Source organism: Arthrobacter sp. TJ-254 (assembly GCF_058269175.1).
The window spans coordinates 282,028-507,144 of record NZ_JBZCNF010000004.1; the positions used below are offsets into that span (position 1 = coordinate 282,028).

A 225,117-nucleotide genomic window follows, 5' to 3' on the forward strand; every position below is an offset into this window, starting at 1 on the left:
GGCGGCGCGGCGGGACTGCTCAGTGAGCCGCTCGCGCTGGATGACGGGGTCGATCAGCTCCGAGAACGCGGTGCCCCGCTCCATGCCCCCGATGATGAGATCCCAGGCCTCGATCAGCTGGGGGTTGTCCCGGTGCTGGCGGGCGAGCGGCTGGGCCGAGGGCGGGTAGTCATAAACGAAGGTCGGCTGAATCAGGTTCGGCTCGACGAGTTCGGAAAACAATTCGAGGACCAGTTTTCCGGCGTCCCAGGACGGATCGACCGAGATATCGTGCTTGTCGGCGACGACGCGGAGGGTCTGCGCATCGGTATCCGGAGTGATCTCCTGTCCGACGGCCTCCGAGAGGCCCGGATATACGCCGAGCCACTTCCACTCGCCGCCAAGATCAATGACGCCGCGGGGTGTCTCGATGGTGCGCATGCCCAGCAGGTCTGCGCAATTCAGAATGATTTCCTTCATGCGCTCGGCCATTCCGAACTGGTCGGTGTACGCCTCGTAGCATTCGAGCATGGTGAATTCAGGGCTGTGCGTCGAATCGACACCCTCATTGCGGAAAATCCGGCCGATCTCGTACACCCGGTCAATTCCTCCGACCACCGCGCGCTTGAGATAAAGCTCAAGGGCGATGCGCAGGGTCATCTTCTGGTCGAAGGCATTCAGGTGGGTTTCGAAAGGCCGTGCCGCCGCCCCGCCGTGGACAAGCTGCAGGACGGGGGTTTCGACTTCGATGTACCCATTGGCGTTGAGGGTCTCGCGGACGGAGCGGGTGATTGCAGCCCGGGTCCGCACCATGCTGCGGGCCTCTTCTCGCACCATGAGGTCGACGTAGCGCTGGCGGACCCGGGTTTCCTCGTTCACGCCGGCGTGGAGGGTTGGCAGGGGCCGCAGGGCCTTTGACGCCATGCTCCAGCTGTCGGCCATCACGGAGAGTTCACCGCGCTTGGAGCTGATCACCTCTCCGTGCACCTGCACGTGGTCGCCGAGGTCGACGAGCGACTTCCATTCGGCGAGCTGGTCCGGACCGACGACGGCAAGGCTGAGCATTACCTGCAGCCGGGTTCCGTCCCCTTCCTGGAGGGTTGCGAAAAAGAGCTTCCCAGTATTGCGCATGAAAACGACGCGGCCCACGACACTGACCAGATCCCCGGTCGTGTCATCCGCCTGGAGTTGCCCGTAGGCGGCCCGGAGCGCGGCCAGTGAATGGGTGCGCTCAGGCTTTACGGGGTAGGCCTCTTTGCCGCCCTCAAGCAGGCGGGCGCGCTTTTCGAGGCGGATCCGCATCTGCTCGTTGAATTCGTCGGTGCTTTGTTCATTGGCATCGATGGCGCCGGTCGCGGGGTTTTGGTCGTGAGTCACGGTAGCTAAGTTTACGGGGTTCCGGGCCCCGGCCCGGTTCACGCTCCCTCGAGGAGCATGTTGTCGATGAGCCGCACCGGACCCACCCGGGCGGCGATCAGCGCCAGGGCGTTTCCGGCCAGGGGGGTGTGCCTGCAGTTGAACGCGAGCGGCTCGAGGGTTTCCGGATCGACAACCTCGAGGTACTCGAGGCTCACCCCGGGTTCACTGCCCACCATGGCGAGCACCGAGTCGAGGTCGAGGGGATCGCGCAGCCGCGCCCGTTCCGCGAGCAGCCCCAGCGCCCGTGGGAGCACGAGCGCGCTGGCGCGCTCGGCCGGTGAGAGGAACCTGTTGCGGCTTGACAGCGCAAGCCCGTCGGCGTCGCGGACGGTTGGTGCTCCGACAATCTCGACCGGGAAGTTGAGGTCCCGGACCATGCGGCGGATCAGGGCGAGCTGCTGCGCGTCCTTCTGCCCGAAATAGGCCCGGTAGTCGACGTCGGCGGCCGGAGCTCCAAGATGCAGGAGCTTTGCGACGACGGTCAGCATCCCGTCGAAGTGCCCGGGCCGGAACTCACCCTCGAGTTTCCCGCCAAGGGGTCCCGCGGAGAGCCGTACCTGTGGCTCTCCGCCCGGATAGACCTCCTCGGCGGCCGGGGCGAAAACGAGGTCGGCCCCGCTCTCCTCGAGGATCACCAGATCCTCGTTCAGGGTCCGCGGGTAGCGGTCAAGGTCCGTCTTCTCGCCGAACTGCAGCGGATTGACGAAGATGCTGACCAAAACCACGTCGTTGGCTGTCCTTGCCGCCTGGACCAGCCCGGCGTGCCCGGCATGCAGGGCGCCCATTGTCGGAACGAGAGCGAGTGAGCCGCGGCGCTGCTCCCCCGCGGCCGCGGCGTGGCTGCGCGCCTGAAGCAGCTCGCCGGTTGCGGCCCTCAGCTCGGCGGCCGTTGTGACGAGCCGCGGCGCATGAGCGGTTGTGGGTGTCATTCCTGTTCCTCGGTCGCGGTGGGGTCGAGTGCGGCAAGGACCGCCGAGCCCTGGGCGGGGCCCAGAAGCCCCCGGTCGAGCGCCCTCGCGGCGGTTGCCCGGGCCATGCCCTGGTACGCCAGGGCGATGTCGGGGGCGGCAAGTCCGGCTAGGGCCGAGCGGTGCGCAGCCACGGTTCCGGCGTCGCCGCGGGCCACCGGCCCGGTTAGTGCCCCCTCTCCCGAGGACAGGGCGTTCTCAAGGGATGCCTTCATCAGCGGGCCCAGCATGCGGTCCGGGCGCTGCACGCCGAGGTCGCCGAGGATCTGGGCGGCCTGGGATGCGAGGGTGACGAGGTGGTTCGAGGCGTGCGCGAGCGCCGCATGGTAGAGGACGCGGCTCTCCTCGTCGATGACCACGGGCTCGGCCCCCATCTCCACCACCAGCGCCTGGGCGATGGGCAGGACTGCTGCCGGTGCGGTGATCCCGAAGGAGCATTCGGGGAGCCTGCCCAGGTCCAGGCTGAGGCCGGTGAACGTCATCGCGGGGTGGATGGCCAGGGGGATCGCTCCGCTGCGCCGTGCCGGCTCAAGGACGGCGGTGCCGTGGCGCCCGGAGGTGTGGACAACGAGTTGCCCCGGCTGCCATGCGCCAAGAGCCGCAAGACCCTCGACGAGTCCGGGCAGGGCGTCGTCGGGCACGGCCAGGAGCACAAGCTCGGCGCGTTCGACGATCGTGGGTATTTCAAGCACCGGGACGCCGGGAAGCAGGGTGTCGGCCCGTTCGCGGCTCGCCTCGGACACTGCGGAGACGCCGACGACGGCGTGGCCGGCCGCGCGCAGTGCCGCACCGAGCACCGCACCGACCCGGCCCGCACCGATTACGCCGACGCCCAGCCTGCCGGGCCGGCGGGAGGAGCTGCGCGAGGCTTCGGGAACGGAGAAGGGCGGGGTGTCGGGAGACGGTTCAGGAGCGACCATGCGGTTCCATCCCTTCCGGGTGGTTGTCGGAGATTCCGGCAGCGCCGGTTGCTTTCAAGCCGGGTGCGGCGGCGCCGGGACCGGTCCGATCGGGTGCGGCGGCGCCGGGACCGGTCCGATCGGGTGCGGCGGCGCCGGGACCGGTCCGTTCGGGTGCGGCGGCGCCGGGACCGGTCCGTTCGGGTGCGGCGGCGGAAGAACCCGGTTCAGGCACCGGCGGCCCGGCGGGAGCCGGGTGCCCTGACTCCGGGCCCGGCTCTAGGCTTGGCTCCGGGATCGGCTCCGGGATGGGCTCCGGCGCGTTCCGGCGGCCGTGCTGGCGCCGGGCTTCGGCCGCCCGGCGGGCCTGGCCGTCGAATAGCTCAAGTGCCGTGTCGCGTGCCATGTGTTGGACCCGGGGAAGCACGGGTCCGGGGCTTGTCTGAACCTGCAGTTCGGCAAGGCGCAGCCGACGGTCAAGCGGGCCCTGGTGCAGGGAGAGGGATTGCGTGCGTTCGTGGAGAACGACTGCCAGGTGGCGCCAGAAGAACCCGGACCGGATCAGCAGCGCGGTGTCGGTGACGGCGAAGCCGCTCCGCCGCCAGGTGAAGGGCGCAATCCAGCGCGCGCGGCGCGGGGAGGTGGTGAAGCCCTGGCCCGGCCCTGAGGAGTCGAGGCCGGCGGTGAAAACGGCGATGGGGTCGTCGACACCGGGGTCGGGCAGGACGAGCGCAACGATGCGCAGCACTTCCTCGCGGGTTCCGACCGGAAGCAGGGTCGCTCTCGACTGGTCGCCCGAACCTGTTGCACCGTAGCCGGCGACGTTGGCGTTGACCTTGTACCAGCCCTTGAGCCGCCACAGCAGCGGTTGGGTGATGCCGACCGCCTGGACGCGTCCGGGCGGAACCGTCTGCGCCCGGGTGTCGAGCAGCCCGTAACGCAGGCGGATGCCGTCGGGAGAGGTCGCGGCCCGAAAGTTGTATCCGCCGTTGAGGCCGCTCCAGTAGGCTCCGGCCACGCCGAGCACCATGGGAATCAGGGTTGGCGCGGCGAACGGCGTGCGGAACACGACGGTGACCACTGCAACAACCGCTGCACCGACGAGCAGCAGCAGCGTCGTGCCCGACAGCAGCAGGGCGCCGATGACGCGCCCTCCGGGCACTGCGACAACCTCGTGCTCGGGGGCTTCGGGAGGTTCCGGGTGGTCGGCATCGACGGTGATCCCCGCGGCGCCCGCAAGGATGGCCGCCCGCAGCCGCTGGGCATCCGAGAGCCGGAGGAAGGCGAGCCGTACCGCCGATTCGCCGGCGTCGGCGACCTCGAACTTCAGTTCGGCGAGTCCGAAGATGCGTGCAAGGAAGGGCTGGACGACGTCGATGGCCTGCACGCGGTCAAGCCGCGCCTGCCGGTTTTGGCGGAACAGGACGCCAGAATTCACCCGGACGTACTGGTCGGTGACCTGGTAGCGGGTGAAGTACCAGGAGACGAGGAAGCCGAGGGCGATCAGCACCACGACGCCGAAGGCAAGGGCGACGGCGGCCGGAATGCCGATCTGGCCGGGAACCCCCGTCGGCCCGCCGGGGGCAAACAGGCCCTCGAACCAGTCCCTGCCGACGAAGTAGGCGATGGCCGCGAGCGCGATCCACCCGCGCACCAGGGGCGAAACGATATGCACCCGCTGCCAGGCGCCGTCGGACCCGTCGACTCCGCGAGCCGTGGCGGGATGCTCCCCGGCGGTGCGGTCCGGGGTGCTCACAGTCCCGCCAGTCTTGCTTCCCCGCGCGTGGAGAGCTGCTCCCGGAGCCGGGTGCCCTCGGCGGTGGGAAGGCCCGGAATTTCGGCGTTGGTGGCAGGGGAGGCTGTGTGGAGTTTCAGCGTGCAGATGCCGAACGCGCGCTCGAGCGGTCCCACGGCGACGTCGACGTACTGCATCCGCCCGTACGGGACGACGAGGGTGCGCTGGAAGAAGACACCGCTGCGGATCAGGAGGTCGTCGTCGCGCTCGGCGTAACCAAGGGCGCGCACCTGCCGGGGCAGGAGGATCCCGCGCACGGCGGCAATCAGGAGCACGAACGACGGCAGCGCCACGGCCAGGAACAGCGGGGGGAAGCCCTCCCACACGTTGGTGAGCCGAAGGAGAAGTGGAATGCCTGAGAGTACGAGGGTGATGAGAGTGCCGACAAGCCAACCCACAAGGCGGGCCGGAAGGTAGCGGGGCGAGACCCGTGACCACTGCAGGCCCTGCGGGTCGATCGGTTCGTTAGGCATATTCCCCCTCGCTTTTCCCTGGAGTTCCGGCGCCGCCTTCATCATCGGGCGGGAGCCGGCAGAACCCCTCGACAACGAGCCCGACAACGATCATCACGATTCCGCCGCCCATGAGGGCGAGCGTTCCCCAAAGCGGCCAGAGGGTGTCGCGCACCGCGAGCAGGGATATCTGGTCCACGAGGATCCCGGCATGCCAGCCCATGCTCAGCGAGCCGGCGTAGGCGGTCGCCTGGGCGAGGATGAGCGTGCGAGTGGCGAGGATCGGGTCGAGCTCCTTTTCCCGGTTGCCGTTGCGCCACCGCAGAACCCGCACCCCGAAGATCAGGGTGACCGCGATGATGACGCCGACGGTGAGCAGGGAACTCAGGTGCAGGGCCGGTGTCGGGTAGCCGTTGCTCCCTGCCCAGAGGTTGACGAACCAGCCGGCGAGGCCCGCGCTGAGGCCGATGACAGCCAGCCAGCGGAAGCTGATGCTTTTCACGGCGTCCCGGCTTCCTCGAAGAGCCGGACGCCGGCGCGGTCGGCTGCGGCGTCGGCGAGCCGGGCAACGGGTTCACCGTTGAGCGTCGCGCCGGGGTCCATCAGCGCCCAGGGCCGCAGGACAAAGGCCCGCTGGGCGGCGCGCGGGTGCGGGACGGTGAGCCTTTCGTCGTCGGAGGTCCAGTCGCCGAAGGTGACGATGTCGACGTCGAGTGTGCGCGGGCCCCAGCGCACCGAGCGCGTCCTGTGGTGTTTTTGCTCAACCGCCTGGCAGTGCTCGAGCAGTTCGTAGGGTCCGAGGTCGGTTTCAACCTCGAGCACCTGGTTGAGGTAGTCCGGCTGCTCCGGGCCGCCGACGGCCTTGGTGATGACAACCGGGGAGGCCCTGAGCAGGCGGACCCGCGGGGACCGGGCCAGGTCGTCGGCCGCGCGCGCCAAGGTGGTGCCGCTCTCGCCGAGGTTGCTGCCGAGAGCCAGGACCGCCCGTACGGGGTTGTTCACGCCGCGCTCCTGCGGATGCTCACGGCGACGTCGGTGAACGCCACGGGGATGGGCGCCTGCGGCTTGTGCACGGTGACGTCGACGGCGTCGGCTGGGTAGGTGGCGAGGAGGTCGGCGGCGATCTTCTCCGCGAGGGCCTCGATGAGCTGGAACGGCTCGCCGGTGATGCTCTCAACGACCCGCTGCGCCAGCTCGCCATAGTGGGCGGTCTTCGCGAGGTCGTCGCTCTGCCCTGCCGGACGCAGGTCCAGGTGCAGCACCACGTCGACGACGAACGGCTGGCCGTCGCGGCGTTCGGCCTCGAAGACTCCGTGGTAGCCGACGGCGGTGATGCCGGTTACGGTGACCGTGTCCCGGCGGGCCGCGGGTGCTACTTCGCCCATGCTGCCGCGACCTTCACGGCGTCGATGGTTGGACCGACGTCGTGGGCCCGGATGCCCCAGGCCCCCTTCGCGGCGGCGAGGGACGCCACGGCCAGCGATGCCGCGTCGCGCTCGGCGGGGGCGGCGGTCCGTCCTCCGGAGCTGAGCAGTGTTCCGAGGAAACGCTTCCGGGAGGCCGCGACAAGCACCCGGTGGCCGAGCCCGGTGAAGCGGTCAAGGGAGCGGAGCAGCTCCCAGTTGTGCTCGGCGGTCTTGGCGAACCCCAGCCCGGGGTCCACGATGATGGAACCGGGCTCGACTCCGGCCTCGACGAAACGGTCCCGCATGGTGAGCAGTTCGGCGATGACCTCCTCGACGACGTTCGAGTAGTTGGCCAGGGAGTCCATTGTGGCCGCAGTTCCCCGGCGGTGGGTCAGCACGTAGGGCACTTTGCGTTCGGCGACAAGGGCCGGCATCGCGGGGTTGAACCCGTCACCCGAGATGTCGTTGATGATCGCCGCGCCGGCGTCGAGGGCCTGGGCCGCGGTTTCGGGGTGCATCGTGTCAATGCTGACCAGGGCGCCGGCCGCGGCCAGCGTCTTGACGACGGGCAGCACGCGCGCGAGTTCCTGGTCGAGTGGCACGCGCGAGGCGTTGGGGCGGGTGGATTCCCCGCCCACGTCGATGATGTCGGCGCCTGCGTAGTGCATGCGGAGCCCGTGCGCGATCGCGTCGTCGGTTGTCGCGTATTTCCCGCCGTCGCTGAAGGAATCGGGGGTGACGTTGAGGATGCCCATCACCACGGCACGCCCCGTGGGGAGGTCGTTGACGGTCTTGGGCGTGCGAACCCGGCGCAGCACCGGCAGCGGCGATGTCGCGGGCCCGGTCCCGGGGGCGGCGGCGAGAGAATCCATTCGCTTACGGTTTCCTATCTTCCAAGTATCAGGCTCATGGCCTCGGCGCGGGTGGCCGTTTCGCGGATCTGTCCGCGCACCGCCGACGTCACCGTCTTGGCTCCGGGTTTGCGGACCCCGCGCATCGACATGCACATGTGTTCGCATTCGATAACCACGATTGCGCCCTTAGGTTTCAGATGCGTCATCATAGCGTCAACAATCTGGGTGGTCAGCCGCTCCTGGACCTGCGGCCTGCGGGCGTACACCTCGACGAGGCGGGCAAGTTTGCTCAACCCCGTCACACGCCCGTCGTCGGAGGGGATGTACCCGACATGCGCCGAGCCGTGGAACGGCACAAGGTGGTGCTCGCACGTTGAGTAGAAGGGGATGTCCTTCACCAGCACGAGCTCCTGGTGGTTGAGGTCGAACGAGGTGGAGAGCACCTCCCCGGCGTCCTGGCGGAGCCCGGCGAACATCTCCGTGTAGGCCTTGGCGACCCTCCGCGGCGTCTCGACGAGGCCCTCGCGGTCAGGGTCCTCGCCGATTGCCTCGAGGATTTCGCGCACCGCGCGTTCAATGCGCGGCTGGTCAACCGTCGTCTCAGCGGCGGCCAGGGCAGCGTCAAGTACTTCGTTGTCGAACTGGGTCACAGCTTGAATCCTATCGCGGCCGGAAAAGCCAGCGGCCTCACGGCTGCTGGTTTCCGCTTCTACCCTTGCCGTCGGGTGATGCGCCGTTCGACTCGGGAGAAGGCAGCTCCGAAGCGTGGACGTCGAAGTCGTTCGGAATGTCCGCTTCCGCGATCTGGTCCTGGGGCGGAACCGTTTCGGGGGCCGGCTGGCCGTTCCGTGCCGCTTCGGCGCGTTCCTTGGCCGAGACGACCGGAGGCAGCGCGTGCACGGGGCGGGAGTCCTTCGACAGCCACACCTGCCGCAGCCCGCGCTTGCGCACGTCGGCGAACACTTCGGCGATCTCGGCCTGGTTCAGGGTTTCCCGCTCGAGCAGCTCAAGCGCGAGCCGGTCGAGGACGTCGCGGTTCTCGGTGAGGATCTCGTACGCCTCGTCGTGCGCGTTGTCGATCAGCCTGCGAACCTCCTCGTCGACAACCAGGGCGATCTGGTCCGAGTAGTCGCGGTCGCTGCCCATGTCGCGGCCGAGGAAGGGCTCTCCTGCGCCCTGGCCAAGCTTCACGGCGCCGATGCGCTCGCTCATGCCGTACTGGGTGACCATCTTGCGGGCGGTTCCGGTGGCCTTCTCGATGTCGTTCGAGGCACCCGTCGACGGGTCGTGGAACACGATCTCCTCGGCGACCCGGCCGCCCATGGCGTAGGCGAGCTGGTCGAGGAGTTCGTTGCGGGTCACCGAGTATTTGTCGTCCATCGGCAGCACCATCGTGTAACCGAGGGCGCGCCCGCGCGGCAGGATCGTGACCTTGGTGACCGGGTCGGTGTTGCGCAGCGCCGCGGCAACGAGGGCGTGCCCGCCCTCGTGGTAGGCGGTGATCTTCCGCTCGAGTTCCTTCATGACGCGGCTGCGCTTCTGCGGGCCGGCGATCACGCGGTCGATCGCTTCGTCGAGGGCGCGGTCGTCGATGAGCTGGGCGTTGGAGCGTGCCGTGAGCAGTGCCGCCTCGTTCAGGACGTTGGCGAGGTCGGCGCCGGTGAAGCCCGGCGTTTTCTTCGCCACGGAACGGAGGTCGACGTTCTGGGCCATCGGCTTGCCCTTGGCGTGGACGTTGAGGATGTGTTCGCGTCCGCGCATGTCCGGAGCCTCAACCCCGATCTGCCGGTCGAACCGGCCCGGGCGCAGCAGGGCGGGGTCGAGGACGTCGGGGCGGTTGGTCGCCGCGATCAGGATGACGTTGGTCGTGGAGTCGAAGCCGTCCATTTCAACGAGCAGCTGGTTGAGGGTCTGTTCGCGTTCGTCGTTGCCGCCGCCGACGCCGGCTCCGCGGTGGCGGCCGACGGCGTCGATTTCGTCGACGAAGATGATGGCGGGCGCGTTGTTCTTCGCCTGCTCGAACAGGTCGCGGACGCGGGAGGCGCCGACGCCGACGAACATTTCGACGAAGTCGGAGCCGGAGATCGAGTAGAAGGGCACCCCGGCCTCACCTGCCACGGCGCGGGCCAGGAGGGTCTTGCCGGTGCCCGGCGGGCCGTAGAGCAGCACGCCCTTGGGGATCTTGGCGCCGAGGGCCTGGAACTTCGCGGGCTCCTGCAGGAATTCCTTGATCTCGAGGAGTTCCTCGACGGCTTCGTCGGCTCCGGCAACGTCGGAGAAGGTGACCTGCGGCATGTCCTTGGAGATCAGCTTCGCCTTGGACTTGCCGAACTGCATCACCTTGGAGCCGCCGCCCTGCATCCGGCTGAGCAGGAACCAGAAGATCGCGCCGAGGATCAGGATGGGGAAGATCAGGCTGAAGATGCTCAGGAACCAGTTGCTCTCGACGGGCTGGTCGGTGAAGCCTTCAACGTCGGAGGAGTTGACAGCATCGACAACGTCTTCGGCGCGGGCGGTGCTGAAGAAGAACTGGACGCTGCGGCCCATGTCCTCGTAATCCTCGCGGAGGGTCAGGTCGACGCGCTGCTCGCCGTCGTGGATTTTCGCCTGCTCCACCTTGTTGTCCTGCAGCAGCTGCAGGCCGACGTTGGTGTCCACCCTGCCGCCGCTGGTGTTGAACAGGGTGGGGAGGATAATCAGGAGCCCGGCCACGGCCAGGACAATCCAGAAGACCGGACCCTTGAAGATGTTCTTATATTTCATTCGTCTCAGGGCTGCAAGCCCTGTCCCTCCTGCTGAAGCAAGCCATGATAAAAGCGCGTTCCGCTTGCGGTTTCCTCGAAATCACTCCAAGGTATACACGCTCACAGCAACACCACGCGCGGTTTTGGCGGAAAGTTCCCTGTCGGCGTACACCCCCGGGAGGGCGGAGTGGGCCGGAACTACTCGTAGACGTGCGGGGCGAGCGTGCCGATGAAGTCGAGGTTGCGGTACTTCTCGGCGAAATCGAGCCCGTAGCCGACAACGAATTCGTTGGGGATGTTGAATCCCACGTACTTCACGTCGATGTCGACCTTCGCGGCGTCGGGCTTGCGCAGCAGGGTGCAGATTTCGACCGACGCCGGCCCGCGGGACACGAGGTTGGCCTTGAGCCAGGAGAGGGTCAGGCCCGAGTCGATGATGTCCTCGGCGATGAGCACGTGCTTGCCCATGAGATCCGTCTCAAGGTCCTTGAGGATGCGGACGACACCCGAGGACTGGGTTCCCGAGCCGTAGGAGGAAACTGCCATCCAGTCCATGGTGATGTGGGAGTGGAGCGAGCGCGCCAGGTCGGCCATCACCATGACGGCGCCCTTGAGCACGCCCACGAGGAGGATCTCGCGCCCCTGGTAGTCGGCGTCGATTTCGGCGGCAAGCTCCTGGACCCGCTGCTGAATCTGCTCTTTCGTGAAAAGAACGTGCTTGAGGTCTGCCTGGACGTCGCTTGAATCCACCGGTTACTCCTGAGTTGAACGGCCCGGCGGCTCCGCGCCGGAACGGTTGTTTCTTAGGATAAGACTGCCATAGCCTGCGTCCCCGTGAAGAACCGATTTGCCCCGCACCTGGCGGTAGGCGGAGAGATTTCCGCCGAGCTGCACCGGGCCCGCCGAGCCGCGGCGTGCGAGCAGGGACTCGACGGCAATCAGCCGCTCGAAGCTGGGCTGGAAGCCGCCGAGGTCGACCGCTGCAAGGGCCAGCACGCGCTGGCGCAGTGAGGCCGGAAGGTCGCGGAGGCCGGCCTCGGAAAGCAGGATCTGCCCCTCCCGCTCGACCCGGAGCCGTGCGTAGGCTTCGGCGCTGAGCTGGTCGAGGTACTCCGCGTCCTGCGCGAGGATCTGGGAGGTGCGGTGGAGCGCCGGGGCGACTCCCGGCCCGAGCTGGTCCTCGAGGCAGGGAAGCACGACGCCGCGCACCCGGGAGCGGGCGAAGGACGGATCGGAGTTCGCCGGGTCGTGCCACGGGTCGAGCCCGTAGAAGGCGCAGATCTCCTCGGTGTCCGAGCGGCGCAGGTCGAGGATCGGCCTGCGGTAGGCGCCCCTCCGCCGCGGCATTCCGGCGAGGGAGCGCGTGCCGGAGCCGCGTGCCAGGCCAAGGAGAACCTGTTCGGCCTGGTCATCGAGTGTGTGGCCGAGCAGGACGGCGGCGGCACCGGCGTCGTGGGCGGCCGCGTCGAGCGCCGCATAGCGCGCGGTCCGCGCCGCGGCCTCCGGCCCCACCCCCTCGGTACGCACTTCGACCTCCCGGATCTCCACGGGATTCAGCCCCAGCGCCGTGAGCTGTTCGGCCGCCCGCCGCGCGACGGCGCGGCTGCCCTCCTGCAGCGCGTGGTCGACGATCACGGCGCCGACCCTGCAGCGCCCGGTCGAGGCGAAATGCGCGGTGACGGCGGCGAGGGCGAGTGAGTCGGGGCCGCCGCTGCAGGCCACCAGCACCAGCGGCAGGTCCTGTCCTGCCGGGGGCGGCCCGCCGGCCCGGCCCTGCCCGGCCGGCAGGAGCACATCGGCGAGCGAGCGCTCAACCAGGTTCCGGGCGGTGCCGACAACGGGGTTCAGCCGGGGGCGCCTACCCATGCCGGCTGATGCTCATCCTGTCGATCCATTCATCGGGGGCGTGGATTTCGCGCTCGGTGGGAAGGTTCCGCTCGGCCTCCCACACCAGGTTGAAGCCATCCATCCCGGTCTGGTCGACAACGCGCCGCACGAACTTGGAGCCGTCGCTGTACTGGCGCATCTTGGCGTCGAGGCCGAGGACCTGGCGGATGAGCTTCTCGAGCGGCCCCCGGGACTTCCCGCGGGCGTTGAAGCGGCGGCGGATGGTCTTCACCGTCGGCACGATGCTCGAGTCGACCCCGTCCATGACCACGTTGGCGTGGCCTTCGAGCAGGCTCATCACGGCGGTGAGGTGGGACAGCCGCGCCTTGTCTTCGGGGTCCTGCAGGATCGAGAGGATCCCGACGTCGCGCCCTGGCCCTTCCTCCTGCTCGCCGCCGCGGGTGGTGAGGGTCTTCACGGCGTTGCCGAGGCGTTCGGCGAGGGTGTCGGCCTTGCCCATCAGGCCCGAGGTCAGTTCTGAGATCGACCCGGTCATGTGGTCCTTAAGCCACGGGGCCGCGGCGAACTGGACGCGGTGGGTCTGCTCGTGGAGGCACACCCACAACCGGAAGTCGGAGGGGTCGACGTTTAGTTCGCGCTCAACGGAAATGATGTTCGGGGCAACGAGGAGCAGCCGCCCGCCGGTTCCGTTGCGTGAGGGGACGAAGGGGTCGTACTGCCCGAGGACCTTGCTCGAGAGGAAGGCGAGGATGGTGCCGAGCTGGGCCCCCGTGATGGTCCCGCCGAGGCTCATCGACGCCGTCTTGAAGAGCTCGGGTTTCGTCTCAGCGAGGTGGTCGAGGGCCGGTTCCATGAGCGTCCTGAAGCTCTGCGCGTTCGCCTTGGCCCAGGAGGCGCGGTCGACGATCAGCAGTTCGGAGTCGTGAAGGTCCCGGGCCGCCTCGAGGCGTGAGATCGAATGGACGTGGCTCACCGAGGCGTCGGCCAGTTCCCTGAGGTTCCCGACTGCCACTGCGATTTCCCGGGGGGTCATGACCGGCCCGGGTGGGGTGAGCCTCGCGGCGGTGCCGGCGGCCAGCTCCCAGTTCACCAGCTGGCGGGGTGGTCGGTTGGACTGGACGGTCGGCTCGTTGCTCTCCATGTCCTTATTCGACCACATCCCCCGGCCCGCCGCTTCCCCGCCGCTGTCCTGACGGTCCTCTCACCTGCAGCCGCAGGCGGCAAGCACCGACGCGGCGTCGTCGGCGGCCGTGCGCGCTTCGTCCAGATGCCCGTCGAGCCCGGAGGCGATCAGGGAGAACACCAGCAGGCGCCCGTCCCGTGTCACCACCTGCCCGCTGAGTGCCGAGACAGCGCTCAGCGTCCCGGTTTTCGCACGAACGATCCCGGCTCCGGTCTCAGCGCCGCCAGTGAAGCGCTCCTCGAGGGTTCCGGAGAGCGAAGCGATGGGCAGGGCGCCAAGCAGCCCGGCAAGGGCCGGGTCGTCGCTCACCGCCAGGGCGCGCAGCAGGGCCGTCAGCTGGCCGGCGGATACCGCGTTGCGCACGGAGAGCCCTGCGGCGTCGCCGAGCTGCATGCCGTCGGCGGGCACCCCGAGCGCCGCCGCTGCTGCTGCCATTGTGTCGGTCGCTCCGCCGAAGGAGGCGGGACTGCCGGCCGCTTCGGCGGCGACCCGTGCCAGTGCTTCGGCCAGGTAGTTGTCGGAGGCGACGAGCATGTGTTCGACCTGTGCGGCGATGGTTGCAGACTCCACCGAGGCAAGGACCTCGGCTGTCGCCGGGGCGGCGCCGCGGTCAACGCCGGCCCGGACCTCGACCCCGCGCTCGGCGGCCGCTGCAACAAGGGCCCGGGAGAAGGAACCGGCAGCGGCGAGCGCGGCGTCGGAGTGGCGCGGACCGGAGTCTGCTCCCTCGTCGAGCCAGGCGGAGTTGACCGCCAGCGGGTAGATGGGCGCGACTTCCCCCGCTTCGACGTCGCCTGCGGCCCACGTGGGGTTCAGTGCCTCCCCCTGGAAGAAGGTGTCATCGAGGAACAATGCGTACGGCCCAGACTCCGGGTCGAGCGCCTCCGCTGTCTCGGCGGCGAGGGTGGCCAGGCCCGCGCGCCCCACAACGGCGTTCGGCTTTGATTCCCCGGCGCCCAGGAGGACGTCCCCGCCGCCGCGCAGGTAGAGCACGCCGCCATCGGGATGGACGGAGACCGAGGTCTTCAGCCGCGCCTCGGGGCGCAGGTGGGTCAGCGCCGCGGCGGCGGTGAACAGCTTGATGTTCGACGCCGGGGGCACGGGCTCCGCGCCGGCGCGCTTGTACAGCACCTCTCCCGTCCGCGCGTCGAGCACGACGCCGGTGAAGGCACCGTGCTGCAGGCCAAGCTCGGCGTCGAGCAGCGGTCCGAGAACGTCGGAGGCCGGCGCAGGGGCAGTGTCCGAGAGTTCGGACACCACCGCGGGCTCGGACAACGAGGCGGGCGGGCGCTGCACGGCGGGGACCGGCGGGGGCGTTGGGGGACCGGGCCGGCTCAGGGTTTCAAGGACGGGCGGGCCGACATGGAGGGCCAGCGGAAAGGCGAGCGCCGCCAGCGCGCAGGCCAGCAGCAGCGCGCCCAGCGCGCGGGTCGAGCGCTTCATGGCTGTCCTTCCGGGCGGGTCGGGCGGCGGCGCGATCGGCCGGCGGGTGAGGTGCAGGGCAGGAAATGCCGGGAAGCCGCGCCCGACCGATATGTTTAACGCGAAGGGTTAAACAGTAGACCGGCGCGTCCGCGGACTGCTGTTCCAAGCGCTGTGTCCCATCTGCTGTTTTCCGATCTGCCCAGAACCGACCTGCCGTTACCGAGGAGTTGCCATGATGAAGCTCGACGTCACAATCGAGATCCCCAAGGGGTCCCGTGTCAAGTACGAGATCGACCACGACACCCACCGCCTCCGCCTTGACCGCGTCCTCTTCACGGCGATGCAGTACCCGACCCATTACGGTTACTTCGAAAACACCCTGGGCGAGGACGGCGACCCGCTGGACGCCCTCGTGATGCTTCAGGACTTCGACCTGGTTCCGGGCGTGCTTGTCGAGTCCCGTCCGATCGGCGTCTTCAACATGACCGACGACGCCGGCGGAGACGCCAAGGTGCTGTGCGTTCCGGTGGACCCCCGGTTCGATTCGATCAAGGAGCTCTCCGACGTGTCGGATTTCCTCCTCGAGGAGATCAAGCACTTCTTCACCCGGTACAAGGACCTTGAGCCGGGCAAGTGGGTCGAAGCGGCTGAATGGGCCGGCCGCGAGGAAGCCGAAGCCGAGGTTGAAGCCTCGCTGGCCCGCTTCAAGGCACTCGGCGAGCGCAGCGAGGAGGACGAGCCCCAGGGCCGCCAGGTCGACACCGAAGCCGACAACGCAACCGCGGTTCCCGAAGGCCGCTAGCCCGGAACAGGGATGGGCGGCGCGCGTGCGGCCCATCCCTGCCGCCCATCCCTGCCGCCCACCCCTGCCGCTGGCCCCTGCCGCTGGCCCCTGGTGCGGTCCCGCCGTTCTCCCGCGCTGCCGCCGTCCACGCCAGATCAACGCAAAAGGGTTGATTACGGCAGGTGGTGACCCATACTGAAGCAATGTTGTACGTGCTCACCATCAACCAGCGGGACTCGCGTGAAGTGGGCGACCAGGTCCCCGAGCTGCTCAGGGCATTCCGTCACCTGCCGGCGGTCGTACCGTTCCAGCGGTCGGTTGCGGACGAGGTCCAGGGCGTCGTCGACTCCGCGCAGACTGCCGTTGAGGCCGCCCTCCGGGCCATCCGCTACCGCCGCTGGCACGTGGGCATCGGCGTCGGCGGCGTCCTCCCCCCGGTGCCGGAGCGGATCGTCGACGCCGAGGGGTACGGGCTTGTCTATGCGCGCCGCGCCGTGAACCGCGCCCAAAAGACCGGCGAACGCATCCCCCTTGCCGTTGAGGGCCCGGACTCGGACATCGCCGCGGAGGCCGAAGCGGTCCTGCGGCTGCTCGGGCATATCGTCTACACCCGCACCGAGGCCGAATGGAACGTCCTCGACCTCCTGACCCCGGGCGCACGCGGACAGCAGAAACTCATCGCGCAGGAATTGAGCATCAGCACGCAGGCGGTGAGCAAGGCCGTCGTGCGCTCCCATTGGATCGAGGAGCACGCAACCCGCCCTGCCGCGGCGCGGCTGCTCGACCTCGCCCACGGGCCCGCGGCGCTTCCCGCGGCTTCGCTCGCCTACTGAGGACCGGGCCCCTGCGGCGCCGTTCCGGCGTCGGGTTTGATGTCCTGCTCGGTGTCCTGCTAGATGTCCTCCTAGACCAGCGAGCGAAGCACCTTGGCGGCGCCGTCGTCGTAGACGGTGCCGGTGACCTCGGACGCTGCGGACTTGACTTCATCGGGCGCCTGGCCCATTGCGACTCCGCGGGCCGCCCACTGGAGCATCTCGATGTCGTTGCGCCCGTCGCCCACCGCGACGGTCAGTGCGGGGTCGGCCCCGAGCCGGCGCCGCAGCAGTTCAAGGGCGCTTGCCTTCGTCACGCCCGCGGCGGCGATGTCCAGCCACGCGGTCCAGCCCACGGAGTAGGTGACGCCGTGGAGCCCGATCGCCTCGACAGCGTTGCCGAATTCCTCGGCGGTGCTGTCTGTGCTGAAGACAACGACGCGCACGGCGTTCGCCGCAAGCATCTGGTCGAAATCGACGTTCTGCGCTTCGGCGCCGAAGCTGGCGTCCTGGAAGCTCTCCGTGGCGAGGAAGCGGCCCTGGTCGTCCTCCAGCGCGTACTTGGCCGAGGGAAGGCGTTCGCGCAATGCGGTGAGGGCGGGCCGGGGGTCGAAGGTGACCTTGTCGACGACCTCGAACCCCTGTGGGAGGTCCGGATCGACGCACAGGGTGACCCCGCCGTTCGAGCAGACCGCGTAACCGCGGGTCAGTCCGATCTCACGGAGCACCGGCAGTGCGGCGCCGAGAGATCGGCCGGTTGAGATGATGATGTCGTGGCCCGCGTCGATGACCGCCTGTGCGGCGGAGCGGACCTCTTCGGTCATGAACCCGTCATGATCGACCAGGGTGCCGTCGACGTCGAGCGCCACCATGTGCTTTTTACGGTTCTGAGGCTGGTCATCGATGCCAGCCAATGAAATATTCATCCCATTAGTGAACCAGATGAGCCCCGTTGGCCGATATAAGCAGTGTCACAGTACCGGCAGGACTTCCAGTCCGCTAAGATACGGGCGAAGTGCCTCCGGGACCCGCACGGAGCCGTCGGGATTCTGGTGGTGCTCGAGGATCGCGACGATCCACCGGGTTGTGGCGAGAGTGCCGTTGAGCGTCGCAACCGCGCGCGTTCCCTTTGCCCCTTCGCCGCTCTGGCGTTCGCGGATGTTGAGCCGCCGGGCCTGGAAAGTGGTGCAGTTCGAGGTTGAGGTCAGTTCCCGGTAGGCCCCCTGGGTGGGAATCCAGGCTTCGCAGTCGAACTTCCGGGCCGCCGACATGCCAAGGTCTCCGGCGGCCGTGTCGATCACCCGGTAGGGAAGTTCAACCTTCGCCAGCATCTCCTCTTCCCATGCGAGAAGCCGCTGGTGCTCCGCGTAGGACTCCTCGATCGTCGTGTAGGTGAACATCTCCACCTTGTTGAACTGGTGGACCCTGATGATTCCGCGGGTGTCCTTGCCGTGGGATCCGGCCTCGCGCCGGTAGCAGGATGACCATCCGGCGTAGCGCAATGGGCCGTCGCTGAGGTCAAGGATTTCATCGGAGTGGTATCCGGCCAGTGCCACCTCCGACGTGCCCACGAGGTAGAGGTCGTCTTCGGCCAGCCGGTAGATTTCTGCGTCGTGGGCGATATCGAAGCCCGTGCCCTGCATCGTCTCCGGACGGACGAGGGTGGGGGTGATCATGGGGACGAAGCCGGCCTGGATTGCCTGGTCCATCGCCATCTGCAGCAGGGCAAGCTCGAGCCGGGCGCCGACGCCCTTGAGGAAGTAGAACCGCGAGCCGGAGACCTTCGCGCCGCGCTCCATGTCGATGGCGCCGATCAGCTCGCCGATCTCAAGGTGGTCCCGCGGTTCGAATCCTTCTGCGGTGAAGTCGCGCGGGACGCCGACGGTCCGCAGGACCTCGAAGTCCTCCTCGCCGCCTGCGGGCACACCGTCCTCGATGAGGTTCGGCAGCCGGCGCACGAGCGCTTCCTGTTCGGCCTTGGCCTCCTCGGCCCAGGCCGCGGCTTTCTTCACCTGCCCCGCAAGGTCCTTGACTTCGGCGAGCAGCGCCTGCTTTTCCTCGCCCTTGGCCCCGGCCACCTTCTTGCCGAAGGCATTCTGGTCGGCCCTGAGCGTCTCGTAGCGGGTCACCGCTTCCCTGCGCGCCGTGTCGGCGGAAATGATCGCCTCGATCAGGCCCTCGTCGGCACCGCGGGCGCGCTGTGAGGTGCGGAACTTGTCAGGGAAGGTGCGGAGCTCGTTTACATCGATCACCTCCCCAGAGTACCAACGGCGTGAAACGCCGGGACGCCGCCGCGGCGTGCGCGGTACTCTGGGGAAACTATGCGCCCTAAACTGCTTGCCCTAGCCGCCGCGGGCTCGGCTGCTGCGGCCTCGGCGCAGAGCTGGTGGGCTGTGCGGCGGCTGAGTTACCAGCGCTCCCCCGCGGCCTCGGTCCACCCGCTGATTCCCCTGCCCGAGGGACCCCAAAAGGTGGCCCTCATCCTCAACCCGGTCAAGCTTGGCGCCGCCGCGACGCGGGCCCTGGTGGAGCAGGCGTGCGCGGACGCCGGGTGGGATCCGCCGCTGGTCCTTGAGACGACGGTCGACGACCCCGGAACCGGACAGGCGGCGCTTGCCGTCGAGGCGGGGGCCGACGTCGTGATCGCCGCCGGCGGCGACGGCACGGTGCGTGCCGTTGCCCAGGCCCTCGCCCACGGCGGTGCGGCGCTTGCGCTGCTTCCGATCGGCACGGGCAACCTCCTGGTCCGGAACCTTGGCCTTCCCTACAACGACATCGCAGGCTGCCTTGAGGCAGCCCTTCACGGCAGCCAGCGCAGGATCGACATGGCCACCGTGCAGCTGCGCAACGACCGCACGGGCTTCACCTCAACCTTCCCGTTCCTCGTGATGGGCGGGGTGGGCCTTGATGCCGCGGTTGTCGCAGCAACCCGGGACGACCTCAAGGAGAAACTGGGCTGGCTCGCCTACAGCGAGGCCGGAGTCCGGCTCCTGCCCGGGCGCCGCCAGCGCGTTACGATCAGCCTCGACGGCGGCGCTCCGCAGAGCCGGAAGGTGCGCAGCGTGGTGTTCGCCAATTGCGGGAAACTGCCCGCGGGGATTGATTTCATCCCCGATTCGGTCATCGATGACGGGTATCTCGACGTTGTCGTCATGAGCCCGCGCAGCCTGCTGGGATGGCTGTGGGTTGCCGGGAAGATCGTCTTCCGGCACCGGGGGGCGATTCCCGTCATAAAGTACTACCGCGCCCGGGAAGTGACGGTGTGGACCGCGGAGCCGACCGGCACCCAGCTCGACGGCGACCTTTCGGGAGCCGTGACCTCGGTGACGGCGCGCGTTGACCCCGGAGCGCTGGTCGTGCGCGTTCCCGCCGGCCCGCCGGAGCCGGCCCTTGCCCGGGCGGCTGCGCCCGGAGCGGACCGGCCGGCCGGCTGACCGGCCGGCGTCCGCTACGTCCGGTCGCGGTCGGTGTATTCGCCTTCGCCTTCGGGTGCGTCGAGGAACTGCTTGTCCTTGTCGGGGTACTCGCCTTCCTCTTCGGGCTTCTGAGCACCCGTGTAGCCGCCTTCGTTCCCGGCGGGCGCCGCACTGGTGAAGCTGCCCTCGGTGGCGCCGTCCTCAACCTCTGCGGCCTGGGCGCCGTGACGCTCGGCCTGCTGGTTGATCAGCCGCTGCTCCTCGGCGAACCGCAGGTCATTGCCCTGGTCCCCGATGTCACCGCGCCGGTTCGGGTCCGAGTTGGGGCCGTCTTCCTTGCTCGGATTCACGATGTGCCCTTCGCTAGCGCTGTCAGTCATCATGCTGCCTCTCGTTGAAGGTCGGGCGTCCGCCGGACGCCCGTTGTAAGCGTACTTACGAATGCGGCGCGGAGAAAGCCCGGTTAGTCCTGCAGCATCTCGCGGACCGCCCGTTCCGAGGTCGAATAGCCCCCAACGGGGATGACCTCCCCGCTCATGAACCGGTCGACGAGCCGCGGATCGACGTAGGAACTGCGCGCGACGGCGGGCGTGTTGCCAAGATGGTCGGCGACAGCCCGCATCGTTTCGGCGACCGCCTTCTGCCGGGCGGTCCGGCTGGTCGCCTTGAGGTCCCGCCGGGCGAGCTCCATCGCCGCGACAACCGTTGCCTGCCAGGTACGGAAGTCCTTGGCGGTGAAGCCTCCGCCGGTGACCTGGCGGAGGAACTCGTTGAGTTGGGAGCCGTCAACGCGGTGCCACTTCTCGTCGGCCGTCCGGTAGGCGAGCACCGTGTCCGCCTCCTCCCGGCGCATCATCGGACGCAGCGCCGCGGCGAGATCGGCGTCTTCGAGCGTCGTGTCCCATTGCTGGCCGCTCTTGCCCGGAAAGCGGAAGGTGATGACCTGACCGTCGATCGAGACATGGTCAACGCGCAGCGTCGTGACCCCGAAGGAGCCGTTGGCTTCGGCGTACTGTGCCGAGCCGATCCTCAGGGCGCCGGCGTCGACGATCCGCAGGGCCGCGGCGAAGGCGCGTTCCCTCGTGGTTCCGTTGCTGCGCAGGTGCTGGGTGATAACGCGCCGGGCGCTGGGAAGGCGCGCCCCGAAGTCGAGGGCGCGGTCGAACTTCTCGCGGTCCTTCTTTTCGCGCCACGCGGGGTGGTAGATGTACTGGCGACGCCCGGCGTCGTCGGTGCCCATCGCCTGGACGTGGCCGTTGGCGTAGGGGGCGATCCACACGTCTTTCCAGGCGGGCGGGATGGCAAGGTCCCGGATCCGCTGCAGTTCGTCCCGGTCCTGCAGCAGCGATCCGTCGGGGCTGCGGTAGCTGAACCCCTTGCCGTGGCGGCGCCGGGTGATTCCGGGCCGGTTGGAATTGCTGCGGCGCAGTCGAACCATAGCGGCCACCCATCTGCGAAGAAGGAAACTACCCGATAATGGTAAGCTTACTTTGTTTTGTGCCGGTCCAGTCCGGAAAGGATGGCGTCCACCCAACCGTCTGCGGCGACGAACGCCGCATCCGAGGTGCGCGGCGCGACGGTGTGGGGGCGCCGGTCGGCCCGCGCGTAGGAGCCAAGGAAGCGCAGGTTCGGGCTGATGCGGTGCAGCCCCTTCAAAGCGTCGGCAACCCGCGCATCAGCGACATGGCCGTCGGCGTCGATGCTGAAGAAGTAGTCGCCAAGGAACTGCCCGGTGGGGCGCGACTCGATGCGGCTGAGGTTGACCCCCCGCGCGGCGAACTGGTCGAGGATCTCCATCAGCGCCCCCGGGTGGTCCTCCGGGAGGGGAATCACGAGGGAGGTCTTGTCGGCACCGGTCGGGGGAGGAAGCACGGTCGGCCGGCTGACCAGGATGAAGCGGGTCACCGCATCGGCGGTGTCACCAATGTCCTCCGCGAGGATTTCAAGTCCGAGGCGCCGCGCCAGCAGGGGGGAGCAGATCGCAGCATCGTAGTCGCCGGTGCCGGATCGCAGGCCGAGGGCCGCGGCCGCCGTCGACGACGCAGGAACATATTCGGCTTGTGGAATGTTTTGGTCGGCCCAGCCCCTGCACTGAGCCCAGGCGTGCCCGTGCGTTGCGATCCGCGTGATCCCGGCCAGTCCGGTTCCGGGGGACGCGGCAAGCACGAAGGTGATCGGCACGAGCTCCTCGCGGACGATCCGCAGCGGCTCGCCAACGGCTATGGCGTCGAGGGTAGCGGTCACCCCGCCCTCCACGGAGTTCTCGATGGGGACCATTGCCGCCTCGACCCGGCCGGAGCGCACCAGTTCCAAGGCAGCGCCTACGGTCGACGCGGGAACCCGCTCACTGCCCTCTGCGCCGGGCACCTGGAGGAGGGCCGCCTCGGTGAAGGTACCTTCCGGGCCGAGATAGGCATAGGAGGAAAACCCGAAATCCGCCCCGCCGGGTACGGTCTCGGGGATCACAGGCCGGTCCTCACAGAACCGTTGGCTCCTTGCCGCTTTCAGCGACCATCGGTTTCCCCGCTTCGAACCAGGCACCCATGCCGCCGGTGACATTCACTGCCGAATACCCGTTTGCGACAAGCCAGGAAGCCGCCCGGTGCGACCGCCCCCCGGATCGGCAGATCACCGAAATGTCCTCGTCCGGATCCAGCTCGTCAAGGCGCTCCGGAAGCCGATCCAGGGGGATGTGAATGGCGCCGTCGACGTGGCCTGCCTCCCACTCATAGTCCTCGCGCACATCGAGGATCCTTGCGTCCGCGGAGAGGGACTCCACGGACACGTTTTCTACTTCGCTCACCTGTTGCTCCTATTCCTCGCCTGCTCCAATGGCCTGACTTCCTCGCCTGCTCCAATGGCCTGACCGCACCAACCGCCCGCACCGCGGGAGGCTCCTGGCTTCGAAGGCGGCCCTCCCAGCCTATAGTGGGAGCGGACCGCGCCCAAGGCGCACCGGCCTCCCACCGCTGCTCCTCCAGACCGTGGGGTTCTTCGCCGCGGAAAGGAAGGGAGCAGAGATGAGCGAACTGCACGAGCTCTCCGCGCTCTCCCTCCGCAGGGCTCTGGCCGCGGGCGAGGTCGGGGCGCGCGAGTTGACCGAACATTACCTCCGGCGCATAGACGAGCTGAACCCCGCCCTTGGCTCATTTGTCACCGTCACCCACGACCTGGCGCTGGCCGAGGCGGATGCCGCGGACAGACGCCGCTCCGCAGGGGAACACCTGCCCTCGCTGCACGGCCTCCCCCTTGCCCACAAGGACCTGACCGACGTCGCCGGTGTTCCAACCACCTCCGGAACGGCCGCCCTCGATGCGGTTACCGCCGCGGCCGATTCCCCACTCGCCGCAGTCCTGCGCCGTGAAGGCGCGATCAGCCTCGGAAAGACGCAGGTTCCGGAATTCGGCCTGAGCTCCCACAGCGAGAACCTCATCGCCACCCCTTCACGCAACCCGCTGGATCCGGCACTGAGCCCGGGGGGATCCTCGGGCGGCAGCGCTGCGGCGGTTGCCGCGGGGATGATTCCTTTTGCTCCGGGCACCGATGGAGGCGGCTCGGTGAGGATCCCCGCCTCCGCCACGGGACTTGTGGGGTTGAAGCCCAACCGCGGCCGGGTCCCGTCGGGGTCGGGGCAGGCTGATCTGGGCCAGTTCGTTGTCGCGGGGCCGCTCGCCCGCAGCGCCGCCGATGCGGCGCTGCTCCTCGATGCGCTGGTCAATGAGCCGAACCACCGCCCCCTGAGCGCCGCCCCGCCCGCCGAGGGAACCTTCCTGGATGCGGCGCTGCGTGCCGAGGGCAGGTTCCGGATCGGGGTCAGCACGCTTTCCCCCTTTGCCAGCGCCTTCGCGATCAGCCTCGACCACCCCGCCACCACAGCGCTTGAGGCGGGCATCGCCGCCCTGGGGCGGGCGGGGCACGACGTCGTCGAAGCCCCGCTCACGTACGACCCCCGCTACCACGAGGCGTTCCAGACGGTGTGGACCGCTTCCCTTGCCAACGTCCCGATCCCCGCGGGGCGCGAGGCCCTGCTCACTCCGCTTGCCCGAACGATGCGCGCCCGGGCACTGGCCCGCGGCGCGGGCGAACTGGCTGCCGCCATCGACGTCCTGCGCCAGTTCGAAACCGAAACCATCCGCCAGTACGCCGGGTACGACATGATCCTGACCCCTGCGCTGGGGCTGACGCCGCGCCCGATCGGCTGGTACACGGGCGCCGACGCCGACACCGACTACGAGCGGCAGTGCCAGTACTCACCGTTCACGTCGATGGTCAACGTGTGCGGGCTTCCGGCCCTGACGGCTCCGACGCTGCGCACCCCGGAGGGCCTGTCAATGGGAATCCAGCTCATCGGCAGGCCAAGCGCCGAGGCGCAGCTGCTCGCGGTCGCCGCGCAGCTCGAAGCGGTCCTTTAGCGAAAGCGGGTGCGCCCTACCGGTCGTCCTTGCCGTCGGCTGAGCCCCCGTCGAAGCCCGGGGCCACCTCGGCCTCGGGGTCCGGACCGCCGTACCCCGCGTCGACCTCGTCCGTGTTGCCTGCGGCTTCGGCTCCCTTTTCGTCGGGGTCCATGTTCGCCTCGCCTGCGTTTTCGCTGCCGCTGTCCGTCATGATTCTTCCTCTCTCGAAGGGGACGACCCGGCCGGGTGGTCTTTTTCAGCATACTTACGATGCGCCTGCCGCGCCGGTTAGAGGCGCATTGGAACTTCGGCTGTATTTGCGGCAGTTCTTTGGCATGCTGTTCCCATGGCTAACCGAGCGGGCACCGTTGCCCTACCCAGCGACCTTGTAGACGTCACAGCCCTCCTCGACGCGTATTTCGACGTGGTCCCCGACCTCTCGGACCCGGTGCAGCGTGTTGCCTTTGGCACCTCCGGGCACCGCGGGTCATCACTCAAGGCCTCGTTCAATGAGGGCCACATCGCCGCGATCACGCAGGCGATCGTCGAATACCGGTCGGGGCAGGGAATCACCGGGCCGCTGTTCATGGGCAAGGACACCCACGCGCTCTCGGAGCCGGCACAGAACACCGCGCTCGAAGTGCTCGCGGCGAACAACGTGACGGTGCGCATCGACGCCCGGGGCGCCTTCACGCCCACACCGGCCGTATCGCACGCCATCCTGGCCTACAACAACGCCGGCAACCCCGACCAGGCCGACGGCATCGTGATCACGCCCTCGCACAACCCCCCGGCGGACGGCGGCTTCAAGTACAACCCTCCCCACGGTGGACCGGCCGGATCCGAGGCGACGAACTGGATTGCCGCCCGGGCCAACGAGCTGCTCGAGGGCGGGCTGAGCGGGGTGCGCCGCACCCCCTTGGCGCAGGCGCAGCAGGCCGACGGCATCGGAAGCTATGACTTCCTCCAGAGCTACGTCGAGGACCTTCCCAGCGTTCTCAACCTCGACGCCATCAGGGCCTCCGGCCTTTCAATCGGCGCCGACCCCATGGGCGGCGCCTCAGTCGACTACTGGGGGGCGATCGCTGAAAGCCACAACCTGAACCTGACGGTGGTCAACCCCACGGTCGATCCGCAGTTCGCGTTCATGACGCTCGACTGGGACGAGAAGATCCGGATGGACTGCTCCTCTCCGGCCGCGATGGCGTCCCTGATTGCCCGGGCCGCCGAATTCGGGATCGCCACCGGCAACGACGCCGACGCCGACCGGCACGGTATCGTCACCCCCGACGGCGGGCTGATGAATCCCAACCACTACCTCGCCGTGGCGATCGACTACCTGTACCGCAACCGGCCCTCCTGGCGGCCCGACGCCGTCATCGGCAAGACCCTTGTCTCCTCGTCGATCATCGACCGCGTCGCCGCCGATCTGGGCCGGGTGCTCGTCGAAGTCCCCGTGGGCTTCAAGTGGTTCGTCCCCGGCCTGCTTTCCGGTGAGGTGGCCTTCGGCGGGGAGGAATCGGCAGGGGCTTCCTTCCTGCGCCAGGACGGTTCACCATGGAGCACCGACAAGGACGGCATCCTGCTCGCCCTGCTTGCCTCGGAGATCACCGCCGTCACGGGCAAAACCCCGTCGCAGCACTATGCAGGCCTCACCGAGCGCTTCGGCGCCCCGGTCTACGCCCGGATCGACGCGGCGGCGACGCGGGAGCAGAAGGCTGCCCTCGGGAAGCTGTCACCTTCCGATGTCACGGCCACGACCCTCGCCGGTGAGGAAATCACGGCACGGCTCACCGAGGCCCCCGGCAACGGTGCCCCGGTGGGTGGGCTGAAGGTGACAACGGAAAACGCGTGGTTCGCCGCCCGTCCCTCGGGGACCGAGGATGTCTACAAGATCTACGCCGAATCCTTCAAGGGGGAAGACCACCTCAAGCAGGTCCAGGCCGAGGCGAAGGCACTTGTGGACGGCGTCATCGGCGCCTGATCACGGCGGCCGCGTCGATTCGGAGGCCCCTAAGCCGCCGAACCTGCAGATCACCACGCTTCAACCGCGCCGTACCGTGGTGATCTGCACAATCGCCGGCGGCCCCTGCCCGCGTCAGATCACCCGTCGCAGCAGCCGCCGCTTCAGCGGGCCGAACGGCGGGTACGCGACCTTCAGCGTGTCGATTCCGGTGTCCTTGGTGAACACCGGTCTGCGCTGGCTGAAAGTGTCGAAGCCCTGCCGTCCGTGATAGCTGCCTGTGCCGCTGGCACCCACTCCCCCAAAAGGAAGCCCCGGGACCGCCAGCTGGACGAGGCACGCGTTGTGGGTGATCCCACCGGCCTGCACGGATTCCTCGAAGGCCCTGCGCTGCTCGGCGCTGTTGCTGAACAGGTATGCCGCCAGCGGCGCCGGTCGGGCAGTGATGAACCGGACGGCGGCCTGCAGGTCCGGCACCGTCAGGACCGGCAGGAGGGGGCCGAAGATTTCATCCTGCATCAGCGCGGAGTCCGGCGAGACCCCCGTCAGGACCGTGGGTTCGATGTAGCCGGTGGCGCGGTCGTGCCTGCCGCCCACCGCCACCTCGCCGTCCCGCAGGAGCGCGGTGAGCCGGTCGAAGTGACCGTCGTTGACGATCCGCCCGTAGTCCGGCGAGCGTGAGGGGTCTTCCCCGTAGAATTCCGCCAGCGCCCGGCGCAGGGCCTGAACCAGCCGGGGCTCGAGCTCGGGCGTGGTGAGGACGTAGTCGGGGGCCACGCAGGTCTGCCCCGCGTTGAGGAACTTCCCCTGCACCAGGCGGCGGGCCGTGGCGTCGAGGTCTCCGTCGATCACGACGGCCGGGGATTTCCCGCCAAGTTCGAGCGTCACCGGCGTGAGGTGCCGGGCGGCGGCCTCAAGGACGATCCGGCCCACACGCTCTCCTCCGGTAAAGAAAATGGAGTCGAAGGGCTGCTCAAGGAGTTCCGACGTGGCTTCCCTGCCTCCTTCCACAACAGCGACGGCGGCGGGGTCGAGGTACTCGGGGATGATCCGGGCAAGCACCGCCGAGCTGGCCGGAGCCAGCTCGCTCGGCTTGAGCACCGCGCAGTTTCCGGCGGCGAGCGCCCCGACGAGCGGGGCGAGCACGAGCTGCACGGGGTAGTTCCAGGGGGCGATGATCAACGCCACCCCCAGGGGCTGCGGGGTGACGCTTGCCCGGGCGGGCTGGAGGCCGGCGGGGACGGGCACGCGCACCGAAGCGGACCACGCGGCGAGATGCTTGAGGGCATGCTTTGCCTCGGCCCGAACCAGCGCCAGTTCGGAAATGAAGCTCTCGGTCGGGCTCTTCCCGAGGTCGGCGCCGAGGGCTTCGGTGAAGTCGTCGGCGCGCTCGTCGAGCATCCGCAGCAGGGCCTGGAGCTGCGCCCGCCGCCACGGAAGTGGGCGGGTGCTGCCCGAGACGAAGGTGCTGCGCAGTCCGTCGACGACGGCCTCCGCGCTCACCGGGAAACCTTTCCGGCGGGCGCTGCCGGTTGCGGAGGGCGCCCGGTGAAGGTGTCCATCGACCGGTAGACCCGGAACAGCCGTCCGGCGACGGCGTCCCAGGCGGGCTGGGGAAGCAGCCCGCGCAGGGCACTGCCCAGCATGACCGTCCAGGGCAGCTGCAGGCGTGCCCGCCCCTCGAGCATCGCCTGCCAGGCGCGGTCGACGACCGTCCCGGGCTCGAGCAGCGGGGTGAGGAGCGGGGCGCTCACGCCTTCGAACATGGGCGTCCGGATGTAGCTGGGGATCAGGGTGGTCACCCGGATCCCGGGGTGCCGGGCGGCGAGTTCGAGCCGCAGCGAGTCGCTCCATCCAATAACCGCCCATTTGGAGGCGGTGTAGACGCTCATCCGGGGAACGGAGAGGGTTCCCGAGGCGGAGGCGATGTTCAGGATCCTCGCCGGAGCCTCACGGCGCATCATGGCCGGCAGGAATTCCCGCGTGATGTGCATTGGCGCGAGCGCATTGACGTTCATGATGCGGGCGATGTCCTCCTCGTGGGCGTGCTCCCAGAAGTAGCTGCCGCGCACGATCCCGGCGTTGTTGATGAGCACATCCGGAACCCCGACCTGCTCCAGCACCTCAGCGGCTGCCTTGCGCACCTCATCGAGGGAGGAGATGTCGACCGGATAGGCGGTGACTGCGGAACCCCGGTCCGCGAGCGCCGCGGCAGTGGCGCTGAGCGCTTCGGCGTCGATGTCCCAGAGGACGACGGCGGACGCGCCGTCGTGCACCGCCCGCTCCGCGTAGAGCCGGCCCATTCCCATCGCCGCCCCGGTCACGAGGACCACCCTTCCGCGGACGGAGAAGGGGGGCCCGCCGGCATCCGGGCGCGCCTTCTGCGGGAACGCCCGTGAAAGATATGTGCCGGCCCGGCTGCTTAGCCCCATGAATCGGTCCTCCCGCGGTGGTAGGAGAGCAACGTAACACGTTGTCCACGGCCGGAGGATAAGATTGCCCAGACCACCCCACCCCTTTGGAAGGCACCGCCATGAGCGCACTGGGAACCGGCTGGAGACTTCACGGCGACGGGAAACAGGTAACCCCGGGCGGCTTCGTTGCCCCGCAGGAACGGCTGAGCTGGCCCCGGACCATCGGCATCGGCGCCCAGCATGTTGTCGCGATGTTCGGCGCAACGTTCCTCGTTCCCCTGATCACCGGCTTTCCGCCGTCGACGACGCTGCTGTTCTCGGGGATCGGCACGATCCTGTTCCTGATCATCACGGCCGGACGGGTGCCCAGCTACCTTGGTTCGAGCTTCGCGTTCATCGCCCCCATTGCCGCGGCGCAGAGCCAGCACGGGGCCGCTGGAGCACTTGGCGGCATCGTGATGGCCGGGGCCGCCCTCGCCCTCATCGGGTTTGTTGTGCAAAGGGCTGGATCGCGGTGGATTTCGGTTGTCCTCCCGCCGGTGGTGACGGGCGCGATTGTGGCATTGATCGGGCTTAACCTTGCGCCGACGGCGAAGGCGAGCGTTGAACAGGGCCCGGTGACCGCTGTCGCGACCATCCTGGCGATCCTGCTTGTCACTGTGCTGTTCCGGGGGATCCTGGGCCGGTTGTCAATCCTGATCGGCGTTCTTGTGGGCTACCTCGTCGCGGTGCTCCGCGGTGAGGTCGATTTCGCCGTGATCCGCGAGGCGGCGTGGGTGGGGCTCCCCGAATTCCAGGCCCCCGAGTTCCACCTCTCGGTGGTTGGCCTGTTCCTTCCCGTCGTGCTTGTCCTTGTTGCGGAGAACATCGGCCACGTGAAATCGGTGGCAGCCCTGACCAACACCGACCTCGACCCGGTGACCGGTCGGGCGCTGATGGCAGACGGGGTCGCCACGATGATCGCCGGCGCCGGCGGCGGCTCCGGAACCACGACCTATGCCGAGAACATCGGCGTCATGGCCGCCTCACGCGTCTACTCGACGGCCGCCTACTGGGTCGCCGGGATCGTGGCGGTGCTGCTGAGCCTCTTCCCGAAGTTCGGGGCGCTCATCGCCACCGTTCCCCCGGGCGTGCTCGGCGGCGCCGGCGTCGTCCTCTACGGCATGATCGGCGTCCTCGGGGTCCGCATCTGGGTTTCAAACCAGGTCAATTTCTCGAACCCGATCAACCTCTCAACAGCGGGCGTCGCCCTCGTCATCGGAATCGCGGACTTCACGTGGACCATCGGGAACCTGACCTTCGCCGGCATTGCGCTCGGAACGGCTGCCGCGCTGGTCATCTTCCACGGGATGAGCGCCGTAGCCCGGTACCGGGGAAGCGAGCACATTGCAGGGCCCGGAGAACTTGAATCCTCCGACTCCGGGGCGCGGCCCTCGAAACTTGGCTGAACTGCGGCGCTAACCAGAAACACTGAACAGAAGCACTGAACAGAAGCACTCGTCAGCTGTCCTGCCCGTCCCCGTTTCCGTAGCGCAGGAGGACAACTCCGTTGCCGAAGGTCCGCGTCTGGATGAGCCTCAGGAAGCTGGGGTCCTCGGACGGCGGGAACGGCGGCCTGCCGCGGCCGAGGATGACCGGGTGGATGTAGAACCGGTACTCGTCGATGAGCCCGAGCCGCGCGAAGGACGCGGCAAGGCCGCCGCCACCAAGGGCGAGGTCGCCGCCGGGCTGCGCCTTGAGTTCCCGGACCTCCTCGGGGACGACGTCGCGGACGATCGTGGTGTTCCATTCCGCGTGCTCGAGCGTTTTCGAGTAGACGATCTTGGGCATGTCCCGCCAGATGCGCGCGAACTCGGCCATTGGCCCGCTGGTTGAGGGGTCGGCGTCGGCCGTGGGCCAAAAGTCGGCCATCATCTCGTAGGCGACGCGCCCGTCGAGGAACGCGCCCATGGCTGCGAGTTCCTCGTTGAAGTGGGTGTGCACTTCGTCGTCGACGAAGTGCCAGTCGAGCTCCCGGTCGGGGCCTTCGAAGAAGCCATCGAGGGAGATCGAGGTCATCATGATGACCTTTCTCATGCCGTTCCTTTCGTCGTCCATTCCAGGAGCCGCTCAAGCGGCCAGGTGGTGATGACCCGTTCGGCGGGCACTCCGTTGCGGGCGGCGCGTTCAGCGCCGTACTGGAGGAAGTCGAGCTGCCCGGGCGCGTGGGCGTCGCTGTCGATGCTGAACAGGCAGCCGGCGTCGAGGGCGAGCCGGAGGAGGTTGTCCGGCGGGTCCTGCCGCTCGGGCCGCGAGTTGATCTCCACTGCGACGTCGTTCTCGGCACAGGCGGCGAAGATCCGTTCGGCGTCGAAGTCCGATTCGGGCCGGGTTCCCCGGGAACCCTGCACGAGGCGCCCGGTGCAGTGGCCGAGCACGTTGGTGTGCGGGTTGCGGACCGCGCTGAGCATGCGCCGGGTCATTGTGTTCCGGTCGGAACGCAGCTTGGAGTGGACGCTTGCAACAACGACGTCGAGGCTCTCGAGCACCTCAGGTGATTGGTCAAGGTCGCCGTTCTCGAGGATGTCCACCTCGATGCCGGTCAGCAGGCGGAATCCGTTACTGTGCTCATTGATGCGTCGAACGACGTCGAGCTGGTCGGTGAGGCGTTCGGTGCTCAGCCCGTTGGCAATGGTCAGGTTGGGCGAGTGGTCGGTCAGAGCAAGGTAGTCCCGCCCCAGCAGGCGGGCGGCGGCGACCATCACCTCGATCGGGGAGCCGCCGTCGGACCAGTCGCTGTGGCTGTGCAGGTCACCGCGCAGCGCCGCGCTCAGTTCGGTGCCGCCTGCAGCCAGCGGCCGGGCGCCGCGCTCACGCAGTCCGGTGAGGTAGTCGGGGACCGCGCCCTCGACGGCCTGCCGGATGACCTCGAAGGTCCGCTCCCCGATCCCCTTGGTGCGTTTCAGCCGGCCGTTGCGGACCTGCTCGGCCAGCTCCTCCCGGCTCAGCCCTGCAATTGTCGCAGCTGCCTTCCGGAAGGCCTGCACCTTGAACGTGGGGGCGAGCTCGCGTTCAAGCCAGAAAGCGATCTCGTTGAGTGCGTCAACGGCATCCATTGCTACATCTTGCACCACCGAGTCAGCGGGAGTGGGAAAACGGCGAAGGTGGTATCGGCGGAATCACCTGTGTATTCGGTGCTAGGACCCCTCGTACCATTCAAGGACCCGCAGCGCCCTGAGCGTATTCCACCGGCTGGGGCGGCCGTCGCCCTCCTCAAGCGGAAAGGGGACCTGCCCGGGGTGGGTGTTTTCCAACAGCCAGGTGCCGTCGGCCTGCTGTTTTGACTTCACCAGCCGGACAGCTTCGGCAAGGCGGGCATCGGGCGGTCCCCCCACGGAGCGGAAGTACTCAAGGGCACGGAGGACGTCGTAGTGCCACCGGGTGGGGAACGAGAACTGAAGCCAGGCCGGATCGATGATCTCGCCGGTGCTCTTGCGCCGGAAAAGCCGGCGTTCGAGGAGGTACTCCCCGCCCCGGCGCCGGGCTTCGATGGATTCCGCCGAGCCGCCGGTTGCCCGCTCATGCTCAAGCAGCCCTTCGAGGACGTTGATGGTGGTTGCTGCGGATGAACGCACTGAGCCGTACACCGCCTCGCAGTTCCAGCCGCCGTCGTCGAGCTGCTCGCCGACAAGGCGGGACACCACCGCGTCCACATTCTGGCCGAAGTAGGCGCCGAGCGCGACGGCCATCCCGTTGACGCACGGCTCGACCTCGCCGTCAAAGTACGGCTGGGAGCCTTCCTCCCAGCGGCAGTTGTCCCTGACCAGCTCGACCGTGCGGCGCACGGAATCGTTCCGCGGGTCGATCCCGAAGTCCCTCAGGAGCAGCAGGCTGTACGTGGTTGCGGTCCAGGGCTGGCCTTCGTCGTCGGCGGCGGTACCCGCCTGCGCCGGGTAATACGCGCCCCCGGCCCACTGACCGTCCACACCCTGCAACGACAGGATCCGGGCGCCCCATCCTTCGACGGCAACCCGCGCCCGCTCCGCTTCCACAACTCCGGGTTCCGCGCCGGCAAGATCGCGGAGCACCTGCCAGCGGAGGGAGGGATCGGATTCGAGCAGCCACTGCGGTGCTTTCATGCGCCGAGTCTAGTGCCGCAGCGGGGGCGGCACGGGGCTAGTCGTCGCGCTGGGTGAGGTACGTTGACCCGTCGGCGTTGCGCACAACCGTCCACTGCTGGAGCTCTTCGCGGCGGCGCTTCTGTGCTTCGTCATCGCGGTAGACGATGGGGCCGGCGGTGGAGCCGCCCTGCGCGGGTCCGAAGAACATCCGGAGTTTGCCGGTCATTGCCATGAATCTCGAGGACAGGGGTTCCTTGTCGCTCATTCTCATCCCTCTATTCCAGTACGAGAAAGATGCTGCATCCATTACTTAGTGTACTAACAATTACAGGCACATCAAAACTGGCATCGCGGGGGCACAGCTTTGCGCCCCTTGGGGCGTCAGCCCAGCGGCGGCCGGCGTTCCCGGCGGGTTCTGACCGCATCCGTCGCAAGGCTGAGAACAAGCCCGGCACCGAGCAGGACGACAAGCACGGCAGGCAGGATCACCAGGCCGGCACTGTCGAGCAGCAGGCCGCCGAGGAGCGCGCCGCCGCCGATCCCGATGTTGAACGCCGTCGTCTGCAGTGCCGCTGAAAGGTCACGGGCCCGGATGGAGGCGGTGCGCATCATGCGGGTCTGCAGCATTGCGGGAATTCCGCCGAACGCAGCCCCCCACACCATGAAGGCGATCAGGACGGCGGCAGTGTTCGACGCCGCCAGGGCGAGGGTTGAAACGGCCGCCATGACCACCAGCACCGCGATGCCGAATCCCCTCCGCGGGAAGCGGTCCGCGGCGTAGCCGGCAACAAACAGTCCAATCAGGCCGGCTCCGCCGTAAAGGAACAGGAGCAGCGCGGTAGACCCTCGCTCGAAGGACGAAACGTCGGTGAGCCAGGGGACGATGTATGTGTAGAGGACGTTCTGCGCCGTCAGGAGGATCAGGATCACAACCGACAGGAGCAGGACTGCCTTGAAGCTGGGGTCGCGGCGCAGGGGCACCCGGGCCTCACCGGCCTTGCGCTCCACATGGTGGCTGACAGGGGGAAGGAAGCGAATGATGACCAGGGCGAGCAGGGCCACGGCGGCGCCGAGGATTGAGAATGCCGCGCGCCAGCCCAATGCGTTGCCGATCGCGGTTCCGACGGGAACGCCGAGAACGAACGCCGCCGATCCACCGCTGGCCGTGATGGCAATGGCCTTGCCCAGCTGACGGGCAGGCACAAGGTGTGCCGCGTAGGCGGCGACAACCGCCCAGAAGAGTCCGTGGGCCAGGCCGCCGAGGATCCGTGCCGCGACGAGCACACCGTAGGTCGGCGCGATGGCAGCCAGGACGTTTGCCGCGGCGATCACGACCAGCACCACGACAACAAGGGACTTCCGGGAGTACCGCTGCGTGGCCGCAGCCAGCGGGGTGGTGGCAACGACGACAGTTCCGGCGAAGACCGTCACGAGGTAGCCCGCGGTGGAGATGCCGACGCCGAGGTCCCGGGCCATCGCCGGGAGCAGGCCCGTGGGCAGGAACTCGCTCGTCACGGAGACGAAAATCGCTCCCGCCAGGGCAATCAGCCCAACGTACGGAAAGGGTGCGGTGGTGGGCGTGGGGGAAGCAGGCAAGGCAAACCCGTCTTGGTCCGGGGGATTCGGGGGGGGGCGTGCCCGGCTGCTAAAGCGCGGGTGGGCAGACCTGTTGCCCAGATTATCCCACCGGAGGGGTCACCGGGATGAGGCCCCTCTTCAGCTCGAGCAGGAGGGAGGGCTCCCTGGCGGACCAGTCGAGCAGGTGGGCCAGGGGCCAGACGGAAACCTTGAGGTCGGTCCCCAGTGCCACTCCGGCAAAACCCAGCGCCGCACGGGCCTGGTCGGCGTCGAAATGTACCGGGGTGGCCGCTGAGCCGGCGGCCACCCCGACCGCCCGGGCCAGGTCATGCCCCAGCACCCAGCCACCGGCGACGTCGAGAACGGTCCCAGCTGGCGCATCCTCAAGGGCGCTCACGTAGGCGCGGGCGAGGTCGTCCACGTGCACTGTGGGAATCTGGTTGGCGCCTGCGCCATGAACGAATGGCGCATTGCCCGATGCGACATACCCGAGGTAGGCGGTCAGGAGGGCGCTTGCCCCGCCCCTGCCGTAGACGATTGCCGGGCGCACGACGACGGAGCGAACTCCGCGGGAGGCCGCGGCCCTTACCATCTCCTCGAGCTCGGCCCGCAGCCGCTGTCCGGGGGATACACCGGTCAGCGGTTCCTCGGCACTCGCGAAGGGCCGGTCGGTTCCCGCATATACGCCAAGTCCACTGGTCAGCGCGAATGGGCGCCCACTGCCCGCCAGTTCATCGAGCAGCTGCCCCACTGCCGCGAGGTCATCCCCGGTTGGCCCCTGGAGGCCGGATACGGCGAGATAGACTACTGCGTCGGCGAGCGCCGCCTGTTCCCGAAGCACCTCGAGGCTCTGCAGGTCGCCGCGCACGAAGGCAACTCCTTCATCGGCCAGCTTTGCCTCCGATGCCGACGACCGGGCCAGCACCACGGGTTCGTGGCCGCGCGCAAGGAGTTCGCGGGCGACAACGCGCCCGATGTAACCGGTTCCCCCGACCAAAAAGACCTTCATTTTCATCTCCGCCCGGCGGCCCGGAGGTTCAGGCGGCAGGGACGGATCTGCTTTCTCCGCGCCCGCCGGCTGAGCCTTCGAGGTTGCCTCATGGGGGTGATCCCCGGCCCTTCAGCCGGCGCGTCACCGTTTTTGTCTGTTTCGTAAAAAATATCGAGTCTACCACGCAGTTCACCGCCGGCCGCGGCGTCATCCGAACGCGAACAGCGGGCGCCCGGTGAGTGGGTTCTCAAGTCTCACCGACTCCACGCCGTAGACCTCCCGGATGAGTTCCGGAGTCAACGTACTGCCTGTCTCCCCGCTCGCAACGACGCGGCCACCCGCAAGAACAATGACGTTGTCGCAGAACGCTGCCGCAAGGTTGATGTCGTGAAGCGCCGCAATAATCGTTGACCCTCCGCGCGCAAGGGCACGCACGAGATCGAGGGTGCCTGCCTGGGCGCTGATGTCGAGGTGGTTCGTCGGTTCGTCGAGGAGGAGCACCTCCGTTTCCTGGGCCAGCGCGCGCGCGATGTGCACCCGCTGCCGTTCCCCGCCGGAAAGGGTGCCGAGCAGCCGGTTGCCGAATCCCGCCAGGCCCACCTGGGAGAGGCTGCGTTCGATGATGCGCTGGTCCTCGGGGGAATCCGGGGCAAAGGCAGCGCGGTACGGCAAGCGCCCGAGCATCACGGCCTCGGCGACCCGGAGGGGGTTTTCGGATTCGGACTGCTGGTCCACATACGCCAACTGCTGCGCCCGTGCTCTCCGCTTCAGCGTGCGCGGGTCCGTTCCGTCGATGGTGAGGTGCCCGGCCGTGGGCTGCAGGACCGCCGCGAGCAGCCGGAGGAGCGAGGATTTGCCGGCACCGTTCGGCCCCAGCAGCCCCGTCACGGCCGATGCGGGAACCGCGCAGTCGATGCCGGAGAGGATCAGGCGCCCACCGGCGCGGTAGCTGATCCTGTGCGCCTGGAGCCCGGCGGCGTCCACGGCGCCCTGCGGGGTGCTCACTGCTGGAGCCGTCTTCGCCATAGCAGCACGGCGAAGACGGGAGCCCCGATCAAGGCCGTGATGATCCCTACGGGGATCTCCCGGGGGTCGAAGACCGTGCGGGCAAGGGTGTCGGCCCAGACCATGAACACCGCCCCGGCGATGGCGACGGCCGGCAGGAGGACCCGGTGGCGGGCTCCGGTCAGGAGGCGCACGGTGTGGGGAAGAATCAGGCCAATGAACCCGATCGAGCCGCTGACTGACACCATGGCCCCGGTGAGCAGAGCTGTGCCGGCGAGGAGGCTCCAGCGCACCGCAGGAACATTGAGTCCAAGCGCGGTGGCCGCGTGGTCCCCGAAGGAGAACCCGTCGAGGAGCCCGCCCGAGAGGATGATGGGGATCCCTGCGATCACGAAGGCAGCAGCAGTGACGGCGACCGATGACCAGCTGCTTCCGGCGAGCGAGCCAAGGAGCCAGTTCAGCACCTCCCGGTAGGAGTCCCCCTGCGCGGACCAGAAGATCACGAACGAGGTCAATGCCGAGGCGGCCGACGATACCGCAAGTCCCGCCAGGACGGTGCGCGTTGGACTGAGGGTCCCCGCGGCGGCGGCGAGGCCCAGGGTGAGGATCAGCGCCGCCATCGCCCCGGCGAATGCCGCAATCGGGAGCACGACGGCAACGCCGAGCAGCAGCACCGAAACCGCACCAAGGGAAGCTCCCGAACTAAGTCCGAGCAGGTAGGGATCCGCCAGCGGATTCCTCGTCAGCGCCTGCATGACGGTTCCGCTGAGGGCGAGTCCTGCCCCAACGAAAACCGCGGTGAGGAGCCGTGGCAGCCTCAGCTGCCAGAGGATGGCCTCCTGCACCGGCGAAAGCACCTCTGTCGACGCTTCGGCTCCCGCATCCCGGAGCCCGAGGTGGGCAGCCAGCGAGTCGGCAACCTGCAGGGGCGAGATGTCGGCCGGCCCGATCACCAGAGCACCGAGCACCGAGGCGGCCAGCACGGCACCCATCACCGCGGACCACCCCGGGGCGCCGAGGAGCCGCGGGCGTCCGGGCGGGACCGGGGTGCCGCCGCGCCTCTCGGCCGTGGTGGAACTTCCGGCGGACCGCGTCCGGGACTGTGCCGCGGTGGTCATTGCGGGCCCAGCCGGCGGAGCTGGTCGGCAACGGAAACCGCCGTCTCCACACTGCGCACTCCCGCTTCGCCGCCCGCGAACGGCACCCGAACATACCGGGATTCCTTGACGGCGCGCAGCGATGCCGTGGCCGGGTTCGTTCTCAGGTGTTCCATTTTCTGCTCGGCCGTGTTCCACGTGGCGTCGACGAGCACGATCACGTCCGGGTCGGCGGCAGCCACGGCCTCCCAGGACATGGTGCTCCACGAGTCCTGGATCTCCGCAGCGACGTTGCGCAGCCCGGCCGCGTCCATCACGAGTTGGGGGGCGCCGATGCCCGCGCCGACATAGGGCGACTTCTCGCCCGAGCTGTACCACAGGGCCGACATTCCCGCCCCCTCGGGCGTGAGCGCTGCGAGCTCTTTGCGCTGCTTGGAGACCAGGCGGGCGGCCTCGTCTTCCACCCCGAAGATCCGCCCCATCTCGTCGATGTCCCTGAAAATGTCTTCGAAGGTCAGCGGATCGGGACGGTACCCCTCGGCCTTGCATGCCGAGGGTGAAACATAGGTGTTGATGCCGAGCGACTCGAGCCGCGCGCGCTCCCCTGCGCCGTCCGGAGAGAAATTCGACTCCCACCCTCCGTAAACGAGGTCCGGCTCCAGGGCGAGCGTGGCTTCCGGACCCGGAAGCTGGTCAGAGAGCACAGGCGGCTTCGCCTCCGCATGCGCCGCGGGCAGCGGGCCGTCGGCGAAGGCGCTTCCGACGATCGTGCTTCCGACACCGAGGCCGAGCAGCATTTCCGTGGCGGTCGACTTGATCGTTACGACGCGCTCGGGGGCCGCGTCGAACGTCACCGGGGTTCCACAGTTGTCGACGGTCACCGGGTAGGTTCCGGAGGACCCGTAGCTCGACGGCGGGGCCGCGGGCTGCGCCGGTGCGGCGCACCCGGCTGCAAGAAGGACAAGGGCAAAGGCGGCGCGCATGGCCGCAGGGGTTGAAGGCATGGTGGTTCGTCCGTCGGGGGTGCAGGGAACGCTCCGGTTGAAGCGCAGGGAGGGGAACCTCTCGTGACCCAGATCGGGGCCACCCTGTTCGACAGACGTGCCGACGGAGGTGCTTTTCGAGATTACCACCGATCCGACCTATTTACGTACCGAAGTGAATACAATTGACCATCCGGGCGGAGGGCGCATCGAGGCGCGCCGGCCCGTCGGCCGGTGCGGCATGATTTTGACAGCTCGGCCAACAAGTTCCATTATTGACTATATGGTAAATAATGAAAACACCACTGAATCCCTCGTGACGCTCTTCCTCCAAGCGTTGGGCAGCAAGGACGCCGACGGCGTTGGGGCGCTCTTCGCGGACGAGATTGACTGGTACGTCCCCGGCCACCCCGACCTGCCCTGGACGGGCTCCCGGACCAAGGGCTCCGAGGTTGCCGACTACTTCCGGACCATGTGGCCCCACTTCGACCCCGCGAAGAGCACCGTCGAGGTTAACAAACTTGTTGTCTCGGGCGAGGACGCAGTCCTTTTCGCAACTTTTGGGCACACGGCCCTCAGCACCGGCCGCTCCTGGGTGACCCCGGCCGTCCTGCACCTCGTAGTGGCCGACGGCAAGTTTGTCCGGATGCACCTCTCCGAAGACACCGAGGCCGTCACCAAGGCATTTTTCGACTAGATCCCAGGAATCATCGGCTCTGGAACAGTGGGCCGCGCCCTGGCCTCGAAGGTCCTGTTGGCCGGGTTTGGCTTTGCACCGGTTGACGTCGGTGGATTGAGGGACGGCGGGAAAATCCCTCAGCTTGACGGCCCACTCAACGGCCTTCACGCGCTGAAGGAGAACCTACGCCGAGGCCAGCCCGCTAGGAAGAAGGACGGGTGGGCATCATCACGTTGAGCGAGGTCAGGGCCACTGAGGTAAGTTCGGCCCTGCTGACGCCGGCGTTTCCCAGGACTTCCATCCCGCGGGTCAGCGCCAGGAAGAACGCACCAAGGGCAGCGGGGTCGGCGTTGGAATCGACTTCCCCCGACTCCTGAGCCTCGACGATGCAATGCCTGTAGATTTCCTCGAGGTCCTTGAAGGCCTTGAGCGCCGACTTCGCAACCTCACTGTCGCGGTCCGCCAGCTCAACAGTCGCCTTCGTGAACAATGACCCGTGCGTCTTGTCGTCACTGAAGGTGATGGCCAACTTCAGCAGATGCGCCCTGATGTTCTCGAGCGGGGTTGCATCGGCGTGCGCCAGAGCCTCATCGACGGCGGCCACCGCGTCCTCGGTTTCGGAGGTGAGAGCCCGCAGGAACAGTTCGCGCTTGCCGCCGAAGGCGTTGTAAAGGCTTTGCTTCCCCAGGCCCGTGGCGGTGACCAGATCTTCGAGGGTGGTGCCCCCATAACCATTGAGGGAGAACGCTTCGCTGGCGGAGGTTATGACATCGCTCTCGAGAAACTTCCTAGGCCGGCCCATGATTGCACCCTACCGGTTATTGACAAAATCGTCAAGAAAGGATTTCGGAAGATCCGCCCGCGTCACCTTGCCGCTTCGTACTGCGGGAAGGCGGCAAGGAACCGGTCGACGACGGGCATGAGTTCCTCGCGGGTTGCACCGCCCGCGGCCTGGACTGCGAGTCCCGCCGTCGCCGTCGTGAGATAGCGCGCGAGATCCGCGGCGTTTTCGGTCCGGGGCAGATCTCCTGCGTCGATGCCCTCCTGGATGCGCTCGGCAATGCGCGCCTCCCCCGCCCTGCGGCTTGAGGAGAGGAAATCAACGATCCGCTGATCCTGCGGGTGTCCGGCCAGGCCTCCCTGGATGGAAAGGCAGCCCGGAGGCCGGCCCGGCAGCGTGATCGCGATGACATTGCCCCGCAGGTAGTGCTCGGCAACCTCCCGGACTGTCGGCTTGGCCAGAGCATCCTCGACGTAGGCCATCTCGATTTTCGCGTACCGGTCGATGGCAAGCCGGAAGGTACCCTCCTTGTTCCCGAAGGCCGAATACAGGCTGGGCCTGCTGATGCTCATCGCCGTGGTGAGGTCCTCAAGGGTGGTGCCCTCATAACCCTGGCGCCAGAACACATCCACCGCCCGGTCCAGGGCCTCATCCACGTCGAACTCCCGCGGCCTACCTCTGCCTGCCATTACTGCCGTCCTTTAGCCGTTGACCCAACCACTGAGTACAACCGTTTTCCACTCATATTCTTCCACGGCCCACAGGAGGCAATGGGGGCGGAATCCGGAGAACCCGCAGGTTCCCATCGCGCAGAGGATCCGGTGGCTGGGAATAATTCCGACCTCTGAGTTATTGTCTGTACCGTAAAGAACATAATTACAACGCAAGGAATTCCCCCATGTCCGAGAACACCAGCCTCGCCGGCAAGACCGCCCTCGTCACCGGCGGCTCCCGCGGCATCGGAGCCGGCATCGCCCGCTCCCTGGCCGCCCGGGGCGCCACCGTCGCCCTGACCTACTGGAACTCCCCCGGCCCCGCCGAGGCCCTGGTCGCGGAGATCACCGCCGCCGGCGGCAGGGCCGTGGCCGTGCGCGCCAACAACGCCGACCCCGATGCCGCCCGCCGGGGCGTCCGGGACGCCGTGGATGCCCTGGGCTCCCTTGACATCCTGGTCAACAACGCCGGCGGCGGCTGGTTCGAGGCCTTCACGGAAACCCCGGACGAGCACATCGAGGCCACCATCGACCTCAATATCCGCGGCACCGTGTACACCACCCAGGAAGCCCTCAAGCACCTGCCCGACAACGGCCGGATCATCACCATCGGCTCCATCAACGCCCTGAGCATCCCCTTCACCGGCGGTGCGATCTACGGCATGAGCAAGGCCGCCCTGGTCGGCTTCACCAAGGGCCTGGCCCGGGACCTCGGGGCCCGGGGCATCACCGCCAACCTCCTGCAGCCCGGCCCGATCGACACCGACGGCAACCCCGCCGACGGCGAAGCGGCCCCCATCATGGCCGGCATGACGGCCCTGAAGCGCTTCGGCACCCCCGCCGACGTCGGAGCCCTCGTCGCCTGGATCGCCAGCGACGCGGCGAACTACCTCACCGGAGCCACCATCTCCAACGACGGCGGCTGGACCGCCTGACACCCCACAAACCCGGACCAGGGCACCCCGCGGAGGACCTTCAACCCTCCGCCCACAACCACAAACACCAAACGGGCTGGCCGGCCATAGACGCCGTGCCGGCACCTGGACGATGGAGACCTATTTTGAATTCCCAGAACGCGCCTGTTGATCTCGGCACCGTCGGCATTTGGAGCATCGAGCTGAGCGGGGTCGAACCTGCAGCAGGGGCAGAGGTTGCTGCCGAGCTCCACTCCCAGGGCTGGGGCGCCATCTGGCTCGTCGGCGCCGGCGGCCCGGGGATGTGGTCCGCCGCGGAGCGCATGCTCGGAGCCGGTACTGAAGCGGCCGTCGCCTTCGGCGTGCTGAGCATCTGGGGCAGGGACGCCGACATCGCCCCTGCCGAACATGCCCGCCTGACCGAGCGGTTCGGCCCGCGCCTGATGAGCGGGTTCGGCGTCAGCAATCCCCACTCTGCCGCTGCCGTGGGCAAGGATTTCACCACCCCCATCAGGGAGATGAACAAGTACCTGGACATGATTGACGGCGCGGTCCCGGCACTCCCCCGCCAGCAGCGCCTGCTCGGCGCGCTCGGGCCGCGGATGGTGGAGCTCGCCGGGCGCCGCACGGCAGGGATCCATCCCTTCCTCGTGACCGCTGAATCGAACGCCAGCTACCGTGAGGCCCTCGGCGGCGACGCCCTCATCGCACCACACCTCGGCGTCGTCCTTGAGAGCGATCCGGCGCGTGCGCGCGAAATTGCACGCCGCGGCGTCGGCATGTTCATCGGTTTCCCCGCCTACCAGGCAAACCTGCGTCGGCTGGGATTCACCGACGAGGACCTCGTTCCCGGCGGCAGCGACCGCCTGATCGACGCAACCGTCGCCTGGGGCAGCGTCGACAAGGTCGCGGAGCGCATCGCCGAGCACCATGCTGCAGGAGCAGACCATGTGGCCCTTCACGTGATGTCCGGTGAACGCGGTCTCCCCACAGCCCAGTGGCGCGAGCTGTCACCGCTGGCCAGCCGGTAGAACCCGGGCCCCCTGCGCAGCGCCCACCCCGACGAAAAGGTGATCTGATGACCCCTCGATCGAACATCGGCTATGCCGCAATGCTCGAGCAGTTCCATCCAACCGAAGCGGTGGCCCTTGCGGCCTACGCCGAGGAAAGAGGGTTCAGCGGCGTGATGGCCGCGGACCACTTCCAGCCGTGGGTGCCGGCGCAGGGGCACTCCTCGTTTGTCTGGAACGTTCTTGCCGCCGTCGGCGAGCGCACCAGGGGAAGCTTCGGTCCCGGGGTCACCACTCCAACGTTCCGCTGGCATCCCGCCATGGTGGCCCAGGCCTCCGCCACCCTTGCCGCAATGTACCCGGGAAGGCACTGGCTCGGGCTGGGATCGGGCGAGGCGCTCAACGAACACATTGTCGGGGGGTACTGGCCGGAGGTTCCGGAGCGGATCAACCGGATGTTCGAGGCGATCGAGATCATCAACAAACTGTTCACCGCGTCCCTGGCGGGCAGGGACGTCCGGCATAACGGCCAGTACTACAAGATGGAATCGACCCGGCTGTGGACGATGCCCGATGTGCCTCCGGAGATCCATGTCGCAACGGCCGGACCCGTCACCGCAAAGCGTGCGGGCAAGCACGCCGACGGGCTCATCACTGTGGGGGCGCCGCTTGAGAAGATTGAGATGTTGTTCGAGCGGTTCCATTCGGGTGCGGTTGAGGCGGGAAAGGACCCGGGCAGCCTTCCCAAGGTCCTCCAGCTCCACCTCAGCTGGGCAGATACGGATGAGCAGGCCATGGCCAACGCCCTCACGGAGTGGCCGAACGGCGGCATGAAGTTCCCCAAGGGGGACATCCGGTCGCCCTTCGAGCTTGAACAGATGGCGAAGCTGGTCCGGCCGGAGGACTTCGAAGGCCGCATGGTCATCTCCGCCGACCCCGACGTCCACCGGGCCCACATCCAGCGCTTCATCGACATCGGCTTCACCACCATCTACCTGCACAACGTCGGCCGGAACCAGCGGGAATGGATCGACGAGTTCTCCCGGAGCGTCCTGCCCGCCCTGAGGTGGTGAACATGCAGCCGCTGACGATCTTCCCGCTTGAGGGCATTCCGGAAATCACCGAAGGAACGGATCTGGCGGAGGTGATCCGCGTTGCCGCGGACGGCGGTCTGCTCGACGGCGACATCCTCGTGGTGTCCTCGAAGATCTTCTCGAAGGCCGAAGGACGCATCATCCCGGCCGCCGACCGCGAGGAGGCAATCACCCGGGAAACCGTCAGGGTGGTTGCCACAAGGCACCACCCGGGCGGCACTACGCGCATCGTCGAAAACCGCAACGGAATTGTCGCGGCGGCGGCAGGGGTCGATACAAGCAACACTGCGGCCGGAACGGTCCTGCTCCTGCCCATCGATCCTGACGCCTCGGCGCTGCGGCTCTGCACCGAGCTGCGGCGCGCGCCGGGCGTGCGTGTGGGGGTCATCATGGCCGACACGCTCGGCCGGGCCTGGCGGCAGGGCCAGACCGACGCGGCGATTGGGGCGGCAGGAGTCGAGGTGCTTGAGGATCTTCGGGGCACCCGGGACCGCGCCGGCAACCTCCTCAAGGTGTCGATGCCCGCGGTGGCCGATGAGATCACCGCGGCAGCCGACCTGGTCAAGGGCAAAGCGGCCGGGATCCCGGCGGCAGTGGTGCGCGGGCTTTCCCACCTGGTGGTCGACGACGACGCCCTGACGCGGACCCCGGGGGCGCGGAGCCTGGTTCGGCCGCCCGCCGAGGACATGTTCCGGCAGGGATCCAATGAAGCCTACGCCGCCGGGTACGCCGCAGGTCTCGCGGCGGCCCTGAAGGAGGCTGCCCAATGACCAAACTGACGATCCTCGCCGGCGGGGTGGGCGGCGCGCGCTTCGTCCGCGGCGCCCGGGCACTGGCGGCCACAACGGACCTGGACATCACGGTCGTCGCCAACACCGGGGACGATGCGTGGCTGACCGGGCTGCGGGTCTGCCCCGACCTCGATTCGATCATGTACTCGCTCGGCGGGGCCAACGACGCCGAGCGCGGCTGGGGAAGGGCAGGGGAGTCCGAACGGGTCAGCGCCGAACTCACCGCCTATGGCGTGGGCTGGCCCTGGTTCACCCTGGGGGACCTCGACCTCGGCACCCACATAGCCCGCACCGCCCTGCTCCGGGAAGGACTCCCACTTACGCAGGTCACCGAACGGCTCGCCGCCCGCTGGAACCTCGGGATCCGGCTGCTTCCGGCCACCGACGACGAGGTTGAGACGCACGTCGAAGTCACGGACGAGGACGGGCGGACCCGGCTGATCCACTTCGAAGAGTGGTGGGTGCGCCACCGCGGCGCTCTTCGCACGCGGCGGTTCATTCAACGGGGACTTGAGTCCGCATCAGCCGCTCCTGCCGCCGTTGAGGCGATTGCCACGGCCGACGTGGTGCTGCTGGCGCCCTCGAATCCCGTTGTGTCGATCGGCACGATCCTCACCCTGCCCGGCATTGCCCAGGCCCTCCGGGACAGCCCGGCTCCGGTCGTCGGGGTTTCGCCCATCATCGGTGGCGCCGCAGTCCGCGGCATGGCCGAACTGTGCCTGCGCACTGTCGGGGTTGAGGTTTCGGCCGCAGCCGTCGGTCTCTCCTACGGTCCGCGCTCCGCCGGCGGGATCCTTGACGGGTGGCTGGTTGATACAACCGATGACGCCGCCCTGGCTCCGCTGAAGGATGCCGGCATCACCGCTCGGGCTGTCCCCCTGTGGATGAGCAGCGACGCGGCGTCGGCGGAGATGGTGGCTGCAGCGCTTGGCCTCGCCGCCGCTGCCCGCGAAGCCTAGGCGGCCCTTCCCTCGAGGGCCGCAAGGACGCGCGTTGTCTCCGGACCAACACCACCGCGCAGCAGGTGGGCAAGGTCGCTCGGGGTGTCGACATCCCAGCGCAGCGGCGACGAAAGCGGAACGTCCAGCACCGTATGTCCGCGCCCTTCATGGCGCCGCCGCGACCCCGCACCGAACTGGGGATGCAGGTCCAGGGCGCGTCCAGCCAAAAGAGTGGTTCCCTGACCGGAGTGGTCGGTCACCATCGACCGCTCGAACCGGCAGGCTTCCGCCAAAGCGGCGTCGATATCGGCCCCCGTCAGTCCCGGCAGGTCGGCGGTCAATACTGCGGCCCGCCCCGGTCCGAGGTACCTCAGGCCTGCGGATACCGCGGGGTTGAGTCCCCGGCCCGGGTCCGAAACCACCTGCACTCCCGCAGGGACCGCCGCCCGCACCCGGCCGTCGTTTGTCACGAGGACAACCCGGGCGATGGAGCGGCTCTGCTGGGCCGCCGCGACAGTATCCAGGGCGAACGCAAGGGCGAGATCCGCCACACCGTCGAGCCGGTGCCGGAGCCGGGACTTCGCGACATCGAGGGGTTTTACCGGGACCACAACGCTCCACGCCATGACCTCTCCTATCTGCTGCACTAAACCCTACGATTCCGCCGGGCTGGGGCTCCCCGTGAGGGCCGTTGCGGATCAAACCGGAGGACCCGCCCCGCGGGCCGCACCCTTCGCCGATGCCGCCATCAAGATTTTTATACCGCTGGGAATATTATCCCACATCCCGGGGTTTTGTATTTGTCAGTCAATAACTTGGGCGCACCGCCCGGATCGGATTTACTCAACATGTCACAGGAATTTGCAGGCAAAGTAGTACTCGTCACCGGCGGAAGCCGCGGCATCGGCGGGGCGACGGCGCGGGCCTTCGCGAAGGCCGGAGCGGACGTGGCCATCAGCTACGCCGGAAACACCGAATCGGCCGAGAAGACCGTCGCTGAGCTCCAGGCCAACGGCGTGCGCGCCGCCGCCTTCCAGGCCGACCAGTCCGACCAGGCCCAGGCTGTTGCACTGATCGAGCGGGTCGTCGAGCACTTCGGCAAGCTGGACATCCTCGTCAACAACGCCGGTATCACCGTGTGGGCTCCGGTGGCCAGCGAGTTCGAGGACTTCGACGCCATCGAACGCCAGCACCGCATCAACTACACCAACATCGTCGCGGCCATCCGCGCAGCCATCCCGCACCTTCCCGAGGGCGGGCGCATCATCAGCATCGGCTCGGGCGTCGGCACGCGCGTCGGCTCGCCGGGACTGGCCGACTACGCCGGAGCCAAGTCCGCACTCGCCGGCTTCAGCAGGGGTGCCTCGCGCGACCTCGCGGCAAGGGGCATCAACATCAACGTCCTCCAGGCCGGCTACACCGACACCGAGATGAACCCGGAAACCGGCGACATGGCAGAGGTCTTCAACTCCTACACGGCCCTGGGCCGCTTCGCCCGGCCCGAGGAGATCGCCGCGGGCGTCCTCTTCCTCGCCAGCCCCGGGGCGTCCTACGTCACCGGCACCGTCCTGAACATCGACGGTGGCTACGGAGCCTGATCAACCCACGAACGGGCGGCTTCAGCCCGGACCGGCCACGCCGGTCCGGGCTGAGGAATCAGCGGGGGCGGGGAACACGATAACGATCTTGCCGAAGTGTCCGCCCCCTTCGAGGCGGTGGAGCGCTTCCTGGACCCGGTGAACCGGGTAGATGGAGTCGATCACGGGCCGAATTCCGCGCTCGTCGATGAAACGGGCCATCTCCTCGTACATGTCGCGCGATCCGGTCTCGATCCCGTGAAGGTCGACATTCTTCGTGACAAACTCGTACGTGTTTACCTGCGCAGCGAGGCCGGCGATGAGCCCCACGAAGCTGATCGTCCCACCGATCTTGACGGCTTCAAGGGATTGGTTGAGGTTTTCGCCCCCCACCGTCTCAAGGACGTGGTCGGCCCCCTCCCCCGACGTGAACTCCAGCACTTCGGCGGGGACGTCTGGGGTCTTCTTGTAGTTGATCGTCCTGGCCGCACCAAGCGCGAGCGCTTTGCTCAGCTTGTCGTCGCTGCTTGAGGTGATGATGGGGATGCCCCCGCGCGCGACGACGAACTGCAGCGCAAACAAGGCAACACCCCCCGTGCCGTGAATGAGTACCGTCTGTCCTGGCTGGACGCGGCTGCGGCGTGCCACCGCATGCCAGGCGGTGAGGGCGGCAATCGGGAGTGCTGCGGCGGGCCCCGCGTCAAGGCTGCCCGGAGTGCGCACAGCCTCCTCCTGGTCGATGACCACATACTCGGCAAGCATTCCCCGGTTGACGGGTCCCCCGGTAGGCAGCACATACGTCTCGCGGGTAAGCGGGCCGGATCGCCATCGGGGAAGGAAGAGGGCCGACACGCTATCCCCAACGGCGAACCGAACCACCCCCTCACCCACTCCCACAACAGTGCCGACGGCATCGGAGATGGGCACCGTAGCCCCAGCAGGCTTCCAGCCGTCCTCGCCGTTGACGACCAGCAGGTCCCGGTAGTTCAGTGACAGGGCCGCGATTTTGACCTGGACTTCCCCCGGACCCGGTTCCGGCAAGGGCACCCGGCCCTGCGAAAGCTTCTCGATGCCGTCACCGCTGGTGGTCCATGCCGTCATGGTGCGGGCTGGATTGCCCGGTGGAGGTGGGGCGTTGGGGTTCATGAAAGTCATGGTCCCCCAGTAACCGGCACAGCAACAGGGCTGGACGTATCCGCGTTGGCCGGCGGACACCGCCCGGACAGGCATCGGACGACGTCACCCGCCGGGCCGGGGCCGCGGGCATGCAGGCACGACGGGTCGGGGAATTTTCTTAGTGCACTAACAGTTGGAGACTACGCAAATACAAACACACCAAGGAAAGTGCTTTTCCTCCCGGATTTCACGTGTTTGGACGTGGGTTCTTTGGAGGAATAGACGGGGTGCTGCATCCCGTTGCGGGTAGGCGCTGGCAGTCCGCGCCCGTGAAGTGCCGCCCGGCTGAGAGGCCGGGGGCGGCAAACAGAAGAATTTCGGGTCCGGGATACGGATCCAGGTGGGCCGGGTGCGCCCGGTTCAACATTGTGGAAGGTTATTGATAGTGACTGAAGTACAGACGACTGACGTTGTGATTATCGGCAGCGGTCCGGTCGGACAGAACGTCGCAGACCGCGCGGTCAAGGGCGGTCTGACCGCGGTGCTGGTCGAGTCCGAGTTGGTCGGTGGCGAGTGCTCATACTGGGCCTGCATGCCTTCCAAGGCGCTCATCCGATCCGGTGTGGCCCTGTCCACGGCCCAGTCCCTGCCGGGAGCGCGCGAAGCCATCACCGGAACCCTCAGTGCGGAGCAGGTATTCGCCCGGCGCGACGCCTTCGCGGCCAACTGGGACGATTCGGGTCAGGCGCAGTGGGTAGCACAGCAGGGAATCACCCTGGCCCGCGGTTACGGGCGCATTTCCGGTGAGCGTGAGGTTGAGGTGACGGCCCAGGACGGGACGGTCACGACGTTCCAAGCCCGTCAGGCTGTGGTGATCGCCACAGGATCCGTTCCCGTGGTTCCCCCCATTGAAGGGCTCGATGAGACCCCGTTCTGGGGTACCCGCGAGCTTGTGGCAGTTGATGACGTTCCGGAGTCGATCACCGTCATCGGAGCGGGCGTGGCCGGCACGGAGCTGGCCCAGGCCTTCTCCCGGCTCGGCACGAAGGTGACGATCATCGCCCGCTCGGAGATCCTCGGCGGGTTCCCGGCACCGGCGACCGAAATTGTGAAGAACGCCCTGGAAAAGGAAGGGATCCGTGTCCTGACCCGCACCGGCGTCCGGAACGTCGCCAAGAACGGCGAGAATTCCGTCACTGTCACCCTCGACAGCGGTGAGACGATCCAGTCCGAGAAGCTGCTCGTGGCTACCGGCCGCCGGCCGGCGCTGGACGGGCTCGGCCTTGAGGATCTCGGGCTCAGCCCGAAGGGACTTCCCTCCGATGACACGGGGCGGGTCCGCAGCGCAGGCGATTGGCTGTATGTCCTCGGTGACGCGGCCGACAAGGTGATGCTGACCCATCAGGGCAAGTACGAGGCCCGTGCCACCGGTGACGCAATCGCCGCCCGCGCGGCCGGTACGCTCGGTGACGACGTTGAGCGGTGGAGCAAGTACGCTTCGACGGCCAACTCCTACGCCGTGCCGCAGGTGGTCTTCACCGATCCGGAAATCGCCATGGCGGGACGGACGCTCGAGCAGGCGCAGAAGGACGGCGTCAACGCCTCGGAGATCTCGTTGCCGATCGCAGTCGCCGGTTCCGCACTCCACTCCGAGGGATACAAGGGCTGGGCGCAGATGGTTGTCGATGAGGACCGCAAAGTCATCATCGGCGCGACCTTCGCCGGACCGGAGGTGGCCGAAATGCTTCACGCAGCCACGATCGCGATTGCCGGCGAGGTCCCCCTCGATCGGCTCTGGCACGCGGTTCCGTCGTTCCCGACGGTCAGTGAAGTCTGGCTGCGGCTCCTTGAGAAGTACGGCCTCTGAGCCGTAGGCACCAACTGAACGAACAGCACAGTAGATCGCAGTAAATGAGGGGCGCTCCCGGCGGTTCAACCACCGGGAGCGCCCCTACTGCTTTCGCGGCGGAACGCGCGGGGCTTCGCATTCCGCCGTTTCCGCCAGCGGTTCCTGCCCTGGTATGCGGCGGCGCTACCCGGCCAGGCCGGCGAGCCCGAAGATTGCCGCGGCAATGATGAAGCCCATCACGCCGATGAGCGTCTCCATCACGGTCCAGGTCATCAGGGTTGTCTTGACATCCATGCCGAAGAAACGTCCAACAAGCCAGAAGCCCGAGTCGTTGACGTGGGAGACCACAACGGAGCCTGCGGCCACCGCGATCACCAGGGCCGCCACCTGCATGCCGTTGAAGCCCGCTTCCGCGACTGCCGGAGCGATGAGGCCGGCGGTCGTCGTCAGCGCGACCGTTGCCGAACCCTGTGCGATGCGCAGGATCGCGGAGATCATGAAGCCCGCGACGATCAGAGGGATGCCGACCCCGCCCAGCACGTCCGCCAGCGCCGCGCCGATGCCCGAGGTGCGAAGGACCCCGCCGAACATTCCGCCGGCGCCGGTGATGAGGATGACCGAGCAGACCGGGCCCAGTGAGGACTCAAGGAGCTTTTCCAGGGTGGCTCCGCTGGTGCCCCGGCGCTTGCCCAGGACGAACATTGCGACGAGGACGGAGATCAGCAGGGCCACGGGCGTCTCACCAATCGCGCGGAGCACCTGGAACCAGGACGCATCCTCGGCGGAGGCGGGCAGCAGGCCGGAGGCTGCCGCGGTGTTAAGCCCGGTGTTGAGGAAGATGAGGACAAGCGGCAACAGCAGCACCCCGACGACCGTGCCGAAACGCGGCGGACGGGCCTCGGCTTCGGCGTCGGCGTGGCCGAGCAGCTCGGGTACGGGCAGGACAAGTTTCCTGCCCGTCCTCAGGCCGTACAGGTAGGCGGCGACGTACCAGGTGGGCAGCGCGGCAATCAGGCCGGCGATGACGACGAGGCCGACGTTGGCTTCGAAAAAGGTTGATGCCGCCACCGGGCCCGGGTGGGGTGGCAGGAAGATGTGCATGACCGAGAAGGCTCCGGCCGCGGGAAGACCGTACCGGAGGACGCCTCCACCGAGGCGGTGCGCGACGGCGAAGACAACCGGCAGCATCACCACCAGCCCGGCGTCAAAGAAGATGGGGAACCCGAAGATCAGTGATGCAAGGCCCAGCGCAAAGGGCGCCCGGTGCTCCCCGAACTTGCCGATCAGGTAGTCGGCAAGTGCCTTGGCGCCGCCGCTGGTCTCGACGATGCGTCCAAGCATCGCTCCAAGGCCGACAAGCAGCGCGACGGTTCCGAGCGTGGTGCCGAAGCCGTTGATGAGGACCGCAACCACCTGATTCGCCGGAATGCCGGTGGCGAAGGCCGTGCCGAGGCTGACAAGGATCAGCGCAAGCAGGGCGTGGAGGCGCAGCTTGATGATGAGGAAGAGCAGCACGGCTATTGCCGCGGCGGCGATCAGCAGCAACGGGCCCGCGCTGAGCGTTTGAGTCCATCCTTCGATGGTCATGTATCTCCTTCAGACAATTGGATGTGGTTGGCGGATAAGGGGATCACAGCGCCGAGGGAGGCAGCGGTCCCCCGCCGTTGCGGCGTTTCAGTGCCGCAATGATCTCCTCGACCAGCTGCTCGGGAGTGTGGCTGATGTCCAGTTCCATGCTGCCGGCGGCGAGTTCGCCGTCGTCGAGCGGCTCAAGGGCCGCCAGTTGGCTCGGCAGCAGCGTCGGCGGCATGAAGTGGCCGGAGCGTCCGAGCATGCGTTCGGCAAGCAGTGCCGGATCGCCGGTGAGGTGGAGGAAGAGGACTGAGCCGTCAGCCGTGGCCAACAGGTCCCTGTAGCTTCGCTTGAGCGCCGAGCAGGTGAGCACGGTGCTGTGTCCCGCCTGGGCCTGGCCGGTCATCCAATCGCGGATGCTCCGCAGCCAGGGCCAGCGGTCTTCGTCGTCCAACGCAATGCCATGGCTCATCTTCTCGATGTTGGCCTGCGGGTGGAACTCGTCGGCTTCGGCCATGGACCAGCCGAGGCGTTGCGAGAGTGCGGTGGCGATCGTGGTCTTGCCGGAACCGGCAACACCCATCACTACAAGGTGGACTGGAGGATGCTCCATGCTCTGCTCCGAAAGGCGTCGTTGACTTGGCAGGACCGCGGGCGATGGCCGCGATCAACAAGATAGCACTTTCAGGCTGATTGGTACTACCTTTCCTCAAACTGGTCATACCTTTGACGAAATATGTCGGTATTCTCGTTGGGTGCGATGCGTAGCACAGAGAGGCAGGCCATGGCGGAGACACCGCGCACCGGGCCCGTAACGGGCGTCTACGTGCCAGCCCTCCATCACCAGGTCCTTGAGGCCCTTGGAGAAGCAATCGTCGCCGGTGAACTCGCCCCGGGCCGCCGGCTGACCCTTGAGGAGATCCAGCAGCAGTTCGGCGTCTCCCGGACACTGGCCCGCGATGCAATGCGCGTCCTTGAGTCGATCAACCTCGTCTATTCACGGCGCCGGGTGGGCATCGTCGTGCAGGACCGGAAGCTGTGGAACGTTTTCGATCCCAAGCTTGTCCGGTGGCGGTTGGCGTCCGCGCGCCGGGCCGAGCAGTTCAGGAGCCTGACCGAACTGCGCCTGGCCGTCGAACCGATCGCGGCGGCGGGAGCCGCCCGGCACGCCGGTCCGGCCGAGCGCGAGCAGCTGACCGAGCTGGCCGCCGAACTGAGGCGTTTAGGGGAGGCAGGCAACCTTGAGGCGTTCCTTGAAGCCGACATCTCCTTCCACCGCCTCCTGCTTCACAGCAGCGGCAACGAAATGTTCGCGGCACTCGACGCAATTGTCGAAGAGGTGCTTACGGGCCGCACCCGGCAGGGCCTCATGCCCTTCCATCCAAGCCCTGAGGCGCTTGATGCGCATGAAGGGGTCGCGAAGGCAGTGGCTGCGGGAAACGCCAATTCGGCCGAGGCGTTCATGCTTCACATCCTCACGGAGGTCCGCAGCGCCATGGGGCTGGATTGAACCGGCAGATGACGCATTCCCTACCGCGCTGATTTCCCTCCGGCCGACCGGGAGGGCGATGCCGGCGATCCGGACACGCCAAGAAACCCGTGAAGGAGCGAGGCCGTTCCCTGCAGGTGGTCCTGGGTTCTTCGGTAGGCTTCCTTGTCATCGCCGCGGAGGATTGCGTCGACGATCGTCTGGTGCTGGCGGTTGGAATGCTCAAGGTTGGGTTCAAGAAAGGGTATGCGGTCAAGGAGGTCGCTGACCCGGGCGCGGACGTCGGCCACCGCGGCGGCAAGGCTGGGAGAACCGGCGATTTCAGCAATAGCCACATGGAACCTCGCGTCCTTCGGCCGGTAGGCATCGGCCGTCGCGTTGGCCACCTCGGCCAGCGTGTCCAGCAGGTGCCTGCGTTGTGCGGGCGAAAGCCGGGCCTTGGCGGCCAGGGACGCCGCAGCCGGTTCGAGCACGTTGCGGAACACAAGCACATCCTCAACCTCAACGGGATCGAGCTCGGCCTGCTCCCCCGGCTCCACCGGTCCCCGCTTGGAGATGTATGTACCGCCATACCGCCCGCGGTGCACCTCGACGTATCCGGCCTTCTGGAGCTCTGACAGGGCCTCGCGCAGGGTCGCCCGCGACACACCCAGCAGCTCAGCCAGTTCCCGCTCAGCGGGGAGCTTATCCCCTGCCGCAAATAATCCCAGCTTAATGCTCCGAAGAAGCCGTTCAATGGTTTCTTCGAAGGCGTTTCCATGCCGAACGGGGCGGAGAAACAGGGCGGGAGCCTCAAACGATTCCTTCTCCATTCCCCCATCCTATTCCGGCTGGCGGAGTACCGATGCGATATTCCGGCTCACTACGGCGGGCATCTGCGAAGTGGCCCCTCTTGACGCAGAGGGTGATGTACACCACACTGAAGTCAAATTTATGGACTAATAACAGACCATTAGCCCCTTGGAAGAAGGGATTTCCATGTCATCCTCCAACCCGCCCTCGGGCGACGAAGGGTACCTTGAGCACCGCCAGCTGAAGCGCGGAGCAGCAGGGTGGGTACTGCTGGCAGGCCTCGGGGTCGCGTACGTCATCTCCGGGGACTTCGCAGGGTGGAACCTCGGGCTCGCGGAGGGCGGCTGGGGAGGGCTCCTCATCGCATTCGTGCTGATGGGCATCATGTACACGTGCATGGTCTTCGCCCTGGCCGAACTGTCCTCCACGCTTCCCGCCGCCGGTGCGGGGTACGGGTTCGCGCGGCGGGCGCTGGGCCCGCTGGGCGGGTTCGCCACGGGCATGGCGGTGCTCATCGAGTACGCCGTGGCGCCCGCCGCCATCGCGATATTCATCGGCGGCTACATCGAGGCCCTCGGCCTTTTCGGGCTCACGAACTCCTGGCCGGTCTACCTGGTGACCTACGCGATCTTCGTGGGGATCCATCTGCGCGGTGTGGGTGAAGCACTCCGGCTGATCTTCGGGATCACCGTCATCGCTGTCGTGGCCCTTGCCGCTGTCGTCGTCGGCCTGATCCCCCACTTCAACGCAGCGAATCTCTTCGACATCGTGCCCGATGGCTCCCCTGCCTCAAGCGCCTTCCTGCCGATGGGCATCAGCGGCGCCGTCGGTGCCCTCGTCTACGGGATCTGGTTCTTCCTCGCCGTCGAGGGCGTGCCTCTGGCCGCCGAAGAAACAGCAGATCCGAAGAAGGACATGCCGCGCGGCATCATCGTTGCCATCGTGATCCTCGTGGTCTTCGGGGCCCTGATGCTCGTCCTGGTTCCGGGCGCGGCCGGATCCTCGGCGATGAGCGGCTCCGACAACCCCCTCCCCGAGGCGCTGCGCGTCGCCTACGGAGGAAACACGGCCCTGGCCGACTTCGTCAACTACGCGGGCCTGGCAGGACTCGTGGCCAGCTTCTTCTCGATCATCTACGCCTACTCCCGGCAGCTGTTCGCGCTTTCGCGGGCCGGCTACCTCCCCAAGTGGTTGTCGCTGACGGGCAGGCGGCGCACCCCTTATTGGGCGCTCATCGTCCCGGGCACCATCGGCTTCATCCTTGCCGCCGTGACCGGCAACGGCGGCCTGCTCATCAACATCGCCGTGTTCGGCGCAACCGTCTCCTACGTCCTGCTCAACCTCTCCCATATCGTGCTGCGGAGGAAAGAACCGGATCTTCCCCGGGGATACCGGACGCCCGGAGGTGTCGTAACGAGCTCGGCCGCACTGATCCTCGCCGCGATCGCCGTCGTCGCGACCTTCGTCGTCGATGTGCTTGCGGCATCCATCACAGCGGCGATCTTTGGTGCCGCACTGCTCTACTACTGGTTCTACAGCCGCCACCGCATCGTCGCCGGCGCCCCCGAAGAGGAATTCGCCCGCCTTGCTGCTGCGGAGGCGGAACTCAAGAGCTGAAGGCAATCCCGGCCGGCCGCCGCGTGCCGGCCGGCTCCCCTCGAAACCGAAACGGAAGTCACGGGAATCAAATGACAAACCAGATGCCAGGAAACGCCCAACAATCCCAGCTGAGCGTTGAAGAACTCAGGGACAAGGTGGCTGCGGGCGAAATCGACACCGTTGTTGTGGCAATCACCGACTCCCTGGGCCGCCTCCAGGGCAAGCGGTGTGGAGCCAGGTCCTTCATCGAGGACGTTCTGGAGCACGGGGCGGAAGGATGCAACTACCTCCTCTCCGTTGACGTTGAAATGAACACCGTGGACGGCTACGCAATGTCCTCCTGGGCGAACGGCTACGGGGACATGGTCATGCAGCCGGATCTCTCAACGCTGCGGCTCGTCCCCTGGCTGCAGGGCACCGCCATGATCCAATGCGACATCCTGTGGCTCGACGGGCGGCCGGTCAGCCAGTCGCCCCGGCAGATCCTCCGCGCCCAGATCGAACGGCTTGAGGCGCTGGGCTACCGCGCCCACATCGGCACCGAACTGGAGTTCATCATGTTCGACGACAGCTACGAGGAGGCCTGGCACAAGAACTATGAAGGACTGACCCCCTCGACCCGCTACAACATCGACTATTCGCTGCTTGCCACGGCACGCTTGGAGCCGGTGATCCGCAGGATCCGCACCGAGATGGAAGCGGCCGGGCTCATCGTTGAATCGTCAAAGGGTGAATGCAACCTCGGGCAGCAGGAAATAACCTTCCGGTACGCCGAAGCGCTGAGGGCCTGCGACAATCACGCCTTCTACAAGAACGGGGCCAAGGAGATCGCAGCCCAGCAGGGGAAAAGCATCACGTTCATGGCCAAGTACAACGAGCGCGAGGGAAGCTCCTGCCACATCCACTTCAGCCTCACCGACCTTGAGGGCAACCCGGTGCTTGCGGGCGACGGCGAGCACGGCTTCAGCCCGGTCATGGAGCACTTCGTGGCCGGCCAGCTGGCCTCCCTCAAGGAACTGGCCTACTTCGTTGCGCCAAACATCAACTCCTACAAGCGGTTTGTCGAGGGCAGCTTCGCGCCCACCGCGATCGCGTGGGGGCTCGACAACCGCAGCTGCGCGCTGCGGGTTGTCGGGCACGGGGCGGGCCTCCGGGTTGAAAACCGGGTGGGCGGCGGGGACGTCAACCCGTACCTCGCGGCTGCCGCGCTCATTGCCGCAGCCGTCCACGGCATCGAAAACGAACTTCCCCTTGAGCCGATCACCACCGGCAACGCGTACGAGTCAGACGCCGACCGGATTCCGTCAAACCTGCGCGACTCGCGGGCGCTGCTGGCCGACAGCGAGATCGCCCGCAAGGCCTTCGGGGACGAGGTGGTTGGCCACTACGTGCATGCCGCCGATGTGGAACTGAAGGCCTTCGACAGCGCCGTCACGGATTGGGAGCGCAAGCGTGTCTTCGAACGTCTTTGACACCTACCGCCCCCGGATCGGGCTGACCACCTATTACCAGGAGGCAGCATGGAGTGCCTGGAGGACGGACGCCGTTATCCTTCCCGGAACCTATGTGGAGGCGGTTGTGGCCGCCGGCGGCACGCCGGTGCTCCTTCCGCCCCTTGGCACCGACCCTTCGATCGTTGAGCTGCTCGACGGCCTCATCATCTCCGGAGGTCCCGACGTCGGCGCCGAACACTACGGGGCCGAACCGCATGACCTGACGCAGTCCCAGCCGGCCCGAGACGTTCACGACATTTCGCTGACCCGCGCGGCGCTGGCCGCGGAGGTCCCCCTTTTCTCAATCTGCCGCGGAGCCCAGGTCCTCAACGTGGCCCTGGGCGGCTCGCTGATCCAGCACCTTCCGGACGTCAACCCCGCAGCCCGCTACCAGCCCGCACCCGGCGTCTACGGCAGCGTCGACTTCACGACGGAACCGGGAAGCATCAGCGGAAAGCTGTTGGGACCGCGGGCCAGCGCCCCCTGCTACCACCACCAGGCCATCGACCGCATCGGTGACGGGCTCCGCGTGACAGCGGCAGCGGCGGACGGAACCGTCGAGGCCCTCGAAGCGTCATCGGGCGGTTGGGTGCTGGGGGTGCAGTTCCACCCCGAACAGAACCCGGGCGACCTGCGGCTCTTCGAAGGGTTCATCGAGGCGGCACGCACCTACCGGAAGGAACGAGCAGGGAGGTCAATGGATGTCCAGCACCATGTTTGACGTACTGAACCCGGCCACCGAAGAGGTCATCGAAACGGTGGCCCTCGCCACCGTGGAGGACACCGACCGCGCCATCTCGAAAGCCGCAACGGCCTTCGAGACGTGGCGCCACGTTGCACCCGCCGACCGGGCACTGCTGCTGCGCCGGTTCGCCGCCGCCGTTGACGCCGACCTCGAAAACCTCGCCCAGCTTGAAGTACGCAACGCCGGCCACACCATCGGCAACGCCCGGTGGGAGGCCGGAAATGTCCGCGACGTGCTTTCCTACTATTCCGCCGCACCGGAACGCCACCTCGGCCAGCAGATCCCCGTGGCAGGAGGGATCAACGTCACCTTCCACGAACCCCTTGGCGTTGTCGGGGTCATCGTCCCGTGGAACTTCCCGATGCCCATTGCGGCCTGGGGGTTCGCTCCCGCCCTCGCCGCGGGAAACACCGTCGTCCTGAAGCCCGCCGAACTGACACCGCTGACCGCGGTACGGATCGGCCGGCTGGCACGGGAGGCGGGACTCCCCGACGGGGTGCTTCAGATCATCCCGGGCAAGGGCTCGGTCGTCGGAGAGCGGTTCGTCACCCACCCGGCCGTGCGGAAGGTGGTTTTCACCGGCTCCACCGCCGTGGGCAAGCGCATCATGGCCGGCTGCGCCGATCAGGTGAAGCCCGTCACCCTTGAGCTCGGCGGCAAGAGCGCCAACATCATCTTCGACGACGCCGACCTCGAAACAGCGGCAGCCGCCGCGCCCGGGGGTGCCTTCGACAACGCCGGCCAGGACTGCTGCGCGCGGTCCCGGATCCTTGTCCAGCGCACCGTTTACGAGAAGTTCCTTAGGCTGCTCGAACCCGCAGTGAAGTCCCTGCGGGTCGGCGATCCCCGCGACGAGGCATCGTTCATGGGTCCGCTGATCTCCGCCGCCCAGCACCGCACCGTCTCCGGCTTTGTTCCGCAGGGCTCCCCCGTCGCGTTCCAGGGCACCGCGCCGACCGGCAAGGGGTTCTGGTTCCCGCCAACGGTGCTGACCCCGGATCCCGCCGACAGGGTGATGCGCGAGGAGATTTTCGGCCCCGTTGTGGCGGTTGTCCCCTTCACTGATGAAGCCGACGCCCTCCGCCTGGCCAACGATTCGATCTACGGGCTTTCGGGATCCATCTGGACCAGCGACGTCGGCCGGGCGCTGCGGATGGCCCGGGGACTGGAATCCGGAAACCTCTCGGTCAACTCCCATTCCTCGGTGCGGTATTCGACGCCGTTCGGCGGCTTCAAGCAGTCGGGGCTGGGGCGCGAGCTTGGCCCCGACGCCCTTGACGCCTTCACCGAAACAAAGAACGTCTTCATCTCCACCCGCTCGTAACGCCGATGCAGCAGAAGGAAAGCAGAACCATGGAAGTTATCTCCAACCGCCTCAAGGACCGCAGCGCCGTCATCACCGGTGGTGCAAGCGGCATCGGCCTGGCGACGGCCCGCCGCTTCGCCGCCGAAGGAGCGCGCGTTGTCATCGCCGACGTCGACCCCACGGCCGGCCTCCGCGCGGCCGAACAGGTCGGCGGGCTCTTCGTGAAGGTCGACGTGACGAGCGAAGAGGACGTGAAGAACCTTTACGCGGTGACCCACGAGGCCTACGGACGCGTTGACGTCTCCTTCAACAACGCCGGCATCGCCCCCGCCGACGACGCCTCGATCCTCGAAACCGGCATTGACGCGTGGCGCAGGGTCCAGGAGGTCAACCTCACCTCGGTGTTCTACTGCTGCAAGTACGCCATCCCCTACATGCAGGCGCAGGGCAAGGGATCCATCATCAACACCGCGTCCTTCGTTGCGGTCCTGGGGGCGGCCACCTCGCAGATCTCCTACAGCGCCTCGAAGGGGGGCGTCCTCGCCATGAGCCGGGAACTCGGCGTCGAATTTGCCCGCCAGGGGATCCGGATCAACGCCCTCTGCCCCGGCCCCGTGAACACACCCCTGCTGAAGGAGCTTTTCGCGAAGGATCCGGTGAAGGCCGCCCGGCGCCTCATCCATGTTCCGCTTGGCCGTTTCGCGGAACCGGAGGAGCTTGCGGCCGCCGTCGCCTTCCTGGCCAGCGACGATTCCTCGTTCATCACCGCCTCAACCTTCCTCGTTGACGGCGGTATTTCCGGCGCCTACGTCACCCCCGAGTAGGTGCGCGGCGGGACGCGCCCGCTCAAGGAAAAGATCCGAAGGGTGCTGCCCAAAAACCTTTACAACCCCGCCCCTGCGCCGCAAAATATTCGCATCGCAGCCTCCGCTGCCGAGCAGCGCGCTGCCAATGACAGCAGCGGAGGGGTGCAAAATGAGTGAGAAGACTGATGAGATCGAGGCGGACCGGGCGCTTAAGCAACGGCACCGCGCCATGTGGGCACAGGGCGACTACCCTACCCTGGCCAGTGAGCTGATTTCGGACCTCGGGGCGATCCTCGTTGAGGCGTGCGGCGTCCGACCCGGCCAGCGGGTCCTTGATGTGGCCGCCGGTGCGGGCAATGCGGCGATTCCTGCCGCGATGATGGGCGCGGAGGTGGTGGCCAGCGACCTCACGCCGGAACTGTTCGACGCCGGCCGCGAGCAGGCGGCCTCCCGCGGCGCCTCCCTCGACTGGAGGGAGGGGGACGCCGAGGCCCTGCCCTTCGCGGACGGTGAATTCGATGTGGTGATGTCGTGCGTGGGGGTGATGTTCGCCCCGCACCATCAGGCGGCGGCGGATGAACTGGTGCGGGTCTGCAAGCCGGGTGGAACGATCGGGTTGCTGAGCTGGACGCCCGAGGGCTTCATCGGGAAGATGTTCGCCGCCATGAAGCCGTATGCGCCTCCGCCTCCGCCCGGCGCGCAGCCGCCGCCGCTGTGGGGCAGCGAGGACCACGTGCGCGAACTCATCGGCGGGCGGGTCACCGACGTCCAGACGCGGAAGCAGACCGTGTCGATCGACATTTTCCACCGGCCGGAGGACTTCCTTCACTACTTCAAGACCCACTACGGTCCGACGATATCGGTCTATAAATTCCTCGCCGACGATGAAACGAAGGTCACCGCGCTCGATACGGCCCTCACCGACCTGGCTGCCGGCTTCAACGCCGCCGAGGGGAATTCGGGGTTGACGATGCAATGGGAATACCTGCTGTTCACTGCCCGGAAGGCGGACGCCGAGGCCGGCGCCGGGGCGGGGCAGTAGCGGAGGGCGTGGTCCGCGCCAGTGACGAGCCGTGAACGCGCAGCGCCCTGCGCGCTCAGGGCTCGTCGCTGTGTGCCCGGTCGAGCAGCTGGGCCAGATGGATCCCCCGGCGGGTGCTGAGGTCTTCGAGCTGGGTGCGGCAGGAAAACCCGTCCGCCAGCACCACGGCGTCGGATTCCGCGGCCCGGACCGCGGGCAGCAGCTGCTGTTCGGCGACAAGCACCGACACCTCGTAATGGCCCCGCTCCACCCCCCAGTTCCCGGCCAGGCCGCAGCACCCGCCCAGCTTCTGCAGGGAAGCGCCGGCACCCTCGAGCAGTGCGGCATCGGCTCTCCAGCCCATCACCGCATGGTGGTGGCAGTGTGGTTGGGCGACAACAGTGGTTCCGGCAAGCGGGGGCGGGCTGTAGCCTGGGGTCTTCGTGAGGATCTCGGCCAGGGTGAAGGTGGACTCCGCCACGCGGTCCGCGGCCCCGGGACCCAGCAGCTCGGCCGCATCGGCCCGCAGGACCCCCGTGCACGAGGGCTCGAGGCCAACGATGGGAACCCCGCGGTCGGCTGCGCCGGCGAGCACCGAGACGGTTGCACCAAGGGTCTTGCGGGCGGAGTCGAGCTGGCCGGTGGAGATGAGGGTGAGGCCGCAGCACAGCGGCTCACTGGGTAGCTGGACGGCGTAGCCTGCGGATTCAAGTACCCGCACCGCGGCCTTGCCGACTTCCGGGGAGAAGTGGTTGGTGAACGTGTCGGCCCACAGCAGGACGGGCCCGGCGTTCCGCGCTGCGGTGGGCGGCCCGGGGGTCCGGGAACGAAACCAGGCGGAGAAGGTCTGCGGCGCGAACGCGGGAATGCCGCGCCGCGGGTCGACGCCGGCGGCGCGGAGGCCCAGGTGCCGGACGCCGGGCACCCGCATCAGGGCGTTGGCGGCACCCGGCGCCTTCGCCGCGATCCGGGCCCACCGTGGAAGCCAGCCCAGCGAATAGTGGGAGGCCGGCCGGATCCGCCCCTTGTAGCTTTGGTGGAGCATCTCGGCCTTATAGGTTGCCATGTCGATCCCCGTGGGGCAGTCCGAAGCGCACCCCTTGCAGGAGAGGCAGAGGTCGAGGGCCTCGTGCACCTCGGGGGTGCGCCAGTCGGGCCTGCCGGGGCGTCCCCGGGCCGTTGATCCATTGATCATTTCCTGGAGCGCCCTGGCCCGGCCCCGCGTCGAGTCCTTTTCCTCGAGGGTGGCGATGTAGGACGGGCACATCACCTGCCGGTTGTCGGTGTGGGCGGCCCGGCACAGTCCCACCCCCGTGCAGCGGTGCACCGCCTGGCTGAAGTCGCCGCCGTCGGAGAGGTAGCGGAACCCGAGGCCCGTTCGCAGCGGGCCCGCTTCGGCCACCCTCAGGTTCGCGTCAAGGGGTTCGGGATCGACCACGACGCCCGGGTTGAGGATGTTGTCGGGATCGAGGAGGCCTTTCACCCTGGCGAAGAGGGACAGCGCGGCCGGTGAGTACATGAACGGGAGGAGTTCGCTGCGGGCCCGCCCGTCGCCGTGTTCCCCCGACAGGGAGCCGCCGTACGCTGCGACGAGGCGCGCCGCGTCGGTGAGGAAGGAACGGAAAACGGCTTTGCCGTCGCCGCGCGTGAACGGGAAGTCGAGGCGGACGTGGAGGCAGCCGTCCCCGAAGTGACCGTAGGGGAATCCCTGGAGGTTGTGGTCAACCAGCAGGTCGTCGAACTCGCGCAGGTAGTCGCCGAGCCGTTCCGGCGGAACCGCCGAGTCCTCCCATCCGGCGTGGGCGGGCACTCCGGCCGGCGACCTGCCCGCCAGCCCCCCGCCGTCCTCCCGGATCCTCCACAGCGCCGTGGCCTGGCGGGGGTCGGTGATGATGCGGGAATGCCGTGCGGCCTCGAGCCTGCTGACCCTGAGTGCGCGGTCCGCAACCTCGGCGGCGTCGCCTCCCGAAAGTTCAACGAAAAGCCAGGCGGCCCCGCCGGGAAGTTCGGGGACCGCACCCGGGCCCTTGCGGGTGCGGACCACCTGGATGATACGCGAGTCAAGGCCCTCGCAGGCCGTGGGGTGGAACGGCAGGACCGACGTCACCGCGTCGCCTGCCGCTCCGATCGTGTCGAACCCGAGGACCACCAGCGTCTTGTGCGGAGCGTCGTCGACGAGGCGCACGCCGGCCTGGAGGATGACGGCGAGGGTGCCTTCGCTGCCGGTCAGCGCCCGCCGCAGGTCGAATCCGTGTTCGGGCAGCAGGTGCTCAAGGGAGTACCCCGAGACCTGCCGCCCGAAACGGCCCAGCTCGGTGCGGATGGTGCCCAGTTCACTGCCGACAAGGGAGCGCAGCCGGTCGGTCACCGGTGTTGAGGGCGTTCCGTCCTCTCCGAGGTAAAGCCGCTGCCCCGAACCGGTCATCACGTCGAGGTGGGCCACGTTGTCGGCCGTGCGCCCGTAGGCGAGTGCGCGGGACCCGCACGCATTGTTGCCGATCATCCCGCCAACGGTGCAGCGCGAGTGGCTCGAGGGGTCCGGGCCGAACCGCAGACCCTCGGCGAGCGCCACCTTCTGCAGCGTGGCGTGGACCGCTCCGGGCTCAACGACGGCGGTGCGGGCGGCGGGGTCGAATTCAAGCACCCGCGTGAGGTGCCTGCTGCAGTCCATCACCACGCCGGTGCCGATCGCGTTGCCGGCGATCGACGTTCCGGCGCCCCGGGCTGTCAGCGGAACGCCGCGTTCCCGGCACACCTCGATTGTGGCAAGGACGTCGTCGGTGGTGCGGGGGAAGACAACCGCTGACGGTGTCGCCCGGTACAGGGAGGCATCGGAGGAGTAGACGGCCCGCGAGGTGGCGTCGTCGCGCGCGTCGGCGACGCCGGCGGCGGCAAGCGCCCCGACCAGTGAACGCGGTGCGGAAAGCAGCCTCGCCATCGCAGCATCCTACCCCTCAAGCGGCCGCCGGGGGTGCCGTTTCCGGCTGGTTTGACCGGCCGGGGATACTCAGGTTCCTGCAGGCGCCAACACGATGTCGAAGCGGGCCCGGGCCCAGGCGCCATCGAGGGTCCGGCCCGTGGGATTGGGGGTTCCGGGCTGTTGCTCGAGGAAGTCCTTCACGAGGGAATCCTTGACGCCGAAAACGCTGTCGGAGGCCAGCAGTTCATCGCCCCGAACGAAGATGTGCGTCACCAGGGTGCGCTGGTTGGGGGCGGTCACCAGGAAGTGGAGGTGGGAGGCGCGCATGGGCGAGCGTCCGGCGGCCTCGAGCATCTTCCCCACCGGCCCGTCGTGGGGAATCGGGTAGGGGGTGGGCGTCAAACCCCAGAACCCGTAGTTCCCCTCGGCGTCGGAGTAAAGGTGGGCGCGCCCGCTGACCCGCTGGTCTCCGTACTGGACATCGTAGAAACCGTCTTCGTCGGCCTCCCAGACCTCGATCCGGGCACCCGGCACGGGGTTGCCTTCAGTGTCGGACACCCTGCCTTCGACCCAGCAGGGCTGGCCCGGTGCCCCGCCGGCGAGGTCGCCGCCAATCGGGATTTCCGGGGAGTCCTCGGCGAAGAACGGCCCGAAGACCGTGGCTTCGGTCGCTCCCTTGTAGGCCTCGTTGTTGATCGCCACTGTCTGCATCGAGGCGCCGAGGACATCCGAGAGCAGGATGAACTCCTGGCGCTTGTCATCGGTGATGGCTCCGGCCGCCGTGAGGAACCCGATCCCGGCCGCCCACTCCTCCTCGGTCAGGCGCACGTCGCGGATGAATGAATGAAGGTGGAGCGTCAGTGACTCGAGGAGCTGCTTCAGCCGCGGGTTCTCCGTCCCGGCGAAGGAGGCGAGCACCTTCTCGACGAGCTGTTCCTCAACGGCGTGCTGCTCCGGCGGGATTCCGGGGCCGGTTCCAGTGGTGGGGTTCGAAATCATTGTGGTTCTCCAAGAAGTTCCTCGGCGGGGGATCCGGCCCAGGCGGCCCGCAGCAGCCGCGCGACGTTGTCCCGGGTGGGGGTGCGCGGGTTCGATTCGGGGATCACCGGCAGGATTAGGTCGACGGCTTCGTCAAGGTTCTCTTCGACCAGACCGTAGTCCTTGAGCGCTGTGGGTGCCCCGATCGCCCGGCGCAGTCCGGCGAGCCCGGAGGAAGCGCCTGGGGAGCCGAACGCCGCAGCGATGCGGTCCGCCGCATCGGGGGCGGAGGCCGCGTTGAAGGCGAGCACGTAGGGAAGCACGACGGCGTGGGTCTGGGCGTGCGGGAGGTTGTAGGCGCCGCCGAGCACGTGGCAGATCTTGTGGTGCATTCCCGATCCGGCCGAGGCGAACGCCACGGCGGAAAGGTACGCACCGTACAGCGCCTCTTCGCGTCCCTCGAGCCCTGCCGGGTCTTCGTTGATCCTGGGCAGTCCGGCGTTGAGCGCACGGATGCCTTCGGCCGCCAGGGCCCGGTTGATCGGATCGGCGCGCGGCGCCCACATGCTGTCGACGCAGTGTGCGAGCGCGTTGAGCCCCGACGCCATCGACAGCTCGCGGGGCAGGGAAAGCGTCAGTTCGGCGTCGTACACCACCGTTGCCGGAAGCACCGCGTCGTTCACGCCCGTGGTCTTGCGGGACTCCTCGGTGATGCCCCACACGTTCGTCGCCTCGGAGCCGGCATAGGTTGTGGGGATCGCGATGATGGGAAGGCCCGTCGTCAGCGCAACCGCCTTGGCCAGCCCCACGGTCGAGCCTCCGCCGAGGCTCACGATCAGGTCGATCCCGGCCGCCGCTGCGGCGGCCCGCGCCTTTTCGGCCTTCTCACGCGGCACGTGGGGGGCGACGTCGTTGTAGGTGAGGGCGACGTCGATGCCTCCCGCAACGCGCCGGGTGGTCTGTGCGTCGGAGGCCGAGGAGATGAGCATCACCCGTTGGGCGCCCCGCCGGACAACCTCGGCCTGGAGGTTTTCGGCTGCCACCCCGTAGCCGAAGATCACCCGCTGCCCGAGGGTTGTGTGGTCGAACGTGAGGCGGGCGGGGCCGCCGGAGGCGTGCTGTGTCATACGCCGTTGCTCCTGCTGAGAATGCCCTGCAGCGCGCTGCGGAGCGAGTCTTCTGGGTCATTGGTGAGCCGGTGGGAACGCCAGGCGACGTGCTTGTCGGGGCGGACGAGGACGGCGCCGTCTTCCTCGACGCCGCGCAGCCGGGACCAGTCGAAGTAGAGGTCGGTGATCTCCTGCCCCGGTCCGATCACCACGGGGGTGACGTCGACGCCGAGCTGGTCCGAGACCTTGCGTGCGGCTTCGGCCCAGTCTCCCCCGGTGATGCCGGTCAGGAGGGTGAACCTGCCGTAGGGGGCGAGGTCGTGGGTTGAATACTTGGTGCGGCTGTCGCCGACCCAGGCGTGTGGCAGGCGGGCGCCGGGGCAGGTGCTTGCCTCGTAGTAGAGCTCCGGGTCGCGCGGGTTGACCGGCGAGGTTCCGTCGCCGACGACGGCGCTCGATTCGTAGTGCTGGCCCATCTCCACGCCGTGCGCGTTGAACTCGTAGTTCTTGATTTCCATCGCCGACTGGATGGCCGCGCGCATTGCGGCCCCCTCGGGTGTGTTGTCCTTGCGTGATTCGATCAGCGCGTTCATCTCCTCCTGGGACCCGGCCTTGTCGATCCCGAGTGCCTCGAAGAGCTGGGCGAATTCCCGGCCCGACTTGTTGGCCCGCTTGACGATCTGCCGGGCCACCGGGGCGCGTTCGGCCGAGTAGGTGTCGAGCAGTTCCTCGCCGGCCTGGCCCTTGAGCACCGCGGCGATCTTCCAGGCGAGGTTGTAGGAGTCCTGGATCGACGTGTTGGAGCCGAGTCCGTTGCTCGGCGGATGCTTGTGAATCGCGTCGCCCGCGCAGAAGACGCGGCCGGACTGCAGGTGCGTTGCGTACTGCTCGTTGTTGCCCCACAGGGAAGTGCCGGTGATCTCAACCTCGAGGTCCTCGACCCCCACCAGGTTCCGCACGATCTCGATCGCGGATTCCTCGGTGACGGTGGGTGGTTCCTTGGTGATGTCGAACCCCCAGACGATCAGCCATTCGTTCCAGGGCCGGACCATGCGGACAAGCCCCGCGCCGATGCCGCCGATGTTCGAGCCGGGCTGGACCACCCAGTACAGCACCGACGGCCGGTGGCCGACGAGTTCGGAGATGTCGGCCTTGAAGGTGATGTTCATCGACCCGGCGATGTCCATGCGGCCCTCGTAGGGAAGCCCGACGTCGGCGGCCACCTTCGAGCGCGAACCGTCGGCCCCGATGAGGTACTTGGCCCTGATTGTGTATTCGGTTCCGGTGAGCCGGTCCAGGACCTGCACGTCAACACCGTCGGCGTCCTGCCGGTGGGAGAGGTACTCGGTGGAAAACCGCGCCTGCGCGCCGCGTTCGGCAGCGTTCCGGACGAGGATCGGTTCGAGGTAGGTCTGGGGGATGTCGCAGTTCAGCGAGGGAGAGGCAAGTTCATAGTCGGCATGCCGGGCGGGGTGGTTGCCCCAGGTGAGGATGCGGCCCAGTTCCTCGCCGGCCAGAGAGGTGCAGAAGACCGTGTCGCCGATCATCTCGTGGGGCGTCGCGTCGGCGAGGACCTGCTCTTCGATGCCCAGGTCCCGGAAGATCTCCATGGTGCGCTGATTGGTGATGTGGGCCCGCGGGGTGTTGGCGGTCCACCGGTACTTGGTGATCATGATGTTGCCGACGCCCAGCGAGGAAAGGAAAAGGGAAGCTGCCGAGCCTGCGGGTCCGGAACCGACAACGAGCACGTCTGTTGTCACGACGGCGGAGTCGGGGACGGGCGTTTCGGGGCGTCCGTCGTTGAAATCACCATGGGTTCTACCTTCCGGAGGGCTGCTTCACACGGGGCGGGGCTGCGGGGAGCAAGTGGGACCCGGGGCGCCTGCCCGGGGGAGAAGCCGGCCCGCCGTCTGTGACCTGGTTCATATAGAGTGTTCACCATCAGAACACATGTTTGCAAAGCGTACAAGCGGAGGTGAACCCCGCCGCGGCTAGGATGTTGCAATGACAGAGACCCCTGACCCGCCCTTTCCCAGCGGGCAGTACGTCCAGTCCCTGGCCCGCGGGCTTTCGGTGATCCGGGCCTTCGACGCCGACCATCCCGAGATGACGCTCAGCGATGTTGCCCGCAAGACCGGGCTCACGCGTGCAACGGCGCGGCGGTTCCTGCTGACCCTCGTGGAGATCGGCTATGTCCGCACGGACGGACGCCTGTTCGCGCTGACGGCCCGGGTGCTTGAACTGGGCTACAGCTACCTTTCCGGGCTCTCCCTCCCGGAGATCGCGCAGCCCCACCTCGAACGGCTCTCAGCGGAGCTCTCGGAGTCGACGTCCGCCTCCGTCCTTGACGGCCACGACATTGTCTACGTGGCCCGCGTTCCCACCCGGCGCATCATGTCAGTGGGAATCAACCTGGGAACCCGCTTCCCGGCCTACGCCACGTCGATGGGGCGGGTCCTGCTTGCCGGCCTGCCGCCGGAAGAGCTTGAGGACTACCTCGGCTCGGCCCGGCTCGAGCCGATCACCCACCGCACCGTCCACCGCCCCGGCGACCTCCGCGACGTCATCGACAAGGTCCGGTCCTCCGGATACTCCTTCGTCGACGAGGAGCTCGAGAGCGGCCTGCGCTCGATCGCGGTTCCCGTGCGGGACGGCGCCGGACGGACAGTGGCCGCCATCAATGTCTCGGCCCAGGTCTCGGGTGAAAGGACCGAGGACATCGAGTCCCGCGCGCTTCCCTTCCTCCGCGCGGCCGCGGCGCGGATCGAGGAGGATCTCCGCACGGGCAGGCCGCTGGCTTCCCTCATGATCGGCGGCAAAACCTCAACTGCAACAGGTGTAACGGATGTAACAATGGTTCGGTGATGCTTCGGAGCCTTTCAACCCCTGACCCAGCGCCCGGTTTCCTTCGGTGACGGACCTCAGGGAGCTCTGGGCGGGCACCGACTGGAGGCGGGAAGCCGAGCAGTGGATCAGCCTCGTGCTCGAAACCTTCTCCATCCGGCAGACCGGGCCCGTTGAGCAGCCGAGGATCCGCTTCTGGTCGACCCAGCTCACGGTCCCCACCGACCACGGGCTCCTGTGGTTCAAGGAGAACAACCCCGGCCAGCTCGCCGAGGCGTCGATCCTTGCGGCACTGGCGGACCTGGCGCCCAACCATGTTGCCGCGCCGCTCGCCATCGAGCCGTCCCGCGGCTGGGTGATCACCCCCGACCACGGGGCAACCCTTTCCTCCCTGAAGTCCGACGACTACCAGCTGTGGGCGCGCATCGTCACCGATTTCGCCGACCTTCAGAAAACGCTGATCCCGCACGGGGAGCGCCTTACCGGTGCCGGCCTTGTGCTGATGAACCCCGAGGTCGCAGCCAATTTCGTTGAGAACCAGCTGTTGCTTCACACCGGGCTGCCGGCTGAACACCCCCTCTATCTTTCGGCCCTTGACGCCGACGCAGTTGTCGCCCAGCTGCCCGCGGTCGCTGACGCCGTGGAGCAGCTGAGGTCGCTCGGGGTTCCCCTGTCGCTCGACCACAACGACCTGCACGCGAAGAACGCCTTCCTGCCCGGAGCGAGCACCGATCCGCTGCGCTTCTTCGACTTCGCCGACGCATACTGGGCGCACCCCTTCAGCTGCCTGCTGGTTCCGGTGACCCAGATGTGCGAGCAGTGGCGGACAACCCCTGATGATCCCCGCGTGCGCAGGGTGCTTTCGGCCTATGTGGAGCAGTGGGCCGATTACGCACCCCTTCCTCACCTCCAGGCGGCGCTCGAGCCGGCCCTGCGCCTGGCACGCGTGCACCGTTACGGGTCTTGGCTTCGGCTGCTGATCTACGCCGATGACGAATCGATGAAGACCTACGGACCGGCGGCCCTTGAGTATCTCCAGACCCTGTCGCAGCCGGTGCTGCGCAGCTGAACCGGCAGCAGCCCCGTTTTGCAGGTCTGCCCTGGCCGCTGCGGGAAACCTGTGACAAACCCGCACCTCCCGGATAGATTCGAGGCGGGCACGTTAACTTCGGAAAGGGGAAGCATTGTGAAAAACAAACTCGTCTTCGCTTCAGGAATGGCAGTCGGCTACGTTCTCGGCACAAGGGCCGGCCGGGAAAGCTACGAAAAGCTCAAGGTGAAAGCCGACGAGCTGTGGAACAGCCCCAAGGTTCAGGGAACGGTGTCCGAGGCCACGGGGGTGCTCAAGGAAAAGATGCCTGCGGTGCAGGAGCAGACCTCCGGCGCCGTGAAAAAGGCCCAGGACCGCCTCAGCGGTGTCCTGCACCGCGAAAAGGAAAACGGGGGTGGTTCCGGGGAAACTTCGACGGCGAGCGGGACCGGGCCGACCGGCGGCAATCCGGCCATTGTCGAAGAGCCTCCGTTCACGGGACAGTCCGAGGAAACCCGTCCCAACCTGGGGAGCTGACTCCGGCTCCGGAACCGCCGGGTTCAGCCGGGGGCAGTGGACCGATGGCAAAGGCAGCTGAAGGAAACGGTGCCCGGGCGATGGCCCGGGCACCGCACAGCGGCGGCGTCATCGAAGACGGCCGCGGGGAGAGCCGCAACCAGCGGCTCGACCGCAACTGGCTCGAGATGCTGCAGGAACTGCGCGTCATGCAGACCGGCATCCAGATCCTCACCGGCTTCCTGCTGACCCTGCCGTTCCAGTCCCGGTTCGAGGAGCTGGACCGCTTCCAGCTCGTGGTCTACCTCTGCCTTGTGTCATTGTCGGCGGTGATCACCGCGGTCGTGCTGAGCGCAGTGAACATGCACCGGATTCTTTTCGGGCTCCAGGTCAAGGATGCCCTGGTGCGCAGCGGCAACCGGATCATCCGGATCACCATCGCCCTGAGCGGCCTCGTGCTGGCCGGCACCGCCGGGTTCATCTTCGATATCGTCGTAGGCCGTTCCGCAGGGATCCTCGTTGCGGCCGGGCTGCTCGCCACCGTTGCGGCGCTGTGGATCGTCTATCCCCTCCTGGTGCGTGCACGTGCCGTGAGCGGGCGGGTGCGCTAATCCGGCCGGCCGGGAGAAGCCGGCGGGCCGGGCGGGAGCTGGGGCCAGCAGCGGCGCTGCTTCAGCGTCTCGGCGAGAAGGTCTCCCCGGTCCGACACGAGGCCGTCAACGCCCTGATCCAGGAGCCTCTCCATCGTCGGCTTGTCATTGACGGTCCACACGTGCACCTGCAGCCCGGCCCGCCTGCACCGGCGGATGAAGCCGGCCGTTGCCACTGGAATGCCCCGGTAATTCAGCGGCACCTGTACCGCATCGATCCGTGCGGCGCGGCGGATTGTCCCGGTGAGTCCGAGCGGGCCGAGGACGCGGATGAGCCCGTTCACAAGCATTCCCGCCGACGATGCGGTGCGCTCCTCCAGCAGTCCCAGGATCCTCAGGCGTCTCCTGTCGGAAAAGGAAGCAACAAGCACGCGGTCGAAGGCGCCCACGCGGTTGATGAGGTCTGCGAACGGTTTGACCGTCGCGTCGTCCTTGACGTCGATGTTCAGGCGCAGCAGTGGCCATCGGCGCAGCACCTCCTCAAGGGTCGGGATGGGTTCGGAGCCCCGGATCCTCACTCCTCGAAGCTCATCGAGCGTCCTGGCGCCGAGGGGACCCGTCGCGTCGGTGACGCGGTCGATGCGGTCGTCGTGGAAGACCATCACCACGCCGTCCCGTGAGGCACGCACGTCGATCTCCAGCCAGCCGAAACCGAGTCCGGCTGCCCTGGCGAAAGCGGCAAGAGAATTCTCGGTGCCGCCCTCGGGGAACCCGCGGTGGGCAAGCCCGAGCGGCCGTTGCACTCCGTCGAGCCCGGTGTTCCGGAAATAAGGCAGCGTCACAGCTCACACCCTAGCGCCACGGCGGAGCCTAGGCGGTCTTCAGCGCTGCCAGCCGCTCCTCGAGGACCTGCGCGACGCCGTCGTCCTCAAAGGCCGGGGCGCGGCGGTTCGCCGCTGCCAGCGCCGCCGGGTGGCCCGAGGCCATCGCGTACCCGCTGCCGGCCCAGCGCAGCATCTGGATGTCGTTGGGCATGTCGCCGAAGGCAACGACGTCGGCGGCCTCGATGTCGAGCCCTTCGGCGTACCGGGCGAGCGTCACGGCCTTGTTGATGTGCGGCACCGCCATCTCAAGCAGTGCCATGCTCGGAGCCGAATGGGTTGTCGAGACAAGGTGTTCGACCGCCGGCCGGACCTTCTCAAGGAACTCGTCGGGGCTGATTTCACGCTCCCTGGCAAGGAATTTAATGACCTTTTCCCCCGGGAGCGACTCCTCGAAGGGCCGGGCCCGCTCCCCGCCGAGCAGCTCGGAGGTTCCCGCATCGGCGAAACCGGATTCGATCTTGAAGCCGTCGATGGTTTCCGCTGCGAAGGTCGCCGCGGGGTAAAGGCTGCGGATGATGTCGCGGGCTTCGAGGAGGTTCTCAAGGTTGAGGAGTTGGGCATCAAGCACCCGCTCCGCCCCGAGGTCGTACGTCACCGCACCGTTCGAGCAGATGACGGTTCCGCGGTGCTGCAGCTGGCTCCGCAGCGGATCGAGCCAGCGCGGCGGGCGCCCGGTCACGAAGACGATGTCGATCCCCGCGGCCGCGCAGTCCTGGAATGCCGTGACGGTACGTGCGCTGATCCTGCCGTTGTGACCGACAATCGTTCCGTCCATGTCACTCGCCACCAGGCGCATTCGGTACTCCTTCATAGGCTGAACGATCAAGCCTACCCGCGCTTCTGTTCAAAGGTGCCGATGAGACGGGCGCGGGCGATTGAGTGCCCTGACAGGTTGAAGCCGAGGAAAGCTGCTGCACCCGCCTCCCCGGGCACGTCGAGCTTCTCGACGTCGACGGCGTGAACCACAACATGGTAGGAGTGCGGCCCATGGCCCGGAGGAGGTGCCGCACCGACGTAGCCGGCGAATCCGGCGTCGTTGCGAAGCTGGACGGCGCCCCGCGGCAGCCCGGCCCCGTCCCGGGATCCAGCACCGGCGGGGAGCGACGTCGTCGACGCCGGAAGGTTGACCACAGCCCAGTGCCAGAACCCGCCTGCTGTTGGCGCGTCGGGGTCGAAGACGGTCACGGCGAAGCTTCTCGTCTCTTCGGGGAAGCCGCGCCACGCAAGCTGCGGGGACCGGTCCTGGCCCCCGGCACCCATCACTCCGCTGGCCTGGGCCGCATTGAGGGGCTCGAGGTGGCGGATATCCTCGCTCGTGAGTTCGAAACCGGGAACGCCTGGCAGATCTGCGTAGGGATCGCGGGTCACAGGTGCTCCCCCAGCTCCTCACGGAAGGGTGGATTGGCTCCAGCCCGGGACACCGTGACAGCTGCGGCCCGGGCGGCGTACTCAAGCACCCGGGCCAGCTGCTCGACGTTGATCCGGCGCAGTTCGGTGCGCCGCTGGGCTCCGTCGAGTTCGAGGTCAACGAGCGCTCCAAGCAGCGCGGCCATGAAGGAATCGCCGGCGCCGACGGTGTCGACGACGCTCGCCACCGGGGCGGGGACCTCGGTGGCTCCGTCGGCACAGATGCCCCAGGGCCCCTTCGAACCGCGCGTGACGATCATCACGGCCGGCCCAAGGGCAAGCCACTCCCGGGCAGTATCAACGGCTGGCCTGCCGGGGTAGAGCCATTCGAGGTCCTCGTCGGAGGCCTTCACCACGTCTGCCAGTGCCACGAAGCGCTCGGCCTGCTGGCGGGCGAGATCGACGTCGACGATGATGCTGGGGCGGCAGTTGGGGTCATAGGAGATCGTGGCCAGGGGGTGGGCCGTCTGGACAAGGGTAAGGACCTCGTCGGCTCCCGGGGCGAGCATCGTCGCGATCGAGCCGGTGTGGAGCAGCGTTGTTCCGTTCAGCAGGGCGGGGGCGCGGTCGGCCAGGCCGGGGAGCTCCCACATCAGCCTGAACTGGTAGGCCGCACCACCGGCCGGGTCGAGGCGCGCGGTTGCCACGCTGGTGGGGTTCTTGTCGGGCCCAAGGGGGGAGAGCACCGAGTTGTTGCTCAGGTGCTCCTGGATCATCCTGCCGTATTCGTCATCACCGTACCGGCCGAGGAACTGCGCGGGATGCCCGAGCCGGGCCAGTCCCACAGCGACATTCATCGGGCTCCCGCCCACGTGCGCGCGGGGCGCGGCGGTATCGCTGACAACTTCGTCGATGAGGGTTTCCCCGATTACGGTGAGCACCTTTTCAAGCTACCAGCACGGGCCGAAAACACGCCGGTATTTCTAGCCGGGCTCCCCTTGGGGTTCCCCGTGAGTTTCCCCGTGGGAATGTCCGTTCAGCGAGGTCTTTCCGGGCTCGGGCTTCCCGCGGAAACGCCGAACGCTGTAGACAATCAGCGCCAGGGCGATGAAGGAGGAGAGGATGAGGCTGACTCCGGTGGCCGAGCCGCCAAAAAGCCACCACTTGTCCTCAAGGGGCCACCACTCCGGCACCGGAACCTGAAGCGTCCACAGCACCCCGAATCCCATCACGACCAGGGCAACGCAGCAGCTCAGCGCAATGCGGAGCCGGGTTTTCACGCCTGTGGCTGCAGCGTGGAACGCGCGGGCCTTCAACGGGGAGAGCCGCCGGTGCGCCCAGTCGTACTGCCGGGCGAGGACGGCAAGGCCTCCGACGACCATCAACAGCCCGGGTCCGGGCAGAACCAACGCCGCAATTCCGAGAATCACGAGCGTCCACCCGAGCAGTTCGATGCCGAAGCGAAGCACCAACCTTCGCATCCTGCCTTTCGCTGCCATGCACAAAGGATGACACACGGTGGAGGGTGGATTCGACGCTCAGTTCCCTGCCTATGTCGTTAAGGGTGAACTTTCGGCGGCCGGGAAGGGAATAGAATCCAAATTACATGCATTTGCATATACAACGCCGGCTGAGCAGTCGGCGGCCCTACTGAGGAGGCTTGCTTTGACTGCTGCTACTTCTGGCCTGCACCATGTGACTGCCATTGCGGGGGACCCGCAGCGCAATATCGATTTCTACATCCGGGGACTGGGCCTGCGCCTGGTGAAGCGGACAGTGAATTTCGATGATCCGGGAACCTACCACCTGTACTACGGGGACGAATCGGGCAAGCCGGGCTCGCTGCTGACCTTCTTCCCGTGGAAAGGCGTTGCTTCAGGGCGAATCGGGGCCGGGCAGTCGACGACGACGGCCTTCTCGGTGCCCCAGGGCACCCTGGGCTGGTGGCAGGAGCACTTCAAGGACCTCGGCATCGATTCGGCGCTGACCGGAGTGTCCTCCGAAGAAGAACGCCTTTCGCTGCGGGATCCGGACGGGCTGCAGATCGACCTGGTGGCCTCCTCCCTTGAGGATCCGCGGGATCCGTGGGATTCGGCCTCGGTTCCGGCGCAGTACGCGGTGCGCGGCCAGCACTCCTCGGTCCTGACCGTCGGCGATCCGGCAGGGACCCTCCAGACCCTCACCCAGGATCTCGGCCTCACCCTCCTCTCGGAAACCGGTGGCCGCTACCGGCTCTCCACGGGCTCGGGGGAGCCCGGCACGGTCGTGGATGTGATCGCCGATCCACGCGCCGAGCGGGGCCTGGTGGCCGGTGGGACCGTGCACCACGTTGCCTTCCGCGTCCCGGACCAGGCCACGCAGGACATCTGGCGGCAGGAGCTTGCCTCCCGCGGGCACGCCGTCACCGAGATCCTTGACCGGCAGTACTTCACCTCGATCTACTTCCGCGAACCCGGCGGAACCCTGTTCGAGATCGCCACCGACACCCCGGGCTTCGCCATCGACGAGCCACTGCTGGAACTGGGCCGTGGCCTGAAGCTGCCGCCGTGGCTCGAACCAAGCCGCGAGGCCATCGCCAACGCGGTGGCCAAGATCGACCTGCCCGGCGAAAACAACCCTGATCTTCCCGGCACCACCGAGGAAGCCCGTGCGGAGTCCGGAAATGTCTGAGCCCGCAGGAACCTCCGGGCATCCGTGGCCGCATGTGTTTGATCCCGGCACCGACCCGGGGGCCCCGGTGCTGCTGCTGCTCCACGGCACCGGCGGCACCGAGGAGGACCTGGTGCCCCTGGCCCCGCGCCTGGCCCCCGGCACCGGAATCCTCTCCCCCCGCGGACCGGTCCGCGAACACGGCCTGAACCGCTGGTTCCGGCGCCTGAGCGAGGGCGTGTTCGACACCGCCGACGTCATCACCCGCGCCGGGGAACTCACAGCGTTCCTCACCTGGGCCCGGGACGCCTACCACCTCACCGGACGCAGGGTCATCGCGGTGGGCTTCTCCAACGGGGCCAACATCGCCCTGGCCACCGCCCTGCTCCACCCCGGGGCCCTGGACCGGGTGGTGGCCTTCTCCGGCATGCACCCCCTGGACGGGCACGCCCCCGACACCGACCTGACCGCCACCGCCATCGCCCTCTACAACGGGGCCGCGGACCCCATGGCCCCCCAGGCCAGCGTCGAACGCCTCACCGGCGACCTCAAGGCCCGCAACGCCACCGTCCACCGCATCACAAGCCCCGGCGGACACGGCATCAACCCCGAGGACATTTCAAAGGCAGCGCTGTGGATCGCCGAGGTGCACCCGTAAGGTGAAAACATGACTACACCGAGCAACGAATCAGCACCCCTGTCCGCGAAGGCGACGGAGTTCCTCAACCTCCACCGCGCACCCGAGATCCTCCAGGTCGTCAACGTGTGGGACGCCATTTCGGCCAAGACCATTGCCGACGTCCCGGGAACGCGGGCGCTGGCAACGGCCGGCCACTCCATCGCCGCGTCCCTGGGCTACAAGGACGGCACCGTCCCGCTCGATCTCATGATCGATGCCGTGGGACGCATCGCCGGAGCGACCGAACTGCCCATCAGCGCTGACCTCGATGCAGGTTATGGCAACCCGGGAGAGACGGTTCGGCGTGCGATCGGCGTGGGCATCATCGGGGCCAATATCGAGGACCGGATGGAACCCCTCGCCGACTCCGTGGCACAGATGGAATCAGCGGTGAAAGCCGGCGAATCCGAGGGAATACCCTTCGTGCTCAACGCACGCACCGATGCCTTTGTGCGCGGCGCTGGCCGCGACCCGAAGGATGTCCTTGCGGATGCCATCGAACGCGGCAGGGCCTACCTTGAGGTCGGTGCGTCAACCGTCTTCGTGCCGGGCCTCTTCGACGAGGAAACAGTAAGCGCCCTCGTTGAGGGGATCGGGCACAAGCGGGTGAGCGTGATCGGGATCCCGGGTTCGCTTCCGCCCGCCAAGCTCCAGGAGCTCGGCGTCGCCCGCATTTCCTACGGCCCCTGGACCCAGCGCGTCGCCCTGACCGCCCTCGCGGATACCGCTGCGGAGCTGCTTCGGGGCGGGTCACTGCCTGAAGGAACCCGCCCGCTCAACTAGGGATCACCCTTCGGGGGTAACGCCCTGCTGTATCCCGGCGGCCTTGTCGACGGCTGCCACGACCTGCTCCCACGCTTCGGTGCCGGGAGTGATCATCGCGAAATGGTCGCCGGGAATCAGCACGAGTTCAGCGGGCGCACCCGCCTCGGCCGCAGCGGCAACGTAGCTTTCGGACTGGCTCAGCGGCACCGTTGTGTCGTCCTCGCCGTGCAGGGCGTACACCGGAACCTTCAGGGGCACCGCCGTCATCGGATCCGCCAGCCGGTAGCGCTCCGGATCTGCCGTGGGGGATGCGCCGAGCAGGTTCTCGACGGCGCCGTCGCTCAGTCCCAGTTCCTGCGCCTGGGCGAGGTTAAGCACCCCCGACTGACTCACCACCGCCGCGAGGGGCACCCCGTTCTTTCCCGAGCCTGGGGCGTCCTCGGGCAGGCCCTGCCTTCCCGCTGCCCACACCGCAAGGTGGCCGCCGGCGGAATGGCCCAGCGCGGTCGTGCGCGAAAGATCGAATCCGTGCTCCTTCGCCGCCGAGGCGAGCAGGTCGATGCCGTCGCTGACGTCCTGGAAGGTGTTGGGCCAGCCGCCGCCGTTGCCCGCGCGCCGGTATTCGAGATTCCAGCACGCATACCCCCGGCCGGCGAGGTCCCGGGCGAGCGGCTCGCCCAGCTCGGCCCCGTAGCGGGAGCGCCAATACCCGCCGTGGATGACCACGACGACTCCCCGGACCGCGGATGCGGGAAGGTAGAGATCTGCGAACTGGCTGGGGTCGGCCCCGTAGGTGTAGCGCTGCGGTCCTGCATCCCCGGTTGGGGTTGCCGGAGCGCCCTTTTGCGGCGAGCAGCGAACAGCCAGGGAGGTGACGGCAGCGCCAACGACGCCCAATATGCTTCTTCGCCCAAGGTGCCTCACAGAGGAAGCATAACCGGGCCGGGCTCCCCGATAGGATTGCACTCAAACACCACAACCAGGAGGCTTCATGAGCGCGTGGGACGATCTCGATGACCGCCTGCGCCCCGCGGTCGAGGCCGCAACCCAGGAGTTCGAGCGGGTGCGGCCCGAGCTTGAGGCAGTGACCGAGGAAATGCGGCGGAGCATCCAGGACATTTTCGACGCTTCGCCGCTTCACCCGCTGTTCGTCACGGCGCGCACCAAGACGATCGAGTCGTTCCGCGACAAGGCGTCGCGGATGCTCGCCCCAACCGAGGCCGATGCCCTGCCCGCCCTGGTTTTCCCCGACCCGCTGCGCAACCTCACCGACCTCGTCGGAGTCCGTGTCATCACCACCCTCCCCCACGAGGTGGACCTTGCGGCCAACCTGATGAAACGGCAGCGTCAGGACTTCGACTGCCGGGGGGACAGGGAGAAGGACATCGGCTCCATCGAATCGGGCACGTACGGCTACTCGAGCCGGCACCTGATCATGCGGACCATCCACAATGACGTCGTCCGGCGGTTCCAGCTTGCCCTTGACCCCGGATCGAAGTCGAGCGGCAGCTACCTCTTCGAGGTGCAGGTCCGGACCGTGCTGGCCCACGCCTGGTCGGAGATTGAACACGACATCCGCTTCAAGGCCGCCAACCCGAAGGCCTGGAGCCCCTACTTCGACCGCCAGTTCACCGGAACCGCGGCGATGCTCGAAACGGTCGAGTCGGCATTCGCGGAGCTGCACGAACGCTACGAGACGGTCACCGGGTTCTGGGACGAATCCGGTGAGGGAAGCGCTCCGCTGACCCCCAACCGGATCCGGGACATCTGGCAGACGCTGCTGCCGCACGTTGACCGGAAATCCGACGACAACTGGGGCTGGGCCGCGGAACTTGTCGCCGCGCACGGGCTCAAAACCACGATCGAGCTCGTTGCGCTGCTGCAGGCCGACACGATCACCAAGGTCCGTAGGGCGCTTGATCACCGGTATTCCCCGGGCCCGGACCGGCTGCTTGACGACATGCTCCTGTGGCATTACGGGCAGCGCCATATCGACCTGACGGCCGAGGAGCCGGGCTCCGACCCGACACCGCGCCGTGACAGCCTCCAGCGGCGCATGCGCCAGATGGAAATCTTCCGTGCACGGGAGAATCCCGCCGCCTAGGAGGACCCCTCCCGCGGGCCCGGCGGCCGGGCCCGCGGGCGCCTATTTCGCGTCGTCCGGTGAGGACTCGTCGAGCGTCCAGCCGGTGATGAAACCGGCGTCCTCGCCGGCGTCGCGCGTGTACTGCCACGCCCGCTCCCGCTGGTCCTGGAGCGCCTGGCGCAGCGCCGCCTGGGTGGAGCCGAGCGAGGGAACCCTGTCGATGACGTCCATGGCGAGCTGGTACCTGTCGATCTGGTTCCGCATCGCCATGTCGAACGGCGTGGTAGTTGTCCCCTCCTCCTTGTAGCCGCGGACGTGGAGGTTGTCGTGGTTGGTCCTGCGGTAGGTCAGGCGGTGGATCAACCAGGGGTAGCCGTGATAGGCGAAGATCACGGGCTTGTCCGCTGTGAAAAGGTTGTCGAAGGCACGGGCCGGCAGCCCGTGCGGGTGCTCGGTGTCGTCCTGCAGGCGCATCAGGTCAACCACGTTGACCACCCGGATCTTCAACGACGGGATGCCCGCCTTGAGCAGGCCAGCCGCGGCGACTGTCTCAAGCGTGGGAACGTCCCCGGCGCAGCCAAGGACGACGTCGGGATCGGTTCCCGCCTCCTCGCTGCCGGCGAAATCCCACACCCCGATGCCGCGCTTCACATGCAGGTGCGCCTCCTCCGGGCCCAGCCAGGTCGGGTTTGGCTGCTTGCCGGTGAGGATCACGTTGACTGTGTCCCGGGTCTGCAGGCAGTGCTCCACCACCGCCAGCATGGTGTTGGTGTCCGGCGGCAGGTACACCCGGATGACGTCGGCCTTCTTGTTCACCACATGGTCGATGAATCCCGGGTCCTGGTGCGAGAACCCGTTGTGGTCCTGCTGCCAGACGTGGCTTGAGAGCAGGTAGTTGAAGGAGGCGATGGGGCGCCGCCATGACAGGTCCTGGTGGACCTTCAACCATTTGGCGAACTGGTTGAACATCGAATCGACGATGTGGACGAAGGCCTCGTAGCAGTTGAACACCCCGTGCCTGCCCGTGAGCAGGTAGCCCTCGAGCCAGCCCTGGCAGAGATGCTCGCTGAGCACCTCAAGGACCCGCCCCGACCGGGCAAGGTGCTCGTCGACCTCGTCGATCCGTGCCTCCCACACCTTGTCCGTGACCTCGTAGATTGCCGAGAGACGGTTTGACGCTGTCTCGTCGGGTCCGAACACGCGGAAGTTCGTGGGATTCGCCGCGATGACGTCGCGCAGGTACCCCCCGACGGTGATCATGGGGCTCACCTTTTCCTTGCCCGGTGCGCTCACTTCGACTGCATGGTCGAGGTAGGCCGGAAGCTTGAGGTCGCGCAGCAGCCAGCCGCCGTTGGCGTAGGGGGTGGCGCTCATCCGCAGGTCGCCCTCCGGGGCGAGGGAGGCAAGATCGGGGCGAAGCTCACCGGTTTCGGTGAAGAGCTCATCGGGATTGTAGGAGCGCATCCACTCCTCGAGCTGGCGCAGGTGCTCCGGATTCGTGTGGATCTCGGACAGGGGCACCTGGTGCGAGCGCCAGGTGCCCTCGACCGGTTTTCCGTCGACGACGGCGGGCCCGGTCCAGCCCTTGGGCGAGCGCAGCACGATCATGGGCCAGCGGGGCGTCCCCTCCGGGAGGCCCTCCCCGGAGCGCGCCCGGTCCTGGATGCCGTGGATCTCGGCGAGGCATTCCTCGAGGACCGCCGCGAACTGGCGGTGGGCCTGCTCGGTGGCGTGCGGGTCGCTGACTGTGACGAAGTGCGGTTCGTAGCCGTACCCGTACATCAGCTGGGTCAGCTGGTCCTCGGGCATGCGGGCCAGCACCGTGGGGTTGGCGATCTTGTAGCCGTTGAGGTGCAGGATCGGCAGCACGGCGCCGTCCACCGCGGGATCAAGGAAGTTGTTGGAGTGCCAGCTGGCGGCGAGGGGCCCGGTTTCGGCTTCGCCGTCGCCAACCACCGCAACGGCAAGAAGGTCGGGATTATCGAAGACGGCGCCGTACGCGTGGACGAGGGCGTAGCCGAGCTCCCCTCCCTCATGGATCGAGCCCGGCGACTCCGGGGCCGCATGGGAGGGAACCCCGCCGGGGTAGCTGAACTGCTTGAAGAGATCCTTGAGGCCGGTTTCGTCCCTGCCGATGTGGGAGTACACCTCGGAGTAGGTCCCCTCGAGCCAGGCGTTGGCGACGTTGGCCGGACCGCCGTGCCCGGGACCGGTCACGAACAGCATCGCCTGCCGCTGCTCGGCGATCACGCGGTTGAGGTGGGCGTAGACGAAGTTGAGTCCCGGGGTTGTCCCCCAGTGGCCCAGCAGCCGGGCCTTGACGTCGCTGCTTTCGAGCGGACGCCTCAGCAGCGGGTTGTCGCGCAGGTAGATCTGGCCGACGGAGATGTAGTTCGCGGCCCGCCACCAGGCGTCGAGCCTTTCGATATCCAAGCTGGGCATCTTTTCTCCTCCTGTTTGCTGAATTTTCAACTGTGGGAATGAGTTGCGTGCTTAGGCTTCGGCGGCGGGTCCGGGCTCAGAAATCGACGACGACGTCGGAAGGCTCCTTGTCAGGGCGCCAGCCCCGCCAGACGGGGTGGCGCAGCCTGCCACCGTCAGTGCGTTCGCTGTACTGCACCTCCCCCACCAGGGCGGGGCGCACCCAGTGGGCGTCGGCGGCGTCGGGTTCCGGCACGTCCTCGAGGGGAGCCGTTTTCCGCGCCATTTTCCGCAGCCGGGAGCTGACCTCGGCCAGATCCCGGTCGGTGAGGCCCGAACCCACCCTGCCCACGTACCGGAGCTCGAGGCCGTCGGGAACCGCAACAAGGAGGGAGCCGATCGTCGAGGCGCGGGCGCCCCTGCCCGGCCTCCAGCCCACAACCACAACCTCCTGGGTCTGTTGATGCTTGATTTTCACCCAGGCCGGCGAGCGGTCCCCTGGCACGTAGTCGCTGGTGCGCCGCTTGGCAATGACTCCCTCAAGACCGAGTTCCCTGCTTTTGCGCACCGCCTCGTCAAGCGTCGTGTCGAGGACCGGAGGCACCTGGATATGCCCGTCGGAGGGGCTGTCGACGGCCGCCTCAAGGATTTCCCGCCGCTGGGTGTAGGCCAGTGGAAGAAGGGAAGTGCCATCAAGGCGCAGCAGGTCGAAGAGCAGGAGGCGGACGGGGGCCTTCGCGCGGGCCGCGGCGATCTCGTCGGGACGGGTCAGTTTCATGCGTGTCTGCAGCAGGCCGAAGTCCGGGCGCCCCGACTCGTCCAATGCGACGATTTCTCCGTCAAGCACCGCGGCTTCGGCGTTAACGTGCTCGGCGAGGTCAGCGAGTTCGGGATAGATCGGGGTCATGTCGTTTCCGTTGCGGCTCACCAGCCGTACCTGCCCGGAGGCCACCGTTGCGATGGCCCGCACCCCGTCCCACTTGAATTCGTAGCTGAAACTCTCCTCGTCGTAGATGCTCGCCGCCGTGCCGAGGGTCGCCAGCATCGGGGCAACCGGATCCGGCAGGGCGGCCTCCGCGCTCCTGTCCGTTTCCGTCGGCGATATGCCCGCGGGCAGCTTGTCCGGGGGCGCTGGGCGTGCGGTCACCGGGTCAGTGGAAACCGCCTGCGCCGCTGCCGGCACCTGCCCCGGTGCGCGACCCTTGCCCGGCTGGTCCTTCATGAGGTGGATGAGCCAGTTCCTTCCTTCGGCTCCGCCCGATCCGCCGGTGTTGATGAGCGCGTAGCGGCGCACCCGGCTCCCGGTTGCCGCAAGTCCGCCGTCCTCCCTCCCCGTAAGGGTGCAGATCACTTCCTTGCCGTCCCGCCATTTCTCCAGCTCATAGGTCCCGCTGTCCCAGATTTTCACCTCACCCGCGCCATATTCCCCTTTGGGAATATTTCCTTCGAAAGAGCCGTAGTCGAGGGGGTGGTCCTCGGTCTGGACAGCGAGGTGGTTCCGCTGCGGCGTGGCCGGCGGGCCCTTGGGCAGGGCCCAGGAGACAAGGACCCCGTCGCGTTCGAGCCGGAAGTCGTAGTGGAGGCGCCGCGCTTGGTGCTCCTGGATGACGAAGCTGTTCCCGCCGGGTGTCCCCACCGCGTCGGGAACCGGCTCGGGAGTCTTGGCCGGATCGCGCATGGAACGGTATTTGGAGAGCCGGTCCGCCGGGGCTCCCCGAGCTTCGCCGCCCTCCGGTTCCGGGGGACGCACCGGATCAAGGCCGGCCAGGATGTCCCCCTGTTCCTCGAACCGGCGAATCACCTCCCGGTAGTCCAGCTGCGCCAGGTCCGGATCCTCAAGCTCCGCCCAGGTGCGCGGCGCCGCGACCGTGGGGTGGAGGCGCCCGCGCAGCGAATAGGGGGCGACCGTTGTCTTGTTCTTGTTGTTCTGGCTCCAGTCGACGAGCACGCGGGCCTTGCGCAGGTTCTTCTTCATGTCGCTGACAACGAGGTCGGGATGGTCAGCCTCAAGGGCCCGCGCCAGTTCATGCGCCACGAAGGATACTTGGTCGGAGGTCTGCCGTCCGTCGAGGCGGCTGTAGAGGTGGATGCCCTTGGATCCCGTCGTGACTGGTCGGGGATCAAGCCCCATGTCCGTCAGGATGTCCCGGGCGAGCCGGGCCACTTCGGCGCATTCGGGCAGCCCCGTTCCCGGACCGGGGTCGAGGTCCAGCACAAGCCGGTCGGGGTTCCCCGGTTCTCCCCCGGGGCCGAAGCGCCACTGGGGGACGTGGATCTCAAGGGCGCCGATCTGTCCCAGCCAAGTGAGCGTTGCAAGGTCGTTGACCACGGGGTACAGGTTGGTGGAGGTCTTGTGCTCAATCGGGTGGCGCACGATCCAGTCGGGCGCGGAGGCATCAAGGTTCTTCTGGAAAAACACCTGCCCCGGAGCTCCGGCGGTCCCCACGCCGTGCACCCAGCGCTTCCGGGTCACCGGGCGGTCGCGCGCATGGGTGATCAATGCTTCGGCCACGGCAGCGTAGTAGCTCAGAACCTCCGCCTTGGTGGTTCCCGTTTCCGGGTAAAGCACCTTGTCCAGGCTCGACAGCCTCAGGGTGCGGCCGTGCACCGTGACCGTCTGCGACTGGCGGGAGTTCGGTGCCATTCCCCAAGTGTTATCTGGATGGCGGGCGAACGCCAGTGTCCGGAGGCCAGATTACTCCGCCGGGGCGGCCGCTCCTAAGAGGCCAGTTGTTTACGGTAGCGGTCCACGTAGACCTGCCAGAGAGCCGGGTTCTGCCCGAGGCTGCGTTCGTTGAGCAGGTCATCGAGGCCCGCAAGGGTCAGGTGCCAGCCGGCTGCGGTCGTGGCCAGCCGTGAAGCATCGGGGACGGTGATCGTCAGGACCACCCGGCACCCCTTGTCCTCCTCGCGTTCCAGCTCCCAGCGGAGCGTCTCCTTGTCCCAGGTGAAGGCGAGAAGGGAGGGTTTTTCGGCTTCGAGGACCGTCCCCCGCAGCGGGCGCTGACCCTTCACGGAGAACCGCACCTCCGTGCCCTTGCGCGGCAGGATATCCATCTCGGAGGGGAACCAGTACCTCAGCTTGCCGGGATCGGTCAGGTGCTTCCACAGAACCGCCGGAGGGAAGGCGAAACGCTGTTCGATACGCAGCAGCAGCCCGCCGTCATCGTCGGTGGTGCGGCTGACAGTGGGTTCTGCTGGTTCGGAAGTCACCCGTCCATCGTAGACCGGTGGAGAACCCGCTCTGGCTTGGTGAGCGGGGCGTGGTGTTCACTTGTTCCATGAGAGCGATCTGGAAGGGAGCGGTGGCCTTCGGCCTGGTCAACGTGCCGGTCAAGCTGTACAGCGCCACGGAGGACCACGACATCAGCCTGCATCAGGTCCACGACAAGGACGGCGGCCGGATCCGCTACCAGCGGCGCTGCGAGGTCTGTGGCGAGGTTGTCGACTTCAAGAACATCGACAAGGCCTACGACGACGGCGAGCACACGGTGATCCTCCGCGATGAGGACCTCGCTTCCCTTCCCGTCGAAAGGAGCCGCGAGATCGAGGTCGTCGAGTTCGTGCCAAGCGAGCAGATCGACCCAATCATGTTCGACCGCTCCTACTTCCTTGAGCCGGATTCGGCGTCGACGAAGGCGTACGTGCTCCTGCGCAAGACCCTTGAGGAGACCGAACGGACAGCGATCGTACAGTTCTCCCTGCGCCAGAAAAGCCGGCTCGGAGCCCTCCGGGTCCGCGGTGAGGTCCTGGTGCTGCAGTCCCTGCTGTGGGACGACGAGGTCCGGGAGGCCTCCTTTCCCGCCCTTGAGGAGACGGTGCGCATCTCCGCCAAGGAAAAGCAGATGTCGTCGGCGCTTGTCGACTCCTTCTCGACGGATTTCGATCCTGAAAACTTCACCGACGAATACCAGGTGCAGCTGCGCACGCTGATCGAGGCCAAGATCGAAAAGGGCGACACGGTCAACACCGAGGAGACCTTCGGTGCGGCCGGAGAGGAGGACGAGAGCGGAAATGTCCTCGACCTGATGGAGGCGCTGCGCCGCAGTGTTGAGAAGAACCGGGAGAAGAAGGGCTCCGGCGGCAAGAAGGAGCCGTCCGCCTCGAAGAAGAAGGGTGCCTGATGGGATTTTTCACCGATGACCTGGGGCGGCAGAACGTGGTCCTGCCTCCCAACCTCCCCATCCTGGGCTGGGCGGCGCTGGGCGCCGCCTCGTTGATGGCCTTGGACGAGGACAACCGGAAGCTTCTTGCCCGCGCAAGCACCGGATGCCTTGCCGTCTGGGCGGCGCTCGAGGTTGCCGGCGGCGAGAGCGGTTTCCGGCGCTCAATGGGAGCGCTGACCCTGGGCTGGCTGATGCGCCGCTAGCGTTCCCGGACCGGCCTAGTGCCCCGAATGCCGTGCCAGGTCGGCGATTCCCCCGACCACCAGGTCCGGTGTCCGGGCGTACCCGGGGTAGGCGGCGTTGGTCCGGTCCACCCAGGCGGTCCGCATGCCGGCACGGGCGGCGCCATCGATGTCCCAGGGGTGGGCGGCGACCAGCATCAGGTCCTCGGGTTTCTCTCCGCACGCCTCAGCCGCGTGCGCGTAGGCCTCGGGGGCCGGTTTCCACAGGGGTGCGTCCTCGACGGAAAGCAACAGGTCGAAGTGTCCGCGGAGGCCAGCGCGCTCCAGCAGTGATTCCGCTGCCGCCCGCGGCCCGTTGGTCAGTGTGACGAGGCGGTGGCCGGACTCTGCGAGCGCGGCAATACCGGGCCCCGCGTCGGCATGGACCGGAAGCGTCCGGAAGTGGCCAAGCAGGTGCTTCAGCGCTTCGTCCTCGCTGCGGTTCAGGGGCTGGCCGGCCAGGACCACCCGGAGCGCGCCCTCGGCGACCTCGGCGAAGCGGGGGTTGGCCCCTGCGGCGGTGAGGGCGAATCCGTCCCGCAGCAGCGAGGTGAACCACAGGCGGGCTGTCCCCTCGGGGACGCCCACTTCGGCGAAGTGCTGCTCCATCGGCGAAAGATCGGAGAGGGTCTCATTCACATCAAAGACGATCGTTGAAGGGAGCATCCATCGACGGTACCCGAAACGGGGAGCCCTGCGGCAGAAAACCGCCGGCGGAAAATTGCTCTGTGCACCCTGCCGGCACTTCCGGGTTTGGACCGCGGCGCTCATGCCCTAAGCTATTGGAGAACCATTGCCTGTGTAGCTCAGTCTGGTAGAGCATCCGCTTCACACGCGGAAGGCCCGGGGATCGAGGCCCCGCGCAGGCACCATTCGTTGGACCGCCGGATCCGGTGCTGTGCTGTAACAGCCCGGAGGCCGGGGGGCAGCCACCTGCGAGTTCACGCAACCCTTTCCCGGTCCCTTGCCCCATGCCTGTCTACGGGTATTTCCGCCGTGGCCGGCGTCCTCCTCCGAGGGGACGCCCGCCTGTTCGTTCTTGGCAAAAAAACCGCTCCCCCCTCTTGGCACTCTCCCCTGAGAGTGCTAATTTAATTGCGGGTTGAGCGAAGGGCGCTCAACCCTAGAGATGAGGAGACCCACCACTGTCGGTGGCCGTTGCGAAGGAGTTGTTCAAATGGCCATGAAGTTCGACCCATTCCGCGAACTGGACCGCGTCGCCGGTGCACTGCTGGACCCCCGGCAGGGGCTGCGCCTGATGCCCATGGATCTGTACCGCGAGGGTGACCACTACATCCTGACGGCAGACCTTCCCGGCATCGACCCGGGATCCGTGGATATCGACGTCGACGGCCAGCTGCTCACCATCCGGGCCGAGCGTACCCTCCGCGGAGCCGAAGGGGTCAAGTGGCTGACCCGCGAGCGCGAAAGCGGATCCTTCCTGCGCCAGCTCAACCTCGGCCAGGGAATCGACATCGACGCCATCTCGGCCCGGTACGAGAACGGCGTACTGAGCGTCAACATCCCGGTCACGGAGCGAGCGAAGCCACGGAAGATCGAGATCATGTCCGGAGCGGATTCCGAGGCCGTCAAGGGCGAATCGCTGCAGGGCGGTACCGACCAGAAGACAGTCGAGGCCTAAGGAAGGCCGCGGCCGCTCCATCCTTCAGCCCGGGCCGGGCGCGCAGTACCTGGCCCGGGCTTCGCCCTGTCCACCTCCTTAGTTTTCCTTGCGCTCACCTCCGGCTGCCGAAAAAATGACGGAATGGACTTCTCGCCCACAACGGCAATCGTCACAGGATCGGATTCGGGGATCGGGCGGGCCACCGCGATCGCCCTGGCGCAGGCGGGCTGCGACATCGGCATCACCTGGCACTCCGATTCCGACGGCGCCGAGGAAACCGCAAAAGCCGTCCGCGGGCTGGGACGGAAGGCCGTGATCGCCCAACTCGACACTTCCGACGCACCGGCCTGCGGCGACGTCGTCGACCAGTTGGCCGGAGAGCTCGGCGGGGTTGACGTCTTTGTGAACAACGCCGGCGTCAACGGCGGCACGATGTTCCTTGAGACCGACTGGGACACCTGGCGGTCCACCCTTGCCACCAACCTCGACGGGGCGTTCGTGTGCATCCAGCGGGCCGCGCAGCGCATGACCGACGCCGGGAGGGGCGGGCGGATCATCGCAGTGACAAGCGTCCACCAGGAACAGCCCCGGGTGGGTTCGGCGGCCTACGACGCGTCAAAGCATGGCCTGGGCGGGCTGATCCGCACTGTCGCCCTTGAACTCGCCGACAGGGGAATCACAGCCAACGCGGTGCTGCCCGGCGAGATTTCAACACCCATGAACGACGCCGGCGACCAGGATCCGCGTGAGGTGGACCGGCCCGGGATCCCGGTTGGCCGCCCCGGTGACCCCAAGGAGGTGGCGGCGGTCATCGCGTTCCTCGCCTCACCGGCCGCAAGCTATGTCACCGGCGCATCCTTTGTTGTTGACGGCGGAATGCTGCAGATGGGCCCCCAGGCGGGGTCGCACCTCACGAGTGGAGACTGGCGCACCCTTTAGAAGGACCGAAGCGGATGAGGGGCGTCGAAGCGGTGCGTCCACAGGGAACTGTCTGCTGGTGTTCACCGCACGTTCAGGAGCGGATCCTAGAGTTGCCTACGGTAATGCACGCGTCTTTGGCAACAGAAGGAGCAGCGCAACGATGGCCGACCGGACCGCCAATAAAGAACTCAGCGACTGGACCGCGCTTCGGCGCGGCGAGCGGCTTACGCTGCATACGCCCACGGGGGCCGAACTCAGCGGCACCGTCGACATGCGCTCGGACGACGCTTCGGTGATCTGGGTCCAGCTCAGCGACGGTGCTGGACGCCGCCTGATCTGCAGGGAAGACGGCGTCCGGCTGCGCCGCGGCTAAGCGTTTTCCCGGCCGGAGCCCGCCTTTGTCCTCAACCCGTTCGCCTGTAACGTCGGACGCGTGAAACTTGTTGAATCCCGATTTCTCGCGCCGTTTTCGGCTGCGCTTCTAGCACTGGGCCTCTCGGCCTGCGGCTCCGATTACCCGCTCGGTCCCGAACAAGAAGCCGCTGCCCAGAACGCCGATTCGGACCTGCAGGGCGCCATCACCGGCGCGGGCTCCTCGGCGCAGGGCCCAGCGATGGAGGCCTGGCGAGCCGAGTTCGCCACGATCAATCCCCGCGCCCAGGTCCAGTACTCCCCCGACGGCTCGGGGGCAGGACGCGGTGCGCTGCTCGCCGGGGCGGTGGCCTTCGCGGGCTCGGATGCCTACCTCAGCGACGAGGAGCTGGACGAATCGACCGACGCCTGCGGCCCCGGAGGGGCATTCAACATCCCTGCCTACGTTGCGCCGATCAGTGTTGCCTTCAACCTTCCGGGGATTTCCGAACTGAACCTCGATGCCGCAACCATCGCCCGGATCTTCCGCGGTGAAATCACCAAGTGGAACGATCCGGCGATCACCGGCCAAAACAAGGGCGTTGATCTTCCCGACACGCCGATTACCCCGGTGAACCGGTCCGACGATTCCGGCACCACCGAGAACTTCACCGACTATCTGCACGCCGTCGTCCCCGATATCTGGACCGATGAAGCCGACGGAACCTGGCCCGGGGAGCTCCGCGGAGAAAATTCGAAGGGCAACTCGGGAGTGGTCAGCACCGTTTCCGGAACGGAGGGTGCGGTCACCTACGCCGACGATTCGGCCGTCGGTCCGCCGCTGGGGCGCGCCAAACTCAAGGTCGGCACGGAGTACGTGCCGGTGAGCGCCGAAGCCGCGGCGGCCGCCGTCGACGTCGCCTCGGTTGTGCCGGGGCGCACCGCAGGGGATCTCTCGCTCGACCTTGACCGCACAACAACCGCGCCGGGGGTGTATCCGCTGGTTCTTGTCTCGTACCACGTGTACTGCACCAGCTACGAAAACGAACAGTCCGCCGAGGTCGTCAAGGCTTTCGGGACCTACGCCGTGAGCGCCGAAGGACAGCAGGCAGCCGCGAAGGCGGCAAAGAGCGCGCCGATCTCGGCCGATCTCTCGCACAGGGCAGCCGAGGCGATCGCCGCGATCACGACCGCCGAGCGCTGATCCGCGGCGGCCACCGGGCCGCCGGGGAAACCTTCAACTGACCAAAAACGCGACGGCGGGGCCCGGGGGCTCCGCCGTCGTGTCTTTTGCTGTTTCTTACCGGGTCGTGTTTCTTAGAAAACCGTGTCCTACAAAACCGTGTCTTCCAAAACCGGGCGGGCGCTACTGGCCGGCGCGGGGACCGCCCGATTCCGGATCATCGAGGGACAGGTCGGGAAGATCGCCGTTGGCCGGACTGGCGGCTGCCGACTCACCCGTCGGAGGGGCGTTGACCTCTCCCCGCCAGGCGCCGCTCTCGCCGCCGCTCTTCTCGATGAATTGCTTGAACCGCTTCAGGTCGGCCTTGACCTGGCGCTTGTCGGCGTTCACCACGGCGCCCACCTTCTCGGCGAAGGTCTCCGGATGCCAGTCGAGCTGGACCATCAGGCGGGTGACGTTCGCGTCGATCCGGTGGAAGGTCACAACGCCGGCGTGGGACTCTCCGTCGACGCTCTTCCAGGCCACCCGCTCGTCGGGGTGCTGCTCGGTGATCTCGGCGTCGAACTCACGCTTGACCCCTCCGATGTTCGTCACCCAGTGGGTGCGGGTGTCGGAGATCTGGGTGATCGACTCGACCCCGCCCATGAAGTTGGGGAAGCTCTCGAACTGGGTCCACTGGTTGTACGCGGTGCTGACCGGCACCGAAACTTCGATTGATTCCTGTATTGATGCCATGACGGATCCTCCTTGACTGGAACTCCGGCTCCACATTCCGCCGACGCGATGCCACGGAGCGGTAAAACCATAAGTACCCTTAGGATATGTAGTTCCGGCGGATTTGGCCAACGCCGGGGACTGGGGTGAAGCTAGTCCAACCCACTGAAGCGCCAGTAGTCCACGCCCGCCGCCGCGGGCATTTTTCTACATTTGGAGGACGCATGAAGGCATCACCAACCCTTACCGACAACCTGCAGTCCGTCCTGGTTGATCTGATTGAACTCCACCTTCAGGGCAAGCAGGCGCACTGGAACGTGGTCGGCAAGAATTTCAGGGACATGCACCTGCAGCTCGATGAAATCATCGAAGACGCCAGGCTGTTCACCGACCAGCTGGCCGAGCGCATGCGCGCCCTCCACGCCGTGCCCGACGGACGCAGCGGCGCCGTGGCTAAGGGAACCTCGCTCGAGGAATTCCCCGCCGGGCTTGTCTCCACACAGGACACTGTCGCACGGGTGGTCCGCATGCTTGAGGCGACCGTCGGGACAATGAGGAAGGTCCACGACCAGGTGGACGAGGAGGACCCGACCACCGCCGACATTCTGCACGGGTTCATCGAGAAGCTTGAGCAGTACGCCTGGATGGTTGACGCCGAGAACATGGTGCCCACCGCCGAGGTGACGGAGCCGGCCAGGGTCTGAGCCGCGCCGGTGAGGGAGGGCCCTGCAGCAGACCCTCCCTCACAGCCTGTTCCGGGCCCGCAGGCCCCGGCCAAAAGGAATCGGGGCGCTGTGGTGAAACGGAAATCTTGTATTATGAAGGTTGAATAACGGTCTAGCAGAAGGCCGATCATGAACACTTCCGGGTTTGTGCATCGGTCCCTGAGCCACTCTGGGATGCCTCTTTGGTGCCGGTGCTTCCACCCGGATGACCAAGCGAAACAGGACCAGAAAGTTATGGCCGACCAGGTTGCCGGGCAATCCCCTACGGACTACCTGCAGGAATTGATCCTCGACACCGACGACGTTGAAGAGTTCCTCAACGAATTCGCACGCTTCTCTGCGGAACGGCTGTTCGACCGCTCAGGCGAGGTGCTCTGCGGCGTGACCCTCCTTCGGAGCAGGCGCGCAGGCACGGTGGCAAGCAGCAGCCCGCTGGCCAAGGAACTCGACGAAATCCAGTACCTCCATGCCGACGGTCCGTGCCTTGTGGCCTGCATCGAGCACAAGACCGTTCATGTGGCGGACGTCGCCACCGACGAGCGCTGGCCGGAGTATCTCTCCGATGTGAAGTCCCGCGGCGTGGGAGCCATCCTCGCCGTGCCGTTCGACCTTGAAGCAGGAACTCAGGCGGCACTGAACGTGTACTCCACCCGCCCCGGTGGGTTCGACGAAGGAACAATCCGTACCGCCGAAGGGTTTGTGCGCCAGACCTCAAAGGCGCTGATGCTCTCGGTGCGCCTTGCCCAGCACAGCGACTCCGTCTCAAACCTCAAAGCGGCGATGAAGTCGCGTACCGCAATCGACATCGCTATCGGCATCATCATGGCGCAGAACCGGTGCAGCCAGCAGGAAGCATTCAATATCCTCAAGTCCGTCTCGAGCAGCCGGAACCAAAAGGTGAGGGACATCGCCGCCAACGTGGTTGCCTCAATCGGCCAGGGCGAGCCCGAAACCCACTTCGAGGCCTGAGGTCCTTCCACCGCGCGCGGCAGTGCCCTGTGGCGGTTCCCGGCGCCGCTAGCGACGCCGCCCGCGCCGGCCCTGCGGGGAGGCCTTGCCTTTCGGAACATTGCGGGCCCCCGCCTTTTTCGACGGCGCCGCCCGTGAACCCGCCTTCGCGGGAGCGGCCTTGGGTGAAGCCGCCTTTTTCGCCGCGGCCTTCTGGGCCGCGTTTTTCCCGTCCCCCGGATTTTCCTTGGCGGAGGGCTGGCGTGAGCTGCGTTCGGTCCGCCCGCGCACAATTCCAATGAATTCCTCGACGTCGGCGGAGTCGTTGCCTTCAAGCCAGCCCACCGCGATCGTCGTTCCGGAAAGCCCGGGCACCGGGCGGTACACGGCGTCCTTGCGGGCGTGAAGCCGGGCAAGGGACATTGGAAGCACCACCACTCCGGCCCCCGAGGCCGCGACGTCGACGGCGGTCTTGGGGCCTCCGCACTCCTCGACGCTCAGGCGCTTTTCCGCCTCGAGCTCGGCCAGCGGAACCTCGTCATAGAGGGAGAGTGCATTTTCGCTTGAGGCGACAACGACGGGCTGCTCTTCGTAAAGGGGGATGAGGAACAGGCCCGTACGGTCGACGGGAAGGCGGACGAAGATCACATCCGCCGCGGCCGCGTGCAGGGCGGCGACGGCGGCCCTGTCGTCGTACTGGTGAAGTTCGAGGGGGACATCCGGATGCCGTTCCCGCCACCGGGCCACCCACTTGCCCGGAGTGACGCCCGCGACAAACCCGACGGAAAGGGTTCGGGGCTGAAACTCGGGCACCATCTCACACTAACGCACCAAAAGCGCCGCCGTGCCGGGCGCGGTTACGCTTGGAACATGACCCCCGCAAAAACCCCGCAGACAATGAAACCAGCCACCGCAGCCAAGAAGCTTGGGATTTTCCTGCCAGCGGCCCCCCAGGAGTTTCAGGAACGGGAGCTCACCCGCGCGGAGTTCAACGAACTGCAGCAGACGCCCCCGGAATGGCTTGCCGAGCTGCGCCGCAACGGCCCGCACCCCCGCCCGGTGGTGGCACAGAAGCTGGGGATTTCAATCGGCGGGCTCACCCGCGGCGGAATAACCGAAGCACTGACGACCGCCGAAATCTCGGCACTCCTTCAGGCCCCGCCGGCCTGGCTGGTTTCCGAGCGCTCCACCCAGGCCGCCGTCCGGGCCGAAGCCGCCCGCCTCAAGGAACGCGATTCGGAGCGGGAAAAGAAAAGCGGCGACCGCGGCTGAATACCGCATCACGCGGCCCGATCTTCCCTTTCACATAGCACCTTTTCCACCGGGCAGAGCGGTCCTTCGTCGATTGACTTAATAGAACATATATTCGAATATTGACGGGTGACGCCAGCAGCCGCCGGGCCCGCCCTTGAATGGGAGCCCTCCTCCGACAGTTCCGGGACCCGGGTTCCCCGGCTGTTCCAGGCGCCGTCCACGGCCGGCCCCGAGCTGGATCTGCAGTCGCGCATCAACCTCATGCAAACCAGCCGCCTTGAGTCGCGGAGGCTCCCCACGGTGCCGGCGCTGGCCCGGATTCTTCCGGGGGGCGGCCTGCAGTCGGGGGGGTCCTATTCGGTGCGGAATTCGGCGACCCTGGCCATGGCCCTGCTGGCAGGACCGTCAGCAACGGGGGCGTGGTGCAGCGTCATCGGCCTGCCCGAATTCAGTGTCGAGGCGGCCAGGGAGTTTGGGATCAACCTTGAGCGGCTGATCCTTGTTCCCTCTCCGGGCCCGCAGTGGCTCACCGTCACCGCCGCCCTGGTCGATGTTGTGTCGGTGGTCCTGACCCGTGCGCCCCAGCATCTGGCACCCTCCGACACCGCACGGTTGAAAGCACGGCTGCGGCAGCGGGGAACCGCAATGATCACCCTGGGAAACTGGCAGCAGAGCGACTCCACCCTGGGCGTTGTGGAGAGCGCCTGGGAGGGGGTCGGCGCGGGGCGGGGACACCTGCGGGCGCGCCGGATGAAGGTCACTGCGACCCACCCCTCCGGCCGTCCCCGGCATGCGTACCTGTGGCTGACGGACCTGCAGCACGGCGCCGGCACCGGCTTCCCATCCGCCCACGACGCCGGCGGTGGGGAAAGCGGGGATGCGCTCTTCCTGCCAAGGCTGGTGAGCTCCTGATGGGGGGAAGACCGGCCGGGACGCCGCCGCTGACGGCCGGCCGAACCAACGCAACCCGGACGCTGATGCTGTGGTGCCCCGATTGGCCGATCACCGCGGCAATCCGGGAACACCTCCTCGCCCCTGACGTGGCCCTTGCCCTGGTTGCCCGGGGAGAAGTCTTCGCCTGCTCCCCCGCCGCGCGCCAGGACGGAGTGCGCCGGGGGTTGAGGATCCGCGAAGCGCAGGCCCTCTGCCCGGACCTCGTGGCCCTTCCCTACGACCCCGCCCTTGACCGGCGCTGCTTCGAACCCGTCCTTGCCGCGGTCGAGACAATCGTTCCCGGGGTCCAGGTGATCCGCCCCGGTCTCTGCGCCATCCGGGTGCAGGGTCCTTCCCGCTACTACGGCGGCGAAGAGAAGACGGCGTCCGTTGTGTTTGCGACCCTTGCCGCGATCGGCCTGACCGATGTCCGGATCGGGATCGCCGACGCCCCCTTCGCCGCGGAGCAGGCAGCCAAAACCGCCGAAGCCCCCGACGGTTCGGGGGAACCCCTGTGCATCATCCCGCCGGGAAGTTCCCCCTGGTTCCTCAGCACCTTCCCCCTCGACGTCCTGGAACAGCCGAAGCTTGCGGTGCTGCTGCGCCGCCTGGGCATCCGGTCCCTTGGGGAATTCGCTGCCCTCAACCCGGCCGACGTGCGCAACCGGTTCGGTGAAGAGGGAAGGCGGGCACACCGGCAGGCCAGCGGCCTCGACCATTTCACGGTGGTGCCCCGGAAAGCCCAGGCCCAGCTCGATGTCGCAGTCGACTTCGAGCCGCCGCTCGCCCGCATCGACCAATTGGCGTTTGCCTTCCGCGCCCCGGCCGAACGCTTCGTCGGCGGTCTTCGCGGGGCGGGGCTGGTCAGCACCGCCGTGCGGGTGGTTCTGCATAGTGAATCCGGTGAGGTGTCCGAGCACATTTGGCGGCATCCCCGCTGGTTCGACGCCGACGACATTGTCGACCGGGTCCGCTGGCAGCTGCAGGGAGGGGAAACCGCGGGCCCCGGACTGAGCTCCGGCATCACCCGGGTTTCCGTGGCCCCCGACGTTGTTGAGAGCCTCAGCGACCACGCGGACGGGCTCTGGGGAACCGGACCCGACGAAAGCATCAACAACGGTCTTGCCCGGGTCCAGGGAATGCTGGGCCACGGCGCCGTCCTGACGGCGATCATCGCCGGAGGCCGCCTCCTCGCGGACCGCCGCGTCTACATTCCCTGGGGCGATGCGCCGCCGGGTTCCGCGCCGGAGGAGGACCAGCCCTGGCCCGGCCGGCTGCCCGGACCCATGCCCGCCACGGTGTTCGCTGAACCGGTTTCGGCGGGGGTCCTCGATGCACGCGGGAACGGAATCGACGTGAACGGGCGGGGGCTGCTCAACGCCGAACCCGCTTTCTTCTATACGGGCACCGACACCGGGAAGCGGCGGCCAGTACAGGCGTGGGCAGGCCCCTGGCCCATCAGTGAACGCTGGTGGGACCCGCAGGGGCGCATCCTCAACCGTTTCCAACTGGTCGATTCCTCGGGATCGGCCTGGCTGCTCCTTCTCGAAAACCACAAATGGTGGGCCGAGGCGATGTACGACTAGGCCGGCCCGAAGCAGCAGATAACAACAAACCGTTTATAAGGGGGAAAGACGATGGGATGGAGCAACCCTCCCGTTCCATGGTCCGACTTCGAACGGAACCTGTCCGACTCCACCCGCCCCGGCGCGCCTCCCGTCGGGGCCGACGGCGGAGACAGCCCGGCATGGTCACGGAAGCGGCAGCCCTACACGCCTCCCCCGGCCGCCGAGCCGGACAGCTCCGGGCCCGTTGTTGCCTATGCCGAGCTTCACGCCCACTCGAACTTCAGCTTCCTCGATGGCGCGAGCAGCCCCGAGGAGCTTGTTGAGGAAGCGCAGCGGCTGCGGCTGCGGGGCATGGCGCTGACCGACCACGACGGACTGTACGGAGTGGTCCGCTTCGCCGAAGCCGCCGAAAAATATCCGGAGCTGTCAACCATCTACGGTGCCGAGCTCTCCCTTGGCCTCTCCAAACCGCAGAACGGGGAAGCCGACCCGGAAGGCAGCCACCTGGTGGTGCTTGCCCGGGGGTCTGCCGGCTACCACCGGCTTGCCGGCGCCATTACCGCGGCCCAGCTCGCTGAGGGCGCCGAAAAGGGAAAGCCCCGCTACAGCCCTGAATCCCTCGCCGACGCAGCGGCCGGCGCCTGGCTGATCCTCACCGGTTGCCGGAAAGGACCTGTCCGAAAGGCCCTTGCCGCCGGCGGCGAGGCGGCAGCGGAGGCCGAACTCGTCCGCCTGAGAGACCTGTTCGGCAGGGACAATGTTGCTGTTGAGCTGTTCGACCACGGAAACCCGCTGGACACCTTCCACAATGACGCCCTTGCCGCGCTTGCCTCCCGGTTGAAGCTGCCGGTGCTCGCCACAAACAACGTGCACTATGCCGCACCCGAAAGGCACCGGCTCGCCACCGCACTGGCGGCGGTGCGTGCCCGCAGGAGCCTGGACCAGATGAACGGATGGCTTCCGGCGGCCGGCGCCGCGCATCTGCGCAGCGGCGCGGAAATGGCGGCCCGGTTCCGGAACTATCCCGGAGCCGTTGAACGCACGGTCGACATCGCGGACGATCTGGCCTTCCGGCTGCGGAGCGTCAAGCCGGGACTGCCCACCATTGAACTGCCGGACGGCCACACCCAGATGAGCTACCTGAGGCAGCTCGTGTGGGAGGGCGCCGACCGGCTCTACACCGGCCGGGAAGAGGTGCGGGAACGGATCCAGCGCGAGCTCGATGTCATTGAGAGCAAGAACTTCCCCGGATACTTCCTGATCGTGCACGACCTCGTGCGGTTCGCCCGCAGCCGGGGGATCCTCTGCCAGGGCCGGGGCTCCGCCGCGAACTCCGCCGTCTGCTACCTGCTGGAAATCACTGCGGTCGATTCGATCAAATACCAGCTTCCCTTTGAACGCTTCCTCTCGAGCATGCGTGACGAGGAACCGGACATCGACGTGGATTTCGACTCCGACCGGCGCGAGGAGGTCATCCAGTATGTGTACCGGAAGTACGGCCGTTTCAATGCGGCGCAGGTCGCCAACGTCATCACCTACCGCCCCAAGTTCGCGGTGCGGGACATGGCCAAGGCACTCGGTCACAGCCCGGGGCAGCAGGATGCCTGGTCAAAGCAGGTTGAACGCTGGGGCGGGCTCGTCTCGAGCACCGACCACGACATCCCGCAGCCGGTGATCGACCTGGCGACGAGCGTGCTGAAATTTCCCCGCCATCTCGGCATCCATTCGGGGGGAATGGTCCTTACCGACCGGCCCGTCGGTGAAGTATGCCCTATTGAGAATGGAAGGATGGAGGGCCGGACCGTCCTGCAGTGGGACAAGGACGACTGCGCGTGGATGGGCCTTGTGAAGTTCGACCTGCTGGGCTTGGGCATCCTTGCCGCCATCCAGTACAACTTCGACCTTGTCGAAAAGCATTTTGGTGAAAAATGGAGCCTTTCAAGCATCCCCAAAGAGGAACAGGGTGTTTACGACATGCTGTGCTTCGCCGACTCGGTGGGGGTGTTCCAGGTGGAAAGCCGCGCCCAGATGGGCATGCTTCCCCGGCTGCAGCCGCGGCAGTTCTACGACCTCGTCATCGAGGTGGCCCTGGTGCGCCCCGGACCCATCCAGGGCGGAGCCGTCCATCCGTACATCAAACGCAAAATGGGCGAGGAGGAGGTGCGCTACCTCCACCCCAACCTCAAGCCCGTCCTCGAACGGACGCTCGGAGTTCCCCTGTTCCAGGAACAGCTGATGCAGATGGCGATGGTGGTGGGGGGCTGCTCCGGAGCCGACGCGGACCTGCTGCGCCGGGCCATGGGGTCCAAACGCGGCGAAGAACGCATCGATTCGCTGCGGGCCAAGCTGTACGAGGGCATGGCGGCAAACGGCATCGACCCCGCGACGGCCGATGCGATCTATAACAAGATCCAGGCCTTCGCCAACTTCGGCTTCGCGGAGAGCCACTCAATCAGTTTCGCCCTGCTGGTCTACGTCAGCGCCTGGCTGCGGCTTCACTACCCGGGCGCCTTCCTTGCCTCCCTTCTGCGGGCACAGCCCATGGGCTTCTATTCGCCGCAGACCCTGGTCGCCGACGCCCGGCGCCACGGCGCGGTTGTGCTGCGTCCTGACATCCTTTTTTCGGGAGTTCACGCGGACCTCGAACCGCTCCCGGATTTTTCTCCGGGGGAGGATCCCCGGAGCCGCACGACGGGCATGGACTGCTGCGTCGAGGAAAACCAGCCCCCGGTCGAACCGTTTGACCGCAGCGCCGGATTCGATTCAACACGGCACCGGAGGGACGGAAACTACGCGGTGCGCCTTGGCCTGGCCAGCGTCCAGTCCATCGGGGTGAAGGTCGCCGAAAAAATCGTGGCCGAGCGCAGCCTGAACGGCCCCTTCGAAGACATGGCCGACCTCGTGCGCCGCACGGAGCTCAACGCTTCACAGCTTGAAACCCTTGCGGCGGCGGGAGCCTTCGATTCGATGGGACTCTCGCGGCGCGAGGCGCTGTGGAATGCCGGCCCCGCCGCAACGGAGCGGAAGGGGCACCTCCGGGGAACGGCGGTTTACATCCAGCCTCCCTTGATGCCCGAGCTTTCCGACATCGACAAGGTGGGCTCCGATTTGTGGTCAACCGGCATCACCCCCGACGACCACCCGGTGCGCCATGTCAGGGCGCGGTTGAAACGCCGGGGCGCGCTCAGCGCGGCGGACCTCCTTGTGGCGGAGCCGGGTCGGAGGGTGGAGGTCGGCGGGGTTGTCACTCACCGGCAGCGCCCCGCAACGGCGAGCGGCATCACCTTCATGAACCTTGAAGATGAGACAGGACTGGTCAACGTCGTCTGCTCGGTGGGTGTGTGGCAGCGCTACCACCGGGTTGCCCGGGAAGCCAGCAGCGTCATCGTACGGGGTGTCCTTGAACGGTCCGCGGAAGGCGTGGTGAACCTCGTGGCGGACCGGCTCGAGATGCTGTCACTCAAGGCAACCACCAAGTCCCGGGACTTCCGCTGATTCCCGGGGTCAGGGAATGTGCAGGCCGAGCGGGCAAAGCAAAACGCCCCGGTGGAAACCGGGGCGTTGCCGATGGCCTGAACCATCATCGTGGTGCGCGAGGGGGGATTTGAACCCCCACACCCTTTCGGATACTGGCACCTGAAGCCAGCGCGTCTGCCGTTCCGCCACTCGCGCGAAGTAATTTCCAAGCCTCCCGAACAGTGCCGGTTTACTTGTGAACAGCAGAAACAAGCATAGCCGAGCACAGAAGAAAATACCTAAACGGCGCCTCCGCACCTGCCACGAGACGGCCGGTGAGCCGCCGGCTCCCGCCCTTCCGACGGCCGCTGCGGAACGGGGCGCGGCCCGCGTTAAGGCCTTTCACAGGCCATCCAAGTAGTATCGAAGGGAACGTGCCCGAGTCGATACTGTCTTCTTCAGTTCTGCCTCGAACACGAAATGACCAAAACGGCAAGAGCAAAGCTGGGATCGATGAAGGGTGAGGAGGCAGCACATGGGCATACTCGACAACGTTGAGCGGGGCCTCGAGAAAATCGTCCGCGGCGCCTTCAGCAAAGGCACCTCCTCCCGGGTCCAGCCCGTGGAGATCGCCAGCGCCCTGCGCAAGGAACTCGACAATAGGTCGATTGTCCTGGCGGAGGGCCGGACCCTCGCCCCCAACGGGTTTACCGCCCGGCTCTCGGACCCCGACTTTGAGCAGGCCCAGCAATGGGGGTCCGCCCTCGCCGAGGAGCTGTGCGACGTCGTGATCCGCCACGTCAACAGCCAGCAGTACACCCTTCAAGGGCCGGTGCGGGTGTCGTTCGCCCACGATCCCGCCCTCAAACCGGGAGTCCTCGAAATAGATTCAACAATGGAAAAGCAGTCAGGTCCCCGCGTTCCCGCTGCCCCGAGCGCTCCGCGCCACCAGCCGACGCGCTACCAGCCCGTGTTGGAGCTGAACGGCCAGCGCTACTCCCTCAATGCCGGATCGATCATCCTTGGCCGTTCCTCGGAAGCCGACATCCTCGTCGAGGATTCAGGGGTTTCCCGCCGTCATCTGGAGATCCGGTACTCCAACGGGCGCGCCCTCGCCGTGGACCTCGGCTCGACCAATGGAAGCTACGTCAACGGTGAGCGCGTCCAGGGCCAGGCTGAACTGACCGACGGATCGGCCATCACCATGGGCCGCACCCGCCTGACGTTCCGACTGGTTCCCGTGCAGAAAGGCGGAAGCCAGGTATGAGCGATCTGACCCTGACGCTGCTGCGCTATGGGTTCCTGATTCTTGTGTGGATCCTTGTCCTCAGCACCGTCAGCGCCATCCGCCGCGACCTGGTGGTGGGACGCCGCAACAAGACCGGAACCCCAACGCCCCGGCAGGCCCGGCGGCATCCCGAGCTGGTTGAGGAGGCGCCACCGTCGCGTCCACAGGCCCGCCGCCTCGTTGTCACCGAAGGCCCCCTGGCCGGCACGACGCTGGAACTGGCAACCAGCCCGATCCTTCTGGGCAGGGCCCAGGAAGCGACGCTCGTCCTTGAGGACGATTACGCCTCCGGACGGCACGCGCGGCTGTTCCCCCAGGGAAGCCGGTGGTTCGTCGAGGACCTCGGTTCGACCAATGGAACATTCCTTGCGGGCACCCAGCTGACGCGTGCACTTCCCGTGGAGCCGGGTGTGCCCATCCGGATTGGTAAGACGGTCATTGAATTGAGGCCGTGATAGTGCCCTTTGTGATGCGGTTCGCCGCTCGCTCGGATGTGGGAATGGTCCGCGCCAAGAACGACGACTCAGCGTATGCGGGCCGTTATCTTGCCGTTGTCGCCGACGGGATGGGCGGTCACGCCGGCGGGAACGTCGCCTCGGCCTCCACCGTCCTCGATCTGGTCCACCTTGACCGCGACGCCTACGCGGGCGACGCCGGCACCGAGCTGGCCGATGAAATCCAGACAGCGAACTCGCTGCTGTCCGAACTGGTCAGCACCAACCCCCAGCTCGCGGGAATGGGCACGACGGTCACCGCGCTGCTGCTCAACGGCGACCGCGTGGAACTGGCACACATCGGCGACTCGAGGGCGTACCGGCTGCGCAACGATGTCTTCGAGCAGATCACCAAGGACCACACCTTCGTCCAACGCCTCATCGACGAGGGCCGACTGAGGCCGGAGGAAGCCGACATCCATCCGCACAAGAACGTGCTCATGCGGGTGCTTGGCGACGTCGATGCCAGCCCGGAACTCGACCTCCAATCATTGGACATTGTTCCCGGAGAGCGGTGGCTGCTCTGCTCGGACGGCCTCAACGCCGTCCTGCCCGACTCCACTGTGGAGCAGGTTTTCCGGGAGACAAGGGACCTGCGCGAGTGCGTCGACACCCTCGTCGAACTGACCCTGGCCGGCGGGTCGCCCGACAACGTGACGGTCGCCGTCGTGGAAATCGTCGAAGCGACCGAAAAGGACCTGACCGCGGCACCGCCCCCGGCCCTGCCGCGGGCCCGTGAAGCCGCAGGGGAGAGGGAGACACCGAAGGAAGCCGCCGCCAAGAACGGCAGCGGGCCGGCCTCGGATGCGACGGACCTGCCCGGCACCGCCATCCGTGCCGACATCATCCGCCAGGACCTCCTGACCCGCCCGCACATCCTTGTGGGTTCTGCCGCCCTCGCCACCGAGACGGGGCAGATTCCCATCGTCACGCAGCGCTCCTCGGAGCGGCGCGCCGCGCTCATGCTCACGCACAAGGCCCAGGCCTCCGGGACGGGGCTTGAGGACGAGGGCGGCGAGGACCGGCCGGTCCGGCGGCGCTGGCTCGCCCCGGCGTTCGTCACCCTCACAGCGCTGATCCTCCTAGCCGTCGTCGGCTTCGGCTACACCTGGACACAGACCCGCTATTACGTGGGGGACTCCGATGACAAGGTGGCAATCTACAACGGCGTGTCCCAGAGCGTTGGACCGATCCGGCTGAGCCAACTCCACGAGGTAACCAACATCCCCGTCTCCAACCTGCCCGAGCACCACCGTTCCCAGCTCGCAATGACCCTTCCGGCACGCGATCTGCAAGAGGCCGAGCGCATCGTTGAGGATCTCCGCAGCGAACTGCGTGCCCTTCCCTGCACGCCGGGCAGCGCCGGGGGCGAAGCCACTACCAAAGCCACCGACCGGCCCTCCGGCTCACCCGGGGCATCCCCGCGGCCCTCCGGGGCGGCGGGGCCATCCCGCACTCCTTCAGAAGAACCCACCGGTTCACGGTCGGGAAGGCCCACCGCCACCCCGTCGGCCGCACCCGGGGCCAGGGCCTCAAGCAGCCCCGCCCGCACGGCGGCCCCGTCGGTGTCGCCGTCCCCTGAATCCGGCGTTATCGCCGGTCCGGATTGTGGAGGCACGCAGTGAGCGATGTCCTGACGGTTCCCAAGTCGCGCAGGAACGCCGAGGCGCTGCTGCTCCTGCCAGCCCTGGCTGTGGCAATTGGGGCGAACTTCGTTGCCGGGCTGGAGCGGGAAGACCAGTTCAACTCCTACTTCTGGAACCAGGCAGCAACCCTTGCCGGAATGGGCCTGCTCGTTCACATCATCCTCCGGTTCCGGGCTAAGTATGCCGATCCGGTAATACTTCCGATCGTTCTTGCCCTCAACGGCATTGGGCTCGCGATGATCCACCGCCTCGACCTTCCCCGGATGCAGAACCCCAACTTCACGCCGGTTGCACCGCAGCAGCTGTTGTGGACCGGCGTGGCCATTGTGTCGGCCGCGGTCATCCTGATCTTCCTGCGCGACCACCGGATCCTGCGGCGCTTCACGTACATCTCGCTGATCGCCAGCGCGGTGCTGCTCCTTCTGCCCCTCACCCCGCTGGGACTGGAGATCAATGGCGCGCGGATCTGGATCTCGGTCGGTTTTGGGACCTTCCAGCCCGGCGAAATAGCAAAAATCTCGCTTGCCGTATTCTTCGCCGGTTATCTTTCGACGAACCGCGACCTGATCCTGCTGGCAGGGAAGAAGCTCGGGCCCCTGCAGCTGCCGCGGTTCCAGGACCTCGCCCCCATGCTCGCGGCCTGGCTTGTCAGCATCGGGGTCTTGATCCTGCAGCGCGACCTCGGCTCGTCAATCCTGTTCTTCGGCCTGTTCATGGCGATGATCTACGTGGCGACGAGCCGTGCCAGCTGGGTGCTGATCGGCCTGTCGATGATCACGGTCGGTGGTTTCATCGCGCTTGAACTCTTCAGCCATGTGGCCCTGCGCTTCGACAGCTGGCTCAACGCGTTCGACCCCGAGGTGTACAACCGCACCCCCGGCGGCAGCGGGCAGGTGGTCCAGGGGCTCTTCGGGCTGGCGAACGGCGGTCTGTTCGGCACCGGGCTGGGACAGGGACGCCCTGACCTCGTCACATATGCCAACAGCGACATGATTATTGCGGCGCTGGGCGAGGAGCTTGGGCTTGTCGGAATCTTCGCGATCATCCTGCTCTATGTACTCCTCGTCTCAAGGGGCGTGCGCGCCGCCCTTGGTACCAAGGACGGCTTCGGAAAGCTGCTCGCGTGCGGTCTGTCCTTCACGATTGCCCTGCAGTGCTTCGTCGTCATCGGCGGAATCACCCGCCTGATCCCCCTGACCGGGCTGACGACCCCCTTCATGTCGGCGGGCGGTTCATCGCTCCTGGCGAACTGGATCATCGTTGCGCTGCTGCTCCTGATCTCGGAAACGGCCCGCCGTCCGGCCCCGCGTGCGCCGCTGCGCAGTGCCTTTCCCGACACGTCCGCCGAGAACGCCCGGCGGACTCCCCGACCCTCGAAGGGGGTGTCCCGATGAACCAGGCAATCCGCAGGGCGTGGATCGTGGCGATCGGCATGTTCACCCTGATCCTGGGCTCGCTCACCTACGTCCAGTTCTTTGAAGCCGAAGCGCTGAACGACAACGACTGGAACAACCGGCAGCTCTACCAGGACTTCGGCAGGCCGCGCGGCGCGATCCTCGTCGACGGCAAGGCGATTGCCGAGTCGGTGCCCTCCAATGACCAGTTCAACTTCCAGCGCGTCTACAAGGAACCGGATCTCTACGCCCACCTGACCGGTTATTACTCCCTGGTGGCCGGTTCGACCCAGCTTGAGAGTGCTGCCGCCGGCCTGCTGTCGGGGACCAGCGATGAACTGTTCTACGAACGCCTGGTGCAGCTGTTCTCGGGGGCGCAGACGTCGGGTGCCTCGGTGGAGCTCACCATCGACCCGCAGATCCAGCAGCTCGCCTCGGACCTGATTCCCGAGGGCCAGCGCGGGTCAATTGTGGTCACCGACCCGAAGACGGGAAACATCCTGGCCATGGTGTCGAAGCCGAGCTACGACCCGAACCTGCTGGCCAGCCACGATTCCGCCGTGGTTGAGGAGAATGTGGCAAAGCTTTCCGAGGTTCCGGGCCTGTCCATCTACCTCAACCCGGCCACCGAATCCCTGGTCGCCCCGGGGTCGGTCTTCAAGCTCGTCGACGCCGCCGCGGCGCTCGAGTCCGGCAAGTACGACGCGGAGTCGCAGATCCCGAACCCGCCGGTGCTCGACCTGCCCGGCACCGACGCCGGCCTGCCGAACTACGTCAACGGCACGTGTGCGTCGCGCACAACGGCGGACCTTGAATTCGCGCTCGAGCAGTCGTGCAACACCCCCTTCGCCCAGATCGCGTGGGACCTGGGCCAGGAGGCAATTGCCGAGCAGGCCGCGAAGTTCGGATTCGGCGAGGGTCTGAGCATCCCGGTCCGCGTCGAGCCAAGCCAGTTCCCGCAGGACCTTAGCGAGCCCGAACTCGCCCAGTCGGCGATCGGCCAGTTCGACGTCAAGGTCACCCCCCTGCAGGTGGCAATGGTGACCGCGGCGATCGCCAACGACGGAGTGCTGATGACGCCCAACCTCATCAAGTCGGTGCGGGCCGCCGACCTGGAGCTGATCGATTCCCCGCAGCCCGAGGTGTTCAGCGAAGCGGTGAGCTCCGATACGGCCAACCAGCTCACTGACTGGATGGTGAACGTTGTCAACAACGGCACCGGCCGCAACGCGCAGATCCCCGGCGTCGCCGTGGCGGGCAAGACGGGCACCGCCGAGGTGTCCGGGAGGGGCGACAACGCCTGGTTCACCGGTTTCGCGCCGGCGGAGGACCCCCAAGTAGCAGTAACGATCGTCATGGAGGATGTCGACATCGCCACCGGTGCGCAGCTGACCAGTCCAAGTGCAAAGAGAATCATTGAGGCGGTGTTGAACAAGTGAGACCTACATCAGGGATCACCTTAGGCGGCAGGTTCCAGCTGACCGACCGCATTGCCATCGGCGGGATGGGCGAGGTCTGGAAGGCCAGGGACCAGATCCTCGGCCGGGTGGTTGCCATCAAGATCCTCAAGGAGGAGTACTCGGGCGATCCCGCGTTCCTCAACCGTTTCCGCGCCGAAGCCCGTCACACCGCGCTGCTCAACCACGAGGGGATCGCGAACGTCTTCGACTATGGCGAGGAGGGCGGTTCGGCCTACCTCGTCATGGAACTGGTGCCCGGGCAGCCGTTGTCGGTCGTCATCGAACGCGAAGGGGTGCTCTCTCCGGACCGCACCCTCTCCATCATCGGGCAGACCGCGACCGCCCTCGCCGTCGCGCACCGGCAGGGACTCGTCCACCGCGATGTGAAGCCCGGAAACATCCTGGTGATGCCCGATGGGCGCGTCAAGATCACGGACTTCGGCATCGCGCGCCTCGCCGACCAGGTTCCGCTGACGGCAACGGGCCAGGTCATGGGCACGGCCCAGTACCTGGCGCCGGAGCAGGCAACGGGCCAGCCCGCCACCGGGTCCAGCGATATATATGCACTTGGGGTAATAGGTTATGAGCTCCTCGCCGGGCGCAGGCCGTTCTCCGGGGAGTCCCAGATCGCCATCGCGCTGGCCCAGGTCAACGACGCTCCGCCGCCGCTGCCCGACACCATCCCGCGCCCCGTGCGGGCGCTGATCTCCTCCATGCTGGCCAAGGATCCGGTGGAGCGCCCGGCCGACGCCGAGTCCCTCTCGCGCGCCGTCGATGCGATCCGCGCCGGGTCGATCCGCGCGGCCGAGGCCGCCGTTCCGGGAATGCTGCTGTTCGGGAACGGCAACGAGGCCGCGACTGCGGCGGTGCCGCTTGCCGATACGGCGGCGACCCGCGCCGTACCTGCTCCCTCGACATCGGCCCTGCCCGTGGTTGGTGCTGCAGGCGCCGCCGCCGGCGGAATCGCCGCCTCCCGTGACTGGTCGGAGGAAGTCGACCACAACGAGGCCGACGGGAACGGACCCGAGGAGGAGGAACGCCGGCGCAATCCCTGGCTCATCCCCGTCATCGTGCTCTCGCTGCTGGCGCTGGCCGCCGTGGCCGGCCTCATCCTGTGGCCGCTGCTCGCGGGCGGCAACGCCGATCCCGCGCCGGCAGTGACCCGGAGCGAGTCTCCGAGCCCCCGGCCCACGGCCACCACTCCCGCTCCCACCCCGACCTCGGAATCACCTACCCCGGTGGAGACGACGCCCGAAGTCGAGGGAATCGTCATCAATCCCGCGGAGTACCTGGGCAGGAACGTGAACGAGGTGACCACGGAGCTCTCGGCCCTCGGTCTCGCCGTCTCCCGGGTACCGGTGGCGTCGGATCAGCCGGTTGACACTGTCCTCGAACTGAACCCGGTGGGAACCCTCAATCCCGGGGATGCCATTGAAGTAATCTATTCGCAGGGTCCGGAGCAGTCGACGGTTCCCGGTGGCTTGGTCGGCCAGGATGAAGGAACGGTCCGCGCACGCCTCGTTGATGCCGGCCTCTCACCCGTGAAAGACCGTGAAGAGGCATCATCCGAACCGGCCGGCACGGTCATCGAGATTGCTCCAGCGGAAGGCACCGACGTCGATGAAGGATCCGAGGTCAGGTACGTCGTCTCTTCGGGTCCCGAGCCGACCGAGCCCGATGAAAGCCCGGAGACCGATGCGTCCCCTACGTCACAGGGGTGACGGAATCCAGTGGAAGGTAACCCTGTGACTGCTGAACGAATACTCAACGGGCGCTACGAGGTCCGTGAGCTCATCGGCAGGGGCGGAATGGCCGACGTGCACCTTGGCCGGGACATCCGCCTCGGCCGCGCCGTGGCGATCAAGGTGCTGCGCCGCGATCTCGCGCGGGATCCTCTGTTCCAGTCCCGTTTCCGCAGGGAGGCCCAGGCTGTCGCAGGCCTGAACAACCCGAACATTGTCGCCGTGTACGACACCGGCGAGGAGGAAATCCCCGACCGCCCCGAACACGAGGTCCTGGTTCCGTTCATCGTCATGGAATATGTCGCCGGCCGCACGCTCCGGGAACTTGTGAAATCCGGTGACCTGAGCATCGAAGACTCGCTGAAGCATCTGGCAGGGGTCCTTTCGGCCCTCGCCTACAGCCACCGCGCCGGCATTGTGCACCGCGACATCAAGCCCGCCAATGTCATGATCACTCCCGAAGGCACCGTTAAGGTCATGGATTTCGGCATCGCCCGGGCGATTGCGGATTCGGCTGCCACAATGACGCAGACCCAGGCGGTCGTGGGAACGGCCCAGTACCTCTCACCCGAGCAGGCGCGCGGAGAAACCGTCGATGCCCGCAGTGACCTCTATTCCGCCGGATGCCTGCTGTATGAACTGCTGGCCGGACGGCCGCCGTTCATCGGTGACAGCCCGGTCTCGGTTGCCTACCAGCACGTGCGTGAGGAACCGCTTCCGGCAAGCAGCTTCAACCCGGAGATCACCCCCGCTCTCGACTCGGTGCTCGCGAAGGCACTGGCCAAGGACCGCGAGGACCGGTTCCAGGACGCCGATTCCTTCCGCGCCGCCCTTGAGGCCGCCGGACGCGGCGTCGCCTATTACGACGGGGACTCCTCGCCCACGCAGGCACTCGATACCCTCAAGACCCGGGCCGCGCCCGTCCTTGGCGGTGCAGTGCCCGCTGCCGATGACCAGGACGCCCCGTCCACCCGCATGCTGACCAAGATCTCCGACGAATCCGGGCACGGCGGGCACAGTCCGGGCGAAGACAACGCCCTCCTGCCTGCCGGGCTGGGGAAGGAACAGGCGAAGGAAGCCGAGCCGCGCAGGAAGTCCGGCCGCGGTGCGTGGCTGGCGGTCTTCCTCGTGGCGGTGCTGCTGGTGCTCGGGGCAGGCTTCGCTGTCCTCTACAACCTCGGCCAGTCCCGGCCAGAAGCGGCCCCCGTCGTTGAGGTGCCCAAGGTGGCGGGCCTGACCGAGACGAAGGGGTTCGGCCTGCTTTACGACGCCGATCTGATGCCGCTTGCCGAGGAACAGTTCAACGCAACGGTCGAGGCAGGGCTCATCGTGAGCTCCGATCCCGCCGCCGGTGCCCTCGTTGAGCCGGATTCCCGGGTTGTCGTCATAGTCTCCAAAGGACCGGCCAACGTTCCGGTTCCCGAAACCATCAAGGGAATGACCGAGTCATCGGCGAGGGACGCACTTGAAGTAGTGGGGCTCAAGGGCGGCGAAATCACCGAGGTCACCAGCGCACAGGTTCCCGAAGGCAGGGTTATCTCGTCCGACCCGCAGCCCGGCACGTCCGTCCCGGTCGACAGTCCGGTCAACCTCGTCCTCTCGAACGGGAAGGTGAAGGTGCCCTCGCTGAGCGGGCTGACCCAGGCGGCGGCGGAAGCACTGCTCAAGGATCCCGCCGTTGCCCTGCCCTACAGGATCGAACCGGTCGAAAACAGCGTGCTTGAGCCGGGCCTTGTGACCGGCCAGAGCGAAAAGGCCGGAAGCGAGGTGGAACAGGGCACCGAGATCGTGATCCAAATTGCCGTGGCGCCGAAACCCGAGGCGCCGGCCGAGCCCTCGTCCGATCCCTCGCCCGAGCCCACTGCTTCGGCCACCACCAAGGAGCCCTAGGCCCCTGACGTCAGCGGTCCGGAGGCGGACGCTCGCCAGACTCTGCGGGGAACGGTGACCAGCAGGAGGCCGGTTCAGTGAAGACCGGGCCAGTGGGAAACCGGCTCAGTGGGAGGCCGGCTCAGTGGGAGATCAGGGGGCTGAGCGAAGCCGCCCGGGCGGCCGCTCCGCTGAGGCCCAGGGACTCGAGCCAGTTACCGAGCATCTGGTAGCCGCCCTCGGTGAGCACCGACTCCGGATGGAACTGCACGCCGCACAGCGGGGCGCTCTTGTGCTCAAGGCCCATGATGATTCCGCTGGCCGTGCGCGCAGTAACGCTCAGCTCCGCCGGGATGTCCTCACTCACAGCTGCCAGGGAGTGGTAACGGGTGGCGGTCACCGGCGAGGGCAGGCCGGCGAACACACTTGTGCCGTTGTGCTCGACCAGCGAGGTCTTGCCGTGCATGAGCTCGGGCGCATGGGTTACCGTCCCGCCGTATGCCTCGGCCAGTGCCTGATGGCCGAGGCAGACACCGAGCATCGGTTTCGCGTTGGCTCCACACCATTGGATGAGGTCGATGCACACGCCCGCGTCAGCAGGGGTGCCTGGACCGGGAGAGATCAGGACGCCGTCGCGGCTTTCCGCGAGGGCTGCCGCTTCGGCGAGGGTGACGTCGTCATTCCTGACCACGGTCGTCTCGGCGCCGAGCTCCTGAAGGTAGCCCACAAGGGTGTAGACGAAGCTGTCGTAGTTATCGACAACGAGAATCCGGGTTGTAGCCATGATGGGAAAGAGCCAATCGTCGAAAGCAGGGTCCGGCGTCGTGAAAGGCGGATCCCGGACGCCGGGCCGGCTGCCACCGGTCACGGTAAGGACGATCCGCACCTTTAATAATACCGCCCGCCTTCGGCAGCGGCTTCCTGCCCAGTCCGGCGGCGGACCACTGGCCGGCGGGGGAAGGGTTTCCGCCGATCCTTCCCGGTGCTTTCTTTGACTAGAATCGAGAGCAAACCGTACCAAGCGCCGGGTCGGGAACAACGAACCGGCACTTGGGCAGCGGGCGGCCGTGCCGCACACAGGAAGGCCGGCTGACCAGCCGGCCCGTCGAGGAGGAAAAGTGCCCGAGTCAAAGCCCCGCAAGCGAGAAACCCCGGCCAGGGTCGCAGCATCAGAGCCCAAACCGAACCCGGTCTGGTACAAGCCGGTGATGTTCGGGTTGATGATCATCGGGCTGCTGTGGATCATCGTCTACTACATCTCAGAGGGAACCATGCCTGTGCGGCCCTGGGAGGGCCTGAACATCGTCGCCGGCTTCGGCATCGCGATTGTCGGCTTCCTGATGACCACCCGGTGGCGCTAGTACCGGCGGCGTTGAAGTCCGCCCCCCGGCGGGCCGCATTATCTCCGAAAGACGTGCATTGTGGCTGCCATCCCATGGGGGAACGCGCTGGAATAGGCTTGCCCCATGGTTGGACACGAGAGGTTCGAAGGAGATCCGGTTCGTGCCGCGGTGCTTGCTGCACGCCGCGAAGCAACCTCCAACGCCGACTGGCAATCCTTCGAATCCCGCTACGACGCCGAATTCCCCCGCCTGGCCGCCCTGTTCCGGCGCGTCTACGGCGAGGGAGCCGATGACCAGCTGACGCTGCTCGCCGCCGAGGCGGCCGAAGCCTGGCAGGACCGGCCGGCCGAGCTGAAGGCCCTCGACGAGTCGCGGGCCGGGAACCCGGACTGGTTCCAGTCCAACCGCATGCTCGGAGGGGTCTGCTATGTGGATCTCTACGCCGGCGACCTCTCGGGCCTCCGGTCCCGGATCCCGTACTTCAGGGAACTTGGCCTGACCTACCTCCACCTGATGCCGCTGTTCCTCGCCCCCGCTGAAAACTCCGACGGCGGATACGCCGTCTCCGACTACCGCGAGGTCGCTCCGGCCCTCGGCAGCATCAAGGAACTTGCCGCGGTCGCGGCAGAGCTGCGCGCGAATGGCATCTCCCTGGTCCTTGACTTCATCTTCAACCACACCTCGAACGAGCACGAGTGGGCGTTGAAGGCGCGCGCCCGTGATCCGGAGTTCGAGGACTTCTACCTGATCTTCCCGGACCGGGAAATGCCCGACGCCTACGAGCGCACCGTGCGCGAAATCTTTCCCGATGACCACCCCGGTTCCTTCATCCAGCTCGACGACGGACGCTGGGTGTGGGCAACCTTCCATTCGTTCCAATGGGATCTGAACTACCGCAATCCGGCGGTGTTCCGTGCCATGGCCCGGGAGATGCTGTTTCTGGCCAATCTGGGCGTGGACATCCTCCGGATGGATGCCGTCGCGTTCGTCTGGAAGCAGCTCGGCACCGCCTGTGAGAACCTTCCGGAGGCACACCTGCTGCTCCAGGCCTTCAACGCTGTCTGCCGGCTCGCGGCACCCTCCCTGCTCTTCAAATCCGAAGCGATCGTCCACCCGGACGAGGTTGTCCAGTACATCAGTCCCGGCGAATGCCAGCTCAGCTACAACCCGCTGCAGATGGCGTTGATCTGGAACTCGCTGGCCACCCGCGAAGTCGCGCTCCTGGCCCAGGCGCTTGAGCGCCGCCATAGAATTCCCAGCGGCGCTGCATGGGTCAACTATGTGCGCAGCCATGACGACATTGGATGGACCTTCTCCGATGAGGACGCCGCGGAATTCGGGATCGGCGGATTCGACCACCGGCGGTTCCTCAATGCGTTCTTCGTCAACCGGTTTCCGGGCAGCTTCGCACGCGGTGTCCCGTTCCAGGAGAATCCGCGCACGGGCGACTGCCGCATCTCCGGCACAACGGCGTCACTGGCCGGACTCGAGGCGGGGGACCCGGCGGCCGTCAACCGGATCGTCCTTGCCCATTCCATCGTGCTCAGCACCGGTGGAATCCCCTTGATCTACCTCGGGGACGAGGTGGGGCAGCTCAATGACTACGACTATGCGCTTGATCCCGGCAAAGCCGACGACACCCGGTGGGTCGGGCGGCCGGCATACCCCGCGGACCGGTACGCCCAGAGGTCGGATCCACGCACGGCGGCTGGTGAAATCTTCAGTCGACTGCGCAGGCTCATTGAGATCCGATCGGTGACGCCGGAGTTCGCCGGCGGGGAGCTGATACCGTTCCACACCCACAATCCGCACGTCCTTGGCTACCAGCGGCCCGCCTCGGCACCCGTCGGCGGTTCGGCGGTCCTCATCCTTGCGAATTTCGCCGAGACAAGCCAGGACGTCTCCGCGAGGACCCTTTCGGGGATGCCCGCCGCTGCCCATGAGCTCATCTCCGGCCACCAGATGGGTCTGTCCTCCGGCGTCAGCCTTGAGGCCCACTCCGTGCTGTGGCTCCGCGTATAGGACCCTTCGCGCATGGATGCCCCGGGGCATCCTCGTGGGTCCCCCTCGGGCGGCATCATCGATGGTGACGCATGCCGCGCGGCCAGATCGCCAGACGCTGACTCATCGCACCGGAGCAAGGGAGGGATGTGCACACCTGTGTATGAAGTTATCCACAGGTGTGCACAAATCTGAGGAAAACCCCCGGCGGGGTGCGGGATTCGGCCCGCTCCTTGTCCACATCTGTGGAACTACATGTGTGTAAGTTATCCCCTGTGTGGATAAACCCTGTGGATAAAGCAGGGCCCGGCAGCCATTGCTGGTTGCCGGGCCCTCTCGGGTTGCGGAGTCGGTGGAGGGTCAGGCCGAAATCAGTGACACCCCAGCCACGCTCAACAGCGCGAGCAGTCCCGCTACGGCGCCGATCCCGGCCCACTGGATCCGGGCGCGCGCCCTGCCCCGCGGGGCGTAGGCAAAGACAGCGGCGACCGCCGCGCCTGTCAGCAGCCCACCCAGGTGCGCCTGCCAGGCGATTCCCTGAACCACGAAGCCGAGCACGGCGTTTATCGCGATCAACACGACGAGCTGGCGCACGTCTCCGCCCCGTTTGCGCTGAATGATGAACAGGGCCCCGAACAGGCCGAACACGGCGCCTGAGGCACCGACAACCGGCTGGAGGGGGTTGCTCAGGAGCAGGACGCCCACCGACCCGCCGAGTGCGGCCAGCAGATACAGGGAAAGGAACCGGGCGCGGCCCAGGACGGGTTCAAGGGCCTGGCCGAGAATCCACAGCGCATACATGTTGAAGGCGATGTGGAGCAGGAACCCCGGGGAGTGAAGGAAGGCCGCGGTGAGCATCCGCCAGGGCTCGGCCTCGATCACGCCGGGGTAACCGGCCGTGTAGAGAGGAGCGTACTGGAGGGCGGAGGTCAGTCCCGGCACCGCCAGCTGAAGGAGGAAGATGCCCACACACGCAGCGATGATCCCGAGCGTCACCACCGGGCGGCCGGAGCGCACTTTTCCGCCGAAGGCGGTTGTGGTCTTTGGCGCGTTCCGGGCCTGTTCGGCAACACAGTCGACGCACTGGATGCCCACGGCTGCCTGTCGCTGGCACTCCGGGCATGCCGGACGGCCACAGCGCTGGCAGCGGACGTAGCTGACCCGGTCGGGATGGCGCGGGCAGACCGGCGCATCTTGCGCCGGACTGCCCGCAGGTACTCCGTAGGACACGGAGGCCTAAAGCTGCTCTACGGTAATGCTCGTGATGACGACATCCTCGAGCGGCTTGTCGCGCATATCGGTGGCGATTGCGTTGAGTTCATCAACCACCTTCTTCGATGCAGCGTCGGTTACCTCGCCGAAGATCGTGTGCTTGCCCTGGAGCCAGGTGGTGGGCACCGAGGTGATGAAGAACTGCGACCCGTTGGTGCCGCGCCCTCCCTGAACCCCTGCGTTGGCCATGGCGAGCTTGTAGGGCTCGGTGAAGTTGAGGTCGGGGTTGATTTCGTCGTCAAACTGGTAGCCCGGACCGCCGATGCCCTGGCCCAGCGGGTCGCCGCCCTGGATCATGAAATCCTTGATGATGCGGTGGAAGATTGTGCCGTCGTAGAGGGGGCTTGTCGATTCTTCGCCCGTCTTGGGGTGGGTCCATGCAATCTGGCCGGTGGCCAGACCGACGAAGTTCTTGACCGTCTTTGGCGCATGGTTGCCAAAGAGGTCAACCAGAATATCTCCGTGGTTGGTGTGGATGGTTGCCTTTGCGGTGGGGATAGCAGTCATGGAGCCCATTCTTCCACGGTGCATTACCGCCTAATATGCTGGTGCGAGCCCATTCCGCGCACAGTGAAAAAGCCGGGGAACTCTCCCCGTGAATAGCATGGCCTGCTGATAGCACGTAGGCTGACCAAAACGAGTCACGATCTGCTGGAGGTACTTGTGAAGAAGAACGAAAAGACAACACGAGCGTTCGACGAAGGCGTGATTGCGGGCATTGCTGCCGCGCGGGGCTGGGCAACCCCCCATGTTGGCGCGGCGTACGGCTGGGCGAAGCCGCGGTGGGACCGCGGGTTCGAAACAGCCACACCCCGGATCCAGGAGAGCGTGCGCAGGGCGGCCACGGGGCTTTCCGGCGGCATCGCCACCGTGTCTCCGATCATCCAGGAACGGCTCGACCGGGTGGGTCCGCGGATCACCCAGGTGATCGACCAGACGACGCCGCGGGTCCAGGAGACTGTGGGCAAGGCAGGACCGGCGATCGTCATGGCTCGGGGCAAGGTCGTCGACGACTATATTCCGGCCCTTTCCTACAAGCTTGGCGAGGCCGCCGACTCGGCGTCGCGTTCGGTCGCCGGTGCCACGGTTCCCCCCTCGGTCACCTCGGCGGTCACCCGGATGACGGGCAACAAGAAGGCCGTCCGGAACGCCCAGCGTGCCCTCGCCGCAGCCGCAATGCAGGCCTCCAAAGACCTCAAGAAGCGGCAGAAGCGCCGTTCCGGCTCCAAGGTGTGGCTGATCCTCGGGATTATCGCCGCCGCCGCTACGGCAGGCGTCGCGGCTTGGCGCGCCTCCAAGCCGGTTGAAGACCCGTGGAAGACCCCTGCACCGGTCAAGCCGGCGCCCGTCGTCGTCGAGACGGTCGATTCACCGGCAGTGGTCGTCGTCGAAGACGACACAACCGCCACCCCCACTGCGCCTAAGCCGGCCGCTGCCGAGACAACGGACAAGGCAAAGCACGCAGCACCTCCGAAGGACGCAACGAGCTAGTTCCTGCGTCAACGGGCGCGGGAGGAGGGCCAAGGGCCTTCCTCCCGCGCCCTTCGTCGTTAAAGCGCCCCAGTCCCCACGTCAGTCCCCACCCATGGCCGGCGGCTGCGCGGCGGTCCTGGGCGTCGGCGCCCGGGTCTGGGACCGGGTCTGCCCCCTGAGCACCACCGCCAGCCCCAGAAGGATCAGCAGCAGCCCCGCGTAGGTTCCGCCCGGAAGCACCTCGTTAAGGAAGACGGCGGCCAGCAGCGCGGCCCCGGGAATTTCGAGGAGGATGATCATCGAGACCACGAGCGGGCTGAGAACGGCGAGGAGATGGTTGAAAACGCTGTGTCCCATGATCTGGGCCACGAGCGTCACCCCAAGAATGCCCGCCCATGCCTCGGGCGGAAAACCGGTGAGCGGCTGGCGGAAGACCAGGCACAGCACAAGCAGCAGGACGGCACACCCGCCGTAGCAGAGCGTGGTGTAGGTTCCCGTCGACATTGTCCGCCGGGCTGCGGCGCCCGCCAGCTGGTAGACGCCGGCGAGGGCCCCGCCTGCGAGGGCAAGGACGTCGCCGAGGATGGCGTCAGCGGAAAGCTGGAGGTCGAACCCGGTGATCACGACGACGCCGGCGAACGCGATGCTCAGCCCGATTACGACGGCCGCCGGGGGACGGGAGCCGCGGACCGCATTGAAGAGGGCGATCCAGCCGACCTGGAGGCAGACAAGGGCTGTTGCTGCGGCAACCGAGGTGAGTTTCAGCGACGTGATGAAGCAGGTGAAGTGCAGGGCCAGCGCGCCCGCCGCGACGGCAAGCCGGGAATAGTCGGTTCGAGTCAGCGCACGGAACTCCGCCCGCTTGGAGACTGCCGCGGGCCCTCCCATGATCAAGGCTCCGAGCATGTTCCGCCAGAACGCGATCGCGAGGGCAGGTGCGGCGGTCGCGGCCATGATTGGGCCGGACGCCGCGACGCCCACGACGCCGAGCACTGAAAGAAGAATGACCACCAGTAAACCCTATGGCACGTTCCGGGGCGGCCCGCGTACCCGCTCAGGCAGCGCGCGGATTCCCCGCACATCGATGCATCTTGGACAACCAACGACAAACAAAGAAGTCCCCGGCCTGTGGCCGGGGACTTCTATTCGGTGGAGGCACGGGGACTCGAACCCCGAACCCCCTGCTTGCAAAGCAGGTGCGCTACCAATTGCGCCATGCCCCCGAATTTGAGCCTTAGTCAGTATATCCCAACTGCCGCGGCCCGATTTCACTCAACCTCGTCGGTTGCCTTGCTCCAGACTGCCTTTTCCTTCTCGGAATCCTGCCACCGTTTGTAAACGAGAACTCCTGCTGCTGCAGCTGCGGCAATCAGCAACTTCTTCACAGTAGTCTCCTCGCAGTTTCCTGCTGGTGGTGGATCCGTGGGCGTACCAGGACTTGAACCTGGGACCTCTTCGTTATCAGCGAAGCGCTCTAACCGCCTGAGCTATACGCCCCGATACCTCATCGGGCCGAAATACGACTTTACAGCAGTGACCTGCCGATCATCAAATCGCATCCCGCGGCCCGTGAGGATCCGGTGATCAGTCGTCGGTAAGGGTGACGCCGATCCCGCCGACCAGTGCCGACGAGATGTTGTAAAGCACCGCCGAGAGCATTGCCAGCGCGGTCAGCAGGACGACATTGACCACGGCGATGATCGTCGCGAACGAGACAACCTGCCCGAGGGAGGCGAACTGCCGCAGGTCGAACCCACCGCTTTCCGAGCCGGCGATCTCGCGCAGCAGCTCATTGACGCCGTCGAAGATGCCGGTGAGGTCAAGCACCGTCCAGATGACGATGGCTGCCACAACAGTGACGATGCCGAGGGCTACGGAGAGCAGGAAGGACATTTTAAGGACCGACCAGGGGTCGATCTTGCTCACAAGCAGGCGCGCCTTGCGGGCCTTTGCCTTCGGTGCCGGCTTCACCAGCCCCGGCCGGGTCGCGGGCTTGGTTCCCGCGGAAGCGGGGCGCTGCGACGGGCGCGCAGGGGCATTCACCCGCGGGGCGCTGCCCGACGAGCGGACTGTCCCACTGGATGACCGCGGGTTTGTGTTGGCCGGGCTCACTCGCTACCTCCGTTTTCCGGCGACTCAGCGTTGAGCTCAGCCGTTTCTTCTGTCGTCAACGGTACTTCATCGGCGTCACTGGTCGTGGAATCTCCGGGCACCTCAGATCCGTCGAGTGAAACAATCTGTGCTTCCTCGACCGCGTCGTCGTCAACGGCGAGCGACCGCTCGCTGTTGCGGGCGACGCCGATGATGCGGTCCTTCTTGTCGGGTTTCGCGAAAATAACACCCATTGTGTCGCGGCCCTTGGCCGGGACACCGGTCACGGCCGAGCGGACCACCTTGCCGCCCTCCATCACAACGAGGACCTCATCGCCCTCCTGCACCACGAGCGCGCCGACGAGGTCGCCGCGCTCCTCGGCGAGTTTCGCGACCTTGATGCCCAGTCCGCCGCGGCCCTGGACCCGGTATTCGTCGACCTTCGTCCGCTTGGCGAAGCCCCCCTCTGTCACGATGAACACGAAGGAGTCGTCGCTGACGACGGCAGCGGCAAGGAGTTCGTCGGTGTCGCGGAACTTCATTCCGGTGACGCCCGAGGTGGCACGGCCCATGGGGCGCAGCGCCTCGTCCGTCGCGGTGAAGCGCAGAGACTGGCCCTTGCGCGAGACAAGCATCAGGTCGTCGGTCTCGGAGGCGAGCTGCGCCGAAACGAGTTCGTCGCCGTCGCGAAGGTTGATCGCGATGACGCCGGCCGATCGGTTGGTGTCGTAGTCCTCGAGCCTCGTCTTCTTCATGAGCCCGCGCTTTGTGGCAAGGACAAGGTACGGGGCCTGCTGGTAGTCGCGGAGGTCGAGGACCTGCGCGATTGTCTCGTCCGGCTGGAACGCCAGAAGGTTCGCCACGTGCTGGCCCTTGGCATCGCGGGCAGCCTCGACAAGCTCGTATGCCTTCGCCCGGTACACCCGGCCGAGGTTCGTGAAGAACAGCAGCCAGTGGTGCGTCGTTGTGACGAAGAAGTGCTCGACGACGTCGTCCCCGCGCAGCTGTGCTCCACGGATGCCCTTGCCTCCGCGGGCCTGCTGGCGGTAGTTGTCGCTCCGCGTGCGCTTGACATACCCGCCGCGGGTGATGGTGACGACCATCTCCTCTTCGGGGATGAGGTCTTCCATGCTCATGTCGCCGTCGTAGCCCATGAGGATTTCGGTGCGGCGGTCGTCGCCGTGCCGGTCGACGATCTCCTGGAGCTCGGTTGAGACGATGGAGCGCTGGACCTCCGGGGAGGCAAGGATGCGCTGGTACTCGGTGATCTCCCGCTCGAGCTTGTCGTGCTCGTCCTGGATCTTCTGCCTCTCGAGGGCGGCAAGCCGGCGCAGCTGCATGTTGAGGATCGCAGCCGCCTGGAGCTCGTCGATCTCGAGCAGGCTCATGAGGCCGTTCCGGGCGTCGTCGACCGTCTGGGAGGCACGGATCAGCGCGATTACCTCATCCAAGGCGTCGAGGGCCTTCAGGTAGCCCCGCAGGATGTGCGCCGCTTCCTCGGCCTTCCGCAGCCGGTAGCGGGTCCGGCGCACGATGACCTCGAGCTGGTGGGTGACCCAGTGCCGGATGAAGGCATCGAGGCTGAGCGTGCGGGGAACATCGTCAACGATGGCCAGCATGTTGGCGCTGAAGTTGTCCTGCAGCTGGGTGTGCTTGTAAAGGTTGTTCAGAACCACCTTGGCGACGGCGTCGCGCTTGAGGACGATCACCAGGCGCTGGCCGGTGCGCCCCGAGGTCTCGTCGCGCAGGTCGGCGATGCCGCTGATCTTGCCGTCCTTGACCAGGTCGGCAATCTTGATGGCCAGATTGTCAGGGTTGGCCTGGTAGGGCAGTTCGGTGACAACGAGGCAGGTGCGGCCCTGGATCTCCTCGACATTGACCACGGCGCGCATGGTGATCGACCCGCGGCCGGTCCGGTAGGCGTCCTCGATGCCGCGGTGGCCGAGGATCTGCGCGCCGGTCGGGAAATCGGGGCCCTTGATACGGACGATCAGGGCCTCGAGGAGTTCCTCCTTGGAGGCGTCGGGGTTCTGCAGGTACCACTGGACCCCGTCGGCGACCTCGCGCAGGTTGTGGGGCGGGATATTGGTCGCCATGCCCACGGCGATTCCGGAAGAGCCGTTGACCAGCAGGTTCGGGAAGCGGGACGGCAGGATCGTCGGCTCCTGGTTCTTGCCGTCGTAGTTGTCCTGGAAATCGACGGTTTCCTCGTCGATGTCGCGGACCATCTCCATGGCCAGCGGGGCCATTTTCGTTTCGGTGTAACGGGGGGCTGCCGCGCCGTCGTTGCCGGGGGAACCGAAGTTGCCCTGGCCCAGAGCCAGCGGGTAGCGCATGGTCCAGTCCTGGATGAGGCGGACGAGCGCATCGTAGATGGCCGTATCGCCGTGCGGGTGGTACTGGCCCATCACTTCACCGACAACGCGTGCGCACTTGTTGAAGGAGCGCTCCGGGCGGTATCCGCCGTCGAACATCGCGTAAAGCACCCGGCGGTGAACGGGCTTGAGGCCGTCGCGGACATCCGGCAGGGCCCGGCCAATGATGACGGCCATCGCGTAGTCGAGGTACGAACGCTGCATTTCGGTCTGCAGGTCCACCTGCTCGATGCGGTCGGTCAGGACCTCTCCCTCGAGGGGCGCGTCGGGACCATTGCCGTCACCGATGGTGTCATCACTCATAAGTCAGTTCCCGTTCTATAACTGTTTGAAGCAACAAGAGTTGCGGGCCGTCGGCCCGCTGCCGCCGTCCTGGGAAAGCGCCGATGGTGTGCGGGCCCGCGAGCCCGCAGCCCATCCTGCCGGCGGGTGCCGGCGGTTCATTAGATGTCCAGGAACCGCACGTCTTTGGCATTCTGCTGGATGAAGTTCCGCCGGGATTCGACGTCCTCGCCCATCAGCACCGAGAAGACCTGGTCGGCCGCGGCGGCGTCGTCCATCGTGACCTGCAGCAGCGTGCGGTGATCGGGATCCATCGTGGTTTCCCAGAGCTCGGTGTAATCCATCTCGCCGAGTCCCTTGTAGCGCTGGATGCCGTTGTCCTTGGGGAGCCGCTGGTTGTTGGCGAGTCCCTTCCGGATCGTCTCGTCGCGTTCCTTGTCGCTGAAGACGTAGTCGTGCGGCGCGTTCGACCACTTGATGCGGTACAGCGGCGGCTGGGCCAGGTACACGTAGCCGCTTTCAATCAGCGGGCGCATGTAGCGGAAGAGCAGCGTCAGCAGCAGGGTGGTGATGTGCTGGCCGTCGACGTCGGCGTCGGCCATCAGGATGATCTTGTGGTACCGGGCCTTCGCGACGTCAAAGTCCTCGCCGATTCCGGCACCGAAGGCGGTGATCATGGCCTGGACCTCGCTGTTGCCCAGTGCCCGGTCGAGCCGGGCCCGTTCTACGTTGAGGATCTTTCCGCGCAGGGGGAGGATCGCCTGGGTTTCGGGGTTGCGTCCCCGTACCGCCGAGCCGCCTGCGGAGTCGCCCTCCACGATGTAGATCTCGGACTTGGCCGGGTCCTTCGACTGACAGTCCTTGAGCTTGCCGGGCATTCCGCCAGACTCAAGCAGGCCCTTGCGGCGGGTCGACTCGCGCGCCTTGCGGGCGGCAAGGCGCGCCTGGGCGGCCTGGATTGACTTGCGGATGACGTCGCGGGCCGGGCCGGGGTTGCGCTCAAGCCAGTCGCCGAGCTGGTCGGTGACCACGCGCTGGACGAAGCCCTTGGCCTCGGAGTTGCCGAGCTTCGTCTTCGTCTGGCCCTCGAACTGCGGTTCGGCGAGCTTCACGGAGATGACGGCGGTGAGGCCCTCGCGGATGTCGTCGCCGGTAAGGTTGTCGTCTTTTTCCTTGATGATGTTCTTGTCGCGCGCGTACTTGTTGATCAACGTGGTCATGGCGGCACGGAAACCCTCCTCATGGGTTCCGCCCTCATGGGTGTTGATCGTATTGGCGTACGTATGGACGCTCTCCGAGTAGGCGGTCGTCCACTGCAGCGCGACCTCAACGGCGATCTTGCGGTCGGTGTCTTCGGTTTCGAACGCGATGACGTCCTCGTGGATGACCTCGACGCGCTTGGAGGAGTTCAGGTGCCGAACATAGTCGAGCAGCCCGTTTTCATAGAGGTACTCGACGTGGCGGTGCTTCGGGGTGTCGTCCTCGGGTTCCTCTCCGGGCTCGTGGTGCTCGGTGATTTCATCAGTCTCGATGTCGGCCCGCTCGTCGACGAGGCTGATCCGCAGTCCCTTGTTGAGGAACGCCATCTGCTGGAACCGCGCGCGGAGCGTCTCGTAGTCGAACTCGACGCTTTCGAAGATGGTCTCATCCGGGTAGAACGTCTGCGTGGTTCCGGTCTCGGAGGTTTCCTCGCCCCGGACCAGCTCTCCGACGGGCTTGCCACCGTCGGCGAAGGATTGGTGCCACACGTGGCCCTGGCGCCGCACTTCGGTCTCGACCCGCTTCGAGAGCGCGTTCACAACCGAGATGCCGACGCCGTGCAGGCCACCGGACACGGCGTAACCGCCGCCGCCGAACTTTCCGCCGGCGTGAAGGATGGTCATGACGACTTCGACTGTGGGACGGCCCTCGGTGGGGTGCATGTCCACGGGGATGCCTCGGCCGTTATCGATGACCCGCACGCCGCCGTCGGCGAGCAGGGTCACCTGGATGCTGTCGGCATGCCCGGCAAGCGCCTCGTCGACGGAGTTGTCGACCACTTCATAGACAAGGTGGTGAAGACCGCGGGGACCTGTGGATCCGATGTACATACCGGGGCGTTTCCGCACCGCCTCAAGGCCTTCGAGCACCGTGATGTCGCTGGCGCCGTAGCTGTGGGAGGTCGCTGCTGCGAGGGCGGGTGATTCACCGACCCCAATTTTTACATCGCTAGCGTTCAACTCGTTGTCGTTTGCCACAGGCGCAGTCGACTCCTCAATGTTTTGGAAAGGAAAAAACCTATCCTATTCTACCCTGCGGCACCGGGGATTCCGGCATCAACCGCCCTTCACTGGCCAATAATGCCGCTTTGGAGCGGACCGCAGGTGCCGGGCTAGGGACGTATACGTCTCCAAGGGCTTGAGAGCGCCACACGGCGCGAGGCGATTCCGCGGCCCTTCCCGGCGGCGGCATCTGCGGCACCCGGAGGAATCGGCCGATCCACTACCCGTAGGTGTCGCGCGGACCGCGTCCCTTCACCGATCGGCCGCCCTTCCTCCAGTTGGGAGCTGCCGGGCCAAGGACGGAGATGCGGGTCACGACGCCGGGGCCGAGTTCCGCGTCGAACCGCCGAATCAGGTCGGGGCTGATCAGGCGGAGCTGCGTGGCCCAGGCCGTTGAGTCGCAGCGCACCAGGACGGTGTTCCCATCGAAGCTCTCCGGGATGCAGTGGGCGGAAATCTCGGATCCCACAAGTTCGTTCCACCGGGCCAGCACCGATCCGACGGCCACCGGGGAGTTCCATCCGCGTTCGGAGAGCATCCGATTGAATACCCTTCCGAGTCCCTCTGGATCCCTTCCTCCGTAGACCGGGTCGGGCGAGTACCGCTTCCGGGGCGCCGAGGGTGTGCGGCGCGATGCCGAAACCCGGGGATTTCCGCGGGAGGCGGAGGCGGCCCGCAGCCGGTTCAGCAGTGCCTGCGGCGCATTCCGTTCGACCTCTTCGGGCGGTGGGGTTTCGCTGTTGGCGTCGCTTTCCGGCCCGGACAGGGTCCGGGCGTCGGGGATCTCCTGTTCCTCATCCCGCCTCGACATCGATTCCTCCAGGGAATACCTTCAGTTGCCGCCCCGACAGCTCGCCGGGGATGTCGCCCGCGACGGCGGCCGTGACAAGAACCTGCTCGGCTCCAGCCACGATGCTGGCAAGGCGGGTCCTGCGCTCAGTGTCCAGTTCCGCGAAGACGTCGTCAAGGATCAGCACCGGCGTCGCGCCGGCGGTTTGATCTTCGTCATTGAGCAGGTAGTAGGCGGCAAGCCGCAGCCCGAGGGCCACCGACCATGTCTCGCCATGGGAGGCATAGCCCTTCGCCGGTGCCGGTCCGAGCGTGAGGTCGAGTTCATCCCGGTGCGGTCCCACGAGGGAGATACCCCGGTCCAGTTCCTTTCGGCGGTGCTGGATCAATGACTCAAGGAAACGTTTAGTCAGTTCCTCCTGGCCGATCCCCTCAAGGTTTTCGGGGCCGGAGCCGGGATGGCCGGGTTCGTCGTCGTCATCGAAGACCGCCGAAATGCTCGACCGGTAGGCTGCACCGGCTTCCTTCGAGCCCTCGGTGAGCTGGGCGTAGGCACGCGCCAGGTGCGGCCGGAGCCGCGAAACGAGTTCCACCCTTGCCGCGAGCAGCTTTGAACCCGATTCGGCGAGGTGCTGATCCCACACCTCCAGGGTCGCTTCGTGGCCGGTGGAGAACCGTCCCGCTGCGCGGGCCGACTTGAGCAGCGCATTGCGCTGCTTGAGAACCCGCTCGTAGTCCGAGCGCAGGGCGGCCTGATGCGGCATCAGGGTCACCAAAAGGTCATCGAGATAACGCCGCCGGCCGGCGGGATCGCCCTTGACCAATGCCAGATCCTCGGGAGCGAACAGCACCGTGCGAAGTATTCCCGCAGCGGAACGTGCCCGAACCGGATTGGCCCGGTTGATCCGGGCCCGGTTCGGGCCTTCGGCATTGATCTCGACCTCAACGCTGGTGCGCTGGGTGGCGCGCACCAGCTGGCCCCGCACGAACGCCCGTTCGGCGTCGAAGCCGATGAGGGGTTTATCGGTCGTTACCCGGTGCGACGAAAGCGACGCCAGGTATCCGATGGCCTCGACAATGTTGGTCTTGCCAACACCGTTCGGCCCCACGAACACCGAAACTCCAGGGAGCAGCTCGGTGTCGAGGTGCTTGTAGCTGCGGAAGTCCGTGAGGGAGAGATGCTCTATGTACACCGTCCGCCGTTCACGAGGGGTCGGTGTTCGCCGGCCGCACCGCGTGGCCGCCGAACTGGTTGCGCAGTGCGGCAACCATCTTCATCGCGGGAGAATCGTCCTGCCGCGAGGCGAACCGTGCAAAGACCGATGCAGTGATCGCCGGCATGGGTACTGCGTTGGCGATGGATTCCTCGACAGTCCAGCGGCCCTCGCCGGAATCCTCGACATAACCGGCGATGCGCGCCAGCTCCGGGTCCTCGTTCAACGCATTGACCATGAGGTCGAGGAGCCAGGACCGGACGACCGTGCCCTTCTGCCAGGCGGTGAAAGTTCCCGGAACGTCCTTGATGATGTCCTTGGCTTGGAGGAGTTCATACCCTTCGGCGTATGCCTGCATCAGCCCGTACTCGATGCCGTTGTGGACCATCTTGGCGTAGTGTCCGGCACCGATGTCGCCGACGTGGACGAAGCTTTCCTTGCGTTCGCCTTCAGGACGAAGGGCATCGAACACAGGCATCGCCCGCTCCACGTCTGCGGCTGACCCGCCGACCATCAGGCCGTAACCGTTGGCCAGGCCCCACACCCCTCCGGAGACGCCGCAGTCGACGAAGGAGATTCCGCGCTCCGCGAGGAGGGCACCGTGGGCCTGGTCGTCGGTGAACCGCGAGTTGCCGCCGTCGATGACCAGGTCCCCCTCCTGGAGCGAGCCGGCAAGCTCACGGACGACGGCGTCGGTGGCGGCACCCGCCGGCACCATGACCCAGATGAGCCGCGGGGCGGGCACGGTCTGGATCAGCTCGTCGATGGAGGAAACATCTGTGATGCCGGGGTTCCGGTCGAGACCCGTCACCGTAATTCCTCCACGCCGCAAACGTTCTCTCATGTTGAAACCCATTTTGCCGAGTCCGATGAGGCCGATGTGCATTGAAAATCCTCTTTCTGGGGTGGGGCTGGAGCTCTCGGGCTCCGGGGGGTGCCCGGCTACTGGTTGGGAAGCCGGACGGGCATCAGGAGGTAGCGGTAGTCTTCCCGGTCCTCGCCTGCCTGATCTTCTTGGGCCGACATCACCGCGGGTTTCGGTGGCGCGGTGAAGGAGAAACGCACGAACTTGCTACTGAACGCCCCAAGTCCCTCGCTGAGGTACTGCGGGTTGAAAGCCACGGTGATGTCGTCGCCGTCGAGCGCGGCTTCAATGGCTTCGGAGGCCTGGGCATCCTCGCCCGTGCCGGCGTCGAGGGCAACCTGGCCCTGGGTGAAGGTGAGCCGCACTGGCGTGTTGCGTTCGGCAACGAGGGAGACACGCCGCACCGCTTCGACGAGGGACGAGGTCTCAACGACCGCATGGATCGGAGTGGTTTCGGGGAACAGTGACCGGATCTTCGGGTAGTCGCCGTCCACGAGAAGCGAGGTCGTGCGCCGGCCGCCGCTCTCGAAACCAATCAGTTCGCTGTCCTCCGAGAAGGCGATGTTCAGATCACCGGCGCTGCCGAGGGTCTTGGCGACCTCGCTGAGGGTCTTTGCCTTGACCAGGGCCGAGGTGGAGATGCCCGGAGTCGAGGGTTTCCAGGACACCTCACGGAGAGCGAGCCGGTACCTGTCGGTGGCGAGGAGGGTGATCAGGTCGTCTTCGATCTCCATCCGCACACCCGTGAGGATCGGCAGAGTGTCGTCCCTGCTCGCGGCAATGATCACCTGGGAAACGGCCTGGGCAAACGCTTCCCCGTCAACGACACCGCTGACGTTGGGCAGCTTCGGAAGCTCCGGGTACTCGGCCTCGGGCATCGTCGAGAGATTGAAGCGGCTGTTGCGGCAGGTCAATGTGACTTTCGAACCGTCAGTTGCCACCTCGACCGGGGCCGAAGGAAGACTCCGGCAGATATCGGCGAGGAGCCGCCCGGAAACCAGGATGGTTCCTTCCTCGGCGATGTCGGCCGGGATCTCCAGCCGTGCGGAAATTTCGTAGTCAAAGCTGGCAAGGCTCAGCGTTCCGCCTTCGGCACGGATCAGCAGGCCGGCCAGTACGGGGACCGGCGGCCGCGGAGAAAGCGAACGTGCCGTCCATGAGACAGCCTCCGCTAAAACGTCCCGTTCAACTCTGAATTTCACGGAAAGATGCCGCCTTTCACAACGTACTGAGTGGGTAGAACCAACACTGAGGTGCGGGAGCCTGACTCCATGTCCGCTCCGGACTCATCGCACGGGAGGGCACGGCGGAGACAACCCTGCTTGGAGACAGCTTAGCCTGCCGGCCCCTGGTGCTGCGGGCCTGTTGCGCAGACCGGCAGGGGCTGTCCCGGGCAGAGGGGGTCGGCGGTTCGGGCAGGGAACCCGGAGGGGAAATGTTATTTGAAAAGCTTTGGAGTTTAAGGTTCGTAGTGTTAATAACTGCTGTGGAAACTGTGGATAACCGTTCTGCTGCGCCGGGATGCGCGGATGTGGCCTGTGGACAACCTGTGAGGCTGAACGCCGGCCTGAATGCGGGGGCTGTGGGCAAAATCCTTGTCATTCCGCGGATCCACAGCCGGCATGCCGGTTTTCCTCAGGAAGCGGGCACTTGTTCACCGAGTTATCCACAGGTCTGTCCACACCTGTTAATTTCACGGCCGTGGTTCCGCGCAACGGCGCGGATTTTCAGACCTCACGCTGCTTGTGTTTGATCCGGTTTGTGAGTTCGGTGACCTGGTTGAAGATCGCCCGGCGTTCGGCCATGAGTTCGCGGATCTTGCGGTCGGCGTGAATCACGGTCGTATGGTCGCGCCCGCCGAGTTCCTGGCCGATCTTGGGAAGTGACATGTCCGTCAGCTCGCGGCAGAGGTACATCGCGATCTGACGCGCCGTCACCAGGGTGCGGGTGCGTGACTTGCTGCAGAGTTCTTCCATGCTGATCTGGAAGTAGTCGGCGGTCTGGGCCATGATCACCGTCGAGGTGATTTCCTGGGCGCCGTCGTCGGAGATGAGGTCCTTGAGGACAATCTCGGCAAGATTCACGTCAACGGGCTGCCGGTTGAGGCTCGCGAAGGCCGTGACCCGGATCAGCGCCCCCTCGAGCTCGCGGATGTTCGTCGCGATTTTCGAGGCGATGTACTCAAGGACGTCATCCGGGGCGCTTAGGCTGTCGCTGATCGCTTTCTTGCGCAGAATCGCGATACGGGTCTCAAGTTCCGGCGGCTGGATATCGGTGAGCAGGCCCCACTCGAACCGGGACCGCATGCGCTCCTCAAAGCCCGACAGCTGCTTGGGCGGAAGGTCGGAGGTGATCACCACCTGCTTGTTGTGGTTGTGCAGCGCGTTGAAGGTGTGGAAGAACTCCTCCTGGGTGCGGTCCTTGCCCGAAAGGAACTGGATGTCATCAATGAGCAGGATGTCCACGTTGCGGTAGGTCTGCTTGAAGCTCGTGCCTTCGTCGTCGCGGATCGAGTTGATGAAGTCGTTGGTGAACTCCTCCGAGTTCACGTACCGCACCCGGATTCCCGTGTAGAGGTGGCGGGCATAGTGTCCGATGGCGTGGAGCAGGTGGGTCTTGCCCAGCCCCGAATCGCCGTAGATGAACAGCGGGTTGTAGGCCTTGGCGGGGGCTTCGGCCACGGCCACGGCCGCTGCGTGGGCGAAACGGTTCGACGAGCCGATGACGAAGGTGTCGAAGATGTATTTGGGGTTGAGCCGGCCGAATTCGTGGGAGTTGCTCGGCGGGGTCGGCGAGGGCTTGGGTTCGCCGCGCTGCTCGGGAGAGGGATCCGGTTCCGGGGCGGGTTCCTCCTCCGCTACGGGCGTAAGTTCCGGGTCGATGACGAAGGCGCACTGGATGTCCTCGCGGAACACCGAATGCAAAGCCTCATCGAGCGCCGCCTTGAGCTGGGTCTGCAGAACTTCACGGGTGAGTTCGTTGGGGACGGCCACCAGCATCGTCGTTCCAATGAGCCCCTGGGCCTGCGCCAGGACGACGAATCCGCGCTGGCGAGGTGTGACACGGTCGTCGTGCTCAAGAGTGCGGATCACCTTCCGCCATGAGCTGCCGACGTCGTTGACCTCGTCTGTTTCCACCACTACTGCCCCTTAAGCCACGCTGTGCACTTGAATGCCCGTCATCCACAGGGTTTTACACAGATGGTGGATAAACGGGCCAGAGCCAAGACTAAGGGATGCAAAGTACAGAAGATAGCGGGCAAACACTGATCAGTAGGCGTACAAAGACCTGTGGACGGTGCGTCTCGGGGGTCGGATGTGCCCGTTCAAAGGCCCCCGTTGTCCACAGGTGGGGATAACCCGGGCCCCACAGGGCGGTTCTTTCCGGTTTGACGCTGGCAGGGCGGGTCACCTAACGTTATGTAGTCCTTTATGTCTGCATTTCGCATGCCATCACAACAGTTCCGGGTAGTAAGAGGCCTCGGGGCCGTGACGGCGTTTCGAGCGATTGCGGGTATGTACCTTAGTCGCGTCAGTCTGTTCTTCCCCCTTGTTGCAATGGGCCGGGCGCATCTCAAGATCGTCTTGGAGTAATCACAGTGAGCAAGCGGACCTTTCAGCCGAATAACCGCCGTCGTGCCAAGAAGCACGGTTTCCGCCTTCGCATGCGTACCCGCGCAGGCCGTGCCATTCTTTCGGCACGCCGCAGCAAAGGCCGCACCGAGCTTTCGGCCTAGGCGGTTCAACCAGTCCCGCGATCGAGCCCCTGGGCTGGATCCTGCGGTATCAAATACTTTTCCGGGTTGTTTGGAGAGGCGCATTAGATGCTCGCGAAGGCCAACCGGGTTCGCATCTCGACGGACTTTTCGCGGACTGTACGTTCCGGTGCCCGATCTGGGCGCCGGAACGTCGTTTTATATGCGGCAGCCACGCGGGATGTGGATCCGACCCGGGTCGGGTTCATCGTAGGGAAGAATGTAGGGAACGCGGTGACGCGGAATCTCGTTAAGAGGAGACTGCGCGAAGCAGCTGCCCACTACGTGTCCGATCACCCCAATGGGATCGATCTGGTGGTCCGGGCACTGCCGGCTTCTGCGGCCGCCGGCTGGAACGACATCAGCATGGACTTTGAGAAGGCGGTGGCCGCCGCAACGCGGCGGCTGACCACTTCACCTAATGGCAAAGACGGAGGCAGGGCATCGTGAGAACCACCGGTTCCCGGCATGCTCCGACTCTTGCCCGCTTCATCGACCTCCCCCGGTTAGTGCTGATCCTCCTGTTGACGGCATATCGGAAGGTTGTCTCCCCCCTCTATGGGCAGGTATGCAGGTTTTATCCGAGCTGCTCGGCTTACGCCCTTGAAGCAGTTACGGTTCACGGCGCCATCCGTGGCAGTTCCCTCGCCGCGCGCCGGCTACTGCGGTGCCATCCTTGGAACGACGGCGGAGTCGACCACGTCCCGGAGAGCCCGCGCGTCTTTCCCGATGGGAAAGTCCCCAAAATTGTTGTGTTGAACCACCCGGTGATTCCGGACGATGACGAAAGCCGCCCCGCGGTCCGAGGAGCTAACTGACATGGATTTCTTCGAGACGATACTCTTCCCCTTCCGGTGGCTGGTGTCCTGGATCATGGTGATGTTCCACGAAGGCTTCACCTTCCTGGGACTCGATGCGGCGTCGGGCTGGACCTGGACGCTTTCCATCATCGGCCTGGTGGTGGTCATCCGGGCAGCCCTGATCCCGGTCTTCGTCAAGCAGATCAAGGCACAGCGCGGCATGCAGGCCCTGCAGCCGGACCTGCGCAAGCTCCAGCAAAAGTACAAGGGCAAGACCGACCAGCTTTCGCGCCAGGCAATGACGCAGGAGCAGATGGCGCTGTACAAGAAGCACGGGACAAACCCGTTTGCGGCCTGCCTGCCGATCCTGATCCAGATGCCGTTCTTCTTCGCCCTCTTCACCGTCCTGAACGGGATCTCGAAGGCGAGCGATGAGAACGCCGGGATCGGGGCGCTCTCGCCGGAGGCAGTTCACGAGTTCGACGACGCCACCATCTTCGGGGCGCCGCTGTCCTCGACCTTCCTCGGAAGCTTCGGCGGCAACATCAATCTGAGCGTGATCATCCTCTCGGTCCTCATGATCATCGCAATGACCGCTTCGCAGTTCATTACGCAGAAGCAGATCATGGCGAAGAACATGTCCGAGGAGGCGATGCAGAGCCCCTTCATGCGTCAGCAGAAGATCATGCTCTACATCCTTCCCCTGGTCTTCGGCATCGGCGGCATCAACTTCCCCATCGGCGTCTTGATCTACTGGACCACCACGAACGTCTGGACCATGGCCCAGCAGTTCTACGTGATCCGCCGCATGCCCACCCCGGGTTCGCCCGCCGCCAAGGCGCTGGCCGAACGGCGCGCCAAGAAGGGGCTGCCCATGGTGCCCCTCCTGGGTGAGCGCAAGTCCGAGCCGATCGTTGAGACAGTGCCGCAGCCGCGGGTTCAGCGTGTACAGCCACAGCGGAAGAAGAGGAAGAAAAAATGAGCATCGAGAACGATGAAATCGGCCCCCCTGAGGAACTTGAGGCAGAGACCAGCGCCGCATCCAAAGCCTCCCAGCTCGAGGATGAGGGCGACGTCGCAGCCGACTACCTCGAGGAGCTCCTCGACATTGCCGATATCGACGGGGATATCGACATCGAAGTACGCAGCGGCCGGACGTACATCTCGATTGTTTCCGACGACAGCGCCAACAGCGGGCTGAAGTCCCTTGTGGGCAAGGACGGCGAAGTCCTTGAAGCCCTCCAGGAACTGACCCGGCTCTCCGTGCTCACGGCGACATCGGCGCGATCGCGGCTGGTGCTCGACGTCGACGGATACCGGGGCGTCCGCGGCCAGGAACTGAGGCAAATCGCCGAGGATGCCGTGGCCGAGGTTAAGGAAACCGGTGGCGAAGTGGTGCTTTCGCCAATGTCGGCCTATGAGCGCAAGATCGTCCACGACGTCGTCGCCGAGCTTGGATTCGTCAGCGAATCGGAGGGTGAAGGTGCCGGACGGCACATCGTCGTTTCCGCTGCCAATGACTGATCCTGATCTCGGGGCGTCCGATGGAGCCCGCACCGTAGACATCAGCGGCGAAGAGCGTCGTGCCGCTGAAGCCGTTTTCGGTGAACGCTTCGGCCTTGCCGAGCGGTTCGTCCGCCACCTCGCAACGTCGGGGATTGAACGCGGCCTCCTGGGCCCGCGGGAGGTTCCCCGGCTGTGGGGAAGGCACGTGCTCAACTGTGCCGTGATCGCTGAACTGATCGAACCAAATGCCACGGTCGCCGACGTCGGAAGCGGCGCCGGGCTCCCCGGACTCGCACTGGCGATAGCGCGGCCGGATCTCTCCCTCGTGCTGATCGAACCGCTTGAGCGCAGGGTGGCCTGGCTCAACGAAGTAGTTGACGACCTTTCCCTGCAGAACGTGAGGGTCCTCCGGGCGAGAGCGGAACAAGCCGTTGAAACCGTGGAAGTCGACTTCGTGACTGCCCGTGCGGTTTCCGCCCTGACGAACCTCGCCGGCCTGACCATGCCCCTGCTGCGCGGCCACGGGCAGGTGCTTGCCATTAAGGGCCAGAGCGCGGCGGAGGAAGTTGCCAAGGCCGGCAAGACGATCCGGCGCCTTGGTGGATCCAATGTTGAGATCCTGACCGCTGGAGCTGACGTGCTGCAGGAACCGACCACGGTGGTTCGAATCACTGTGGGTTAACCGGCACCCGGATAGGTGCCAGGGCGGCGAGCAGCCCCCTTACTTGCCCTCCGCCCGGCGGCGCTGGGCGGGAAACCCGCCCCAAGCCGCTAGTCTTAGAAGTAACACTGCCTGGCATGTTGAGAGTGAGCTATCGAGTGAGCACAAAAGACAGCGCAACGAAGAAGAACCCGACGTTGCTGGTTGCTGGCGCTCCTTTGGCGGTAGGTCTCGGACAAATTCAACCGGAAGTGTTTGCAGACCCGGCGAACACCGGCATTGTTTCACGTGAAACAACGTTCTCCCTCACGGACGGCACACCCCCGGACAGCGGAGCTGCAAAGGTAACCAAGGGCAAGAATGTGATTGAAGCGATAGACGACTCCTCGCCTCTAGGCCGGGAACTGGCGAGTGAAACGCGGCGGCGCGAGAAGCTCCTGGGCCGTAAACTTCCCCGGCCGGAACAGACCCGCGTTGTCACCATCAGCAACCAGAAGGGCGGCGTGGGGAAAACCACCACGACCGTGAATATTGCTGCCGCCCTCGCTTCGGCAGGGCTCAACGTACTTGTCATCGATATCGACCCGCAGGGAAATGCCTCGACCGCTCTGGGCATCGAGCACCACGCCGAGGTGGACAGCATCTATGACGTCCTCATTGACGACATGCCGCTTGGCCAGGTGGTGGCGCAGTGCCCGGACATCGACAACCTCATCTGCGCACCGGCCACAATCCATCTCGCCGGCGCAGAGATTGAACTTGTTTCCCTCGTGGCCCGCGAACAGCGGCTGCGGCGGGCGATAGACGTGTATGCGAAGGACCGTGCCGAGAACGGCGAGGAGCGGCTGGACTACGTGTTCATTGACTGCCCGCCCAGCCTAGGGCTCCTCACGGTCAATGCTTTCGTCGCTGCGCGCGAGGTGCTGATTCCGATCCAGTGCGAGTACTACGCGCTCGAGGGGCTCAGCCAGCTGCTGAAGAACATCGAGATGATTCAAAAGCACCTGAACGCAGACCTCGTCGTTTCAACGATCCTGCTGACCATGTACGACGGCAGGACCAACCTTGCCGCCCAGGTAGCGGCGGAGGTGCGGGAGCACTTCCCCAAGCAGGTCCTCAAGGCGGTGGTTCCGCGTTCGGTGCGAATCTCCGAGGCCCCCAGCTACCAGCAGACCGTCATGACCTACGACCCTTCCTCAAGCGGCGCTCTCTCCTACCTCGAGGCTGCGGCGGAGATTGCGGAACGCGGCTAGCCCTTTACTCGAGGGCGGAACCTACACCGTAGACTGGCGTAATTGATTGTTGTCGCGGGCAGTTCCTGTGTGCGGACCCTGAAAGGATCACCAATGGCTGAAAAACGCCGCGGCCTCGGCCGGGGGCTTGGCGCCCTCATTCCAAGTGCACCTGTAGAGGAAGTGACGCCGGAGGTTGCGACCAGGAGGTCGACGGGACGTCCCGCCGACCTCTTCTTTGAGTCGGGCACAGGAGCGGCCAACTCGGCGGAGGAGGCGCGCAGCGCCAGCCGCGGTGGCATCAACAAGGATGCCCTGGTAGCACCCGCCCGCCGCAAGGCCAGCAAGCCTCCAAGCTCCCGCACCGCGCCGAGCTCCAGGGCTGCAGAGGCCGCTGGGGATCAGGATGGCGCCACCCCCGCCCCCAAGGGGAAAAGGAATACATCCGAGGCCGCAGCGAAGCCGAAAACCGTTTCACGTGAAACCGCTCAGGCAACGGAACTCGAGCCTGTCGCGCCCGAAGCGCCGGAGGGCCGAGTGGAGGTCGCCGACGATGTACGGCCCGCGTTGGCGCGCGACGTCGAGGGTCAATTGGATTCGGTTGGAGAGCGCGGAAATGATCGCGAGACGGCTCCGCCTGCCGCCGCTCCGGTGTCTCCTGCCCTAGGAGCCCACAAGCTGAGCGGACAGGCGCCGACTAAGGAAGCCCGGCCGGGTGACACCATGGGCGCGCGCAAGTCCGGTGTCGTCGCCGCCGTCGAAGCTTCCGAACAGGAGGTGAATCCGTCGAACGCAGGTATCCCGTCGGATGGCCAGCGGTCGACCGTCGATAAAGCCGGAGCCGGTCCCGCCGTCCCAGCGGAACCAGCCGTGCCCGCACCAGACAAGGCCGCCGTTTCACGTGAAACGGGTCAGGCGCCACCCGCTTCGAACGGGTCCGGAGGCGCGGAACTGGTCGAGGTCCCCGGGGCTCGGTTCGCCGAGCTGCCCATCGACGCTATCCACGCCAACCGGAAACAGCCACGATCCGTATTCGACGCGGACGAAATGGCCGAACTCGTGCACTCGATCCGCGAAATTGGGGTTCTCCAGCCTATTGTCGTCCGCCCCTCCCCTGAAGAAGGGGGTGCGCCTTACGAGCTCGTCATGGGCGAACGGCGTTGGCGCGCAACCCGTGAAGCCGGATTGGCTGCCGTCCCCGCGATAATTCGTTCAACCGCCGACGATGATCTCCTCCGTGACGCGCTTCTCGAGAACCTTCACCGCAGCTCCCTGAATCCACTTGAAGAGGCAGCTGCGTACCAGCAGCTCCTCGAGGACTTCGGCTGCTCGCACGAGGAGCTTGCGGAGCGCATCGGCCGGTCCAGGCCCCAGATCTCCAACACACTGAGGCTGATGAAGCTCCCACCCCTCGTGCAGCGCCGCGTCGCTGCCGGTGTGCTCTCCGCCGGACACGCGCGGGCGCTGTTGGCGCTATCCGACCCAGCCGAGATGGAGAAGCTGGCGCAGCGCATCGTCGCTGAAGGTCTCTCCGTGCGCTCGACCGAAGAGATCGTCTCGATGAGCGATGGGCTGCGCCGGGCCGCAAAGCCGGCCTCCCCTCGTAATCCGGCGCGGCACGAGCGCCTTGATTACTTGGCGACTTCCCTGTCTGACCGGTTGGATACCAATGTAAAGATCACCTTGGGTGCGCGAAAGGGCAAGGTCAGCATCGAGTTCGCTAGTGTCGACGACCTGAACCGCATCATGTCAGTTCTCTCGCCGGGACAGTCCTAAATACCTCTGGGTTTCACGTGAAACGCGGAGCATTCTCGCTCGGTCCACTCGAGTGCGGGCAAGCGCACCTTTCACGTGAAACCGTGGGTGCTCGAGGTCCGTATGCTTGGAGGGCAGGACCTGCCGGGGTTTCACGTGAAACGGACCGGGCGGCCTGTCTGCCCTCTATAGCTAAGTGCCCAGCGGTGGGTCGTAACTGAACGTTGGAGGACGTGAGGCGGAAAGCCGAGTCGCCTGCGGGTGTCTATTTCCGAACTGCCTACGCGCTGTGGCAGTGACTATCAGATCCCTGGTGCACCTCGATTGGCTGTCATTCTAGGGAGACGGTGCCCGCCGCTCCCTATGTGCGCCACCGCCTGCAGTTGACGGTCTTTTCACCGCCTCTCCCAAAGGCCCGAAGCTGCCATGGCGGTACCGGTCACCGACTTGTCGGAGCGCGTGCTGACGTCCGTTTCACGTGAAACACTGCCGGGCGGATTGAACCGCGATGAGCGGTGATGGAGACCTTGAGGATTGCCCCTGCCCCAACACCGCCGTGCCCTTTCGCTTCCGTGGCTCGGATGGCGGGCATCCGAGCTGGTGCTCCCAGGAGGTACCAACTCCAGGGGACGCAGCCCGCTTCTCTGGATGGCCCGCTGATCGCTGCATCCCGTGGGCGGATTCGCGCGTGCGTCACTGGCGGGGTGGGGGGTACTCCCGAAGAAGACCTGCGGGGAGCTGCGAGAACGGTATGCTTGCCGCGCATACCGGGAAGTTGGAAGTGGCCCGCGCCTTCTCTTGGTCCATTCCTTGCCTCAGCAGGGGTCGTTCTCTCTGGGGGACAACCGCTGCCACGGCCGTCCGCCGAGGGTTCTCACTGCTAATGCACCGCTTCTTCCCACCTCGGGTGAGCGTTTCCCGGCCGTTTCACGTGAAACATGGTCCGGCGTACGGTTCCAGCATTCACCGACAGCGCGCTCCCTCGAGCGTCGAGCCAGGCGTAGGTTTCACGTGGAACGTCCGGCCGTGCCGCGAGCTGCCCCGTCCGGACCGCAATTCAACGGATGCTGTCGTCCAATGGAGCCGGGCGCTTCCGTGAGTCGGCATGTGCGAGTGGCGTCGGGGAGGCGGCGTCCAAGAGCGATGGGAGACCGCGGGGCGTTGGACGTTCGAGGCAGCGGCTTTGGGTCTCTAGCAAGGCATGGTGAGGGCCGGGAGGGTGTGGCAGCTCCGGTACGGGTCTGGGCGCAAGTCGGAGTTGGAAAGCCAGGCGGCGTCTGCCGTCCACGTCAGTTCGAATAGGCGCGCGTCGCCACATTCCGAAGATGGACCGGCGTTGAGAGTACGTAGTGCACCATTCTCGGGCCCTCCGGGGAGATGTGTTCACGAGGCAGTACGGGAATCACCTCCAATAACGCGGGCACACAACACGGTTGGCTACCAAATTTTGTTGCGAGGTTTGCATTCGGTGGCTTGGTCCGGCACGCTCGCCACTTTCGCGTTGTATGGTGGAGCACGACATCTTAGAGGTGACAATGGCGACCCGAACAGGCCTGCTGTTTCACGTGAAACGACATGAAGCCGGTTCTCCGTCGATCAGTTGTCCGAACAGCATGACTGCAATCGGCAAACTCTGGCTGTCCGCAGAATGGCTTGAGCGCCTGGCGGCAAGAAGGAGGCATGCGCTGCAGGGCGGGGTATTTGAACCATGCTTGACACTTCGAGGTGCGGTCCGGTGCGGTGCGGTGCGGGATCCGGAACCGGAAGCATCAGGCTCCGGCGTCGCTGCAAGGGGTGTCGAGCGGAACCCGCGGCGGGCACGCCGCGCCCCGTTATTGGTCGGGGTGGCACCCCTGCCGCTTTCATTTCGAGACGGTCACCGATCGTAGGGGACACACTAGTGTTCGACGAAGAAGGTTGATGTTGGCTCCAGCCTGGCGGAGCGCTTCCTGCCTAGTCGTCCGGCGGTGCCGTGCCCTGCCGTCAGGCCGCGATCACCCCGGCGTCAAGGGTTCCAGCAGGCATATGGCGGTCGTTCGCGTTCCCAGGAGGCCGAACCCGGCGCCCTCCTTACTGCGGGCAAGGTGGCCGTTCAGTGACTTCTGAGGAAACGGTGGCAGCGCACCGGTTGTTGCGACCTAGGCACGGGTAGTCCTTTCACCTGCTCATCTGCGGCACGCTTCTGCCGTCAGGGCAGACGTGATTGTTTCAACCGGCGGGTCGGCACGTCCCGAGACTGCCTATAATCGGAGCGCTTCGCAGTGTTTCACGTGGAACCGGTCCACCTTGTGCGGGCCGCCGGCCCGACCCGAACAAGGAAGCCGTGACATGCCGGCCCTTCTCAATGGAAAGGCCGGCCCTCCAGAGGAGAACCGGCCTTTACTACCTGGGAACGAGTCCCGCGGTGGGTGCTACTTAATGAACTCGGCGAACTCCTGCTCCAGGACGTGCTTCGGCTTGGCTCCGATTGAGGTAGCAGCGACCTCTCCGCCCTTGAAGACGTATACGGCAGGAATCGAGGTGATTCCGTACTTGGCGGCAATTGCCGGGTTGTCGTCGACGTTCAGCTTTACGACGTCGATCTTCTCGGCGTGCTCGCTGGCGATCGAGTCGAGGATGGGTGAAAGCATCCGACACGGGCCACACCACTCAGCCCAGAAATCAACCATAACCGGTTTGGTTGCCTGAAGGACATCGGCTTCGAAGGAAGCATCGCTTACGTTTTTCGCACTCATGGGTTCTCCTCTATTGGAATTAGACTGAAGCTTTTTCGGAAACGGCTTCCGCCGGAGGCGTGGGCACTGTTGCGGCAGTTGAGGGGACCCCAAGGTCTGCGAGGTAGTGCTCAACATCCATGGCGGCCACCGTGCCCGAGCCGGCGGCGGTGATTGCCTGACGGTAAGTAGGATCGATGACGTCGCCTGCCGCAAAGACGCCCGGCAGCGAGGTCTTGGAGGTGCGCCCGGCGACGGCGATCGTGCCCTCGGGGGTCAGCGTGAGCTGATCCTTGACCAGCTCGATCCTGGGGTCGTTACCAATCGCGACGAACAGGCCGGTGATGTCGAGGTCCTGGGTGGACCCATCGACGGTGCTCTTCAGCTGGAGCCCGGAAACCTTGTCCTGGCCGTGGATTCCCGTGACTTCGAAGTTCCACATGAAGCGGATCTTCTCGTGTGCCAGGGCACGGTCCTGCATGATCTTGGAGGCACGCAGGGTATCGCGGCGGTGGACCACCGTGACGCTGCGGGCAAACTTGGTCAGGAACAGGGCCTCTTCAAGGGCGGAGTCGCCGCCTCCGACGACGGCGATGTCCTGGTTCCCGAAGAAGAATCCGTCACAGGTGGCACACCAGCTGACCCCGCGGCCCGAGAGCCGCTCCTCATCCGCGATCCCCAGCTTGCGGTAGGCGGAGCCCGTGGAAATGATCACCGAGCGTGCGAGGAAGGTTTCCCCGGTCGCGATGACCACTTTCTTAATGTCGCCGGTCAGTTCAACAGACACCACATCTTCGAACAGGATCTCCGTGCCGAAGCGGGCTGCCTGCTTCTCGAAGTTCTCCATCAGTTCGGGGCCCATGATTCCCTCGGGGAATCCCGGATAGTTCTCGACCTCGGTCGTATTCATCAGCTCCCCGCCTGCGGTAACAGAGCTGGCGATGAGCAGGGGCTTCAGGTTGGCCCGTGCAGTGTAGATCGCCGCTGTGTAACCGGACGGACCAGACCCGACGATAATGACATCGTGGACCTTCTCTCCGGCCACGTTTCCGTCTACCGATGCGGTTTGCGTTTGAGTTGTCACGTTTTCAGTGAACCTTCCTGTCTGGGTGCGCACGGGCTGCCGGTAGGCATGGGGCACCGCGGGCTTCTATTCCAACCGAACATGGGCACAGCTTATTCCGCGAACCTCCCCCGGGAGGAGTCCGCGACGCACAACAGGGTGATTTCCGGCAGCGGCAGGGCGGGTTTGACCGTTCGGTCGAGCGTTATTCCCCGCTAGGAGACCGCGATCTCGGCGATCCGCAGGCCCCAAGGGAACTGAGCTTGAATGTTCGAGAGGCGCGGTAGCTGGGTGAAGTTGACAATCACGTACCGTGCGGTGGCCGGCCCCTCGGCGCCATCGGGGACGGGGATGGTGACCGATGGTGCTGTGAACCCGCTCTGGGCGATCTGTTCGGCGCCCTCGAGCGTGGGTTCATCGTTGAGCAGCAGGGCGAAGTTTCCCCCGGTTCCGTTCAACTGGTCGATCTTCACCTCGGAGATCGTCGACTCTTCCTCAAGCTCCACCACAAGTGCCAGGTTCGGGGCGAGGCCACCGAAAGCGTCGTTTGCGTAAACGTAGCTTCCCCAGAATGTCGCGGGGTTTCCATCGATGATCAATGGGAGGCTTGGATCATTCGGAGCATCCAGTTCCTGGTTTCCGGGTACAAGGCGCGTGACTCCGGTGGCGACCGGGGGAACCTTTGTGGGCTCCGGTGCCTCGGTCGCGCTTGGCGCCTCCGTTGGCGCCGCGGGGCCGGCGTCCTGGGTTGCTTCTGCGGAGGGTGAATCAGCGGCAACCGGGTTGCGGAGGCTGCCGAGCTGTGTCGCGGCGAGGACGACGGCGGTAATCAGGAGGACGCCGAGTACCAGACCGACCAGCACCCGGGTGTACTTCCGGTGGCCTTCCCGTGGCTCGTCGTAATCTTCGTTCCCGTAGTCGACGTCGTCGCCACCCTGCGCGGCTTCATAGTCCACCGTGTCGCCGTTGGTGCGTGCTGCAGCAGGGAAGCGGGTGGCAGTGCGGGCCGAGGACGCCGACGCGGCGGAGGCTCCTGCACCTGCAGCTACTGCACCTGCCGCCAGCCCGACGGCTGCCCCGCCTCGCTGACCGGAGGGTGAGGTGCTCGATTCCTCGTCGAGGCGGGTCACCTTGGCATTTCCGGGCCAGCTGCCCTTTTCAGGAGCTGCGGAGGCAGGCGGCGTGCGGGGAGGGGGCGGGACGCTCCGCGACGGCTGAGAGACCTGCTGGACGCCGGTGATCTGCTGACCGGCAGTGTCGGGGACAACGGCCCCTGCGGTGGCTGCGCCGGAACGGCCGAACTTCCGCGACATGTTAGAGAACCGGGAACGGCGCTCGGGGCGGTGCTCCTCGTCGAAGTGATCGTCATTGTCGAAGCTCTCCGGCTCCGTGGAGCGGGCAACACCAAAAATTTCCGACCCAAGCGTATCGGTGAAGAAAGGCTCAATGTACGGAGCGTCCTGCTGGACGATGAGGTCCAGCAGATCGGGGGCCGAGGCGCGGTTCGTCACCAGGTACGTCCCGCCGTCGGTGATCCCCAGATCGAGCACCTGGATGTTTCCCGGGCGCTCACCCGTTGCCACCTCGCGGGCGCTAGCGGCCACCTGGCCGGCGTTCGCTGGGGATGCCACAAGGATACTGACCGGACGGTTGAGTACCTGATCAATACCGTCAAGCACAAGGTCCTTGTCAGCAGATGCCAGCACATAGCCGGTGACCTTGTATCGGCCTCCTAGTACTGAACCGACGTCTACTGCTTCTGGCACGTGTTCCTCCCGCGGAATGCTGGCTGATTTTTACCCATGCTACCGGTCGGCCCGTGGAACCCCGGGTTTTACGTTGACTTCTCTGGATTACTACCCGGAGCGGCGAAACCGCCCGAGCAGCGGGGCAAGGAAGTCGCTGAGCTCCGTCACCTTCAGCACCTTCAGCGCGCCCAGGTAGAGGGGGAGCATCACTGCACCCCCAATCACAAGGACCAGCGCGGCGTGGCCGACGGACTGCCAGACGAAACCATCAGGATCGTAGCCGCCGAAAAGCCAGAGCACCACGGACCCCCCAACGGCGGAGGCGATGCCGGCCAGCGTCAGGCGCACATGCACATCGAAGATATGCCCTGCACCGTATGGACCGAACTTCCGGACGAGGAACCAGTGGCTGACCGCCACGGCGACGGCGTTGCCGACCGAGTAGGCGACCGCCAGCATCGGGACGATGAGCTCCGGCATGAAGGTGCCCGCAGCAAGCGCGAGGCCGACCCCGAGGACTGAAAGCACCAGCTGGATCTTGAGCGGGCTGACGACGTCCTCACTCGCGTAAAAGACCCTGTTGAGGAAGAAGTTGGCGCTCAGGAATGGTGCGCCAAGCGCCAGGATCGAGATGATGACGGCGTTGATGGCCCCGCTTTGGGCGGACCCGCCACTGAAAAGCATGCCCAGCGGGCCGGCCAGGGTGAGCAGGGCGGCGGCCCCGAAGACTGTTGCAACGCCGATGGTCCTCAGCCCGCGGGAGAGGGTTTCCTTCAGTGCTGCGAAATCGTTGTCGGCGTGGGCGGCGGCGAGCTGGTTGAACATCACCGTGGCCAGGGAGACGGCGATCACCGAGTGGGGCAGGACGTACACCAGCGACCCGACCTCAAGGTTCGCCAGACCGGCAATGGGCTGCGGCGGGGTGCGTTGGAGGTATGCCTCCCGCGCCTCGGTGGCGATCGTCGCAACCCACTGGTTGACCAGGTAGAGGCCGTTGCCGATCAGCATCGTGATGATGGTGATCGAGGCCAGTTTGCCTGTCTGTGCGAAGCCCACGCCGCGCCACCCGAAGCGGGGCGTCAGCCCGAGGCCGAGCCTCCGGAGGGGAATGATCAGCACGAGCGCCTGGGCGACGATGCCGAGGGTCGTCCCCCCTGCCAGGAGGAGGGTGTGGGACAACGTCCAGGACTCCGGGGTGTGGCTGACCGCGTGCTCGGTGCCCATGAGCACGATAAAGGCAATGAGGAACCCGATGGAGATGATGTTGTTCACCACGGGCGCCCACATATAGGGCCCGAACGACCCGTTCGCGTTAAGGACCTGGCCGATGATGGCGTAGAGCCCGTAGAAGAAGATCTGGGGCAGGCACCAGTAGGCGAAAGTCGTTACAAGGGCGAGGCGGTCCCCGGACACATTGCTGACCAGATCCGCGATGAAGGGCGCGCCCAGCGTGGCGAGCGCGGTGAGAACGGCGAGGGCACAGACCGCCAGCGTCAGCAGCCTGCTGATGTAGTCGGCGCCGCGGTCCTCATTGCGGCTTGCCCGGATGATCTGTGGAACGAGCACTGCGTTGAAGACCCCGCCGGCAATCATCAGGTAGATGAAGTTCGGAAGGTTGTTCGCAGCAGGAAAGAGGTCCGAAACCTGCCCGAGGGTGCCGATTGCCGTAGCAAGCAGCGCCACCCGGATCAGGCCGAGCAGCCGCGAGACAAGGGTGCCGGCTGCCATGATCGCGCTTGAGCGGGCGGTAGTGTCCGCCGCGGGTCCGGAACGCTCGGTGTCCGGGTCCGCCGGTCCTGACGCCCCGGGTGCCGCGGCAGCGCCGGGCCGGGATCTGGCTGGTGTCACACCGGTGTCCTGGAGGGGAATTGAAGCTGTGTTTGTTTCCGACATCGAGAACTATCGTCTCACTTCAGAGAGTTAGGGGCGTTCCAGGTAGTCGGGAAGGACCTCGCGGGCGAGGTCCGCGATGCGGCGCTCGTTGGGGAAGGAAAGGCGCCGGCCCAGCTCGCTAAGCGGCACCCACGCCACGTCAACGGCCTCATGGTCCGGGTCGTTCTCAATCGTCAGGTTGCCGCCGGTGGCAAGCAGCAGGAAGTGGTGGACGGTCTTATGTACCCGGTGTCCGCTGACAGTGAACCAGTAGTCGATGCTGCCAAGGGCCGTGACGACGTTGCCCTTGATTCCCGTTTCCTCTTCGATTTCCCGGACCGCGGCCTGCTCGCTGTCTTCCTCATTCTCGGGGTGCCCCTTTGGAAGACACCACTCGAGGCGTCCGCCACGGTTCAGGCGGGCGATGATCGCCACGTTCAGCGACCCGGAAGAGGCGTCGACCACGATTCCACCCGCCGAGACTTCCTCCACCGTGGGCAGCTGATGGTGCGGCGCAGGCGTGCCCGCACTACCCATTGACACAGTCAACGGGGTGCGTTTGGGTGCACTTGGAACGGGTCGGTCCATGCAGTCCACTCTAACGATCTTTCAGCACCCACAATGACGGCGCCGGTCGCGCCCGCGCGCGTCGCGACGCCGCCGCCGCCGCCCACAAGACAGATTCGGGCTGGCCGGAAGTGGAGTTTGGGCCTGCGTCTGGCACCCTTAAAGAACTATGGTGCACCCGTTGGAGAATTCGACCCTGACCGCCCCCCTGCCCGCGGTGGTAACCGACCTGGGGGAGCTTTTCAGCGGAGCCGGCTATGAACTGTCCCTCGTTGGAGGTCCGGTCCGCGACCTGTTCCTCGGCAGGATCTCGCCCGACCTCGACTTCACCACCAACGCCGACCCCGACCAGACCCTCGCCGTCGTGCGTCGGTGGGCGGACGCCTACTGGGAGATCGGACGCGCCTTCGGAACGATCGGCCTGCGCAAGGGTGAGCACCAGATTGAAATCACGACCTACCGCGCCGAGGCCTACGACCCTGACTCCCGCAAGCCCACGGTGGCGTTCGGCACAAGCCTTGAAGAAGATCTGTTCCGCCGTGACTTCTCGATCAATGCGATGGCCCTGCGGCTTCCCTCACTGGAGCTTGTGGACCCCTCCGGGGGCGTGAAAGACCTCCACGCTGGGCTGCTGCGCACCCCCGGCGCCCCGTCGTCGTCATTCTCCGATGACCCGCTGCGCATGATGCGCGCCGCACGGTTCGCTTCCCAGCTCGGCGTGAGGGTGGACCCCAAAGTGGCGGCGGCGATGTCGAACATGGCCGAGCGGATCAGCATCATTTCCGCCGAGCGGGTGCGCGATGAACTGGTGAAGCTCATCAACGGCGCCGAGCCTGCCCGTGGAATCGACCTGCTTGTCGAAACCGGCCTCGCCGACCATGTCCTGCCCGAGGTTGCCGCACTGCGCCTTGAAGTCGACGAGCACCACCGCCACAAGGACGTCTACCAGCATTCGCTCAAGGTCCTTGAACAGGCCTGCAGCCTCGAGACCGGTGCTGAGGGTCCCGTTCCCAGCCCAGACTTCGTGCTGCGGTTCGCGGCGCTGATGCACGACGTCGGGAAGCCCGCCACCCGCCGGTTCGAGACTAACGGCGTGGTGAGCTTCCGCCACCACGACGCCGTCGGGGCGAAACTGACGGCCAAGCGCATGCGCACCCTGCGCTTCGACAACGACACGGTCAAGGCCGTGTCACGGCTGGTCGAGCTCCACATGCGCTTCTACGGCTACGGGGAGGCCGGCTGGACGGATTCCGCGGTACGCCGCTATGTCAACGACGCCGGTCCGCTGCTCGAGCGCCTCCACCGGCTGACGCGCTCGGACGTCACGACGAGGAATCGGCGCAAGGCCGAGAGGCTTGCCTTTGCCTACGACGACCTCGAGGACCGGATCGCAGTCCTCGCGGAGCAGGAGGAACTGGCTGCCATCCGACCGGACCTCGACGGGCAGCAGATCATGGACCTGCTTGGCATCCGTCCCGGACCGGTAGTTGGACGTGCTTACCGGTATCTTTTGGAGGAACGCATGGAAAACGGCCCTCTTGGCGCCGGGGCCGCCGAAGCAAGGCTGCGGCTGTGGTGGTCGGAGCAGCCCGAATCCCAGGAGGACCCAGCATGAGCCCGCTCACAGGTGCAGCAAGCCCGGATCTTACCGCCGCCGGAACGCCGCTGCCGCGGCTGTGGCTCCTCCGGCATGGGGAGACGGAATGGTCGAGGGACGGCAACTACACCGGACTGACCGACATTCCGCTGACCCCCGGCGGCGAGGACCAGGCCAGGGAGGCAAGCCGCCACCTGAAGGGGATCGATTTCGACCTGGTGATGACTTCGCCCCTCCAGCGGGCCCGGCGGACAGCTGAACTTGCCGGATTCCCCGAGGCCGAGGTGGTGCCTCATGCCCACGAGTGGGACTACGGAGACAACGAGGGCAGGAACAGCGCCCAGGTGCGCCGGGAAAATCCCGATTACCTGATCTGGAAGGACGGGGCGCCCAACGGGGAATCGCTGGCACAGGTCGCAGAGCGGGCGGACCGCATCATTGCCCGCGTCCAGGCAGGCTGCGGGACACCGGCGGACCCGGACCCCACGGCGCGGCCGGTCCAGAACGCGCTGCTCGTGGCTCACGGGCATTTCCTTCGGGTCGTCGCAGCACGCTGGCTGGAATTCCAGGCCCTTGAGGGGCGGCGCTTCGTGCTCGGCACGGCGGCCGTGTGCGCGCTCGGCTGGGACAAACGCACCCCAGCGATTGTGTACTGGAACCTGTAAACCTGATTCCCCGATTTTTTTCCGACTAATTTCGTTAAAGCACTATGCGGGCAGCACCGTGGTGCTGTAGTTTTTATTCCGTAGTTCTTGAACGTTCCGAATGGGCAACGGCCCGGGGATGCAGACTGCCGTATCTATTGTTGTACGACCGGACAGGAGGTGGGATTGTGTATATCACTCTAAGCGGCATCATGGCCGGAGGCGTCCTTCCCGCCGTCGCCGTCCGCCCGCGCCTCAGCGCTTAGCCGACGGCCCCGGGGCGATACCCCGCCGCTGAACCCTCCCGCCGCGCTTTCGGATGAGCCGGCCTCCGGTTGACCCGGCTTATTCCTTTTATGGCATTCGTCGCATCTCGACGAAATAGCTCCCATTCTGCGTTCCGAAAGATAGTCATGCCCAATTCCCAGCCCCTTGCTGATTCTTTGCCGGTGAAATCACCGGATCCTTTTGATAAATCACCTCAAAGCCCCCGCGGGGAATTCCTTATGGCGGGGTCACTAAGCCGTCCGGCGCCATCGGCGGATGCTCCGCCCATCGGGGAGGACAACCGGCCCCCGGATCCCGAGGACCGCCCCGGGGCGGTGCCGGGGTTCCACCGGCGGAAGGAGATCCGGTCGCTGCTTTTCCGGATGCGGACCGGCATCTTTGTCTGGCACCGGGTCCGGACCCAGCGCGTCGACGAGGCATGGGATGGAGCGCAACGCTTCGTCCTCCCGCAGCACACCATGTACATCAAGTGACTGGTTCATCCACGTTGCCTCCGCCTCGCCGACCGCTGACCCGGGCCGGTTCAGGTCCGGCCCAGGGAGCCCGCGCCGCCGCACGGTGCGGGCTCCCTGCATAAGCGGCATCGGGCACTCGCCGCGTCCCGCGCTGTGCTCCTGGCGCCCACGCGGAATGGGACACCGCCTCCCGGCGTTATATGGTTTCAAGCGGATCGAGCGCACTGCCTGTGCCGATCGCGGGGAGAGGAGATGGCATGCCCCCGGTAAGACGCGTGGCAATGTTGTCCCTGCATACCTCGCCGTTGACCCAGCCGGGGGCCGGTGACGCCGGGGGAATGAACGTCTACGTCCGCTCTGTTGCCCTGCAGTTGGCCGAGGTCGGCGTTGAGGTGGAGATCTTCACCCGTGAGGCGGGCGAGGGTCGCCCCGAGCGTGAACACATTGCCGACGGCGTGAGCGTTCACCACCTGAAGGCCGGGCCCAGCCGGCGGATCCCCAAGGAAGCCCTCCCAGGGCTTGCGGGCAATTTCGCCAGCGCCATGACCGAGGTGGCGGGCCTCCTCGCCGATGGGCACTTCGATGTCCTCCATTCCCACTACTGGGTTTCGGGAGCCGTGGGCCTGACGGTGGGCCGCAACCTCAACCTTCCGCTCGTCCACTCGATGCACACCATGGCGAAGGTAAAAAACCTTCATATGAAGAGCCTCGGCACGCCGGAACCCCTCGTGCGGGTGCGGGGCGAGCAGGCTGTCGTCGACGGCGCTGCGCGGCTGATCGCCAACACCACAACTGAGGCGTCGGAACTCGAGTCGCTTTACGGGGCGTCCCCGGACCGGATCGACGTCGTCGCTCCCGGTGTGGACCTGGAAATCTTCAACTCCGCCGCACGCGGCCGCTCGCGGGAACTGCTCGCCTTCCCCCCAGGGGCCTTCCACGTGGTCTTCGCCGGACGCATCCAGAAACTCAAGGGCCCGCAGGTGCTCGTGGCCGCCGTGCGCGACCTCGCCGCCCGCAGGCCGGACATTCCCCTGATGGTGAGCATTTTGGGCTCCGGCAGCGGCTCGGAAGCGCTGCAGCTCCAACCGATGATCGATGAGGCAGGCCTTCACGACACCGTGCGGCTCTACCCGCCCGTGTCGGCGGTGCAGCTGGCCCACTGGTTCCGCTCCGCCGACGTGGTTGCCATGCCTTCCTTCAGCGAATCCTTCGGCCTCGTCGCCCTCGAGGCCCAGGCCTGCGGCACACCCGTCCTCGCCGCCAGGGTGGGCGGCCTGCCCAAGGCCGTGAGCGACGGTCGGACCGGTCTTCTCCTTGAAGGGCACTCGGCGCGCGAATGGTCGGGAGCGCTTGAGAGACTCTTCGATGACCGGGTGCTGCGGGAATCCCTCGGCCGGGCAGCGGCGGTGCACGCTCTTGCGTTCGGCTGGCAGCGGACGGCGCTGCTCACGGCGCAGTCCTACCGGAGCGCGATCGAGCATTTCGAGACGGCGTCAGTGAGGTGAGCCGCGGCGCCCCTAGGATGGGACGGTGGATTCTTTCGAGCTCGCCCAATACCTCAACGACGTCCGGATCACCGGCGAAGTAGCCACCCCGCGCCAGGACAACCTGCGCCACATGCGCCTGTTCCTCGAGGGCAACGAGCACCTCGAGTTCGGGGTGCGCACCACCCGGGAGTGGACCTTCGACGAGGTTTTCGACCTGATGCACGAACGGGTCGGAACGAGCGCGGACCGTGAACACACCGTCGGCCAGGACACAATCGATGCCGCGAAGTGCGTGGCAGCCCTCGACCGGTTCGCCGACCGCCTTGGCCGCGCGGTCGAGGCGAAGGAAAGCATCCTTTTCGCCACCGGCCACCCCGCCGGCCTCCTTCCCGTGCATGCCGCGCTCGCTGCCGCCGCGGAACGGTCCGGAGCCCACGTGGTGCAGCTGCCCGGAGGCGCCCGCTTCCGGGAGGGAGACATCCGCCAGGTGTGCTCGGTGCTTGCCTGGCACCAGCACGGAGGGCTCATGCACACCCACTTCCCCGAGCCGATGCGCCTGAGCCTGGCCCAACTTGAGGCGAGCGGCGCCGCGGCCCCCGACCTGGTTGTCGCCGACCACGGGTGGGCCGGCCATGCGGCAAGCGTGGGGATCCCGGCCTTGGGCTTCGCCGACTGCAACGACCCTGGTCTGTTCATCTCCGAGGCCGAAGGGCAGCTCGAGGTGGCCGTTCCCCTCGACGACAACGTACAGCCGGGCCTCTACGCGCCGATGACGCAGTACATCCTCGAGAACGCCGGGCTTTCCTGAGGTTCGACCCGGCGGCTGATACGTTGACCCTATGAGCGACCTGGAGATTGCGAGAAACGCCGCGATCCGCCCCATAGAGGAAATAGCCGACGCCGCAGGGGTGCCACGCAGCGCCCTTGAACCCTACGGCCGGTACAAGGCGAAGATCGATCCCGCCCGGCTGGGCCCCGGGTCCGGCCGCACTCCCGGGCGGGTGGTGCTCGTCAGCGCCATGAGCCCCACGCCGGCCGGCGAGGGGAAGTCGACGTGCACCGTCGGCCTCGCCGACTCGCTGGCGCGGGCCGGACAGCGGGTGATGATCGCGCTGCGCGAGCCCTCCCTCGGTCCGGTTCTGGGAAGCAAGGGCGGAGCGACCGGCGGCGGGTATTCACAGGTCCTGCCGATGGATGAGATCAACCTCCACTTCACCGGGGACTTCCATGCCATCACCTCGGCGAACAACGCGCTCGCGGCGCTGATCGACAACTCGATTCACCAGGGAAACCCCCTCAACCTTGATCCGCGCAGGATCACCCTGCGCCGGGTGCTGGACATGAACGACAGGGCCCTCCGGGACGTCGTCATCGGTCTGGGCGGACCGGCCGAGGGCACCCCCCGGCAGGACGGCTTCGACATCACCGTCGCCTCGGAGGTCATGGCCGTATTCTGCCTCGCCACCGACATCGCCGACCTCAAGGACCGCCTGTCGCGCATCACCTTCGGTTACACCTACGACCGGCGCCCCGTCACCGTGGGTGAGCTGGGAGCCGAGGGGGTGCTCACCCTGCTCCTCAAGGACGCAATCAAGCCGAACCTCGTCCAGACCATCGCGGGCACTCCCGCCCTGATCCATGGCGGCCCGTTCGCCAACATCGCGCATGGCTGCAACTCCGTCATCGCCACGCAGACGGCACGGAGCCTTGCCGACATCGTCGTCACCGAGGCGGGATTCGGCGCCGACCTTGGCGCCGAGAAATTCATGGACATCAAGGCGCGCGTCGCCGACGTCGCCCCCGCCGCCGTGGTGATCGTCGCGACGATCCGCGCGCTCAAGATGCACGGCGGTGTCGCCAAGGACAATCTCAGCTCGCCCGACACCGCCGCGCTGGCGGCGGGCAGCGCAAACCTGCTGCGCCACGTGCGGAACGTCGAGAAGTTCGGCATCTCGCCCGTCGTCGCCATCAACCGGTTCGGAACGGACAGCCAGGACGAGCTCGACTGGCTGATGCAATGGTGCGCCTCGGAGGGAATCGACGCCGCGGTCGCCGACGTGTGGGGTGCCGGAGGGGGCGGCCCAGGCGGGGACGACCTTGCTGCGGCCGTCCTTGCCGCACTGGACCGGAAGACCGATTTCCAGCACCTGTACGAGCTTGACCTGCCGGTTGAAGAGAAGATCCGCGTCATCGTCCGGGAGGTGTACGGGGCGGCAGGCGTCGATTTCTCCGTCCCGGCGCTGCGCCGCCTTGCCGAGATCGAGGCGAACGGGTGGGGCGACCTCCCGGTCTGCATGGCGAAGACCCAGTATTCCTTCTCCGACGATGCGGCGAAGCTCGGCGCGCCGAGCGGGTTCACGGTGCATGTGCGCGACCTCATTCCCAAGACGGGGGCCGGTTTCATCGTCGCGTTGACCGGAGCCATCATGACGATGCCGGGCCTGCCCCGGGAGCCGGCGGCGCTGCGCATGGACGTCGACGCAGGCGGCAACGCCGTCGGTCTTTTCTGAGCCTGCCCGCGCTCAGCGCCGCTGCACGCTGAGTGTGCGCGTCCTGCCGGGCCGGACCGACAGATACGCTGCGGCCACGGCGCATCCGGCCAGGACGACGGCTGCGGCGGCGGTTGCCGGGTCGGACACGAGCAGCCGGGGAATCAGCCGCCCGGGAACCGCCGCCGCGAAAACGAAGGCGATGAGGATGCCGAGGTAGCTGCCCACCATGTTGAACCGATGGGCCGTGATGTTGCGGCGGAGGGCGGCAACGACGCCGAGGGTCACCGTGACGAGGGTGAAGGCGGAAAGCCCGTGCAGCCAGGTGAAGTGCCCCTCGGACACTATCCAGAAACTGCTCAGGCACACGTAGTACATCCCGGCGACCCAGGTGCCGCCGAGGATCCGATGCGTGCGGTCGCGGCGCGGCCGAAAGATGTTCACCGGTCCCAGCAGCAGCACGTAGAGCGCGGCAAGAGCGTGACTGGCAATGAGCGGATTCCATTCCATGCCGATAGGATAGTTCCACTATCCTTGCGTGTATATCAGGATAGTCCGGGGCTTCTCCGCTATCCCGGCAGGCCACACCGCAGCAGGGAGGCGTCATTGCAGCTCAGTGAACTCAGCAGCGCTTCGGGGGTCAGCGCGGCGAGCATCAAGTTCTACCTGCGCACCGGGCTGCTCCAGCCCGGGGAGCGGGTCCGTCCGACCCTTGCCAGCTATGACGAGCGGCATCTTGTGCGGCTGCGGCTGATCCAGGGCCTGCGCCGCGTCGTGGGCCTTGGCCTTGACGAGATCGCGGTCATCGTCGCGGCGGCGGACGCCTCGGACGGCTCACCCGAGCACACCCTGAACCTGCTGGGCACGGTCCAGTCGATTGTGCTCGGCCTCCGGGGGCCGGAGGTGCTTTCCGCCGCCGGCGATGCGGTGCTTGCCGAACAGGGCTGGCCCGACGAGCCAAGCGACGCACGCAACGCGTTCAACGCCCACCTCGCGGCGATGTCGGCGGCCGGCGTGACGGTCAGTCCGGAAACCCTTCGGACCTATGCCGCGGCGGTCGACGCCGTCGCGGAACTCGACCTGGCGGCGACCGACGCGAAGTCATCGCTCGACGAGCAGATCCTTACCGCCGCCGTCGGAATGCACATGCATGGCCAGCTGCTCCTGAAGCTGCTGGCACTGGCGCAGGCCAGCCATGCATTCCGACGCTACGGCGGCGGCTAGGCGTCGAGGTCGCCGCGGATAAACGCCTCGACCTTCTCGTGGGCGATATCGTCGGCGAACTGCACCGGCGGGGATTTCATGAAGTAGCTCGATGCCGAGAGGATCGGTCCGCCGATGCCGCGGTCCATCGCGATCTTCGCAGCCCGGATCGCGTCGATGATGACCCCGGCCGAGTTCGGTGAATCCCAGACCTCGAGCTTGTATTCAAGCGAGACCGGGGCATCGCCGAAGTTGCGGCCTTCGAGGCGGACGAACGCCCACTTACGGTCATCGAGCCAGGCGACGTAGTCGGAGGGGCCGATGTGGACGTCGTCGGCATGAAGCTCAGCCTTGACGTTGGAGGTGACGGCCTGGGTCTTCGAGATCTTCTTCGACTCCAGGCGGTCCCGCTCAAGCATGTTCTTGAAGTCCATGTTGCCGCCGACATTGAGCTGGTACGTGCGGTCAAGCGTGACCCCGCGGTCCTCGAACAGCTTGGCCATGACGCGGTGGGTGATCGTGGCGCCGATCTGGCTCTTAATGTCATCCCCGACGATCGGAACACCGGCGGCCGTGAACTTGTCGGCCCACTCCTTGGTGCCGGCGATGAACACGGGCAGGGCGTTCACGAAGGCGACACCGGCATCGATGGCGCACTGGGCATAGTACTTCGCGGCGTGCTCCGAGCCGACGGGGAGGTAACAGACGAGCACGTCGGCCTTGGTCGCCTTGAGCTGGCCGACGATGTCGACGGGCTCTTCGTCGGATTCGACGATTGTCTCGCGGTAGTACTTGCCCAGGCCGTCGAGGGTGTGTCCGCGCTGGACGATCACGCCGGTCGGCGGGACGTCGGCGATCTTGATTGTGTTGTTCTCGCTGGCACCGATCGCCTCGGCGAGATCGTGCCCCACCTTCTTGCCGTCGACATCGAAGGCGGCGACGAACTTGACGTCACTGACGTGGTACTTGCCGAACTCGACGTGCATCAGGCCTGGGATCTTCCCCGAAGGGTCGGCATCCCGGTAATAGTGCACGCCCTGGACCAGGGATGCGGCACAATTGCCGACGCCGATAATTGCGACCCGGATAGGGTTAGTTCCCACAGTTCTCCTCAAAAGCCTGATGAAGTTGGTCGGCCCGGCCAGACCTGCGTTCGAAGTCCCGGGCAGAGAGTTCCCAGTCTACGTCCATTCCGGCGTGCGGGCCTGAAGTTCTCCGCCCCGAGGCCGGGCTAGGCTCTCCCTCATGGCACTGCGAAGCAACCGGCCGGCACCGGCCCGCATCAGTGTACCCACGCGCAGCGACCCGCTGCTCGCCGGGCTCGTTGAGGGCGTCGGCGGTCCGCTGGGGCGCCGGAGCGCGCCCGGCGTCGTCGGACCGGGGTTCTTCACCGTGCACAGGGTGCTCATCATCCTCACGACGATTGCGGCGTTGGTCTCGGTGCTTGCCAAGAACCCCTGCCGTGTCAATGGGTGGTCCGCCCCGGCCCACTTCGCGATGGCGTGCTACTCGGACTGGCCCGAACTGTTCCAGAGCCGCGGCTTTGCCGATGGCGCGCTGCCGCTGTTCCCGGGCGGAGCGCCTTTCGAGTACCCGGTGCTCCTCGGGCTGCTCGCGGCGCTCACGGCACTCCTGGTGCCCGGCGGGCCCGGCGGCGACGCCGCGGTGCGTGCGGTGCAGTACTTCGACATCAACGCGGTCCTCGTCGCGGGAGTCTGGATCCTCACCGTCAGCGCCACAATGCGGGCAGCGCATCGCCGCCCCTGGGACGCCGCGATGGTGGCGCTGGCGCCGGGCATCATCCTCGCCGGAACAATCAACTGGGACATGTGGGCTGTGATGCTCGCCGCCTTCGGCATGCTTGCCTTCGCGCGCCACCGCCCCGTGCTGGCAGGGGTGCTGCTCGGGCTGGGAGCGGCAGTGAAGGTGTACCCGGTCCTGATCTTCGGAGCCATCCTCCTGCTCGCCCTGCGCACCGGCCGGCTCCGCCCCGCGGCCCTGACCGGTGCGGCCCTCGCCGTGAGCTGGAGCGCCGTGAACCTCCCGTTCCTGCTCCTGGACTACCCCGCCTGGAGTTACTTCCTCCGATTCACCGGAGACCGGCCGGCGGGATTCTCCTCGGTGTGGTTCGCCTACAACGCCCTCGCCGAGCGGGCGGGTCTGGCCGTGGCGTCAGCCGGATTTATCAACCAGGCGGCGTTTGTCCTCTTCGCGCTGGCGTGTGCCGCAATCGCCGTTCTGGCCCTTGCCGCGCCCCGCAGACCCCGGATCGCCCAACTCGCCCTCCTGATCGTGGCGGCCTTCCTCCTGACCAATAAGGTCTACTCGCCGCAGTACATGCTGTGGCTCGTACCGCTGGTGGCGCTCGCCCTTCCCCGATGGCGGGTCTTCCTTGCGTGGCAGCTCGTTGAGGCCCTCCACTGGTGGGCGGTGTGGATGTACCTCGCGCGGATCACCGGCGGCGGGGAGCAGACGGAAGTCCCCGGGTACTACCTCCTCTCCATAGCCGCCCATATGCTTGCCATTGCATATATTTGCTACCGCGTTGTTTGGGAGATCCTGCATCCCGAGATGGACAAGGTGCGGCAGTTGGGAGGCGACGACCCGCAGGGCGGCCCGTTTGACGGAGCCCGGGACCGCCGGCGCCGGCGCAGCCGCCGGCCGCGGGGCAGGGTACCTCGGGTACGCTTGGGCGAGGCCGGCCGACAAGTGAAAGAACCTCAGTGAGCGCAGCTTCATACTCCTCCAAAAAATTAACCCGAGCAGAATTCGACGCTCTTGCGGAGGCGCATCCCCACGCCGCCATTTCGCTTGAGCAGACCTTTGAGTGGGCGGACTTCGAGGCCTCCCAGGGCCGCAACCACCACGGGTCGTGGGCATATTATGATGACGGCATATTAGTCGCCGTCGCGAGCTACCTCGAGAGCGCCCGCCGCTTCCGGCGGTCGCTGGTGGCGGTGAACGGCCCGGCGTGGTTTGTTGAGCGGACCCCTGCGGCCGAGGGGCGGCTGCTGCGCACCGTCCAGGCCCAGTTCTCCAGAAACCCCGCCATTGCTCCGCTGTTTGTCCGGATGCAGGTGCACACTCCGCAGCCCCCGGCCGCCGGTCCGCTCGAACATGGGTGGTACGAGCGGGAGATCGTCGTCGACCTCACCCCCGAGGAAGGCGCGATCCTTCGCAGCTTCCGGCCCAACGCGCGCAACAGCATCCGCAGGGCCCAGAAGGCCGGCGTCACCGTCAGAAACATTCCGCGTGAGGAATGGGTTGAGGTGTTCCGCAGGGATCTGTTCCCAATCATGGAAGAGACGGCGGAGCGCGATAATTTCTCCACCTTCGGTGCCGGCTACTACGAGGGTCTGCTGGAGCGCCTCGGGGAGCGCCTGCGGCTCCTTGTCGCATACATCGACGAGCGGCCGGTGAGCTGGCTGATCACCACCGAGTACCGCGGCCACTCCGTTTACTACTTCGCGGGCAGCACGCGGGAGGCCCGAACCACCTTCGCTCCCTATCTGCTCCTGTGGGAGGCCTTCAGGGAACTGAAGGCAGCGGGGAACCGCTCGTGCGGGCTCACCGGAATTGTGAGTGAGAACTACCCCCAGCTCGCCAACGTGACAACCTTCAAGCGGAACTTCTCCAAGAACGTCGTTGTGGTTCCCACCACCTACGACATCCCGATAAAGCCTCTCCGGTATCGGGCCGTTGCCGCAGCGCTGGCGGGCCGCAGAGCCCTGCCGACCCGCGTTGCACGGCTGCGGAACCTGCCGGCCCGGCTGCGCGGGAAAACGGTCGGGAGCCCGGTCGAGGCGGCGGGCAAAGGCTGAGGCTCCCACCCGGAACTCATGGATGTGCCAAGCGCAGTTGATTGGGAAGGTGTAGCCGATGGCCGAGGTTGAGATTGTAGGGTCGGGCCCCAACGGGCTGGCCGCTGCGGTGGTCATGGCCCGGGCGGGCCTCCAGGTGCGGGTGCACGAGGCCGCAGCCACGATCGGCGGCGGCACCCGGACCGTTGAACTGATCGAGCCGGACCACCTTCACGACGCCTGCTCAGCCGTCCACCCCATGGCGGCTGCGTCGGAGTTCTTCCGGGCGTTCGAGCTCGACCGGCGGGTGGAGTTCGCCGTGCCCGATATTTCCTACGCGCATCCCCTGGATGGTGCCCGGGCCGGCGTCGCCCACCGCAGCCTTGAACGGACCGTCGAAGGGCTCGGCGTTGACGGCCCGGCCTACCGCCGGCTGATGCAGCCCCTGGTTCAGCGGCAGGACGAAATCCTCTCGCTGACGCTCAACCACCTCCTGCGCGTTCCCCGGCATCCCGCGGCTGCTGCGAGGTTCGCGCTCTCGGTCCTCGATCAAGGTTCGCCCGTGTGGAACCGCAGGTTCCGCACGGAGGAGGCCGCCGCGATGATGACGGGCGTGATGGCGCATCCGGTCGGGCCACTTCCGTCGCTCAGCAGTGCCGGAGCCGGCCTGACGCTCGGCCTGCTGGCCCATACTGTCGGCTGGCCGATCCCGGTGGGCGGATCCCAGTCGATTGCCGACGCGCTGGCGCGGGACCTCCAGGCCCACGGCGGGCGGATCGAGCTGGGCAGCCGGATCGAATCGCTGGACGAGCTGTCCGGCGCGGGGACCATCCTGCTCGATGTGGCGCCGCCTGCTTTCGTCCGCATGGCAGGGGGGCGGCTCCCGCCGGCCTATAGGCGAGCGCTGGGCCGGTTCCGGTTCGGCAACGCGGCATGCAAGGTGGACTTCGTCCTCTCCGGTCCGGTGCCCTGGAGCAACCCCGACGTTGCCCGTGCCGGAACCGTTCACCTTGGCGGGACGCGGGCGGAAATCACCGCGGGGGAGGCGGCGGTCAACTCCGGACGCCATCCGGAGAGCCCGTACGTGCTCGTGTCGCAGCCGTCGGTGTTCGACCCCACCCGCGCGCCCAGGGACCGGCAGGTCCTCTGGACCTACTGCCACGTCCCCAACGGGTCGGAAAAAGACATGACGGAGGCTGTCACCGCCCAGATCGAACGCTTCGCCCCGGGGTTCCGCGATGTCATCGTCGGCTCAAGCGCAACGACGGCGGCCCGGTTGGAGGCGTACAACGCCAACTACGTGGGCGGCGACTTCGGTGCGGGAGCCGTGACAATCGGACAGGTGGTTGCGCGGCCGGTGCTTTCGCGCCGGCCGTGGGCAACACCGCTTCCCGGGGTCTACCTGTGCTCGCAGTCGACGCCGCCCGGCCCCGGCGTCCACGGCATGGCCGGATTCCATGCCGCAGCGGCTGCGCTGCAGGGCGGGTACGGGCTGAAGGTGCCTTACCTGGGCCTCAGCTAGGCGCGCCGGTCAGCGGCAGGGCCGGAAGGAGTTCGACGTCCATGCGGTGCTGCAGGTCCTGGAGCGTCGTGCCGAAGGTCTCCTGCACCCGGACCCCGCCCCCGGAGAGCAGAAAGACGGCGTCGTTGGTGTAGACCCGGGTCACGCACCCGATCCCGGTGAGGGGATAGGTGCATTCGGGCACGAGCTTTGAGGCCCCGTCCTTGGCAAACAGGTTCATCATCACGTAGACCTCCTTTGCCCCCGAGGCGAGGTCCATCGCGCCCCCGACGGCGGGAATGGCGTCGGGTGCACCGGTGTGCCAGTTCGCGAGGTCGCCGGAGGCGGAGACCTGGAAGGCACCCAGCACGCACACGTCGAGGTGCCCACCGCGCATCATCGCGAACGAGTCCGCGTGGTGGAAGTACGAGGCGCCCGGCAGCTCGGTCACCGGGATCTTTCCTGCGTTGATCAGGTCGGGGTCGACGTCGGTGCCGTGCGCCTGGGGTCCCATGCCCAGCATGCCGTTTTCAGTATGGAGCGTGATGTTCTGGGCGGGCGTGAGGTAGTCGGCAACAAGCGTCGGCTGCCCGATGCCCAGGTTCACGAAGGATCCAGGGGAGATGTCGGCTGCGATCCTGCGGGCGAGGTCGTCGCGGTTCAGTCTGGTGTTCACGCGCTGAGGTCCTGTTCATTGGAGGTTTCGGCTGGGCCCGGAACCTCGACAACTGTGGTGACGTAGATGCCAGGCGTCACGATGCTTTCCGGGTCCAGCCGGCCGGTCTCCACGACCTGCGCCACCTGCGCCACGGTGCGCCGGGCCGCCGTGGCCATGATCGGGCCGAAATTCCTGCTCGTCTTCCGGTAGACCAAGTTGCCGGCGCGGTCGGAGGCCAGCGCCTTGATGAGCGCAACCTCGGCCCGGATCGGTGCCTCGAGCACGTGCCCGCGTCCGTCGATCATCCGCGTTTCCTTCCCTTCCGCGAGAACCGTCCCGTACCCGGTGGGAGTGAAGAATCCTCCGATGCCGGCCCCGCCGGCCCGTATGCGTTCAGCCAGGGTTCCCTGCGGAACGAGTTCGAGTTCAATCTCCCCGGAGCGGTAGGCGGCGTCGAAGTGCCAGGAGTCGCTCTGGCGCGGGAAGGAGCAGATGATCCTGCGCACCCGCCGCTCCTTGATCAGCAACGCCAGGCCGGCGTCGGCCTGCCCCGCGTTGTTGTTGACGACGGTCAGGCCGCTGGCCCCGCACCGCAGCAGCGCATCGATCAGCTCCATCGGCTGGCCGGCGTTTCCGAAGCCTCCGATGAGGACCGTGTCTCCGTCGCGGACTCCCGCAACGGCGTCGTCGACGGTACTGGCAAATGCTGGCACGTTTTTGGCCTCCTAGGCTTTCGTGTTTTCGAGGACGACGGCGAGACCCTGGCCCACTCCGATGCAGATGGCCGCCACGCCCCAGCGCTGCCCGCCTGCCTCGAGGCGGCGGGCGAGCGTGCCGAGGATGCGCAGCCCCGAGGCGCCCAGCGGGTGCCCGATCGCCACCGCCCCGCCCCAGGCATTGACGATGTCCGGGTCGATGCCCCAGGCGTCGATGCAGGCCAGCGACTGGGCGGCGAACGCCTCATTGAGCTCCACCGCTCCCACGTCCGACCAGCTGATTCCTGCTCGCTTCAGTGCCTGATGCGCCGCCTCCACCGGTGCGAACCCGAAAAACTGCGGGTCGAGGGCTGACGCGCCGCGCCCGGCGATGCGTGCCAGCGGGTCCATGCCCAGTTCCCGGCCGGCGGATCCGTTTCCGAGCAGGGCGGCCGAGGCGCCGTCATTGAGCGGTGAGGCGTTGCCCGCTGTGACGGTTCCGCTCCGGGGCCCGCCGGCGCGGCGGAAGACGGTCGGCAGTCCGGCGAGAACCTCGGCGGTGCTCCCGGGCCGGATGCTTTCATCGCGCGTCAAACCAGTGCCGGGCACGGCCACCACAAGATCCGAGTACCTGCCCTCGTCCCAGGCCTCGCCGGCCAGCCGGTGCGACGCCGCAGCGAATTCGTCCTGGCGCTCGCGGGAGATGCCGTGGCGTTCGCGCAGTTGCTCGGTGGCCTCCCCGAGGCTCACGGTCCATTCGCTGGGCATTTCCGGATTAACCAGCCGCCAGCCCAGGGTGGTCGAGGAGAGGGCCATGTCTCCGGCGGGGTACGCCTTCTCCGTCTTCGGCAGCACCCACGGGGCGCGGCTCATCGACTCCACTCCTCCGACGAGGACAATGTCGGCGTCTCCACTCTGGATCGAGCGCGAGGCAATCATCGCGGCGTCAAGGCTCGACCCGCACAACCGGTTCACCGTGGTACCGGGGATCGACGTCGGCAGGCCCGCGAGGAGTGTGGCCATGCGTGCCACGTTGCGGTTGTCCTCACCGGCGCCGTTCGCATTGCCGAAAACCACTTCATCGATCCGCGCGGGGTCCAGCGCCGGGGCGCGGCCGACGACCGCCTTGACGACCCCGGCCGCGAGGTCATCAGGGCGCACGCCGGCCAGTGCTCCGCCGAACTTGCCGAAGGGAGTCCGGACGGCATCGTAAAGGAATGCTTCGTGCATTTTTCGGTTTCTCCTCAGATGACGACGGGGAACCCGGCCGCCCGGGAGGCTGCCAGCCATTCTGCGTGTTCAACATACGAACAAAAGTTCATATCCTGAACACTAGTGGGAGGGTTTCGGCGGGTCAACCCCTGCCCGGGTTGCGCCGGTGCTGCCGCCGTACTAAGAACAAAGGGAACAGCCGCCCCTATCCCGGGAGGACCCGTGGAGGATCCTTACGATCTTGAGCGCTTCGTCCGCGCGCAGGACGCCGGCGGCACCTATGCCGGCGCCGTGGAGGAGCTCCGGCGGGGCCAGAAGCGCAGCCACTGGATGTGGTTCGTCTTTCCGCAGATCGCGGGGCTGGGAAGGAGCGAGACAGCGCGCAGGTATGCGCTTTCCTCACTTCAGGAGGCGAAGGCGTATCTTTCCCACCCCGTGCTCGGCCCGCGGCTTCACGAATGCGCCGCTCTGGTCGCCGGTCATCCGGGCAGGAGCGCCCGGGACATCCTTGGGAACATCGATGCGCAGAAGCTTCACTCATCTGCCACCCTCTTCCATCGGGCCGCGCCCGATGAGGAGGTCTTCGGCCGGATCCTCGACGTGTTTTTCGACGGCGTCCCCGATCCCGCCACTGAACTGCGCATCTAGGCGCGCCGGCTGCAGGAGGCAGTGCCGCCGTGCCCGGTGGTCCGGGAAAAACTGCCGCCGGTCCGGCCGGACTCCGCGGGGAGGGATGCCGGGGAAGCCTACTGGGGAGATTTGGTCAGCACGCCGTCGTCGTCGCTCCACAGGAACGCGCCGGGGGTGAAGGTGATCCCGCCGAATGACACCGGCAGGTTCCGCTCGTCGGCGCCTGCCGTCCGGGCCAGCCGCGGGTTGGTGCCCAGGGCCTTCACGCCGAGGCCCAGGGCGGCGAGTGCCTCCGTGTCGCGCACGGCTCCGTGAACCACCACGCCCGCCCAGCCGTTGGCCACCGCACGGCGGGCAGCACTTTCTCCGAACAGGGCGGCGTCCAGGGAGCCGCCGCCGTCGACGACAAGGATCCGCCCGTCCGCCGGTTCATCGAGGATGCGCTCCACCAGCGTGCTGTCCCCGCAGCGAAGGGTCAGAACGACGCCGGAGAACAGGCGGTGGCCGCCGAACTGGCGGAACTGGGTGGCGCAGCTGTCGACGCGGTCGCCGAACTCATCGGCGAGGTCTGCTGTGGTTGACTGCATGGCGTTCCTCCCGGCCGGGTGCTTTGCCCTGATGCCGGTATATCACCCGGGCGGGGGTGGCGCACGGGGTGCGCAGGAGGCGTAACCTCTTTCTAGAGCGCGGGAATTGCCCGGGAGGCAAGGAAATGACAGGTAGGGATCACCACGACAGCGGTTTCGATCCCGGGGCGGGCGCCGTCCCCGAGGACGACCTCGCAATGCGCCTTGGAGACCTTGCGCGGTCAATGCAGACCGAGAAGGACGAGGCGGACATCCTTTTCCAACTCGTCGAGGCCGCCGTCGCACTTGTGCCGGGAGCGGACGAAGCTTCGATCAGCATGGTCACCGGAAGGAAGAAGATCGAGTCCCGTGCGCCGTCGTCGAACCTTCCCCGACAGGTTGACGCACTGCAGATGCAGACCGGACAGGGGCCGTGCCTCGACGCGGTCTACCGCGACCGGGTGGTGAGCGTTCCGGATATGCAAAGCGAAAACCGCTGGCCCGAGTTCGCCAGCGGCGCGTCCGCACTGGGAGCGGCCAGCATGCTCTCCTTCCAGCTCTTCGTCGACGGAGACACCCTCGGGGCGCTGAATCTCTACAGCAGGAAACCCCAAGCCTTCGATGAGGATTCCGAGCATGCCGGGCTGCTTGTCGCAGCCCATGCCGCGATCGCCCTGGCCGATGCCCAGAAGGCGGCGCAGCTGCGCAGCGCACTGGTCTCGCGGGACCTGATCGGGCAGGCCAAGGGCATCCTGATGGAACGGTACAAGATCACCGCGGACCAGGCGTTTGTCCTGCTCGCCAGGGCAAGCTCCGATAGGAACATCAAGCTCGCCCGCACCGCCGAACTGCTTGCCAGCACCGGCGAGCTCCCGCGCAGGACCGAGCCGGCGGTCGACTGAGGCGCCGGGCCGTCCTTTGCCCGCGGCGCCCGGCCGCGGTAGTCTGTGAGTGGCAACACACCACAAAATTTCATATGCCCTTGACCTGCAGCGGGAGAGTTCTGCCGTTGACGTTCACACCGGCAGGCGCCGTAGGAGCAAATCCTCCCCAGGAATCTCTCAGGCCCTAGTACCGCTGCGGTTAGGCAACTCTGGAAAGCAGCTCGATCTCCCCGCCAGGGGCGGCCCGGCTCACCGACGGTGCAAGCAGGCACGGAGCCCTGCGGAATCTCTCAGGTCCAAGACAGAGCGGGGAGGAACTCGACCAGGTGCGCCCCCAGCGCTTTTTTGACGTACGGAGTTCCCAATGACCGCCCATCCCGCCTTGGCATCCACCTTCGCCGACCGGCATATCGGCCCGCGTTCGACCGACGCCGCCCAGATGCTTTCCGAGCTGGGATACCCCAGCATCGACAAGCTCGTTGACATGGCGGTGCCGGCGAGCATCCGCTCCGCGCGCGCCCTCAACCTTCCTCCCGCGCTCAGCGAACCGGAAGTCCTGGCGCAGCTGCGGCGGATCGCCGGCAGGAACAAGACCGCCGTGCAGATGATCGGCCAGGGGTACTTCGATACGGTCACCCCGCCGGTGATCCGCCGCAACGTTCTCGAATCACCCGCCTGGTACACCGCGTACACCCCCTACCAGCCGGAAATTTCCCAGGGCCGACTCGAGGCGCTGCTCAACTTCCAGACGATGGTGCAGGACCTCACTGCGCTGGACATCGCCAACGCGTCGCTGCTGGACGAAGCCTCCGCCGTCGCCGAGGCCGTGCTGCTTATGCGCCGTTCGGGCAGGAACAAGTCCGGGCGCACCGTGATCGACGCCGACTGCCTGCCGCAGACCGTGGCCGTCGTCCGGGGCCGCGCCGAGGCGCTCGGCTTCGAGATCGAAATCGCCGACCTTTCGGGCGGCCTGCCCGAAGGCGACATCAACGGCATTGTCCTGCAGCAGCCCGGGGCGTCAGGGGCCCTGCGCAACCACGAAGCCGTCATCGCGGCAGCCAAGGAACGCGGCGCCCTTGTCACTGTGGCTGCGGACCTGCTCGCCCTGACCCTGATCACCGCTCCCGGTGAGCAGGGCGCCGACATCGCCGTCGGCTCCGCCCAGCGCTTCGGGGTGCCGCTGTTCTTCGGCGGTCCGCACGCCGCCTACATGGCAGTGCGCAAGGGGCTTGAGCGGATGCTGCCCGGACGCCTCGTCGGGGTCTCCAAGGACGCCGACGGCGCCCCCGCCTACCGGCTGGCCCTCCAGACCCGCGAGCAGCACATCCGCCGGGAGAAGGCCACCTCCAACATCTGCACCGCGCAGGCCCTGCTGGCCATCACCGCCAGCATGTACGCCGTCTACCACGGACCCGAGGGCCTCAAGGAAATCGCGCGGCGCACCCACCGGAGCGCGGTCCAGCTCGCCGCGGTGCTCGCCGACGCCGGAGCAACGGTCGTCCACGAGCAGTACTTCGACACGCTCCTGGTCCGCGTCCCCGGGAAAGCCGGCGAACTGGCCGACGCCGCCGAGGCCCAGGGCTACAACCTGCGCCGCATCGACGCGGACCACCTGGGGATCTCCTGCGACGAGACAACCACCGAGGAGCACATCAAAGCCCTGGGCGGGGTCTTCGGCGGAGCAGTCCCTGCGGATTCCGAAGCGCAGAGCGCGATTCCGGCGGAGCTTTTCCGCACCTCGGACTTCATGACCCACCCGGTCTTCTCCCTCCACCGCTCCGAAACGGCGATGCTGCGGTACCTGCGCCGGCTCTCCGACAAGGACCTGGCGCTGGACCGCACCATGATCCCGCTGGGTTCGTGCACCATGAAGCTCAACGCCACTGTTGAAATGGAATCCATCTCCTGGCCGGAGTTCGCCTCCATCCACCCCTTCGCCCCAGAGTCCCAGACCGAAGGCTGGCGGGAACTGATCACCGACCTCGAGGAACGGCTCGCCGAGATCACCGGCTACGCCAAGGTCTCCCTGCAGCCCAACGCCGGCTCCCAGGGCGAGCTCGCGGGCCTGCTCGCCATCCGGGGCTACCACCGCTCCGGCGGGGACGAGAACCGTACCGTGTGCCTCATCCCCTCTTCGGCGCACGGCACCAACGCGGCCTCGGCCGTCCTGGCCGGCATGAAGGTGGTTGTCGTCGCCACGGCCGCCAACGGCAATATCGACCACGACGACCTCAAGGCGAAGATCGAGCAGCACGCCGAGAACCTCTCCGCGATCATGATCACCTACCCCTCCACGCACGGTGTGTTTGAGGAGGACGTCCGCTGGGTCTGCGAGCAGGTCCATGCTGCAGGCGGCCAGGTCTACATCGACGGCGCCAATCTCAACGCCCTCGTCGGGCTGGCCAAGCCCGGTGAGTTCGGGGGAGACGTGTCCCACCTGAACCTCCACAAAACCTTCTGCATCCCCCACGGGGGCGGCGGACCCGGCGTTGGCCCCGTCGCGGTAGCCGAGCACCTCATTCCCTTCCTTCCCGGCGACGCGAACCGCGACATCGCCACCGACGGCGCGCCCTCCGCCGAGGGCGGCGCTCCCGTGAGCGCGTCGATGTACGGCTCGGCCGGTGTGCTGCCGATCTCCTGGGCGTACGTCGCCCTGATGGGCGCCGAAGGCCTCACAAGCGCGACGGCGCACGCGCTGCTCGCCGCCAATTACGTCGCCGCCCGGCTCACCGAGCACTTCCCCGTGCTCTACACCGGGGCGCAGGGACTTGTTGCACACGAGTGCATCCTGGACCTACGGCCGCTGACCGCGAAGACCGGAGTAACGGCCGAGGATGTCGCCAAGCGGCTCATCGACTACGGGTTCCACGCGCCCACGCTGTCCTTCCCTGTCGCCGGAACGCTCATGGTGGAGCCCACCGAGTCCGAAGACATCGCGGAACTCGACCGTTTCATCGACGCGATGATCGCCATCCGCGGCGAAATCGAGAGCGTGGCCAACGGTGACGTTCCGGTCGAGCAGAGCCCGCTCCGTCAGGCCCCGCACACCGCCCAGATGCTGATCAGCGACGCCTGGGACCAGGCGTACCCCCGGGAGGCCGCGGCCTACCCGCTGCGGTCCCTCCGGCACGACAAGTACTTCGCCCCGGTGCGCCGCATCGACGGCGCCCACGGCGACCGGAACCTGATCTGCTCCTGCCCGCCCATCGAAGAGTTCGAGGACTAAACCATGCCCAAGCAGACGGCGCTCTACGCCCAGCACGAAGCCCTCGGCGCCTCGTTCACCGACTTCGGCGGCTGGCAGATGCCCCTGAAATACCGCAGCGAGCTCGAAGAACACCACACGGTGCGCCGGGCCGCCGGTCTCTTCGACCTCTCCCACATGGGCGAGGTTCTGGTGACCGGGGCGCAGGCAGCGGACTTCCTCAACTACGCGCTCGTCGGCAACCTGGCGGTGATCCCGGTGGGGAAGGCGAAGTACTCCCTCATCTGCGACGCCGACGGCGGGGTGATCGACGACCTCATCACGTACCGGCTGGCCGATGACAGCTTCCTCGTTGTGCCCAACGCCGGGAACGCCGACACCGTTGCCGCCGAACTCCGGCGCCGCGCCGAGACGTTCGACGTCGCGGTTGAGGACCAGTCGGAGAACACCGCCCTGATCGCCGTGCAGGGACCCAATGCCGAAGCGGTCGTGCTCGCCCTGGCCCCCGAAGAAGCCGCAGGGACCATCCGGGAGCTGCGCTACTACGCCGCGGTCGAGGTCGAGCTTGCCGGCGTGCCGGTCCTGCTCGCCCGCACCGGATACACGGGCGAGGACGGGTTCGAACTGTTCGTCGGCAATTCCTTCGCGGTCCGGCTGTGGGAGGCCGCAATCGAGGCCGGCGCCCCGCACGGGCTGATGCCCTGCGGACTTGCCGCCCGGGATTCGCTGCGCCTCGAAGCCGGAATGCCCCTCTACGGCAACGAACTGCGGCTGGACACCAACCCGTTCGAGGCAGGACTCGGGCCGGTGGTCAGCCTGAAGAAGACCGAAGACTTCGTGGGGCGGTCGGTGCTTGAACCGCTGAAGGCCGAACAGCCGGAACGCCGCCTCGTGGGCCTGAAGGGCTCGGGACGGCGCTCGGCGCGGGCCGGATACGACGTGGTCCGCGACGGAGCCACGGTCGGCACCGTCACCTCCGGGCTCCCCAGCCCCACCCTCGGCTTCCCGATCGCCCTTGCCTACGTCCAGGCTTCGATGGCTGAGCCGGGCACCGAGCTGCACGTAGACCTGCGCGGCAAGCCCGAGGTCTTCACTGTCGTTGAAACCCCTTTCTACAAGCGGCAGAAGTAGCGATGACGGTCAGTGCGTTCGACCTCTTCAAAATCGGCATCGGCCCGTCGAGCTCCCACACCGGCGGCCCGATGACCGCCGCCTTCCGCTACACCGAGCTGCTCGAGGCGGCGGACCTGACCGAACGGGTGGAACGGGTGCAGGTCGAGCTGTTCGGCTCGCTCGGCGTCACGGGCCACGGCCACGGCACCGTGAAGGCGGTCCTCCTCGGACTGGAGGGCAGCCAGCCCCACCTCGTCGACCCGACGACGGCCGATGCGCGGGTTGCGGGTATTTCGACGTCCCGCTCGCTGCGGCTCGGCGGGAGCCGGAGCATCACGTTCGACCCGGACGTAGACCTCATCCTGCACCGGCGCAAGCGGCTTGACTACCACACCAACGGAATGCGTTTCCAGGCGTTCGACGGCTCCGGCACGCTTCTGAAGGCCCGTGACTACTTCTCGGTGGGCGGCGGGTTCGTGCTCGACGAGGACCAGGTCGCCTCCGAGCCGGCGGCTGCGGCGGCTGCTGCCGTGCCCGTGGCCTACCCCTTCGACTCGGCGGATGAGCTCCTGGCGCTGTGCCGGGCCAACGGAATGTCCTTCTCCGCCGTCGTCCTGGCCAACGAATGCGGCTGGCGCAGCGAGCAGGAGGTGCGGGGCGGGCTGCTTGAAATCTGGGAGGTCATGCAGGACACCATCCGCCGCGGCACGGCCACCGGGGGAATCCTTCCGGGTGGCCTGGGCGTGCGCCGCCGCGCGGCCCGCCAGCTTGAGCTCCTCGAAAAGGCCAACGATCCCGAAGACCGCCTCGGCACGATGGAATGGGTCACCCTTTTCGCACTCGCCGTCAATGAGGAGAACGCAGCGGGAGGGCGCGTGGTCACGGCCCCCACGAACGGGGCGGCCGGCATCATCCCCGCGGTGCTGAAGTACTACGTCGACTTCGTCCCGGGAGCCAACGAGGACGGCGTCGTGCGGTTCCTGCTCGCCGCTACCGCCGTCGGCTCGCTCTTCAAGAAGAACGCCTCAATCTCCGGTGCGGAGGTCGGCTGCCAAGGCGAAGTGGGCTCGGCCTGCGCCATGGCGGCCGGCGCCCTCGCCGAAGTGCTCGGGGGCACACCGGAACAGGTCGAGAACGCGGCGGAGATCGGCATTGAGCACAATCTGGGGCTCACCTGCGATCCCGTGGGAGGCCTCGTCCAGATTCCCTGCATTGAACGCAACGCGGTCGGCGCCATGAAGGCGATCACCGCTGCGCGGATGGCGGTCCGCGGTGACGGACAGCATCACGTTTCGCTGGACATCGCGATCAAGACAATGCGCGACACCGGCGCCGACATGATGGACAAGTACAAGGAGACGGCGCGGGGTGGACTCGCGCTCAACGTGGTGGAGTGCTGACCGCGCGCCCTCCGGGGCTCCGGTCAGACCGCCGCGGCCACCGGCCGTGAGCGCTGCGGTGCCAGTTCACCGATGATCCCGCGCAGCAGGTTGCGCAGTTCGGCCGACTCCAGGCCTTCCCCGGTCATCAGGGTCCGCTCAATGTCCTGCGCCATGGTCAGAGCCTGGAGGCCCGACGGGGTGATGGTGATCCGCTGGCTCCGGCGGTCGCGGGTGTCCCGGATGCGGGAGATGAATCCCTGCCGTTCAAGCTTCTCAAGGGTCTTGCCGATGGTCTGCGCCTGAACATGGACGGCCAGGGCAAGGCGGGAGCCGGTCATCGTTCCTTCGCGGGAGAGAACTCCCAGCGTGGTGTAACCGGCATGGGTGATCCCAATGTCGAGGAGGCGCTCGTTCCAGGCGTGATCCACAAGGCGGGCTGCGGTGGTGAGGAGGCGGCTCGTTGACCACTCGTTCAGATCGGGCATGACTGGACTTCTTCCGGATATCGACTTTCAGCAATACACCAACTATGAAGCGTGATGTTCAAGTTTCCCCTGTGATCCGGGCGAAGCTTTCGGCAAGATGCGTCAGGCGCGGCGGGACTTGCCCTGTTCGATGCCGATTACTGGTGCGCGGCTCCCGATGCGGCATCCGGACGGGTCTGCCCGTCCAGCCACGGGCGGTTGACGAAATCGCGGACCGCCGCAGCCACCTCGCGCGGCGCGGAATGCTGGACGACATGCGGCTGCCCAGGAATCGATAGCAGGACACCCGACGGGGCAGCCTCACTCAGTTCCCTGCACCAGGGTTCCCTCGCCACGGGGTCGCGGGAACCCCTCAGCACGAGCACGGGGCAGGAGAGCCGGCGCACTTCGTCCTCAATGCGGTACTCCATCATCGGGCCCAGTTCCTTGAGGTACCAACGTATGCCCGTGCGTGCATAATCAGACAGCACCAGGTAATTGGCCGAAGCCGTCTCCCGGAGAGCATCGCGCCCCAAAGCCGCGGACTGCCGCCACACGGAGCGCCGTTCCCGGTCAACCACCGGTCCCAGCAGGACGACGCGGGCGGCGAGCAGCGGGGAAGCGCTCGCGGCGGCCACAACGACCTGCGCGCCCTTCGAATGTCCCACGAGCACGCAGGTTTCCACGCCCAGTTCCCGCAGGCCATCGGTGAGGACCGCTGCGTGATCCTGCACGGAGAGGATCCCCGGGGGACGGGGGTTCGGGCCGAATCCGGGAAGGTCGACGGAATACGTGTCCGCCGTCGCGGAGAGCTCCTCATGCAGCCGCTTGAAGTAGCGGTAGGACATGCCGATGCCGTGAACGAGCACGAACGGCGGTTCCGTGTTCCCCGCAGGGCCCGGCGAAAAGTGGAAACGGACCTGCTGTCCGAGGGCATGAAAGGTAGAGACCGTGGCTGAGACCATTCGGCGAGTATATGGGGCCTTCTACAGGACAAAGTTCAAGACAGCCTCAAGACCAGCCAGCGGCTAGGACAAATATCTGGCAATGTATTCATATGCCCGATCTTCAACCCGCCCGCACCGCCCTCATTGTCGAGGACGACGAGGACATCCGCCAGCTCCTGGGCACAGCGCTGCGCAAGAACGGTTTCACCATCCTTGAGGCCGCAACCGGTTCCGAAGGTCTCCAAAAGGTCCGCGAACACCAACCCGACCTGATCACCCTCGACCTGAACCTGCCCGACCTTGACGGCGTGGAGGTATGCCGCCAGTCGCGCGCCGTCAGCGACGCCTACATCGTGATGGTCACCGCCCGACAGGATGAGATCGACCGCCTCATCGGCCTCGAAACCGGCGCCGACGATTTCATCGGCAAACCCTTCAGCCCCCGGGAATTCACCGCCCGCGTCTCGGCCATGTTCCGCCGGCCGCGCACCGGTCCTTCCTCCAGCGCCGCCTCCGAGGCTCCGCACGAGGTCCTCCGCCACGACGGACTCATCCTCGATGTCGACGGACGCACCGTCAGCCTCGACGGCGTCGAGCTCCCGCTGACCCGCATCGAGTTCGACCTGCTCGAAACGCTCCTCAACGGGGCCTCCAGGGTCTGGACGAGGGAGGCCCTGCTCACCCGGGTGTGGGGCGAGGCATGGGCGCTCGACCACCACCTCGTCGAGGTGCACATCCGGAACCTGCGCAAGAAGCTCAGCGAGGACACAAGCAATCCCCGCTTCATCCGCACCGTGCGGGGAGTGGGCTACCGGATGACGCCCACAACAACGAGCGCACGCTAGGCGCCGCAACCCGCGTCGGCGGGCTTCCCTGCGGGAAGCTCAGGGACGCCGGCGCTGCGGGCGGTCGATGAGCCCGTCGTACTCGTGGTGGTCCTTGAGGTACGAAACGATGTACGGGCACAGCGGCACGATCCTGCGCCCTTCGTCGCGGATGTCGTCGAGCATTCCCTTGACCAGGACCGTGCCGAAGCCCCGTCCCGTGTAGGCCTCATCGATTTCCGTGTGGATCAGCACGATCTGGTTCTGCTCGGGGCGAAGCCTGTACTGGACGAAGCCAAGGGTGGAGCCGTCGCCGGTCAGCTCGTACCGGTTGCGTTCCGGAGCGTCGGCAACGCGGACTGAGGCGTATGGCTGATCCGCTGGGGCGTCGGCGGTCATTGAAGCGATTCCTTCCCGTTGGCCCGGCTGGGGTGATAGGGCTTCGGGGGTTTGAAGCTCCCTCGTCCTTGGGATGATACGTCCGGCGGAAGGACCTGAACAGGCCCCGCGGCGGCAGCCCGGCTTTGCGTCGCTAAGCTTGAGGAGTGGCACACCTTGACGTTTCCAACATCGACTATTTCCTCTCCGACGGCAGGCAACTGCTCAACGCCGTCTCCTTCAAGGTGGGGGAGGGCCACAAGACCGCCCTGATCGGGCCCAACGGCACCGGCAAGACGACCCTGCTCCGCATCATCTCAGGGGACATCAGCGCCGACGAGGGAGCGGTCACGCGCTCCGGCAGTCTCGGCATCATGCGCCAGTTCGTCGGCCAGGTCCGTGACGACACAACCGTCAGGGACCTCCTGGTCTCCGCGGCGCCTCCCGTCCTTGCCGCCGCGGCGCGCGCGGTCGACGACGCCGAACTCGCCATGATGGAAACCGACGACGAGCCGACGCAGATGCGGTATGCCCAGGCGATCTCCGACTGGGGCGACGCCGGCGGCTACGAGCTCGAAACCATGTGGGACGAAGTGACGATGGCGGCCCTCGGCATACCGTTTGAGCGCGCCCAGCACCGGGCCGCGTCGTCGCTGTCGGGAGGCGAGCAGAAGCGGCTCATCCTCGAGGCGCTGTTCTTCGGGCCCGACGAGATGCTGCTGCTCGACGAGCCCGACAACTACCTCGACGTGCCGGGAAAGCGCTGGCTCGAGAAGAAGCTCGCGGAGTCGACCAAGTCGGTGCTCTTCGTCAGCCACGACCGCGAACTGCTGGCCAACGCGGCAACCCGGATCGTCACGCTCGAACCCGGTGTGCTCGGCGCCTCGGCATGGGTGCACGGCGGCGGGTTCGAAACCTACCTCCAGGCCCGCCGCGACCGCAATGCCCGGTTCGAGGAGCTGCGGCGGCGCTGGGACGAGGAGCACATCAAGCTCAAGGAGCTTGTGAACATGTACAAGAACAAGGCTGCCTTCCGCTCCGACATGGCCAACCGCTACCACGCGGCGCAGACCCGCCTGGCGAAGTTCCTTGAGGCCGGTCCGCCCGAGGCGATCCCCCTGGAGCAGAACGTTTCGATGCGCCTCCACGGCGGCCGGACCGCCAAGCGGGCCGTCGTCGCGCAGAAGCTCGAGCTGACCGGGTTGATGAAGCCGTTCAGCACCGAGATCTGGTTCGGCGACCGCGTGGGAGTGCTCGGCTCCAACGGATCCGGCAAGTCCCACTTCCTCCGCCTCCTCGCGGGCGGCGGAACGGATCCCGACAAGGAACACCTGCCGGTGTCCGACGTCGACATCGCCGAGGTTCCGCACGAGGGCTCGGTCAAGCTCGGCGCGCGGATCCGGCCCGGGTTCTTCGCCCAGACCCACTCGCGGCCCGACCTCCTGGGGCGCACCCTGCTCGACATCCTGCACCGCGGCGACGAGCACCGGTCCGGGCTCGGGCGGGAGGCCGCATCGGCCGTGCTTGACCGTTACGGCCTGGCGGGTCAGGCCGAGCAGCAGTACGACTCGCTGTCGGGCGGACAGCAGGCGCGGCTGCAGATCCTGCTGCTCGAGCTCTCAGGGGCAACCCTGCTGCTCCTCGACGAACCCACCGACAACCTCGACCTTCACTCGGCCGAGGCGCTCGAGCATGCGATCGACGGGTTCGAGGGCACCGTCCTTGCCGTCACCCACGACCGGTGGTTCGCCCGCAGCTTCGACCGCTTCCTGGTGTTCGGCTCCGACGGGAAGGTGTACGAGACCGAGGAACCCGTCTGGGACGAAAAGAGGGTCGAGCGGGTCCGCTGAGGCCGGTTTTGGGAACGACCGCGGTCAGCGGAAGGACCTGGTCCGGGTTACGTTGCCTTGCGCATCGTAGGTGATCCACCCGCCGGTCTTCTTCCCATCGACGTAATGGCCCTCGTCAAGGACCGCGCCGCTGGCGTGGTAGCGCTTCCACGGGCCCTGCTGCAGCCCGTTGCTGAATGCGCCGTGCTGGAGCAGGCCACCGTTCTCGCGGTGCCAGACGCACTCGCCGTCGAGCTGTCCGTTCACGTAGGAGACGCTGGCCTTCACCCGCCCGTTGCGGAAATAGAAGGTCCACGGGCCCGAGCGCTCGCCGTCCTCATACCGGCCTTCGCCGGACAACCCGCCCCCGGCGAAACGCTCCTCCCACCGGCCGGCCTTCTTTCCCGCGGAGTCTGTCGAGTTGAGCTGTTCGTCCATCCCGCAAGCGTATGACTGACAGGTTTGGAAGGCGTGGACCGCACCGCATACGGTGACAAGGTGAACCCCAAACTTCGGCCTGCAATGTGGGCGACCTTTGCCATTTTCGGCCTCAACGGACTGGTGTTTGCGAGTTGGGCCGCGCGGATCCCGGCGGCCTCCGCCACCCTCGGCCTCGGCTCCGGGCAAATGGGGGCGCTGCTGCTTGTCGGCGCGATCGGCTCGGTGTTGTCCCTGCCGCTTGCCGGAACAGTGGCGGCACGGATCGGCACAGCCAACACGGTGCGGGCCGGCGGCACGGCGTCGTCTCTCGCAGCGGCAACCGTCGCCGCGGGGCTCTGGACCCAGTCGGTGCCCCTGGCGGCGGTCGGGCTTTTCCTCTTCGGCGCCGGTGTCGCGCTCTGGGACGTGGCGCAGAATATCGAGGGCGCAGAGGTTGAACGCCGGCTCCGTTTCACGCTCATGCCGCGATTCCACGCGGCGTTCAGCGGTGGAGCGTTCCTCGGGGCGCTGCTGGGGGCGGCGCTCGCGGCGCTGGACGTGGAACTTGCCGCCCACCTGCTGGTGGTTTCCGTTGTGGCCCTGGCCATCTCCCTCTGGATCCCCCGGTACTTCCTTCCCACCCGCGCCCACCAGAGCGAGGCGCCGTCGTCCGCGGCAGGAGGCCGGTTCGCCGTCTGGCGGGAACCACGCACGCTGCTAATCGGCCTCGTCGTGCTGGGTGCGGCGCTGACTGAAGGCGCGGCCAACGACTGGCTGGCCAAGGCGAGCGTTGACGGGCTCGGGACAAGCGAGAGCACCGGGGCTGTCATGTTTGCCCTCTTCGTTGCGGCAATGACGGCCTTCCGGTTCATCGGCGGCCCGTTCATCGACCGCTACGGCCGTGTGCGGGTGCTCCAGGCCAGCCTCGGGGCTTCCCTGCTGGGCCTGCTGCTCTTCGTCTTCGCGCCCACCGTGCTCCTGGCTGCGGCCGGTGCCGTCCTGTGGGGAGTGGGGGCCGCCCTCGGGTTCCCCATGGGAATGTCTGCCGCGGCCGACGAGCCGGCACGCGCCGCCGCCCGGGTGTCGGTGGTGTCGACCATCGGCTATTCGGCCTTCCTCGCGGGCCCGCCGCTGCTTGGGTTCCTCGGCGACATCGTGGGCATCCGCACCGCCCTGCTCGCCGTCGGCGTCGCCGTCCTCGCTTCCTTCATCGTTGCCCCCGCCGCCCGGGAGCGCCGGGAGACCGAGCGCACGGCAATTTTGGATAAGGACAGCATTTGACCTGATCGGTTAGTCTGCGGGGCGCTTTCCTCCTACGCTGTGGGAATGGCGATTATTGAGGCACTCGGTCTGAAGAAGACCTATAAGTCAAAGAGCGGACCGGTGCATGCCCTTGACGGCATGGATCTCTCCGTGCCCCAGGGCACAGTAAAGGCGCTGCTCGGGCCGAACGGCGCCGGGAAAACCACGGTGGTGAAGGTGCTGACCACCCTGATCCGTCCCACCGAGGGAACGGCACACGTCGATGGGATCGACGTCCTCAGCAACCCCAAGGCAGCCCGTAGAATCATCGGTGTCTCGGGGCAGTACGCGGCGGTCGACGAGAACCTCACCGGTTTCGAGAACCTCGAGATGGTCGGCAGGCTGTACCACCTCGGAGCGCGCGAGGCCAAGCGCCGGGCGCAGGAGCTGATCGACCAGTTCGAACTGACGGAGGCGGGCAACCGCCCCGTCAAGGGCTTCTCGGGAGGCATGCGCCGCCGGATCGACCTGGCCGGCGCCCTCGTCATCAACCCGAAGATCCTGTTCCTCGACGAGCCGACAACGGGGCTCGACCCGCGGAGCAGGCTGTCGCTTTGGGGAATCATCAAGGACCTTGTCAACGACGGTACAACGCTGCTGCTCACCACCCAGTACCTCGAGGAAGCCGACCAGCTCTCGGACGACATCGCAGTGATCGACGGCGGGCGGGTCATCGCCGAAGGCACGGCGGACCAGCTCAAGGCACAGATCGGCGGCCACCGCGTGGTTGTGACCCTTGTCGATGCCTCCGACGCCGCTGCGGCACGCGAGGTCCTCGGGCGCCACGGCGACGGTTCGCCCACCGTCGCCGACGACGGCCGCACCGTGGAAGTCGGCGTCATCAACGGGCCGCGGGCCCTCCAGTACGTCCTTGGCGACCTGGGCCAGGCGGGAATCGAGCTCCACGACGCCGGTATGCGGCGGCCCAGCCTCGACGACGTCTTCCTCAAACTCACCGGCCGGCACGCTGAAGCGGCCGAAGACAGCTCCGAGACACCCGCAAAGGAGAACGCAAAATGAGCGTCCTAGCCCCCGAGAACCGGCACGCCGGGCCGGCAGCCGACCCCGGCGCCGCTTCGATGTGGTTGTCGGACGGCTGGACCGTCACCAAGCGCAACCTGACCAAACTGAAGCGTTCCCCCGACATGCTGGTCTTCGCTGTCCTGCAGCCCATCATGTTCGTCCTGCTCTTCAGCCAGATCTACGGCGGTTCGATTGCGGTCGAAGGCACCGACTACACCCAGTACCTCATGGCCGGGATCTTCGCCCAGACGGTGATCTTCGGGTCGACTTTCTCCGGCTCCGCCATGGCGCAGGACCTCAAGGACGGCATCATCGACCGTTTCCGGACCCTGCCGATGAGCTCATCGGCGGTCCTGGTCGGGCGCACGAACAGCGATCTCGTCCTCAACGGGATCTCGGTCATCATCATGATGGCCACGGGCTTCGTTGTGGGTTGGCGGATCAACGCCTCCTTCGGGAGCTTCCTCGCGGGCATCGGGCTGCTGCTGCTGTTCTCCTACGCCTTCAGCTGGGTGATGGCGCTGCTCGGCATGAGCGTGAAGTCGCCGGAAGTCATCAACAACGCCTCCTTCATGATCCTGTTTCCCCTGACGTTCATTTCGAACGCCTTCGTGCAGAGCCAGAACCTCCCGGCACCCCTCGAAGCGTTCGCCAACTGGAATCCCGTTTCTGCACTGGTGCAGGCCGCGCGCGAGCTCTTCGGCAATGTCGGCTCGGTGCCCACCCCGGACTCCTGGCCTATGCAGAACGCGGTGCCCACGGTCCTGATCGGCGCGGTCCTGATGCTGCTGATCTTCGTGCCGCTGTGCATCCGGAAATTCGCCTCGATCAGCTCCCGCTGACGGTCCGCCGACCACGCCCACGCACCCGGCCGTCCGCGCGTCGCGCCGCCCCCGGTCCACGGAAACCTCCGCGGACCGGGGGCGCCGGCGGGGCGGCAGCCTAGAGTGGGGCAAAACAGCCGCGTGCGGCACTTCCAGACCAACCAGCCAAAGGACACGTCATGATCGAGGCACACGGCCTTTCCAAGCGCTACGGCCCCAAAACCGCCGTCGACGGCATCTCCTTCACCGTCCAGCCTGGCAAGGTGACAGGATTCCTCGGTCCCAACGGCGCTGGGAAATCCACGACCATGCGCATGATCGTCGGTCTTGACACACCGAGCGCCGGTTCGGTGCGGGTCAACGGGCGCCGGTACTCCGAACACCGGGCGCCGCTGCGCGAGGTGGGGGCGCTGCTCGAGGCGAAGGCGTTCCACACAAAGCGCAGCGCCTACAACCACCTGCGCGCCATGGCCGCAACCCACGGCATCCCCAACAGCCGGGTCCGGGAGGTCATTGAGATGACCGGGCTGGGGCCGGTCGCCAAGAAGCGGGTCGGTGGATTCTCGATGGGGATGGGCCAGCGCCTCGGAATCGCCGTCGCGCTGCTGGGCGACCCGCATACAGTGATCCTCGATGAGCCGGTCAACGGACTGGACCCCGAGGGGGTCCAGTGGATCCGGCACCTCGCCCGCGGCCTCGCCGCCGAAGGCCGCACCGTCTTCCTTTCGTCCCACCTCATGTCCGAGATGGCGATGACGGCGGACCACCTCATCGTCATCGGCCGTGGCCGCATCATCGCCGATGCCCCGGTCTCGGAGATCCTCGCGGGCGCGGGCCAGCTCAAGACCCGGGTCCGCACCGACCGGCCCGCCGACCTGCTGGCGGCGCTCGCGGGCGACGGAACGACGTCGAAACTCCTCGAACCCGAGCTCCTCGAAATCTCCGGACCCCATCCCCGCAGGATCGCCGAAACGGCCCTGCGCCACCAGGTGCTCGTCTACGAACTGACGCCACTCCAGGCTTCCCTTGAGGAGGCCTACATGGAGCTCACGGCCTCGGAAGTCGAATACGCCTCGCACGACCTGCCCCTGGGCGTCCAGGGTGTCCCCGAAGGAGACCGCTCATGAGCACCTCAACCTCCACCCCGCCGGCCCCGGCCGGGCCGGGGACCGTCAGCAAAAACGCACCCCGTCTCAGCTTCGCCCGCGTCCTGAGATCCGAGTGGATCAAGATCACGACGGTTCCGTCGACGGTGATCCTCCTCGTCTGCACGCTTGTGGTGATGGTGGGCCTTGCCGCACTGTTCGCGTGGTCCCTCCAGACGGCCCAGGCCCAGCTGAATTCGGGCGGGCCCGCGCCCCAGATGGGTCCGCCGGAGGAGCCGATGCCGGATATCGGAGACCTTGCCCGCACCGCTCCCTCGTCGGGCACCATCTTCGGGCAGCTCCTCATCGCCTCCCTCGCGGTGGTGCTGATCGCCTCCGAGTGGGCCACGGGCATGATCCGGTCAACGATGGTTGCCGTTCCCAAACGCGTGCCTGCCCTGCTCGCGAAGAACGTCATCGCCGCCTTCGTATCGTTCCTTGTCGGCGCACTTGCAGCCCTGCTCTCGTATTTCGCCGTCCAGCCCATCCTGGCCGTCGAAGACCTCGGCTTCGCCCTCACCGACGAGGGTGTGGGCGCCAGCATTCTCAACACCGGAACCTATCTGGCGCTGATTGCCGTGATCTCCATGGGGATCGGGACACTGCTGCGCAATACCGCAGGCGGGGTGGTCACGGCCGTGGGACTGTTCTTTGTGGTTCCCGTGATCGTGGTCAACCTGATCTCCGGGCTGGCCGACTGGATTCCCGATGCGGCCCGCTTCCTGCCGACCAACGCCGGAGACCGGCTTGTCGCCATCACGGCGGAGGAGGGTGCCCTGACCCAGTGGGAAGGCGGCCTCGTCCTCGGAGCCTGGGCCGTTGTCCTGCTTGTCGCCTCCCTTGTGGTCGCCCGGAAGCGGGACGTCTAGGACCGGCAGCGCGCGGGATCTGGTTGAATCGGAACATGCCTTCAGCCTCAACCCACATCGACGACCTCGGCGCGTATGTCAGTGCCTCCCCCTCCAGCTTCCACGCGGCGGCAGAAGGCGGACGGCGGCTTGCCGCGGCCGGGTTCGAGCGCCTTTCGGAGAACGACGCGTGGCCCTCCGGACCCGGGAACTATTTTGTGATCCGCGACGGCGCCCTCATTGCGTGGTCCGTTCCGGAGGATGCGACCGCCGCCACGGGGTTCGCCATCCTTGGCGCCCACACCGATTCGCCGTCGTTCAAGCTCAAGCCCAAGCCCACCATCGGCCGGCACGGCTGGCTCCAGGCCGGCGTCGAAGTCTACGGCGGGCCGCTGCTCAACTCGTGGCTGGACCGCGAGCTGGCCCTGGCGGGGCGGCTCGTCACCGGTGACGGAAGCGAACACCTTGTCGCAACCGGACCTCTGCTTCGGTTCCCGCAGCTCGCCATCCACCTCGACCGCTCAGCCAATGACGGCCTGAGCCTCAACAAACAGCAGCACATGAACCCGGTCTGGGGTCTCGGTGAGCCGCAGGCGGCGGACCTCCTCGGCGTGCTTGCGGACTCCGCCGGCCTCGACCCCGCAGCGGTGGGCGGGTTCGACATCGTCGTAGCCGACACACAGGAACCGGCAGTGTTCGGCGCGAACGGCGAGTTCTTCGCCTCGGGACGGCTGGACAACCTCACCTCGGTCCACGCCGGACTCTCCGCGCTCATCGACACCGCCGGGTCCGCGGCCGGGCCGGGGCGGCCCATCGCGGTGCTCGCGGCTTTCGACCATGAGGAGGTGGGAAGCGCCTCCCGTTCAGGGGCGAGCGGGCCGTTCCTCGAGGACGTCCTGCTGCGGATTTCGGCGGGCCTGGGGGCCGGCCTGGAGGACCGCCTGCGCGCCATGGCCTCCTCGTTCTGCATTTCCGCCGACGCCGGCCACGCCATCCACCCCAACTACGCCGAACGCCACGACCCCGCGAACCATCCGGTGCTCAACGGCGGCCCGCTGCTGAAGATCAACGCCAACCAGCGGTACACCACCGACGCCCCCGGCGCCGCGCTCTGGGCCGCTCTCTGCGCCGAGGCCGGTGTCCCGTACCAGGAGTTCGTCTCAAACAACACGGTGCCGTGCGGCTCAACGATCGGTCCACTCACCGCTACCCGTCTGGGCATCCGCACCGTCGACGTCGGAACCCCGCTGCTGTCGATGCATTCGGCGCGCGAAATGTGCGGTGTTGAGGACCCGGTACGCCTTGCACAGGTGGCGTCGCGCTTCTTCGTGCGCCCCCTCCACCCCTGAACCGGACCGATTCTCCCGCCGCCCGTTCATCCGCTAGTATTGACAAGTCTGTGCTGAGTCCTGTGGGCGGGAAATCCCGCCGGCGGCAGCCGGATCAACGCTAAAGAACCTCCTGTTACGGAAAGGCCGTGACCGTTTAGCCCAAAGGAGGTGGGTTCACACATGCGTGCATATGAATTGATGGTAATCATCGACCCCGATGTCGAGGAACGTACCGTCGAACCGACACTTGAGAAGTTCCTGAACGTCGTCCGCAACGGCGGCGGCAGCGTGGACAAGGTGGACATCTGGGGACGTCGCCGTCTGGCTTACGAAATCCAGAAGAAGGCCGAAGGCATCTACGCCGTCGTCAACTTCACCGCGACTCCCGCAGTAGCAGCTGAACTCGACCGCCAGCTTGGCCTCAATGAGACCATCATGCGGACCAAGATCATCCGCCCCGAGGAGCAGAAGGTTTCCGCCGAGTAGTTTCGGCGTACCCCTTTCTTACTCAACAAGCCCGCTCCGGCGGGACGTGACCCAAGGAGGCACCATGGCAGGCGAAACCACAATTACGGTCGTTGGCAATCTCACCAACGATCCTGAGCTTCGTTTCACGCCGTCGGGCTCTGCGGTGGCGAACTTCACCATCGCGTCGACGCCGCGTACCTTCGACCGCCAGTCAAACGAGTGGAAGGACGGCGAAACGCTGTTCCTCCGCGCGTCGGTGTGGCGTGAGGCGGCCGAAAATGTCGCCGAGACCCTCACAAAGGGGACCCGGGTCGTGGCCCAGGGCCGACTGAAGTCACGGTCGTACGAAACCAAAGAAGGCGAAAAGCGCACCGTCATGGAGCTTGAGGTCGACGAGATCGGCCCCTCCCTGCGTTACGCATCGGCCAAGATCAGCCGCACCCAGCGCTCCGGCGGTGGCGGCGGCGGGTTCGGCGGAAACAGCGGTGGCTTCGGCGGCGGCTCCGGTACGAATTCGAACTGGGGCGGCGGCGGCCAGCAGGCACAGCAGCCCGCCGACGATCCCTGGGGTGCGCCCGCGGGCGGAAATTCGCAGGGCTGGGGCAACGGTCCGGATTCCGAGCCTCCCTTCTAACCGCAGGCAGGCTTCGGTCCCGAAGCCCCTGTTTGCACAAGATTCACCAGTACGTCCCATCCCGCAGAATCGTTCTGCGGGCTCCAACAGATAAAAGGAGCACCACGATGGCTAAGGCTGAACTTCGTAAGCCCAAACCAAAGTCCAATCCCCTGAAGGCCGCTGACGTCACCGTCATCGACTACAAGGACGTAGCACTGCTGCGCAAGTTCATTTCCGACCGCGGAAAGATCCGCGCCCGCCGCGTCACCGGTGTGACGGTGCAGGAACAGCGCAAGATCGCCCAGGCAATCAAGAATGCCCGCGAAGTTGCGCTCCTGCCTTACTCCGGCGCCGGCCGCGGCTAAAGGAAAGGAACCTATTTCATGGCAAAGCTTATTTTGACCCAGGAAGTAACCGGTCTCGGTGCATCAGGCGACGTCGTCGAGGTGAAGAACGGTTACGCACGTAACTACCTTCTGCCCCGCGGCTTCGCCCTGACGTGGACCAAGGGTGGCGAGAAGCAGGTTGAGTCGCTCAAGGCCGCCCGCTCGGCACGCGAGCACGCAAGCCTCGAAGACGCGCAGAAGCAGGCAGCGGCGCTTTCGGCCAAGCCTGTCAAGCTCACCGTCAAGGCAGGCGACTCCGGCCGCCTGTTCGGCACGGTCAAGGCGGACGACGTCGCAAAGGCCGTCGAGGCCGCAGGCCTCGGCAGCATCGACAAGCGCAAGGTTGAACTGCCTGCGCACATCAAGTCGGTTGGCTCCTACCAGGCCAACGTTCGTCTTCACGAAGACGTTGCCGCAGTGATCGACCTGGACGTCGTCGCCGGCTAGTCCAGCGCTTTTCGCACGACGCTCACGAAAAGGGACCCCCGCCTCGGCGGGGGTCCCTTTTCGTCCTCAACCGAAAGCGCCATGGAAGCCTGTGAGGGCCTCCGCGCCTCCCGGGCAGCAGTACCGCCCTTCGCCGGTGGCCGGGCCCTGCGGACCCCGCCAATGCCCTATGGGCCGCGTCAGGAGCCCGTTAAGGGCGCTCACGCCCCGGGGCCGGACCCGGGGCGAGGATCCTCGGCAGCGGATCCTCACCAGGGCCACGGAGGGGCGCACGGGTGCTGCGGTATCCCTGCGCCCGGCTCCGGGGCCGGGCACCTCTCCAGCGCCCTTCCACGCCGTTCCGTCGCCGGGCCCGCCGCCGGCTACGCTCCCTCAACCGGGGTGTCAACATACAACCTGTGGATGAAGGTTTCCGCCAAATTACTTTTCCTCCACAGGCACTGGATAAAGTTTTCCCACGTCAGAGCGGGTTTCAGTGGAAAGATTTCTTTTTGTCCACAGGGTTCTCCCCAGCCTGTGCACAAGACACGCCGCAGTATCCACAAGTAATCCACAGGCCCTGTTGGCAACTCGCTTGGTGTGCCGGGCCGCTGGGGCTAGCGTTGCGGAGGTCCCATCGAGAATGGGAGTGCCGGGTGATACACCTTCCGTAAGCGATCCCGGCCCAGCTCCTCAGCCGACGGCTGCGCCGCTGCGTGGAGGGACGATTTTCAGTAGAAAGGGTGCGCCAGTGTCCTTGGCACATGCAGACTCAACACCGGACACCCGGTCACCCGAATTTTCACGCACACCGCCGCAGGACCTTGTGGCCGAGCAGTCGGTGCTCGGCGGAATGATGCTGTCGAAGGACGCCATCGCCGACTGCGTCGAGGTGCTCCGCGGCATCGACTTCTACCGGCCCGCACACGAGAGCATCTACGAAGCGATCATCGACCTGTACGGGCGTGGCGAGCCGGCCGATGCCGTGACGGTTTCGGACGAGCTCACCAAGCGCGGCGAAATTTCGCGCATCGGCGGGCCTGCCTACCTCCACACGCTGATCCAGTCCGTCCCGACGGCCGCGAACGCCGGCTTCTACGCCGAAATCGTGAGGGAGCGCGCCGTGCTCCGGCGCCTTGTCGATGCCGGGACCAAGATCGTGCAGCTTGGATACTCCAACGACGGCGAGGTCGACGACCTCGTCAACGCCGCCCAGGCCGAGGTGTACGCCGTGGCGGAACGCCGCACGGCCGAAGACTACGTGGCGCTCAAGGACATCATCGAGGGAACGGTCGACGAGATCGAATCCGCAGGGCACCGCGGCGAGGGGATGACCGGCGTGCCCACGGGCTTCTACGAGCTCGACGAGCTGACCCAGGGGCTGCACGGCGGCCAGATGATCGTCGTCGCAGCCCGTCCGGCTATGGGTAAGTCGACCTTCGCCCTCGACTGGGCGCGCTCCGCCGCGATCAAGCACAACATGACGACCGTGTTTTTCTCCCTGGAAATGGGCCGCAACGAGATCGCGATGCGCCTGCTCTCGGCGGAGGCCACAATCGGGCTCCAGGATCTGAGGAAAGGCACCATCAAGGACGAACAGTGGGGAAAGATCGCAACAACCATGGGGCGCATGAACGATGCTCCGCTGTTCATCGATGACAGCCCCAATATGTCGCTCATGGAGATCCGGGCGAAGTGCAGGCGCCTGAAGCAGCGGCACGACCTCAAGCTCGTTGTCCTCGACTATCTGCAGCTGATGTCTTCAGGCAAGCGGGTGGAGTCGCGCCAGCAGGAGGTCTCGGAATTCTCCCGTGCGCTCAAGCTTCTTGCCAAGGAACTCAATGTTCCGGTGGTTGCGCTGTCGCAGCTGAACCGTGGCTCGGAGCAGCGGACCGACAAGCGGCCCCAGGTCTCCGACCTCCGCGAGTCCGGCTCGATCGAGCAGGACGCCGACATGGTTATCCTGCTCCACCGCGACGATGTCTACGACAAGGAGTCCCCTCGGGCCGGGGAGGCCGACGTCATTGTGGCGAAGCACCGTAACGGCCCAACGAAGACCCTGGTTGTCGGATTCCAGGGGCACTACTCGCGGTTCAACAACATGGCCGCAGACGGCGGGGGCTTCTAACCCCCGCCCGATCCGCGGCTACTTGCGCGGGCCCAGTTCGTCGATGACGGTTTTAAGGCGCGTGCGCAGGTCTTCCGAGGCGAGCCCGTCTTCGGGCATCAGCTCGTGTTCGATGTTCTTGGCCTTTTCAAGGGCCTTGAGCCCGGCCGAGGTGATGGTGATGCGTTGGCTCCGCCGGTCAGCCGTATTTCTCAGCCGCGTCACAAGCCCCCGCTTCTCAAGCCGATCAAGGGTCCTGCCGATGGTTTGGGCCTGGACATGCACCAGCTGGGCGAGGCGCACCCCGGTCACTGTGCCCTCACGGGCAAGAACCCCGAGGGTCGTCAGACCCGCGTGGGTGATGCCAATGCTGAGCAGCTTTTCGTTCCAGGAGTGTTCCACGATGCGCGCCGCGGTGGTCAGCAGCCGGCTGGTCGACCATTCGTTCAGCTCCGGCATTTGGAGGTTCCTTCCCCTTCATGGTTCCCGGTCGTCCTAGTTACTACTGTAAACAATTCGAACCCCGATAGGAAGCCTGCTTATTATATTGGCCCCTGTCATAGGAGGGCCACGAGCAGGCGGGCCTCAGCGGGGCAGATTGCCCCCGGGACGACGGAAGGCCTGGAGCGCTGGCTCCAGGCCTTCCACAGCGGACGGGCAGCCTAGATGCGGCCGCCACGGCGCTCGTCGCCGTCTACGTCGATTTCTTCCTTGCGGACCTCTTCGTTGACGGTGTGCTCGCTGGTGACGGTCTCCTTGTCGAGGCGGACGCGTTCAACCGGCACGGCTTCCTTCTCAACCACGGGGCGCTCCTCGTGAAGGATCACCTCGTGCTCCTCCTCGCTGATTGCGGGGCCGTCGTAGGCGGCGTCGCGGTTCGCGTCGGTGATCGGCTCGCGCTCGATGCGGACCTCTTCGTGGCTCACGGGCACCGTCTTCGTGACGTTCTCGGTCACGATGTACTTGCGCAGGCGCGCCCTGCCGGCTTCGCGGCGCTCGGTTCCAACGTGCAGCTGCTCCTCGGAGAGGGTCATTGCGTCGTCGGTGGTGGGACCCGAGGTGTCGTGGCCCACTGTGCCGCGACGGTCGTTGTCGACGAAGTCGGTGTCGCGCCGGCCGGAGGTGGCATCGATGTCGACGTCGTCGCGCATCGTGCCGGTGGTGCCGGTCGTTGTCCCGGTGTAGGTCTCGGTGCCGGTGGTGCCGGTCGTTGTCCCGGTGTAGCCGCCGCCCAGTTCATAGTGGCGGTAGAGCTGGTCTTCCTCCTCCGGGCTGAGCGATCCGTCGGATTCGATGCGCGGCGCATCCTTGACCTGGCTCTTGGTGTAGGGCACGCGGACGTCATGGCCTTCAACGTCTGCGCCCTGGAGCGGCACGAATGACTCCGACGTTCCGAAGAGGCCCGTCTTTGCGGTGACCCAGCTGGGCTCGCCGGTCTGATCGTCAAGGTAGATCTGACCGATCGACCCGATCTTGTCGCCATCGGATCCGACGACGTTGCCGCCGCGGCTCAGAATGGTGTCAATGTTTTCCTGGGAAATCATGTCGTTCTCCTTCTCGATGTAGCTCAATGTGAGGGGTCGTGACTTTCCTGGCTCTTAGGTCAGCGGTGATGGGATCTTCTCCCCTCAAGGGACCACCGGCCTCTAGAGTAAGCACACTTAGTACTTAATTGAAAGCCTGCTTAGCTTCCAAGTTGAAATAATTTCGCCCGAAGCCCCCGGGCGGGAGTCACCGGTGAGCCGCAGCTTCGCAAAATGCCCGGGTTCTTCGTAGAATCGAGAACAGGTCCAGCCAAAGGCCTCGGAAACTCCACTTCGGAGCACCGACGCGAGCCTTTTTGGTGACCGTCTGCGGCAGGGGACCCAAGGGCCGCGCCGCAGCCCCGCCCCGATGTGGCCTCGATGGCCGTTGGGCTCGTCCACGGTGAAGCAGCTTCCGCGCAGTGAATCAACGCCGTTCCAACGACAGAGTCATCACTAGAAGGGGCATCCATGCTCGAGCAAGACAACCGGCACCTGAAGCGCATCCTTGTTGCCGCAGCTGACCTGGAGAACGCCGAATTCGAACGCGACCGCCTTGCGGTCGTGTGCCGGGAAGCGGTCGAGAGTGCGCTGCGCGACGAGGTTCCCCCCGCCGAGGTCGCCGCGGCTGCGGGTATCCCCGAGTCCGACCTCGCACGGCTGCTTGGAGCGCCGCGGGCCGACGACGTGGTGCCGATCCTCTCCGGCGCTCCCGAGACGGGCACGCAGGAGATAACGCCCGCCGATGAGCTTCGGGCAGTCGAGTCCTAGGGCAGCATGCCGGTCGGCAGGGAACGTAGCAACGGAGGAAAACAGTGAAGCAGGCGCTTCTGGTCATCGACATGCAGAATGCGTACTTCGAGGACGAGACGCTCAGGCGGGAGCGGGACACCCTCGTCCGTGAGTGCAACCAGCTGGTAACCCAGGCGGTGGCAGCCGGGGCCGAGGTGTTGTTCGTCGCCACCGAGCACCTGAGGGACAAATCGACCTGGACCGTGAGCATGCTTGACGACGACCAGGGGTTCATCTTCGCCGGCAGCGACCAGGCGGCCTACGTGCCCGGCCTTCGCGCCGACGGGTTCGAGCGGGTCGTCAAGACGAGGGACAGCGCCTTTTTCGGGACCGACCTCGCCGAGCGCCTGCATGCGCGGGGGGTTGAGGGCCTGCTGCTTGCCGGGGTGTCCACCCACAACTGCGTTGCCCACACGGCGGCCGATGCCTTCGCCAACAACTTCCGCGTGGCCTTCGTCCGGGATGCGATCGCAAGTACGAACCCCACTTACGCCGAGTCGATGCTCACCATCCTCAGTGACGAGTACCGCCAACCCGTACTGACCACCAAGCAGGCGCTGCAGCGGCTTCAATCGACGGCCGACCGCACCGTGGCCTGACTGCACCCTGCGGGCCGCCTGCGGGTAGCACGGGGCAAGAGATAAGGGAGGGTGCGGACATCCGCACCCTCCCTCTCTTTCCGTCTATTGCGTCTAGCTGTCAGCGTTGAAGCCGGAGCCGGAACGGACCCTACATGCCGCCCGAGCGGGAGTCCTGAACCTGGCTCTTGGCGTCCTGCGCCTTGTCCTTGACGTCGGAAGCGGCCTGCTGGCCTTCTTCCTTGACGGTCTGCGCCGACTGCGTGGCGGTTTCCTTGACGGACGCCATTGCCTCCTGCGCCGGCTCCTTGAGGTTCTCAACGACCTCCTTCGCGGTATCGGTAATCCCGGTCGCCAGCGGAGCGGCCTGCTCCTTCAAAGCCGAAGCGGCTTGCTTCTCCTTCTGGCTTGCCGGAATCAGGGAAGCTGCGAGCAGCCCCGCTCCGAAGGCGATGAGTCCGGCAGCCAACGGGTTGCCGGCCGTCTTGTTGCTGATCTGCCGCGGAGCGTCCTGCACGGCCTGGCCCGCCTGGTGCGCCTTCTCCTGTGCGGTGTGGGCGGCCGACTTGGCTGAGCTCTTGGTATCACCGGCCGTGCCGGCTACTCCGCTTTTCATATCGTCCGCCTTGCCCATCACTGACTCCTTCACGTCGTCTGCCTTGCCCATGACGGTGTCCTTCACATTGCTGAAGGTGTTCTTGACCTTCTCGGTCTGGCGGTGCGCGATGTTCGAGGGGTTCACCTTGTCGGCTACCGCATCGACGTCGGTGCCGAGTTCACGGCGGGTGCGCTCGATGTCGGCCCGGATTTCTTCTGGAGTCTGGCTCATGGGGTTTCCTCACCTGGTTTCAGTGTTGGCGGGATTTCTTTGATGGTTTCAGCGGTGTCGGGCAGGCCGCGGATCTGCTTCATTTCCTTCTTGCCCATCGCGGCGAGAACTGCGGCAATGATGCCCCAGATGACTGCAACGATGACGGCGGCCCAGCCAAGCGGCATGATGGCACCGAGGCCCCACATCAGGGCAATCGAGAGGAAGAGCAGTACGAAGTGGCCGCCGACGGCGGCGCCGGCAAACATTCCGGCTCCCTTTCCTGCATTCTTCCCGGACTCGCGCAGTTCCGCCTTGGCGAGGGCGACTTCCTGCCGCATCAGAGTGGAGAGGTTGCGGGTCACATCGGCAAGCAGTTCACCGACGGAGTTGTTCGCGGCGCGCTGTTCCGCCTCGGAGGGAGGCGGCGGAGAGGCGGAATGGGCTCCGCCCGAGTATGCCTCGCTCATTAGCGCAGGTCCCTTTCATCAGGAAGCGTGCCCACGGGCGGGGTTCCCGGGGGGATGGTGGGGTACTCGACGGCCGGGTCGACGAACGCCGGCGACGACTCAGCGACGTGGGTACCGCGGGATGTCCGCGGGAGCGCTGTCGAGGCGTCGTAGGTCGTCGTGGCGGTGTAGTCAGTGTCGTACGTGCCCGATGGGCGGGTCTGCGAACCGTCGGATCCGGACTGGGCGGCTCCGGTCAGCCCGCGGGTGAGGCGGCCAACGAGGAGGCCGGCGCCTGCGGAAATTGCCAGGAATGCTCCCGGGCGGCGACGGGCGAAGCCTTTAACGTCCTCGAGGAGGTCGGTGGCGTCGCGTCCTTCAAGCCAGCCCGCGACAGCTCCGGCGCGCTGCGACGCCTGCTGAACGATACTTGAGACTGCTTTATTATCGGACTTCTCGGCCATCGAGCGGAGCTCGTCGCTGATCGAGCGGAGGCCTTCGGTTGCCTTCTGCTGCTGTGCCCCGGCCTGGCTCTTGATGTCGGATCCAAGTCCGCTGACGAGGCTCTTGGCCTGGCTGCCCGCCTCCTGTGCAACGTTCTTCGCTTCGGCTGCAGCAGTCTGTGCGACATGCTGTGCGGCGCCGGCGCTTTCCTGGCCGACCTCTTTCGCCTGATCCTTCGCTGTCGAAGTGGTCGACTGGCCGGACTGTGTCCCGCTGCCCTCGAAATCCGTGCCGGTTGTTGACGGAACCAAGGGATCCTGCGGCCAATTCTGCGTAGTCATGTTCATTCCTTACGTTGATATTGCCGGTAAAACGGATGCTCCATCGTGTTCTGATCTGTTCGTCCGACGGTTGCCCACCAGACTTACTTCCTAAAGCTAAGCATGCTTAGTTTACTCATGCAAGCCGTTCGGCGATAATTGCAAGCTTAAAATAAGCACGCTTATTATCTTTCGAAGATGCTACTCAGGGCATAGCCTCGAATCAAGAGGTCCGGGCGCCGCCCCGCCCGGGGTGGGTTCATCGAAATAGGACCGGGCCGGGATGGGGAGGTGCGAGTCTGTGTTTTTTCACAAGCAGGAGCTTCAGTACAAAGCCAGTCCTGACAGGCCCGATGCGGTCTACGCCCGGAAACTCCAGGAGGTTCTCGGGGGCCAGTACGGCGAGATAACCGTTGCCATGCAATACAGCTTTCAGGCATGGAACGCCCACATCCCCGGAAAATACCGGGACCTGCTCTTTGGTATCGGTGCAGAGGAATTCGGACACGTTGAGATGCTTGCGACAATGATTGCGCAGCTGCTCGAAAAGGCGCCCCTCGGCATCACCAGCGACGCCGTCCAGTCCGATCCGGCGGTGGCCGCGGTCATCGGCGGAACCGACATGCAGCAGGCCATCGTGGCCGGCGCCGGAGCGCGTCCGGTGGACAGCAACGGCAACCCCTGGCAGGGCAGTTATGTCACGGCGAGCGGCAACCTCCTCGCCGATTTCACTGCCAATGCAAACGCGGAGATGCAGGGCCGCCTGCAGGTGGCCCGGCTCTACCACATGACTGACGACCACGGCGTGCGGGACATGCTGTCCTTCCTTTTGGCACGCGACACGATGCATCAGAACCAGTGGATCGCTGCCGCCCGGGAGCTGCAGGAGGAGAAGTTCGAGGAGCTTCCGGTCCCCAGCAACTTTCCGCTCGCGAAGGAGGAGCGCAGCGTCTCCTACCAGTACCTCAACTTCTCGGACGGCGCAGCCGCTTCAACGGGGAGCTGGACCTCGGGTCCGACACCGGACGGGCACGGGGAGTTTTCCTACCACGACGGGCCGACGACAAGCGCTCCGCTGCCTGCGCCGACGCGGCCCGACGCGCGGTTCTACGGAACCACAGAGGTTCCAAATGTGCTTGAAAAGGCCGCAGGGGCCGTCCAAGACAAACTGAACCGCGAATGACTCAACGTTCCGCCAATTATGCAAAGGAGAGAGCAATGACATCAGCACGGAATAATGCGGTGGACCGCAAGACGAGCGTGCAGAAGGCGGCCCAGGCGGTCGGCGCCGTCTTCCTCCTCATCGGGGTTCTCGGTTTCATTCCCGGCGTCACCACCAACTACGACACCCTGCGGTTCGCCGGTCACCAGTCGGAGGCCCTGCTGCTCGGACTCTTCCAGGTGTCGGTACTCCACAACATCGTCCACCTATTGTTCGGTGTTGCGGGGCTGGCGCTGGCGAAGACAATCGCGGGCGCCCGCAGCTATCTGCTGTATGGCGGGGTAATCTACCTTGTCCTCTGGCTTTACGGCCTGTTCGTCGGGCACGAGACGGCAGCCAACTTCGTCCCGCTCAACAATGCGGACGACTGGCTCCACCTCTTCCTCGGAGTAGGGATGATTGCGCTCGCCCTGCTGCTGGGGAAGAAGAGCACGCGCACCTCGGGCAGCAGGAGTGCCAACCGTCTCTAGCGCCGGGCGGGCTTCCGCCGACGCCGCTTTTCTCAGGGGGCCGCCACAGGCGGCTCCCTGAGATGCGTTACCGGCTTCGGCTCGCCGTAAAAAGCGAAGTACGCTTAGTGTTGGTGTTGTGCCGAGGCCCATCTGGGCGAAACAGGAAAGGGTGTTAGATGAAGCAGCCCACCGCGCGCGGAGATGTGAGCGCGCTCCTCTTCGACATACTTGCCGGCGGACCGGCCGGTGCCGATGAACGCCTGCGTCAGCTGTCCGTGCTGGTGGAGAAAGCGCTGGCCGAGGTATCGGACATCGTCTACGACGACGACCTGCAGCTGAGCCTCTTCTGCCTCTATGAACTTCACTACAGCGGCATCGACGGCGCCGATGAGGAATGGGAGTGGAACCCCGGGCTGCTCGGAGTGCGCGCCCAACTCCAGCAGGCGTTCGAGGACCGCCTCCGCGCGGCGGTACACGCGGCGGACCTGCCCGAGCCCACCAGTGAGGCGGTGGCCGCCGAGCTGTTCCGCATGACGGGTGAAGACTCCGGCCCGAGCATGTCCCGCTTCGTCGCGAAGGAGGCGACGGATGCCCAGCTGCGCGAATTCCTCATCCACAAATCGATCTACCAGCTCAAGGAAGCCGACCCGCATACCTGGTCGATCCCCCGGCTCACGGGGAGGGCCAAGGCCGCCATGGTTGAAATCCAGGCCGACGAGTACGGCGGCGGAAGACCCGCCCGGATGCACTCCGCGCTGTTCGCCCGCACCCTGCGCGCCCTTGACCTCGACGACAGCTACGGCGCATACCTTGACGCGGCGCCTGCGATCACGCTCGCCGCCAACAACATGATGTCGCTGTTCGGCCTGAACCGCCGTCTTCGGGGAGCCATCGTTGGCCACCTGGCCGCCTACGAAATGACGTCCTCCCAGCCCAACCGCCTCTACTCCCGCGGCCTCAGCCGCCTCGGTTACTCCCAGGAGGCCACCGAATACTTCGACGAGCACGTCGAGGCCGACGCCGTCCACGAGCAGATCGCCGGCCGCGACCTTGCCGGCGGGCTTGTTGAGTCGGATCCCCGGCTGCTCGAGGACGTCATCTTCGGTGCGGCGGCGGCACTGCTTGTCGACTCCTGGATGACCCTGCACATCATGGAGTCATGGAAGGCAGGACGCTCATCGCTCCAGGCAGATCCGACCTTCGCCGCATGAACGACACCCAGGAGCCGGGGCTTCCCGGAGAGCGGCCCGCCGCGGCAGCCGGCGGCGAGGCCTCGATCGTTGCCTGCCCCGACGGGCCCCTGCTCGTCCGGGGAGAATTTGAAATCCTTGGCGCCGACGGCGAACCGCTTCCCCGCACCCGCCGGACAGTTGCCCTGTGCCGCTGTGGAGCGTCGGTGCTCAAGCCGTACTGCGACGGAACGCATAAGCTGATCGGCTTCAAGACCGACGTCTGAGTCGACCCGGACGGGAATTAATTGAACCGCGGGCACTCCTCCGTCAAGCTTGATGCATCGACGGGGGAAGGGCGGCCAGCATGACGACGATTGACCTGAACAGCGATGTCGGCGAGTCGTTCGGCAACTGGACCTTCGGTGACGACGCGTCGATCATCCGGTCCGTCTCAAGCGCGAACGTGGCCTGCGGGTTCCACGCCGGCGACCCCTCGGGCATTCGGGCCACCTGCGCAGCGGCAGCCGGCGCCGGAGTGAGGGTCGGCGCCCATCCCGCTTACCGCGACCTTGCCGGTTTCGGACGCCGCTTCCTCGACGTGGCCCCGGCTGAACTGACGAACGACGTGGTGTACCAGATCGGCGCCCTCCAGGCCATTGCGCGGGCCGCCGGAACGGAGGTGGCCTACGTTAAACCGCACGGGGCGCTGTACAACACCATCGTCCACCACCAGGGACAGGCTCGCGCCGTCGTCGAGGCCGTGAAGGACGTCGACCCCTCCCTGCCCCTGCTCGTGCTGCCGGATTCGGAGATCGAACGCACCGCCCGGGCGGCAGGCCTTCGCACCGTCGTCGAAGCGTTCGCGGACAGGGCGTACACCCCGGCCGGGACGCTGGTTCCGCGCACGGAACCAGGCGCCGTGCTGTCAACCCACGCCGAAGTACTTGAGCACGTCCTACGCATCGCAACCGAGGGGCGGCTGCGCGCGATCGACGGGACCCTTGTCCCGGTCGCGGCGGAGAGCATCTGCGTCCACGGCGACACCCCGGGGGCGGTGGAGATGGCCTTCGCCGTCCGGCACGCGCTCCTCGATGCGGGTGTTGAAATAGCGGGTTTTGTCTGAGATGGCGCCGTTTCCCAACCTTCTCCCGGTCGGCGACCGCGCGGTGCTCGTCGAACTCGAAGGGCTGCCCGAGGTGCTGAGCCTTCAGGCGCAGCTGGACGCCGACCCGGACCCCGACCAGATCGACGTGGTGGCCGCCGCCCGCACGGTCCTGGTGACCGCCGGAAGCCGCAGGGGAGCGGAGCGGATCGCCGGGCGCATCCGCGGCTTTGACCTCTCGGCCTCCCCGGAGGTTGACGACGCGCTCGTTGAAATCGAGGTGGTTTACGACGGGGCCGACCTCGCCGATGTGGCAAGCGCCACGGGGCTCAGCGAGCAGGGGGTGGTCGAAGCGCACACCGCCCAGACCTGGACCGCTGCCTTCGGGGGGTTCTCCCCGGGCTTCGCCTACCTCGTGGGCGAGAACGAAAGCCTCGAGGTGGCGCGGCGCGCTTCCCCGAGAACCAGCGTGCCCGCCGGGGCGGTTGCCCTTGCCGGCAATTTCTCGGCCGTCTATCCACGGGAATCTCCCGGCGGCTGGCAGCTCATCGGGCGCACCGACGCGGTGCTGTGGGACCTCGCCCGGGAAAATCCGGCGTTGGTCCGGCCGGGAAACCGCGTGCGGTTCCGCGCGGTCCGGGGATCAATCAGGACCGCGGGCGGGGCGGGCTCTCCCCGGTACCGGCCGGGGGCTGCTGCCGGACCGGGGGCGGCCGGCGGGCTGACCGTCGCGAGTCCGGGCCTTTCCAGTACGATCCAGGATCTGGGCAGGCCGGGACTGGCGGCAATCGGCGTCCCGGGCTCCGGAGCGCTCGACAGGGCATCGTTCCGCCAGGCCAACCGGCTTGTGGGAAATCCGCCGGGCGCCGCGGCCGTCGAATCCGTCTTCGGCGGACTAACCCTCGAAGCCCGGGCCGACCAGGTGATCGCCGTGACCGGTGCGCTGGTGCCGCTGACGATCAGCGGCGTGGACGGCACCGAGCGGAATGCCGAACTCTGCGCTCCCTTCGTGCTGCGTGCGGGGGAGGCCCTTCAGGTTGGCTTCCCCTCGAAGGGGCTGCGCTCCTACACCGCCGTCCGTGGTGGGGTGGATCTCGCCCCCAGCCTGGGCAGCCGGAGCTCCGACACCCTGTCCGGGCTGGGGCCTCCGCCGCTGGCCGCCGGAACGCTCCTTGCGGTGGGGGAGGCCCACGCGGGCTCCCCTGTCGGAACCGCCGAACTGCCCCGCGAGTTTGATACCGAGGCATTGCTGAGAATCGTCCCGGGTCCGCGCGCCGACTGGTTCGCCGAAGGAGAGCTCCAACGCCTGTGCGAGGCCTCCTGGTCGGTGACGGTGCAATCGAACCGGATCGGCGTGCGCCTCGACGGTCCTCCACTCACCCGTCGTGACAGCGGTGAGCTTGCCAGTGAGGGTGTGGTCACCGGGTCCCTGCAGGTGCCGCCGTCGGGCCTTCCCGTTCTGTTCCTTGCCGACCACCCGGTGACCGGCGGCTACCCGGTGATCGCCGTCGTCATCGCCGAGGACCTGGACCGGGTGGCCCAGCTGCCTCCCGGCTCGGTTGTCCGGTTCTCCGCTGTACCGGAGCGTGCACCGACGCTCTGAGCCGCGCTACTCCCAGAGCTGGGCGAGGCCGCTCAGCGACTGGTAGCCGAGGAAGAGGGTCAGCAGCCACGCAGCCACTCCCACAATGAGCAGCCACTTGGGGTAGCGGTAACCGCCGAGGAGATCCCGGCGGCGCCAGGCCACCCAGAGGATCACCGCGAACCCGACCGGGAGGATCAACCCGTTCACCGCGCCCGCCATGATCAGCAGCGTCGTCGGCGCCTGCCCCAGGAACAGGTAGATGACGGCCGAAACGGCGATGAAGGCGCACGTGTAGAGGTTCCGCCGCCGCGGGCTCGTCCGTGAGCTGGTGATGAAGGAAACAGACGTGTAGGCGGAGCCGATGACCGAGGTGATCGCGGCCGACCACAGGATCACCCCGAAAAGCCTCAGCCCCACCTCCCCGGCAGCTATCTGGAAGGCCTCCGCCGCCTGGTTTTCGCTTGCCAGTTCGGCGCCTCCGGCCACCACCCCGAGGATGGCGAGGAAGAGCAGCACCCGGATGACGCCTGTGACAATGATGCCAAGGATCGAGCTCTTGGTGATCTGCCCGACATTTCCGGGCCCGGTCACTCCGGAGTCGAGCATCCTGTGGGCTCCGGCATACGTGATGTAGCCGCCGATTGTTCCGCCGATGAGCGTGGTGATAACGAGGAACTCGATCCGCTCGGGCAGTACCGCGTTGCGGAGGGCAAGCCCCACCGGCGGACCGGAAACGATTGCCACGTAGGCGGTCAACAGGATCATCACGGCACCCAGCACAACAACCACCCTGTCGAGTGCGGCCCCGGCACGCTTGACGAGGAACACGGCGATCGCGATGCAGGCCGAGACAATTCCGCCGATCTTGGGGTCGACGCCGAACATGGCGTTGATTCCGAGACCGGCACCGGCGGTATTACCGATGTTGAAGACCATCCCACCGAGGAAGATCAGGACCGCGAGCAACCAGCCGACACCCGGAAGCACGAGATTTCCCAGTTCCTGCGCGCGGCGGCCGGTGACTCCGATCACCCGCCACACATTCATTTGGACGGCGATGTCGACGCAGATCGACACAAGGATCGCGAACGCGAAGGCCGCCCCCAGCGTCACAGTGAAGGCAGTCGTCTGGGTGATGAAGCCCGGGCCGACAGCGCTGGTGGCCATGAGGAACATCGCGCCGAGAAGCGCGCCCCGCTGCGGATTGGCCGTTCTCTTCACGCCGGTTGCCATGGCGATCCCACCTTCGGCTCCGAAGGCAGCGGCCGGACGCCGGATGCCCGTGCGGAAATTGTATAAAGGGTGCTACGCCGGGGCAGGGATTTTTCCACGGCCGCCCGGCGTCGACAACCTCAGCCCCGGTTCCTAAAATGCCCGGGGCCTCAATGGCGGACGGCGCTGGCCGCCATTGAGGGGTTCAGGAGCGGGACACTTCATCCCGGACGCGAGGGGCCACTTCGGTGCCGAAGAGGCGCAGGTTCTCAAGGAGGACGGCGTTCGGCATCGGACCCAGCCCGTACTTGAGGTCGAACCGGTTCACTCCCAGTGCCTTCATGCTCCGGACAATCCGCCGTGCCACCGTCTCGGGGGATCCCACATAAAGCGAGCCGACGGCGATCTCCTTTTCGTAGAATTCCCGGGTGATGGGCGGGAACCCCCGCTCGTAGCGCGCCTCCAGCTGGAAGGTCTCGTACGTCGGCCAGTACTCCTCGATGGCCTGCTCGTCGGTGGCCGCGACATGGCCGGTGGAGTGCAGCCCGATGGGGAGCTCACCGAAGCCCGCCTCAGCGGTCGCCTGCCGGTACAGCTCGCTCAGCTTGGCGAAGCGTGCCGGATTGCCGCCGATCACGGCGAGCATCAGGGGGAAGCCGTACTGCGCCGCGCGCACAACCGACGCCGGGTTCCCGCCGACTCCGATCCAGGTGGGCAAGGCGCCGTCCGTGGTCCGCGGGAAGACATCGAGGCCGTCCATAGCGGGGCGGGTGGTGCCGGACCAGGTGACCGGCTTCTCGGACCGGAGCCGGGAGAACAGTTCAAGCTTCTCCTCGAACAGGCGGTCATAGTCCTCGAGGTCGAAGCCGAACAGGGGGAAGGATTCCTTGCTGGAGCCGCGGCCGAGAATCACTTCGGCCCGCCCCTGCGAGACCGCATCGAGTGTCGCATACCGCTGGAAGACCCGGACCGGGTCATCCGAGCTCAGGACGGTGACGGCCGAACCGAGCCGGATGCGGGAGGTCTGGCCGGCGACGGCCGCCAGGACGATGTCGGGCGCAGAGAGGGGCATCTCCTCAACGTGGTGCTCGCCGAGGCCAAAGAAATCGAGGCCCGATTCCTCGGCGACAACACCTTCACGCACCAGGGAGTGGATGCTGCGGGGCTGGCTGAGCAGCTCCCCGTCGCTGCCTCTTGTCACGTCGCCAAAACTGTCGACGCCGATCATGATCGGGTACTGCTCGAGGATTTCAGCCATTTCGTCTCCAACGCCTGGTGCTAGTAGTTGATGTATCAACTACCGAAAGCCTAGGGCCTATGTAATGGACATGTCAACAAAGCGAAATGCGCCTCATGATGTTGACATATCAACTACTCGAACATATAGTGGACATGTCAATCAATCGTGGAGGGGAAGTCATGGCTGCTTACAGCACCGCCAAGGAAAACCGGCAGCACAATCCAGCGCGCCGCAGCCCGACGGCCGCCGAGCTGGCCATCTGGCGGGATCTTCTCGACATGACGGCCGAACTTCGCCGGCGCATGGGCGTTGTCTTGAGCAGCTCGAATCTGTCCGGCCAGGACTATGAGGTCCTGCTGGCCCTGACCGAAGCGGACGGGCGCGAGCTGCGGTCCTCGGAACTGGCGGGGGCCATCAACTGGGAGCGCAGCCGGCTCTCCCACCACATCGGGCGGATGGAGAAGCGGGGCCTGGTGCGCCGCGAAGAATGCCTGACGGACAACCGTGGCGCCTTCGTCCAGCTGGCCGACGCCGGAGCCGACGCCTTCCGGCGTGCCTCGGTGCCGCAGCTCCAGGCGGTGAAGGAGCACTTCTCGGACGCCTTGACGCCGTCTCAGCTGGAGAACCTCGCCGACATCCTTGATTCACTCCACCAGCACTTTGAAGCCAATTCCTCCAAGGGGGACCCACGATGAGCAATACTCCTTCCGCCTCCAACCTCCCCCGCATCGGCGTTCTCGGAGCAGGCCATGTCGGCCCGGCCATCGGCCGGGTTGCCATCGAGGCCGGCTACCCGGTCTCCATCGCCGGGTCCGGCGACCCGGCGAAGATCGCCCTCATCACCCAGATCCTCGTTCCGGGAGCGAAGGCCGACTGGCCCGCGCAGGTGGCGGCCGAGGCCGACATCGTGATCCTGGCGATCCCGCTGCACAAGTTCAGTACCTTCGACCCGTCCCTGGTTGCCGGCAAGGTCGTCGTCGACCTGATGAACTACTGGGCACCCATCGACGGCACGCAGCAGCTGTTCGAGGACCCGCGCTATGGCAGCAGCGAAATCGTCCAGCGGCACCTCAGCGGTGCGCGGGTCGTCAAGTCCTTCAACCACGCCGGGTACCACGAGCTCGAAGCCGACCGCCGGCCGGCCGGCGCCGCGGATCGACTGGCGCTCGGAGTGGCCGGGGACGACCGGGGAGCGGTGGAGCTGGTCGCCGCCCTGGTGGAGAACATCGGCTACGACGCCGTCCTGCTGGACAGCCTCCGCGAGGGGCGGATCCTCGAACCCGGCGGGCCGGTCTTCGGCGCTTCGCTCAATGAGGAGCAGTTCGCGCAGGTCCTCACCGAGAAGACCGCGGCCTAGGCCGCACCGCTGTCCGCGGTCACACCGCTAGGGACCCTGCGGGAGTGCCCGCACCCACCACCCAGATAAAAGGAACAACTGTGAACGACTCACCAAGCCTGCGGACGGGCTTTCCCCTGACCTTCGGACTCGACACCTTCGGTGATGTCCATTCCGACGAGAACGGGACCCTCAATTCGCACGCCCAGACGGTCCGCAACATCGTCGAGCAGGGCGTCCTTGCGGATTCCGTGGGCATTGATTTCTTCGGCATCGGCGAGCACCACACCTACGACTACCCGCTCTCCGCCGGCGACCTGGTCCTCAGTGCCATTGCAGCGCGGACCAGGAACATCCATCTCGGCTCCGCCGTCACCGTGCTGAGCTCCGACGATCCCGTCCGCGTCTTCCAGCGGTACTCCACCCTGAACGCGCTGTCCTCGGGGCGGGCCGAGGTGATCCTGGGCCGTGGTTCGAGCATCGATTCGTTCCCGCTCTTCGGCTACGACCTCAGCGACTATGAAGTGCTCTTCGAGGAGAAGTCGGAACTGTTCGCCGAGCTGCTCAAGGGAAGCCCCGTCACCTGGACCGGCACAACCCGCGCGGCGCTCAAGGACCAGGACGTTGTCCCGCACCTCGAGGCTGAGCCGTTCCCCACCTGGATCGGCGTCGGGGGGAGCCCGCAGTCGGTTGTCCGGGCTGCCCGCCACGGGTACAACCTCATCCTTGCCATCATCGGCGGCTCGCCCGCCCGCTTCCAGCCGTTCTCCAACCTCTACCTCGAGGCGCTTGAGCACTTCGAGCGCCCGGCCCAGCCGATCGGCGTGCATTCCATGGGCCACGTGGCCGCGACCGACGAGCAGGCCCAGGAGGAGTTCTGGCCCCGGTACCTCGCGGTGATGAAGCATGTGAGCAAGACCCGTGGGTTCGCCATTCCAACCCCGGAATCGTTCAGGCACGAGATCGGCCCGCACGGCGCCATCTATGTCGGCTCCCCCGAGACGGTGGCCCGCAAGATCGCCGCCAACCTCAGGGTCCTCAACGCGTCCCGGTTCCAGCTCAAGTTCGGTATGACGGGCCTGGCGCACACCGCGGTGATGAACAACATCGAGCTGTACGGCACCAAGGTGATCCCCCTGGTCCGGGAGATCCTCGGCAGCGAATCCTGAGTGCTCAATGCTGCGGCACCGGCAGCGGGGCGGCACCGGTTTGGTGCCGCCCCGCTGCAGGTATTCCGTTAGAGGATGCCGCGGGGATCGTACGCCGCACGGACCTCCGCCAGCCGGATGCGCGTCTCGGCGGGCCAGGAGCTGAGGGCCGCCTCGTCCGCGGGTCGGGTCTGGAAGTTGATCAGAGTCCCGTCCGAGAGCCACGGGTCAAGCTGGGCCGTGACGTTTTCCATGACCTGCGGCAGGACCGTCTCGAAAAGGCTCGGATCGGGCACGCCGACCAGCAGGACCGAGTAGTCGGCGCTTCGCCCACCGACGGCGCTTCCCTCGGGGACATCGCGGCCGGCCGCACCTCCAAGGTGGCGCACTTCCGCTGCCACGACGGGAACGTTGACCTCGGGGCCAACGGCTCCAAGGAGTGCGGCCGCGAAGCCGGCATCGGCGTGGGTCAGGAGCCGCTGGACGCTGCCGTCCCATAGGGGAATCGGATCCGATGGGTCGTTGTGGATTGTTCCGATGTCAGCTGCCGCCATCTCACCGACCGCATCGATGAGCGCCGGGGCGGCCCCACGCAGGGGTGCCAGGAGCCGCTCGCCCTCTCCCGCGTCGCCCACATACGCCACGCGCAGGTGCAGCGCCGTCTTGCCGCGAAGCGGCTCAGGGATGAAGTCGAGCGGCGGGAACCGGACGATCGCCGCCGATGAGGTGAGCGTTTCGGGTACCGTCTTCGTCCACTCGAGCCAGGCGGTGAAGACACGTCCGACGTGTTCGGGGTCGAAGAACAGGGAACCGCCATACAGCGTCTCCAGTGGCACAAGTTCGAGCTCAAGGGAGGTGATCACGCCGAGGCCGCCTTTTCCGCCACGCAGCGCCCAGAACAGGTCGGGGTTGGTCATTGAATCGGCGTGGAGGAGGTCGCCGTCGCCGGTGACGACCCGGAAGCTGCGGACCCAGTCGGAGGATATGCCGAAGGTGCGCACCAGCGGGCCCACCCCGCCGCCGAGCAGGTAGCCGACGGCTCCGACATTCGTCGAGGAACCCACAACGGGTGCCAGGCCGTGCTTGGCCGCGGCTGCGACGACGTCACTGACGCGGTGCCCGGCCAGCACTGTCGCGGTGCGGCTCGAGGGGTCGATCTGCACGTCCCCCGCCAGCCGGGACGTGGTCAGCAGGAGGCCGTCGGTGACGTTGGCGTAGGATCCGTGGCCCGTGGCCAGAACGGTCAGCGGAAGGGAGTTATCCCCCGCGAAGCGCACGGCGGCTGCCACATCGGCCTCGGACTCGGCGCCCACCACCAGATCGGGGCGGTGCTCCACAAGCAGGTTGTACGCTGCCGCTTCCGCTGGGAGGCCTTCATCGCCGCGTGCGAACACCGGTCCTGAGATAAGGGTTCGCAGCTCGTTGAGCTGGTGTACTGAAATTTCTGCCATCGGGGAGGCCTTTCACGGGTAAGACGGAGGTGCGGTGCGGGCCGGTGTCTTGCCGCCGGAGCGGTCACCGGCGCGGGGGAGAACGGTAGGTCCGGGAAAAGGCCTGGTTACCGCGTATCGCTTCGGCCCCGTACGGGCGAATCACTGGCACTGCGGTTGGCGCGGGCCCCTGGCAGCCCAGCATTCCGCGTCCGCGGGTGGCAGGAGGGCAGTCAGGTAGCTTTTTGTCCAACTGTTCAACTATACGGAGAAATTCCCCGAACAGGTCAGCACGCGGCCGCACCCATGAGCGCAGGGCGGTCCGGGACTGGGCGCGGGTGAGAGAACTAACACGCGTCAGGCACCCGCCGCAGGCCCTTGACACATCAGGGGGCAGGGACCGCCCGGACGGTCCCTGCCCCCTGATGGCGCGCGGGCTCGTCAGCCGCCGTTGCTGGCCTTGAGGGCGTCGAGGATGACGCTGGTGACCACGTCGGGCTGGGAGACACCGACGGCGTGGGAGGCCCCGGCGACGTCCTCCGTGCGCCGGGATCCTGCCCGCTCTGCCATGAAGCGGTGCGCCGCGGCGGGGATGTTGAGGTCCTGGTCGCCGAAGACGAACCAGGAAGGGACGGACTTCCACGCCGGCTCGCCGGAGAAGGCCTCCCCAAGGGCCTTGTCGGGGATGGGGCGCTGGGTGGCGGCCATGAGGAATGCGACGTCGTCGGGCACGTCTTCGGCGAACTGGTGGTGGTACTTCTTCACGTCGATGTAGGTGTCGTTGGAGTCGTCGGGAAGCGGGTAGGTCACCAGGGTCGGCCCGAGGCTGCCGCCGGGGAACTTGCCCGAAAGGTCCGCTGCGCTTTCGCCGTCCTCAGGGGCGTAGGCGCCGACGAAGACCAGTGCGCGCACGTTAGGGTTGTCCGCCCCGGCCCGGGAGATGAGCATGCCGCCGTACGAGTGGCCCACAAGCACGACAGGGCGGTTCAGGCCGGCGACCACGCTGGCGAGGTATTCAGTGTCGACCGCAACTCCGCGCAGCGGGTTGGCCACGGCCAGGGCCGTGTAGCCTTCACGCTGCAGGCGTTCGATGACGCCGTTCCAGCTTGCCGACTCGGCGTACGCGCCGTGGATGAGTACCGCCAGCGGCCTTGATGAATCACTCATTGTTCTTCCCTTCGATTGGATTGCGGTCCTGCTTGAAGAGAGGCCAGGCCGCCCGGCCGGAGGGCCGTCCGGAGGTGCGGGAAACGGCGCTCAGATCCGGCTGCTGGAACGGCCTGTCGCCCTGCCGAATCCACGCTTCCGGAAGCGGTTCAGCAGGGAATTGAGATGCCTTGATCGGCTCTCTACCAGATAACCAAACATAGCGGCGGCCTTCCCGAAGGCAAGCGAATCCCCGAAATTCCCTGTGCGTTACGCCGGGCTCTCCCATTCTTCAGAGCACTCGCCGGTGCCCTGGAGATGCCGGCGGGCCTTCATCCGCTAGCCGGCGACGCTTTGCTCCGCACCGAAGAAGGAGGCGAGGGCCTTGGCGGTTTCACCCGGCAGTTCTTCGGGGATGAAGTGCCCGGACGGCAGGGACTGGCCGCTGACCTTTCCCCCGCACTGCGCCTGCCACAGGTCAACGGGCTGGAAGAGCCGGTTGACCACCGCGCGTTCCCCCCAGAGCACCTGGGTGTCACAGCGGATTTTCCCGCCGTTCGCCCTGCTCTCGCGGTCGTGCTCGAGGTCGATGCCTGCGCTCGCCCGGTAGTCCTCGCAGATGGCGTGGATGGTGCCGGGCTCGAAGCAGCGTTCATACTCGGCGAGCGCTGCGGGTTCGATGAACCCCAGCCCGCCGCCGCCCAGGCCGCCGAGGGTGGCGTGAAGGTAGGGCAGGGCGCTGCCCGTGATCATCTGCTCCGGCAGCGGCTTCGGCTGGATGAGGTGGAACCAGTGGTAGTACGCGGTCGCGAAGGCCATGTCCGTCGCGTTGTACATGTCCAAGGTGGGGGCGATGTCGATCACGCAGAGCTTGTCGAGGCGGTCCGGATGGTCGACGGCGAGCCGGTGGCCGACGCGCCCCCCGCGGTCGTGCCCGCAGAGAAGGAAACTCCCGCGCCCAAGGGCATCGACGACATCCACGAGGTCCTGGGCCATCGCGCGTTTGCTGTAATTGCTGTGGTCGGGCATCCCCGGTGCTTTCGACGAATCACCGTACCCGCGCAGGTCGGGCAGGACGATGAAGTACTCCCGGCGCAGCTCCTCCGCCACACGCCGCCACATGACGTGAGTCTGCGGTGAGCCGTGGACCAGAAGCAGGGTGGGGCCGGCTTCGTTGCCGCCGTACCGGGCGAAGATGGAGGCGCCTTCGACGTCGAAGGAGCGGGCTTCAAAACCCTCGAACCAGCCCGGGGCTTCTGTGGATTCCATGGCGGCGATCGTACTCTGCGCCGTGTGCCCGGTATACAGCTCAGCTCCACGTTACGCACGCAGCGCGGGCGCCCGGAAGTTCAGCCGCCGGCCACCGACTGCATGACCATCACCGTGCCGCCCGGCTCAACCGGGGTCTGGAGGAGCTGGAGCCGGCGCACATCCTCGCCGTCGACGTACACGTTGACGTATCGGCGCAGTTCACCTGTTTCATCGCGCAGGCGGCGTGCGAGAAGGGGACGCCCGTTGCACAGTTCCTCGAGGACCCCGGCAACGGTGGCAGGGGAGCGCAGTGGTACGTCGACCTCGCTGCGCCCTTCCGCGTAGGGCCGCAGGAGGGTGGGAAGCAGGACGGTGACGGAGTTGCCCATGGCGTGTTCGGGGTCAGCTGATGACGGCGGCGCGGACGCAGAGGACGTCGGGAAGGTTGGCCGTGACCTCGGTGAAGGTGGCACCCTCGTCGGCACTGGCGTAGACGCTTCCGCCGCGGGTGCCGAAATACACACCGGCCGGTTCGGCGGTGTCCACCGACGCCGCGTCGCGCAGGACAGCGTTGAACTCGCGGCGGGGAAGGCCTGTATCGAGCCGGGTCCAGGAGCCGCCCGCATCGTCGGTGCGGTGGACCGCGAGTTTGCCGTCGGGGGGAATCCTCTCCCCGTCGGCCTTCAGCGGAATCACCCAGGCCGTCCCGGAGCGGCGGGGATGGGCGAGCATGACGAACCCGAAGTCGGAAGGCAGGCCATCGGCGATCGAGTCCCACGATTCCGCTCCGTCCTCGCTCACATAGACACCATGGTGGTTCTGGGCGAAAAGGCGCTCCGGGTCCTGCGCATCGCGCGCGATCTTGTGGACGCACTGGCCGAACTCGGGCTGCGGGTCGGGCAGGAAATAGGCGGAGATTCCACGGTTGCGGGCCTCCCAGGACGCACCGCCGTCCCGCGAGCGGTACACCCCTCCGGTGCTCATCGCCACGTGCACCGTGTCATCGGCCGGGCTGGGCAGCACGGTGTGGGCGGCGGCGCCACCGTAACCCGCGCCCCAGTCCTGCCGGTGCGGGTGGTCCCACAGTGCCCGGTTGAGCTCGAAGTGCTCCCCGCCGTCGGTGGATTTCCACACGGAGATCGGTTCACAACCGGCCCAGACGACCCCGGGCCTGTTCTCGGAGTCCGGTTGAAGCTGCCAGATGCGCTCCAGCGCGGTGCCGTCGGCGGCGTCGAAACCGATGCCACCTCGTTCCGGCTCGGTCCAGCTGGCGCCGAGGTCATCCGAGTGGACCACCGAGGGTCCCCAGTGCTCGGAACGGGTGCCGACGAGGATCCGGGTGCCTCCGCCCCGGGTGTCGATACCAACGCTCGGGACTTCCTGCATGAGGAACATGGGTTCGGACAAGGTCCAGGAACGCCGGTCGGGGCTGGTGGCCAGCCATAGTCCCTTTTTCGTGCCAATCGCCAGAACAGCGCTGTTCTGATCCGTCATAACTCCCCCACGGTGTTTTTCCAAGGACGATGAGCGGTGCTTGTGATGCCACTGCGAGAATGGCACAGCCCCGCCCATCTGTACATAGACGGGCCCGGATAGGCCGCACCGCCCCGCCTAGACTTGCCCCATGGCCGTTTTCATCGATCCGCCGCTCTGGCCGGCGCACGGCACTGTCTTCTCGCACCTCATCTCCGACGCCTCCCTCGCGGAACTCCATGATTTCGCTGCCTCGGCCGGAGTGCCGGCCCGGGCCTTCGACCAGGACCACTACGACGTACCCTCACACCGGTACCCGGAGCTGGTCCGCCTCGGCGCGGTGGAGGTCAGCGGCGGCGAGCTGGTGCGCATCCTGGTGGGCAGCGGGCTGCGGGTGCCGGCCCGGAAGCGGCCGGGGCGGCTGCGCTCGGCGCTCCAGAGCAGGTGGAACGCCGTCCTGCGCGGGACGCCCGGAATCGGTGCGGAACTGCTGCAGCGGTGGAGCGAACCGCACCGGAAATACCACACGCCGGAGCATCTGCTGGCCGTCCTTGAGGCGCTCGACGCGCTGATGACGGCCCAGGACTCCTCCCTGCGCCGTCCCGTGCTGCTTGCCGCCTGGTTCCACGACGCCGTGTACCGGGGAGTGGCGGGCGGGGATGAGGCCGCCTCCGCGGCGCTCGCCGAACGCGCCCTCGCCGGAGCGGGCCTTCCCCGGCACGACATCGACGAGGTTTCCCGGCTTGTGCTGCTGACCGTCACTCACGCGCCGGCCCCCGGGGACCGGGCCGGTGCGCTCCTGTGCGACGCCGACCTTTCGGTGCTGGGCAGCCCGCCCGCTCGGTACAGCGAGTACCTGCGGGCCGTCCGGGCCGAATACGCTTCGGTGCCCGAGGCCGACTTCGCGGCAGGCAGGGCCAAGGTCCTCCAGCGCCTGCTTGCGATCGAGCCCCTGTTCTCGACGGCGGAGGGTTCACGCCTCTGGTCCGGGCGGGCCCGCGCCAACCTCTCGACCGAGCTCGCCGCCCTGGCCGGTGCCGCCGGGCGGGCCGGGGCGGGAGAAACCAGCCGGTAGCCCGCCGGTTTCCCGCGCAGCGCCGGCGTCACGGGGCTGAACCGATGCGGGGCCGGCGGGCCGCCCGCACATCTGAAGGGGAAGAAAATGAGTGGACACCCAGGAACCTCCTACCGGGCCGAGTTCACCGAGGAGCGCGGCTATCTCAACTTCGCCAGCTACGGGCCTCCCTCGCGGATGGTTATCGAAACCGCGGTGGAGCTGCTTCATGTGGCGGCAGGTGGAGCGGTGGGAGCGAGGGATGTGCTGCAGGGGCACGAACTGCGCGCCCGGAGCGCTTTCTCACGGCTCAGCGGGTTCCCGCTCGAGCGGGTGACCCTCGTTCCGCACACCTCCTTTGGACTGTTCCAGGTGGCCTTCGGTATCACCGGGGGCCCGGTGCTTGTCGGATCGGGAGAGTTCCCCGCCAACTTGTACCCCTGGCACAAGGCCGAGGGGAGGGGCGGCGGTGAAGTGCTTCGGGTGGGCGCGCCCGGGGATTTCATGACGGCCGAGACAGTGGAGCGGTCGCTGACCCCTGACACCGTGGCGCTCGCCGTGAGCGCCGTCGATTTCCGGACCGGGTACCGTGCGGATCTCGCCGCCATCCGGGAGGTGCTGGGCCCGGATCGGCTGCTGGTTGTCGACGGGATTCAGGGGTTCGGCGTGCTGGACCAGGACTGGACGGTGGCCGATGCCCTCATCGTGGGCGGCCAGAAATGGATCCGGGGCGGCTGGGGCGCCGGGGTGCTTGCGTTGTCCGAGGCGGGCCTCGACCGGATCCGGCCCGTTCTCGGTGGCTGGTCCGGAGTTCAGGAGGCCGCCGACTACGACGGCGCGCTCCATGCGCCCCTTTCAGGCGCACTCCGGTTCTCCATGTCCAACCTCTCGCCGACCGCCGTCGGGCCCTTCGCGGCGGCCCTTGAGCTCATCGAACCGGCGACCGTCCCGTGGATTGAAGCGCAGGTGGGCCAGACAGTCGAACTGCTGCTTGCCGATCTCGATGCGGCGGGGGTGCGCGTCGTTTCAGCTGTGGAGCCCGCCCGCCGGGCCGGCATCGTCGTTGCAGAGATCCCCGGGGGGATGGCGGCGGCCGCCCTCGCGGACCTCGCCGGCGCCGGCATCACCGCCACGCAGCACGGAAGCGGGCGGATCCGCCTTTCACCCCATGTGACAACGCCCGCCGACGCCCTCGCCGAGGCGGCGGGAATGCTGGGACGCAGGGCTTCCTCCGGGTTCCCGGGGTGAGGCGGGCGGAAGGCAGGGCCTGCCGCCGGCCTCACCGAAAGGGCCTAGGAGTTGTCCGGGGCTTTGACGGCGAGGACGGGGCGGTCGGCTTGGAGGAGGATCCGCTGGGCGTGGCTGCCCATGATGAACTTGCCCACCTGCGATCGGCGGCGCAGCCCGATAACGATCAGTGAGGCACCGGTTTCCTCGGCGATCTCCATGAATTCCTCGGTCAGGTCATCGGTGTGCCCGGGCTGGCGCACCACCGCTTCGATATTCACTGCTTTCGCCCGTGCGAGCAGGCCCGCGACCTGCTCGTCGGAAGCGAGCGCCGCATCTACGGGTGCTCCCTTCCGCGGGGAGTTGAGGATCACGATGCCGGTGTTCCTCAGCCGGGCCTCCTCAAGGCCGGCCTCCAGGGCTGCCTCTCCCTCAGGGGTGGGGACATATCCAATGAGAATGCTCATACTGACTCCTTGTCGTGAATCGTCGCGTTTGCGGTTTTCTTGGCCCGTGCCTTCTTCAAGCCGCTCTGGACGACGGGCAGCAGCACCACCAGGACGAAGACCAGGAGCAGGACCCCGGAGATCGGCCTGGTGATGAACCCGGTGGGGTCGCCGCCAAAGAGCAGCAGCGAACGGCGCAGGCTCTCCTCGAGCAGCGCTCCGAGAACGAAGGCAAGAACGAGGGGCCCCGGTTCGAAGCCGAACTTCTTCATGAGGTAGCCCAGGACGCCGAAGACGATCACGAGCCAGATATCGAAGATGCTGTTGTTGATCGTGTAGACGCCGATCAGTGTGATGAGCACCGTCACCGGGGCCAGGATCGCCGGGCGCACCCGCAGGACCTTCACGAAAATCCCCACGAGCGGGATGCTCATGATCAGCAGCAGGATATTGCCGATGTACATGGAGTTGACGACGCCCCAGAACAGTTCCGGGTCATTCTGGACCAACTGGGGGCCGGGCGTGACCCCTTGGATCAGCAGGGCCCCGAAGATGATTGCCATTGTTGCGTTGGCGGGAATGCCCAGGGTGAGCAGCGGAATGAACGAGGACGTTGCCGCAGCGTTGTTCGCCGATTCCGGGGCCGCGACCCCCTCGATCGCTCCACGGCCGAACCGGGAGGGATCCTTGGCCCGCTTTTTCTCCATCGCGTACGCCGCCATCGAGGACAGGGTGGCTCCACCGCCGGGCAGGATCCCGAGGAAGAACCCGAGAACCGACCCGCGGCCGATGGCTCCGGAGGACTGCTGGAGGTCCTTTCGCGAGGGCCAGACGTTGGCAACCTTCGAGGGAGCCTGGACCTTGTTGTGGCGCTGCTCGAGGTTGTAGAGGATCTCGCCGAGGCCGAAGATACCCATGGCGATGGGAACGAAGTCGAGCCCGTCGGCGAGGGAGAGGCTGCCGAAGGTGAAACGGGAGCCGCCGGTGAACCCGTCGCGGCCCACGGTGGCCAGGAGGAGGCCGATGGCCGCCGCAATAAGGGCTTTCAGTTTGCCGCCGTTGCTGACCGTTGCGACAAGCAGGATGCCGAGCAGGGCGAGGGCTGTGTATTCCGGTGGTCCAAAGTCGAGGGCGAATCCGGCGACGAGGGGCGCCAGGAGGGTGAGTCCGATGATCGAAATGGTGCCGCCGACGAACGAGCCGATGGCGGCGATTCCGAGGGCGGTGCCGGCCTTTCCCTGTCTGGCCAGCGCATACCCGTCGAAAACCGTAACGACCGAGGACGCCTCGCCCGGCAGGCGCAGCAGGACGGAGGTGATCGTCCCGCCGTACTGGGCTCCGTAGAAGATGCCCGAGAGCATGATGATTGCCGTGACGGGTTCAACGCCATAGGTCAGCGGCAGCAGGATGGCGATTGTCGCTGCGGGGCCAAGCCCGGGCAGGACGCCGATGAGCATGCCGATGACGACGCCGAGCAGGCAGTACAGGAGGTTGACGGGTTCGAGCACGACGCCGAATCCGTTGACGACCGGTTCAAGAAAGTCCATGGGTTTTCCCTAGAAAAGATGCGGGATGGGCACGTTGAGTGCGAAGACGAAGAGCAGGTAGAAGCAGGCGGTGATGACCACGCTGAGCAAGACCGACATGCGCCAGGTCTCTTTCCCCAGGAAGCGGAGCCAGATCAGTGTCAACACCAGCGCGGGGATCTCAAAGCCGATCGTGCCGATCAGGGAAGCGAAACCGATGAGGGTCGCCAGCCCCGCGATCACCTGGAGGCTTGAGCCCGAAAATTTTTCGGCGTCGACCGCCTTGCGGCCGAAAAGCGCAAGGGCGGCCGCCAGCGCCACGAGCACGACGCTGATGATGAATGGCCACATCCCCGGCCGAGGGTCGGCGGGTGTGCCAAGGCCCATCCCCACGGCGCCGATGATGCCCGCGGTTCCAACGGCCGCCACCACCAGGGCGGAGGCCACATTGGCGAGCGGGCCCGCCGCCGGGGGCTTCTCCTCTTCCCACTCGGCGGCGAGGTCCTCCGGCACAAGATCTTCGGCCGGTTCCCCGGCCATGCCCTCCGCGTGGACGGCCGGCTTTGCGCCGTCCACGCTGGAGCTGCCACCTTTGGAGAGGGAAGTCACTGTCCGCCGCCGAGGTCGATCTCGTATTTCTCAACGAGTTCCTTGTACTTCGCGGCGTTCGCCGTCCACTCCTCGGTGACCTGGCTGCCGTCGACCTCATGGGGGGTGAAGAGGTTCTCCTCGTTGAATTTCTTGTACTCCTCGGAATCGAAGGCCGCGGTGATTGATTCACGCAGCTTCTCAAGGACCGGCTCGGGGGTTCCCTTGGGTGCGGCAACGGCCCGGTACTGTGACACCGGAACGTCGTAGCCGGCTTCAACAGCCGTCGGGGTGTCGGGAAGGTACTGGTTGCGCTCCTCGGAGAAGGTGATAATCGGCGTGAGCGTCCCGGCCTCGATCTGCGGCATTGCCTCGCCGAGCTGGATGGTGGCGAGGTCCACCTGATTGCCCAGCAGGGCGGTCATGGCAGGGGAGCCCCCGTCGAACGGCACATCGGTTCCCTCGACGCCTGCCTGCTTGAACAACAGTGCCTGGGCGAGCTGGCTGCCGGTGCCAACGCCGGTCGTCGCGAAGTTGAAGCTCTTGTCCGCGGCCACGATGTCCTCAATCGTCTTGAGCCCCGACTTCGCGTTCGCCACCAACACGTAGTCGTCCTGGGAGATGCCGCTGACGATCTCGAGGTCATCGAGGTTCACTGCCTCGTCCTCTCCCACGGCGAGTGGGGTGATGGCGATCAACGACGCGTTGAGCAGGACCAGGGTGTGGCCGTCCGGCTCGGAGTTGGCCACTTCCTGCGTCGCGAGCGCCCCGTTTGCTCCTGGCTTGTTGACCACGGGAATCGCCACTCCAAGGCTTTCCGCCGCGTGTTCTGCGACAGCGCGTCCAATAAGGTCGGTGCTTCCGCCGGGATCCTGGCCGATCGTCAGGGTCACCGGGCCAGAGGGAAAGTCACTGCCTTCGGAGTCGGCGCCGGGATTGGCCACGTTGCCACCACAGGCTGAGAGCGATACGGCGAGAACGACGGCGGCGCCGGCGGCTGCTGCCGACCTGAGGCAGGGCTTGGAATTCTTCATGAAATTCTCCTTAGATGAGAAGTGCGTCGCCGTAGGCGGTCCGGATCGTGTGATTGGAGTCACTTCGCATCCGACATATGAAGCATAGGAAGCGCCGCCATGCATGTCTAAGCCCCATAAAGTATAAAGTGATACCCTCAGGGCATTATGTATTCCCTCGACCAGCTCCGTGGATTCGTCGCCGTCGCAGAGGAACTGCACTTCGGCCGGGCGGCCGAACGTCTCCGCATGACCCAGCCCCCTTTGAGCCGCCAGATCCAGAAGCTTGAGCGCGCCATCGACGTCCGGCTCTTCGACCGTGACAACCGCGGGGTCACCCTCACCGCGGCTGGAGAGGCCTTCCTCCACGAAGCCCGCCGGCTTCTTGCCCTCGTTGAAAGCGCCCCCGATCTTGCGCGCCGCATCTCCGCCGGCTCGGCGGGCACCGTAAGGATCGGCTTTACTGCAGCCTCCACCTTCGGGATCCTCGGAGCGCTGCTCAACGAGATCTCCAGCCAGCTGCCGGAAATCGAGATCGACCTGCAGGAGATGGTCACCCGGGAGCAGGTTGGAGCCCTCGTTGAAGGAGAGATCGACCTCGGGCTGGCACGCCCGCCCTTCGATGAGGAGCTCTTCGGATCCCGGCTGCTGTACCGCGAGCCCCTTGTCGTTGCCGTCCCGAGTGGGCACAGCCTCGCCGCGGTCGGGCGTCCGGTCACCGCGCAGGACCTGCGGTCGGAGCGGATCATCATGCACTCGCCGACCGAGGCCAAGTACTTCTACGACCTCATTGTTGGCCTGGCACCGGCCGGTGGACTCACCTATGTCCACACCGTCGCCCAGATCCTGACCATGATCTCCCTTGTTGCAGCGGGGCGCGGCATCGCCCTCGTGCCGCACTCCGCGTCCGTGCTCGGCATCGAGGGGATCGAGTACCTGGAGACGAGCGGTTTCGGGGCCGATCCGGTGGAGCTTTACGCCATCTGGCTCAAGGAGTCGCGCAACCCCGCCCTGCGCCGCGTCCTTGAGGCAATCTCCGACCACCTGGAGTAACCCCGGTGGGGCTCCTGCTATGCCGTAGGGGTATCAATCCATACAAAAACAATCTTAGACAGGCATTGAGCGGCTCCCTAGGCTGGCGTCATATTCATATTCCTTCGCCGCGTGGCAACCCGCGGACGCCCTCACCTAAGGACATTGTTCTGTGGCTCATCTGAATCCCGCCGAGCTGGCGACCCAAGTCAAGTCAGGCCTGCTCTCCTTTCCCGTCACACACTTCGATGCCCAGCTCCAGTTCGATGAGGATCGCTACCGGGACCACCTGGCCTGGCAGGCCGGCTACGACGTCGCCGGGCTCTTCGCGGCGGGAGGCACCGGTGAGGGTTTCTCCCTGACCACTGGGGAACTGGACCGCGTGGTGCGGGTCGCCGTCGACGAAATCGGGGGCAAGGTCCCGGTGATCGCACCGGCGACCGGTGGCACCTTCTCGGGCATCGAGCAGGCCCGCGCAGCACAGGAGGCCGGCGCCGACGGCATCCTGCTGATGCCGCCCTACCTCACCGAGGCGGACCAGGAGGGCCTGATCGAGCATGTGAGCGCGGTGTGCCGTTCCACCGACCTGGGCGTCATCGTCTACAGCCGGGCCAACGCCGTCCTCAACGACCGTTCGGTCGCCATCCTTGCAGACCGCAACCCCAACCTCGTCGGGTTCAAGGATGGAATCGGGAACATTGAGCAGATGACCCGCATCTATGCGCGGGTGGGGGACCGCCTCGCGTATATCGGCGGCCTGCCAACGGCTGAAACCTTCGCGCTTCCCCTTCTGCAGCTCGGGGTCAGCACCTATTCGTCGGCGATGTTCAACTTCGCGCCGGAGTTCGCGCTCGCCTTCTACAAGGACGTCGTGGCCCAGGACCGCGACGCGGTGTACGGCAAACTCAACGACTTTGTCATCCCCTACCTCGATATCCGCGATCGGGTGAAGGGGTACGGCGTGTCGATCATCAAGGCGGGGCTCGACGCCGTGGGCCGCAACGGCGGCCCGGTCCGGCCGCCCCTGCAGAACCTCACCGAGACCGACCTCTCGGATCTCACAGCCCTCATCCAGAAGATCGGCCAGGAGCACCCATGACCACAACCACCGCCGCAGCTGTCACCGGACAATCCATCCTCGCCGGCACCGCCGTCTTCGGTGATGCCGGGACCGTCCGCGCCGTCAATCCGGCCACCGGGGCCGAGCTCGAACCCGCCATCGGGCTCGTCAGCACCGAACAGCTCGCCCGGGCGGCCGCCGCCGCCGACGCTGCCTTCGACTCCTACCGCGCGACCACACCGGAGCAGCGCGGCGCCTTCCTCGAGCGCATCGCCGACAACATCGACGCGCTCGGGCCGGTCCTTACCGAGCGCGCCGTTCAGGAGACGGGCCTTCCCGCGGGACGGATCGACGGTGAGCGCGCCCGCACCGTCGGCCAGCTCCGACTCTTCGCGGCAGTTGTCCGCCAGGGGGACCATCTCCAGGCGCGCATCGATCCCGCCGAGCCGGAGAGAAGCCCCCTGCCGCGCGCCGACATCCGCCTGCGCCACATCGGGCTGGGCCCGGTTGCCGTCTTCGGTGCAAGCAACTTCCCCCTCGCTTTTTCGACAGGGGGCGGCGACACCGCCTCGGCCCTTGCGGCCGGGTGCCCCGTCATCGTGAAGGCCCACAACGCCCACCCCGGCACGGCCGAACTCGTCGGACAGGCAATCACGCAGGCGGTCCTCGACAGCGGCCTTCCCGGAGGGGTCTTCTCCCTGGTGTTTGGAGCCGGCACCACGATCGGCCAGGCCCTTGTTGCCGACCCGCGGATCAAGGCCGTCGGCTTCACCGGTTCACGCAGCGGAGGACTCGCCCTGATGAAGACCGCCGCGGCCCGGCCGGAACCGATACCCGTTTACGCCGAAATGTCCTCGATCAACCCCGTCTTCGTCCTGCCCGCAAGCCTGGAAGGCGACACCACGAGTCTTGCGGCGGATTTCATCGGTTCGCTGACCATGGGTTCTGGCCAGTTCTGCACAAACCCCGGCCTGATCTTCGTGCCCGCCGGCGCGGAGGGGGACGCCTTCATTCATGCCGCAGCAGGAATACTTGGAGAAACCCCCGGAGCGACGATGCTGACGGCCGGAATCGCCACGGCGTGCAGCGTGGGCATCAATGCCCTGCGGGCCGCCCCCGGCGTGGAGCAGGTAGCCGAAGGCCTGCCCGGCAGCACGGAGAACGCACCCGCCCCCGCGCTCTTCAGTACGTCGACCCGGACCTTCATCGACAGTCCGGCACTCCAGGAGGAGGTCTTCGGTGCCGCGGGTGTCTTCATCCGGTACGAAAGCCCCGAGGACCTCACTGACGCGGCGGAAATCCTCCAGGGCCAGCTCACGGCAACGGTCCACGCCGCCCCCGCCGACTCCGGCGCCGCGGCGAAACTGCTGCCGGTCCTTGAGCGCAAGGTGGGGCGGATCCTCTTCAACAGCTGGCCAACAGGCGTCGAGGTGGGGCATGCGATGGTCCACGGCGGGCCGTTCCCTGCAACCTCGGACCCGCGGTCGACCTCCGTGGGAACCCTCGCCATCCAGCGTTTCCAGCGCCCGGTGAGCTACCAGAACATCCCCGACGCGCTGCTGCCCGACCCCCTGCAGGAGGCCAACCCTTGGCACCTGAACCGGCGCGTCGACGGCACCGTTCGAAATTGGGAAGGCTGAACGATGACGGTCAACACCCCGGTCATCGTGTCTGTCGAAGCAGTGCCGGTCGCCGGCCACGACAGCATGCTCCTGAACCTCAGCGGTGCCCACGGCCCGTTCTTCACCCGGAACATCGCCATCCTCACCGACAGCAACGGTAATACCGGGCTGGGGGAAGTTCCCGGTGGGGAGGCGATCCGCGCCACCATCGAGGACGCGGGGAACCTCCTGATCGGACAGCCCCTTCCCCGGTACCGCCAGCTGCTCCGGCGTGTGGCCGAGGAATTCGCCGACCGGGATGCCGGCGGGCGGGGAGCCCAGACCTTCGACCTGCGCACCACAATCCACGCCGTCACCGCACTGGAGTCGGGCATGCTCGACCTTCTGGGCCAGCACCTCGACGTGCCTGTCGCCGAACTTCTCGGTGAGGGGCAACAGCGGGACAAGGTGCAGATGCTCGGCTACCTCTTCTACATCGCCGACAGCAACAGGACCGACCTTCCCTACCTCATCGAGGAAAACCCGCACGATGACTGGGAGCGGCTGCGGCGGCAGGAGGCAATGACCCCGGAGGCCATCGTGGCCCTCGCCGAGGCAGCCCACCAGCGCTACGGCTTTCAGGACTTCAAGCTCAAGGGCGGTGTCCTCTCCGGCGCGGAGGAGGTCAAAGCCGTCAAGGCGCTCGCGGCCCGGTTCCCAGACGCGAGGATCACCCTCGACCCGAACGGCGGGTGGCTGCTCAAGGAAGCCATCGAGCTGTGTTCCGACCTGCGCGGGGTGCTCGCCTACGCCGAGGATCCCTGCGGCCCCGAAAACGGTTTCTCGGGACGGGAGACGATGGCCGAATTCAAGCGGGCGACCGGCCTGCCGACGGCGACGAACATGATCGCCACCGACTGGCGCCAGATGGCCCATGCCGTGCGCACCCACGCCGTCGACATCCCCCTCGCCGACCCGCACTTCTGGACCATGCAGGGATCGGTCAGGGTGGCCCAGCTGTGCAGCGACTTCGGTCTGACGTGGGGTTCGCATTCGAACAACCACTTCGACATCTCCCTTGCCATGTTCACCCATGTGGGTGCCGCCGCGCCCGGAAAGGTCACGGCGCTTGACACTCACTGGATCTGGCAGGACGGACAGCCCCTCACCCGGGACCCTCTGACGATCACCAACGGGTACATCGAGGTTCCGGACCGCCCGGGACTGGGCATTGAACTGGACCGGGAGGCTCTTCAGCGGGCCCATGAGCTCTACCTTCAGCATGGACTCGGTGCGCGCGATGATGCCGCAGCAATGCAGTACCTCGTTCCCCAGTGGCAGTTCGATCCAAAGCGCCCCTGCCTCGTGCGGTAAGCAGCCGATGCCGAATGAAACCGCCCCCCGGCAATGCCGGAGGGGAGCCGCAGCATCAACGAAGGGGGTCGGGGGTGGGCGGGGTTCTCGCGGGGTTCACCATCGTGGCGATTGTCATCGTCGTCGGGTACCTCGCCGGCCGCCTCGGAATCGGCGGTCCGTCGGCCGGCCAGGCGTTGACGCAGACGGCATTCTTCATCACCAATCCAGCCCTGCTCTTCACGGTCCTCGCCCAGGCCGATCTCGCGCAGGTGTTCTCCGCCTATGTGCCGATCGCGCTCCTCGCGGCGGTAACGACGGCACTTCTGTACCTGGCAATCAGCCTGATCTGGTTCCGCCGGCCCGCGGCGGAGACCGCAGTAGGAGCGATGTCCAGCTCGTACGTCAACGCGAACAACATCGGCATACCCATCGCGGTCTACGCGCTGGGCAACGCAACCCCGGTGGCCCCGGTGCTGCTGATGCAGCTGCTCGTGCTCGCACCCACGTACCTGACCATCCTCGACCTGACCTCCGGCCGGACGCCGTCCGTGCGGCGGATCTTCACCCAGCCGTTCCGCAATCCAATGATCATCGCCTCCCTGCTGGGTATCCTCATCTCCTGGACGGGGCTGAGGGTGCCGGGCGTTCTCTGGGAGCCACTGATGCTGCTGGGCGGGGCGGCGGTTCCCCTGGTCCTCATGGCCTTTGGAATGTCACTGCACGGCAGCACCCCGCTGAAGGACAGGAACAGCAGGGCGGAGGTGATCACCGTCGTGGCACTGAAAGCACTTGTCATGCCTGCAGTGTCCTATGCCGCGGCCACGTACGTCTTCGGCCTGAGCCGGGAGCTCGTGTTCGGCGCAGTCCTCATGGCGGCCCTGCCGACGGCGCAGAACGTGTTCATGTTCGCCAGCCGCTACGGCAGGGGTACGGCGCTGGCCCGCGACGTCGTCCTCCTGTCGTCGGCAGCAGCGGTTCCGGTCCTTGTAGGAGCGGCATGGCTCCTCGCCTGAAGTCCACCCTCGGTCCGCCCACCCGCCGTCCCTCGGCCACAGTTTCAGTTCGTCACCCAACCAACCCCGGGAGATCCAATGAGCAGTGCAACACCCGCCCCGACCCTGCTGTCCGTGGTATCGGGGGGCGAAGCCACGACCGACCGCATCCGCCACGTTGAGCTCTCCACGCTCGTCCTACCCCTGGCGGTGCCCATCAGTGACGCGAAGGTGCTCACCGGCCGGCAGGAGCCAATGACGGAGATCGTGTTCCTCGTCGCGGAGATCCTGACCGACAACGGAGCGTCGGGGATCGGCTTCAGCTACTCCAAGCGCGCCGGTGGCCCTGCGCAGTACGCCCACGCCCGCGAGATCGCCGACCGCCTGCTCGGCGAGGATCCAAGCGACATTGGACGCATCTACCAGAAGCTGCTGTGGGCCGGAGCGTCGGTGGGCCGCAGCGGCGTCGCCACCCAGGCGATCGCCGCCTTCGATATCGCGCTCTACGACCTCAAGGCAAAGCGGGCCGGCCTGCCGCTCGCGAAGCTGCTCGGCGCATACCGCGACTCGGTGCAGACCTACAACACCTCGGGCGGGTTCCTCCAGGCTCCGGTCGAGGAGGTCAAGGAGCGGGCGTCGCAGTCGCTGGCCGAGGGGATCGGCGGCATCAAGATCAAGGTGGGGCATCCTGACTCGAAGGTCGATCTCGCCCGCGTCACAGCACTGCGCGAACATCTTGGTCCCGACGTGCCCTTCATGGTCGACGCGAACCAGCAGTGGGACCGGCCGACGGCGATGCGGATGGGTCGGGCGCTCGAAGAGTACAACCTTGTCTGGATCGAAGAGCCGCTCGACGCCTACGACGCCGAGGGCCACGCGCAGCTCGCGGCACGCCTCGACACGTCAATCGCGACCGGGGAGATGCTTTCCAGCGTCGGTGAGCATGTGAGCCTCATCGAGAACCGTTCGGTGGACATCATCCAACCCGATGCGCCACGGATAGGCGGAATCACGCCGTTCCTGCGGCTTGCCGCCCTGGCCGACCAGGCGGGACTGCAGCTTGCTCCGCACTTCGCGATGGAGATCCACCTGCACCTCGCCGCGGCCTACCCCCGGGAGCCTTGGGTTGAGCACTTCGAGTGGCTGAATCCCCTGTTCAACGAACGGCTTGAGACGAAGGACGGCAGGATGACCGTTCCGAACCGGCCCGGACTCGGGTTCACCCTCAGCGACCGGGCCCGGGCGTGGACGACCGACAGGGTGGAGTTCGGAAGGAAGTAGCAGGGCGGTTCCTCGGGGCCCGCCCCGAGGAACCATGCCTTTAGGTGCTACAGGATCTTTCGTATCGCGCGCTGGAAATCGACGACGTGGTTGAGGGCGAGCTCCGCGGCAAGCTCGGCGTCGCCGTCGGCTATGGCGTTCAGGAGGCCGATGTGCTCACCCACGTGGCCCGCGACCGAAGGAACCCTGTCCAGGACAAGGCACCAGATGCGCGTGGCCAGGTTGTCGTACCGAATCAGCACGTCCTCCAGGTGCTTGTTTCCTGCGGCGCGGTAGATCGAGCGGTGGACAGCAATGTCGTAGCGCATCATCGTCCGCTGGTCTGCTGCAGCGTTGTCCAGCCCGGCGATGGTTTCGGCGAGGCCGCGGAGTTCGGCCCGCAGTTCTTCGTTTGCCGCAGCGGCCGCACGACGGGCGGCGAGCGGCTCAAGAAGCTCCCGGATTTCCGATACTTCAGCCAGTTCGGTGATGTCCACACTCGTTGCGAAGGTGCCCCTGCGGGGATAGGAGATGAGGAGGTGGTCCCCTTCGAGGCGCTTGATCGCCTCCCGCACGGGGGTGCGGCCGATGCCCATTTCGGCGGCGATGCTCGCCTCGTTGAGGATGTCCCCGGGACGAATCTCCAACATGATCAGCCGGTCCCGCAGCAGCCGGTACGCCTGTTCGGCGAGAGAAAGACCGCCCGGCTGGGGCCCGGCCGGGGCTTCCGCTTCGATGAGGATGCTCACTGCCATTCCTGATGCAGTAACGGTGTCCGCGCCATGGTGCTGTCTCCTATTGACCGAGAGTGATGTCCGACATACTATTACACCATCACTGATATATCAGTGGTGTATCACAAGTATTTCAGACTACCCGCCGTCGTGCAGAAGGAATACCACTCATGGAGCAACTGAGCCACTCGCTGGAGCAGGTCGATGTCGAAGTGCAACGGGCCATTGCCGCCGAGTTGGACCGGCAGCAGTCAACGCTGGAGATGATTGCATCTGAGAACTTCGCCCCGGCGGCCGTCATGGAGGCCCAGGGCTCGGTCCTGACCAACAAGTACGCCGAGGGGTATCCCGGCAAGCGCTACTACGGCGGCTGTGAGCACGTCGACGTGATCGAACAGCTTGCCATCGACCGGGTGAAGGCCCTGTTCGGCGCCCAGTTCGCGAACGTGCAGCCGCACTCGGGCGCGCAGGCCAACGCCGCGGCCATGTCTGCCCTGCTTGAGCCCGGCGACACCATCATGGGGCTCTCCTTGGCGCACGGCGGCCATCTGACCCACGGGATGCGCATCAACTTCTCGGGCAAGCTCTACAACGTGGTTCCCTACCACGTGAGCGAGCACGATCTCATGGTGGATATGGCCGAAGTCGAGGCCCTCGCCCTTGAGCACCGGCCGAAGCTGATCGTGGCCGGGTGGTCCGCCTACTCCCGGCAGCTGGACTTCGCCGAGTTCCGCCGGATCGCCGACCTCGTGGGCGCGTACCTGATGGTGGATATGGCCCATTTCGCAGGGCTCGTCGCCGCAGGCCTGCACCCGAATCCCGTGCCGTACGCCGACGTCGTCACCACCACCACCCACAAGACCCTGGGCGGCCCACGCGGCGGAGTCATCCTCGCCAAGGAGGAATACGCCCGCAAGATCAACAGCGCGGTGTTCCCGGGCCAGCAGGGCGGGCCGCTGGAACACGTGATCGCCGCCAAGGCCGTGGCCTTCAAGATCGCGGCCTCACCCGAATTCAAGGAGCGGCAGGAGCGCACTCTCGAAGGCGCCCGGACCCTGGCCGCCCGGCTCCTCAGCGACGACGTCGCAGCAGCAGGCATCTCCGTAGTCAACGGCGGAACCGATGTGCACCTTGTCCTGGTGGACCTGCGCAACTCGGAACTCGACGGGCAGCAGGCCGAAGACCGCCTCCACCGGATCGGCATCACGGTGAACCGCAACGCGGTTCCCTTCGATCCCCGCCCCCCGATGGTGTCCTCGGGGCTGCGGATCGGCACCCCGGCCCTCGCCACCCGCGGATTCGGCGCCGCCGAGTTCACCGAGGTCGCGGACATCATCGCCTCAGCGCTCACCGCACCGGCCACCAACAACGAGCTCGGCGAAGACACCGTCGCCGAACTCCGGCGGCGCGTCAGCACCCTTGCAGCGAAATTCCCCCTCTACCCCCACCTCGGTGACGGCCGCTCCGACGAGGAACCAGCCACCGAGCCCAACACAGACATGATTGGAGCGGCCCTGTGAGCGCTGACCAGCTTCCGGAGCACCCGGATTTCCTCTGGCGCAACCCGGAGCCGAAATCCTCCTACGACGCAGTGATCGTCGGCGGTGGCGGACATGGACTTGCCACCGCCTACTATCTGGCCAAGAACCACGGCATGACGAACATCGCCGTCCTCGAGAAGGGGTGGCTGGCCGGTGGCAACATGGCACGGAACACCACGATCATCCGCTCGAACTACCTCTGGGATGAGAGCGCGGCGATCTACGAGGCGTCCCTGAAGCTCTGGGAAATCCTGCCCGAGGAACTCGACTACGACTTCCTTTTCAGCCAGCGCGGGGTCATGAACCTCGCCCATACCCTCGGGGACGTGCGCGAGAGCGTCCGCCGGGTCGGGGCGAACCGGCTCAACGGGGTCGACGCCGAGTGGCTCGACCCCCAGCAGGTCAAGGAGCTGTGCCCGATCCTCAACATCAGCGACAACATCCGCTACCCGGTCATGGGAGCCACGTACCAGCCGCGCGCCGGCATCGCCAAGCACGACCACGTGGCCTGGGCCTTCGCCCGCAAGTGCGATGAGCTCGGGGTGGACATCATCCAGAACTGCGAAGTCACCGGCTTCCTCAAGGACGGCAACCGCGTGGTGGGCGTTCAAACGAACCAGGGCACCATCCACACCGAAAAGGTGGGCCTTTGCGCCGCCGGGCACAGCAGCGTCCTGGCGGAGATGGCAGGCTTCCGGTTGCCCATCCAGTCGCATCCGCTCCAGGCGCTGGTCTCGGAACTGCACGAACCGGTCCACCCCACGGTGGTGATGTCCAACCACGTCCACGTCTACGTCTCCCAGGCACACAAGGGCGAGCTTGTCATGGGCGCCGGCGTCGACTCCTACAACGGGTACGGCCAGCGCGGGTCCTTCCACGTGATCGAACACCAGATGGCCGCCGCCGTGGAACTCTTCCCCATCTTCGCCCGGGCCCATGTGCTGCGCACCTGGGGCGGGATCGTCGACACAACCCTCGACGCCTCACCGATCGTCGGCACCACCCCGGTTGAGAACATGTTCGTCAACTGCGGCTGGGGCACCGGCGGATTCAAGGGCACCCCCGGGGCCGGGCTCACCTTCGCCCACACCATAGCCACCGGCGCCCCCCATCACCTCAACAAGCCCTTCGCACTGGAACGCTTCGAAACCGGTGCCCTGATCGATGAGCACGGCGCCGCCGCCGTGGCGCACTAGAGAGCAGCCCCGCCATGCTTCTGATTCCCTGCCCCAACTGCGGGCCCCGCGACGAGACCGAGTTCCACTACGGCGGCCAGGCCCACGTGCCCTACCCCCACAACCCTGCCGAACTCGACGACCGCCAGTGGGCGGAGTTCCTGTTCTACCGGGACAACACCAAGGGCGCCTTCGCCGAACGCTGGCTGCACAGCACCGGCTGCCGGCAGTGGTTCAATATGCTCCGCGATACGGTCACCTACGACATCCAGGCCGTCTACCGCATGGGCGAACCCCGGCCCGACGCCGTCGCCCCGGCCGCCGAATCCGGCACCGCCAGCACCGCAGCCGACAGCACAACAACCGGAGACGCCGCGCCCGACCTCTCCACGACCAGCACCTCCACAACCAGCACCGCACCGCAAGGAGCAACCCAGTGACCTCCCACAACGCCCGCCTCACCGCCGGGGGACGCATCGACCGCACCATCTCGTGGCGTTTCACCGTGGACGGGGAGGAATACACCGGCCACCCCGGCGACACGCTTGCCTCCGCCCTGCTCGCCAACGGCCGCATTGCGGCAGGCAACTCGCTCTACGAGGACCGGCCCCGCGGCATCCTGGCCGCCGGCGTTGAGGAGCCCAACGCGCTTGTGCGGGTTGCGCCCCGGTTCCCGGGCCATGTTGCCGAGTCGATGCTTCCTGCCACCACGGTGTCCCTGGTGGACGGCCTGCAGGCGGAGCTGCTCAACGGCCTCGGCCGGCTCGACCCCGGGGACGACCGCGCGGAGTACGACAAGAAGTACGTCCATACGGACGTCCTCGTCGTCGGCGGCGGGCCGGCCGGCCTCGCCGCGGCCCGCGAGGCAGTCCGCACCGGTGCGCGCGTGATGCTCCTCGATGATCAGCCCGAGCTGGGAGGATCGCTCCTGTCCGGCTCCACGGCCCCTGAACTTGCAGAAACCATCGAAGGCAAGCCGGCCCTGGAATGGGTGGCGGACGTTGAAGCCGAGCTCGTTTCCGGCGCCGAATGCACCGTCATGAACCGCACCACGGCCTTCGGCGCCTACGACGCCAACTACGTCATCGCTGTCCAGAACCGCACCGACCACCTTTCCAGCCCGGCCGCCCCGGGAGTCTCCCGCCAGCGGATCTGGCACATCCGCGCCGCTCAGGTGGTGCTGGCCCCCGGCGCCCACGAACGGCCGCTGGTCTTCGAGAACAACGACCGCCCCGGCATCATGCTCGCCTCGGCCGTCCGCACCTACCTCAACCGCTACGCCGTAGCAGCCGGACAGCGCGCGGTCATCAGCACCACCAACGACAGCGCCTACGCCCTCGCCGCCGACCTGCGGGCCGCAGGCGTCAGCCTCGCCGCCGTGGTCGACGCCCGTCCCGGGCTCACGGCCGCAGCCGCTGCCGCCGTCCACGCCGGAACCCGGGTACTGACCGGCAGTGCGGTGGCCGACACTACTGCCGCAGGCTCCAGTGACGGCCGCCTGACTTCGGTCACCGTCCGCGGCATCAACGACAACGGCGGGATCACCTCCACCAGCGAAGAGATCGGCTGCGACCTGCTAGCAGTCTCCGGCGGGTGGAGCCCCCTGGTGCACCTCCACTCCCAGCGGCAGGGCAAGCTGCGCTGGGACGAGGACCTGGCGGCGTTCGTGCCGAGCACCAAGGTTCCCAACCAGCAGGTTGTGGGCTCCGGCCGCGGCAGCTTCGAACTCGTCGACTGCCTCGCCGAAGGCGTCTCCGCCGGAGCCGCGGCCGCCATCGCAGCGGGCTTCGGCTCCGGGCAGGGGCCCGCACCGATCGGAGAACCGAAGGCGTCCGCCCCGACCCGGCAGCTGTGGCTGGTACCCGGGCAGACCGGCACCCCGGACGACTGGCACCACCACTTCGTTGACTTCCAGCGGGACCAGTCAGTGGCCGACGTCCTGCGCTCCACAGGCGCGGGCATGCGCTCGGTGGAGCACATCAAGCGTTACACCTCGATCAGCACCGCCAACGATCAGGGCAAGACCTCCGGGGTGAACGCGATCGGCGTCATCGCCGCCGCGCTCCGGCAGGCAGGGGAGGCCTCCCGGGGCATCGGCGACATCGGCACCACCACCTACCGGGCCCCGTTCACCCCGGTAGCCTTCGCCGCCCTGGCCGGCCGCCAGCGCGGGGACCTTTTCGACCCGGCCCGCAGGACCTCAATCCATCCGTGGCACGTGGCCCACGGCGCCCGGTTCGAAGATGTCGGACAGTGGAAGCGCCCCTGGTACTACCCCCAGGACGCGGAGGATATGGATGCGGCGGTGCTGCGTGAATGCGCCGCCGTCCGGAACTCCGTGGGCTTCATGGACGCCACAACCCTGGGCAAGATCGAAATCCGGGGCAAGGACGCCGGTGAATTCCTGAACCGGGTCTACACCAACGCGTTCAAGAAGCTCGCCCCGGGTTCGGCCCGTTACGGAGTGATGTGCATGGCGGACGGGATGATCTTCGACGACGGGGTGACCCTGCGCCTCGACGAGGACCGCTACTTCATGACCACCACCACCGGAGGCGCAGCGAAGGTGCTGGACTGGCTTGAGGAATGGCTGCAGACCGAGTGGCCGGACCTCGACGTGCACTGCACATCGGTAACCGAGCAGTGGACCACGATCGCCGTCGTCGGCCCAAGGTCCCGCGCGGTCCTGGCCAAGGTGGCACCTGAACTCGCCGCCGATGGAGGGCTGGAAGCCGAAGCTTTCCCGTTCATGACCTTCCGGGAAACCACCCTCGCCTCAGGCGTACGGGCCCGGGTCTGCCGCATCTCGTTCTCCGGGGAACTGGCATACGAGATCAACGTCCCCGCCTGGTACGGGCTGAACACGTGGGAAGCCGTCGCGGCGGCCGGTGCCGAATACGGCATCACCCCGTACGGCACCGAAACCATGCACGTGCTTCGGGCGGAGAAGGGCTACCCCATCGTCGGCCAGGACACTGACGGCACTGTCACCCCGCAGGACGCGGGCATGGAATGGGTGGTCTCCAAGGTCAAGGACTTCATCGGCAAACGCTCCTACTCCAGGGCCGATGCCGCACGCCCCGACCGCAGGCACCTGGTCAGCGTACTGCCGGTAGACCGCGCCCTGCGGCTTCCGGAGGGCACCCAGCTCATCGAAAAGGGCATTCCGACCGACCCCGCCAACGGGCCGGTGCCGATGCAGGGGTTCGTGACCTCCAGCTACCACAGCGCCGCCCTGGGCAGGTCTTTCGCCCTGGCCCTGATCACCAACGGCCGCAACCGGATCGGTGAAACCCTCACCGCCGCCGCCGGCGACCAGCTCGTCGATGTCGTCGTCGCCGAAACCGTGCTTTTTGACCCCGAAGGGACCCGTAAAGATGGCTGAAACAGCAGCACCCGAAAATCTGAGCAGAATCAAGGCTTCCCGCCACAGCCCGGCCGAGCACCTGGGTGAAGCGTTTGAGACCGGCTCCGTCCGGGGCATCGTGGAACTGGGCGAAGCCGCTTTCCTGACGATGGTGGGAATCAGGGTTGCACCTGCCAGTGAGGCCGGACTGCGGATCGCTTCGATCACGGGCGGCCTGCCCGCAGCCTCGGGCGGTGTCAGCGGAACCGGCGGCACCGCCGTGCTGTGGCTCGGCCCCGCCGAATTCGTTGTGGTTGCTGCCGCCGAGTCCCACGAGTCCCTCGGGGGCAACCTCCTCCAGGCACTCAAGGAAGCGCTGGGTGACGGGGAAGGCCAGGTGGTTGACCTTTCCGCCAACCGGACGACGTTCGAACTGACGGGGCCGAGGGCCCGGGCCGTCCTTGAGAAGGGCTGCTCGCTGGACCTCCACCCCCGGGTTTTCACGGCCGGAACCGCGCTGTCAACGGAGATCGCCGGCATCCCTGCGGTCCTGTGGAAGACCGGCGGCGAGAGCTACCGGATCTTCCCCCGGGCCTCGTTCGCCGACTTCCTGGGACGCTGGCTCCTCGATGCGATGCGCGAGTATGCCTCCCCCGAGGTCCCGTAATGGCTCTGAGTGTCCTCGACCTTTTCTCGGTCGGCATCGGACCGTCGTCGTCGCACACGGTCGGCCCGATGCGTGCAGCGAAGCTGTTCGCTGACGGGCTGAAGGAAGCCGGACACCTGAGCCCCACCAAGCGGGTGCAGGCCGAACTGTTCGGCTCCCTCGGCGCAACGGGGCGGGGGCACGGCTCGGACAAGGCGGTGGTCCTGGGCTTCAAGGGCCTGGACCCTGAAACCGTCGACACCGCCACCGCCGATGATCAGGTGGCCGCCGCCGCGCTCGACGCCGAACTCTGGATTGGCGGGGACCACCGGGTGGACTTCAACTGGGACGAAGACGTGGTGCTGCACCGGCGGAAGTCCCTCCCGGCCCATCCCAACGGCATGACGTTCCGCGCCCTTGACTACGCCGGCACCGTGCTCAGCGAACGAAGTTTCTATTCGATCGGGGGCGGGTTCGTTGTCGACGGGGAATCCGACGCAGGCGACCGCGTAGTCCCCGATGACACCGCGCTGCCGTACCAATTCACCATGGCGGATCAGCTCCTGGACATCTGCCGGCGCGAAGGCATGTCGATCTCCGACGTGATGCTCGCCAACGAGCTCACCTGGCACAGCGAAGCGGAACTCCGGAAGAAACTGCTGGATCTCTGGGCCGTCATGCGCGAATGTGTCGAAAATGGCTGCGCCGCGGAGGGCATCCTGCCCGGCGGGCTGAAGGTGAAGCGGCGTGCCCCGGCCCTGTTCCGGACCCTTGCGGCAGCCGCACCCGACGCCGGACCGGGGAAGCCATCCCCGGCGCAGGCACCTGCCGACCCCCTGCTCGCCATGGAATGGGTGAACCTTTTCGCCCTCGCCGTGAATGAGGAAAACGCCGCCGGCGGCCGGATCGTCACCGCACCCACCAACGGCGCCGCCGGGATCATCCCGGCGGTGCTTCACTACTACGTCAAGTTCGTCCCGGGCGCCAACGACGACGGCGTCGTCCGGTTCCTGCTCGCCGCAGGCGCCGTCGGAATCCTCTTCAAGATCAACGCGTCGATTTCCGGAGCGGAGGTGGGCTGCCAGGGGGAGGTGGGCTCCGCCTGCTCCATGGCGGCCGCGGGGCTGTGCGAAGTGCTCGGCGGCACCCCCGCGCAGGTCGAAAACGCCGCCGAGGTCGGCATTGAACACAACCTTGGGCTCACCTGCGACCCGGTCGGCGGGCTCGTGCAGATTCCGTGCATCGAACGTAACGCCATCGCCAGCGTCAAGGCCATCAACGCCGCGCGCCTTGCCCTGCACGGGGACGGCAGCCACGTGGTCTCCCTCGACAAGGCCATCAAGACGATGCGCGAGACTGGAGCAGACATGAAATCCAAGTACAAGGAAACCTCAAGAGGAGGCCTCGCCGTGAACGTGATCGAGTGCTGAACAAATGACGACAATCCAGTCCGAAGTGCCGGCTCCGAATCCGGCCACCA

Annotated in this window: 214 protein-coding genes, 4 tRNA genes and 1 riboswitch (2 of these 219 cut by a window edge); of the genes, 114 read left to right on the forward strand and 104 right to left on the reverse strand. The window is 66.6% G+C overall.

The window, feature by feature from the left end:
• The 15 genes from lysS to dacB form a co-directional block, all read right to left on the reverse strand.
• Positions 1-1,281, reverse strand: partial view of a lysine--tRNA ligase gene (lysS, locus tag AC4D14_RS12845; protein WP_490903310.1) — the 5' portion only. 174 nt of this gene lie to the left of the window's left edge; only the first 1,281 of its 1,455 coding nucleotides appear in the window; its start codon is at positions 1,279-1,281; its stop codon lies off the left edge, out of view.
• Between the two features lie 113 nt (positions 1,282-1,394).
• Complete coding sequence (panC, locus tag AC4D14_RS12850) at positions 1,395-2,327, reverse strand: pantoate--beta-alanine ligase (protein WP_490902877.1); 933 nt, start codon at positions 2,325-2,327, stop codon at positions 1,395-1,397.
• Positions 2,324-3,286, reverse strand: coding sequence for a Rossmann-like and DUF2520 domain-containing protein (locus AC4D14_RS12855; protein WP_490902879.1), 963 nt, complete (start codon positions 3,284-3,286; stop codon positions 2,324-2,326). Before AC4D14_RS12855 ends, panC begins: the two co-directional genes overlap by 4 nt.
• Positions 3,273-5,021, reverse strand: a complete 1,749-nt coding sequence (locus AC4D14_RS12860) for a PH domain-containing protein (protein WP_490902881.1) — start codon at positions 5,019-5,021, stop codon at positions 3,273-3,275. Before AC4D14_RS12860 ends, AC4D14_RS12855 begins: the two co-directional genes overlap by 14 nt.
• Complete coding sequence (locus tag AC4D14_RS12865) at positions 5,018-5,533, reverse strand: PH domain-containing protein (RefSeq protein ID WP_490902882.1); 516 nt, start codon at positions 5,531-5,533, stop codon at positions 5,018-5,020. The genes AC4D14_RS12860 and AC4D14_RS12865 overlap by 4 nt, the downstream gene beginning before the upstream one ends.
• Entirely contained in the window at positions 5,526-6,014 is a 489-nt protein-coding gene (locus AC4D14_RS12870) for a DUF3180 domain-containing protein (RefSeq protein ID WP_490902884.1), read from the reverse strand. Before AC4D14_RS12870 ends, AC4D14_RS12865 begins: the two co-directional genes overlap by 8 nt.
• The gene (folK, locus tag AC4D14_RS12875; protein WP_490902886.1) at positions 6,011-6,514 is read right to left on the reverse strand and encodes a 2-amino-4-hydroxy-6-hydroxymethyldihydropteridine diphosphokinase; all 504 of its coding nucleotides are present in this window, start codon (positions 6,512-6,514) and stop codon (positions 6,011-6,013) included. Before folK ends, AC4D14_RS12870 begins: the two co-directional genes overlap by 4 nt.
• Positions 6,511-6,897 (reverse strand): dihydroneopterin aldolase, encoded by a 387-nt coding sequence (gene folB, locus AC4D14_RS12880; protein ID WP_490902888.1) that lies wholly within the window; start codon positions 6,895-6,897, stop codon positions 6,511-6,513. Before folB ends, folK begins: the two co-directional genes overlap by 4 nt.
• Entirely contained in the window at positions 6,885-7,790 is a 906-nt protein-coding gene (gene folP, locus AC4D14_RS12885; protein WP_490902890.1) for a dihydropteroate synthase, read from the reverse strand. The genes folB and folP overlap by 13 nt, the downstream gene beginning before the upstream one ends.
• A gap of 14 nt (positions 7,791-7,804) precedes the next feature.
• On the reverse strand, positions 7,805-8,422 hold the full coding sequence (gene folE, locus AC4D14_RS12890) for a GTP cyclohydrolase I FolE (RefSeq protein WP_490902892.1): 618 nt from the start codon (positions 8,420-8,422) through the stop codon (positions 7,805-7,807).
• 37 nt (positions 8,423-8,459) lie between these two features.
• Entirely contained in the window at positions 8,460-10,535 is a 2,076-nt protein-coding gene (gene ftsH, locus AC4D14_RS12895; protein WP_490902894.1) for an ATP-dependent zinc metalloprotease FtsH, read from the reverse strand.
• 179 nt (positions 10,536-10,714) lie between these two features.
• A complete protein-coding gene (gene hpt / locus AC4D14_RS12900; protein ID WP_490902896.1) occupies positions 10,715-11,266 on the reverse strand; it encodes a hypoxanthine phosphoribosyltransferase in 552 nt (183 codons plus the stop codon).
• Positions 11,267-11,269: 3 nt separating this feature from the next.
• Positions 11,270-12,382, reverse strand: coding sequence for a tRNA lysidine(34) synthetase TilS (gene tilS, locus AC4D14_RS12905; protein ID WP_490902898.1), 1,113 nt, complete (start codon positions 12,380-12,382; stop codon positions 11,270-11,272).
• The gene (locus tag AC4D14_RS12910) at positions 12,375-13,505 is read right to left on the reverse strand and encodes a zinc-dependent metalloprotease (protein WP_490902900.1); all 1,131 of its coding nucleotides are present in this window, start codon (positions 13,503-13,505) and stop codon (positions 12,375-12,377) included. Before AC4D14_RS12910 ends, tilS begins: the two co-directional genes overlap by 8 nt.
• Positions 13,506-13,565: 60 nt before the next feature.
• Positions 13,566-14,990, reverse strand: a complete 1,425-nt coding sequence (dacB, locus tag AC4D14_RS12915; protein ID WP_490902902.1) for a D-alanyl-D-alanine carboxypeptidase/D-alanyl-D-alanine endopeptidase — start codon at positions 14,988-14,990, stop codon at positions 13,566-13,568.
• A 217-nt stretch (positions 14,991-15,207) separates the two neighbouring features.
• Here dacB and AC4D14_RS12920 point away from each other — a divergent pair, with 217 nt between their 5' ends.
• Positions 15,208-15,774 carry an inorganic diphosphatase gene (locus tag AC4D14_RS12920; RefSeq protein WP_490903311.1) on the forward strand — a complete coding sequence of 189 codons (567 nt, stop codon included), beginning with the start codon at positions 15,208-15,210 and terminating at the stop codon, positions 15,772-15,774.
• 188 nt (positions 15,775-15,962) lie between these two features.
• Positions 15,963-16,589: a hypothetical protein gene (locus AC4D14_RS12925; RefSeq protein WP_490903312.1), complete on the forward strand. Its 627-nt coding sequence runs from the start codon at positions 15,963-15,965 to the stop codon at positions 16,587-16,589.
• A 71-nt stretch (positions 16,590-16,660) separates the two neighbouring features.
• Here the strand turns inward: AC4D14_RS12925 and AC4D14_RS12930 are convergent, their stop codons facing one another.
• Both AC4D14_RS12930 and serS read right to left on the reverse strand, forming a co-directional pair.
• Complete coding sequence (locus AC4D14_RS12930; RefSeq protein ID WP_490902904.1) at positions 16,661-17,494, reverse strand: HAD family hydrolase; 834 nt, start codon at positions 17,492-17,494, stop codon at positions 16,661-16,663.
• Positions 17,495-17,539: 45 nt separating this feature from the next.
• Positions 17,540-18,820, reverse strand: coding sequence for a serine--tRNA ligase (gene serS, locus AC4D14_RS12935; protein WP_490902906.1), 1,281 nt, complete (start codon positions 18,818-18,820; stop codon positions 17,540-17,542).
• Between the two features lie 69 nt (positions 18,821-18,889).
• Here serS and AC4D14_RS12940 point away from each other — a divergent pair, with 69 nt between their 5' ends.
• A complete protein-coding gene (locus AC4D14_RS12940; protein WP_490902907.1) occupies positions 18,890-20,002 on the forward strand; it encodes a diacylglycerol/lipid kinase family protein in 1,113 nt (370 codons plus the stop codon).
• 14 nt (positions 20,003-20,016) lie between these two features.
• On the opposite strand, the gene AC4D14_RS12945 is transcribed toward AC4D14_RS12940, so the two are convergent.
• The 4 genes from AC4D14_RS12945 to AC4D14_RS12960 form a co-directional block, all read right to left on the reverse strand.
• Positions 20,017-20,364: a hypothetical protein gene (locus AC4D14_RS12945; protein ID WP_490902908.1), complete on the reverse strand. Its 348-nt coding sequence runs from the start codon at positions 20,362-20,364 to the stop codon at positions 20,017-20,019.
• 83 nt (positions 20,365-20,447) lie between these two features.
• The gene (locus AC4D14_RS12950; protein WP_490902910.1) at positions 20,448-21,422 is read right to left on the reverse strand and encodes a DNA topoisomerase IB; all 975 of its coding nucleotides are present in this window, start codon (positions 21,420-21,422) and stop codon (positions 20,448-20,450) included.
• A 47-nt stretch (positions 21,423-21,469) separates the two neighbouring features.
• Complete coding sequence (gene pheA / locus AC4D14_RS12955) at positions 21,470-22,450, reverse strand: prephenate dehydratase (protein ID WP_490902911.1); 981 nt, start codon at positions 22,448-22,450, stop codon at positions 21,470-21,472.
• A gap of 10 nt (positions 22,451-22,460) precedes the next feature.
• Positions 22,461-22,787 (reverse strand): rhodanese-like domain-containing protein, encoded by a 327-nt coding sequence (locus tag AC4D14_RS12960; RefSeq protein WP_490902912.1) that lies wholly within the window; start codon positions 22,785-22,787, stop codon positions 22,461-22,463.
• Positions 22,788-23,004: 217 nt separating this feature from the next.
• On the opposite strand from AC4D14_RS12960, the gene AC4D14_RS12965 reads away from it, so the two are divergent.
• The gene (locus tag AC4D14_RS12965) at positions 23,005-24,396 is read left to right on the forward strand and encodes an amidase (protein WP_490902913.1); all 1,392 of its coding nucleotides are present in this window, start codon (positions 23,005-23,007) and stop codon (positions 24,394-24,396) included.
• A gap of 16 nt (positions 24,397-24,412) precedes the next feature.
• Here the strand turns inward: AC4D14_RS12965 and AC4D14_RS12970 are convergent, their stop codons facing one another.
• Entirely contained in the window at positions 24,413-24,589 is a 177-nt protein-coding gene (locus AC4D14_RS12970) for a hypothetical protein (protein WP_490902914.1), read from the reverse strand.
• 135 nt (positions 24,590-24,724) lie between these two features.
• Here AC4D14_RS12970 and pgm point away from each other — a divergent pair, with 135 nt between their 5' ends.
• Positions 24,725-26,362 carry a phosphoglucomutase (alpha-D-glucose-1,6-bisphosphate-dependent) gene (pgm, locus tag AC4D14_RS12975; protein WP_490902915.1) on the forward strand — a complete coding sequence of 546 codons (1,638 nt, stop codon included), beginning with the start codon at positions 24,725-24,727 and terminating at the stop codon, positions 26,360-26,362.
• A 114-nt stretch (positions 26,363-26,476) separates the two neighbouring features.
• Here pgm and AC4D14_RS12980 read toward each other — a convergent pair whose 3' ends face one another.
• Positions 26,477-27,844: an aldehyde dehydrogenase family protein gene (locus AC4D14_RS12980; RefSeq protein ID WP_490902916.1), complete on the reverse strand. Its 1,368-nt coding sequence runs from the start codon at positions 27,842-27,844 to the stop codon at positions 26,477-26,479.
• Complete coding sequence (locus tag AC4D14_RS12985; protein WP_490902918.1) at positions 27,841-28,773, reverse strand: SDR family NAD(P)-dependent oxidoreductase; 933 nt, start codon at positions 28,771-28,773, stop codon at positions 27,841-27,843. The genes AC4D14_RS12980 and AC4D14_RS12985 overlap by 4 nt, the downstream gene beginning before the upstream one ends.
• A gap of 101 nt (positions 28,774-28,874) precedes the next feature.
• Here AC4D14_RS12985 and AC4D14_RS12990 point away from each other — a divergent pair, with 101 nt between their 5' ends.
• On the forward strand, positions 28,875-30,203 hold the full coding sequence (locus AC4D14_RS12990; protein ID WP_490902919.1) for a uracil-xanthine permease family protein: 1,329 nt from the start codon (positions 28,875-28,877) through the stop codon (positions 30,201-30,203).
• A 52-nt stretch (positions 30,204-30,255) separates the two neighbouring features.
• Here AC4D14_RS12990 and AC4D14_RS12995 read toward each other — a convergent pair whose 3' ends face one another.
• The 9 genes from AC4D14_RS12995 to AC4D14_RS13035 form a co-directional block, all read right to left on the reverse strand.
• Complete coding sequence (locus tag AC4D14_RS12995) at positions 30,256-30,831, reverse strand: dihydrofolate reductase family protein (protein WP_490902920.1); 576 nt, start codon at positions 30,829-30,831, stop codon at positions 30,256-30,258.
• The gene (locus AC4D14_RS13000) at positions 30,828-31,850 is read right to left on the reverse strand and encodes a PHP domain-containing protein (RefSeq protein ID WP_490902921.1); all 1,023 of its coding nucleotides are present in this window, start codon (positions 31,848-31,850) and stop codon (positions 30,828-30,830) included. Before AC4D14_RS13000 ends, AC4D14_RS12995 begins: the two co-directional genes overlap by 4 nt.
• Before the next feature lie 81 nt (positions 31,851-31,931).
• Positions 31,932-32,873 (reverse strand): prenyltransferase/squalene oxidase repeat-containing protein, encoded by a 942-nt coding sequence (locus AC4D14_RS13005; RefSeq protein ID WP_490902922.1) that lies wholly within the window; start codon positions 32,871-32,873, stop codon positions 31,932-31,934.
• 37 nt (positions 32,874-32,910) lie between these two features.
• The gene (locus tag AC4D14_RS13010; RefSeq protein ID WP_490902923.1) at positions 32,911-33,120 is read right to left on the reverse strand and encodes a hypothetical protein; all 210 of its coding nucleotides are present in this window, start codon (positions 33,118-33,120) and stop codon (positions 32,911-32,913) included.
• 116 nt (positions 33,121-33,236) lie between these two features.
• A complete protein-coding gene (locus AC4D14_RS13015; RefSeq protein WP_490902924.1) occupies positions 33,237-34,451 on the reverse strand; it encodes an MFS transporter in 1,215 nt (404 codons plus the stop codon).
• An 82-nt stretch (positions 34,452-34,533) separates the two neighbouring features.
• Positions 34,534-35,442 carry an NAD-dependent epimerase/dehydratase family protein gene (locus AC4D14_RS13020; RefSeq protein ID WP_490902926.1) on the reverse strand — a complete coding sequence of 303 codons (909 nt, stop codon included), beginning with the start codon at positions 35,440-35,442 and terminating at the stop codon, positions 34,534-34,536.
• 189 nt (positions 35,443-35,631) lie between these two features.
• Positions 35,632-36,429, reverse strand: coding sequence for an ABC transporter ATP-binding protein (locus AC4D14_RS13025; protein ID WP_490902928.1), 798 nt, complete (start codon positions 36,427-36,429; stop codon positions 35,632-35,634).
• Positions 36,426-37,547: a putative F420-0 ABC transporter permease subunit gene (locus AC4D14_RS13030; RefSeq protein ID WP_490902930.1), complete on the reverse strand. Its 1,122-nt coding sequence runs from the start codon at positions 37,545-37,547 to the stop codon at positions 36,426-36,428. The genes AC4D14_RS13025 and AC4D14_RS13030 overlap by 4 nt, the downstream gene beginning before the upstream one ends.
• On the reverse strand, positions 37,544-38,659 hold the full coding sequence (locus AC4D14_RS13035) for a putative F420-0 ABC transporter substrate-binding protein (protein WP_490902932.1): 1,116 nt from the start codon (positions 38,657-38,659) through the stop codon (positions 37,544-37,546). The genes AC4D14_RS13030 and AC4D14_RS13035 overlap by 4 nt, the downstream gene beginning before the upstream one ends.
• Positions 38,660-38,792: 133 nt before the next feature.
• On the opposite strand from AC4D14_RS13035, the gene AC4D14_RS13040 reads away from it, so the two are divergent.
• Positions 38,793-39,206 (forward strand): nuclear transport factor 2 family protein, encoded by a 414-nt coding sequence (locus AC4D14_RS13040; RefSeq protein ID WP_490902934.1) that lies wholly within the window; start codon positions 38,793-38,795, stop codon positions 39,204-39,206.
• 184 nt (positions 39,207-39,390) lie between these two features.
• Here AC4D14_RS13040 and AC4D14_RS13045 read toward each other — a convergent pair whose 3' ends face one another.
• Together AC4D14_RS13045 and AC4D14_RS13050 are read right to left on the reverse strand one after the other, a co-directional pair.
• On the reverse strand, positions 39,391-39,990 hold the full coding sequence (locus AC4D14_RS13045) for a TetR/AcrR family transcriptional regulator (protein WP_490902935.1): 600 nt from the start codon (positions 39,988-39,990) through the stop codon (positions 39,391-39,393).
• A 62-nt stretch (positions 39,991-40,052) separates the two neighbouring features.
• Positions 40,053-40,658: a TetR/AcrR family transcriptional regulator gene (locus tag AC4D14_RS13050; RefSeq protein WP_490902936.1), complete on the reverse strand. Its 606-nt coding sequence runs from the start codon at positions 40,656-40,658 to the stop codon at positions 40,053-40,055.
• 209 nt (positions 40,659-40,867) lie between these two features.
• Between AC4D14_RS13050 and AC4D14_RS13055 the strand changes: the two genes are divergently transcribed.
• The 5 genes from AC4D14_RS13055 to cofD all read left to right on the forward strand — a co-directional run bounded on the left by AC4D14_RS13055 (position 40,868) and on the right by cofD (position 45,450).
• Positions 40,868-41,617, forward strand: coding sequence for an SDR family NAD(P)-dependent oxidoreductase (locus tag AC4D14_RS13055; RefSeq protein ID WP_490902938.1), 750 nt, complete (start codon positions 40,868-40,870; stop codon positions 41,615-41,617).
• A gap of 125 nt (positions 41,618-41,742) precedes the next feature.
• Positions 41,743-42,627, forward strand: a complete 885-nt coding sequence (locus AC4D14_RS13060; protein WP_490902940.1) for a TIGR03620 family F420-dependent LLM class oxidoreductase — start codon at positions 41,743-41,745, stop codon at positions 42,625-42,627.
• Positions 42,628-42,674: 47 nt separating this feature from the next.
• Positions 42,675-43,679 carry a TIGR03557 family F420-dependent LLM class oxidoreductase gene (locus AC4D14_RS13065; RefSeq protein ID WP_490902942.1) on the forward strand — a complete coding sequence of 335 codons (1,005 nt, stop codon included), beginning with the start codon at positions 42,675-42,677 and terminating at the stop codon, positions 43,677-43,679.
• A 2-nt stretch (positions 43,680-43,681) separates the two neighbouring features.
• A complete protein-coding gene (cofE, locus tag AC4D14_RS13070; protein ID WP_490902944.1) occupies positions 43,682-44,470 on the forward strand; it encodes a coenzyme F420-0:L-glutamate ligase in 789 nt (262 codons plus the stop codon).
• Entirely contained in the window at positions 44,467-45,450 is a 984-nt protein-coding gene (gene cofD, locus AC4D14_RS13075) for a 2-phospho-L-lactate transferase (protein ID WP_490902946.1), read from the forward strand. The genes cofE and cofD overlap by 4 nt, the downstream gene beginning before the upstream one ends.
• Here cofD and cofC read toward each other — a convergent pair.
• Positions 45,447-46,058, reverse strand: coding sequence for a 2-phospho-L-lactate guanylyltransferase (cofC, locus tag AC4D14_RS13080; RefSeq protein WP_490902948.1), 612 nt, complete (start codon positions 46,056-46,058; stop codon positions 45,447-45,449). The genes cofD and cofC overlap by 4 nt on opposite strands.
• Before the next feature lie 222 nt (positions 46,059-46,280).
• Here cofC and AC4D14_RS13085 point away from each other — a divergent pair, with 222 nt between their 5' ends.
• The gene (locus AC4D14_RS13085) at positions 46,281-47,030 is read left to right on the forward strand and encodes an SDR family NAD(P)-dependent oxidoreductase (RefSeq protein WP_490902950.1); all 750 of its coding nucleotides are present in this window, start codon (positions 46,281-46,283) and stop codon (positions 47,028-47,030) included.
• A gap of 21 nt (positions 47,031-47,051) precedes the next feature.
• Here AC4D14_RS13085 and AC4D14_RS13090 read toward each other — a convergent pair whose 3' ends face one another.
• Entirely contained in the window at positions 47,052-48,155 is a 1,104-nt protein-coding gene (locus tag AC4D14_RS13090) for a zinc-dependent alcohol dehydrogenase family protein (RefSeq protein ID WP_490902952.1), read from the reverse strand.
• A gap of 415 nt (positions 48,156-48,570) precedes the next feature.
• Between AC4D14_RS13090 and AC4D14_RS13095 the strand changes: the two genes are divergently transcribed.
• Positions 48,571-49,992, forward strand: a complete 1,422-nt coding sequence (locus tag AC4D14_RS13095; RefSeq protein WP_490902954.1) for a dihydrolipoyl dehydrogenase family protein — start codon at positions 48,571-48,573, stop codon at positions 49,990-49,992.
• A 165-nt stretch (positions 49,993-50,157) separates the two neighbouring features.
• On the opposite strand, the gene AC4D14_RS13100 is transcribed toward AC4D14_RS13095, so the two are convergent.
• Both AC4D14_RS13100 and AC4D14_RS13105 read right to left on the reverse strand, forming a co-directional pair.
• Positions 50,158-51,561 (reverse strand): GntP family permease, encoded by a 1,404-nt coding sequence (locus AC4D14_RS13100; RefSeq protein ID WP_490902956.1) that lies wholly within the window; start codon positions 51,559-51,561, stop codon positions 50,158-50,160.
• Between the two features lie 43 nt (positions 51,562-51,604).
• Positions 51,605-52,159 carry a gluconokinase gene (locus tag AC4D14_RS13105; RefSeq protein WP_490902958.1) on the reverse strand — a complete coding sequence of 185 codons (555 nt, stop codon included), beginning with the start codon at positions 52,157-52,159 and terminating at the stop codon, positions 51,605-51,607.
• A gap of 171 nt (positions 52,160-52,330) precedes the next feature.
• Here AC4D14_RS13105 and AC4D14_RS13110 point away from each other — a divergent pair, with 171 nt between their 5' ends.
• On the forward strand, positions 52,331-53,056 hold the full coding sequence (locus AC4D14_RS13110; RefSeq protein WP_490902960.1) for a FadR/GntR family transcriptional regulator: 726 nt from the start codon (positions 52,331-52,333) through the stop codon (positions 53,054-53,056).
• 20 nt (positions 53,057-53,076) lie between these two features.
• On the opposite strand, the gene AC4D14_RS13115 is transcribed toward AC4D14_RS13110, so the two are convergent.
• The gene (locus AC4D14_RS13115) at positions 53,077-53,847 is read right to left on the reverse strand and encodes a FadR/GntR family transcriptional regulator (RefSeq protein ID WP_490902962.1); all 771 of its coding nucleotides are present in this window, start codon (positions 53,845-53,847) and stop codon (positions 53,077-53,079) included.
• 166 nt (positions 53,848-54,013) lie between these two features.
• Here AC4D14_RS13115 and eat point away from each other — a divergent pair, with 166 nt between their 5' ends.
• The 6 genes from eat (at position 54,014) to AC4D14_RS13145 (ending at position 60,818) form a co-directional block, all read left to right on the forward strand.
• Positions 54,014-55,444 carry an ethanolamine permease gene (gene eat, locus AC4D14_RS13120; RefSeq protein ID WP_490902964.1) on the forward strand — a complete coding sequence of 477 codons (1,431 nt, stop codon included), beginning with the start codon at positions 54,014-54,016 and terminating at the stop codon, positions 55,442-55,444.
• A 71-nt stretch (positions 55,445-55,515) separates the two neighbouring features.
• The gene (locus AC4D14_RS13125) at positions 55,516-56,898 is read left to right on the forward strand and encodes a glutamine synthetase family protein (protein ID WP_490902966.1); all 1,383 of its coding nucleotides are present in this window, start codon (positions 55,516-55,518) and stop codon (positions 56,896-56,898) included.
• Positions 56,879-57,640, forward strand: a complete 762-nt coding sequence (locus tag AC4D14_RS13130; protein WP_490902968.1) for a gamma-glutamyl-gamma-aminobutyrate hydrolase family protein — start codon at positions 56,879-56,881, stop codon at positions 57,638-57,640. The genes AC4D14_RS13125 and AC4D14_RS13130 overlap by 20 nt, the downstream gene beginning before the upstream one ends.
• Positions 57,621-58,988 carry an aldehyde dehydrogenase family protein gene (locus AC4D14_RS13135; RefSeq protein ID WP_490902970.1) on the forward strand — a complete coding sequence of 456 codons (1,368 nt, stop codon included), beginning with the start codon at positions 57,621-57,623 and terminating at the stop codon, positions 58,986-58,988. Before AC4D14_RS13130 ends, AC4D14_RS13135 begins: the two co-directional genes overlap by 20 nt.
• A 29-nt stretch (positions 58,989-59,017) precedes the next feature.
• A complete protein-coding gene (locus AC4D14_RS13140) occupies positions 59,018-59,794 on the forward strand; it encodes a 3-oxoacyl-ACP reductase (protein WP_490902972.1) in 777 nt (258 codons plus the stop codon).
• Positions 59,795-59,945: 151 nt separating this feature from the next.
• A complete protein-coding gene (locus AC4D14_RS13145) occupies positions 59,946-60,818 on the forward strand; it encodes a class I SAM-dependent methyltransferase (RefSeq protein ID WP_490902974.1) in 873 nt (290 codons plus the stop codon).
• A gap of 55 nt (positions 60,819-60,873) precedes the next feature.
• Here the strand turns inward: AC4D14_RS13145 and AC4D14_RS13150 are convergent, their stop codons facing one another.
• The 4 genes from AC4D14_RS13150 to AC4D14_RS13165 form a co-directional block, all read right to left on the reverse strand.
• Entirely contained in the window at positions 60,874-63,735 is a 2,862-nt protein-coding gene (locus tag AC4D14_RS13150; protein ID WP_490902976.1) for an FAD-binding and (Fe-S)-binding domain-containing protein, read from the reverse strand.
• A gap of 69 nt (positions 63,736-63,804) precedes the next feature.
• Entirely contained in the window at positions 63,805-64,716 is a 912-nt protein-coding gene (locus tag AC4D14_RS13155; RefSeq protein WP_490902978.1) for an intradiol ring-cleavage dioxygenase, read from the reverse strand.
• On the reverse strand, positions 64,713-65,822 hold the full coding sequence (locus AC4D14_RS13160) for a maleylacetate reductase (protein ID WP_490902980.1): 1,110 nt from the start codon (positions 65,820-65,822) through the stop codon (positions 64,713-64,715). Before AC4D14_RS13160 ends, AC4D14_RS13155 begins: the two co-directional genes overlap by 4 nt.
• The gene (locus AC4D14_RS13165) at positions 65,819-67,564 is read right to left on the reverse strand and encodes an FAD-dependent oxidoreductase (RefSeq protein ID WP_490902982.1); all 1,746 of its coding nucleotides are present in this window, start codon (positions 67,562-67,564) and stop codon (positions 65,819-65,821) included. Before AC4D14_RS13165 ends, AC4D14_RS13160 begins: the two co-directional genes overlap by 4 nt.
• Positions 67,565-67,808: 244 nt before the next feature.
• On the opposite strand from AC4D14_RS13165, the gene AC4D14_RS13170 reads away from it, so the two are divergent.
• From AC4D14_RS13170 to AC4D14_RS13185, 4 genes are all read left to right on the forward strand, one after another.
• Entirely contained in the window at positions 67,809-68,669 is an 861-nt protein-coding gene (locus AC4D14_RS13170) for an IclR family transcriptional regulator (protein ID WP_490902984.1), read from the forward strand.
• Between the two features lie 46 nt (positions 68,670-68,715).
• On the forward strand, positions 68,716-69,717 hold the full coding sequence (locus tag AC4D14_RS13175; protein WP_490902986.1) for a phosphotransferase family protein: 1,002 nt from the start codon (positions 68,716-68,718) through the stop codon (positions 69,715-69,717).
• Between the two features lie 117 nt (positions 69,718-69,834).
• Complete coding sequence (locus AC4D14_RS13180) at positions 69,835-70,215, forward strand: YtxH domain-containing protein (protein WP_490902988.1); 381 nt, start codon at positions 69,835-69,837, stop codon at positions 70,213-70,215.
• A gap of 44 nt (positions 70,216-70,259) precedes the next feature.
• Positions 70,260-70,805: a DUF6328 family protein gene (locus AC4D14_RS13185; protein WP_490902990.1), complete on the forward strand. Its 546-nt coding sequence runs from the start codon at positions 70,260-70,262 to the stop codon at positions 70,803-70,805.
• Here AC4D14_RS13185 and AC4D14_RS13190 read toward each other — a convergent pair.
• The 5 genes from AC4D14_RS13190 to AC4D14_RS13210 are packed head-to-tail and all read right to left on the reverse strand — an operon-like array spanning position 70,802 to position 74,514.
• Positions 70,802-71,626, reverse strand: coding sequence for a glycerophosphodiester phosphodiesterase family protein (locus AC4D14_RS13190; protein ID WP_490902992.1), 825 nt, complete (start codon positions 71,624-71,626; stop codon positions 70,802-70,804). The genes AC4D14_RS13185 and AC4D14_RS13190 overlap by 4 nt on opposite strands.
• A 28-nt stretch (positions 71,627-71,654) precedes the next feature.
• Complete coding sequence (locus AC4D14_RS13195; protein WP_490902994.1) at positions 71,655-72,464, reverse strand: HAD family hydrolase; 810 nt, start codon at positions 72,462-72,464, stop codon at positions 71,655-71,657.
• 32 nt (positions 72,465-72,496) lie between these two features.
• Positions 72,497-73,036, reverse strand: coding sequence for a YbhB/YbcL family Raf kinase inhibitor-like protein (locus AC4D14_RS13200; RefSeq protein ID WP_490902996.1), 540 nt, complete (start codon positions 73,034-73,036; stop codon positions 72,497-72,499).
• A complete protein-coding gene (locus AC4D14_RS13205; RefSeq protein ID WP_490902998.1) occupies positions 73,033-73,956 on the reverse strand; it encodes a carbohydrate kinase family protein in 924 nt (307 codons plus the stop codon). Before AC4D14_RS13205 ends, AC4D14_RS13200 begins: the two co-directional genes overlap by 4 nt.
• A gap of 42 nt (positions 73,957-73,998) precedes the next feature.
• On the reverse strand, positions 73,999-74,514 hold the full coding sequence (locus tag AC4D14_RS13210; protein ID WP_490903000.1) for a PGPGW domain-containing protein: 516 nt from the start codon (positions 74,512-74,514) through the stop codon (positions 73,999-74,001).
• A gap of 196 nt (positions 74,515-74,710) precedes the next feature.
• Between AC4D14_RS13210 and AC4D14_RS13215 the strand changes: the two genes are divergently transcribed.
• The 3 genes from AC4D14_RS13215 to AC4D14_RS13225 are packed head-to-tail and all read left to right on the forward strand — an operon-like array spanning position 74,711 to position 77,126.
• Entirely contained in the window at positions 74,711-75,685 is a 975-nt protein-coding gene (locus AC4D14_RS13215; RefSeq protein ID WP_490903001.1) for a ring-cleaving dioxygenase, read from the forward strand.
• Positions 75,678-76,322 (forward strand): alpha/beta hydrolase, encoded by a 645-nt coding sequence (locus AC4D14_RS13220; protein ID WP_490903003.1) that lies wholly within the window; start codon positions 75,678-75,680, stop codon positions 76,320-76,322. Before AC4D14_RS13215 ends, AC4D14_RS13220 begins: the two co-directional genes overlap by 8 nt.
• Before the next feature lie 9 nt (positions 76,323-76,331).
• Positions 76,332-77,126: an isocitrate lyase/PEP mutase family protein gene (locus AC4D14_RS13225; RefSeq protein WP_490903005.1), complete on the forward strand. Its 795-nt coding sequence runs from the start codon at positions 76,332-76,334 to the stop codon at positions 77,124-77,126.
• A gap of 3 nt (positions 77,127-77,129) precedes the next feature.
• Here AC4D14_RS13225 and AC4D14_RS13230 read toward each other — a convergent pair whose 3' ends face one another.
• A complete protein-coding gene (locus tag AC4D14_RS13230) occupies positions 77,130-78,005 on the reverse strand; it encodes an alpha/beta hydrolase fold domain-containing protein (protein WP_490903007.1) in 876 nt (291 codons plus the stop codon).
• A 94-nt stretch (positions 78,006-78,099) separates the two neighbouring features.
• Here AC4D14_RS13230 and AC4D14_RS13235 point away from each other — a divergent pair, with 94 nt between their 5' ends.
• Positions 78,100-79,212, forward strand: a complete 1,113-nt coding sequence (locus AC4D14_RS13235) for a GTP pyrophosphokinase (protein ID WP_490903009.1) — start codon at positions 78,100-78,102, stop codon at positions 79,210-79,212.
• A gap of 42 nt (positions 79,213-79,254) precedes the next feature.
• Here AC4D14_RS13235 and AC4D14_RS13240 read toward each other — a convergent pair whose 3' ends face one another.
• The 3 genes from AC4D14_RS13240 to AC4D14_RS13250 form a co-directional block, all read right to left on the reverse strand.
• Complete coding sequence (locus tag AC4D14_RS13240) at positions 79,255-81,636, reverse strand: phosphoketolase family protein (RefSeq protein ID WP_490903011.1); 2,382 nt, start codon at positions 81,634-81,636, stop codon at positions 79,255-79,257.
• Between the two features lie 76 nt (positions 81,637-81,712).
• A complete protein-coding gene (locus AC4D14_RS13245; RefSeq protein ID WP_490903013.1) occupies positions 81,713-84,259 on the reverse strand; it encodes an ATP-dependent DNA ligase in 2,547 nt (848 codons plus the stop codon).
• A 74-nt stretch (positions 84,260-84,333) separates the two neighbouring features.
• The gene (locus AC4D14_RS13250) at positions 84,334-84,828 is read right to left on the reverse strand and encodes an SRPBCC domain-containing protein (protein ID WP_490903015.1); all 495 of its coding nucleotides are present in this window, start codon (positions 84,826-84,828) and stop codon (positions 84,334-84,336) included.
• 68 nt (positions 84,829-84,896) lie between these two features.
• On the opposite strand from AC4D14_RS13250, the gene ku reads away from it, so the two are divergent.
• Together ku and AC4D14_RS13260 are read left to right on the forward strand one after the other, a co-directional pair.
• On the forward strand, positions 84,897-85,739 hold the full coding sequence (gene ku, locus AC4D14_RS13255) for a non-homologous end joining protein Ku (protein WP_490903017.1): 843 nt from the start codon (positions 84,897-84,899) through the stop codon (positions 85,737-85,739).
• Entirely contained in the window at positions 85,739-85,984 is a 246-nt protein-coding gene (locus AC4D14_RS13260; protein WP_490903019.1) for a hypothetical protein, read from the forward strand. The genes ku and AC4D14_RS13260 overlap by 1 nt, the downstream gene beginning before the upstream one ends.
• Before the next feature lie 15 nt (positions 85,985-85,999).
• On the opposite strand, the gene AC4D14_RS13265 is transcribed toward AC4D14_RS13260, so the two are convergent.
• Complete coding sequence (locus AC4D14_RS13265; RefSeq protein ID WP_490903021.1) at positions 86,000-86,668, reverse strand: haloacid dehalogenase type II; 669 nt, start codon at positions 86,666-86,668, stop codon at positions 86,000-86,002.
• 129 nt (positions 86,669-86,797) lie between these two features.
• Between AC4D14_RS13265 and AC4D14_RS13270 the strand changes: the two genes are divergently transcribed.
• The 5 genes from AC4D14_RS13270 (at position 86,798) to pstS (ending at position 90,102) form a co-directional block, all read left to right on the forward strand.
• A tRNA-Val gene (locus AC4D14_RS13270) sits at positions 86,798-86,874 on the forward strand.
• 305 nt (positions 86,875-87,179) lie between these two features.
• The gene (locus AC4D14_RS13275; protein ID WP_490903023.1) at positions 87,180-87,644 is read left to right on the forward strand and encodes an Hsp20/alpha crystallin family protein; all 465 of its coding nucleotides are present in this window, start codon (positions 87,180-87,182) and stop codon (positions 87,642-87,644) included.
• Between the two features lie 123 nt (positions 87,645-87,767).
• Positions 87,768-88,565 (forward strand): SDR family oxidoreductase, encoded by a 798-nt coding sequence (locus tag AC4D14_RS13280; protein ID WP_490903025.1) that lies wholly within the window; start codon positions 87,768-87,770, stop codon positions 88,563-88,565.
• A gap of 142 nt (positions 88,566-88,707) precedes the next feature.
• On the forward strand, positions 88,708-88,920 hold the full coding sequence (locus AC4D14_RS13285) for a hypothetical protein (protein WP_490903026.1): 213 nt from the start codon (positions 88,708-88,710) through the stop codon (positions 88,918-88,920).
• A gap of 60 nt (positions 88,921-88,980) precedes the next feature.
• Positions 88,981-90,102, forward strand: coding sequence for a phosphate ABC transporter substrate-binding protein PstS (pstS, locus tag AC4D14_RS13290; RefSeq protein WP_490903028.1), 1,122 nt, complete (start codon positions 88,981-88,983; stop codon positions 90,100-90,102).
• A gap of 162 nt (positions 90,103-90,264) precedes the next feature.
• Here the strand turns inward: pstS and AC4D14_RS13295 are convergent, their stop codons facing one another.
• Positions 90,265-90,816, reverse strand: coding sequence for an SRPBCC family protein (locus AC4D14_RS13295; protein ID WP_490903030.1), 552 nt, complete (start codon positions 90,814-90,816; stop codon positions 90,265-90,267).
• A gap of 203 nt (positions 90,817-91,019) precedes the next feature.
• On the opposite strand from AC4D14_RS13295, the gene AC4D14_RS13300 reads away from it, so the two are divergent.
• Both AC4D14_RS13300 and AC4D14_RS13305 read left to right on the forward strand, forming a co-directional pair.
• On the forward strand, positions 91,020-91,499 hold the full coding sequence (locus AC4D14_RS13300) for a Dps family protein (RefSeq protein WP_490903032.1): 480 nt from the start codon (positions 91,020-91,022) through the stop codon (positions 91,497-91,499).
• Between the two features lie 255 nt (positions 91,500-91,754).
• Positions 91,755-92,489: an ANTAR domain-containing protein gene (locus AC4D14_RS13305; protein ID WP_490903034.1), complete on the forward strand. Its 735-nt coding sequence runs from the start codon at positions 91,755-91,757 to the stop codon at positions 92,487-92,489.
• 48 nt (positions 92,490-92,537) lie between these two features.
• Here AC4D14_RS13305 and AC4D14_RS13310 read toward each other — a convergent pair whose 3' ends face one another.
• Positions 92,538-93,281, reverse strand: coding sequence for a LysR substrate-binding domain-containing protein (locus tag AC4D14_RS13310; protein ID WP_490903036.1), 744 nt, complete (start codon positions 93,279-93,281; stop codon positions 92,538-92,540).
• A gap of 57 nt (positions 93,282-93,338) precedes the next feature.
• Between AC4D14_RS13310 and AC4D14_RS13315 the strand changes: the two genes are divergently transcribed.
• The 4 genes from AC4D14_RS13315 to AC4D14_RS13330 all read left to right on the forward strand — a co-directional run bounded on the left by AC4D14_RS13315 (position 93,339) and on the right by AC4D14_RS13330 (position 99,718).
• On the forward strand, positions 93,339-93,740 hold the full coding sequence (locus AC4D14_RS13315; protein WP_490903038.1) for a DUF5997 family protein: 402 nt from the start codon (positions 93,339-93,341) through the stop codon (positions 93,738-93,740).
• A gap of 108 nt (positions 93,741-93,848) precedes the next feature.
• A complete protein-coding gene (gene imuA', locus AC4D14_RS13320) occupies positions 93,849-94,634 on the forward strand; it encodes a DnaE2-dependent mutagenesis accessory factor ImuA' (RefSeq protein ID WP_490903040.1) in 786 nt (261 codons plus the stop codon).
• Positions 94,634-96,241, forward strand: a complete 1,608-nt coding sequence (locus AC4D14_RS13325; protein ID WP_490903042.1) for a DNA polymerase Y family protein — start codon at positions 94,634-94,636, stop codon at positions 96,239-96,241. Before imuA' ends, AC4D14_RS13325 begins: the two co-directional genes overlap by 1 nt.
• A 51-nt stretch (positions 96,242-96,292) precedes the next feature.
• On the forward strand, positions 96,293-99,718 hold the full coding sequence (locus AC4D14_RS13330; RefSeq protein ID WP_490903044.1) for an error-prone DNA polymerase: 3,426 nt from the start codon (positions 96,293-96,295) through the stop codon (positions 99,716-99,718).
• 91 nt (positions 99,719-99,809) lie between these two features.
• On the opposite strand, the gene AC4D14_RS13335 is transcribed toward AC4D14_RS13330, so the two are convergent.
• Positions 99,810-99,895 (reverse strand) — tRNA-Leu (locus AC4D14_RS13335).
• Between the two features lie 319 nt (positions 99,896-100,214).
• On the opposite strand from AC4D14_RS13335, the gene AC4D14_RS13340 reads away from it, so the two are divergent.
• Genes AC4D14_RS13340 through pknB form a run of 7 tightly spaced genes read left to right on the forward strand, consistent with a single transcriptional unit; the run spans position 100,215 to position 109,593 of the window.
• Entirely contained in the window at positions 100,215-100,946 is a 732-nt protein-coding gene (locus tag AC4D14_RS13340; protein ID WP_490903046.1) for an FHA domain-containing protein, read from the forward strand.
• A complete protein-coding gene (locus tag AC4D14_RS13345) occupies positions 100,943-101,422 on the forward strand; it encodes an FHA domain-containing protein FhaB/FipA (protein WP_490903048.1) in 480 nt (159 codons plus the stop codon). The genes AC4D14_RS13340 and AC4D14_RS13345 overlap by 4 nt, the downstream gene beginning before the upstream one ends.
• A 14-nt stretch (positions 101,423-101,436) precedes the next feature.
• Positions 101,437-103,086, forward strand: a complete 1,650-nt coding sequence (locus AC4D14_RS13350) for a PP2C family protein-serine/threonine phosphatase (protein WP_490903313.1) — start codon at positions 101,437-101,439, stop codon at positions 103,084-103,086.
• A complete protein-coding gene (locus tag AC4D14_RS13355) occupies positions 103,083-104,501 on the forward strand; it encodes an FtsW/RodA/SpoVE family cell cycle protein (RefSeq protein WP_490903050.1) in 1,419 nt (472 codons plus the stop codon). The genes AC4D14_RS13350 and AC4D14_RS13355 overlap by 4 nt, the downstream gene beginning before the upstream one ends.
• Complete coding sequence (locus AC4D14_RS13360; protein ID WP_490903052.1) at positions 104,498-105,940, forward strand: peptidoglycan D,D-transpeptidase FtsI family protein; 1,443 nt, start codon at positions 104,498-104,500, stop codon at positions 105,938-105,940. The genes AC4D14_RS13355 and AC4D14_RS13360 overlap by 4 nt, the downstream gene beginning before the upstream one ends.
• Positions 105,937-107,682: a protein kinase domain-containing protein gene (locus AC4D14_RS13365; RefSeq protein WP_490903054.1), complete on the forward strand. Its 1,746-nt coding sequence runs from the start codon at positions 105,937-105,939 to the stop codon at positions 107,680-107,682. The genes AC4D14_RS13360 and AC4D14_RS13365 overlap by 4 nt, the downstream gene beginning before the upstream one ends.
• A gap of 24 nt (positions 107,683-107,706) precedes the next feature.
• Positions 107,707-109,593, forward strand: a complete 1,887-nt coding sequence (gene pknB, locus AC4D14_RS13370) for a Stk1 family PASTA domain-containing Ser/Thr kinase (RefSeq protein WP_490903056.1) — start codon at positions 107,707-107,709, stop codon at positions 109,591-109,593.
• 121 nt (positions 109,594-109,714) lie between these two features.
• Here pknB and AC4D14_RS13375 read toward each other — a convergent pair whose 3' ends face one another.
• On the reverse strand, positions 109,715-110,356 hold the full coding sequence (locus AC4D14_RS13375; RefSeq protein WP_490903058.1) for an aminodeoxychorismate/anthranilate synthase component II: 642 nt from the start codon (positions 110,354-110,356) through the stop codon (positions 109,715-109,717).
• Between the two features lie 334 nt (positions 110,357-110,690).
• Between AC4D14_RS13375 and AC4D14_RS13380 the strand changes: the two genes are divergently transcribed.
• Together AC4D14_RS13380 and AC4D14_RS13385 are read left to right on the forward strand one after the other, a co-directional pair.
• Complete coding sequence (locus AC4D14_RS13380; protein WP_490903060.1) at positions 110,691-110,933, forward strand: cell division protein CrgA; 243 nt, start codon at positions 110,691-110,693, stop codon at positions 110,931-110,933.
• Between the two features lie 105 nt (positions 110,934-111,038).
• Positions 111,039-112,937, forward strand: a complete 1,899-nt coding sequence (locus AC4D14_RS13385; protein WP_490903062.1) for an alpha-amylase family protein — start codon at positions 111,039-111,041, stop codon at positions 112,935-112,937.
• A gap of 339 nt (positions 112,938-113,276) precedes the next feature.
• Here the strand turns inward: AC4D14_RS13385 and AC4D14_RS13390 are convergent, their stop codons facing one another.
• Positions 113,277-114,146 carry a rhomboid family intramembrane serine protease gene (locus AC4D14_RS13390; protein ID WP_490903064.1) on the reverse strand — a complete coding sequence of 290 codons (870 nt, stop codon included), beginning with the start codon at positions 114,144-114,146 and terminating at the stop codon, positions 113,277-113,279.
• A 6-nt stretch (positions 114,147-114,152) separates the two neighbouring features.
• The gene (locus AC4D14_RS13395) at positions 114,153-114,695 is read right to left on the reverse strand and encodes a peptidylprolyl isomerase (protein WP_490903066.1); all 543 of its coding nucleotides are present in this window, start codon (positions 114,693-114,695) and stop codon (positions 114,153-114,155) included.
• Positions 114,696-114,851: 156 nt separating this feature from the next.
• On the opposite strand from AC4D14_RS13395, the gene AC4D14_RS13400 reads away from it, so the two are divergent.
• Positions 114,852-115,679 (forward strand): hypothetical protein, encoded by an 828-nt coding sequence (locus tag AC4D14_RS13400; protein ID WP_490903068.1) that lies wholly within the window; start codon positions 114,852-114,854, stop codon positions 115,677-115,679.
• Between the two features lie 81 nt (positions 115,680-115,760).
• On the opposite strand, the gene AC4D14_RS13405 is transcribed toward AC4D14_RS13400, so the two are convergent.
• The 12 genes from AC4D14_RS13405 to dnaA all read right to left on the reverse strand — a co-directional run bounded on the left by AC4D14_RS13405 (position 115,761) and on the right by dnaA (position 128,675).
• A complete protein-coding gene (locus AC4D14_RS13405) occupies positions 115,761-116,672 on the reverse strand; it encodes a DMT family transporter (protein ID WP_490903070.1) in 912 nt (303 codons plus the stop codon).
• 139 nt (positions 116,673-116,811) lie between these two features.
• Positions 116,812-116,884: transfer RNA gene (locus AC4D14_RS13410), tRNA-Ala, on the reverse strand.
• A gap of 45 nt (positions 116,885-116,929) precedes the next feature.
• A complete protein-coding gene (locus AC4D14_RS13415; protein ID WP_490903072.1) occupies positions 116,930-117,046 on the reverse strand; it encodes a DLW-39 family protein in 117 nt (38 codons plus the stop codon).
• A 38-nt stretch (positions 117,047-117,084) separates the two neighbouring features.
• Positions 117,085-117,158: transfer RNA gene (locus AC4D14_RS13420), tRNA-Ile, on the reverse strand.
• Between the two features lie 87 nt (positions 117,159-117,245).
• A complete protein-coding gene (locus AC4D14_RS13425; RefSeq protein ID WP_490903073.1) occupies positions 117,246-117,773 on the reverse strand; it encodes a DUF3566 domain-containing protein in 528 nt (175 codons plus the stop codon).
• Entirely contained in the window at positions 117,770-120,430 is a 2,661-nt protein-coding gene (gyrA, locus tag AC4D14_RS13430) for a DNA gyrase subunit A (protein WP_490903075.1), read from the reverse strand. The genes AC4D14_RS13425 and gyrA overlap by 4 nt, the downstream gene beginning before the upstream one ends.
• Positions 120,431-120,570: 140 nt before the next feature.
• A complete protein-coding gene (gyrB, locus tag AC4D14_RS13435) occupies positions 120,571-122,646 on the reverse strand; it encodes a DNA topoisomerase (ATP-hydrolyzing) subunit B (protein ID WP_490903077.1) in 2,076 nt (691 codons plus the stop codon).
• A 244-nt stretch (positions 122,647-122,890) separates the two neighbouring features.
• Positions 122,891-123,481 (reverse strand): DciA family protein, encoded by a 591-nt coding sequence (locus AC4D14_RS13440; RefSeq protein WP_490903079.1) that lies wholly within the window; start codon positions 123,479-123,481, stop codon positions 122,891-122,893.
• Positions 123,465-124,652 carry a DNA replication/repair protein RecF gene (gene recF, locus AC4D14_RS13445; RefSeq protein WP_490903082.1) on the reverse strand — a complete coding sequence of 396 codons (1,188 nt, stop codon included), beginning with the start codon at positions 124,650-124,652 and terminating at the stop codon, positions 123,465-123,467. Before recF ends, AC4D14_RS13440 begins: the two co-directional genes overlap by 17 nt.
• 10 nt (positions 124,653-124,662) lie before the next feature.
• Entirely contained in the window at positions 124,663-125,559 is an 897-nt protein-coding gene (gene gnd / locus AC4D14_RS13450; RefSeq protein WP_490903084.1) for a phosphogluconate dehydrogenase (NAD(+)-dependent, decarboxylating), read from the reverse strand.
• Between the two features lie 56 nt (positions 125,560-125,615).
• Entirely contained in the window at positions 125,616-126,740 is a 1,125-nt protein-coding gene (gene dnaN / locus AC4D14_RS13455; RefSeq protein WP_490903085.1) for a DNA polymerase III subunit beta, read from the reverse strand.
• 525 nt (positions 126,741-127,265) lie between these two features.
• Complete coding sequence (dnaA, locus tag AC4D14_RS13460; RefSeq protein WP_490903314.1) at positions 127,266-128,675, reverse strand: chromosomal replication initiator protein DnaA; 1,410 nt, start codon at positions 128,673-128,675, stop codon at positions 127,266-127,268.
• Positions 128,676-129,136: 461 nt separating this feature from the next.
• On the opposite strand from dnaA, the gene rpmH reads away from it, so the two are divergent.
• The 8 genes from rpmH (at position 129,137) to AC4D14_RS13500 (ending at position 135,267) form a co-directional block, all read left to right on the forward strand.
• Positions 129,137-129,274, forward strand: coding sequence for a 50S ribosomal protein L34 (gene rpmH, locus AC4D14_RS13465; protein ID WP_055854070.1), 138 nt, complete (start codon positions 129,137-129,139; stop codon positions 129,272-129,274).
• Between the two features lie 87 nt (positions 129,275-129,361).
• On the forward strand, positions 129,362-129,742 hold the full coding sequence (gene rnpA, locus AC4D14_RS13470; protein ID WP_490903087.1) for a ribonuclease P protein component: 381 nt from the start codon (positions 129,362-129,364) through the stop codon (positions 129,740-129,742).
• Complete coding sequence (gene yidD / locus AC4D14_RS13475) at positions 129,739-130,110, forward strand: membrane protein insertion efficiency factor YidD (protein WP_490903089.1); 372 nt, start codon at positions 129,739-129,741, stop codon at positions 130,108-130,110. Before rnpA ends, yidD begins: the two co-directional genes overlap by 4 nt.
• A gap of 1 nt (position 130,111) precedes the next feature.
• Complete coding sequence (yidC, locus tag AC4D14_RS13480; RefSeq protein WP_490903091.1) at positions 130,112-131,074, forward strand: membrane protein insertase YidC; 963 nt, start codon at positions 130,112-130,114, stop codon at positions 131,072-131,074.
• Entirely contained in the window at positions 131,071-131,616 is a 546-nt protein-coding gene (locus AC4D14_RS13485) for a Jag family protein (RefSeq protein WP_490903093.1), read from the forward strand. The genes yidC and AC4D14_RS13485 overlap by 4 nt, the downstream gene beginning before the upstream one ends.
• Positions 131,609-132,280, forward strand: coding sequence for a 16S rRNA (guanine(527)-N(7))-methyltransferase RsmG (rsmG, locus tag AC4D14_RS13490; protein ID WP_490903095.1), 672 nt, complete (start codon positions 131,609-131,611; stop codon positions 132,278-132,280). The genes AC4D14_RS13485 and rsmG overlap by 8 nt, the downstream gene beginning before the upstream one ends.
• A 257-nt stretch (positions 132,281-132,537) precedes the next feature.
• A complete protein-coding gene (locus AC4D14_RS13495) occupies positions 132,538-133,512 on the forward strand; it encodes a ParA family protein (RefSeq protein WP_490903315.1) in 975 nt (324 codons plus the stop codon).
• Positions 133,513-134,214: 702 nt separating this feature from the next.
• Complete coding sequence (locus AC4D14_RS13500; RefSeq protein WP_490903316.1) at positions 134,215-135,267, forward strand: ParB/RepB/Spo0J family partition protein; 1,053 nt, start codon at positions 134,215-134,217, stop codon at positions 135,265-135,267.
• Positions 135,268-137,657: 2,390 nt separating this feature from the next.
• Here AC4D14_RS13500 and trxA read toward each other — a convergent pair.
• The 5 genes from trxA to AC4D14_RS13525 form a co-directional block, all read right to left on the reverse strand.
• A complete protein-coding gene (gene trxA / locus AC4D14_RS13505; protein ID WP_490903097.1) occupies positions 137,658-137,981 on the reverse strand; it encodes a thioredoxin in 324 nt (107 codons plus the stop codon).
• 19 nt (positions 137,982-138,000) lie between these two features.
• On the reverse strand, positions 138,001-139,044 hold the full coding sequence (gene trxB / locus AC4D14_RS13510) for a thioredoxin-disulfide reductase (RefSeq protein WP_490903099.1): 1,044 nt from the start codon (positions 139,042-139,044) through the stop codon (positions 138,001-138,003).
• 194 nt (positions 139,045-139,238) lie between these two features.
• Positions 139,239-140,789 (reverse strand): ABC transporter substrate-binding protein, encoded by a 1,551-nt coding sequence (locus AC4D14_RS13515; protein ID WP_490903101.1) that lies wholly within the window; start codon positions 140,787-140,789, stop codon positions 139,239-139,241.
• A 90-nt stretch (positions 140,790-140,879) separates the two neighbouring features.
• Positions 140,880-142,619: a murein biosynthesis integral membrane protein MurJ gene (gene murJ, locus AC4D14_RS13520; protein ID WP_490903102.1), complete on the reverse strand. Its 1,740-nt coding sequence runs from the start codon at positions 142,617-142,619 to the stop codon at positions 140,880-140,882.
• Between the two features lie 72 nt (positions 142,620-142,691).
• On the reverse strand, positions 142,692-143,231 hold the full coding sequence (locus AC4D14_RS13525) for an NUDIX hydrolase (RefSeq protein ID WP_490903104.1): 540 nt from the start codon (positions 143,229-143,231) through the stop codon (positions 142,692-142,694).
• A 148-nt stretch (positions 143,232-143,379) separates the two neighbouring features.
• Between AC4D14_RS13525 and AC4D14_RS13530 the strand changes: the two genes are divergently transcribed.
• From AC4D14_RS13530 to AC4D14_RS13555, 6 genes are all read left to right on the forward strand, one after another.
• Positions 143,380-144,825: a CCA tRNA nucleotidyltransferase gene (locus AC4D14_RS13530; RefSeq protein WP_490903105.1), complete on the forward strand. Its 1,446-nt coding sequence runs from the start codon at positions 143,380-143,382 to the stop codon at positions 144,823-144,825.
• Entirely contained in the window at positions 144,822-145,472 is a 651-nt protein-coding gene (locus AC4D14_RS13535) for a histidine phosphatase family protein (RefSeq protein ID WP_490903106.1), read from the forward strand. Before AC4D14_RS13530 ends, AC4D14_RS13535 begins: the two co-directional genes overlap by 4 nt.
• Before the next feature lie 485 nt (positions 145,473-145,957).
• Positions 145,958-146,212, forward strand: a complete 255-nt coding sequence (locus AC4D14_RS13540; protein ID WP_490903107.1) for a hypothetical protein — start codon at positions 145,958-145,960, stop codon at positions 146,210-146,212.
• A gap of 239 nt (positions 146,213-146,451) precedes the next feature.
• Positions 146,452-147,699, forward strand: a complete 1,248-nt coding sequence (gene mshA, locus AC4D14_RS13545; protein ID WP_490903109.1) for a D-inositol-3-phosphate glycosyltransferase — start codon at positions 146,452-146,454, stop codon at positions 147,697-147,699.
• A 25-nt stretch (positions 147,700-147,724) separates the two neighbouring features.
• Positions 147,725-148,489, forward strand: coding sequence for a phosphatase (locus tag AC4D14_RS13550; RefSeq protein ID WP_490903110.1), 765 nt, complete (start codon positions 147,725-147,727; stop codon positions 148,487-148,489).
• A 31-nt stretch (positions 148,490-148,520) separates the two neighbouring features.
• Positions 148,521-150,191 (forward strand): formate--tetrahydrofolate ligase, encoded by a 1,671-nt coding sequence (locus tag AC4D14_RS13555; protein ID WP_490903111.1) that lies wholly within the window; start codon positions 148,521-148,523, stop codon positions 150,189-150,191.
• Between the two features lie 12 nt (positions 150,192-150,203).
• Here AC4D14_RS13555 and AC4D14_RS13560 read toward each other — a convergent pair whose 3' ends face one another.
• Positions 150,204-150,680: a DUF2306 domain-containing protein gene (locus tag AC4D14_RS13560; RefSeq protein ID WP_490903113.1), complete on the reverse strand. Its 477-nt coding sequence runs from the start codon at positions 150,678-150,680 to the stop codon at positions 150,204-150,206.
• Positions 150,681-150,776: 96 nt separating this feature from the next.
• Between AC4D14_RS13560 and AC4D14_RS13565 the strand changes: the two genes are divergently transcribed.
• Positions 150,777-151,394 (forward strand): MerR family transcriptional regulator, encoded by a 618-nt coding sequence (locus tag AC4D14_RS13565; RefSeq protein ID WP_490903114.1) that lies wholly within the window; start codon positions 150,777-150,779, stop codon positions 151,392-151,394.
• On the opposite strand, the gene AC4D14_RS13570 is transcribed toward AC4D14_RS13565, so the two are convergent.
• The gene (locus AC4D14_RS13570) at positions 151,391-152,476 is read right to left on the reverse strand and encodes an inositol-3-phosphate synthase (protein WP_490903115.1); all 1,086 of its coding nucleotides are present in this window, start codon (positions 152,474-152,476) and stop codon (positions 151,391-151,393) included. The two genes, AC4D14_RS13565 and AC4D14_RS13570, sit on opposite strands and share 4 nt — an antisense overlap.
• 142 nt (positions 152,477-152,618) lie before the next feature.
• On the opposite strand from AC4D14_RS13570, the gene AC4D14_RS13575 reads away from it, so the two are divergent.
• Genes AC4D14_RS13575 through AC4D14_RS13585 form a run of 3 tightly spaced genes read left to right on the forward strand, consistent with a single transcriptional unit; the run spans position 152,619 to position 156,695 of the window.
• Complete coding sequence (locus AC4D14_RS13575) at positions 152,619-154,100, forward strand: glycosyltransferase family 87 protein (RefSeq protein WP_490903116.1); 1,482 nt, start codon at positions 152,619-152,621, stop codon at positions 154,098-154,100.
• Complete coding sequence (locus AC4D14_RS13580; RefSeq protein WP_490903118.1) at positions 154,097-155,194, forward strand: lipid II:glycine glycyltransferase FemX; 1,098 nt, start codon at positions 154,097-154,099, stop codon at positions 155,192-155,194. The genes AC4D14_RS13575 and AC4D14_RS13580 overlap by 4 nt, the downstream gene beginning before the upstream one ends.
• Before the next feature lie 58 nt (positions 155,195-155,252).
• Complete coding sequence (locus AC4D14_RS13585; RefSeq protein ID WP_490903119.1) at positions 155,253-156,695, forward strand: phytoene desaturase family protein; 1,443 nt, start codon at positions 155,253-155,255, stop codon at positions 156,693-156,695.
• On the opposite strand, the gene AC4D14_RS13590 is transcribed toward AC4D14_RS13585, so the two are convergent.
• The 3 genes from AC4D14_RS13590 to AC4D14_RS13600 are packed head-to-tail and all read right to left on the reverse strand — an operon-like array spanning position 156,688 to position 159,257.
• Positions 156,688-157,350 carry a 3-oxoacid CoA-transferase subunit B gene (locus AC4D14_RS13590; RefSeq protein WP_490903121.1) on the reverse strand — a complete coding sequence of 221 codons (663 nt, stop codon included), beginning with the start codon at positions 157,348-157,350 and terminating at the stop codon, positions 156,688-156,690. The two genes, AC4D14_RS13585 and AC4D14_RS13590, sit on opposite strands and share 8 nt — an antisense overlap.
• Positions 157,347-158,045 carry a 3-oxoacid CoA-transferase subunit A gene (locus AC4D14_RS13595; RefSeq protein ID WP_490903122.1) on the reverse strand — a complete coding sequence of 233 codons (699 nt, stop codon included), beginning with the start codon at positions 158,043-158,045 and terminating at the stop codon, positions 157,347-157,349. Before AC4D14_RS13595 ends, AC4D14_RS13590 begins: the two co-directional genes overlap by 4 nt.
• A 12-nt stretch (positions 158,046-158,057) precedes the next feature.
• Entirely contained in the window at positions 158,058-159,257 is a 1,200-nt protein-coding gene (locus AC4D14_RS13600) for a thiolase family protein (protein ID WP_490903124.1), read from the reverse strand.
• A gap of 204 nt (positions 159,258-159,461) precedes the next feature.
• On the opposite strand from AC4D14_RS13600, the gene AC4D14_RS13605 reads away from it, so the two are divergent.
• On the forward strand, positions 159,462-159,887 hold the full coding sequence (locus AC4D14_RS13605; protein WP_490903126.1) for a DUF1810 domain-containing protein: 426 nt from the start codon (positions 159,462-159,464) through the stop codon (positions 159,885-159,887).
• Positions 159,888-159,985: 98 nt separating this feature from the next.
• Here AC4D14_RS13605 and rraA read toward each other — a convergent pair whose 3' ends face one another.
• Entirely contained in the window at positions 159,986-160,456 is a 471-nt protein-coding gene (rraA, locus tag AC4D14_RS13610; protein ID WP_490903128.1) for a ribonuclease E activity regulator RraA, read from the reverse strand.
• A gap of 125 nt (positions 160,457-160,581) precedes the next feature.
• Here rraA and AC4D14_RS13615 point away from each other — a divergent pair, with 125 nt between their 5' ends.
• From AC4D14_RS13615 to AC4D14_RS13630, 4 genes are all read left to right on the forward strand, one after another.
• Positions 160,582-161,337 (forward strand): GAF and ANTAR domain-containing protein, encoded by a 756-nt coding sequence (locus AC4D14_RS13615; protein WP_490903130.1) that lies wholly within the window; start codon positions 160,582-160,584, stop codon positions 161,335-161,337.
• A gap of 81 nt (positions 161,338-161,418) precedes the next feature.
• Positions 161,419-161,522: riboswitch (glycine riboswitch) on the forward strand.
• Between the two features lie 161 nt (positions 161,523-161,683).
• Positions 161,684-164,545: an aminomethyl-transferring glycine dehydrogenase gene (gcvP, locus tag AC4D14_RS13620; RefSeq protein WP_490903131.1), complete on the forward strand. Its 2,862-nt coding sequence runs from the start codon at positions 161,684-161,686 to the stop codon at positions 164,543-164,545.
• Positions 164,546-164,548: 3 nt separating this feature from the next.
• Positions 164,549-165,655: a glycine cleavage system aminomethyltransferase GcvT gene (gcvT, locus tag AC4D14_RS13625; protein ID WP_490903133.1), complete on the forward strand. Its 1,107-nt coding sequence runs from the start codon at positions 164,549-164,551 to the stop codon at positions 165,653-165,655.
• A 2-nt stretch (positions 165,656-165,657) separates the two neighbouring features.
• The gene (locus AC4D14_RS13630) at positions 165,658-167,037 is read left to right on the forward strand and encodes an L-serine ammonia-lyase (RefSeq protein ID WP_490903135.1); all 1,380 of its coding nucleotides are present in this window, start codon (positions 165,658-165,660) and stop codon (positions 167,035-167,037) included.
• Between the two features lie 23 nt (positions 167,038-167,060).
• On the opposite strand, the gene AC4D14_RS13635 is transcribed toward AC4D14_RS13630, so the two are convergent.
• On the reverse strand, positions 167,061-167,504 hold the full coding sequence (locus tag AC4D14_RS13635) for a MarR family winged helix-turn-helix transcriptional regulator (RefSeq protein WP_490903137.1): 444 nt from the start codon (positions 167,502-167,504) through the stop codon (positions 167,061-167,063).
• Between the two features lie 137 nt (positions 167,505-167,641).
• Positions 167,642-168,448, reverse strand: coding sequence for an alpha/beta fold hydrolase (locus AC4D14_RS13640; protein WP_490903139.1), 807 nt, complete (start codon positions 168,446-168,448; stop codon positions 167,642-167,644).
• A 92-nt stretch (positions 168,449-168,540) separates the two neighbouring features.
• Between AC4D14_RS13640 and AC4D14_RS13645 the strand changes: the two genes are divergently transcribed.
• Positions 168,541-169,275 carry a response regulator gene (locus tag AC4D14_RS13645; RefSeq protein WP_490903141.1) on the forward strand — a complete coding sequence of 245 codons (735 nt, stop codon included), beginning with the start codon at positions 168,541-168,543 and terminating at the stop codon, positions 169,273-169,275.
• A gap of 39 nt (positions 169,276-169,314) precedes the next feature.
• Here the strand turns inward: AC4D14_RS13645 and AC4D14_RS13650 are convergent, their stop codons facing one another.
• The gene (locus AC4D14_RS13650; protein WP_490903143.1) at positions 169,315-169,653 is read right to left on the reverse strand and encodes a GNAT family N-acetyltransferase; all 339 of its coding nucleotides are present in this window, start codon (positions 169,651-169,653) and stop codon (positions 169,315-169,317) included.
• 146 nt (positions 169,654-169,799) lie between these two features.
• Here AC4D14_RS13650 and AC4D14_RS13655 point away from each other — a divergent pair, with 146 nt between their 5' ends.
• Positions 169,800-171,482: an ABC-F family ATP-binding cassette domain-containing protein gene (locus AC4D14_RS13655; RefSeq protein ID WP_490903145.1), complete on the forward strand. Its 1,683-nt coding sequence runs from the start codon at positions 169,800-169,802 to the stop codon at positions 171,480-171,482.
• Positions 171,483-171,506: 24 nt separating this feature from the next.
• Here AC4D14_RS13655 and AC4D14_RS13660 read toward each other — a convergent pair whose 3' ends face one another.
• Complete coding sequence (locus AC4D14_RS13660; RefSeq protein ID WP_490903147.1) at positions 171,507-171,899, reverse strand: toxin-antitoxin system YwqK family antitoxin; 393 nt, start codon at positions 171,897-171,899, stop codon at positions 171,507-171,509.
• 84 nt (positions 171,900-171,983) lie between these two features.
• Between AC4D14_RS13660 and AC4D14_RS13665 the strand changes: the two genes are divergently transcribed.
• From AC4D14_RS13665 to dnaB, 11 genes are all read left to right on the forward strand, one after another.
• Positions 171,984-173,162, forward strand: coding sequence for an MFS transporter (locus AC4D14_RS13665; RefSeq protein WP_490903317.1), 1,179 nt, complete (start codon positions 171,984-171,986; stop codon positions 173,160-173,162).
• Positions 173,163-173,207: 45 nt separating this feature from the next.
• The gene (locus AC4D14_RS13670; RefSeq protein ID WP_490903149.1) at positions 173,208-174,203 is read left to right on the forward strand and encodes an ATP-binding cassette domain-containing protein; all 996 of its coding nucleotides are present in this window, start codon (positions 173,208-173,210) and stop codon (positions 174,201-174,203) included.
• Positions 174,200-175,048 carry an ABC transporter permease gene (locus tag AC4D14_RS13675; protein ID WP_490903150.1) on the forward strand — a complete coding sequence of 283 codons (849 nt, stop codon included), beginning with the start codon at positions 174,200-174,202 and terminating at the stop codon, positions 175,046-175,048. Before AC4D14_RS13670 ends, AC4D14_RS13675 begins: the two co-directional genes overlap by 4 nt.
• Before the next feature lie 161 nt (positions 175,049-175,209).
• Complete coding sequence (locus AC4D14_RS13680) at positions 175,210-176,157, forward strand: ABC transporter ATP-binding protein (protein ID WP_490903152.1); 948 nt, start codon at positions 175,210-175,212, stop codon at positions 176,155-176,157.
• Positions 176,154-177,044: an ABC transporter permease gene (locus tag AC4D14_RS13685; protein WP_490903153.1), complete on the forward strand. Its 891-nt coding sequence runs from the start codon at positions 176,154-176,156 to the stop codon at positions 177,042-177,044. The genes AC4D14_RS13680 and AC4D14_RS13685 overlap by 4 nt, the downstream gene beginning before the upstream one ends.
• Before the next feature lie 35 nt (positions 177,045-177,079).
• Positions 177,080-178,372 (forward strand): M18 family aminopeptidase, encoded by a 1,293-nt coding sequence (locus AC4D14_RS13690; protein WP_490903154.1) that lies wholly within the window; start codon positions 177,080-177,082, stop codon positions 178,370-178,372.
• 162 nt (positions 178,373-178,534) lie between these two features.
• Positions 178,535-178,840: a 30S ribosomal protein S6 gene (gene rpsF / locus AC4D14_RS13695; protein ID WP_490903156.1), complete on the forward strand. Its 306-nt coding sequence runs from the start codon at positions 178,535-178,537 to the stop codon at positions 178,838-178,840.
• A 64-nt stretch (positions 178,841-178,904) separates the two neighbouring features.
• Complete coding sequence (locus AC4D14_RS13700; RefSeq protein ID WP_490903157.1) at positions 178,905-179,456, forward strand: single-stranded DNA-binding protein; 552 nt, start codon at positions 178,905-178,907, stop codon at positions 179,454-179,456.
• 107 nt (positions 179,457-179,563) lie between these two features.
• Positions 179,564-179,803: a 30S ribosomal protein S18 gene (gene rpsR, locus AC4D14_RS13705; protein ID WP_005273147.1), complete on the forward strand. Its 240-nt coding sequence runs from the start codon at positions 179,564-179,566 to the stop codon at positions 179,801-179,803.
• A gap of 18 nt (positions 179,804-179,821) precedes the next feature.
• Entirely contained in the window at positions 179,822-180,271 is a 450-nt protein-coding gene (gene rplI, locus AC4D14_RS13710) for a 50S ribosomal protein L9 (RefSeq protein WP_490903159.1), read from the forward strand.
• 730 nt (positions 180,272-181,001) lie between these two features.
• Positions 181,002-182,378, forward strand: a complete 1,377-nt coding sequence (gene dnaB / locus AC4D14_RS13715; protein WP_490903161.1) for a replicative DNA helicase — start codon at positions 181,002-181,004, stop codon at positions 182,376-182,378.
• Positions 182,379-182,396: 18 nt separating this feature from the next.
• Here the strand turns inward: dnaB and AC4D14_RS13720 are convergent, their stop codons facing one another.
• Positions 182,397-182,816 (reverse strand): MarR family winged helix-turn-helix transcriptional regulator, encoded by a 420-nt coding sequence (locus tag AC4D14_RS13720; protein ID WP_490903163.1) that lies wholly within the window; start codon positions 182,814-182,816, stop codon positions 182,397-182,399.
• Between the two features lie 203 nt (positions 182,817-183,019).
• Positions 183,020-183,901: a DUF2382 domain-containing protein gene (locus tag AC4D14_RS13725; protein WP_490903164.1), complete on the reverse strand. Its 882-nt coding sequence runs from the start codon at positions 183,899-183,901 to the stop codon at positions 183,020-183,022.
• A gap of 450 nt (positions 183,902-184,351) precedes the next feature.
• Between AC4D14_RS13725 and AC4D14_RS13730 the strand changes: the two genes are divergently transcribed.
• On the forward strand, positions 184,352-184,651 hold the full coding sequence (locus AC4D14_RS13730; protein ID WP_490903165.1) for a hypothetical protein: 300 nt from the start codon (positions 184,352-184,354) through the stop codon (positions 184,649-184,651).
• A gap of 44 nt (positions 184,652-184,695) precedes the next feature.
• On the forward strand, positions 184,696-185,271 hold the full coding sequence (locus AC4D14_RS13735) for a cysteine hydrolase family protein (protein ID WP_490903166.1): 576 nt from the start codon (positions 184,696-184,698) through the stop codon (positions 185,269-185,271).
• A 130-nt stretch (positions 185,272-185,401) separates the two neighbouring features.
• Here AC4D14_RS13735 and AC4D14_RS13740 read toward each other — a convergent pair whose 3' ends face one another.
• The 3 genes from AC4D14_RS13740 to AC4D14_RS13750 are packed head-to-tail and all read right to left on the reverse strand — an operon-like array spanning position 185,402 to position 187,292.
• Entirely contained in the window at positions 185,402-186,079 is a 678-nt protein-coding gene (locus tag AC4D14_RS13740; protein ID WP_490903167.1) for a DUF3618 domain-containing protein, read from the reverse strand.
• A complete protein-coding gene (locus AC4D14_RS13745) occupies positions 186,076-186,528 on the reverse strand; it encodes a phage holin family protein (protein WP_490903169.1) in 453 nt (150 codons plus the stop codon). Before AC4D14_RS13745 ends, AC4D14_RS13740 begins: the two co-directional genes overlap by 4 nt.
• Positions 186,528-187,292 (reverse strand): hypothetical protein, encoded by a 765-nt coding sequence (locus AC4D14_RS13750; RefSeq protein WP_490903170.1) that lies wholly within the window; start codon positions 187,290-187,292, stop codon positions 186,528-186,530. The genes AC4D14_RS13745 and AC4D14_RS13750 overlap by 1 nt, the downstream gene beginning before the upstream one ends.
• 280 nt (positions 187,293-187,572) lie before the next feature.
• Here AC4D14_RS13750 and AC4D14_RS13755 point away from each other — a divergent pair, with 280 nt between their 5' ends.
• From AC4D14_RS13755 to AC4D14_RS13780, 6 genes are all read left to right on the forward strand, one after another.
• Positions 187,573-188,454 carry a manganese catalase gene (locus AC4D14_RS13755; protein ID WP_490903172.1) on the forward strand — a complete coding sequence of 294 codons (882 nt, stop codon included), beginning with the start codon at positions 187,573-187,575 and terminating at the stop codon, positions 188,452-188,454.
• A 35-nt stretch (positions 188,455-188,489) separates the two neighbouring features.
• Positions 188,490-188,963 (forward strand): DUF4383 domain-containing protein, encoded by a 474-nt coding sequence (locus AC4D14_RS13760; RefSeq protein ID WP_490903173.1) that lies wholly within the window; start codon positions 188,490-188,492, stop codon positions 188,961-188,963.
• 158 nt (positions 188,964-189,121) lie between these two features.
• Complete coding sequence (locus AC4D14_RS13765) at positions 189,122-190,156, forward strand: iron-containing redox enzyme family protein (protein ID WP_490903174.1); 1,035 nt, start codon at positions 189,122-189,124, stop codon at positions 190,154-190,156.
• On the forward strand, positions 190,153-190,401 hold the full coding sequence (locus tag AC4D14_RS13770) for a CDGSH iron-sulfur domain-containing protein (RefSeq protein WP_490903176.1): 249 nt from the start codon (positions 190,153-190,155) through the stop codon (positions 190,399-190,401). The genes AC4D14_RS13765 and AC4D14_RS13770 overlap by 4 nt, the downstream gene beginning before the upstream one ends.
• Before the next feature lie 80 nt (positions 190,402-190,481).
• Positions 190,482-191,240 (forward strand): LamB/YcsF family protein, encoded by a 759-nt coding sequence (locus AC4D14_RS13775; protein ID WP_490903178.1) that lies wholly within the window; start codon positions 190,482-190,484, stop codon positions 191,238-191,240.
• A 1-nt stretch (position 191,241) separates the two neighbouring features.
• Positions 191,242-192,822 (forward strand): 5-oxoprolinase subunit B/C family protein, encoded by a 1,581-nt coding sequence (locus tag AC4D14_RS13780; RefSeq protein ID WP_490903180.1) that lies wholly within the window; start codon positions 191,242-191,244, stop codon positions 192,820-192,822.
• Positions 192,823-192,828: 6 nt separating this feature from the next.
• Here the strand turns inward: AC4D14_RS13780 and AC4D14_RS13785 are convergent, their stop codons facing one another.
• Positions 192,829-194,037 (reverse strand): NRAMP family divalent metal transporter, encoded by a 1,209-nt coding sequence (locus tag AC4D14_RS13785; RefSeq protein ID WP_490903182.1) that lies wholly within the window; start codon positions 194,035-194,037, stop codon positions 192,829-192,831.
• Between the two features lie 184 nt (positions 194,038-194,221).
• Entirely contained in the window at positions 194,222-195,274 is a 1,053-nt protein-coding gene (locus tag AC4D14_RS13790) for an LLM class flavin-dependent oxidoreductase (protein WP_490903183.1), read from the reverse strand.
• A 161-nt stretch (positions 195,275-195,435) separates the two neighbouring features.
• On the opposite strand from AC4D14_RS13790, the gene AC4D14_RS13795 reads away from it, so the two are divergent.
• From AC4D14_RS13795 to AC4D14_RS13805, 3 genes are all read left to right on the forward strand, one after another.
• Positions 195,436-195,951 (forward strand): MarR family winged helix-turn-helix transcriptional regulator, encoded by a 516-nt coding sequence (locus AC4D14_RS13795; RefSeq protein WP_490903185.1) that lies wholly within the window; start codon positions 195,436-195,438, stop codon positions 195,949-195,951.
• Positions 195,948-196,613 carry an NADPH-dependent F420 reductase gene (locus tag AC4D14_RS13800; protein WP_490903187.1) on the forward strand — a complete coding sequence of 222 codons (666 nt, stop codon included), beginning with the start codon at positions 195,948-195,950 and terminating at the stop codon, positions 196,611-196,613. The genes AC4D14_RS13795 and AC4D14_RS13800 overlap by 4 nt, the downstream gene beginning before the upstream one ends.
• Positions 196,614-196,693: 80 nt before the next feature.
• Positions 196,694-197,761 carry an LLM class flavin-dependent oxidoreductase gene (locus tag AC4D14_RS13805; RefSeq protein ID WP_490903188.1) on the forward strand — a complete coding sequence of 356 codons (1,068 nt, stop codon included), beginning with the start codon at positions 196,694-196,696 and terminating at the stop codon, positions 197,759-197,761.
• 68 nt (positions 197,762-197,829) lie between these two features.
• Here AC4D14_RS13805 and AC4D14_RS13810 read toward each other — a convergent pair whose 3' ends face one another.
• The 5 genes from AC4D14_RS13810 to AC4D14_RS13830 form a co-directional block, all read right to left on the reverse strand.
• Positions 197,830-199,191, reverse strand: a complete 1,362-nt coding sequence (locus tag AC4D14_RS13810; protein ID WP_490903189.1) for an FAD-binding oxidoreductase — start codon at positions 199,189-199,191, stop codon at positions 197,830-197,832.
• Positions 199,192-199,611: 420 nt separating this feature from the next.
• A complete protein-coding gene (locus tag AC4D14_RS13815; RefSeq protein WP_490903190.1) occupies positions 199,612-200,337 on the reverse strand; it encodes an alpha/beta fold hydrolase in 726 nt (241 codons plus the stop codon).
• A 318-nt stretch (positions 200,338-200,655) separates the two neighbouring features.
• Positions 200,656-201,585 (reverse strand): alpha/beta fold hydrolase, encoded by a 930-nt coding sequence (locus AC4D14_RS13820; protein WP_490903191.1) that lies wholly within the window; start codon positions 201,583-201,585, stop codon positions 200,656-200,658.
• 80 nt (positions 201,586-201,665) lie between these two features.
• Positions 201,666-201,956 carry a MoaD/ThiS family protein gene (locus AC4D14_RS13825; protein WP_490903192.1) on the reverse strand — a complete coding sequence of 97 codons (291 nt, stop codon included), beginning with the start codon at positions 201,954-201,956 and terminating at the stop codon, positions 201,666-201,668.
• Positions 201,957-201,969: 13 nt separating this feature from the next.
• Positions 201,970-203,061, reverse strand: a complete 1,092-nt coding sequence (locus AC4D14_RS13830; protein ID WP_490903193.1) for a WD40/YVTN/BNR-like repeat-containing protein — start codon at positions 203,059-203,061, stop codon at positions 201,970-201,972.
• A gap of 130 nt (positions 203,062-203,191) precedes the next feature.
• Here AC4D14_RS13830 and AC4D14_RS13835 point away from each other — a divergent pair, with 130 nt between their 5' ends.
• Positions 203,192-204,115 carry a DUF4031 domain-containing protein gene (locus tag AC4D14_RS13835; protein WP_490903195.1) on the forward strand — a complete coding sequence of 308 codons (924 nt, stop codon included), beginning with the start codon at positions 203,192-203,194 and terminating at the stop codon, positions 204,113-204,115.
• Between the two features lie 87 nt (positions 204,116-204,202).
• Positions 204,203-205,342, forward strand: coding sequence for an aminotransferase class V-fold PLP-dependent enzyme (locus AC4D14_RS13840; protein WP_490903196.1), 1,140 nt, complete (start codon positions 204,203-204,205; stop codon positions 205,340-205,342).
• Positions 205,343-205,386: 44 nt separating this feature from the next.
• Here the strand turns inward: AC4D14_RS13840 and AC4D14_RS13845 are convergent, their stop codons facing one another.
• The 4 genes from AC4D14_RS13845 to AC4D14_RS13860 are packed head-to-tail and all read right to left on the reverse strand — an operon-like array spanning position 205,387 to position 208,915.
• Positions 205,387-205,788, reverse strand: coding sequence for a universal stress protein (locus AC4D14_RS13845; RefSeq protein WP_490903197.1), 402 nt, complete (start codon positions 205,786-205,788; stop codon positions 205,387-205,389).
• On the reverse strand, positions 205,785-207,314 hold the full coding sequence (locus AC4D14_RS13850) for a tripartite tricarboxylate transporter permease (protein WP_490903199.1): 1,530 nt from the start codon (positions 207,312-207,314) through the stop codon (positions 205,785-205,787). Before AC4D14_RS13850 ends, AC4D14_RS13845 begins: the two co-directional genes overlap by 4 nt.
• A 9-nt stretch (positions 207,315-207,323) precedes the next feature.
• Positions 207,324-207,869 carry a tripartite tricarboxylate transporter TctB family protein gene (locus AC4D14_RS13855; protein ID WP_490903200.1) on the reverse strand — a complete coding sequence of 182 codons (546 nt, stop codon included), beginning with the start codon at positions 207,867-207,869 and terminating at the stop codon, positions 207,324-207,326.
• Between the two features lie 29 nt (positions 207,870-207,898).
• Entirely contained in the window at positions 207,899-208,915 is a 1,017-nt protein-coding gene (locus AC4D14_RS13860) for a tripartite tricarboxylate transporter substrate binding protein (RefSeq protein WP_490903201.1), read from the reverse strand.
• Positions 208,916-209,062: 147 nt separating this feature from the next.
• Here AC4D14_RS13860 and AC4D14_RS13865 point away from each other — a divergent pair, with 147 nt between their 5' ends.
• The 6 genes from AC4D14_RS13865 (at position 209,063) to AC4D14_RS13890 (ending at position 216,216) form a co-directional block, all read left to right on the forward strand.
• The gene (locus tag AC4D14_RS13865) at positions 209,063-209,947 is read left to right on the forward strand and encodes a LysR family transcriptional regulator (protein ID WP_490903203.1); all 885 of its coding nucleotides are present in this window, start codon (positions 209,063-209,065) and stop codon (positions 209,945-209,947) included.
• 151 nt (positions 209,948-210,098) lie between these two features.
• The gene (kdgD, locus tag AC4D14_RS13870) at positions 210,099-211,025 is read left to right on the forward strand and encodes a 5-dehydro-4-deoxyglucarate dehydratase (RefSeq protein ID WP_490903205.1); all 927 of its coding nucleotides are present in this window, start codon (positions 210,099-210,101) and stop codon (positions 211,023-211,025) included.
• On the forward strand, positions 211,022-212,626 hold the full coding sequence (locus tag AC4D14_RS13875; protein ID WP_490903207.1) for an aldehyde dehydrogenase (NADP(+)): 1,605 nt from the start codon (positions 211,022-211,024) through the stop codon (positions 212,624-212,626). The genes kdgD and AC4D14_RS13875 overlap by 4 nt, the downstream gene beginning before the upstream one ends.
• Before the next feature lie 3 nt (positions 212,627-212,629).
• Complete coding sequence (locus AC4D14_RS13880; RefSeq protein ID WP_490903208.1) at positions 212,630-213,961, forward strand: enolase C-terminal domain-like protein; 1,332 nt, start codon at positions 212,630-212,632, stop codon at positions 213,959-213,961.
• A 74-nt stretch (positions 213,962-214,035) separates the two neighbouring features.
• On the forward strand, positions 214,036-214,956 hold the full coding sequence (locus AC4D14_RS13885) for an AEC family transporter (protein WP_490903318.1): 921 nt from the start codon (positions 214,036-214,038) through the stop codon (positions 214,954-214,956).
• 78 nt (positions 214,957-215,034) lie between these two features.
• On the forward strand, positions 215,035-216,216 hold the full coding sequence (locus AC4D14_RS13890; RefSeq protein WP_490903209.1) for an L-talarate/galactarate dehydratase: 1,182 nt from the start codon (positions 215,035-215,037) through the stop codon (positions 216,214-216,216).
• A gap of 47 nt (positions 216,217-216,263) precedes the next feature.
• On the opposite strand, the gene AC4D14_RS13895 is transcribed toward AC4D14_RS13890, so the two are convergent.
• Positions 216,264-216,944: a GntR family transcriptional regulator gene (locus tag AC4D14_RS13895; protein WP_490903211.1), complete on the reverse strand. Its 681-nt coding sequence runs from the start codon at positions 216,942-216,944 to the stop codon at positions 216,264-216,266.
• A 155-nt stretch (positions 216,945-217,099) separates the two neighbouring features.
• Between AC4D14_RS13895 and glyA the strand changes: the two genes are divergently transcribed.
• The 7 genes in view from glyA to purU are tightly spaced (at most 14 nt apart) and all read left to right on the forward strand, a layout consistent with a single transcriptional unit that may run on beyond the window.
• Positions 217,100-218,449: a serine hydroxymethyltransferase gene (glyA, locus tag AC4D14_RS13900; protein ID WP_490903213.1), complete on the forward strand. Its 1,350-nt coding sequence runs from the start codon at positions 217,100-217,102 to the stop codon at positions 218,447-218,449.
• Positions 218,446-219,666: a sarcosine oxidase subunit beta family protein gene (locus tag AC4D14_RS13905; RefSeq protein WP_490903214.1), complete on the forward strand. Its 1,221-nt coding sequence runs from the start codon at positions 218,446-218,448 to the stop codon at positions 219,664-219,666. Before glyA ends, AC4D14_RS13905 begins: the two co-directional genes overlap by 4 nt.
• 14 nt (positions 219,667-219,680) lie before the next feature.
• Positions 219,681-220,085, forward strand: coding sequence for a sarcosine oxidase subunit delta (locus AC4D14_RS13910; RefSeq protein WP_490903215.1), 405 nt, complete (start codon positions 219,681-219,683; stop codon positions 220,083-220,085).
• Positions 220,082-223,030 carry a 2Fe-2S iron-sulfur cluster-binding protein gene (locus AC4D14_RS13915; RefSeq protein WP_490903216.1) on the forward strand — a complete coding sequence of 983 codons (2,949 nt, stop codon included), beginning with the start codon at positions 220,082-220,084 and terminating at the stop codon, positions 223,028-223,030. The genes AC4D14_RS13910 and AC4D14_RS13915 overlap by 4 nt, the downstream gene beginning before the upstream one ends.
• Positions 223,023-223,658, forward strand: coding sequence for a sarcosine oxidase subunit gamma (locus tag AC4D14_RS13920; protein WP_490903218.1), 636 nt, complete (start codon positions 223,023-223,025; stop codon positions 223,656-223,658). The genes AC4D14_RS13915 and AC4D14_RS13920 overlap by 8 nt, the downstream gene beginning before the upstream one ends.
• Positions 223,658-225,067 (forward strand): L-serine ammonia-lyase, encoded by a 1,410-nt coding sequence (locus AC4D14_RS13925; protein WP_490903219.1) that lies wholly within the window; start codon positions 223,658-223,660, stop codon positions 225,065-225,067. The genes AC4D14_RS13920 and AC4D14_RS13925 overlap by 1 nt, the downstream gene beginning before the upstream one ends.
• Positions 225,068-225,071: 4 nt before the next feature.
• On the forward strand, positions 225,072-225,117 hold the beginning of the coding sequence (gene purU, locus AC4D14_RS13930) for a formyltetrahydrofolate deformylase (RefSeq protein WP_490903221.1). 851 nt of this gene lie beyond the right edge of the window; 46 of the gene's 897 nt are visible here — the first part of the coding sequence; it begins with the start codon at positions 225,072-225,074; the stop codon falls past the right edge of the window.

Excerpts from the sequence above, each read along its gene's own strand:
- panC (WP_490902877.1), bottom strand. The coding sequence starts at position 2,327 with ATGACACCCACAACCGCTCATGCGCCGCGGCTCGTCACAACGGCCGCC.
- AC4D14_RS12855 (WP_490902879.1), bottom strand. The coding sequence starts at position 3,286 with ATGGTCGCTCCTGAACCGTCTCCCGACACCCCGCCCTTCTCCGTTCCC.
- AC4D14_RS12865 (WP_490902882.1), bottom strand. The coding sequence starts at position 5,533 with ATGCCTAACGAACCGATCGACCCGCAGGGCCTGCAGTGGTCACGGGTC.
- folB (WP_490902888.1), bottom strand. The coding sequence starts at position 6,897 with ATGGGCGAAGTAGCACCCGCGGCCCGCCGGGACACGGTCACCGTAACC.
- folP (WP_490902890.1), bottom strand. The coding sequence starts at position 7,790 with ATGGATTCTCTCGCCGCCGCCCCCGGGACCGGGCCCGCGACATCGCCG.
- ftsH (WP_490902894.1), bottom strand. The coding sequence starts at position 10,535 with ATGAAATATAAGAACATCTTCAAGGGTCCGGTCTTCTGGATTGTCCTG.
- tilS (WP_490902898.1), bottom strand. The coding sequence starts at position 12,382 with ATGGGTAGGCGCCCCCGGCTGAACCCCGTTGTCGGCACCGCCCGGAAC.
- AC4D14_RS12910 (WP_490902900.1), bottom strand. The coding sequence starts at position 13,505 with ATGGAGAGCAACGAGCCGACCGTCCAGTCCAACCGACCACCCCGCCAG.
- dacB (WP_490902902.1), bottom strand. The coding sequence starts at position 14,990 with ATGAAGCGCTCGACCCGCGCGCTGGGCGCGCTGCTGCTGGCCTGCGCG.
- AC4D14_RS12920 (WP_490903311.1), top strand. The coding sequence starts at position 15,208 with ATGAAGCTCGACGTCACAATCGAGATCCCCAAGGGGTCCCGTGTCAAG.
- AC4D14_RS12930 (WP_490902904.1), bottom strand. The coding sequence starts at position 17,494 with ATGAATATTTCATTGGCTGGCATCGATGACCAGCCTCAGAACCGTAAA.
- AC4D14_RS12940 (WP_490902907.1), top strand. The coding sequence starts at position 18,890 with ATGCGCCCTAAACTGCTTGCCCTAGCCGCCGCGGGCTCGGCTGCTGCG.
- AC4D14_RS12945 (WP_490902908.1), bottom strand. The coding sequence starts at position 20,364 with ATGACTGACAGCGCTAGCGAAGGGCACATCGTGAATCCGAGCAAGGAA.
- AC4D14_RS12950 (WP_490902910.1), bottom strand. The coding sequence starts at position 21,422 with ATGGTTCGACTGCGCCGCAGCAATTCCAACCGGCCCGGAATCACCCGG.
- AC4D14_RS12965 (WP_490902913.1), top strand. The coding sequence starts at position 23,005 with ATGAGCGAACTGCACGAGCTCTCCGCGCTCTCCCTCCGCAGGGCTCTG.
- AC4D14_RS12970 (WP_490902914.1), bottom strand. The coding sequence starts at position 24,589 with ATGACGGACAGCGGCAGCGAAAACGCAGGCGAGGCGAACATGGACCCC.
- pgm (WP_490902915.1), top strand. The coding sequence starts at position 24,725 with ATGGCTAACCGAGCGGGCACCGTTGCCCTACCCAGCGACCTTGTAGAC.
- AC4D14_RS12985 (WP_490902918.1), bottom strand. The coding sequence starts at position 28,773 with ATGGGGCTAAGCAGCCGGGCCGGCACATATCTTTCACGGGCGTTCCCG.
- AC4D14_RS12990 (WP_490902919.1), top strand. The coding sequence starts at position 28,875 with ATGAGCGCACTGGGAACCGGCTGGAGACTTCACGGCGACGGGAAACAG.
- AC4D14_RS12995 (WP_490902920.1), bottom strand. The coding sequence starts at position 30,831 with ATGAGAAAGGTCATCATGATGACCTCGATCTCCCTCGATGGCTTCTTC.
- AC4D14_RS13000 (WP_490902921.1), bottom strand. The coding sequence starts at position 31,850 with ATGGATGCCGTTGACGCACTCAACGAGATCGCTTTCTGGCTTGAACGC.
- AC4D14_RS13005 (WP_490902922.1), bottom strand. The coding sequence starts at position 32,873 with ATGAAAGCACCGCAGTGGCTGCTCGAATCCGATCCCTCCCTCCGCTGG.
- AC4D14_RS13010 (WP_490902923.1), bottom strand. The coding sequence starts at position 33,120 with ATGAGCGACAAGGAACCCCTGTCCTCGAGATTCATGGCAATGACCGGC.
- AC4D14_RS13020 (WP_490902926.1), bottom strand. The coding sequence starts at position 35,442 with ATGAAGGTCTTTTTGGTCGGGGGAACCGGTTACATCGGGCGCGTTGTC.
- AC4D14_RS13030 (WP_490902930.1), bottom strand. The coding sequence starts at position 37,547 with ATGACCACCGCGGCACAGTCCCGGACGCGGTCCGCCGGAAGTTCCACC.
- AC4D14_RS13040 (WP_490902934.1), top strand. The coding sequence starts at position 38,793 with ATGGTAAATAATGAAAACACCACTGAATCCCTCGTGACGCTCTTCCTC.
- AC4D14_RS13045 (WP_490902935.1), bottom strand. The coding sequence starts at position 39,990 with ATGGGCCGGCCTAGGAAGTTTCTCGAGAGCGATGTCATAACCTCCGCC.
- AC4D14_RS13050 (WP_490902936.1), bottom strand. The coding sequence starts at position 40,658 with ATGGCAGGCAGAGGTAGGCCGCGGGAGTTCGACGTGGATGAGGCCCTG.
- AC4D14_RS13055 (WP_490902938.1), top strand. The coding sequence starts at position 40,868 with ATGTCCGAGAACACCAGCCTCGCCGGCAAGACCGCCCTCGTCACCGGC.
- AC4D14_RS13065 (WP_490902942.1), top strand. The coding sequence starts at position 42,675 with ATGACCCCTCGATCGAACATCGGCTATGCCGCAATGCTCGAGCAGTTC.
- cofE (WP_490902944.1), top strand. The coding sequence starts at position 43,682 with ATGCAGCCGCTGACGATCTTCCCGCTTGAGGGCATTCCGGAAATCACC.
- cofD (WP_490902946.1), top strand. The coding sequence starts at position 44,467 with ATGACCAAACTGACGATCCTCGCCGGCGGGGTGGGCGGCGCGCGCTTC.
- cofC (WP_490902948.1), bottom strand. The coding sequence starts at position 46,058 with ATGGCGTGGAGCGTTGTGGTCCCGGTAAAACCCCTCGATGTCGCGAAG.
- AC4D14_RS13085 (WP_490902950.1), top strand. The coding sequence starts at position 46,281 with ATGTCACAGGAATTTGCAGGCAAAGTAGTACTCGTCACCGGCGGAAGC.
- AC4D14_RS13090 (WP_490902952.1), bottom strand. The coding sequence starts at position 48,155 with ATGAACCCCAACGCCCCACCTCCACCGGGCAATCCAGCCCGCACCATG.
- AC4D14_RS13100 (WP_490902956.1), bottom strand. The coding sequence starts at position 51,561 with ATGACCATCGAAGGATGGACTCAAACGCTCAGCGCGGGCCCGTTGCTG.
- AC4D14_RS13105 (WP_490902958.1), bottom strand. The coding sequence starts at position 52,159 with ATGGAGCATCCTCCAGTCCACCTTGTAGTGATGGGTGTTGCCGGTTCC.
- AC4D14_RS13110 (WP_490902960.1), top strand. The coding sequence starts at position 52,331 with ATGGCGGAGACACCGCGCACCGGGCCCGTAACGGGCGTCTACGTGCCA.
- AC4D14_RS13115 (WP_490902962.1), bottom strand. The coding sequence starts at position 53,847 with ATGGAGAAGGAATCGTTTGAGGCTCCCGCCCTGTTTCTCCGCCCCGTT.
- eat (WP_490902964.1), top strand. The coding sequence starts at position 54,014 with ATGTCATCCTCCAACCCGCCCTCGGGCGACGAAGGGTACCTTGAGCAC.
- AC4D14_RS13125 (WP_490902966.1), top strand. The coding sequence starts at position 55,516 with ATGACAAACCAGATGCCAGGAAACGCCCAACAATCCCAGCTGAGCGTT.
- AC4D14_RS13135 (WP_490902970.1), top strand. The coding sequence starts at position 57,621 with ATGTCCAGCACCATGTTTGACGTACTGAACCCGGCCACCGAAGAGGTC.
- AC4D14_RS13140 (WP_490902972.1), top strand. The coding sequence starts at position 59,018 with ATGGAAGTTATCTCCAACCGCCTCAAGGACCGCAGCGCCGTCATCACC.
- AC4D14_RS13145 (WP_490902974.1), top strand. The coding sequence starts at position 59,946 with ATGAGTGAGAAGACTGATGAGATCGAGGCGGACCGGGCGCTTAAGCAA.
- AC4D14_RS13150 (WP_490902976.1), bottom strand. The coding sequence starts at position 63,735 with ATGGCGAGGCTGCTTTCCGCACCGCGTTCACTGGTCGGGGCGCTTGCC.
- AC4D14_RS13155 (WP_490902978.1), bottom strand. The coding sequence starts at position 64,716 with ATGATTTCGAACCCCACCACTGGAACCGGCCCCGGAATCCCGCCGGAG.
- AC4D14_RS13160 (WP_490902980.1), bottom strand. The coding sequence starts at position 65,822 with ATGACACAGCACGCCTCCGGCGGCCCCGCCCGCCTCACGTTCGACCAC.
- AC4D14_RS13170 (WP_490902984.1), top strand. The coding sequence starts at position 67,809 with ATGACAGAGACCCCTGACCCGCCCTTTCCCAGCGGGCAGTACGTCCAG.
- AC4D14_RS13185 (WP_490902990.1), top strand. The coding sequence starts at position 70,260 with ATGGCAAAGGCAGCTGAAGGAAACGGTGCCCGGGCGATGGCCCGGGCA.
- AC4D14_RS13195 (WP_490902994.1), bottom strand. The coding sequence starts at position 72,464 with ATGCGCCTGGTGGCGAGTGACATGGACGGAACGATTGTCGGTCACAAC.
- AC4D14_RS13210 (WP_490903000.1), bottom strand. The coding sequence starts at position 74,514 with ATGGCAGCGAAAGGCAGGATGCGAAGGTTGGTGCTTCGCTTCGGCATC.
- AC4D14_RS13220 (WP_490903003.1), top strand. The coding sequence starts at position 75,678 with ATGTCTGAGCCCGCAGGAACCTCCGGGCATCCGTGGCCGCATGTGTTT.
- AC4D14_RS13225 (WP_490903005.1), top strand. The coding sequence starts at position 76,332 with ATGACTACACCGAGCAACGAATCAGCACCCCTGTCCGCGAAGGCGACG.
- AC4D14_RS13235 (WP_490903009.1), top strand. The coding sequence starts at position 78,100 with ATGAGCGCGTGGGACGATCTCGATGACCGCCTGCGCCCCGCGGTCGAG.
- AC4D14_RS13240 (WP_490903011.1), bottom strand. The coding sequence starts at position 81,636 with ATGCCCAGCTTGGATATCGAAAGGCTCGACGCCTGGTGGCGGGCCGCG.
- AC4D14_RS13245 (WP_490903013.1), bottom strand. The coding sequence starts at position 84,259 with ATGGCACCGAACTCCCGCCAGTCGCAGACGGTCACGGTGCACGGCCGC.
- ku (WP_490903017.1), top strand. The coding sequence starts at position 84,897 with ATGAGAGCGATCTGGAAGGGAGCGGTGGCCTTCGGCCTGGTCAACGTG.
- AC4D14_RS13260 (WP_490903019.1), top strand. The coding sequence starts at position 85,739 with ATGGGATTTTTCACCGATGACCTGGGGCGGCAGAACGTGGTCCTGCCT.
- AC4D14_RS13265 (WP_490903021.1), bottom strand. The coding sequence starts at position 86,668 with ATGCTCCCTTCAACGATCGTCTTTGATGTGAATGAGACCCTCTCCGAT.
- AC4D14_RS13275 (WP_490903023.1), top strand. The coding sequence starts at position 87,180 with ATGGCCATGAAGTTCGACCCATTCCGCGAACTGGACCGCGTCGCCGGT.
- AC4D14_RS13280 (WP_490903025.1), top strand. The coding sequence starts at position 87,768 with ATGGACTTCTCGCCCACAACGGCAATCGTCACAGGATCGGATTCGGGG.
- AC4D14_RS13285 (WP_490903026.1), top strand. The coding sequence starts at position 88,708 with ATGGCCGACCGGACCGCCAATAAAGAACTCAGCGACTGGACCGCGCTT.
- AC4D14_RS13295 (WP_490903030.1), bottom strand. The coding sequence starts at position 90,816 with ATGGCATCAATACAGGAATCAATCGAAGTTTCGGTGCCGGTCAGCACC.
- AC4D14_RS13300 (WP_490903032.1), top strand. The coding sequence starts at position 91,020 with ATGAAGGCATCACCAACCCTTACCGACAACCTGCAGTCCGTCCTGGTT.
- AC4D14_RS13305 (WP_490903034.1), top strand. The coding sequence starts at position 91,755 with ATGGCCGACCAGGTTGCCGGGCAATCCCCTACGGACTACCTGCAGGAA.
- AC4D14_RS13315 (WP_490903038.1), top strand. The coding sequence starts at position 93,339 with ATGACCCCCGCAAAAACCCCGCAGACAATGAAACCAGCCACCGCAGCC.
- AC4D14_RS13325 (WP_490903042.1), top strand. The coding sequence starts at position 94,634 with ATGGGGGGAAGACCGGCCGGGACGCCGCCGCTGACGGCCGGCCGAACC.
- AC4D14_RS13330 (WP_490903044.1), top strand. The coding sequence starts at position 96,293 with ATGGGATGGAGCAACCCTCCCGTTCCATGGTCCGACTTCGAACGGAAC.
- AC4D14_RS13340 (WP_490903046.1), top strand. The coding sequence starts at position 100,215 with ATGGGCATACTCGACAACGTTGAGCGGGGCCTCGAGAAAATCGTCCGC.
- AC4D14_RS13345 (WP_490903048.1), top strand. The coding sequence starts at position 100,943 with ATGAGCGATCTGACCCTGACGCTGCTGCGCTATGGGTTCCTGATTCTT.
- AC4D14_RS13350 (WP_490903313.1), top strand. The coding sequence starts at position 101,437 with ATGCGGTTCGCCGCTCGCTCGGATGTGGGAATGGTCCGCGCCAAGAAC.
- AC4D14_RS13360 (WP_490903052.1), top strand. The coding sequence starts at position 104,498 with ATGAACCAGGCAATCCGCAGGGCGTGGATCGTGGCGATCGGCATGTTC.
- AC4D14_RS13375 (WP_490903058.1), bottom strand. The coding sequence starts at position 110,356 with ATGGCTACAACCCGGATTCTCGTTGTCGATAACTACGACAGCTTCGTC.
- AC4D14_RS13385 (WP_490903062.1), top strand. The coding sequence starts at position 111,039 with ATGGTTGGACACGAGAGGTTCGAAGGAGATCCGGTTCGTGCCGCGGTG.
- AC4D14_RS13395 (WP_490903066.1), bottom strand. The coding sequence starts at position 114,695 with ATGACTGCTATCCCCACCGCAAAGGCAACCATCCACACCAACCACGGA.
- gyrA (WP_490903075.1), bottom strand. The coding sequence starts at position 120,430 with ATGAGTGATGACACCATCGGTGACGGCAATGGTCCCGACGCGCCCCTC.
- AC4D14_RS13440 (WP_490903079.1), bottom strand. The coding sequence starts at position 123,481 with ATGTCGAGGCGGGATGAGGAACAGGAGATCCCCGACGCCCGGACCCTG.
- gnd (WP_490903084.1), bottom strand. The coding sequence starts at position 125,559 with ATGCACATCGGCCTCATCGGACTCGGCAAAATGGGTTTCAACATGAGA.
- rnpA (WP_490903087.1), top strand. The coding sequence starts at position 129,362 with ATGCTCGCGAAGGCCAACCGGGTTCGCATCTCGACGGACTTTTCGCGG.
- yidC (WP_490903091.1), top strand. The coding sequence starts at position 130,112 with ATGGATTTCTTCGAGACGATACTCTTCCCCTTCCGGTGGCTGGTGTCC.
- AC4D14_RS13485 (WP_490903093.1), top strand. The coding sequence starts at position 131,071 with ATGAGCATCGAGAACGATGAAATCGGCCCCCCTGAGGAACTTGAGGCA.
- rsmG (WP_490903095.1), top strand. The coding sequence starts at position 131,609 with ATGACTGATCCTGATCTCGGGGCGTCCGATGGAGCCCGCACCGTAGAC.
- AC4D14_RS13500 (WP_490903316.1), top strand. The coding sequence starts at position 134,215 with ATGGGCGCGCGCAAGTCCGGTGTCGTCGCCGCCGTCGAAGCTTCCGAA.
- trxA (WP_490903097.1), bottom strand. The coding sequence starts at position 137,981 with ATGAGTGCGAAAAACGTAAGCGATGCTTCCTTCGAAGCCGATGTCCTT.
- AC4D14_RS13525 (WP_490903104.1), bottom strand. The coding sequence starts at position 143,231 with ATGGACCGACCCGTTCCAAGTGCACCCAAACGCACCCCGTTGACTGTG.
- AC4D14_RS13530 (WP_490903105.1), top strand. The coding sequence starts at position 143,380 with ATGGTGCACCCGTTGGAGAATTCGACCCTGACCGCCCCCCTGCCCGCG.
- AC4D14_RS13535 (WP_490903106.1), top strand. The coding sequence starts at position 144,822 with ATGAGCCCGCTCACAGGTGCAGCAAGCCCGGATCTTACCGCCGCCGGA.
- AC4D14_RS13540 (WP_490903107.1), top strand. The coding sequence starts at position 145,958 with ATGGCGGGGTCACTAAGCCGTCCGGCGCCATCGGCGGATGCTCCGCCC.
- mshA (WP_490903109.1), top strand. The coding sequence starts at position 146,452 with ATGCCCCCGGTAAGACGCGTGGCAATGTTGTCCCTGCATACCTCGCCG.
- AC4D14_RS13555 (WP_490903111.1), top strand. The coding sequence starts at position 148,521 with ATGAGCGACCTGGAGATTGCGAGAAACGCCGCGATCCGCCCCATAGAG.
- AC4D14_RS13560 (WP_490903113.1), bottom strand. The coding sequence starts at position 150,680 with ATGGAATGGAATCCGCTCATTGCCAGTCACGCTCTTGCCGCGCTCTAC.
- AC4D14_RS13575 (WP_490903116.1), top strand. The coding sequence starts at position 152,619 with ATGGCACTGCGAAGCAACCGGCCGGCACCGGCCCGCATCAGTGTACCC.
- AC4D14_RS13585 (WP_490903119.1), top strand. The coding sequence starts at position 155,253 with ATGGCCGAGGTTGAGATTGTAGGGTCGGGCCCCAACGGGCTGGCCGCT.
- AC4D14_RS13600 (WP_490903124.1), bottom strand. The coding sequence starts at position 159,257 with ATGCACGAAGCATTCCTTTACGATGCCGTCCGGACTCCCTTCGGCAAG.
- rraA (WP_490903128.1), bottom strand. The coding sequence starts at position 160,456 with ATGCAGTCAACCACAGCAGACCTCGCCGATGAGTTCGGCGACCGCGTC.
- AC4D14_RS13615 (WP_490903130.1), top strand. The coding sequence starts at position 160,582 with ATGACAGGTAGGGATCACCACGACAGCGGTTTCGATCCCGGGGCGGGC.
- gcvP (WP_490903131.1), top strand. The coding sequence starts at position 161,684 with ATGACCGCCCATCCCGCCTTGGCATCCACCTTCGCCGACCGGCATATC.
- gcvT (WP_490903133.1), top strand. The coding sequence starts at position 164,549 with ATGCCCAAGCAGACGGCGCTCTACGCCCAGCACGAAGCCCTCGGCGCC.
- AC4D14_RS13630 (WP_490903135.1), top strand. The coding sequence starts at position 165,658 with ATGACGGTCAGTGCGTTCGACCTCTTCAAAATCGGCATCGGCCCGTCG.
- AC4D14_RS13635 (WP_490903137.1), bottom strand. The coding sequence starts at position 167,504 with ATGCCCGATCTGAACGAGTGGTCAACGAGCCGCCTCCTCACCACCGCA.
- AC4D14_RS13640 (WP_490903139.1), bottom strand. The coding sequence starts at position 168,448 with ATGGTCTCAGCCACGGTCTCTACCTTTCATGCCCTCGGACAGCAGGTC.
- AC4D14_RS13645 (WP_490903141.1), top strand. The coding sequence starts at position 168,541 with ATGCCCGATCTTCAACCCGCCCGCACCGCCCTCATTGTCGAGGACGAC.
- AC4D14_RS13650 (WP_490903143.1), bottom strand. The coding sequence starts at position 169,653 with ATGACCGCCGACGCCCCAGCGGATCAGCCATACGCCTCAGTCCGCGTT.
- AC4D14_RS13660 (WP_490903147.1), bottom strand. The coding sequence starts at position 171,899 with ATGGACGAACAGCTCAACTCGACAGACTCCGCGGGAAAGAAGGCCGGC.
- AC4D14_RS13665 (WP_490903317.1), top strand. The coding sequence starts at position 171,984 with ATGTGGGCGACCTTTGCCATTTTCGGCCTCAACGGACTGGTGTTTGCG.
- AC4D14_RS13670 (WP_490903149.1), top strand. The coding sequence starts at position 173,208 with ATGGCGATTATTGAGGCACTCGGTCTGAAGAAGACCTATAAGTCAAAG.
- AC4D14_RS13675 (WP_490903150.1), top strand. The coding sequence starts at position 174,200 with ATGAGCGTCCTAGCCCCCGAGAACCGGCACGCCGGGCCGGCAGCCGAC.
- AC4D14_RS13680 (WP_490903152.1), top strand. The coding sequence starts at position 175,210 with ATGATCGAGGCACACGGCCTTTCCAAGCGCTACGGCCCCAAAACCGCC.
- AC4D14_RS13685 (WP_490903153.1), top strand. The coding sequence starts at position 176,154 with ATGAGCACCTCAACCTCCACCCCGCCGGCCCCGGCCGGGCCGGGGACC.
- AC4D14_RS13690 (WP_490903154.1), top strand. The coding sequence starts at position 177,080 with ATGCCTTCAGCCTCAACCCACATCGACGACCTCGGCGCGTATGTCAGT.
- rpsF (WP_490903156.1), top strand. The coding sequence starts at position 178,535 with ATGCGTGCATATGAATTGATGGTAATCATCGACCCCGATGTCGAGGAA.
- AC4D14_RS13700 (WP_490903157.1), top strand. The coding sequence starts at position 178,905 with ATGGCAGGCGAAACCACAATTACGGTCGTTGGCAATCTCACCAACGAT.
- rpsR (WP_005273147.1), top strand. The coding sequence starts at position 179,564 with ATGGCTAAGGCTGAACTTCGTAAGCCCAAACCAAAGTCCAATCCCCTG.
- rplI (WP_490903159.1), top strand. The coding sequence starts at position 179,822 with ATGGCAAAGCTTATTTTGACCCAGGAAGTAACCGGTCTCGGTGCATCA.
- AC4D14_RS13720 (WP_490903163.1), bottom strand. The coding sequence starts at position 182,816 with ATGCCGGAGCTGAACGAATGGTCGACCAGCCGGCTGCTGACCACCGCG.
- AC4D14_RS13725 (WP_490903164.1), bottom strand. The coding sequence starts at position 183,901 with ATGATTTCCCAGGAAAACATTGACACCATTCTGAGCCGCGGCGGCAAC.
- AC4D14_RS13730 (WP_490903165.1), top strand. The coding sequence starts at position 184,352 with ATGCTCGAGCAAGACAACCGGCACCTGAAGCGCATCCTTGTTGCCGCA.
- AC4D14_RS13740 (WP_490903167.1), bottom strand. The coding sequence starts at position 186,079 with ATGAGCCAGACTCCAGAAGAAATCCGGGCCGACATCGAGCGCACCCGC.
- AC4D14_RS13745 (WP_490903169.1), bottom strand. The coding sequence starts at position 186,528 with ATGAGCGAGGCATACTCGGGCGGAGCCCATTCCGCCTCTCCGCCGCCT.
- AC4D14_RS13750 (WP_490903170.1), bottom strand. The coding sequence starts at position 187,292 with ATGACTACGCAGAATTGGCCGCAGGATCCCTTGGTTCCGTCAACAACC.
- AC4D14_RS13760 (WP_490903173.1), top strand. The coding sequence starts at position 188,490 with ATGACATCAGCACGGAATAATGCGGTGGACCGCAAGACGAGCGTGCAG.
- AC4D14_RS13765 (WP_490903174.1), top strand. The coding sequence starts at position 189,122 with ATGAAGCAGCCCACCGCGCGCGGAGATGTGAGCGCGCTCCTCTTCGAC.
- AC4D14_RS13770 (WP_490903176.1), top strand. The coding sequence starts at position 190,153 with ATGAACGACACCCAGGAGCCGGGGCTTCCCGGAGAGCGGCCCGCCGCG.
- AC4D14_RS13775 (WP_490903178.1), top strand. The coding sequence starts at position 190,482 with ATGACGACGATTGACCTGAACAGCGATGTCGGCGAGTCGTTCGGCAAC.
- AC4D14_RS13780 (WP_490903180.1), top strand. The coding sequence starts at position 191,242 with ATGGCGCCGTTTCCCAACCTTCTCCCGGTCGGCGACCGCGCGGTGCTC.
- AC4D14_RS13785 (WP_490903182.1), bottom strand. The coding sequence starts at position 194,037 with ATGGCAACCGGCGTGAAGAGAACGGCCAATCCGCAGCGGGGCGCGCTT.
- AC4D14_RS13790 (WP_490903183.1), bottom strand. The coding sequence starts at position 195,274 with ATGGCTGAAATCCTCGAGCAGTACCCGATCATGATCGGCGTCGACAGT.
- AC4D14_RS13795 (WP_490903185.1), top strand. The coding sequence starts at position 195,436 with ATGGCTGCTTACAGCACCGCCAAGGAAAACCGGCAGCACAATCCAGCG.
- AC4D14_RS13800 (WP_490903187.1), top strand. The coding sequence starts at position 195,948 with ATGAGCAATACTCCTTCCGCCTCCAACCTCCCCCGCATCGGCGTTCTC.
- AC4D14_RS13810 (WP_490903189.1), bottom strand. The coding sequence starts at position 199,191 with ATGGCAGAAATTTCAGTACACCAGCTCAACGAGCTGCGAACCCTTATC.
- AC4D14_RS13815 (WP_490903190.1), bottom strand. The coding sequence starts at position 200,337 with ATGAGTGATTCATCAAGGCCGCTGGCGGTACTCATCCACGGCGCGTAC.
- AC4D14_RS13820 (WP_490903191.1), bottom strand. The coding sequence starts at position 201,585 with ATGGAATCCACAGAAGCCCCGGGCTGGTTCGAGGGTTTTGAAGCCCGC.
- AC4D14_RS13825 (WP_490903192.1), bottom strand. The coding sequence starts at position 201,956 with ATGGGCAACTCCGTCACCGTCCTGCTTCCCACCCTCCTGCGGCCCTAC.
- AC4D14_RS13830 (WP_490903193.1), bottom strand. The coding sequence starts at position 203,061 with ATGACGGATCAGAACAGCGCTGTTCTGGCGATTGGCACGAAAAAGGGA.
- AC4D14_RS13835 (WP_490903195.1), top strand. The coding sequence starts at position 203,192 with ATGGCCGTTTTCATCGATCCGCCGCTCTGGCCGGCGCACGGCACTGTC.
- AC4D14_RS13840 (WP_490903196.1), top strand. The coding sequence starts at position 204,203 with ATGAGTGGACACCCAGGAACCTCCTACCGGGCCGAGTTCACCGAGGAG.
- AC4D14_RS13845 (WP_490903197.1), bottom strand. The coding sequence starts at position 205,788 with ATGAGCATTCTCATTGGATATGTCCCCACCCCTGAGGGAGAGGCAGCC.
- AC4D14_RS13850 (WP_490903199.1), bottom strand. The coding sequence starts at position 207,314 with ATGGACTTTCTTGAACCGGTCGTCAACGGATTCGGCGTCGTGCTCGAA.
- AC4D14_RS13860 (WP_490903201.1), bottom strand. The coding sequence starts at position 208,915 with ATGAAGAATTCCAAGCCCTGCCTCAGGTCGGCAGCAGCCGCCGGCGCC.
- AC4D14_RS13865 (WP_490903203.1), top strand. The coding sequence starts at position 209,063 with ATGTATTCCCTCGACCAGCTCCGTGGATTCGTCGCCGTCGCAGAGGAA.
- AC4D14_RS13875 (WP_490903207.1), top strand. The coding sequence starts at position 211,022 with ATGACCACAACCACCGCCGCAGCTGTCACCGGACAATCCATCCTCGCC.
- AC4D14_RS13880 (WP_490903208.1), top strand. The coding sequence starts at position 212,630 with ATGACGGTCAACACCCCGGTCATCGTGTCTGTCGAAGCAGTGCCGGTC.
- AC4D14_RS13890 (WP_490903209.1), top strand. The coding sequence starts at position 215,035 with ATGAGCAGTGCAACACCCGCCCCGACCCTGCTGTCCGTGGTATCGGGG.
- glyA (WP_490903213.1), top strand. The coding sequence starts at position 217,100 with ATGGAGCAACTGAGCCACTCGCTGGAGCAGGTCGATGTCGAAGTGCAA.
- AC4D14_RS13910 (WP_490903215.1), top strand. The coding sequence starts at position 219,681 with ATGCTTCTGATTCCCTGCCCCAACTGCGGGCCCCGCGACGAGACCGAG.
- AC4D14_RS13920 (WP_490903218.1), top strand. The coding sequence starts at position 223,023 with ATGGCTGAAACAGCAGCACCCGAAAATCTGAGCAGAATCAAGGCTTCC.
- AC4D14_RS13925 (WP_490903219.1), top strand. The coding sequence starts at position 223,658 with ATGGCTCTGAGTGTCCTCGACCTTTTCTCGGTCGGCATCGGACCGTCG.